Below are 230,686 nucleotides of genomic sequence, written 5' to 3'. Positions count from 1 at the left end.
AGCCTGCGCCGCCTGGTGACCGTTGTACAGCAGGAATCGTTTCTTTTCACCGCCACCATCCGCGAAAACATTCGGATGGGCCGGCCTGAAGCCACCGACGCGGAAGTCGAAACCGCTGCACAAGCCGCCAATGCCGATACCTTTATTCGGCAACTACCAGACGGCTACAACACCATGCTCAGCGAAAACGCCAGCCGCCTGTCACAAGGCCAGCGCCAACTCCTCAGCATCGCTCGCGCCTTTGTGGCCCAAGCGCCGGTTCTGGTTCTCGATGAAGCCACCGCCTCCATTGACTCCAACACCGAAACCGACGTCCAGCGCGCCATGAACCGCCTCATGCAACAGCGCACCAGCTTCGTCATCGCCCACCGCCTCTCCACCATTCGCCACGCCAGCAAAATCCTCGTCATCGACCAAGGCCGGCTTATTGAATCTGGCACGCATGAGCAGTTACTGGCCGCTGGTGGCTTTTACGCGAAACTGTACAACAGTCCGCTGGCGGATATGGATAAGTTGAAGCGGTGAGAAGTTAGTTTCATTCCACTCAAAGTGGCTTTTTGATCTTGGGAGGACTAGGGATTTCCTTAGCCTCCTTTTATTTTGCTTACTGCGTCCTAAAATATAAAAGCCTCTCAGTATCCACTCCTATGCGCCTAAATCAATCACCTGATCATACGCACCCCTTAGCTCATGATCGAGATGGTGACTCACTTCAATCAGCGTCATATCAGGATCCTTCAAGAATTCCTCAGTGACAAGTCTAGCCGTTTTGGCATCTAATGCCGACGTCCCTTCATCAATAAAGGCAATAGGTTTTGGGGCATAGAAGAATCTTGCCAAAGCCAGGCGTTGCTTCTGGCCGCCTGATAAATTCTGACCATTTTCCTGGATGATTTGATCCGGGAATTCAACAAAATCGACTTTTGCCTTTGAAAAAGCTTCTTGTAGGCGATGCTTAGACCGCGACTGGCTTTCCCACAGTGATGTATTGTTTGCCACTGAATCATTAAATAAATAAACGTTTTGATCAACGTACTGCGAAACCTTGGTTAGCTCCGCCATGCTCATCGTTCGTAAGTCCTTGTTGTCGATATAAACATGTCCCGTATAATCGGTAATCTGTCCGTCCAGAATTTTCAACAAGGTACTTTTGCCCACACCACTGCGGCCAATAATCGCATACTTGCCACCGCGAGCAAACGTGAGATTCAAATGACTGAGAATCTGTTTGCCGTCAATCGCATAGCTAAGATCAACCACTCTCAAAGCATGATGAAAGACAGGTGCTGGCGTTTTTTCGGCAGATGGCAACTTCTTTGAAACGCCGGCACTAACCTTATCAAACAAGGGATAAGTCGCCTTAATTTGCACGGTGTCATTGCTTAGGCTCGACAGTGAGTTAAAAATGCTGGCGGCAATACTGCCGGTTGAACTAATAGCCCCAAGCGGAATGGCGCCAAGAATCGCAAGTATGCTGGTCATGATATCGACCATCACCTGACAGAAAATACTCAACGCTGCGATCAAATTCGAAACACGCGCATTGGTTTTCGTATAAGTCACCTTGACTGCGGCGTACTTTTTTGCGGCAGACTTAATTAAATCATGAAGCTTGCCTAGTTTATTAGCGTTAAACAAAACATCGAAGCCATTAAGCACGTTGGTGACTTGATTTGAAAAAGCTGCGTTACCCTTCGACATCGTTTTCGTTGCTGAGGTCATAGGTCGGCTTAACCGCGAAGGCACTCTAAGCATCAACACCGACAAAAGAAGGATCGCCGGAATAAACAGCAGGTGATATGCAGCAAGTGCAATGGTTGAGAAGACAACGGTTGTCCCATCGGAAAGCAACGTGAAGAACTTCTTAATCGCATTATTCTCAATGTTGCCCACATCATTGACATATTCGGAAAGATACTCACCGGTCGTTTTGTTGTGGTACTGCGCGTATGAACTGCCAACAATTTTTCGCGAGATGGTGTCCCGGATGTCCACCATAATCCGTTGAGTCAGCTTCTCTTGAAAAACCACCTGAAAATAATTGCTGATCAGAAAGGCTCCCCAAACCGAGAAATTAATCGCCGACCACACCAACAAAGCGCGCATATCTCTAGAAAAGATCGCATTCGTTGTGAAAGTTAAAAGAACCGAAGTACCCGTGTATAAAAGAACGTTCACCACAATCCAAACAACGTTGATAACTGTGCGTCCACGTTCGTGTTTTAAACAAGTTTTCATGTTAGTTCCTCTTTTCATATGCTTCAACGCATCTGCATCTTCTATCGTTTATTGATACTTCACACGATAGCCGCTAAAATGACTGATAACCGATACGTTTAAAATATGAAACAAGGAGCGGTTCATCATCGAAAATTTTGGGGCAACATTTAAATACTTACGAGAATCGCGCGGTATCACCCTTAGCTCTTTGGCCGATGACGTTGTGTCCAAAGGCATGATCTCAAAATTCGAAAACGGGACATCCGATCTATCAACAACACGATTTTTCCATTTGCTTAAAAAGCTTTATGTCACGCCATTCGAATTCACGGTCGTCATGAATCACTTTGAGCCTTTATACGACAACAAGTTCGCGACAAATTTAACGCAATCTGCGCTAAACAATGACTTTGCGGGCCTTAAGCGCTTGGCGAATAGTGAGTATGCGCGGTGGAAAAACTCGCATTCGATCTTTGACCAACTGAACTGGATCATGGCCGAATGCATTCGTGCGGAGACCGAAAAGAAACCGTTGTCTGATAAAGTCCATCTAAGCGTGCTCACTAACTATTTATTTCAATGCGAAGACTGGGGCAACTTTGAATTGGTTCTGTACGGCAACACCATGACTCAACTGCCAATCGAAACCATCACCGTCTTTTCGCAAACCCTGTTAGATAAATGTTCAATCTACATTGGCCTCACCAACGTTTACGAGACCTGCATCAATGTGTTGCTAAATACCGTTGCGTTACTCATCCGCCATGGGAAAATCCAGCATGCTCTAAAAACGTTGGCAATTCTTGAACAAAAGAAGCTGCCAGAATCCTTTCTACTAGAACGGGTGTTGCTAAACTACTACAAGGGAATATTACTGACTCAAACGGGCCGACGAGCAGAAGGTGATCAATTGATTGATAGTTCTCTACAGGCTTTAAAAGCGGGTGACTGCGTGGAATTTGTTAACTCGTTAAAAAAAGATCTGGCGAAGCTTGGTCTGTATCATATTTGAAACGAAAACGCGTTTTTGTTTAAGCAGACTGATACCATACTATTTCTTAAACTACGCAAGCGGCACCACTTCATGAATCGACATGAGGTGGTGCCGCTTGTTTTTTGTTTGTATAAATGTTTCCGGATACCTTGCAACTACAGGGGCCCACTGATGCCTGGAAAGCTAATGAAGAACTTCTTAGCAATCTCCTGCGCCGCCTCCTCCATATCAAAAAGCGCATCGCGTTGCTCAGCCGTGATCTGATAATGATGATCTAACATTTGGTCCCTAATAAAAATGCTGACCGGATGCACTTCGGGTTCAATGTTGGCTCCTTGTACCCTTTTCTTGGCCAACCGATCAACAACCTGCTTGATTTTAACAACAACTTCTTGGGATATCTCGTCCGTTTGCGGCTCAAAAAGGTGTTGAAGCTTCAGCATCTTAGCGATGAGCGCTTGTTTTTCGTCAACTGCCATTGAGCATCACCCTTCATCTACACCTCGTAGACATTGCTTTTAACTTAAAATTTTGAAATCAGGGCAGCAATTTTGCTAGCGGTTACATCGCTGCTTTGATGGCTTTATCTTAGTGGCGGTCAACGTATTTTGCAAACAGATTATCTTGTGAATCATATTGAAAGATGCACCCGATATAAGGTCAGACGATTCATCAAATACCCCTTCTCAACTTTCACTTAAGTACCGGCTTCTTCAAATGAGTGTTACCACTATCACGATTGCTTTAATTTATAAACCACAGTTCCAAAGGGAGGCAACGTTAAAGTGCTACCAAGTTGTTTCGAAAAATTTGCATTACAGATTAAAATAGTTGCTGCTTGCTGTTGGAGCGACTCTGGAGTTTGCCACTTCTGAGTTTTTGCGGAGAAATTACCAGCAACTAATAAGGTTTCCTTTTCACCTTTACGTAAATAAACGAAAAGATTCGGATCTTCCGGATCTAAAAGCTCAAAAACTCCGCTTGTGACCAAGGGCTCCCCGTGACGCAGTTCGATCAGCCGTTGATAATAATGATAAACGCCATCGCTGTCAGCAAGATCCTTGGCTGCATTAATTTCCTGATGATCAGGATTCAATTTCAGCCATGGCTTACCGGTCGTGAAGCCACCTTGCTCACTTGCATCCCATGGCATTGGCGTCCGCGCATTATCTCGCGAATGTAAATAAATCGCCTGCATTGCCTCCTGCTCACTCTCATGATGCAGTTGTGTGAGCTCTTTAAATATATTCTTGGTTTCAAGATCGTTGTAATCACTCAACTGTTTAAAATGAACATTCTTTAAACCGAGTTCTTCGCCTTCAAAGATATAGGGCGTTCCCTGAAGCATGTGCAAAACCGTTCCTAGCATCTTGGCTGACCGAACCCGATACTGGCCCTCATCGCCAAATCGTGTAACCGGTCTGGGCTGATCATGGTTACTCCAATAAAGACTGTTCCATCCGTTAACCTGCGCCAATGTTGTTTGCCAACGTGCAAGAACTTCCTTCAAATCAGTTAATCTAAATCGATTAGTTGAAAACTTGCCATACTGACCATAATCAAGATGCATGTGATCAAAGTGAAAAACCATATCCAATTCGTGTCGATCTGCTGCGGTGTATAGTTGCGCCTGCTTGGCGGTTGTATGCGGTGTTTCGCCTACTGTCATAATATCTTTTGATGAAAGCACTCGCTTGTGCATTTCCTGTAAATACTCGTGCACTTTGGGCCCATTTGCCGCTCCGGCATAGTAGCTCCCATATGCTTTGCCTTGAATCAAAGGACCATCAAGATACGCTGGATCTTTGGAGATAAGTGAAATGACATCCATTCGGAAACCGTCTACACCCTTGTCCAGCCAAAATTGCATCAAGTCATAGACTTCTTGACGAACACGCGGATTTTCCCAGTTAAGATCTGGTTGCTGTTTGGCAAAAAGATGCAAGTAATATTCGCCCAGATCCTTTTCATATGTCCAAGCAGAACCGCCAAAGCTTGAACCCCAATTATTAGGTTCATGTCCGTCCACAGGCTTTTTCCAAATATAAAAGTCATGATGCGAATCATTTTTTGACGATTTGGCAGCCTGGAACCACGGATGTAAGTCAGAAGTGTGATTGACAACCAAATCTAAAATGATTTTCAGATGGCGTGTATGAGCTGCCTTCAAAAGTCGTTCAAAATCACCCATGGTTCCCAACTGCGGTTCAATAGCTCGATAATTTGAAATATCATAGCCATTATCAATTTGGGGCGACTGATAGATTGGATTCAGCCAAAGCACATCCACACCAAGATCTGCCAAGTAATCCAACTTAGCAGTGATGCCATTCAGGTCGCCAATGCCATCACCATTACTGTCATTAAAACTTTTTGGATAGACTTGATACACAACGCTCTTTTTCCACCAAGGCACCTTATTCATCATCGTCATCTGCCTCGACTTGGAGCGTATTGACATTCACGATCGCATTCTTTGCCTCCTGAATCAGGTCATTAATTTGGTCGTCACTCACGTACTCATTTGTCGGCGCCATTGCAATGCCAAGTGCTAATGGCAAGTTCATACCGCTAATAATATGTGTATGCGGGCGCGTTCGATATTTAAAAAATTTTTGATTAACGCTGCCAGCCATCATGTCAGTTAATACAATCACATCGCGATCAGCGGGAAAAGATGCCATCAAAGCATCGACTTGATTTTCAACCGGTTGATTGTCTAAATATGCTGCCATCGACACGATATCTTGACCGCCGCCGCTAATAAAATTAAGCGTATCTTTCAAACCTTCTGCAAGTCGATGGTGCGATGCTAACACAATTGTGCGTTCCATTTGTCTTTTCCTCCTTGTTGTCTCTTCAATCAGTCGTTTTTAATGCTTGAAAGACACCCTCTGATCAACTAAACCAGCGTATTTTTGAATTCAAGCGTGATCATTTAAAAGTATCTCTAGGAGCGCATCACTCAGGTTCTTGGGAGCAAGACTCGTCACGGTTAGGGCCGTCTTAATAGTTGGCATATTCTGAATGCTTTGCCATAACTGCTTCTTTAAGTCGAAATCCACTTTGGCTTGCTGAAGAACCGTAAAAATCTGCGCCATTTTTTCTGTCTCGTGATTTTGCGACTTCATAGCAAGACTCATCTCTTGGTTATGATGTCCATTAACTGGCTTAATCTTTTCAGCAGATCCAACAACGTCGAGTCGATACGTCCGCTTAGCCGGAATCACACCATCTGGATCAGCCACTTTAATCGCAAATATTTTGGCCTGCGGATCCCATGTAAACTTGGTTTGTGCTTCTCCCGATGACGTTTGTTCTCGTAACACATAAGCATGGCGCTCCCCCGGGAAAAGTTTGATCGTCATCGCATTTGGCAAAGTATCTGTCGATGCCATGGGATCGAGGGCCAACGGAATAATCCCACCTGAACGCACCAAAACCGGATAATGTGAAGCCTCACGATGAAACTTCACGATTGCCGGGCCATGATACATCTGGTGCGTAAAGAAATCTGTCCAGTCTCCTGCAGGCACATAACCAGTTGCACTTGCTAATCCAGTCTCTTGATCACTAGGCGATGTAATCGGCACAACAAGCATCTCGGAGCCAAAAAAGTACTCATTCTTAAACTGGTATGCCTCTTTAACTTCTGAATCGCGATAGTAAATCGGTTCGATCAAGGCTTGTCCCTGTTGATGCGTTAAAATATCGGCCGTGAATAGATAAGGAACCAATTGTGCACGTAATCGCATAAATTGAGTCATGATTTCGGCAGTAACCTCGTCATAATTCCATGGCTCTTTGCCCATAAAAGGATTGTCCGAACTATGGAGTCGCATGATTGGACTAAAAACACCAAACTGCAGCCATCTTAATGAAAGTTCCGGATCATAGTGTCCGTGCATATGTCCGCCAATATCATGGCTCCACCATGCATACCCAATATTCGTAGCTGTTGCAGTGAAATAAGGTTGAAATTTCAAAGATTGCCAACTAGCTACGGTATCCCCTGAGAACCCGATCGGATAACGATGACTTCCGGGGCCGGCATATCTGGAGAGGATTAGTGCTTGATCGCCTTTTTCCCGTTGCTGATCCTCAAAGTGCAATACATTCAGCGCCCACAATGGGTCAATTTGTTTTTGTGACCGCGCCGCTCCTTGCTGCCAATCCAGCCACCAAAAATCAACACCTTCCCGTTCAAGCGGATGATGCACTAAATCAAAGTAAGCTCGCACAAAATTCTGATTATTTAAATCAAACAGCACTGGTTGCTTTGAGGCCGGATCGATTCCAACTGCTTTGGCGACCTGCCCATATTTCGCTTCAGATGGGCGAATCCCCGCCGCCGGATGAACGTTTAGAGTCACGTGCTTGCCTTGTTCATGCAGAGTTTGCAAAAATTTGGCAGGTTCTGGAAACAGCTTTTTATTCCAAGTATAGCCAGTCCAACCGCTTCCATACTGAGCCGGTATATCGGTGACATGCCAATTCATATCCAAGACTGCAACGGAAATCGGCACACCGGCTTTTTTGAAATGCGCCATCAAATCAAGGTAACTTTTTTGGGTATACGGATAAAACCGACTCCACCAGTTGCCTAGTGCAAAACGTGGTACTAAAGGTGGAAAGCCAGTCAATCGGTAGTAATCACGTAATGCTGCGCGATACTCATGGCCATAAGCAAACCCATAGAGATCAATCTCTGAGACTGAACGTTGGCTAACTGTATCCCCAGACTGCAACATACTTTGGGAGTCATCTAAAATCGCAAAGCCACTCCGCGACATGATTCCCGGCTTAAGTGGAATGGCACCATCAGCACCGTCTAACGTCCGGGCAGTTCCAAGTAAATTCTTAGGATCGTCATCTCCGTAATGCCAGCGGGGATAATGTGTCTGGTAATTATATTTTGTGTCAATGAATAAGTTCTCGCCATTGAATTCGCCGCCTCGATAATAAAGATGGAAGGAGTCCGTTTCAATTTGAACCACAAAACCATCCTTATTATGTTCGACCCGAAACTCCGGCTGACCTAGATCACGATTCGTGACAGTCTGCGTTGTTGCATCTTCGAACTTACCTTCAGGTTGATACTCCATGCGAATCATTTTGTTAGTCAGAACCGTAAAACGAAAATGATCACCTTTGATTTGATTCTTTTGACTCAAAATATCAGCCCTTCTTTTAATTGTCGTATCTCATCTATTTGGTTGGCTGCACCCCTAAGATGCCGAAGAATGAGCCTACCAAAGCTATTGCCAAAATCAAAATAATCACGCGATTTGGCGTCCATTTTTTTGATCCAAGCAATTTATAAACCATCCATGCAACTAACGCCGGCAAAAGTGCAGGCATGATCTTATCGAGAATCCCGGTCTGCATGGCTAGCTTTACTTTACCAAACTGGAATTGAAGTGGCGTATAGACCTTTACAACCGTTGCGATCAAAGTCCCGACAACAGTAATTCCCATAACCGAAGCTGCTTCGGTAAAGGCACTGAGCTGATTAGCCATTGTTGTGACCAACTTAACACCGGAATCATAGCCAATATCAAACAATTTAATTCGGGCCCAGAACAACAGGATATCAACCAAAATCCAAATAATAGCCCCTAGTGGATTCCCTTGAAGTGCCATGTAACCGGCAATAGATCCCATAATAGTTGGCAACAGAATCCAGATGATCGTATCGCCAACACCGGCAAACGGGCCCATCAAAGAAGTCTTTAATGCTTGAACGGCGTCTTTTGACTTAATGCCGTCCCTTTCCTCCATGGCTAGTGTCGCGCCTAAAATCATCCCCGCCATGGCAGTGGTGGTATTGAAATATTTAAAATGATTATCTAATGCAGCTACATAATCATCGTCATTAGGGTAAATTTTCCGCAAGACTTTGGAAAAAGCCCAGACAACTGATGGCCCTTGTTGCGTCTCGTAGTTAAAATTATTAACGCCCATCGCCATGTAACGAAGGATCGCACTATGACGTTCTTTCTTCGTCAATTTCGGTTGTACATCACTCATCGTAGTCGTCTCCTTCATCGTCATCCGCGGCATCGGCACCGTTTACAGCAGCAACCTCTTTTTTCTTAGAAGCGTTAATCAGATTCTGATAGGTGTAAATGCCAAGCGCCAGACCAATAATGGCAACACCAAGAATCGGCACTTTCAAGTAAGCTGACATAACAAACCCAATCATGAGTACCCAAATGTATTTCTTCAGCGGCATATAGTGCATTAACATGCCAATACCTACGACCGGTAACATACTGCCGGCGATCGTCAGGCCATTGGTGAGCCACTTAGGAATGATCTTTAGCAAAGCACTGATGGCAGATGGGCCGACTGTGACAATAAGAATCATGGGAATAAAGTTCTTAAGGCCAAAGAACAACGGTCCAAGCCAGTTGATCATTCGCATTTTGCTGAACTCTTTTGCATGTGCATAAGCTTGAGCCTTGTGTGCAATAAAGTTGTTGATAATTTTAATCACAACGTCCAATTGAATCGTTAGCAGTCCTACAGGTAAGCCGACTGCCACAGCGGTGCCCAATCCGGCTCCAGTTCGGGCAGAAAGATAAATCCCGACAATTGTCGCCAACCCGTAATCGGGAACCGAAGCACCGCCTAAGCCCGCCACACCTAGACTCATGAGTTGAAATGTGCCGGCAATCGTCATTGCTGTTGGTAGGTCGCCCATGATCAGTCCAGCGAATAGTCCGACCGTGACCGGCCAATAGTTCATAATGGTAATGCCTTGGTTGTCCAACGTAGCATATGATGCCAATAAAATAATTAAGATATCTTGCAAAATATGAGGCATGATATTTCCTCCTGAGCGCGAGCCAGCGCGGGTAGAAGCCGGAGTGTAAGTGGCCTGGGGCGTGATGGCGGTCTTTGCCATTGCGACCAAGGTCCTTACATGCAGGCTTCTGCGCTGGTGAGCGCGTTATGATGAACATAAACACGTTTAGATAGAAACCAACTCGGCTAGCTAGGACGATGATGCCTGACCCAAGCTACTTTAATTTCTGATCTCAAAAACGCATTATTCTGTGGGTTCTCCGCAAATTATTTGTCCGCTTGATCAAGGACTACTGAATGGTTTTCCCTTCAAGCGCTCTATCAAATGGCACCGGGGCATCTGCCGGGACATAACGAATGTTCACTGGGACACCACGTTTCTCCAACTCCTTAAAATCAGCCACTTCTTGTTGGTTGACTGAAACGAATTTGCTGATTTGCGTTCGCCCATCTTCCGCAAAGATAATACCAATATCGACGCGTGGAATCTCAATGCCCGCATCCAGCAACTTCAGCATCGTGCTAGGCTCCTTTGCAATGACAAATACACGCTGCGCATCATACTTACCCGCTTTAAAGTTGGTCAAAGCTTTTTCAGTATTGATTATAGACATGCCTGTGCCCGCCGGCTTGCTTAATCGCATGCTGGCCTTAACGTTTTCATCTTGACTGACAACATCGTCAATGACCATATATCGTTTTGGTTGAACCTCTGCTGCCCATTGATTGACAACGATACCATGAACTAAACGCTGATCTACTCTGGCTAATACAACTGTCATAAGAAACTACCTCCACTTTTTTGGTATTGATACCAACTTTGACTAAAATTTTTAGGCTGACTGTCTAACCACAACAGAAAGCGGCAAAACAACTCGCTTATTCGAAATCGATTTACCCTCTAGCTCGTTTGCCACCATATTTGCAATTTGATCGCCAATCTCATGAACCGGCTGATGAATGGTTGTTAGTGGGCGGGCCACAACTTGACTCAGCGGTTGATCATCAAAGCCCATGACGGCAAGGTCTTCCGGCACCTTTAAGCCCATAACCTGCGCCTCGGCAATGATACCGGCTGCTACTTGATCAGAACCGGCAATCACCGCATCAGGCTGCTGCTTCATAACCATCAATCGCTGCAAAACATTTTGCCCATCTGCAATCGTGTTGATATCAGTGAATTGCCATTCAACAGAAGGCTCCAAATCAAACTCACGCAAAGCTCGCAAATAACCGCGATAACGATCACTGTTGAGATCCTCAGCCTTCGCTTCATAGCGAATAGCTTTTTGCCCTGTGCAGAAAGCTAGGTTGCGGTAACCTTGATTAAGCAAATATTTGGTGCCAGCATACATGCCACTTTCTTGGTCAGCGTGCACCATCAATGTGTCATCATCAGCAACATACTCATTGCAAACAGCAATGATGCCATATTGCCGATACTGCTTAATCAAATCCCAGTCATTTTCAATTGCGCACATGATCACGGCGTCGACTTGGTTTGTTTTCAGGAAATCCAAGGCATTCCGTTCATGACTTTTTTGACCAAAAGTTTGCACGATAACGGTTTTGTATGAACGCTCATCTGCTGTTCGTTCAATTGCCGCCACCAATTCAGAAAAAAACGGGTTTGTAATATAAGGTACCGTCACCGCAATCGTCTGCGATCCAGAGCCGCGCATTTGTCGCGCGGCCTGTAGAGGTTGATATCCTAGTTTTTTCATCGCATCTGCTACAAGCGCGGCTTTTCGTGGTGAAACATGAGGCCGATGATTAATAATCCGTGAAACTGTTGATACTGAGACACCTGCTAATTTTGCAACCTCTGAAATCGTTGCCATTTGTCACCGCCCCATTCGATCCTTATTTACACAACTAATATAGCGCTTTCAATATAAATGTCAATAATTTTTGGTATCGATTTCAAAAAAGGCAATTTAATCACCAAAGAACTAAATTTGAAATTCTGTCTCTAATTCAAAACTAGTTTGAAAACTAGCGTAAAAATAAGGCATTGAATTAAAGAATGTTCAGCCTATCTTTTTAGCGTTACGCTTAAGAAAACGAAGGAGCCTTCTCACAAATGCCCACACGCCAGATCATCGAACAATCGCGCTTCAAAAAACATCTCAAGCACCTACTCAAGGCCGGTCGATTTACGCAAACGGATTATCAACAAGTATTGGACTACTTACGTGCTGGCCAACCATTACCGGAAAAGTATGACGATCATGTTATTAAGAAACGCAAAACCGATCGTGCGTTGTTTATTAAGGGTAACTGGTTGTTAATCTATCGGCTTGAGGATGACACCATCCGTCTGCTGGACGTTGGTCGGCATGGCGAGGTTTAGAACTCTAGCTTAGCGAAAGCCTTATCGCTCGACATCATGCAATTTGGGTGTTGTCCTCCCTTTTCCACATTGTTGCCGCCCACTTTCCATGCTAAGCTGACTTCAAGAAGGGATGTGACTGCCATGTTTCGCTTGATCGCAGTCGATTTGGATGACACACTACTCGACTCGCACAAGCAGTTGTCGTCTGCCACCATCCGTGGTTTGAAGGCGGCGCAGGCTAAGGGGATTAAAATCGTTCCGTGCACCGGGCGGCCGTTGCCGGGCGTTCGAACCACGTTGGATGCTTTGGGGCTGCATGGAGACGATCAGTATGTCATTGTTCAAGGCGGCGGGGTGGTACAGAGCACCAACGGCAAAATTATTGCCCAGAAGTTTCTGAATCATCAGGATTATCAAGACTTTTCGACTTTTGCGACGCATGTTTCGGCGGCCGGGATCGACAGCAACGTGATCACTCCTGCTGGCGATGTGTATACGGCTGATCGTAATATCAGCAAATATACAGTTTTGCAGGCGTGGGAGAACCATGCAGGCATTAAAGTGCGCGAACCTCAGGAAATGCCGACTGATTTTGTGATCGCTAAGGGCTTATTGCTGGGTGAACCGGAAAACCTCGCCAAAATTCAACCGCAAGCTGAGGCTGAGTTTGGCAATCGATTTACCGTCATTCGCAGCATGCCGTTCATGTTGGAAATCATGCCCCGCGGCGTCAATAAGGGCTGGGGATTGGCACAGCTGACCCAGTATCTGGGCTTGCAACCAGCAGACGTGATCGCTTTTGGCGACGAACATAATGATTTAGACATGTTTGATTTTTCCGGTACTAGCGTTGCAGTCGCGAATGGTCAGGATGTTGTCAAAGACCAAGCTGATTACGTCACCGCCAGCAATGACGAAGATGGCGTGGTCCAGGCATTGAAGCACTTTAAAATCATTTGAGTTTACTTGGTTAACTAAATCATCGTGGAAAAGTGCTGTAGACAAGGCAGATAACTGCCCTTTGCAGCGCTTTTTTGGTACACTCGGTTTAGGAAAAGCTGAAATAAAATTGTGCGATAATTAATTGCAGTCAGCCATTGACGTCAGATTGTAACTATTCTAATATAGAGGTGGAATCGCGAGGTTGAATGCGGTTACTACATACGAGGAGGAATTTATTGTGGACAAACCAAAGATTATTGTTGTTGGAGCATCACATGGTGGTCACCAAAGCGTTTTGGAGTTACTGCATCGGTATCCGGATGCTGATATTACCATGTTTGAAGCAGGTGACTTTGTTTCCTTTATGTCATGCGGGATGGAACTTTTCCTGGAAGACCAAGTGACGGACGTTAATGACGTGCGGAACTTCCGCCCGGATGATTTGATCAAGCGGGGCGCCCATGTCCTTAACAATCATGAGGTCACGGCGATCAACGCTGATGTCAAAACGGTGACCGTCCGCGACACGAAGAATGGCACGGCACAGGACTACCCTTACGATAAATTAATTCTGAGTTCCGGCGTGCGGCCGAATTCATTGCCAGTTCCTGGTAACGACTTGAAAAATATTTTCCTGATGCGCGGTTACGACTGGGCAACCAAAATTAAAGCAAAGCTGGAAGATCCGGCAGTTAAACATATTACGATTATCGGTGCCGGTTACATCGGTATCGAAGCGGCCGAAGCCAGCCGGAAAGCGGGCAAAGAAGTCACACTACTGGATATCATTGATCGGCCATTGGGCACTTATCTCGATCCGGATATGACCGACATTATCGCCAAGGAACTTACCGATAAAGGTGTTGAGCTTAAACTCGGCGTCAAAATCGAAAGCTTTGCCGGTGACGGTGCCGTCAGCGCCGTGAAGACCGATGCGGGCGATGTTGCAACGGATCTGGTCATTCAAGCTGCTGGGGTTAAGCCGGCAACGGAATGGCTGAAAGGTACTGTTGACCTTGACGACCGCGGCTTCATTAACACGGATCCATATCTGCGCACCAACCTGCCTGATGTTTACGCTATCGGCGACGCAACGCTGGTTTACGGGGTTGCCGCTCAGCAAAAGGTGCCGATTGCACTGGCAACCGTTGCCCGGCGTGAAGCACGCTATCTTGCGGCTAACATTTTTGCAGAACATCCGGCGCGTCCATTTGGCGGCGTGGTTGGCTCCAGCGCATTGAGCGTTTTCGATTATCATTTTGCGGCTACCGGTCTGAACACGTTCACAGCCGGCCGCTCCGGGGTTAAAATTGACACTTCGTTCTATACGGATACTTTGCGCCCGGCCTATGTACCGGAAGGTAATGGTAATCCCCCGGTTTGCGTCAATCTTGTCTTTGATCCGCAAACCCATCGACTGCTCGGCGGCGCTGTTTTGTCAACGTATGACGTCACTGCGCAAGGCAATGTCTTGGCGCTCGCCGTTCAACATGGCTTGAGCCTAGAAGATCTAGCCGAAGCCGACTTCTTCTTCCAACCAGGTTTTGATCGGCAATGGAGCCTGCTGAACCTAGCTGCGCAACATGCATTAGGCGAACCACGCTTTTAATCGACTATTGTTTATTTGACAAAAGGCATTTGGGCTAATGCCTTTCATCAGCCATGCAAAAAGGACCAAGCACTTTCCAAATTGTGCTTGGCCCTTTTTCGTATGACTCAGTGTGCCGCCACAAACTTACGCAGCATATTTCGGCGCACCTTCTTTTAATTGGCCATCGAGCAGTGTGAATTTTCGATCCGCAAACTGTTCCAGCCGGACATCGTGGGTGACAACGACGATAGCTTTGTTGTGTTTGTGGGCGAGGTCGGCTAACAGCTGGCCGACGATGGCGACCCGTGGGCTATCCAAAGCCGCGGTCGGTTCATCGGCGAGCACGATCGCTGGGTCCGGGTAAAGCGCCCGAGCAATAGCAACGCGTTGGGTCTGGCCGCCTGATAATGATGCCGGATATTGGTTCACCAAGTTGGCGATTCCTAAATCTTCTAATAATGCTTCCAAGGCCTCATGACTGAGGTTGCCTTTTGGCTTGATCTTATCGACCAGCTTAAACTGTTCGCCGACTGTCAAATAGGGTACTAAATTGTAAGACTGAAGCACAAAGCCGATGTTGTCCAGACGTAAGGCATCGCGCGCCTTGCCGGACAATTGTTCAAGATTCTTCCCGGCAGTCGTGACCGCCCCTTCAGTCGGTGTTTGAATACCGCCGGCGATGGTCAAAAATGTACTTTTACCTGAACCGGACGGACCTAATACCAATGATAGGCTGCCAGAATCAGCGCTAAAGTTGACATCCTTGAGTACCTCGACGTTGCTTGTCGGAGTCTTGAAATTTTTGATAATGTGTTTTAATTCGATTGCTGACATAACATCAACCTCCAATGGCGGTAACAGGATCGACTTTTAAGATGGTGCGAATGGGAATGATCGAGCCGAGAAAACCGGTGAGCAGAATACCGATGACGATGGCGGCATTAAGTTGAGGCGAGAAGATCATCGGGACCCCCATTGGCATGAACTGCGCCGTGATGGCCGTCAACGCGCCACCTAAAGCCAGACCTAATGTGACCAAAATCAAGGCTTGGGCAATTGTCGTGATGACCAGCGTCCGGGATGGCACACCCTGCGCCCGCAGCGCTGCGTAGTTTGGCAGTTTTTGCATCGTCAAAATGTAGAGGAACACGGCGATGACAATCAGCGAAATCACAAACAGGAAGCCGATCATAAAGGTAAAGGTGCTATTTTGGGCCGAGTAGCCAGGCAGTTTCTGGATAAAAGTATTTGCTGAGTAGGTCTTCAGGTCGCTGGTGTTGACTTTGAAGTTATTCGACTTGGAAACAATGCCGCTAGCCGTGAAGGTGTTTGGCAGATTATGCAAGGTGCGCCAAGCATTCATCGTGCCGTATACAACCGGTGCAACGCTCATTTTGGCATTCTCGGTAAAGCCGACAATCGTATAACGCTTGCCTTTCGTGCTCAGCTTAACCTTGTCGCCAAGCGCATAGCCTTTATCTTTGAACTCCATATCCACCACAATCTGATGGTCGCTCTTAGCTCGATGGCCGCTGACCAACTTCATGTCCTTGCCAATGTACTGATCCCAGTCGAGCCCGATCATGGTCGAGCGAATTTCGTCATGCTTGCTGCTGGTCGCGACTACGCCGATTGTTCCGACGTAAGCCTGCGACTTGCCCAAGTTGAGATCCTTGGTTTGCTGCGACGTCAGGAGTGACTGGCTTAAATTGATGTCCGAATCTTTTGCCAACACCACCCGCGACGTGTCCCATGAGTTAATCGCCTGGGTGTTCTGTTGCGATAACCCGTTGGCCAGTGCGCTGAGAATGAACACTAGGTAGGTGACCAACAGCATCATCGCGACGATCAAGCCGTAGCGTAATTTTTCATGCCAGATTTCTTTTAATGATAGATACATTGACTCACGACTCCTTCACGTGCAGCTGTAAAAGAGCTGCTTTCAAGTTTTTCAAAATTAAATCCGCCTGCTCCGGATTGGCTAGCGCTTGCGAAATCGCGCTGTGGCACAATGTTGTGACCGCCCACTCCGTCGCATTGGCAGCAATCGGCGGTTCGCCAACCGACACCATGCCGCTATTCTTGGTAAAATGCAGCCGGATAAAATCGCGATCCTGGCTTTCATCAGCTTCCTGCAGAAAAGCAACCGTAGCGGCATAAGGATCACGCCGCATTTCCGGCCCGGCGATCCCCGTGTGTAAGCGGCCGATCACTTCTTTAAAAGCGTATTGATACGCATCCTTCAAATCGCTGAAGTACTTATAAAACGCGCCGCGAGCGATGTCGGCCTGCTTGACGATCCGCGCGACCTGCGCCTGCGCCAATGGATACTTGGAAAATTCAGTTACCAGCGCAGCTAAAATGCGTTGTTGTTTATTTTCATCTAAATGTTCAAACGTTGATAAAACCATCGTTATCCTCCTTGGTGACGCCGTGTCACTTCTTAACATCCTGTAGTCTACACGGAAGGTGACACCGTGTCAACACCTTGAGAAAAGATTTTTTCATGAATGTTTTCAGCAACCCGATTCAGTCTACAAAAACTTGCAGTTAAGGCATTCTGTTCACGCTAGTTTACGCCCAAACAAAAACAATCATTGTTTAGCTATGTACGCCAAATCAACGATTGTTCTTTTCGCCCGTAACTAATTCAACCGCAACTGATCGCCAGGATGAATCACACTGTAGATAGTTTTGCCATTCAAGGCGGCCAGGTTGTCCATATTCATGCCGTATCGATGCGCGATCGCCCACCAGCTTTCGCCTGCCTGAACGCTATGATACCGGACGGTGGGCGCTCGAACCACGCCACCGTTGAGCTCACCTGAAAGTCGGGTCGTGTAGTGGCCGAAGAAATCATAACTCATGTCGACGCCTAGCCCATGAAAATTGTTGGTGAACTGCCACGTGCCCACATTGTCGATCCCCGGCTGATCAACGCCATAACTCGCGATCCATAAATTCTTGGGAATCAACGCCACCCGATCAAAACGGCCGGTTTTCATCCAGTTGGCCATCGTATAGAGATCTGTGTGAGGATACCCCAGCGACTTGACCGTTCGAATGAACACATTCGTCAAGCCGGTCAGGTCACCGGTTAATTCCGGTGCTTCCACATCGGCTGCCATCACACTTTGCGTTGATAAACCAAGTGTCCGCGCCGCCAAGCCGAAAAACCGGCCTTCCGCAACCGCCTCGGCACTATTGCGATAATGCGCATAATGATACGCATGCACCTGCATCCCCACCTTGCGCCCCGCCGCTAATTGGGCGGCCGCCTTCGGATTCTGGTAAGTCGTGCCTTCTGTCAGCTTCACCACCACCGCCTTGACGCCAAAATCGGCCAACTTACGAAACCAACTCTCCGAATCCGGCTGCCAACTGCTGACATCTGCCATTAAAATCGCCATCTTTTCCCTCCTATCTCTCGTGCTTGCCTTCAAGCTTGACCATAAAAGTGCCCATATTCGTGATCAGCGTATCGAGTCGCCGTTCAATTCGCGTGAGTAAAATCACGGCAATGACAACACCAACTGCTTGGTCCAAAACATACGTTAATAATTCTTTATCCATTTAAAAATTCCTCCAATTCGAGTTGCCGATATTTCGCCTGTATTTGCTTGCGCACTTTTAAAACCCGTTGCCGACTGATCTGTAACTGTCTCGCAATGCCGGTATCAGCCAGCCCAGCTAGCCGCAGTTGCAAAACCTTGCGTTCGACCGGTGTCAAAGTGGCTTCAAGTTGCCGCAACTGCAGCTTCAATTCCACGGACTGCTCCAAGCTAACGGGTGCCGTTGCCACGGTGGTCGTCTGCAACACCGCCGCATTCGTTGGTGCTTCTTCCAGCTCCCGGCGATGTCGAACTTTTTGCAGCCGTTGCATCAACGTGAGGAAAACGAACCGCCACGCCAGCTTGTTAAACTTGGTAATCGCGGCCTCATCCGTCAACGGATCGCGATACCGGTTGAAATAGTTGAGATACACCAACATTCCCTCATCGCGCCAATCCTGAAAATCACTATGATGCGGGCGAATGCCCAACTTCGCTAATGCCCCGTAAACCACGGCTTGGTGCTCAAGAAACAACGAAAATCCTTTCTGTGCTACTGCCATCCTTCATCCAATCCGGCGCCTCATGTCTTTCGATATCGATAGGCGTAGTTTAACGGATGATGAAGGGGGTTGTCTGATCGCAATGAAGTGGCGTTAAGGTTGGTTTAATAAGGCTTGGCACTGATAGTTGGAGTTGGTTATTTGAAAAAGATTGTTGCGACGGCATTTTGCTGGAATGTATTGCGCAGAAAATTTTTGTTCAATTGTTTGTGGGAACAGCTACGTTGAAATTTTAGACAAGAAAAAACGCATCTAGGGAGTTGCCCCAGACACGCCTGTTCTCGTAAAACATGCAGCCAACTTGGCTTATTTTAATATGGCTACATTCCGTCTTTACCCGCAGAAAATCGGCCAGTACGCGGCGATCTGTTTTGAGCTCATCTGTACTAATATTTGCCAGATCAAAATGATGAGCCTTGTTCAATCAATCTTCCGCGGACTCAACTCACCGCTCGAAATTGCCTTCCGAAAAGCCGAGGGCGACATGCTTCGCGCCTTCATAAACGCCTTTGCGAATTGCGGATAGCTGGTAAACCCGACTTTAATCGCAATATCGCCGATCGCATCGTTGGTATTGCGCAACAACTCGATTGCCTGATTAATCCGCAGCTGCATCAAATAACTTTTCGGCGAAACGCCGAGATTGCTCATGAAAATGCGATAAAGATAAGTACGCTCGACTTTAACACGCGCTGCCACGTCATCAATTCTCAGTGTGTTGTCCGCATACTCATTCTTAAGAATCTCGACGGCTTGCAATACATACTGCTGAGTAGGAAGCACGCCCAAGCGCGTTTCCTGCTGATAATCCTCAACCAAGGCACTCACAATTTCATAGAATTTCCCTAAAGCGCCATACAAATGGTCACCACTAAAATAGTCGTAAGCCTCGCCAAATAAGCGATCCATTTGATGAACATCTTGATGCCTATAAACAAAATTGCTCTTTCCCAAACCTGCAGCTTTAAAAACGGCCTCAGCGCCTGACCCGCGAACGCCGATCCACCGATAACTCCACGGGTTGCCAATCAAGGGATAATAGTTGTTATCCGTAAAAGGCGGGATCAAAAAGCCCTGCCCGCGTGACAACTGGTGAATTTCGTTGTTAATAAAGAACAGCCCTTCGCCTTGAAGAATAAAATGCAGCAAGTAGTAATCCAGCTGTTCATACTGATAAGGCGCCCGCGGATGAACGTCCTCATACCCCACTTCAAAAACCGACAGTTCCGGACACACAAACTGATCCGTTCGCAGCCACTTGTTTTCCTTAAACATAATTCGAACCCATTTCTTTCTATAGCGCTTACATGACCATAGCTTAACACTTAGAACCAGATTTAGCGCTCTGTTCCGTTATATTTTTAAGGCAAAAAAATAACCAGTGTGAACCTTTTACGGATCGCAATGGTTATTTGTTGTTAAGGGCGGTGATTGAAAGCTGTTTGGGATGAGGTTTTTCCGGTGCCGTAAATGTTGTGGTGGAGCATGTAATAGACACTTGAAGACCAGCTAAAATTCATGGAATTGAGTCCATTTCCGTTTAACGGATTGTAATTTTCACGAATAGGGCCGGTGCCATTCAATCCCTGTGCATGATCGAAAAGTTTGTCAGTCAGCGTCAAAGCATCCTTGGTATAACCATAATTTTGCAGTCCTTCAACACCAAACATCGCCTGGTCCAGCCAAACCGGTCCACGCCAATATTTCGTCGCGGTAAATTTCTTGTTATCGCGCGAGGTAGTTGGCAAAGGCATGTAAGTATTGAACATCTTTTTGTTCATCATGACCTTTTCAACACCTTTTGCATGACTTGTTGTGGCTAAGTTAGCCCAAAGTGGAATCCAGCCTTCAGTTCCCTTGCCGCGATTGCTCAGCAACATAGACTGCTTCCCATTCACCTGGCGATCGTAATAGAATCCGGTCTTTTGATCATAAAAATCTTGGTTGATGACCTTTTTGAGGTTTGTTGCCTCAGTCGTATATTTGGTCACATCATCTTGTTTCTCCAAGACTTTTGCCATCAAGGTTAGGTAGCCTTTCTCTGCATATAAGTATGCGTTAAGATCGACCGATTCCTGATTAATGGAATATCCGACCACCTTGCCATCGCTATTCTTATTTTCCCGAATTTTAACGCCTTTGTCCGCCTTGCCAATACCCTTGGCATCAAAACGAACGGCATTATCCATTCCGGATTCCCACGCCGAAGCCAGAATAATCGCCTTAGTATCTGGCTTCTTCTTGCCTTTAACTTTCTTAAAATGTAGTGGATCAACTGTTGCGCCGTATTCAGCCAAACCATTCTTGTTGAAATCACGATTTGTGTACCACCAATTATGATAAGCAACGAGCTTCGGATACATCTCTGCAAGAAATTGCTTGTCATGGTTCTGTTGATATACCTGCCACACTGCCCATGCAGCTAATGGCGGCTTAGAATTGCGTTCGTTCCAATTAATGCCGTCACCGCCACGCTCTTTGTTCTTGTTGTAGAAAATGGCGTCAGGAATCATCCCGCTATCTTGAGGACGCACTTTATCACTGGTTTGAATCTGATAATCAAACAAAGCGCGAATCGTATTTTCCGCCAAGGTTGGATCAATTTCAGCCACGGCAGAAGCTTCTTTCCAAGAGTCCCAAGCCCATAAGCCCACAAACCACTGATCGGACATCGATGGAACAATTCCGTCATGCTTTAAGGCTCCTGCAGGACTCATCCAGTTATTGATCAACGTCTCGACGCTTTTAATGGCGACCCGATCGCGTTTCTCTTTCTTCTTCACATTCTTTTGGTCAGAAGAAACAGCTTTGTTGATGTAATTGTTCCAACGGGCTGCATTTTTTTCAAAATACTGTTTTGCATTGGTGAAGTAATCTTGATAGTTCGCTGTTTCCTTTGCTTGTTCTGCTGTATTAAAGACATAGGACTCTACCGTATATAAATCAGTTGTCCCTTTTGCAGCTAAACTGATCGAGTCTTTCATACTACTTTTGTACTGATTGCCAGTAATTGTCGTTGTGACTGGTCGACTGTATGCCACAGTCACCTTGTTTTGATCGGTCGTCATGTAATAATTGTCATTACGAACTTTCTGGAAAGCAACTTGTACGCCGTCATTCGTCGCTACCAAATGCTGTTTTAAGGAGATATCCTTTTCCCCAGCACGTAATTTATTGATGATGTCCCCCGTCCAAGCGCATTTGAGATCTAACGGTTGCTCGGTTCTATTCTTCAACGTTGTTTGGATGAGCGCCGTCCGATTTGAAGTAAAAATCAAATTTAAAGTCACTTCAAGATCCTTAAACGTGTAAATCTGATTTAACCGTCCGGGATACGATGTGAATGTTGCCTTGGCATTTTTAAAACTGTATTTTTTACCAGTCTTGCGGTTAACCAAGTTGAGCTGCGAAAGCTGATGCGACAGATTCACCGGATATTCTTCGGCAATAATCATTGGGCCAGGAAAACCTCCCAAGGTCGAGGCAACCCGCTTGATTGGCTGATAATAGCCATGCCAAGCTCCTAAGTCTGAAAAATGTGAATACTTGTTAGTCGAAACGTCTTTATTTGCGGAATAAATATGTTTAGTTGGATTCCCTCCAACATTTAGCAGATTCGGATAATCGTTGATGGTATCTGCATGTACGGCTTTTCCATGAGTTAACATGATGCCGCAGAAACATAAAATGAGACTCGCACAGCCAACAACCACGTACTTAATCAGCTTCTTCATTTTTTCCTCCAGTGGTTATTCTGATAAATCTCTTTAACCTTACCCTCGTAAAACTCGGAACCTTTTGAAATTGCGTTTATTTAAGTGACATATTCCAAAATAGCTTCAAAATACTAGCGCTGTTCCCGGCGGCGTGTTAAATCAATCTGGTCAAGTGGAATCAGTTTTGTCTTATTTTTAACTTTGTAATAAACAAACAAACCGATAAATAGTGGAAGCGACATATAGGAAATCAAGAGCCGCCGCCAAGCAAAACTAGTCAGCGAGCCAATATCCTGACCAACGATCACAATCAAGCTCATCACCAGCGCAAGCACTGGACCGACCGGGAACCATTTAGCGTGATAGGCCAACTCATCCAGTGAATGACCCTGCTTGATGAATGCCCTACGGAAACGAAGATGCGAGATCGCAATCCCCAGCCACGCCAGAAATCCAGTCAATCCTGATGCTGCCACTAATAATTGATACACACCCGGGCCCATGATGCTTGTCAAAAAAGTCATACCGCCAACCAGTGTGGTCAAAAGCAACGCAGCAATTGGTACGCCACGACGATTCGTCTTTTGAAAAATGCGCGGTGCAAACCCTGAGCCTGCCATCGCCCATAGCATGCGAGTCGAAGCATACATCCCCGAGTTGGCCGAAGACAACACCGACGTTAGAATCACAGCGTTCATAATACTGGCTGCTCCCGCCATCCCAATTCGGTTAAAAACCAATGTGAATGGGGAAATGGCCACGTCGTTGACCGAGGAACCAAGCAAATTGGGACTGGTATATGGGATGATCGCTGCGATGATGGCAATCGACAAAATGTAGAACAATAGGATACGCCAGAAAACCTGTTTGATTGCCTTGGGAATACTGGTTTCCGGAGTCTCACTTTCTCCCGCTGTAATACCAATCAGTTCCGTACCTTGAAAGGAAAAGCCTGCTACCACAAATACCGAGAGCGTTGCGGGCAAGCCTCCGACAAAGGGTGCTGCGCCGGTTGTATAATTCCCCAAACCAACCGCACCATCACTGCCCATAATACCAACAATGGTCAAAACACCAACACCCAAGAAAACAATCACGGTTACAACTTTGACCAAAGATAGCCAGTACTCGGTCTCCGCAAACGACTTTGCAGAAACAAAATTGATGACAAAAATCAGCGCAAGGAAGCCAACCGAGATGACCCACCCCGGTAAATCAGGCAACCAAAAATGCATCACTATTGCCGTTGTGGAAACGTCCACTGCTAAGGTAATCGCCCAATTGAGCCAATAATTCCATCCCAGCGCAAACCCCAAAGCCGGATCAACAAACCGACTGGCATATTCGGAAAACGATCCCGAAACCGGCGAATAAGTGGCCATCTCACCAAGACTGGTCATCAAGAAAAAGACCATCAAGCCAATCGCAATATACGCAACGATTGCTCCGCCCGGCCCAGCAGTAGCGATTGCACTCCCGCTAGCAACAAACAGACCGGTGCCAATGCTGCCGCCTAACGCAATCATAGAAAGATGGCGTGTCTTTAACACGCGTTTAACCTGTGTCGATGCGATCATCTGTGCCAATGTTCGACCCCTTTTATCTTCCTCAAAAGCAGCTCAACGCACCAACATGCCCTCGGTAATTACCGCGACCATGTCCATTTTTTTAAATTGAAAATCAACTTAATGGGATACTGGTTCAGCCTTTGCCAGCCGTTCGCGTTTTTCATAGCGATCCCAATATATCCATGCGACACCCATGAAAATGACCACACCAAGTACGTTGTATAGTAACGTGCCGATCGGGCTAGCAGTTCCTTTTGGTAAATGACCTGCCAGTTCCTCAGCAATCAGATGCGGGTCAGGCACAGTGGACATAAAGAAGACGAACAGGAAAACGCATAGCAGGAAAATCCCTGCAATCAACCCGACTGTTCGATTACCAAAGCGAAAGTCGCGCGGCATATCGTCTTTCTTCCATCGCAACATGATATAAGCAATCAACAGGAACAAGACTGGCAGTAAGGAAGTTGCGGCGGTCATGTTGATCAGGGTTTCCAAGAAGCTATCCAGATTACCAATGCCAAGCGCTGGCACGATCATCAGCAGCGTTACAACAAAGCCTTGCACGATCAGCGCATTCGTTGGATTACCTTCCTGATTGGTTTTGACCATCCATTTACCGAAGACACCTTCAGGAATTTCGGAGAAGAAGACTTTAACCGGCGCTGCTGTCCATAGGGCTAGAGATCCCAAACTCCCAATAAAGAGAATTAATCCAACGAGCCGGACCATCACATTACCAGGAATGTTAAAATGCGTGCCTAAAATCTTGAAAATATCAAAGATCCCATTGGAGAAGTTGCCGGCCAAAACCGACTTTGGAACAACGAAACCAACCGCGATAGCACCGAGAACATACATTAAGCCCACAATAAGGGTCGAAATAATCATGGTGCGTACAAAGGTCTTGTTGCCGCCTTTCGTATCCTTGATATAAACACCGATACTTTCGCCACCACCAACGGCCTGCAAAATCCACGCCATGGTCATGAAGAATGTCCAGTTAAACGTCGGGGTGATTGCCTTCATACTGAAGTCTTGAGCAGGCTTTTCGCCCATCCCCATGACGACCACAAAGGCAAGGACAACAAAGATCACGCCCATCAGTAATCGCGCAGTTCCGGCAAAATTGGTGACAGTCGAAATCCACGAGACCCCCTTAATACAAACCCACGTGGCTAACCAGAACAAAACAATTGACAGAATTGAGATAATTTTCGTCCCCATAGCCCCGCCAAAAACGTTATGGCCTAGCAACGCATATGAGCCATAAATCAGGGTGTTAGGCAACAATGAAACAAAGAAAAACAAATTGACGAAGAAATACGACCATGCTCCCAGGAAAGCGAACTTACTACCCAGTACGCTTTCCAGCCAACTATGCACCCCTGACTCTTTATCAGAGTTAGCCGAAGCAAATTCAGCAATCATCAAAATGAACGGCAAGAAGTAGAAAAGGCTGCCAAAAATATAACCGGGAATTGTTGCAAGGCCAATTTGAATGCTGTTGTTGACGATGCTCGGAAAAGCAAACACCGCCGAGAAAGTCATCAACATTAAAGCAGCCGAACCTAAACGCTGCCGTGATTTATCTTCTGACATTGGAAAACACTTCCTTTCTTTATGACGTTTTCACTAATTCGCCTTGAAGTTAAAACCAAGCTCAAAATCATCAAACTTGCAGCGATAACGCTTAAGTTGATCCTGGCCACAAGAATTCGTCCCTAAACCGTTTTGCCGGAAATCCAAATACAGGTTCAGCCTATCTGACTGTTTAAGATCAATCGTGTGCTTCGCAGCCTCCAGCGTTTCATCAGCATAGTTAGACACACTGAAGTTCAGTGGTTTTGTCATCGTCAACGTCAGATGATGTTGGCCATCTGTGAGTGCAAGTCGATCTGTATCCATATGATTGCCATTTTCCTGCGGCTTCACATAGTTCACAAACAAATCGTCAACGCTACTCGTGAAGTGACTATAATATGCTGCTTGGTGTGAGTCGCGATAGTTTTCCGTAGGACCCAGGCCATCATAGGAGACTTGTTGATAAGCTTTCGGCAAGGTCATTTTGACCCCGATTCGTGGCAGCATCTCCGGAGCCATATCGCGTTTGCCACTCGCCTTGCCTACGACATCAAGGTCAAAACTGCCATCTTGATGAATGGTATATTGTTGCTGGATCATGTAATACCAACCGCTATTGGTCGTACCCACTTGCTTGGTTAAGCTAACAACATAATTGCCATTTGTTTGGGGCTGCAAATGAACTTCGCGGGTACTCTCATGCCAAAGATTCAGGAAATATTTGTTGTAATAGTCATCCAGCAAATACATGTCGTTGTCGATTGGCGCACGCCAGAAGTTCATCTTAATCCCGTCGCGAATTAGGTCGCTTCCAGCATGACTCAGACTGAAAGTTCCCTTGATTTTATCGAACCGGTATTCGTAATCCCCGCCCGTCACCGTGATCGTGGTGTTATCTTCGGTTGCCTGTAACGCGGTCGTCTGTTGATGAGCCACTTGAAATTTTGGCCGTTGCAGATTGATGACTGATTGTGACAATACCGTGCCGGCATCAGCCCAAGCGGTTGCTTCCTTGAGTTCAGTGAGTAAATGCAGGTTATAAATGGTTTCAGCGTTAAACTTTGGCAATTGAATACCTAATTTAACCGTTTTAGCAGTTCCCGGCTGAATAGTCGGTAAATCAAGTTTGCCTTTTGCGACCGTCTGACCGTCAGCTTCCAGCTCATAAGCAAAGCTGAATTGATCCGAACTCAGAAAATCAAGCCGGTTCGTAATCGTTATGGTCTGCGTTGCTAAGTCACGCACCGCTATCTGGAAAGGTTCAAACGTCTTTTTAACTTCAGTCAATGCTGTCGATGGGTTCCCATCCGGGCGAATCAAGCCGTCAATACAGAAGTTGCCGTTGTTAGGTTGATCACCAAAATCACCACCATATCGGTAATAGGTCTGATCACCTTCCTTAGTCGCAACGCCTTGATCAAACCATTCCCAGATAAAACCACCTTGCAACTGCTTATGACCGTAGAAAAGATCTTGATATTCCTTCAGATTACCAGGCCCGTTACCCATTGAATGGGCATATTCGCATAAGATGTGCGGCTTTTGAGTTTTCTGAAGAACATCCGCCATCGTCATCTTGGTATCATGTTCAAGCCAAGTGTACATAGTCGAATAAACATCACTGACCTCAACCTCGAAATCGCCTTCGTAATGAACTAGACGCGTTGGATCTTCGGCTTTACAGTAAGCTGCCATTGCCCGGAAGTTATCCCCAAAAGCAGACTCGTTGCCAAGTGACCACATGATGATCGATGTATGATTCTTATCGCGCTGTAGCGTACGGCTCATCCGATCCACGTATGCCGTCTTCCAGCGCGGATCATCAGTAATCCAGTCATAGCGCTCGGTCAATTCAAATCCGTGGCATTCAAGATCAGTCTCATCAATGACATACATGCCTAATTCGTCACACAGGTCATAAAAGTACGGTGCTTTTGGATAATGTGACGTACGGATCGCGTTGATATTGTGACGCTTCATCAAAATAATATTCTTTTTGAAATCAGCTTCAGACATGACCCGCCCCTTAGTAGCGCTGTAATCATGCATGTTGACGCCCTTAAACTTAATTGCTTGCCCATTGACTAAAAAAGTTTTGCCATTCAACTCAATCTGGCGAAAACCAACCCGTTGTCGTACTACCTCAAGCGGCTGATCGTCCTGCAAAACCGTCATGGTTAAATCGTATAGATGCGGTGCTTCAGCGGACCACGCTTGAATGTTGTCAATAGTCGCATCCAAAGAAACATCAGCGGGTAGCGTTTGATCTACCAACGTTGCACCGTCTTTAGTTAACTCATAGTGAATTTCTGACGAGACACTACCCGTCAAAGTCGGTGTGACCACCAGTTCGCCAGTACGACACGCATTTGATAGGTAGGTGCGAATACGAACATCATAAAGTCCATTTTGTGGGCGCGAATAAAGGCTCACGTCGCGAAATAGCCCACTTAACCACCACATATCCTGGTCTTCAAGATACGTACCATCCGACCATTGAACGACTTCAACCGTGATCGTGTTGGTTCCTTGTTTCAACGCTTGCGTAACGTCAAACTCGCTTGGCAACCGGGCGCCTTTGCTATATCCAATAAACTTGCCATTGAGATATAGCTTAAAAGCAGAATCGACGCCATTAAAGCCAATGATATATTGTTCATTTGCTGCCACTTCATCTACCGTAAAGGTTCGCCGATACAGTCCCGTCGGATTTTCCCGTGGCACAAAAGGCGGGTCAATCGGAAAGTTATACCAGAGATCGGAATAATGCATTTTCCCATAACCTTGCAACTGCCAGTTACTTGGCACAGGAATCTGATCCCAGTCATGATCATCAAAGTCGCTCGCCATAAAATCTGCAGGCGCATATTCCGGCGCGTCTAAGAATTTAAACTGCCATGTGCCATTTAGTAATTGGTAATGCCGCGGTTGTTTGTACTCACCTGGAAAGAAAGTTTCGAAATGGCTTCGTGGCGCCATTCGATTAATGTCGGTTAATTCAGGTTGCTCCCATAGTTTTGCTGTTGTCATCGTGCTCCTCCTCATCAATGTGCTGCCTAGCAATAAAACCGGTCTTATACGCGTATTTTTTAAGCATGCTGGCTTTGTTTGCGCTTTCATAATACGAGCAAATCATCTGGTAAAGAGCTATGTTTGTTGCTAAAAAATGTCATTATGTTGTTTTTTCGAACTTTGAATTCACAAAAAAGTTTGGTCCAATTGTATTTTTCTATTTTCGAAAACGCATAATAGTGACATTTGATATACTTTTTGGACGATGTTAATTCGCGCAACATTAGAACATATTTTGGGTGCAATATATCAACAACATATTTAATGAAAGCGGCGATTAATTCCCATTGCCGACAGAACCTTGCTGGAATTAATCGCCGCTATTTTAATGTACTTTGTTTCAATTAAACGAATTTGCAATACAGTCGTTCCGCCTGTCAACTATCTAACAATCGAGTAAACCAGATTGCGGAAATATTTATACGCGTTTGTGTAATATCCATTTCTCACATACACGTTACGATTGAAAAAAAGTGTTAGATTCGAAAAATCTCAACCCATTCATTGCTAGGCAAACTACAAACTAAATCTCAATGAGCATAGACTGAATGTCGTAAAAGCATCGGCTTCATTTTTACTATTTTATGGGTGTTGGCACTGCCTTAATTATTTGAACATGGATATCTTTATCACTTCTCAAAAAGCGATTAAAAGTAGACTTTTGAACGAAACCTGTTTTCGCCTCTACAGCATTTGCCATCCCAGCTGCCATTGCGGCCCTAATAACATCTATATTACTTTTCCCATATGCCAAGGCTGATAAAATTCCGCCAATCATCGCATCTCCAGAGCCTTCAGGATTGACAGCCAGTTGCGATGAAATTTTAATTTTATAATACCTAGGAGTTTCTATGCCTACTTTTGCCACACCTCCATGCGCACCCATTGAAACCAGCACGTTTGGAATGTTTTTAAAAATAGGGTTCATTAGTGCGGAAAGTACGGCATTTTTTTCTTCCACAACGTCAGTAGCCAGTAACTCACTAAGTTCTTCATTATTGGGCTTAATATAGTCTGGCAAATCTTTTCCCATAAGGACTGATTTCAAAGCTGCACCGGAGGTATCCAGAACAATCTTTGCCCGAGGATTTTTTTCCCGCACAGCACGTATCACTTGAGAATAAAAATTTCCTGGAAGATTGGGAGCCAGGGAACCATTAATTGACACACCATTTAGGTTCGTTAAAGACGATATTTGTTCAAGAAGCTGATTGGCTTCTTCAGTCGAAATCTGTTGTCCAACTTCGTTGAGTTCTGTCTTCTGTCCCTTACCATCAATGATGGTATAGCAAAAGCGAGTCTTCCCAGGAACCTGGATCATCTTATTAGCAACGCCGTATTCCTGTAAATCTTGGATAATACCAGCTGAATTATCTCTGCCGACGAAGCCCATAGCAGCAACATTCTCTTTATTCCCAGTTAAGATTGAAGCTACTCTCCCAGCATTAATACCCTTACCACCTATAACTTGGTAGTGACTAACTTCTCGGTTAGTCTGACCAAGCTTAAAGAAATTAGTCTGATAAACAACATCAATTGATGGATTAGTTGTTATTGTCAATAGCATTGCTATCCGCCTTTCCTACAAGCACACCAGTTATTTCTCGGTAGTGTTTTAAATCAGATTGTGAAATCCTTGAATCAGTGATAAGACCTGTAAACTCTTCTAATTGGGCAAAGCTAAAGGAATCGCCTCGTCCGAACTTAGTGTGATCAGCAACAACGTACATTTTTTTGCTCCGTTTCATGGCCGCTTTTTGTATGTTTCCTTCATCAAAGTTGGCCGTAGTAACCTGATCGTCAAAGACCCCATTTGTACTAATAAATGCTAAGTCAAAAATAAAGTTGCTGAGCGTTTGTTCAGCAATGCTTCCTACAAATTCATTTGTTATTTTGTGATAGAAGCCACCGGTAAGAAACACATTGATATCTTTATTAACCAAGTACCGAAAAATTAAGTCTGAGTTCGTAATATACTTAACATCATCCTTTTTTGGTAGAAAGTCAGCGGCGGCATAAATTGTCGTGCCCGCTCCCAGAAAAATTGTTGCTTTGGGATGAATCAACGAACCTATTACTCTTCCAATTTCAATCTTGGACTCACGCTGAACCTGCGTCTTTTCCTTAGTTGATTTTTCATTAATTAACGAAGCTCCTCCATAAACCCGATTAATAAGCTTTTCTTGAGCCATTTCATTTAAGTCTCTTCGAATTGTCATCGAAGCCACGTTCATGCTCTTGGCTATCTCGGTGGTCGTTAGTGATTTACCTTCAGCGGAATTCAGTAATGCCAATATGGCACTTTGGCGTTGCGCCTTCATCATGATGTTAATGCATCTCCTGTCCAAGTTAATCGATGTTCACATCATAACTTGTATTCCGGAAATGTTCAAGTATGTTCGACTGGTGTAATGCCAAGATTACCTTAAGAATTTGAAGATCTGCGTCTTGTTTATGTTATAAGGCCAAATTTCTGTTCTTAAAAAATTAGTTTAAATTTGTTGACAACAAAACAGAAACCGCTTACTATACGAAGTGAAACAAAGTTGATCATTTTTTACAAGATCGAACATTTTGAAAGGAGCATACAAATTGTACGAATCAATGTTTTCAAAGGAACTGATTGATCTTAACAACCCATCAACTTCCTCACGTGAATTGTTCGACTCGGTTGCTTCAGTCGCACATGATAAGGGATATGCACGCAAGGACTACGGGAAGGGGTTAATAGACCGTGAGGCTAAATTTCCAACAGGCCTTATGTTTCCAAGTTTAAAAATTGCATTACCCCACGTAGATCCTGAATTTGTTTTGAAGCCATTTATCTATGTTGTAAAAACCAATACCCCAATTGGCTGGAAACAGATGGGCGATATGAAACCCATGTCCACAAATAATTTTCTGTTTTTGGGAATTAAGGAACCTTCTAAGCAGGTTGGTTTACTTGCCCAAATAATGTCTGCTTTTAAAGACCAAGAATTCGTCAAGGAATTCTTGAAAACCACTGATGAAACCAAGATGTACCATTTACTGTCAGAACAATTCACAAAAATAAGTGTCAACTAGGAGGAAATAATTATGAAAACCATTCTCGTATGTTGTGGCTCTGGCGTAGCGACTAGTCCACAAGTAGCAAACAAAATTAACGATTTCTTGGAAGAGCAAGGTTTAGATGGGTTAGCACATGCTGAGCCCCATCCGGTAGAAACCGCGAAATCCAGAATCGACTCCAATCCGGATATCATTGCTTATGTTGGCATTGCGCCTGCCGATGATGATCTTCGAGAAACAATCGAAGCAAATCATGTGACAGAAGTAGTTGGAGTTCCGTGGTTGACAGGTATGGGTGAGGATGAAGCCAATGAAAAAATAAAGCAAGCAGTCCTAGGATCAACTCAGCATAATTAGTTTTCGAAATTTGGAGGAAAAGTTATGAATTGGAATAATATTGTTCAAGCAATCCTATCTCCTGGTCCTCAAGTTGTCGTTTCGGCTCTGATCATGGTCTTAGGATTTGCATTTGGCATGAAAGCCTCAAAAGCCATACTTTCCGGATTATATCTTGGTGTTGGCTTTGTTGGCATGACAATGGCAATTAACGCACTGGTTGCTGCAGTTAGCCCTGCTGCTAAAGCTTTAGCTACAAATACTGGCATTAACCTGCCAACTGTTGACTTTGGTTGGACAGGTGCAGCAGCGATCACCTGGGCTTGGCCGTTAGCATTCATCTTTTTCGCGGTCGAGATTGGTGTCAACTTAGTCATGTTACTGACAAAAACAACAGATGTTATCAATGCAGATATGTGGAATATCTGGGGTGTTGCACTAACTGGCTATATGGTGTACTCAACTACTTCAAATTATGTTTGGGCGTTTATTGCTGGTGCCATTCAAGTTGTTGTCATGCTGAAGCTTGGTGACATGTGGTCCGAAGAAATCCATGACATGCTTGGATACCCAGGTGTTACTACAACCCACATTGAAGCTTTCACGGCAGTTCTCATGGCGCCAGTCAACAAGTTAATGGATTACATTCCTGTCTTTAATCGTCGCTGGGACGCGAAGGCTCTGAAGAAAAAGATTGGGATTATTTCGGAACCAGTTGTTATGGGTTTCATTATCGGTTTAATCCTTGCATTAGCAGGACGTTACTCGATAGGTAAAGCTTTGAATCTTGCAGTTACAACTGGAGCAATCATGGCAATCTTCCCAGTCATGGCCAAATTCTTCATGGATTCATTAACCCCATTTGGCACGACTATGAGTAACTTTATGAAAAAACGATTTAAAAATCGTGAATTCGTTATCGGACTTGACTGGCCTATTTTAGGTCAAAGTACGGAGCTCTGGGTCACAATGGTTATCCTAATCCCCATCAGTATTCTATATGCTGCCGTTTTACCAGGCAATACAATCCTACCATTTGCGGGCGTCATCAATTATTGTTTAGGCGTTGGTGGCTTGTTGTTAACTGGAGGAAACCTACTGCGTATGGTTGTCCTTGGGATTATTTATGAGCCATTATTCCTCTACGGAGGTACGTTCTTTGCTAATGAGTTCACCGCATTGGCAAAATCGACTCAAGCAATTAACGTTCCAAAGGGTTCAACAGTCTCATGGAGCTCGATTGAAGCACCTGATCTTCGGTTCTTAATGGCACAGGGATTCAAAGGCAATTGGTTAGCGCTATTGGGACTAGCATTGTTGATGGCCCTCTTCTGGATCGTCTACCGTTCGTTTAAAAAGAATCCTAATCCAGCAAAAAAATATACTGATAGTGCAAGTAAAGCCGCTGCCCCCATCACCGCAAAAGAATAAAGGTCTGATAACATGCTTGAGAAAAAAAGAAAAGTCATGAAAATGTTTTGGACGCTTGCAAGCTTTGTTGCATTTGGAATCTTTGTTATAGCTATTACAACAAAGATCTACTGGTTAAATGTTTTCGTCATCATCCTCGGGCTCTTAATCAAGAATAAAGGATACACAACTCTTTTTTCAGAGAACGAGAAAAGAAGAGCAGATATTAAGGCTGATTTAATCAAATCACATGTCATTAAACAAGCGAATCATACAAAAAAGGAGATTAATTTATAATGAATAATTTTAATACACCGAAGGGACGAATTGTATTTGAACATGAGCGTGAAGATTTGGCTAAAGTAGTACAGGTCGTAATGGAACGTGATGATACCAATATTGCAGGTGGCAACATCTCTTTTAAAGTGACTGACAACAATACTGGCAAAGAATACATTATCATGACGCCAACGATGATGTCTGAAGCATATCTTGGACACCTAACACCAGAACAAATTTTAGTTGTTGAACCACACACACGAAAAATCATTGCAGGTGAAGGAAATTTGACTCGTGAAATCAATATGCACGAGGCAGTTTATGATGCTAACCCTGACATCCGCTGTGTCTTTCACTCACACGCAAAAAATGCTATGTTTTGGGCGACAAGTGGTTTAAATATGCCTAACATCACCGAAGCAACTCAGAAGGTTGGCTTTATCGAAACTCTGCCGTTCGAGCCAAATTGCTCAGAACCTCTAGCAGAGCTTGTCGCACAAAACATTGCAAAAATTGGCGACAAGGCCATCCCCCACATGTATCTTCTGAACAGTCACGGTGTTCTTATCACGACTGGAGGCAAAGGAGTCGATGGCTTGACGGCATTGCACTCTGCATTAGCAATTGTAGATACCGTTGAGTGGAATGCTGATATTGCTTTCAAGCAAACCCTTATGCAAAAACTTGGTTTACTGGACGGTTATTACTCAAAGGGTACCAAAATTGGCACGCTTGAAGACATGGAAGAAGGCAAACCAATTTACAACCGGGCAAAAGCGGCTGTCAGTGGCGATTAATTAGAATAACTTCTGCTGCCGTTTAATTCTATGAAGTTAACAAACATCTAACTCAGAAATCAATAGGCGCTCAATTCCTCCACATACAGGATGTTGAGTGCCTTTTGTATACCCCATCTGATCCAGATTGCCGCTTCCTTTTAGCACGGAGCTGCATAAAAATAAAAAAGTTCAGTGCTCATCAAAAAATGACCGCCGAACTTTCTTGAACTATGAAAATAAGCTGCTACTTCCTAATTCATCCCCGAAACGGATTATAAAACCGCCCGCCATTAACATGAAACAGCACCAAGCCAACCAAAATAATCACCACAACACCCACCAGCACTAGCCAGTCAGGCGTCCGCAACGGTTGATCCATATACCACGTCCGCCGTTTACCAGTGCCGAAGCGGCGGAGTTCCATGGCTTGGCTGATTTGATCAATCCGATCGAGACTGGTGAAGATGAGCGGCATCAGGATCTGGCCCATGCCTTTTAAGCGTTGGAACAGCTTGGCTTTGCGTGACAGCTCGTAGCCGCGGGCCTGTTGGGCTAAGCTGATTTGCCGGAAGTTGGCTTGCACGTCGGGAATATAGCGCAAGGCCAGCGCGACGGAATAACTGATGCGATACGAAACGTGCAACTTGTTGAGGCTGGCCGCGAATTCGCTGGGATTGGTCGTGATCAAGAAGATCAAGGCAAGCGGCACGGTCACGATGTATTTCAACGCGAGGTTGAGTTCGTAGAATAATTGCTCTTGTGTGATCGTGAAGTAGCCGGCGTGGAGCAAAACATGCTTGCTGCCATACAGACCGACGCCATACTGCGGCGAGAAGACGAACACCAGCAACAGATTCACCACGGCAAAAATCGTAATGATCTTCACGACCAAGCTAATTTGATGCCAGCGAATTTTGGCTTGGGCAAACAAAATAATCGACGCCAGCATCACGGTACACACGAAACGCGTATCATAGCTGGCCATGACAATCACCGAGATGCCAAGAAACGCCAACATTTTGGTAGCACCGGTCAGGCGATGCAGCCAAGTATCTTGAGGGTCGTATCCAAAAAGTGAATTCATTGGCGGACCCTCCGTTCTTGATCAATGACTGCCTGGGTAAATGCCAGTGGATCGAGGTCCAGGCGTTTGGCTAAGCGGTATAGGCTTGGCTGTGCCAGTGACGCATGTTCAATGACAGCCGGATTCGTCAAAACGGTGGCCGGTGTGGCATCCATCAAGACGCCGCCATCCCCAAGGACAATCGCCCGCTGTGCATATTCCAGCATCAGATGCATGTCATGGGTAATCAACATCATCGTAATGCCTTGGGCGTTCAGCTTGGTCAAAAAGCGCATCATGTCGGTAAAATGCCGCCAATCCTGACCGGCAGTCGGCTCATCAAGAATCATCAAGGCCGGTTCAAGCACCAGAATCGCCGCAATGGTGACTCGTTTTTTCTGGCCGTAACTCAGTGCATTAATCGGCCACGAACGGAACGGGTACAGCCCGCAAACCTTGAGCGCCGTCAACACGGCATCTTTGACGCGGGCCTCATCCCAGCCACGCAACCGCGGTCCAAGGGCAACTTCATCAAAAATCAGGTGTTTACTGATCATCTGATTCGGATCCTGCAGAATATAGCCGATTTTATCTGCCCGTTCCTTCACCGACCAATCGGCCAGATCTTCGCCGTCCAACGTGATCTGTCCAGCATTAGGAGTCAAAAATCCCGCAATCAAATGACTCAGCGTTGACTTGCCAACGCCATTTCGCCCAACCAGCGCCACCATTTCACCGTGATGCAGGGTCAGGTTAAGATCGGTGAAAATCTGACGGCCTCTTGGATACGCAAACTGTAGTGCATCAACTGTTAAAAGTGGTGCTTGCGGCTTCTCTGCGACCACAGTTGGCGCGTCTTCGGTGAAAGTTGCAAGCTTCGCGCCGAGTTCCGGCGCATCGAACGTTTCGAGATCCGCTAGATGGGACGCCTGCTTCAAATCGATGCCCGCAAATTCAGCCGCTTCCAGATACAACGGTTCCCGCAAGCCGATTTTCTGCAGCAACTGTCCGCGCAACAAATTCTCCGGCGTATCATCCGCCAGAATGCGGCCATCTGCCATCACCACCAACCGATCAACCGGCCGGCGCAAAACGTCTTCCAGCCGGTGTTCAATGATAACCTCCGTGACATGATAGGCCTGATGCAACTCGTCAATCAACGCCACCGATGCTTCGCCTGTTGCTGGATCAAGACTCGCCAAAGGTTCGTCAAACAGCAACACGTCGCCTTCATCAATTAAAACGCCAGCCATCGCCACCCGCTGCTTTTGGCCACCAGAAAGCGATTGCGGCGCCTGCGCCAGTAAATCGCCAATTTTCAAACGATCGGCCCATTTTTTGACGCGGGTATGCATCTCGCTGGGAGCAACCGCGCTATTTTCCAACGCAAACGCAATGTCCTCGCCTGCCGTTAATGCGACAAACTGAGCGTCAGGATCCTGCAAAACGGTTCCGACATTCACCGACAAGGCGGCCAGGCTTTGATCCTGCACCACCACACCGTTGACTTTGACGGTACCGCTCAATTTCCCGGGAAATGCATGCGGGATCAGGCCATTAATCAAGTTGCCTAGGGTCGATTTTCCTGATCCCGAGGGCCCGACAATCAACACCTTTTCGCCGGGCTGGATGGTCAAGTTGACATCGTGCAAGGTCGGCTCAGCTTGACTGTCGTACTGAAACGTCACATGTTCAAGTTGAATTGCTGGTACCGTCATATCAGGACTCTTTCTTCAGACTGCCAGAACGTGTCCGGGTTGCAGCATAAGCCACCAACAAAATCGTGCCAATCACACCGGTCGCAATACTGTTCGAAATCGCCGAAACAATCCCCTGAACATAAACCTTATTCGCCGGCTCACTGTAAATGATGATATCCAGCGTCGGCGCAATCAGACTCCAACTAACCACATTGGTAATCACTTGCAGAACATTAAACGCAACAATCTTTTTCATGCCAAAATTGCCTGCTTCAATGTTGAATCGTTTCCAGAACAGACCGATCACCATACCAACCAATCCGGTCGTAAACACCCAAGTCCACCAAGGCTGGCCGTACTGGGTAAAGTCATTTAAGGCATGCCCCAAAAAGCCGATAAAGAAGCCTGCGACCGGTCCAAAAAGCGTGGCAATGAAGCCAAGAAAACCATAGGAAATGTCAATGTTCGTGTTCGCAATGCCTGTTGGAATAACTGCAAATCTTTTTAAAATAAATAAAATAGCCGTACCAATACCAATTGCGACAACTGTCCGAACACTCAAAGCTTTGTGATCTCGCATACCGAATCCCCCTATAAGAATGAACGTTATCTTTTCACGGATGAACCATCATGACCTGTCCATCGACGCATCAGGCCACTTTTCACATGACCCATACGACGTGTCAATTATACCGAAAGCCGCTTCACAGTGATATGCCAATCGACACCGGTGCCTATGTGATACAGCTTCGAGAATGAATCCTGGTTAATCGCCACACCCAGATTCAGCAAGGAGTTCACATACACCAGCGGCTCACCAACCCGCACAGCGGCAAATGTCCGCGTAAACGGCATCTGGTTTTGGTAACGCATCTGATCCCGATAATAAATCGACACCTGCACCAGCTCGCCCGGCTCAACCCCAAGCTTCTTAAACGTATCCAGCGGAATGTTCGTCCACAACGAGCCAAAACGAATATCCAAAATGTCAATTGTTCCGGCAATCTGGTTATCACCTTCCGTCACTTCGCCCAGCGGCAACATCACCACATCATCAGGCGAAATCGGCTGACCAAGATCCTCAAAAGAAATCTGGCCACTCGCCAACTTAGCGCCATTATAAGCGTAAACGTCCCGGCCGTGGAACGTATGACTCTCCTGACTCCCAGGCAACGCATGCGATGCTTCATCAATCACGCTCACACGCTTCAAACCCACAAACTTCGCCAGATGCGTCAACGTCCCGTTATCCGGTGTGATAATAAAATGATGATCAGCCGTCTCCGCGATAATACTCCGCCGATCACTGCCAACACCCGGATCAACCACCGACACAAAAACCGTTCCTTCAGGCCAATACTTCGTCGTCTGATACAGCCGATAAGACGCCGCAAAAATATCATACGGTGGAATCTCATGCGTCAAATCATGAATCGACAAGTCACCATCCACCCCATAAGCGACACCATACATCGCCGCAACGGCACCATCAACCAAGCCAAAATCCGTCTGTAACACTAACTTCGCCATTTTCTGTCCCCCTATGCACCGGTATGCCCGCAGATAAGTTGCGAGCATACCGACGCGCGTCTATTTGTTCAGCTTTTTCTAGATGATCCAGTCCTGTGAGTGCGTTATCGTGCCACTGTTACACACAAAGGCTGAATCTGTATTAGCTGAATGTAATCTGAGTTTATCGGAGAAACGTTCGGGTGTAAAGGTGGAATGGGGAGAAATTGAACATCCGCTTGTTGTACATAAATGCAAAACCCATTTTAACCTTCGTTTTGAATGTCGGTCGTTAACCTCCCCAGCCTTTTTGAAGCTTTGACGCGCGTTTACTTCAATCCAGACTCAGTGCATTTTCTTAAGCATAAAGAATTTTGTCTTGCGAAAGTCGTAAAAGATTTTGGAAAACGCAAATAATTTTCCCGAACTTAAATATGAGTCATCGCGGACAACAAGACTGGGACTGCCATCTGGGACATTAAAAAATCGCGCTGGCAGCCCAGATATCATCTCGCACTCAATGACAGAATCAATAAACCCCACTTTTAACCCAGGCTTTTGATTGATAAACGCAAATAGAGATCCCTTAAGCGCCCGATCAGGAATTTCTCCTACAATGGATTTTAAGTAGTAGGAATGCTCCACCAAAAAAGGTTCATCATCTAACTTTCGCTGCCGAATCACCGAAATCAGTTCGGTTGCTTTATCCAACGTCTGGTTCTCGGGAATAAAGTCTGCTTTTGCCAGCGGGACGACCTCTTGACTAATATGTGTCGTCTTGATGATTTTTCCTTGCCTCGCCATCTCTTCGGTCAATCCAACGTTATTTTGAAGAGAAATTGCGCCTTCTACGTGATGCGGACGTGCAAAGGTACCACTCCCATGGGCCTGATAAATATAGCCAAGATTAGCCAGATTCTTTAAAGCCTGTCGTAGTGTGTATCGTGTCACATGATATTGATTCATTAACTCGGGTTCAGTTGGAAGCTGGCCTTCTGCATCCTGAATCACACCTTGCTGAATATCTTTTAGAAGCTGATTCACAAGCTCCTTTGTGTCGTAGTTTTTTTCTCGCTGTGACAACTTTTTTCTCTCCCCTAATGTTCGCCAGTTAGTGTTTACTCAATCAAAGTCTTAGGTTGAATTATAACGCCATTTAACCTTGTGAACTAGCGCTTAAGCTTTTCTTGATGCCACACAAAAAGCGCCTTTGCTTACAAGGCAAAGACGCTTCGGTGAAAACGCTAACCTTCTGATCAGGCTAAGTCTTCTCCATTACTTTGAATCACTTTGCGGAACCAGTCAAAAGAATCTTTCTTGCTTCTGGCAAGCGATCCCTTTCCCTGATCATCCTTGTCAACATAAATAACACCGTAACGTTTGTCCATCTGCCCGGTACCTGCAGACACGAGATCAATGATTCCCCATGGCGTGTAGCCCATAAGGTTAACCCCATCGACTTCAACTGCTAATTTCATTTGCTCGATATGCTGACGGAGGTAATCAATGCGATAATCGTCGTGGATACTGCCATCTTTTTCAACCTTATCAAAAGCGCCCAGACCATTCTCAACAATGAATAGTGGCACGTCATAGCGATCACTGAACCAGTTAAGCGCATACCGAAGACCTACAGGATCAATCTCCCAACCCCAGTCTGAGCGCTGGAGCGTTTCATTTTTAACTTCTCGGTTGTTACCCAGCGTGATAAAATCTTTTGGTTCATCGGCTCCGGCTTTAATGACATGTGATGCATAGTAAGAGAACCCAATATAGTCGACTTTCCCAGCTAATAAAACATCACGGTCCTCCAGCGTTATGTCGAGATCAAACTTTCGCCGATCAAAGTAACGTTCTAGGAAACTTGGGTAACGTCCCTTTACCTGCACGTCAGCCAAATAGTAATTCATCTGCATGAGCCGCTCTGCTTTAAATACATCGTTTGGATTCGGCGTTGCTGGGTACACAGGCCCCATCGCCACCATACAGCCAATCTGGAAGTCCGGATTAATTTTATGACCGACTTGAACTGCCAATGCACTAGCTACCGCTTCGTAGTGAGCTGCTTGAAACATGACCTTTTCTTTATCTTCACCAGGTTGGATAACTAAACCTGAATTCGTGAACAAAGACCACTCGTTCAACATGCCAACCTGATTATTAATTTCGTTAAAGGTCATCCAATACTTGACCTTATCTTTATAACGATCGAAAACGACTTTCGCAAATCTAACAAAAAAATCAATGAGCTTACGATTGCGCCATCCACCATAAGCCTGTACTAAGTGATATGGCATTTCAAAGTGTGATAGCGTAATAACGGGTTCGATATGGTGTGCTAAAAGATCATCAAACAGATCATCATAAAACTTCAAGCCCTTCTCGTTAGGTTGATCCTCGTCCCCGTTTGGAAAAATGCGGCTCCATGCAATACTTGTCCGAAAACAATTCAAGCCTAGTTCCGAAAAAAGTTCAACGTCACCTTTATAGCGATGATAGAAATCGATGGCTTCATGATTCGGATAATTCTCACCTGGTTTAACGCCATCCGTGATGCGCCGACTAGTTTGATGATCACCCGCCGTCATAACATCGGCAATGCTAACGCCTTTACCGTCTGAATCCCATCCACCTTCGAATTGATGAGCGGCAACTGCGCCACCCCATAGAAAACCTTTAGGAAATGCTGACAAATCTTTTCCTCCTCTTCAACGTAATCGATATGACTACAAATCTTTTTAATTAAGCAGCTGCTTCTTCTGCTCCCTTAGCTTGCTCGTCTTTGTATAACTTGCCATCATAAAACTTAATGAACGGGACCCAGATTAGGAAAGCAACAAAGGCGCAAACGAACGCAAGCACAATGGCTCGCCAATCCCCTGCAGTTCCGATAAATCCAGATAACCCAAGTGGTGTCGGCCATGCAGGTTGAGCAATCATCGGCTTAACAAGATGTAAGTCAATTGCAAAGTAAGCGATCGTCATTGAAGCCATTGGCGCTAAGAAAAATGGAATCGCAGTATACGGGTTATAAACAACCGGCATCCCAAACAAAATGGGTTCATTAATATTGAAGAAAGCAGGTACAATCGATGCTTTACCCAAAGCACCCAGCTGAGCTGATTTTGCAAAAAACGCAATGAAAACAACCATACCGAGCGTTGCACCAGATCCGCCAATTGTGACAAAGCAATTATTAAACTCACCTGCAAATGGAATATTGGCACCTTTTTGATTTAACTGCATATTGGACAGAACAATTGGCGTTAAAAATGACGTTACGATTGTTGCTCCGTGGATACCAACAATCCAGAGGGCATGCATAATGAAGTACACAACCAGCAAACCGACCCACGTACTTGTCAGATTCGTCACAAAGCCAAACGGGATCGCCACAATCTTATAAATGTCGGTATTAAAGGCCATTAACACGCCATTAATGACAATTACCGTTAACGCGATAGCTGCTGTCGGAATTAATGCTGTAAATGAACGTGAAACGCCCGCCGGAACTGTGTCTGGCATCTTAACGACAATATTCTTTTTAACAAACCATGCGTATAACTTCACGGCGATAATAGACATGATGATGGCTGTAAAAATACCTGTTGTTCCAAGACGGGTGACCCCGCCTGCAATCGCATAACCATCAATAATCTTGCTATTCTTTGTAATTTCTGTGACTAATGTTGCTGTCCCACCTTTAAAAACTAATTCTGGTATACACATGAAGAAAGCCATCATGGAAAGCAAGGCACCGTTTAAAGGATTAATATCAATTTTCTCTTCTTGCGCCTGAATTCGCGTGTACTCATATCCGAAAACAAGGCAAAAGTATAGCGCTAAGATTCCCATCGTGGCACCATTTGCCAACATGTAAAGATTAGCAATTTTATCAAACGAGACTTTCCAAATCCCAGCCAAAGCCGGAAAACTTTGTGGCAACACACTAATAATCAGGAACATTGATCCGACAATTGTGAATGGAATAGAAGCCATCCCTGCAGCCATGACACCACGCACAATTCTAAATGAGGCAAGCTTTCCCATTGGCCCCATTAGATGATCATTCATAAACTTAAATAACTTGTTGTTGCTTGAATCCATATTTTTCTCCCCATTTCGGTTTACTCAAGGCTTTGAGCGAATCTGTGAATCTGCTTCAGATACCGATCTTTGTTTGTTTCAATCAAATGAACCCGCGCCAAAATATAGAAGCTTAACCCCATGCCGATTAGTAATATGGTCGTGACAAGTGATATCCCTTTTGGCCCGAAAAATGGAAATACTTTTGGCCCAAAGCCAGTCGCAACTAATACCAACGCGGCAAAATTACTGAGCAGTTGCACAAGGTAACCTATTTTGGTAACTGGCAACTTATTGTCTCGTCGCCAATATTTGCTGGCTTGTTCACCTGCTACTGCCGTAGTGATGATTAATAACGCTAATGGCCACCACTTGATAAATCCCACAGCACTAAAGCTCAAAACAAACCAGTATAAATTAGCAAAGAAAAAAGCAGCGGTCGTGTACCGGATCAATAGATAGCGATTAAAATACATACTGGTTAGGCTCAGCTCTCGGCGACCTTTGTCATACTTTGATTTAGTCGGTGACGGCATTGCGTTGACATCCTCCTCAGTTATTTGACTTTTCCAAAATCTTTCGGTAAAGATCAACGATTTCCCCTGCTAAATCCCGAAAAGTAATAGCATTCATAACGTGATCTTGACCATGAACCATTAATAATGAGACCGGTTGATGATGACCTTGAGCCTCATCTGTTAACATCCCGGTTTGGGCATTGTGCGCATCTGCCAAAAACTTATCGGCTTCTTTAAGCTTTGCCTCTGCAGTATCAAAATCCCCGGTTTTTGCAGCCTTGATCGCTTCAAAGGCAGATCCTTTCGCATTGCCTCCCGCCATGATCAGCTGCATCACTACAAGTTGCTGTTTCTCGTCCATAAGAGCCCCCTACTTTTTGTCAATCAAATCAAGTGCCGCTTTGAGAACTTTGTCACCCTTCATCAGCCCATAATCTTGCATGTTGATAACCTCAACAGGGATGCCTAAGTCTTTCTTGAAATCATTTTCCAGATAGCGGACTTGAGGTCCTAACATCAATACGTCAGGATTTTCGGAATCCAGTTTGTCATGAGCATCGGCCGTAGAAGTTGCAAAGATCTTTGCATTGACACCTTCTTTTGCTGCAGCATCCTCCATCTTTTTAACGAGCATGCTGGTGGACATACCAGCAGCACATACAAGCATGATTGTCTTTTTGGTCATAGCAATCTCCCTCACTTTATTTTTTGTAATGAAAATCTTCTTGGGAAAGTAACGCGCGCGTTGCGTTCTAAAAGTCATTCGAATGAATATTCGTTCGAATGACTTTATATTAGCAGGTAACGCCCATTTTGTAAACGGTTTCTTCCTGAGCTGTCCAAAATAATTCCCCGAATCCCAGTGTGACCGCATTTGCACCCTCAAGCCGGTTAATAAATTCTCGTACACAGCAAAAATATCCCCAAACCTAATTGCCCGGTTCGAGGATATTTTTGGAATGGTCTTTTGATTTTAACTTTCCGCATTCTTACGGTAACTAGCTACTACTACATCCAGCTCTCCAGAAGGCTCACAATTCGGTTAATGCGACATGAGTTTGCTTCGAATAACTCAGATCCTCGCCATTCGAGGCAATCACCTGCTGGTACCAGTAGAAAGATGCTTTACGCGTTCGCATGAGACTTCCATGGCCCTCATCATCCTGATCGACGTAGACAAAACCATAACGCTTAGACATTTCCGACGTACCTGAGGAAACCAGATCAATAGACGACCATGCTGTATAACCAAGGAGATCCACCCCATCTATCAGCGCTTCTCTAACTTGTTCTAAGTGTTTTTGTAAGTAGTCAATCCGATACGTATCAACTACCTGCCCCTTTTCATCTGGAACGTCCTCTGCACCGAGGCCATTTTCGACAATAAATAGCGGTACTTGGTAGCGATCGTAAAAGGTGTTTAACGTATAACGCAGGCCTTTGGGGTCAATCTGCCATCCCCACGCAGAACTTTCGAGATAAGGATTCTTCAGAGAACTTCTTAAGTTTCCTTCCGTTGTCGCCGAAGCCTCCGGAGCCGCACTTGTCACGTTCGATACATAGTAGCTAAATGCCAAATAATCAGCTGTATAGTTTTTCAACAACGCTTCATCTTCCGCTGCCCAAACAATCTTCACATTGTTATCGGCAAAGAAACGCTTCATGTAGTGCGGATAGGCACCTCGCACCATCACATCTGTGTAGAAGAAATTGTCGTGTTGTTCATCCAGCATCATTTGCAAAACATCATCCGGATTACTAGTCGCGGCATAGGTGGTAAACCGCGCGATCATGCAGCCCATCTTGGCATTAGGATTGATTTCACGTAACCGCTTCGTGATCTTAGCCGCGGCAACAAACTGATGATGAACCGCTTGATAACAATCTTGAAGGTAGTTCGCACTCTTATCTTCCACCACACCCGTTGACTTAAACGTTGAGAACCGTCCAGCGTTAATTTCATTAAAAGAAATCCAATATGGCACACGCTGACCGAAACGTGCGAACAAACTGTCAGCATACCGATAAAACATGTCGACCACGCGCCGATCTGCCCATCCATTGTAGCGATTAACCAACGCCAAGGGCATCTCGAAATGTGAAATCGTCACTAGCGGTATCATGTGATGCTTTTCAATTTCCGTTAGAACACGATCGTAAAAATCTAACGCTGCCTGATTCGGGGTTAACTCTTCGCCAGTCGGGAAAACCCGGCTCCACTTGATAGAGAAACGAAACACCTTAAACCCCATTTCTGCACAAAGCGCGATATCTTCTTTATAGCGATGGTAAAAGTCAACGCCATGTCGTTTAGGATAACGTGCAGTACCGGTATCAGCCATTGCAGTTTCAATAATTTCCGATGTTATTCGACGGTGCTTTGCCAAATCTTGACGATCTAGTTTCGGATCAAAAAAGGAAACATCCGAAACAGCAAGGCCACTATTGTCTTCTAAATACGCCCCTTCGGTTTGGCAGGCAGCGATGGCGCCACCCCATAGAAAATCTTTTGGAAATACATTTGTCTTTTGCATTTTTATCTTCCTCTCTACACAAGTGTTGCTAAATGTTCGCCAACGCCAATGTGTTCTTGCTTGCTTAACTCCATGCTTTGATAAGGTGCAATGCTGGTAAAGATGATCGGTGTAGTCAGATCAAATCCCGCAGCTTTAATGGCATCTAAGTCAAAATAAACCAGTGGATCGCCAACTTGCACCCGTTGGCCTTGCTTCACTTTCAGCTCAAAGTATTGACCGTTTAATTTCACTGTATCCAACCCAATATGGATTAGGATTTCGGGACCATCATCCGCCATTAACCCGATAGCATGACCAGTCTCAAAAGCAACTGTCACTGTACCTTCAACTGGCGACAAAATCTCACCTTTAGCCGGTACCACAGCCACGCCTTGACCTAAAGCACCTGACGAAAATGCTTTGTCGGCAATTGTTTCTAACGGGCAAAGCTTCCCTGTTACCGGACTAGAAATGGTAACTGCCTTCGATGGTTGCGTCTTTGCATTTAATGGCTCAGTATCCTTTTTGCTTGTACCCGATTTTTCCGGAACATCCTCAAAACCAATCAAATAGGTCAGCACTGTCGAGGTGATGAATGTAACGGCAATCGCAACGAGGAAGCCGATAAACCCTTCACCGTTTTTCCCATAAAAGGCAGGTATCATCAGAATACTGGAAGGACCCGCTGCATAACCGGCACTTCCTGAAAAGCCAACAATCCCGCCACCAATAGCAGCCGAGACGACGCCGATAATGAAGGGCCGTTTCAATCGCAAGGTCACCCCGTAAACAGCCGGTTCAGTGATGCCAAACAGTGCCGAGATGACCGCCGATGCTGACAAAGCTTTAAATTGTTTGTTCTTCGTTCTTAGCATGACACCTAGAGTAGCCCCTGCCTGCGAAAAAACAGAAATGGCGTTCGCCGGTTTAATCGGATCGCGTCCCAAGGTAGCAATATTATTCAACATCACCGGCACGATTCCCCAGTGCAATCCGAAGATAACCAGAATCTGCCACGACGCTCCCATCAGTGCGCCTGCTATGATGGGATTGATATTGAAAACCGCTGTCAAACCAGCTGCTAAGGCATTGCCGACATAAACACCAAAGGGACCAAATAGCATTAGTGTCAGAGGTACCACAGTCACAAGCACAATGGCTGGTGTCACGAAGTTCTTGATGCTCGTGGGTAAATACCGATTTAGATATCTTTCAAAGATGCTAGCAATGTAAATCGCCAAAATAATCGGAATCACTGTCGAGGTATATTTCACCATCACCAATGGAATGCCTAAAAAGTCAACAGACTTTCCCGGATCTGCCAAAGTGATGATCGTAGGATATACCAGTGTTCCGGCAATCGTGACCGCCACAAACGGATTGCCCTTAAACTTGCGTGCTGCCGTGATTGCCAGCAAAATTGGCAAGAAGTAGAACAAACTATCTCCGATTGCATTCAAGATGATATAAGTCGAAGTATTCGGCATCACCCACTTCAACTGGGTTGCGATTGCCAAAAGCCCTTTTAAGATCCCCGCACCTGCCATGACACCTAAAAGTGGCGTAAACAAGCCTGAGATTAGATCAACAAATCGGCCAAAAATCGTTTCATTTGCGTTATCTTGCGTATCTTCCTGGCGATCCTCATCAATCAAACCAGAAATTTTTCCAAACGCTTGATACACGTCGCTCACAGTGTTCCCAATGACCACCTGAAACTGACCGGCGCTTTCCATCACGGTCACAACCCGTTCCAAGGCCTCAATCTGTTCTTTGTTCGCTAATGCCCGATCCTTTAGCTTGAAGCGCAATCGTGTTGCGCAATGCACCAGTGACTTTACGTTATGCTCCCCGCCAACCTGTGCCAAGATTTGCTCGGCTAGTTGTTGATCATTCATTGAACATCTCCTCCTTAAAATCATTGCAGTTTGTTGCTTAGTAATACAGCTTGATATACGAGTTTCGTTTGATTAAGTGGCTGTAGGGCAAAATAAAAACCTGAGCACTGACAAAGAACGCATACAAGGTTGCTGTATACTTCTTTGTCAAAGCCCAGGTTTCGCCTGCCGAACAGTCACAATCCACTCGTCTTCAACTGAATTATTAAGATGGCTTTATGGTAACGGTTACATTTACATGTGTCAAGCTTTTTTTATCCAGCTTTTTAGTAAGCTCCCAAATGTTTTTTCCACAATAAACCGTTTCGTTATCACACAACTCACGGTGAAGCATCTTCCCGCTCACTTGCGCGCACTTGCAGTCGATTAAGGTGAATCATCAGATATAGCATTTCTTCAGTTGTCAACGTCATTCCAAACGTATTGGCAACATAATTCGCAATTTTGCAACAAACTTGATAGGCATCTGGATGCTTCTGCTTCATCAACAAGTACAGTTCCAAGTCATTGCCCTGAAGCATGGCATCCTGTATGATCCGCTGAACAAAGAACTTGAGGTGCGTCAATAAGCGATAATCGTTTAATGAATGCTCATCATAAGTACCGTGAAAAGCATACTTGATAATATTGAGCATGGCATAAACTTCCTTCATAATCTCGATTGTCGTCCCCATCTCCTCGTTCATTTCCGCATTAATGAGATGCATCGCTACAAACCCAGCCTCATCAAGTGGCAAGTGAACGTTTGTCTCCGTAGCAACTATTTCCAAAAAATGTTTGGACAACATGAATTCCTTTGCATAGAGATTTCGAATTTCGTATACTAACGAATTTGTAATTAATTGTCCTTCTTCATAACGTTTAAGTGCGTGATAAATATGATCTACCAGTGATACATGCAAGCTAGCGTTCAACTTTTGGCCCAACTGCTTTGCTGCTTGATCAATGAACTGTTCCGTGACGCGTAGTATTTCATAAGGCACTTCCGCAATCAAAGCCGAAAAGTGCGATTGCATATCATCATTCTGTAAAGAGAAAAGCTTATCGACTACGGCCGGATCTAGTTGTTCCCCAGCGCTACGTTTGAAGCCAATTCCCTTCCCCATCGCAACTTTCTCGAAACCATGGTCATCTTTAACTACAATGACATTGTTATTAAGAATTTTATTAATCTCCACTTACATTCCCCCTTGTGGTCCAACTTTGAATACTATTTTATGTCAAAGTGAAAGGGGGTTTCAATGAGCTTTGGAGGAAGCTCTTGTTTTCAAACGCTTATCAAACAAAGACATTCATTTAAATTATGCATTAAATCAGCAAAGTGGAACATAATTATGAACTATTTTATCAAAACTAAAACCGACTCAATATCCTGCGTGCGATACAGAGCCGGTTTTGCATTTTCATGCAGTTACACCACAAATATTCAATTTAGTTCTTAATGTGTTTAACAGCAATCAAATCTGATTCGCGACGTCCACCGCTACTTTTCTCTAAAAAGGGCTTCAATTGAGCATATATCTTCGGTGTTGTAAGCCCGTATTCTTCCTGAAGAAATTCCGGAGTGCCCACTTGTCCGAACCTGTCATTGCATCCAATCCTCTTGAGTGGAATAGAAATTCGATTCTCGGCCATCACTTCTGCAACGGCACTTCCCAAACCACCAATGATGTTATGATTCTCGATGGTAATAACGGCTTTCTTGTATGCCATCCGTTTCAACAGCAAGTCACGGTCTAACGGCTTGATGGTAAACATATCGATTACATCTGCTGTTAATCCTTGCTCTTCTAGAATATCTGCAACATCTAATGCCTCCGAGACTAACTGTCCGGCAGCAACAATCAGATAGTCCGAGCCATTCCGAATAAGATTCCCTTTACCTAGCTTGAAATCAGAACCTGCCTCATAAATCGATCGTACACTTTTCCGATTTCCGCGAACGTAATGAATGCCTTTCATCTGACTAAAGGCTTTAATGACCCAGCTCATTTGTACTTCATCTGCTGCGTCACAGATAACAATATTAGGAATTGTCCGAAGGGTTCCGACGTCCTCATAGCTTGTATGAGTACCCCCATTAAACCCGGCGGCGAAACCAGGATCAGAGCCAAATATATTGATCGTGTTTTTCGAGTAAGCACCAGATACAAACAACTGATCAAGAGCCCGACGCGCTACAAAGGGCGCAAAAGTGTGAATAAAAGGTGTAAAACCAGTTAAGCTTAGTCCAGCAGCGACCCCCACCATATTTGCTTCCGAGATGCCAACGTCAATGAATTTATCAGGGTGTGTTTGCTTGAATTGAAGAAAATTACTGGCTCCACCAAGATCAGCATCAAGCGCGATAATCCGATCGTCTTTCTCCATCAATCCATTGAGGGTATCAACAACCGTTTGCCTAAGCTCTTTTCCCTTCGTTCTTTGTTCAGTCAACTTAAACATTTTTCTCCCCCTCAAAAATTTGCTCCAAATTCATCAATGCTTCGTCGGTTTCCTTATTGATTTTTTCATTACCAAACTTAACAGAATGGTTATCCTCCATGTCTTCAAAAAGCTTAACTCCTGCTCCTTTTATCGTATCGAGAACAATGCAAACTGCAGAATCTTCGATGGTCTTTAAATAATCAATGGCAGCGTCAATTTGCTTAATATCACGACCATCAACGGTCACAGTCGAGAAGCCAAATGCTCGCATTTTGTCGGCAATACTGAATTGTCGAATAATATCGTCCGTCCAACCATCAAGTTGCTTCTTGTTGTTATCTATGAACACGATACAGTTGTTCAGCTTATTGCTAGCAATATACTGGAACGCTTCCCAACATTGTCCTTCGTTTAGCTCACCATCTCCGACAATCAGATAAACATATGATGATAAATGTTTCTGCTTTAGTCCGGTTGCAATTCCCGCTGCTTGTGATGTCCCTTGCCCAAGCGATCCCGTTGTTGCATCAACTCCAGGGGTCTTATTGCGGTCAGGATGTGATGGTAAAATTGTCCCACCTTGGTTTAAGGTAGCCAGGACACTATCGCTAATGAACCCTGATGCTGCTAAAGCACTATATAGCGCTGGCCCCGCATGGCCTTTTGAAAGAACCAACCAATCACGATTTGACCAATGTGGTTCTTGCGGGTTAATGTGCATCTGTTTTCCGTAAAGAACTGCTAAAGTGTCTGCGATCGACAATGATCCGCCGATATGACCTTGTCCTGCTTCTTGAATTGATTTAATGGCACCATATCTAATTTTCGCAGCAAGTCTTGTCAGTTTAGATAATTCATTCGAATTCAAACTAGTCCACCCTTTCGATAAACACTATGCTGTCTCTTCATCCTTACTTATTTTCCTTTTACCAATGGCTGTCAGTGCAAACATCACAATACCAATCATGATGACCGCGCCGATGACGGCAATCTGCCCACCCATGCGGGATGACTGTCCGAGAAGTAACCCAATGATGCCATAATCTGTGTCAGAGAAAGTGGATCCTGTAAATCCTAAGTTGCTTACCAATGGCATCAGGAAAAGTGGCATAAAACTAATCACAACTCCTTGAACAAATGACCCCAAAACAGCTCCGCGGATCCCGCCTGTTGCATTCCCATAAACAGCTGATGTTGCTCCGCAGAAGAAATGTGGGACAACCCCAGGAATGACGATTGTCGTGCCAGCCATAGCCATGATAATGAGACTGACGATGCCACCAATAAAGCTTGAAAAGAAGCCAATAAGCACTGCATTAGGTGCATAAGGGAAAACAATAGGGCAGTCAAGACCGGGCTTTGAATTGGGAACCAGTCGTTCAGAAATTCCTTTGAAGGCGGGAATGATTTCTGCCAAAATCATTCGTACCCCTGCAAGAATCACATACACCCCAGCTGCAAAAGTACCAGCTTGTTGAAGTGAGAAAACAATAAAGTTAGTCCCCGCACTTAGCTTGGTTTCGATATAGGTCGATCCTGTGAAAATAGCGACAATCAGATAAACAACCATCATTGTCAAAGCAATGCTGACAGTTGAATCGCGTAAAAATGACAAGCCTTTAGGAAAGTTAATATCTTCCGTTGATTTCTTCTTATTTCCAAACCACTTGCCAATGTATCCAGCAATCATATAGCCAAAATTTCCGGTATGGGCAAGGGCGACATCATTCGTGCCGGTAATTTTCTTCGTAAATGGTTGGATAATCGCCGGAAAAATAGCCCCACACATTCCAAGAAATATTCCGCCGACAATGATCATCAGAACGTTATTCATGCGGGTTGTTGTCAAAATAACAGCTATGATACACGCCTGATAAAAAAATGCATGCCCCGTTAAATAGATATATTTAAACCTGGTGATTCTGGCAAAAAGAATATTTGCAGCCATTCCGAAAAGCATGATTAAAGCTGTCGCCGTTCCAAAGTTCTTGATAGCAATAGCAATGATTGCTTCATTATTCGGAACTACGCCGGTGACGTGAAAGGCTTGTTGAAACATCTTACCGAAAGGCGTCAAAGATCCTGTGACAACATTTGCACCAGCAGTTAACACTAGGAAACCGACAAATGTTTTAATGCCACCCTTAAGAACCTCACTAATGTGCTTTCGCTGTAAAACCAAGCCAAGAATCGCAATTAGAGCAACTAAAATGGCTGGCGTACTAGCAATATCAATTAATATTTTTAAAATCCCATTCATTTTGGTACTCCTCCTATGCTAGTGTTTCAAATTTTAGTTTTGACTTTTAAGCACTGCCTCCACTTTGGTCTTTAATTCTTTCTTATCGATAATACTGTCTAAGACAATCACGTTTTTTAAGGTGCTGAGACTATCAGCCAAATCCTTCCCGACGAAGAAGTAATCTGCGCTGCCTTCTGTTGCGCTCCCAACATCAAAATGTGCGGTTTCAATTCCGGTGACACCGAGATCCTTCAAAACACTCTGAATATTCATTTCAACCATGAAACTTGAACCGAGTCCCGATCCGCACACAGCAGCAATTTTCATTTCAATCTCCTCCTCCACTTAATAGTGAAATGATTTCGTCTTTACTTTTAGCAGCTAACAGTCGATTCAAGCTGGGCTCATCCGACAGAAACGTTGCTAACTCAGCTAAAGCTTTTAAATGGGTCGTATCATCAATGGCAGAAAGACATATAAAGAATGTCACTGCATGTTCTTTTTGGTCCAAAAGGAGTACCGGATTCGCCACTTTCAGAATCGAGATTCCAACTTTTAGTGCGCCGTCTTCAGGCCGGGCATGAGGCATTGCAATACCCTTACCAATATGAATAAAAGCACCATACTGTTCAACCTTTTGGATCATTGCATCAATGTAACGTGATTCGATGAAGCCAAAGTTTTTTAATGGCTGTGCCGCGAATCTAATAGCTTCCTTCCAGTTCATTTTTCGATCGGTTAATTGAACCATTTCGGGTGTTACCAACTCCCCGAGCATAAAGAACCTCCTCTCTTCTTTTTTGAAAAAGTTTCAAACTGCATCAAATTTCGGTAAAACTAAAGCAGCTTTATACCAGTCATTTCTTGGAAGTCCTTTTGCATCAATTCCCAGGAAGTTTCGATGCTTTCCGATAGACCAAACAGCCCACTGCGACCAATGATATAAATATCTGGTCCTGCTTCCGCAATTTTCTTAAAGTTCTGACGATTAGAAGATCCATCCATCTCGATAAGGTACTGAAAACCATTTTCGCCACGTAGCCTTCGTAGTTCCACAATCTTCTTCAGTGCTTCGCCAATGAATTTCTGACCGGCAAATCCTGGATCAACCGTCATGATCGTTACCTTATCAACCTTGTCAATAACCGGATAAATAGCATCGACAGGCGTTTCAGGGTTTAACACAACTCCTGCTTTTAACCCAGCCTCATGTATTTGATCAATAAGTCTAAACGCAATACCGTTCAACACCTCAATATGCATGCAAATCCAATCGCATTTAATTTTGATTAATTGATCAACCCAATAGTCTGGTTCATCGACCATTAAGTGAGCTGAAAGAGGCAAATCACTGATCTTTCTGACCTCTTGAATAAACCACGGAGATAAGCTGAGGTTTTTGACGTAGTGCCCATCCATAATATCTATATGGAAGGAATCAACCTTCGAATTCAAATAAGAAATCTCTTCTTTGAATTTATCAAGATTCATCGTCATTAGAGATGGTGAGAACTGAATTTGATTCATCTTTTCAACCTCTATTCTGTTTAAACTTTTCCCAGTCCTTCGTAAACTGTGCAACACCTTGGTCGGTCAATGGGTGATACCACAGGCTCTTAAACAACTGCGGTGGAATCGTTGCAATGTGGGCGCGACTCAGGGCGGCTTGTTCAACGTGCTCACGGTTCCGAATACTTGCTGCAATAATTTCAGTTGTAAATTCATATCGGTCAAATATTTGCCGCAGCTTGCTTACCAGTTCCATTCCATTAACAGCAATATCGTCTAGCCTGCCAACAAATGGCGATACAAATGTTGCTCCTGACTTTGCTGCCATAAGACCTTGCGTCACCGAAAAAACAAGTGTCACATTTGTCTTAATGCCTTCCTGACTTAGATAATGTGTCGCCAGAAGTCCTGACTCTGTCATAGGGAGTTTAATCACCACGTTATCGGACCACTTAGCCATTTTTTCTGCTTCCTCAACCATATTTTTTGGATCTAAAGCAGTAACTTCAGCAGAAATGGGACCATTGACAATTTGACTGATCTCTCGAATAACTTCTTCAAAGTCTCGACCTTCACGAGAAATAATGGTCGGATTAGTGGTAACGCCGTCAACTAAGCCTAACTTTTCGATTTGTTTAATTGCTTTTACATCTGCCGTATCAAGAAAGAACTTCATATTTTCAATTTCCTCCCAAAGCTCACACTTTAAATCACTTTGATATCATTCAAGTCAATATCTTCTTCTTCAGCTTCATTAATCTTCTCAAGATCCTCTTCGCTAACATCCTTCTTAATAAGCGCCAAAGTGACGGCTGTCACCAGAATATTCACTAATAATCCGGCTACCCCAGCCCATGGATGTGACATTGTTGGAATCATCAAGAATCCACCAAAAGGTACCGTGGCGTCAGCTCCCATGACCATTGACACTGCACCACCTGCTGCACCACCAATAGCTGTCGCAATCACGCCGCGAACGATATCATTCATAACTAGCGGAATAACGCCTTCGACGATATTGATGACTCCCATTGGCACTGCTGACTTCAATGTTTCTACTTCTACTTTCGTGTAAATGTTTTTACCAAATAGTTTGGCAACAAAGAAAGCCAAGCCGAATCCAATCGGAGTAGCTGTATTAACAAGCTGCAAGGCCGTAATGGGACCATTCAACCCTTCTGCCTGCAAAGTAAGCACAAAAGCAAAAACAGTTTTATTAATCGGTCCACCATAATCCACACCACTTAACAATCCAATCACTGCACCAAAAACGAGTAGTGATGATGAGTTAAGGCTCTTTAAGAATCCTGTCAGCATTGCCGTAAGTGCAGCTATCGGTGCCCCGATGATGTATACCATGACTAGGCCACCGATTATGGAAGCAATGAATGGTATTAACAGTGTCGGCATTAAGCCTTTTGCCCAAGCTGGGACTTTAATGAACTTGAGAACTCCTAAAACGAGATACCCTGCAAGAAACCCGCCTAAGATACCACCGATAAAGCCCGCGCTAATGGCGTTAGCAGTTAACCCAATGATGAAACCCGGAGCAATACCCGGCTTTGCCGCAATAGCAAATGCGATACCGGTCGAAATGACAACAGGCAACATGCCTAGTCCTTTGCCACCAATCGTTGCCAAAGCATCCCAGAAGTTAAATTTTCCCTGAATAAGCGCATCCTGAGCATGACCGCCAAATGCCATGCCTATTGCGATCATAAAACCGGCCCCACACACAATCGGTATCAAGTAAGAGATGGCCGTCAATAAGTTACTCTTGATGTTGAGCGATTTAAGTGCCTTCATTTTTACCCCTCCAAATCTTCATGTTGTTATGCCTGAGCTTGAGACGCTGTAGCGATGATTTCTTTGGCTTTAGCGATTAATTTGTTAGGAGACTTAATGGCAATCTCTGTTGGAACCTGAATGACCCTTTTGCCTTTAAAACGTTCTTCCCCAGATATTTTGACGTCTATTGCTAAAATGACTAAATCCGCGTCTTGTATCTGTTTAGCCGTGAGTTCATTTTCAACGCCGATTGTTCCCTGAGTTTCAATGTGAATTTCGGCTCCAGCCTTTTTCCCTGCATTCTCTAACTTTTCCTGTGCGATATAGGTATGCGCAATGCCAACAGTGCATGCGGCAACGCCGACAATTTTCATTTTGCTTCCTCCCATTCATTTAAATGCATTCACAACATCATCTTTATCTCTGGCTCGCAATAGGTTATGAACAACCTTTTCGTTCCCCAACTTCTTGGCAAAAAGCGATAAAAGCTTCAAATGAGTCTTGGCCGCCTTCTGATCATCACCAACGGCGAAGAGAATAACCACCTTGACGCCTTTACCATCAAGTGTTTCCCATGGGATTTCGTTTCTGCTAATTCCGATAGCAACACCTATCTTCTGAACGTGTTTGCTCTTGCTATGGGGAATAGCAACATAATCACCAATGCCTGTTTGCCCTTCAGATTCACGAAGGTAAACATCATCAACAAAGGCATGCACATCATCGATATAACCGTAATTGAACAAATCCTCGGCAAGTTTATTAACAATCTCAGATTTGTTTCTTGCTTTTACATTTGGATCTACAATTCGGGGATCAATAATATCAACTACATTCATCTTCATTACCACCTACTAAGTGTCTTTTTGTTCTTGGCTTTCTTCTAAGCCTTTACGATTGAGCCGAGCCCCAAAATAGTTCAGATAAGGTGCCCGCGTCGGTTTCTCTTAACAACAGCTGAATAAATTCCTCCTTGCCTAACTTCCTCATGATGTCAATGATTTGTAATTTGGTGCGTTTACTTTCATCTGTTTTTAAAAATATAAACACCATAACCTGTACATCATGAATACTGGGGCTCCATTTTCTCAGGTTAGTTTGCGGCTTAATAATTAGAAGTTTTGTTTTAGGAATAAAATCTCCTTCTACATGCGGAAGAATGACATGATCTGCCACTTGAATACTCCCCAAGTTCTCCCTATCCAGTAAGTCGATTACTAGCCTGTGTGCTTTCAAAACATCGTCTGGGAAAATCTGATTAGCAGCAAACTGATAAGCATCAGCTCGGTCTTTTAAAGCTAAATTCGAAAATATAGAGATAAGATCATTTTTCATTTCGAATTTCCTCGATTACTTTTTGAATTCTTGCCTGATCGTCTGAATTCAGCATCGCGCTGACTAATAATGACCTTACAGGCAGCTTATTTCTTAGTGCGACGGTCGTGATGATCAGTTTTGTCTGTGGGTATTTTCTTAAATACTGCTGATACTCACGAGTGTTAACAACATCAACGATATCTAGTTCAGGAAAATGCTTCTGAATTTTTGCTCTTAAAAGCTCCGATGTGCCTATACCCGTTGTACACATGACTAACGTTTGTATCGGCAGCTGATGAACTTCACTCATACGTGCGAAGTATAGTGTGATAAAGCCATTTTCATCAGCGTTAATCTGTGGCAAATGGTACTTTTCGCTCAGCTCTACTGAAACCTCAGTTACTACATCAAAGATTGTTTGGTAAGAAAGCTTTATTTGATCGAGCAAGACATTCTTAACTCGAATGTCGTTCTTCAAGCGATTCAACATTGGCTTAACGTGACTTGCTAAATCCCGAAAATTCGCGGTACCGCTAGTCTCCAAATTTAGTCGATGACCAACCTCGTGCAAATAATAATTCGCCACATCCATGACAACTTTTGAAAAGCTTGACGGCCTGTCGGATAAATCTGGCAGCCGGGACGAGACCAAATATTGAAACAAATAATACTGTTCAACATCTGGTAGATGTCGATGGAGATAACGCCCGATGTTGTCAATAGTCTGCCTGGCAATTTTCGCAATTCTTGGTTCAGTTGCCATTGTTTCCTTCTCTTCAAGCGTCAACCCCGAGTTTTGACAACCGATCATCCCCTGCTTAACTCTTGATATGAGAATGTACAAATGTGAAAAAAGATTGACATTATACGGATAAGGGACTTTCTCTCCAAGAATTTTTTCAATTGTAGATATCTGTTCTAAGACAAGCGACATGTCGTAATGATTAAATCCAGCCTTCATTGTTCCTTTAAGGTCATCAATATCAACAAAGTTTAAAGCTTGCGTTATTTCAACAATCGCCTTACGAATATTCGGCTCGCTCCCTGTTATTTGCAGGGTTCTATTTTTTCGCGTTAAATTTAGTCCATATTTTTTTAAACGCTTCGATATGACCTTCTCATCATTTGTAATCGTTGAGTCCCCAACATAAAAGTCGCTGTATAGCCTTCGAATTTTCAACGCTTTTGGCGAGGCCAGTAGTAACGCCTCCATAACCCTCTCTTGGCGATCAGCTGGTGATATATCCTCAATGTCATCGCGAGACGGTCCTTTTTGCAAAATATACCTTTCTTGATTTAGCCTATATCCTCTCCCTTTAGCTGATTCAATGACTGTTCCATCGTTTGTGGATTCATTTACTTGCTTGATTAAGCGGTAAACTGTCTTCTTTGAAATGCCTAAACGTGCAGCCAGTTCGTCAGCAGTTAAAAAATTAGTCGTTTGTGCCAACAAAAGTTGAAGCCTATATTCACGATTACCTTTTCTGTTCATAGTCAGCCTCTCCTGTAATTTAAGAATAGCCGGTTTTATTGAAAGCGCTTACCAAACTTTTGGCCATTGCACTGGCCATTTTTTGGTGAACGGGGATCGCCTCCCTCCCATTCTTGTTATAGATTTCACAACCCAATACTAAAATATCCGTCATTCATCGATTAAAGATGAGTGGCGGATATTTTCTCGACAAAGCTTTGATATAGCAATTACCAAGGATTCCTAGTTTTTGCTTTAGCGTTTTTGCGATCAAATCTGCTAAAAGCCAGGTTTAGACTGCATTATCAAATCTCTTGCCGTTCGTATAAAACTTATAGCCATGTTTACCTCATGACGCTTTAAAAGGCCTTGTTTTATTTTAAATACGTCTCTAACCCTCAAATTCCCCCATCCCTCTAAGCAGCGCAATAACCTGCTGATAACTTTGAACCTGCCGAATGTTAGCAGTCGAATACTGTCTTAGCGTTTGATACAGGTAGCTAAAAATCGTGTTCTTCTCTGCCTGCGATGTACCCACTAGCACAATGACCATTAAATAGACTTCTTGATTCTCGACCGTCACTTTTTCTTCCGGCTTAATTGCAAATAACCGGTAATCTGAGACACTCGCTGTTACGATGTGTGGTATCGAAATATGATTTAGGACTAATTGATTGCCGGCTTCTTCACGTTCAACGATTCTGACCAAATCCTCTTCAGCCAGTAGCCCCGCGTCAGAAAAGATTTGTAGTCCCTTTTTTAGCGCTGGCAAAAATTTGTCTGTTACAGCGACATTCGTAAAGTGATTTGGCGCTAGCATAGCGGCAATATTGTCGTGATAATATTGCCCATTAACTAACTGTTCAAGCGTTGTCATGTCATCCTCAGACGCAACGGCGGAAAAGGTCAAGGCAAACTTAATTGAGGATCGCTCGATCACATCATTTCTGACATTGGCGATGGCCAAATCAAAGTGCCCTTTTGCATATGCTGATTCTGCTTCGGTCAAGCTGTGAACTGTATCAAGCACAATATTGTGTAGCTTTTGCTGGATAATGGTGGCATTAATCTGCGCTAGTGACATGCGCGGTGCCAAAAAGAGAATCTTAACTGGTTTGACCTCTCGTTGATTAATTGCTTGGACAATATAGAGAGCCAAGAAGTTTGCATCCATCCATATTTGCTTGTCAGCCTTCAACAGTTCATCAGTGACTGCTTGGGCAAAATCAAATGCAACCGGATTTTGCGCGGCAAGTCGTGTAATATCATAGTTGCTTAAAGTACTTAGTGGCCGCGGAAATGCACATTCGCGACCAAAATGCGTGAACAAGGATTCTAACGTTTTTTGCCCGATTGCTTCTAGTTGAAACTTGTCCGCCATGTCGGAAAAACTTTTCATAAGACTTGTGTGCTTAGCAATCAGACCAACCAAGAGCTTCTCACGACTTTGAACAAATTGATTCACCCCAGCTGTTACCGCTGTTTCGGAGTCATACGCTTTTGCCGAAGCCCGACAAATAAAAGCACTGATAACCTGGACTCGCCACTGACTGTCGATGACCCATGTCATATAAGGACAAGCGTTCTGGGCTAAATAAGTGTTAATCCGCTGCGTATTTTCAATTCCCGGAGCAACTTTGGCGAGTAGTTGCGGAAATTCAAAAAGACAGTCTGCGGCAAGATCGATTCGCGTTAATCGTTTCATGTTGATCGTTACACCGGTGCCTGGCCGAGTGGAGATATGCAAAAGATCCTGATAATCACTATTTAAGTCGGTGAGATAATCTGTCACCTGGGCACGAGATAAAAACATATCAGACGTCAGATCACCCATTGCAATGGTCTTTTGCATGCACAAGCGCAGCAGAATTTCGTTGGCCTCATCACGACTCGTATTTAATAGCGTGGTTAATTTACCAGGATTCAGTGTGGTCAAATGGTATTTATTCTGCGCTGTAATACTACCAATGCGATTTTTCTGAATTTCATCATTGATGGCAGCTATATCACGAACAATCGTACGTCTCGATGCTTTTAATTGCTTCGCCAGTTCGTCCCCAGAGAAATCTTGCTGGGACAAAAGGCGTAAGATTTTAACTTCTCTGAGGGGTAGCATACTATCCTTTGATTCCTTTCTTTAAGCGTGCCAGTCCATCCAATAGTTTTTCTTGAGGGCACGCGATGTTCATTCTCAAATAACGCGCATCACCGTATGTCTTCCCCGACATAATCCCCACGTGTCCAATATCAACTAACCGATGTTGTAACGCATCCGAACTCAGCCCCAGACCACTGACATTAATCCAAGCTAAATAGGTAGCATCTGGCAGTGAAAACTTCAATTCTGGCAAGTTTTCATGCAAGTAAGCAACCACTGTTGCCAGATTTTTCTTAGTGTAAGCAACCAGCTGTTCAACATAGTCTGCCGACCCGTTATAAGCAGCGATTTGTGCTAACATGCCAAAAATGCTGACTGAAGACAATGCATTCTTTTGTTTCAGTTCAATCAGAAACTGCGCGCGCAAATCTGGATCTGGCAAGAAAACGTACGACCCAATCAACCCTGGCGTATTAAATGTTTTTGAACCTGAACAACACAAAGCAACATCTTTTAAATCAATGTTTGTTATCGGTTCATAAACATGTGGCAGATAAACCATGTCGCGATGAATATCATCAGAAATCAGGAAGACATGATTAGCTTGGCAAAGCTCGTACAGTCTTCTTAGCTCGGCTTTAGAAAAAATGCGACCAGTCGGATTATGCGGATTTGTCAGTAGGAATATTTTTGTTTGATCTTCGGCTAAGACTGTTTCCAGACTGTCCCAATCAATCTGATATCCTTCATCTGCGGCTCTCAGTCGAACCGGCACCAGCATGCGATCATTCTTTTCAATCGTACCATAGAAGGCATCGTACATTGGTGTGAAGACTGCTACAGCATCACCCGGCTGTGAATTCATCCGAATCAGCGTGGCAATCGTGAAAACAACACTCGGACTATAAACAATCCAGTCAGGATCAACCTTAGTGTTGCCGTCTTTCTCAAACCAGTGCACGATGCTATTCTTGTATGCCTCATGATTCCAACGAGTATAACCATAGATAGGGTGCGCAAATCGGGCCTCTAATGCCTCCTGCACTTCAGCTGGCACTGGGAAGTCCGTATCAGAGATGGAAAAAGGTAAAATGTCATTACGGCCAAATCTATCTGCAATGTAGTCCCACTGTGTGCTAAAAGTGCCGTGTCGATCAATCACGTGATCAAAATCATATTTCGTCAAAATGCATCATCTCTTTCTAAACACGTTCACTGGCGCAGAAACTTGCGTGTAAGGACCTTGGTCGCGATGGCCTAAGCCCGGACATCACGCCCGAGGCCACTTACACTCCAGCTTCTAACCGCGCCAGTTCACGCTCTTCTAAAAAAGTGCAGAGACCTTAGCCCCTGCACCATCACACTCACCAACTATTTCTTTGCAGCCTCTGGGGACACGGTTTTGGCTGTCTGAGCATGTTGCGACGAACTTGCAGAAACAGTCGCACCACTATCGATGATCGTACTTTGTGATTGATCATCCAAAGGTAAGATGCCATTTTTACGCTCTTGGCGTTTGAGCCATGCTGACTTGAACACAATTACGAATAAAACGTTCAAGACAAGCCCAACTGCCAAAGCAATATAATAGGCCCATGCCGGACGAGACAAGCCGATCAATGGATCAAACACACCCAGTCCTGGTGCCAATCGTTCAACCCCAAGTCCCATCGAGACAGCACCAGCAATGCCCCCTGCTAAGGTATTAGCGGTAATCATCGGTACAGGTGCTGCTAATGCATACGGAATCGCTGGCTCGGTCGCCACGGTCATCCCGACTAACATGGCGGGCCAACTTGATTCACGCTCTTGCTTGGTAAATAATCCTGGCTTAAGCCATGTCGCAATTGCTGCAGCCATTGGCGGTAAGACGGTGACTACTCCGGCAATCCCGTACCAAGTGTAAACATGCGAACTAAGCAGTGAGAATCCGAAGAACCAAGCTGTCTTGTTGATTGGGCCACCCATATCAAAGGCTAACATGGCCCCAACCAAGAATCCGCCAGCAATTTTCATCTCTGGTGGGATGCTTCGTAGGAAGCTCAGCAATGCTGCCATCAGCCAAGCCATCGCTGGTCCTAACAAGTAATAGGTCACCAACCCAAAGAGCAACAGTGTGACAAACGGAATAATCAGGAACCCTAACGTTGACTGGAAGGTCTTGCCTAACTTCACCTTCCGGAACGCTTTAACAAAATAACCAACACTTAAACCAATGACAATCGCGCCAAGGAAGCCAGCCCCGCCTTGTGTGCCCAAGATAGCTGGCGTATTGGCAAGATACGTTACCAAGAAAGCCGGTGCCAAGGCAGGCTTGTCACCGATTGAATACGCAATGTAAGCACCCATGATCGGGATCATCATCGTAAAGCCCAATCCACCGACAGTGTTCAGCACCCAAGCAAGCGACGCCATCTGCCCGGCCTTTGGTGCAACATTGGCCGCACCAAATTGGACCATCAGACTACCTAAGGCCATCAACAAGCCACCGCCAATAACAAATGGCAGTGCGGCCGAGACGCCGGCCATCAAGTGACTCATAATCCCATCAGTTTGTTCACGGTCACCTAATTGAACTTTTGAAGCCGTGTATAAATGGGCTTCGTCGTGCAAATTATCAAAAATGACATTAATCTTTTTCAATGCTTCGGAAACCGGTAGCTCAATGACTTGTTTGCCATTGAAACGTGCTTTGTCTTCGGAACTCATGCCCTTGCCAAGTGCCAAAATCACGTAGTCAGCTGCGGCAATTTCTGCAGGGGTTAGCTTATTTTCAATTCCGTTAGCTCCTTGAGTTTCGACGTGTACTTCATATCCCAAAGACTTAGCTTTTTGTTCAATTGCCTCGGCCACCATGTACGTGTGTGCAATCCCAGCAGGACAGTTAGTGACACCAACAATTTTCAAGTTTGCCATGATACTCTCCTCCTCGTTACCAGATAGCTTTCACATTACGATTACTGAATCGTCTTATTAATCAGTTCGTAGACTTCGCCTTGACTACCGTTCTTCAAAACATCAACAAACTCTGGGTGAACCAGCTGACGACTGAGTTTTGCTAATAATTGCAGATGAACACCTGCTTCAGCTGTCGGGACAATCAGACTGATGAATGTGTTAGCGGGTTGGCCATCAAGTGATTGCCATTCAATCGGCTGCTGGCTTCTCCCAAAAATAATCGTTGCTTTGAGGTTGTTGTCCGATTTCGAATGAGGAATGGCCACCCCGTTGCCAAATCCGGTTGTTGACTCTTCCTCTCGAGCTAAATAATCCGAAAACAAAGCAGCAGCATCTTTAACAGCACCCATTGCATAAGCTTTTTTCGCCAAATCTTCCAGAATTTCTTTTTGAGTTGTACCTTGAAGATCCATGATCATATTATCTTTTGTGAACATTGCCATTTTGTCTGTCCCTCTTTTCTATCTTACAGTCCTAATACTAAATGATTCCGCTTACAAACTTAATCACCTTTTTGTCACACAGGTGTGACATCAAAAATTTCTTCTGTTATGAAGATGCAAAAATACTTCCACACCAAAAAAACGCCCGATTCGCTCGGACGTCATTCAAGAGTTCCTAAATCCTATACAAGTCGCTGATACAACTTTTGATACTCCTTATAGATCAGCTCATAAGCACCACGGTTACTGGCAATCGGCGTATAGGTATCGCCATACCGCACCAACGCGTTAATGGCCGAGCTGGCATCTGGATACCATCCAGCCGCCACGGATGCGACGAGAGCTGCGCCATACCCCGGGCCTTCATCAACAACTGGTACCTTAAGCGGCAAATCGAAAATGTCTGCCTGCATTTGTGCCCAAAACTTGTTTTTGGCACCGCCGCCGATCGCAATCACTTCAGTCGGCAAAACGCCGAACTGGCGATATAAATTGAGGACATCATTAAGCGAGAAAACGATGCCTTCTAAAACGGCCCGAGCAAAATCATTAAAAGTTGTTCCATTTGAAATACCAATAAAACCACCGCGAACGTGGGGGTCAAAATAAGGCGTGCGTTCTCCTGACAGATATGGCGCAAATAGGACACCATTAGCGCCAATTGGTGAGGATGTGGCATCGTGAACAATGGTTTCAAACGGCTTGTCGCCACCAAAAGTATCGCGAAACCAGCTAAGCGAATTACCAGCAGCCAATGTAACGCCCATCGAATAAAAATGTGACTTAAGGGCGTGTCTTTCCAGTTGAAGCCTTCCTTGATATTTTAAATTCAGGCTCTTTTCTGGATGCAACACCACTCCGGAAGTGCCAATGCTGGACATTAACTGGTCCTCTTTGACAACGCCAGCACCAATCGCGCCCATGGCATTATCAGCACCGCCAACGGTCACCGGCGTTCCTGCCAAAAGTCCACTAGCTTCGGCAGCGGCTTTCGTCAAACCACCGACAACTGTTCCTGAATCCATTAATTCTGGCATCCAGCTAAGCGGTATCCCGAAATGATCAAGAACAGTCTGACTCCATGTACCCTTGGCAATGTCGAGATAACCCGTCCCTGTCGCATCTGAATAGTCAGTCTCCAGTCTACCCGTCATGCTTAGCCGCAAATAATCTTTCGGCAGCAGCACTTTTTCGATTTGCTGCCAAATAGCTGATTCGTGTTTTTGCATCCACAATAGTTTGGGCAACACATACCCTTCAACGGCACGATTTCCGGTAACATCAACATAACGTTGCCCCATCTGCGCTTGAATTGCTTCAACTTCCAACGAAGAGCGCGTATCGTTCCACAAAATGGCATTCCTTAGCGGTTGCTGATCAGCGCTTAAAGCAACTAAACCATGCATCTGCCCCGAAAAGCCAATCGCTTTAACGGCTTCCCTTGAAATCTGGTTAGCAGACAAAACGCCGCGAATGGCTTTAAATGTTTGCGTGACCCACTCCTCGGGGCGTTGTTCGTTATAGCCGTTTTGGGGGTGAATCAAAGTTAGCGGTTCAGCATGCGTATAAAATTTTCCGCTTCGTTGTAACGCCATCACCTTCACTGAGCTTGTTCCTAAATCAATCCCCAGGACAACATCATTTGTCATTTTCTACCTCCTCGATCACGGATAACATTGTTCAACGATATCACATCCCCAGTGCACACACGTACTAACTGATCATTTATGCTGTTTTAAAAAAGCCTGAAGCACCAACGTCTTCAGGCATACCTTTATACCAACTTCTTGTAATCACCGAACAACAGACGATATGGTGCCTCGTCTTCATCAATATCCGGCACACGTGGTATATCTTTCAGAAAACGATTATCAATATTGTCATCGTTTGTCGATGAAACTTCCCAAACCATGACGTCGCCAGAGTTAGGCTCAACGTTCCATTTATGGTAAATCCGGGTCGTCGTCGTGAGACTTTCTCCTGGCTGAAGCGTGACCACTGTTCCAGGATCCAGCACCAATTGATGCCCATCTTTGACAATATGCACTTGGCTTTCTTTATCCAACTCTTCATCTTTCGTAGCATTCCAAACCGTGATTTGAAGATTCCCGCCACCGCGGTTAATGGTATCTTCTTCTTTTAACCGGTGGAAATGATAAGGCAACTCTTGTCCTTCTTTTAAAAGTAGCACCTTCTCACAATAGGGCTTGGGGTACTTCTTCGGTTCCTTGTAATTGCCATTCCGAAACGTAAACGCCACTAATCCATATTCCTGAAAATTTCCTGAGCCAAAGTCAGTCACGTCCCATCCAAGCATGTTATCCGTGATCTCTTGATAAGACTCATCGACATTTTGCCATTGTTCTGGCGACCAGCGCCCAAAAGGCGGTAAAAACACCTGATGTTCTTTGAGAAAAGTTTCTGAATCCTTCAAAATATGATTGATTGCAGAGCGTTTCATTTAGTCCGACACCTCCATTTTTGAAAACTCAACCTCTAAGTCAAACGTGACTGCCTCATTAGGTTCAATCGTTTTTAATGTTCCATCGCGTTTTGCCGCTTCGAGTCCATTAACATTATTGGTGGCAGGTTCTAACCCAAGTACATAGTTTTTGGTTTGAGTCAGTTTCCATTCATTCAAGACCGACAGCATTGAAGGTGAAATCGTCACCGTTGCTTGCAACTCGGTTGTTGGACTCAAAAGTCGGTATTGAAAATCTTTATCACTTTGATCCGCGAAATCATGAAAGTAAACTTTTTCTGTCGTGCCAGGCTGGGGCTGATCGAACTGGTTCCAGTCAATCGCCAACTTCCCGTCGCGATCGGTTGGGTTGACTGTATTCATTATTAATCGCGTATCAGGGCTGAAGAAAGGATACCCAAAGTTCATGTGATACAGCATCATTAACGGTGACGTCTGCACGCCTTCATTCGTCACAACATCATGAATTTTTATTTTTGTCTCCGTCTTGGGTATGACGACTTCGCGCTTCAACAATAAATTCACGCCGAACATTGATGTTTCACGCACAGCACCGGATACTTTTACGACTGATGAGGTTGTCTGATGTTCGAAATTTTCAGCTGGTGCATTACTAATCGTTCCGTGCAAGCCCAGTTGCGGTTCGTCAGAAGCACCCATATAACTCAAGCCACCGGTTGTCAAAAAGCCGACATTGAAATTCCGCATAAATCCCTGACTGCCATTTTCAACAAAATAGGTGCTATTCACTAAACCAGTCGACGACATAAACGAAATATTGATGCCATGGACCTTTAGCTCCGGAATATCCATCCCTCTGTCTGGCGTCACCAGTAAACTCAAGCCAGCCTGGTTGTACATCCGAATAGCTTTCAAACCAGTCGCCTTACCCTCAAGAAACTGGACTAACTGGGCACCAGAAGTTTGCGCTTCATTACCTATAAATGCCTCACTTGTCATGTGGCAGCTCCTTAGATTGGCTTAATCCGAAATTTTAAGATCTTTGAGATTCAAGTCCTCTTCTTCTTTTTCTTCCTGTATATCTTCAGTAGAAACCGGCTTCTTTAAAATGAGATAGACAAGTGCCGTGACAACACTGCCGATGATCAATGCAATGATAAATGCCCATGGCCGGGACATGGTCGGCACCGCGAACAGCCCACTGGCGGGAATCTTTGAGTCGGCTCCCCATAACATGGAGAACCCTCCGCCGACAGCCCCACCAATACCGGTCGCCACAATACTTCGCCATAAATCATTTAAGACAATCGGCAAACTACCTTCCGTGATTTCGACCAATCCCATCGGAAAAGCAGTTTTCAAGGTTTCGACTTCGAGTGGCGTATAGATATTTTTGTGAACCGCCTTGCCTAAGAAGTAAGCCAAGGTATAGCCCATCGGCGTCACCATCGAAGCTAGAATCAAAACGGTAATCGGCTGATTAATACCTTCAGCCTGTAGTGCCAAGACAAAGGCAAACACGGTTTTATTGATCGCGCCACCGTAATCAATCGAGGCCAAGACGCCGATGATCATCCCATAAAGGAACTTCTGACTTGTATCCAGTGTCTTCATATAACCTGTGAGCCATACCGTTCCGGCTGCAATCGGCCCACCCAGAACATAAAATATGAATAGTCCGGCGATGAGTGATGCCAAAAAGGGAATGATTAACGTTGGCATTAAGCCTGCTGCCCACTTCGGCACCTTAACATAAGCGATCACGATAAGCGCTGCCCAACCGGCTACATAGCCACCGATTAAACCACCAAGGAATCCTGCCCCGATCACTCTGGAAATGAGTCCCACCAGAAGTCCTGGCGCAATCCCCGGTTTATCGGCAATTGCAAAGGCCACGCCTGTTGAAACGACGATCGGCAACATACCAAGAATTAAACCGCCCATAGTCGAGAAGGCATCCCAAATATTGGCCATTCCTTTGACGGCTTCTAAGTTCTTACCACCCATAATGTTCCCAACCGCAAGTAAGAAACCACCAGCAACTACGACCGGAATTAAATATGAAATCGCAGTAAGCGCAGGTTGTTTAATCTGAATCTTTTTCATCAGTCCTCACCTCGTTTAACTGGGCTGCCCAGTTAGCTCATGAAGTTTGGCAATGAGCTTCTTGGGACTTTTAATCGCAACATCAGTTGGCACCTCAACAACCTTCTTGCCAGCGAAACGTTCTCTGCCTGAAATTTTGACGTCAATAGCCAGCAAGACAATATCAGCCTGGCTAATTTCTTCAGGGGTTAATGCGTCTTCTGTGCCAATGGTGCCCTGTGTTTCAACGTGTGCGGTGTCCCCGGCATCTTTGGCAGCCTGAAGAATCTTTTCCTTAGCAATATAAGTGTGCGCAATTCCCGCTGCACATGCGGAAATACCAACAATTTTCATTGTTCCAGACCTTCTTTCTCAGTGAAAGCCGCTATGACTTCTGCCGGACTGGTAGCTTTTTTAAGCTTCGCAATGACCTCTTCATGTCCCAGTCTCGCGGCAAATAACGAAAGTAACTTTAACTGATTACGAGCAGACGCCGTGTCATTGCTGACGGCGAACAAAATGACAATCGACACGCCTTTTCCGTCTAAGGTTTCCCATTCGATCGCGTGGTTGAAAATGCCAATAGCCACCCCAACTTTGGTCACATAATCACTTTTCCCATGTGGAATCGCAATTCCGTCCCCAATGCCTGTCATGCCTTCCTGTTCTCTTAGATAAATGTCTTGAACAAAAGAAGGAACATCATTGATATAATCAGCCGCTTTCAGTGTTTCTGACAGTTGGGTGATGGCATCCCGCTTTGACGGTGCCTCTAAATTAAGCTTGATCAACCTTGGATCAAGCACGTCTTCAATTTGTTCCATAAAATCAGACTCCCTTTCAGATACATCAGGCGCTGAAATGTTCAACTTGGAAGTTCTTAACGTCATAAGGAATTTCGTTAACCGGCTCATTTTGGTAATACAGCTTGGTCCGATCGACATCGCCGAATAATTTGATCTTCTGTGCGACAACTTTTTGGGTCGCAATCATTGGTGATGGGAACAGGACTTTAGGTTCCCGAATTTCGTCTGGGTCGTTTTCGTTAAGCACCGTCCGTAAGTCTTTGGCAAAGGCAATCTTAATGTCACTAGAGATATTAATCTTATTAATGCCGTACTCAATCGCTTCCGCAATCTTGTCATCCGGATTGTCTGAAGCACCGTGTAAAACGAGCGGGACATCAACGGCTGCTGCGACGGCCTTAACAATTTCCGGCTTCAGCTTCGGTTTCACATCTTTTGGATACAGACCATGGGCTGTGCCAATCGCAATCGCCAACGAATCTACGCCAGTTGCTTCAACAAATTCCTTGGCAGTTTCCGGATCGGTGTATTGCACATTGTCGGTTAAATGACCTTCAACATCATTCCCTGTGTCAGCGATGGTACCTAATTCAGCTTCCACTGATACGCCGGTTGCATGCGCTGCTTCAACAACTTTTTGGGTCAACGCAACATTGTGTTCATAATCCGTCAACGAAGCGTCAATCATCACGCTGGTGAATCCAAGGTGGATAGCGTGAATCACCTGTTCATACGAAGCCCCGTGATCAAGATGCAACGCAATCGGCAAATCTGTATGGTTAGCGGCATCAATGACCTGAGCGACAAAACTGTCTCGTAGAAAATCAAGCTCGGTTGGGTGAATCGCCATAATAAACGGTGCTTGCAATTCCTCGGCCTTCTCCAAAGTTGCCGTAAATAATTGTCCTGAACCTGCATTGAATGCCGGAATGGCAAAGTGATGTTCCTTAGCGACTTGCAATAAACGATCTCCAGATACTAACATGTTATTTTTCCTCCAATTGTTGTTTAATGACGGCAATCGTGGCTTGCGATTGCTTCGTGTCTGATATTTTTTGTAAAAAGTTCGGTAAAGCTAATGCCATAAAGAAATGCTTGATATCATCTGCTTCTTGTTCGGTAATGCCCGCCTTACCCATTAAAATGGCCAAAACATGCGTGATAGGATGGCCGTCTAAATCTTCCCAGCCCTGAATACCTTGGGGATAGTTGAAAATGCCAAGGATAGGCGATTGGCGGCCATTTAAGACGGCGTGGGGGATGACGATTCCTGACGTTAAAGAAGTGTTGCCGATACGTTCTCGTTCTAAAAAAGCCGATTGGATCTGGGCAACCTCTTGTCCAGAAACTTTTGCCAATGCAGCAGAAATCGCCCTTAGGACAGCTTGTTTATCGACAGGCCTTTTTATCTCTCCCTCCGAAATAGGTTCAAAGCGAAGTATCACTGGTTTAACCATCTCGCCGCCCCCTCAATGCTTCTTCAACCTTTTCTTTATCTTTCGCTGTAAACATAGCGCTTACTAAAACTTGCGGAATGTGTTTTTGTTCGGGAAGATTAATCGTGCTGATAAGGATATCTACGTCTGGATGTTTAGCTAACGACTTTCCTAGATTCAGATTCGAGATCACATCCAGGATTTCCAGTTCGGGCAAATCTTTACGAATTTTGGCGCTAATGAGTTCAGACGATCCAAGACCAGTCGTACAAATCACGATTGCCTTCTTTGGTTTCTTTGAACTTTCCACGTATTTGGCAATGTAAAGCGAAAGAAAACCGACTTCATCGGCAGAAATTTCAGGTAAATCAAACTTCTTGGTTAGCTTTCCCGCGGCATGAAGCACTGATTGATAGACTTTAGGATATTCGTCTTGAATTTCCTTCAGTAAGGCATTGGGAAGGCGGATATTATTCTCCAAACGATTCAACATCGGTGCGACATGTGAAACGAGTTCATCGATCATCGCCGGCGCGTCATCGGGCAATTGAACATCTTGAGAAACCAACGTTATCAGAGCGTCGGAAAACGTATAAGCTGATGTCCCCGCTTTTGTTTTGAAGTCCGTTCCGGTAAATCGCGCCGAAATTAAATACTGAAACAAGTAATAAACTTCATTCTCCGATATCGGTGCGCCAAGATAGTTCTCCAAGTTGTGTTTGACAATCTCGCTGACGCTGAAGAGATCTGGATAGTTATGCACCTTATCTTTTAATCGGGTAATATCGCGATCCTCAATCGGAAGCTTGACAAATTTACGAATTCTACTGATCAACACATAGATATGCGAGAATAAGTTCACATCGTAAGGGTATGGCAGATCCGCTTTTAAAAATTGCTCGACAACATCCACTTGTTTAAGTGCAAAGGTTGCATCATGTTCCGCCAATCCTTGTTTCACCGCTTCAAAGTTCACGGTTGTGTCTTTGCTCAAGCCAAGAATCACCTCCATCAAAGCATCGCGAATGTCTTTTTCCTCACCTCGAATGCTGAGTGTTCGGTTAACGCGCGTAACGGTCAAATCATACTTTTTCAACCAAGGTTCTAAAGAGCTGACATCGCTTTGAATGACAGATTCACTAACAAAGAAATCCGCTGCTAAGTCGGCAACTTTTAATTTGGAAGGTGTTGCTAACAATAATCGCTTCAACAGTTCCTTTTGCCTTTCTGCTGGCAGCGAGAGATCTCGCGGCGATTTGCCACTCAGTCTACTTAACAAAAAACGTTCATAGTCTAGTTTGTAACCACGACCCTTCTCAGATGTAATCACGTTATTGCCATAAGCACGATTGATGCGGCTCACAACCCGCTGAATCGTCTTGTAAGAAACCTGAAGCTTTCCGGCCAGCTCATTAGAAGTCATGAAACCTTGTTGGTCTTGAAGTAGATGAATCACTGACTGCGCAAGATCGGTGGTCATCTGGTCTCATCTCCTTCCATCATCATTATCGCAAGTTGATTAGAAAGCGCTTACAGAATTCTGTCCTTTGGAGGGGACACAAAAGTTACCTTTCTAAACCAAATCCAACATGTCAACTATACGGTGGCCAACCCTATCATTGGAAGCATTCAAACTTTCAAAATACTAAGACGATGTTTTGCCTCTGCATCCAAGCCAACTCAAAAGATCTCATCAACGATAAACAAGACTCCCGTTTTCCAAAAAACACTAAAAAAACAGCGCCACACCGCCTCTCAACGTGTAAGCGCTTGCCCTTAATTTGAAGGCATGCTATATTAAAACCGTTAGATTGTGCAAAATTTAATGGCGCAAAGTATTTCAACAACAACGAGGAGAGATGTTGAAAATGACCAATGATCGTTCAACCATTGCCGCTGGTCTTGCTGTCGTGAAGGTTTTGGAAGCATGGCAGGTGGATCATTTATACGGGATTCCGGGTGGCTCGTTTAATTCAATCATGGATGCTTTATCTGCCGAAAAGGAGAACATCCATTATATTCAGGTTCGGCATGAAGAAGTCGGGGCGATGGCCGCGGCGGCTGATGCGAAGCTGACGGGGAAAATTGGCGTCTGCTTTGGCTCAGCTGGACCGGGTGGCACGCACTTAATGAACGGGTTGTACGATGCGCGCGAAGACCATGTGCCGGTGCTGGCATTGATTGGCCAGTTCGGCACGACCGGCATGAATATGGATACTTTTCAGGAAATGAATGAAAATCCGATTTATGCTGACGTTGCCGCTTATAACGTGACCGCCGTTAGTGCCAGAACTCTGCCGCACGTGATTGATGAAGCTATCCGCCGTGCTTATGCTAACCAAGGTGTGTCGGTGGTTCAGATTCCGGTTGATCTGCCATGGCAGGAGATTCCCCAAGATAGCTGGTATGCTTCAGCCATCAATCACCAAAAGCCACTTTTGCCGGTTCCTGACCCTGACTTGGTGAAGAAGCTGACGCAACAATTAGTCGACTCCAAACGTCCAGTCATCTACTACGGCATCGGCGCATACACCGCCGGCAAGGAGCTGCAACAACTTAGCGAATTGCTGAAGATTCCACTTATGAGTACTTATCCTGCTAAAGGCATTGTTCCTGACAGTTACCCAGCATACTTAGGCTCCGCCAACCGCGTCGCCCAAAAGCCAGCGAATGAAGCCTTAGCCCAAGCAGACACGGTGCTATTTATCGGTAACAACTATCCTTTTGCTGAAGTCTCGAATGCTTTCAAGAACACCCAGCATTTCTTACAGATTGACGTGGATCCGGCTAAATTAGGCAAGCGTCACCAAGCAGAAGTTGCCATTTTAGCTGATGCCAAAGCGACCTTGCAGCAAGTGCTTGAGCAAGTCAGCGAACGCGAGGAAACGCCATGGTGGAAAGCCAATCTTGCCAACCGACAAAATTGGCGTGACTATCTAAGCAAACTGGAAAACAAACAGTTTGGTGAGCTGCAAGCCTATCAGGTTCTGAAGGCAGTTAATGATATTGCGGATGAAGATGCGATTTTCTCGATTGACGTTGGCGACATCAACTTAAATGCCAACCGGAATCTGAATTTAACGCCGAAAAATCGTCACTTCACATCAAACTTATTCGCAACGATGGGCGTCGGCATCCCCGGTGCCATCGCAGCCAAGCTGGACTTCCCGGATCGTCAAATTTTCAACCTATCCGGAGACGGCGGCGCAGCGATGACCATGCAGGATCTGGTCACGCAGGTCCAATACCACCTGCCAGCCATCAACGTGATCTTCACCAATAAACAATATGCCTTCATTAAAGACGAACAAGAAGACACCAACAAAAACGACTTCATTGGTGTCGAATTTGATGACATTGACTTCAGCCTAGTTGCCAAAGCTGTCAATATGAAAGGCTTCCGGGTCACCAAAATCGAAGACCTGGCTCCAACCTTCGCCAAGGCAAAAGAGATCGCCAAAACAGAACCAGTTTTAATTGACGCAGTGATCTCCGGTGATCGGCCGATGCCAGTTGAAAAGCTGCAACTCGACCCAGCTAAATTCTCCCAAGAAGAAATCGATGCATTCGTCAAACGTTACGAAGCGCAAGAGCTGCGGCCATTCGCTGATTTCTTGAAGGAATCGGGATTGTCTGTACGTGATGCCGATAATAGTGAAGGCGGGTTCTAGTTAGTCGGTGGTTGTTGATTAACATTAACGGTTCATTATTTTCCTCCTTTAGTGCATGAGAAAGCCGCCCTGATTTTCGAAAAGGAAAATCAGGGCGGCTTTTTTGTGGTATGGAACTTTTTCAAGTGGTAGTTGGCTAATTAGAATTGATTGCGTCAATCCACCGGACTAATTTGACTTTGTAAATCATGCTGAATTCTAACAACGTTCACTCTAAATAAATTAGCAGGAATATAGTGTTTGTTTTGCAAGAGCCTTTCGCCATTCAGGCCAAAGATGTCTTCTGTCATCAAAATTAACGGGCTTGTGTCACTAAAGGTGCGGCGAAACGATTTCTGCTGGCGATCAGACAACGTAATCGATACCGATGAGCTTGAAGCTTTTTGATAAACGGATTTCTCCAAAAAGTTAACGATACTATCTGGCTGGTTCAAGTTAATGCGAAACATGGTCACTGTTTCTGGCAACAGAATAGCCAACGTGTTCCCAATATTCTCGCCATTATTCTGATACCAGATATTAAATGTGTCATACGGCTCGTCGTGACTGTCAAACAGCTGGTCTGTGAACTCACTCGGTTGGTTTTCGTGATAGTAAGCCTCCCGCCGCTCAATTGTCGGCACAAGCCCTTTTAGTATCGGATTGCCTAGCGTTTCGATACCACTCGTCTTTTTTTCTCCGGCCTCGACAAAATGTCCTTGTCCGTGAATGCTGCGAATCAAACCGTCTTCTTTAAGCAACGACAAGGCTGTACGTAACGTCACGCGACTAACCTCAAACTCATTGGTGAGTACCTCCTCAGAAGGGAGTTTAGAACCTGGCGCTAGTTGGCCTTGTTTGATCATCTTCAAAATCTGGTTGTAAATTTGAACATACTTCGGTGAACGATGCATTGTCTTTCTCCACTTTCAGGCTGAATTATGACTTAATTCATTCTACCATGAAAGCAGCATCACCATTTTACCATCTACCAAACCGGAATAATTGAACTTAATTGTCAGGCCTAGAAAAGTATCAGGGACATAACAAGCATCATCACGACACCGAAGACCATCGGCACCGACGTTCTTTTAACGATTTGAATAGGTGATAATTTGGTTGTTCCTGCCACAATCAACACTACCGCAGCAACTGGTGAAACCGCGCGTAGCAAGTTGCCGGCAAGTTGAAGCGGAATTGACAACGCGACTGGATCAATCCCCGCAGCCTTGGATAGTGGAATGATCAGTGGAATCATCGCAAAAACCAACGCTGTGCCACTGCCACTTAATAGAACAATGACCGCGGTGAACAGAACCATAACAATTGGCAGAACGATGCCCGACCCACTCATATGCGTCATCGAATTCTGAATTAGCTCAATGATGCCCAAGGAAGTCAACCCTTGCACAAAAGTTTGGGCGGCCACCAGCAAGGCAACAATGCTCATTACATCGCCCATTCCAGTGAAAAAGGAATTAGTGCCTTTAAGCACGTTTTGAACTTTTCGTTTGGCAAGCAATTCAACGATCACTACCACAACAAAACTGATCAACGTTACCAATTGAACGTTAATATTTAACTTTGTGCCAGCCACTATGTTTGTAAAGAAAATCGCCAATAGCAAAACAATGGGTAGCAATGGTAATAAACCATAAACAAACGCAGTTAAACCGTGGTAGGAATTAACATCTTCCTTTGAGTCAACGCCGTCATCGTGGTTCTCTGCAACCTCTTTATCGTAGGTCAGTGTCTCTGGATCAACCTTATCTTCATGCTTTTGCCAGAAATAATGAACCACTGCAATCGCTAACAATGTCGGAATTGAAACCAGCGCATGGCTTTTAAAAACATAGTCTGTCACGGCCATATGCAATTGGGCCGCAACCGCAACATTATCTGAACCTAAGGGCGTTGGAACAATGGTCGCCGATGTGCCAATAATAGCTGCTGCTGACAATCGACTCATGCCTGCTGCCCGCAAAACCGGGTATAAAGTCGCCAACAAAATGATGGCCAAGTTAGACGCACTGGGAATGACGAGTGATAGCAAGTTGCCGATCAAGAAGACAATCGGTATTAGGATATAAACCGATCGAATCTTGGCAATTGGCTTGGTTAACGCCTGAATTGTGACGTGATTAGCGCCGATGTGACTCATATAGGCGCTGTATCCGCCTAAAATCAGAATGACAAAGCCAGGACCGACAAGCGTATTAGTAAACTGATCTACCACTGCCTGAAAAGGATCAAGCCACACGGTCCCAGTCGATGCAGAGACTTTGATTTTATTCCCTAGAAAGATAGCAAGATACATTAACGTAATACCAAGAACCAATAATGTCATCTTGATGTCGTTCTTCTTCAACAGCATGTAAACTAAGATGGCAACGGCTAGAATACCGATAACCGAGACAAGAATTGCATTCATTATGTCATCCCCCTCATGAAAAACATCGCCACCCTCGTGTTTTCATAAGAGAATGGCACCTACTGTCTTTCTTTTTACCTCACACGATCATTAGTTACTGTCAGTCACCTACAAACTGGCAGTTGCAGCAATCGCATCAACAAACCAACTTTCAAATTTTTCTGAATCAACGTTAGTAGAAACACTTGCATTATCAGGTCTTTCTAAGTACCCTTTTAGATCAATTAGTGAAGCCCCCGCTGTAAATTCGCCACGCGTTTCAATCTCCACGTGGGTTGTTACTTCATTGAAGTAAGACGGCTCAAGAATCATCGCTACAGCAAGCGCATCATACATGTTCAAACCAGTTTTGAAACTTCCACCGCGATATTTGGAAAACAGCGCATAAAACATGTCGCCAACCTTGCCTAACTGCTTAATCTTTTCCGATGTTTCAGGTAGAATTTTTGCTTGTCGCCCAATTTCCATCGGTGCAACTCGAATTGGCAGACCACTATTGAACACAATCTTTGCGGCTTCAGGATCAGTTCCAAAGTTAAACTCGGATAAAACGCCAAGGTTGCCACGACCAAGTGCCCCGCCCATTAAGACAAGTTCCTTGATCTTCTTTAGATCGTCGGGATATTGATGAATAAAGAGAGCAATATCCGTTAACGGCCCGATACCGATAAGCGTCACTGGTCTGGAATTAGCCATCACGGTTTCATGCATGGCAACCGCCGCAGGAAGCAACGTATCAACTGCCACAGCAGGCTCTGGGAAAGGATACCCATCCATCCCCGTCTTGCCATGAACACCACTTGCATCTTTAAGCGGCCGCAAAAGTGGTTTACTACTGCCCTGAACAACTCGCGGTGCTTGATTCAAAAAAGTAAGCAAACGCCGGGTATTAAGTGTTGTCTTCTCCACGCTTACATTCCCTGCAATGGGACAAATGAGTTGTACATCTAGCATTGGACTGCCTAACGCAATGGCAATCGCTACTGCGTCATCAATGCCAGGATCGGTGCTGATGATCGTTGGTGCAGGACTGGTTGTTGACATAGTCTTTCCTCCTCGTGAATTGAATGCGCTTTCATTTCGATTCAAATTATACAACGTTGTATCTAAAAATACAACGTTGTATTACTCGTTTTTTTGATCATGCTTCCACTTCCGAATTTTTGGTAAGCAAAAGTGGCAGTTGCGACATCTTCACGTCACAACTGCCACCTTTCAACAATTCAGCACTAAAGATCCACACTCATCCCCACATGCTGCTTATCCGCCGCCTGCAAAATCTTCTCAGCCACAACCACATCCAACACTGCCGTACCAACGGCTTTAAACAATGTCACCTGATCATGATGCTGCCGGCCCTTGATCTCGCCATTAATCAACTGCCCGAGTTCGCCGTCATAATGCGCTTTGGTGACCAGCCCTTCTTTCAGCGGCGTGATCATATCGCCAGCTTCAGCCAAAACGCCGTCCATGGTATCAAAAATGACTCTGTCCGCCCGTTGAACAAGCTCGGCCGGAATCTCGTGCATTTCTGGCGTATAGGCGCCAATGCCGTTAACGTGGGTGCCGGGTTGAACATCAGCCGCATCAAACGTTGCCTGCTTTGAAGTCGTAACTGACGTGATGATATCCGATGCCCGAATCGCCTTGGAAAGATCGTTGGCGGGCAAAATGTCTACATTGAACTGCTTACCGAAACGATCGGTCATGTCTTGGGCAAACTTTGCTGCGCGCTCGTGGTCGATATCGGAAACATAGACGCGCGTTAACTGACGAACATTGAGCATCGCTTCCAGCTGTGTTGGTGCCTGACCACCCGTCCCGATCAACGTGGCCACTTTAGCGTCAGGGTTAGCCAGTAGATCGGTCGCCGCCCCTTGAAGCGCACCGGTTCGCAGCTGCGTCAGGTAGGTTCCGTCAATGATCGCTGACACAATGCCGGTCTTGGGATCCAGGCTGACCATAGTCGCCGGGACACTCGGCAAGCCCTTGTCGATGTTATCAGGATAAACGGAGACGATTTTAACGCCGAGCGCGGGTTGCTCACCTGCAGCATAGCCCGGCATGTAGAGGCTCTGACCGTGTTCCGCCTGAACATCAATGTTGGTCCGCAACGGCACAGTCGCATCACCGTTAGAATAAGCCGCCAAAGCAACTTTATCGTCAGCGATCGCATCTTTCATCGTATAAACTGCTTGCACATCTTTTTTCGTCAAAATCCGCATCATATAACCTCCATCATCCAAAATTTAGTCAACAAGTTATGCTTCTTCTTTTTGCCGCAGCGACAATGCCATGCTGATGGCGGAATATAGCAGCACCACGATCACCAGCCATTGCAGCATGCTGGTATCCAGACTTTTCACAAAGAAAACGGCAACCAAGACACCCAAAACGCCAAAAGTCGATGTAAACAAGGTGATCTTCCTACTGTAATCTGCCAACTTGACGAACTGAATGGAACTCGTCGAAACAGAAAAAGTTGCAGCACCCATCATGATCGGAAAAGCCGCGGACGGATTGAGCCCCATCGCATACACAGTCGCCATCGTCAAGGCATACGAGCCAATGCCGATGTTATTCAGCGCGCCATACACGAACAATAAAACGGCCGTCAGTACAAGCTTCCAACCAGATAAACTGGTCGCCGTTCCGTTTGCAGGAATCCAATTAAACTTACCCGCCAAAATCATCAATGCCGCAATCAGCAAGCCAGCCGTGACAAACTTCTTAATGGTGTCAGTGGGCAACTTAACCACAAACCGTGGCCCGATATAGGCACCGATTACCGCCGCAATGATGCAAATCGCCAACGTTTTAATGTCAACCGTAATGGCAGTAATGTACGAAAGCGCCATGGCAGCCACCGGAATAACACATTGCGTATTCAAGGTGCCGGGAAGTTTTTTGATCGACACCCATTTGACCTTAGGATACAGTGCGGTGCTAATGGCGAAATCGGAAATGCCAAACGTCGAAAGCAGAAAAATCAGGAATGAGCTGAATGGCAAGGCCCAAGTCGCAGCCGGTTCCGTCATGACCTCCGAGCGATGATCCAGCAAGTCACGGACAAAGTAAAAAAGAAAACCTAAATTAATAAATACAATTAAACCCAGTAAGATCTTAGTCATGCGCGTTCTTTCCCTTCCGATCCAACATGTAAATGTCCCTGACACCTTCAAGATCCGGACCGAATGCTTTCTTGGCAGCCGTGTCCAAAGTTTCAAGCGTTCTCAGATTATAAGTGTCTTGAATGACGTGTTCTTGCGCAATGAAACCAAACGCATGGTTTCGCGTGCAAACGATGGCGTCACTTTCGCCTCTTAATAACTACTGTAAGTGAATTAATTCACTAGTCAAGGCTGTTCCCCAATAAAGTTAACCAGATCAATGTTTTGATTCAAAAATAGTGGTTCAATGCCCCTGTCTATGCCGCTACAATTATGAATGCAACAAAATAGCCCTGCCCAAAAGTTCGTCGGACGAGGCTACTATGAGATGTTAGATTTCAGATCATTCTTCAGGAACATACATTGATCCCCTTCTTTTACCTGTGTATGGATCCTCAAGTTTAGGAATCAGTGTATAACTAGGTTTGACATCATCTTCTGCTATAAGAAGCCACGTTTGCCCCTTCTTGAATCCTTTGTTTTCCGGCAATGTCAACACCAACGAATTCCCCAATTGAACAATTCGTACCTCTTCCACAGTACCCCGCCCTTTCTCGTGAAGCCAATTTAAAAATTGTTGTATCATTGAGCGACAACACCATATCATTCATAATATTTCTCTACGAAAAGCTGTCCAAAATAACAGTTCATACTTATTGACCGCATACGTAATAATCTATAGACTAAGATCACGACAAAGAAAGAGGACTAATTACCCTCACTTCTTTGTCTAGCGGATTGGAGATGACACACACCTCTCAACATTTCTAAACCGTGGAGGTGAAGTCATGCCAAATTTGGAAGACGAGAGGAGTAGCGACGCTGGAAGTGGCGTCAATTATCGTGGCAACGGCCATGCTGATCCGGAGCATGGCCAACGCCTATGCGATAATCAAAAAAGCTAACCGTAAGGGCTAGCTTTTTCACTCAACTCGTCATCTAAACCGTGCTTGAGGTCATCGGGTGGCACCCCGGTGGCCTCTTTTCAATATCTGGATTATACGTTAGAAATAGCTGATTCGTCAACTTACTAATTAGTTGAAAATCAAAAATGCGACAGCAAGCAATATCTCAACATAAGGTACATAAAGTGTTTAAAGCTTGCAACGTGTTCTTATTGACTGCATACGTAACAACCTATAGACTAAAATCACGACAAAGAAAGAGAAGTAATTACCCTCACTTCTTAGTCTAGCGGCTTGGATGGCACACACCACTCAACATTTTTTTGAATCGTGGAGGTGATGGCCATGCCAGACTCAGGAGACGAAGGGGGTTGCCACTTGGATGTGGCGTCGATTATTATCGCGCTAAGCTTACTGATTACCAGTAGCGCTAAAGCGTATGCGATAATAAAAAAAGCTAACCGTCAAAGTTAGCTTACCCCTAGTCATCTGAACCGTGTTTGAGGTCATCGGGGTGCCTCCCGGTGGCCTTTTCTCAACCTCTAAATTATACGTTAGAAGTGATAGACCCGTCAACTAGTTCGGGGAGTCACATTTGTCCTTGCAGAATGTAATCCTTGTCACTAACAGAAAAAAGCCAGCCATGAAAGGCTAGCTTCTCCCTAACTCGCGGTTGAGGTCATCGGCGGTTTATCTCGATGATCTCTTCACAACCTCCAAATTTTACGATAGACTTTGCAAGTTCGTCAACAAAACCATCTTACAATATATGCCAAAACGTTGTGAAAGCATTTTGATAGCTATAAAGCGTACACAAGAGATCTTTCAAAAAAAGCAAAACTTTTAGTCACTATCCAGTGCATGAATCAATGCAGCCACTCTTTCACCAGTGTGTTGTAAATTTGCCAATCCATCAATCATAGCTGAGTGTAAATCCATAGTGTGATCCACTATTGGAAACACTGATGAAAGTCCAGCTACTTGTGCAATCTTTAATGGTATCTTCTGTTGACCCACGAAGGCAATACACGGTTTACGATATGTCTTGGCAATTTGAGCAATTTGAATCGGTGCTTTCCCTTTCAAACTTTGCTGGTCTAGACTTCCCTCTCCGGTAATAACAATATCAACGTTGGCGATTCTTTTTTCTAATTGGACCTGTTTCGCCACGAAAGCCAAACCGCTGGTGAGTGTAGCTCCAGCAACTCTTAAAGCAAATCCTAACCCACCAGCTGCACCGTCTCCAGCAATCATTCCCTTTTCTTTGGGATCCATTAATCTTGCAAAATGCGCAATGCTTTGATCTAGTGATGCTAGTTGGTCTCGTCTAACCCCTTTTTGCATGCCAAAAATGTAGGTTGCGCCATTTGATCCTGTTAGAGGACATCTGACATCCGTACAAGCCGTTACCTCGACTCTTTGTAAAATTGTTTGCTTGCTATCGATTCTAACGATTTTGGCTAAATTTTCGGCATTTCCCTGCAGAGTAACACCTCGACGATCAAAAAACTGAAACCCCAGAGCTTCCAGACACCCCATGCCAGCGTCATTGGTACCTGAACCACCTAACCCAACAATTACATGGCGCGCTCCGTGACAGATTGCCTGCCGAATTAATTCACCAGTTCCAAATGAAGATGTCTTTAAGGGATTTAAATATTGGCCATTATGTTCGACAAATTTTAATCCAGAAGCTTCTGCCGCCTCAATAATGGCGGTCTTTGATGTATTGATCCAACCATATTGTGCCCTTATTTCATTACCACTGGGCGAATGTACATATGTTTTTTTCAGCACCCCGCTAGGATATGCTTTTAGAAGTGCTTCTGTTGTTCCTTCACCTCCATCAGCAACAACAACCCGATCACAGAGTATCTTCTGTTCTTCAAACGCTTTTGCCACTACTTTAGCTGCCTCAGAGCTTGTGAAAGAGCCTTTAAACGAATCAATTGCCACTAGTGCTTTCATTACCAACCTCTTAAAACCAAAGTCACAACTTGATTAGGGAGCAGGTTGTTCACGGATTTGATAAGTTTCTCCGCAAGATTAACTTGTTCAAGTGTACTCGGCAACTTGATAGCATGACTTGTTGGGTTAAAAATTCGCGCCAAATACCGTTCTCCATCCTCAGATTGTTTAACCACTGATAACACAGCTCCCTCAGGTAACGGTATTGATTTCTCCAGCCTAGCTGGAACAGTCACTGGTGATTCATTGAGATGCATCGCTTGATAAGGTATTTGATTGTAGCTCATGATCGGTGTTAAGTACTCCTTCGCGTCACAAGCAACTGATGCATCGTTAAAATTCACGGGATCTATTCGAATGGCAAAATTCAAACGTAAGTTTTTAAGCATTTGCGAATCGGGCGTTGCCGCATTAATCCCTGAGGGGCGTCCCGGTCGGCGAATTAAGTTTGGCTTCCCGAGCGTTCCAACGCTACGGAATAGCGTAACGGCAATAGTCTCTCCATCATTTAACACTTCATATTCTCGGGAGCTGTTAGTAAACACGGATACTGTTTGTTTATCAGTAACACTGACGTAACTCAAAAAAGGAAAAATAGGATCCGGGCGCTCGGCCCACTTCTCTTTTTTCCAAACTTCGATTGCCGTATCCTTAATAGGGCGAATGATTTTTCCAAACTGATTATCAGAAATCGCCGCTTTGGTGATTATGTTCGTTGGTACCAAAACACGAGTTCTCTGATCCTTGACATGATTACATAAATCAAAACTAAAATGAATTGTCCTACTAGTTTTGCTGAAAATCAGATGAAGAGTCACGCCTATTTTACCCATTTTTGGATTCTCAGCCAAACGGTTAGACAAATCTGCTGGAACTAAAAAGTCGTACTTAATGATGACGTCAAAAGTTTCTTGGGCCTCTTTAATGCTGATATCAGCATTTGAAACCGTCTTCGCCGAATATATCGGTTTATCGTACTTCAACGGTGAAAAATCATATTCATCTCCAGCGTCGCCTTGATTTTCTAATCCTAAAATATTCTCATAGCGCTGACCAGATGCCTTATCCGTCAACGTTAGTGTGCCATTGGAATTAAATGTAACTCGGTAATCCTGCGTTTCAATCTGGTCGCTAGCAGTTGTCTGCATTATTTTTTCTTGTCCAGTGCTTTTTTTAATAACTTTCAAGGTTTCAAAGCCAAACTCGGGCAATCGATAGCGAAATTGAATTGTGAATCGATTAAACTTCCGATAATCACCCTTGGCAACAATTTGACGATCAATTAGCCCAGGATCTATTTTGTCAACATTAATCACATCAAAGTTTACCGGATTATTTGATCTATCCACTAAGCTAAAACTAGGCTCCCTCATTGTGACCGTCGCGGTGATCAAATCATCAGAACGTCCTGGCAACACGTTAAAGAGGGTCAGCCTGTCTTCGTTACCTTTTAGTTGAACAGACTCACTGACGCGACGTTGATAAAACCCGATGAGACGATCAACACGTTCTTCGGTAATGCGATATCGAGCCATAATCTCACGTTGGACTTTGTCGGAACAACAGGCCCCAATACTATCATGTGCGTGGTTTTTCATGAGCTCCTTCCAAATTAGTTCAATTAAACCATGTTCATAACTCAACCCGATACTGCTAGCTAATGACGCCAACGGTTCCAGTTCATTGGTAATCTTATTCTCAATTCTTGCATTAGTAGCTTTTAAATCCATCCTTGTACTGTATATACTTCTATGGACTCGTTCATACTTTCCATCAATAAATTCACCTTCAATGGTATCAAACCCGTCCTGTTTATCTAAATCATCAAATAAATCTTCATAAGAAGTTAGTTCAAAATGACGATCTGGATAAAGCTTTCTGAGGGTAGAAATCACTTCGAATATATCCTTCTGAATTGGCATTTGATCGTGGCCATTCGGAATGAGTTCATTCATACCCGAGGCGCGAACATCCAAAACCGAAAACAGCCCCTCCATTCTCTGCTTTAGCATTTTTTTATCGGTAGGCAAATATTTGCCAATTGCGTAACCGAGAGGAAAGTTTTGAGCCATCACGCTTGAACCTTCGCTCGATTTCCAAATGAATTCAGATTGATTGGTTCCCTTTCTTTCCGAGCAACCACGCCAGAATAATGAACGATGGATATTAAACTGATTTAAAATCTGTGGCATTTGAGCACTTTGACCAAACGAATCAGGAACATACCCGATCATCATTGGCCTCCCGAAGGCTCTACTGTCTTTCAGTCCATAAAGCAGGTTACGAGTTATTGATTCTGCGCCGACAACCATTTCATCAGTTTGCGTATACCACGGCCCGACTTTAAGCCTTCCCTCTCGAACCAGTTGAGCTATCCGCTCTTGATTTTCTGGTTTTGCGGCAAGATAGTCATCTAGCACTGCAGTTTGACCGTCTAACACATAAGCGGGATAGTCTGAGTGTGTCTCTAAAAAATCCATAATCTCTTCCATATTGTTGATCAACAAAATCTGAGATTCCTCTGCTGTAAAATACCATTCACGATCCCAATGCATATGAGGTACTATGTGTACATTTTTTTTTACCATTTTAGCCATCCCTTCTAATTCTCTCGAACTTTTCTAAGCTTCTGTTGACGAAGAACTATCAAAAGAAACGTTGAAATAGCAGCTCCCAGCAAAGCCGCACCTAACCAAATCACAGCATTCATAACACCACTAACACCGCCATGAAGAAGAAACATTGAGAAGATACCTGCTCCAGGCACATCTAAACCAACAGCGAAAAAAGCGACAATAGCCCCAGTCACAACTGACCCAGTAATGAATGAGCCAATGACACGGATTGGATCAGACATGGCAAACGGGATTGCACCTTCAGTAATACCTGCTAGGCCTAATACCCATGTTTGATTTCCGATTTCACGCTCTTCTTTGGTGAAAAGATCTCTTCGCAATATACAAGCTGCTGATACAGAAAATGCGGATACCATTTTTACAGATGCAAAAGCACAATATGGCACAAAATTACCATTAGCCATTGAACCAAGACAAAACGCATAAGCAGCTTTGTTAACAGGCCCACCTAGATCAAAAGATACCATGGCTCCAAGAATTGCTCCCAATAGAATGGCGTTTGTTCCAGCTAGGCCATTCAACCATTTTATCAATCCCGTGTTGATGAATGCTACAGGTTGTCCTACCAAGAACAACATCAATACCGCAATAATTAAAGAACCGATAACTGGGTAAACCCAAAAAGTAATAACCCCGGAGAAAGCACCTTTGGAATGAATGTGCTTTTTCATCCATTTCATAAGGAATCCGGCCATTAACCCAGCAAGCATGCCGCCGAGAAAACCACTGTTAATCGTATTTGCCGCTAAACCACCAGCGAATCCGGGACCGAGACCGGGTTTATCCGCAATAGCATATGACATGTATGCTGACAGAACCGGCACCATAAGAATGCTGAGCATATTGCCACCAAGTGTTTTAATCATAGCTAGCCCACTATGGGTATCTGCCAGTACTGTTTGAAGGCCAAAGATCTGGGTGACCATCACTGCAATTGCGGAAATCATACCACCAGCAATGATGATCGGTATAATATATGAAATTCCCGTCATCACAGAATCTTTAATCTCAGTCCAAAGTGTCTTGTTATCTGCAGAGGGTTCATCAGAATTCAACTCAATGCGTTCACTTCGGTCACTCTCGTGCGAGGCGATCTCTGCCTTGTCTAAAACGGCATCTGCATCTTTAATAGGATCGGCAACTGGCACGTCAACAATGGGTATGCCCGAAAAACGATTCAAGTTTTTCAACGCAACATCATGCGCCAAGATCACTGCATCGGCGTCATTAATTTGACGGTTAGTTAACCGGTCCTCTATTCCTTTTGCTCCCTGTTCCTCTACATGCATCGTTACTCCACGTTTTTGAGCTGCCTTCCTTAGGGCTTCCGCCGCCATATAGGTGTGGGCAATCCCTGCAGCACAAGCAGTGATGGCAACGAATGTTTTGGCACTTCGCTTTCGGTCGGTCGACTCACTGGATGACGCATTGGACTGATTATTTGGCGCAGTTGCCAATAATTTCATGATGTCTTCTGGAGTCTTTGCATCCATCAACTCCTTACGATATTTCTCATCAGCCAAACGAGTAGCTAAACTAGACAAAATACCTAAGTGTGTTGTCCCAGCTTCACTGCTAGGAATAGCTAACAGAAAGATCAACCTCACCTGATTATCAGGATTCAAACTAACATAATCTGTCACAGGGTGCTTCGTCTTTACTACTGCGAAAGAAGCTTCATTAACAGAATCAGATTTCCCATGTGGAATCGCAATTCCATTCTCTAACCCCGTTACTGACTCTTGCTCCCTTTGGTCAACTGCCTGTCGAAATTTTTCCTTTGATGAAATCTTTCCCGCATCAAAAAGCTTATTGATCAAGTAATCGAAAACCTTGTCCTTGGTCTTCAAATCAACATTGACAGAAATTAGCGCTGTCGATGTGGCCTTTGATAAGTCCATTTTTAATTCCCTCCCTCTTCAGGAAAGAGCATATCACGTATTCTGTAAGGGCTTTCAAAGATCGATATTTAGCCACGTAAATACACATTATTGTCCTTTTTCGTGTGTATTTTTACACGGGTTCTTGCAGATATTGTTCAAATAGTGCTTCAAAGGGTATGTACAATGGCGCTTTATCTGTAATGTTATAACCGTTCCAACGACGAGGAGGATCATAACAAAATAAAGATACATCTGCCATATCAGCCAAGGGATTATGCGCCAGATTAGTTAGCGAAATCAAATTCTGCCTCTGCTTTTGGGCAGCTTTAGCCACGCGCAAAACTCCATTTGTTACTCCTGAAAGACTAACAATAAAGAGGAGAACTCCTGGTGACTTTTCAACTTCACTAATAACTTGATTTTCATATGTAAAAAAATAAGATTTTTGATCAATTGCATTCATCATATAGGCAAAACCATGGGCAACATAGGCTGTTTCGCCAACAGCGAAAAACACAGTTTTATCTGATTTTTTCAGTAATGAAATTGCTTTATTATTTTTTGCTACATTGATCAAGGAAAAACTTCTATTCAATATCTCTAATTGGTTATGACCGAATGCTGTCTGGCGGTCAACTCTTATGCCTTTGTCTACCAACGACAACTTAAGTTCAACATACCCGCTGAATCCTAGCTTCCTACACAAGCGTGAAATGGAATTCGGTGCAACAAAAACCGCTTTAGACAGCTTACCAATAGGCATATGGGCAACCTCATTACTATTCGCTTGAATATAGCGTACAATTTCTTCCTCGGTGTCATTCAGCAGGCCACGCATATTTAGTACTCGTTCACTAAACAAACTCATCTTCAATCTCTCCAAACTTATATTTTTCCAGCTACCCTTCTGTGGCTCCAGTATAGCATCTCTGATACATCATTTTTGGCAAACTACTAATCCAGTTATAGATAAAAAAGCCAACCATAACAGGAGGCTTTTTCCTAAATCACGGTTTAGGCATCTAGATGATCCCATTTATCTCTTCCCAACACAGAACTAACAAACTAGATATTGCTAACTTTTAAACAAGATTCTTCTCAGTGGTAAATGAAATTAATATGGACATCAACAAACATACCGTTCGGATAATGCAACAGAATTCATTCATAAAACAGATACCAAATATCGATTGCATCTGTTATTATCACCCTCCAACATTCATAGAAACGAACCAAACGGCAAATTTGCCGGTCCCTGAAATCGGTCATCAAAACCTCTTGGATAATTATAAGCCGACAAGTCACGGTCGCTCGGCCAGTCATATGAACCGCCAATTTGCCAGATAAAGGGATGAAACTGATATTGGAACCGGTCTTTTCTATATTGATACAGCATCTGTATTTCACGTGGATCCCCTAATGTGTTGGTCCAAACATCCCAGTGTAGCGGAATGACAATCTTTGTACCCAAAGCCTCCGCTGCCCGTAAAATATCAACAGAAGTCATCTTGTCTTGCACACCAATTGGATTCTCAGCAAAAGCCAGTAACGCAAGGTCAATGGAATATCGTCTACCTATATCAGCAAAATTAACCGAGTAATGTGAATCTCCAGCATGGTAGATGGTGCCAGCAGACGTGGTGATCAGATAGGCAACCGCCCGTTCATTGATATCTGGTATTTGCCGATCGCCAGGAATCTCCATTCCCACTGGATCAGTAATTAAAATCGTCCGGTCGTATGATGGTAAGACTTGGATCCGGATGTTCTTAATGTTGAACACATCGCCAGGATGGACAACTTTAACACGACTTTCAGGAACGCCCCATGCCAACCACTGATTAACAACTGCTTGCGGACCAATAAACGGTGGTTTGATTTGCGTATTGTTGATAATCGCGGCTGCAACATTACGATCCAAGTGGTCATGATGATAGTGTGTGACCAAGAGCGCATCCAATGCAGTTATCGCAAATGGATTAAACACTTGAGGTGTGCGTCGTAAATTAGGCTGAGCCTTTTGAGCCCCTAACATTCGCTGCCATTGATGACGCTCACCATTTTTGGAAAGATCATGCGTCTGTTTTCCTGTTCCAGCCCACAGATCAATTGCCAAGTTATTCTGATGAGCATCCTTTATCCAGATACCCATATTGCCTAACCACCAAAGACGCATGTGGTTAGATGCTACTTGAAATCGGTCAATGCTTTCATTAAGCCAGTTACCCCATTCAGGAAAAGTTTCTCTAATCCATGAATCTTCTGTTATATCGGTTAATCGCTCGTCCGTAGTTTTCATTTAAATCAACTTCTCATGACAATTTGCCCAGATTTTCCAGCTTTGGATCCAAACTCTTCTTGATTGCATCCTTGTCAACAAAGTTTGAAAGCACCAGTGTTTTTTTCTGAATGTCTTCGGGAATTTGATCAAATAGTTCGTTTGTCGTGACGTACAAATCCCCGTCTGTTCCGCTGACGCTACCTAAGTCAACAGTTTCTACTGTTGCATCATCGGATTTGTTTTCTTCATCGAGAATGCTTTCAATATTCATCTTCGCAATGACGCTAGAACCAACACCAAAGCCGCAAACTGCAATAATTTTCATGATGAAACCTCCTGATTTTTAAAAACCAAATAGCATTCGAATCGCTTTAAGCAAATACATGACCGGCGTCCATACCAAGGCATAATCAATGTTCGACCAAGTTAAGCCACTGCCATACACTGCACCGGTCAATGGATAGAACAGGATAACGGCTGCCGAAGAAATCATACCAGTCACGAAACCAGCTGCGATCGCTCCGCGCCAACCGCCTGCTTTGTTACCAAAGACACCCATCACATTGCCGTCAAAGTACATAATGATTGGCGACGGAAACACAATAATCGGTGCATGTAGCACGATTGTCAAAATTGTGACTAAAATAGCTCCAATTGTCGAACCTAAGAAACCAAGCATACCGCCCATTGGGGAATACGGAAAGAATGTTGGTGCGTCTAAGGCCGGCACCGATCCCGGCAAGAATTTATCTGAAATACCCTTGAAGGCTGGTACAATCGAACCGATGAACATCCGAACCCCTGAAAGCAAGATAACAATGCCCGCGGTAAACTGGAAGCCTTGCAAAATTAACCAGATAATCCAATTAGATCCACCAGATAACTTAGTAATGCCTGTGGGTCCAACTGCAAGACCAATACCTACGAAGATGATCGGCATTAAAAAGAACAACACGATTGTTGAATCTCTAAACATGGATGCCCACTTAGGTAACTTCAACTTATCAGCATCTTGATTCGGTTTACCAACCCACTTCCCAATAAAATGAGCAAGAATTGATCCGACTTGGTCCATGAAACCCAACGTAATTTGATCATGCGTCCAACTGCGTGCCAATTTACGCGTAATCGCAGGCGAATAAGTGTAGTACACTGCATTCAAGAATGTTCCAACAATGATGGTCCACAATGCATTGGCATGTAATACAACTGGCAAAGTGACAGCCATGAATGCCGCATGATAAAGCATCAGATGCGCGGTTAGATAAACATTTTTGAAATCCTTACCCGGCGTCATTCGAACAAGAAGCAAGTGCAGGAAGAACGCCAACAAGAAGATAATGACTGCGTTACGTGCAATAACATCAAATTTGAGCACGACGCCGAAAACCGCATCGTTCGTTGGCAATACACCTTTTACGTGTAGTGAACTGTTCAGCTCCTGCACGACTGGGGATAAGGAATTGATTAATAAACCCGCCCCTGCGCCTAAAACGGTGATTCCAATGACCGTCTTGACAACCCCATCAATCACCTGAGGTAACTTCTTGCGTTGTAACAATAACCCCAGTAATGCGATCAAACCAAGAAAAATGGTCTGATTGCTTAAAATTTCAAAAACGATGAAGTTCAGAGCTTTCATGTCGCCCACTTACCCTTTCGATATTGCTTGAACAACATCTAGTGCATCTTTTTCCGTGCTCATCTTACGCAGCGCTTTGATATTGTCCGCATTCCCCAAAAAGCCAACGAGTTTTTGTAATAATTTCAAATGATCGGTACTATTGATAGAAGCCAACACAACCACAATATCAACTGGATCGTTTTCCTTACTGCCAAAGGTGACTGGTTCTGCCAATGTTGTAATTGCGTATCCCGTCTTGATAACACTCGCGTCTGGTTCAGCATGTCCGAGTGCCAGTCCCGGAGCGATCACAATATAAGGCCCGTACTTAATAACCGCTTTAATCATGTTTTCCACGTAGTCCGTGGTAATATTGCCTTGATCTATTAACGGTTTAGCGGCTTTTCGCAGCGCAGTCTGCCAAGAATCTGCATGAATCTTAATTTGAATGTCTTCGGCACTAAGCTTAAATTCAGCCACTTTATTTACCCCCTCACGCATGATATAGTGTTACACATATAACAAATTTTACGCGTAACGATTTTTCATGGTGATTGTAACCTCTTACATCAGCAAAAATCAAGCAATAAACTTCAAGGAGATTCTGATGGACACATTTGACAATCGAATTTCACAAATATACCCAACATTAGGGGAAGCCAGCCAACATGTAGCAGACTACTTCAGACATAACTATGCTGCAGTTGCGGGTTTTTCACTGAGAGATCTCTCAAAAAAAATCGGTGTGTCAACCGCAACCATCTCACGATTTGGCCGCCAACTCGGGTTTGCTTCGTTTGATCAGCTGAAGCTTGCTCTTCTCAAAGAAATCGACGCCCAAACTGAAGGTGATGTCACCTCTGATGACAATTCGCTTGCAAGTGCACGCAAGACCATCAACGCTAACATTTCCGCTCTTGAAGGCACGATGTCTTTTCTGACGCAGGAACAGATTGATCGAAGCGTTGACCTCTTGCTAAAAGCTAACAAGGTGGCCATTTTCGGGCTTGGAAGTTCCAATGTTTTGGCGCAGGCCGCTTACCATACCTTTTTGAGATTGCCGTTGAATCTCATTGTAGACGCCGACTACCATATGCAATTAATGGATGCCAATAAACTCACTAAATCTGATGTTGCCATCGTCATATCTCACACAGGAAATGACACGGACATTTTGGCTCTAGTAGATCTACTGACTGCTCACCACATTCCAACGATTGCAATTACCAGTTACGCCACTTCCCCACTAGCCAAACGTGTGAAGAATGTCTTTTTCTCCATTTCTGAAGACACGCGTTATCGCTCGGATGCCCTGATTTCAATGACCTCTCAGTTTGCCATTTTTGACGTGTTATTCACTGAACTTGTCCGGCGTTTGGGCAAGAAGAGCGACAAAACTATTTCTTTGGTGCACCAGGCCGTGGCACGTAAACACCGTTGAGCAAGATTCCAAAGACAGAAGCTTAAAATGCCAGCCTTAGCGAACAACCTTGCCAGGTGCTGGCATTTTCCCATCAAAAAAACGCCTCTCATCAAGAGAAGCGCCCTTAATCCATTCAAATCACTCCTGCGCCTTCACATAAGCCGCCGCCTGTGTCCCTGCTTGCCGACCAAAGATCACGATGTCAGCGACGGAATTACCGCCGATTCGGTTATTGCCGTGCAGGCCGCCGGTGACTTCGCCGGCTGCGTATAACGCTGGAATCGGTTGTTGTTGCTTGGTCAGTACCTCGGTTTTGGTGTTGATTTTCACGCCGCCCATGGTGTAGTGAATACCTGGCGCGATTTTGAAGGCGTAGTACGGGCCAGTGGTGAGGCCGTGATCCATCCCGGTCGTGCGCCCAAATTCAGCATCGTTCTTAGTGGTGACGGCCTTGTTCCAGGTAGCAACAGTCTTGGATAATGTTGCGGCTGGAACCTTCATTTTCTTGGCAAGTTCCGCCAGCGTTTTGCCTTCTACATCAAGCTTATCCTTAATATAGAAGTCAATGGCACTTGACCGCTGCCGCACACCTGAGTCGATCACAACCCATGCATATTTACCTTTTTGCTTGTTAATGGCAGCGGAGACCTTGTCGCGCGTGCTCATTTCGTTATAGAAACGTTTCCCGTTTTGGTTGACCAAAATGCCACCTTCACCACGGGTTGCTTCGCCAATCAGGATATGTTTGCTTTGGTTAACGGTTGGGTGAATCTGGATCTTGTTCATATCAATCGCGTAACCACCGACTTTTTCGATCATTTTAATGCCGTCGCCGGTTGCGCCGGCTTGATTGGTTGTGACGTAATTGGCGAGATCCGGACGGTATTTCTTGATCATTTGCTTGCTTGCGCCAAAACCGCCAGTCGTGACGATCACAGCCTTAGCCGCAATTTTCTTGGTTTTATCCTGGTTGATCTTCACGGTCACGCCGCTGATTTTCCCGTTCGTTTCATTTAGCTTGGTGACGTCGGTATTAACGAACAGTGGAATCTTCTCTTTCTTGACTTCTTTGACAAGTCCATCAACCAGATAACCACCCACCGCCGAACCATCATGCGGCCGATGGGTGCGTTTGACGGACATCCCACCGGAAATCGTCAGCTTGTCTAGCTTGATGCCAATAGAATCGAGCCAATCAATGGCACTAGCAGAGTTATCGACAAAATAGCGTAGCAGCGCCTTATCGTTAGTGCCACCCCCGCCTTTCAACGTTTCTTCATAAAAGAGATCGTTGCTATCCTTAACGCCTTGGGCAGCTTCAACTTTTGTCTGGCTAGCGTTCATGCCGCTCGAAGCCTTCAGCGTGTTGCCGCCAGCTACCGGCATCTTTTCAAAAATGACCGGATTCATGCCTTGCTGCTTGGCTTCAATCGCAGCCGTCATCCCCGCACCACCGGCACCGACGATCACAATGTCATACTTTCCCTTCATCATCTTGGGATCTGTATAAGTCTGTTGCGAAGCACCGCTTGTCACCTTAGTGCTAGTCGTCTTGCTCGATTTCGAGCTTGATGAACTGGATTTTGAACTCGCCGAACTGCTACAGCCAACCAAAATAACGCTCAACAGCACCAATATCCCCGTAATCTTAACCCACTTTTTCAAAAGAAGTCCTCCTCTTTGAATGCGCTTACTAATGTACGTGAATAGGTTAACAAAGCTGTGGGCTTTTCTCAACTTTTGGAAAAGTTGGGTTAGATATTGCAGATTGTGGTCGATGCGGTAAGTCATGCAGAGGTTTAGTGCTGACTACATTGGACCTTTTTTGCAAAAAAACGGCTTCCATTGTCAGGAAGCCGCCACCGTTACTGCCGCAGTAGTTATAGCGGTAGCCAAGTATGCTTACAAATACGCTGTAAGGCGTCTACGCATTCGAACGATCTATCAATATGCGGTTGACTAAGCCGCGGTGATCTTCGAATGACATTCAGTACTCTACCCTGATTAAACAATATCGTTAGACCTAGTTTTGGTCAACTAAAGCAAACGTAATTTTTTCGAAAAAATTTTTGATTTCGTCATACTACTCCACGTTGCGATAGCCAAAGTCTGGCCATTCTTCGGGAACATACATTGATCCCTTCTTTTTACCTACATATGGATCCTTAAGCTTAGGGATCAGTGTATAGCCAGGCTCACCATTATCTAATGGTACAAGAAGCCAAATTTGTTTCTCAGCGAACCCTTTGCCTTTTGGTAGAATTAATGCTAACGAATTATCAAGCTGAACAGTACGTGCTTCGAGCACAATGTCCATCTCCTTCCTTGTCAAAACTATTTTAATATGGTTAAAGCTCTAACAGACAATATTGTACGATGCGTTCGGTAACCATACACGGTTCTAGCAATGATCATGATGGATTCGTTTCTGCTTTTGACAAAAATCACCCATCCAGTGTGTTGATAGGGTGGGTGATCTGTCGAGTGCTAGCATTTGGTAGGATCTTGATTCTGTTAGCCAAATTTGACGATAAGCTTTTTACCCAGAGCATGGGCAAGAGACTGAAGCTTCTCAAATGAGACGTTATCTCCCCGCTCAATTTTTGCAATAGTCGCTTGTGTCGTGTCGGCTCTCTCAGCTAACTCGGCTTGAGTCAAACCAGCAGCCTCTCTTGCATGATAAAGTGCGACCGCAGTGGCAAGCTTTTCTCCCTCCGCTTCGTATGCCTTGTTGAACTCTGGGTTTTTACGTTTTTCCTTAATCATGTCATCAATTTTCATGAGCGTACCATTCCTTCCTCAGCTCTTCAGCATGTTTCTTTTCTGCTGCAGGAGTCTGGTTTGTCTTCTTAGTGAAGCCATGCGTAATAATGTAGCGATTATCTGTGACGTGAAAATAAAGGGCCCGTTGAATGTTGGATGCTACGTTGCTTCTAATTTCATACAAGTTTGAGCTAATTTTCTTAACCCATTTTAAACGCTGTGCGACAAGCATTCCGTTTTTTTCGGTTTCTTCAATCACTCGCAGAAGTTTTGCAGCATCTTTCTCTGGAAGTGCGTAAAGCCATTCCTTGAATTCATCGTGTCCATTGGGTCGTTTATAAGATTCGAATTTTGGATTATTCATCGTATTTAAATTATAGCGTATATTTCGTTTTCGTCAATCCATACGAATATTTATTTTGGGGAAATATGTACATTGAATACATACCACTAAGGCACTCCGCAATATTTGACGCTTAATCTATAAACCTTGTTTCACTACCCCAACTCGCTTATGATAACGACATACGAACCCAATCGCAGCGGTCGTGAAACGCAGCCATCACAACAGAAAGGCAAAACCAATGTCGCAGACAGAACTCAACAGCATCCAGGACACCATCAGCACGTTTGTCAATTCACCTATCCCAGACGCAACGTTGTACTTTACTGACATCGAAACGATCACGGCAACCTTGTAAACGTTTGGTACAACGATGTATATGCAAACGGGTCATTCTATTGCTGGCTGGACCGACCCAAAACAACTTTTGGCAGTCATCGCTGACCAGTTAAAACCGTATCAAAAAGATCGGGTTCAACGACAAGTCATGCCGTTAAACCCGATCTTCTCGCGTTTCTGTTGACTAACATTTCCCAAGGCATCAAGCTAACTTGATCATCTTAAGCCATCGTCACAACGCGCTACACCTCATCATCCAAACGCGTCAATCGCTCTTCCAACTTGGCAATTTCGCGTTCAACCTTTTTCAACCGCGCCATCACCTCTTCCAAAGTGAGGCCCTCCGAACTATACCCTTTGTAACGTGCACTGATATAGTCCTCTTCTTCCAGACGGCGAGCCTCTTCTTGCAAATCGCCCAATCGCCTGATCAGTGTGTCAAAATCCGGTTTAGCCATCCGCTCACCTCGTTACGCCAACGCATCCGGTGCTGACAACTGTGGCGCCTTGCCTTCTCTAGCCAAGACCCAGCTATCGTTGTTCCACATCTCCGTCGCGCGCCGATTGCGAAAATAATCCCACAACGACTCGCGTTCGACTTCGATCACTTGGTTGTCTGGTCCGATGGTAACCCAGTTGTAGGATCCGTTCCGGTGGGCAAACTTGATCCAATAGACCGGTGCCGAGACATGCACGCCATTGTCTTCATAATGCCGTTCTTGCCGCTCGGTGCGCATGTAACTCAAGCCGGCCGCGTAGTCGGGATCGAGTTGATTGAACAATGTGATGGCCTGCTCCAAGGCCTTATCGGCGGCTGGTAAATGCCCACCGTTTTTGAAGGCACTTGAGTTGAAGCTGATCAAGTGGCCTTTTTGGTCAGTGACCACTGTCAGATGTTTGTTGTTAGGTGTGATGTCCTCGGTGTTTTGGTACCGTTCCACCGTGACGTGCGCCTTATTGCGTTTGCGGACATCGGTTTCAACCACGTAAAAATCTTTGGGAATAGGCAGTAAGTTCATGAATTCGTTTCTCAAAGTTCCGACCCCTTTTCCGTTTTGTTCAGCACATCAAGCATCTGTTTAAAGGCGACCTTCTCGGCAGCATTCAATCCCGTTGTCAGCGTTGCTTCATAGTCAGTCACAATACGTCTGACCATGGGCACTAGCCGGCGACCTCTTGGCGTCAGGCTGATGACCCATGCCCGCTTGTCCTCATCGGAGCGGCGTTTGACCACGAACCCCAACGCGATCAGTTGCGCCAGTCTGCGCGTGACGTTGCTGGGATTGAGGTGAATCATTTTGAAAAGGGTCTCCTGGCTCATTTCATCTACGGTTCCCAGTTTCAAAATAAAATAGTAGTTACTGGCATTGAGCGTGGTGGGAGCCAGCGCTGCATCCAGATCATGCTGGATGGTCCGGGATAAAATATTGACCCTTGCGATTAATTCATCCGGTTCTTTTTGCATCTTTAACCTTCTTTCCCAAAATCATGGCTGCAATTAAAAATAGCCCAGCCGCAAGCAAGAAACTGACGCATTGTGCTGTGAGTAACGCCGGTGCTCCCGCATTAGCCGCAGTGACGTTGGGACGGATCAGACCGAGCGTTTGGTAAAAGACCAAGCCGGCAACTGCACTGCCAATACTCATCCCCAGCTGACGGGCTAACGAGGTGGCAGCACCGACCTGTCCCCGCATGCTTGCATCGACGCTTTGGATCAACACAACGCTATTCGGATTCGTGAACAAGGCCGTCCCTAATGCAAAGACAACGGACACGATGACAAACGGCCAGAGCACTTTTTGGTTGGGAACCAGTGCAAAGGCGGCGTTCGTGATAACGAGCAGCAGCAAGCCGACCACCATGAGCCGCCGTCGATCGCAGCGATCAGTGAGGAAGCCAGCAAGTGGATTGGCCACCAATGCGGTCAACGGCGTCAGCATCAGCAGATACCCTGACACGGCAACCGGCACGCGCAGGATCAGTTGCAGGTAAATCGGCGCAAGCAAGGTGAAAAAATACGCCGCAACATAATTCAAAAACGAAGCCGCCAGATTCCGTGAAAAGCGCTGGTTCCTGAACAGCCGCGTATCCAGCATCGCTTCCGACGCTTGCCGCTCATGCCGCCAAAACAGGTAGGTGCCACCGCCGATCAGCACTAGTAACCCAACTGTCAGTAGTGGAACACGATTTATTTGAAGCAGCAATAACAACCCACCAATGACAATGAGTTGCAGAAATCCACGGTGATCAGCCTTCCTTTTCCCTGAAGCTGCCGTCACTCTCGGGAAAACGGCCCATTCAATTAACAAACACAGCAAACCGATGGGTAAGTTCACCCAGAAAATGTAGCCCCAGGGCAACCTACTTAAGATTAAGCCGCCAAGACCCGGCCCGGCCAGTGCCCCTGCCGAAATAAAAATCGACTCGATCCCTAACGCACGCCCCAAAAGCGCAGGCGGGAAAACGTCGGCAACAATCGCATAACTCGTCGCCATCGTCATACTGGCTCCGACCGCCTGCACAACCCGAGCTGCCAAAACCAGCTGAAAGTGACTACCAAATCCGGCTAGACCGGAACCAATCAGAAAGAGATACGTGCCCCAAATGAACAGGCGCGATCGTCCATATTGATCAGCCAGTTGCCCGAAGAACAGCAGACAAACACTGATCGTTGTGAGATAAACCGTCAACAATAAGTTCACTTGGCTCGGACTTACCGCCAAATCTTTGGCAATGGTCGGCACGGCAACGACAACAATCGTCCCGTCAATGATGACCATAAAGAAGAACAAACCAAGGGTGATGAGAATCAGCCAGCGTTTAATCACGGCCTCACCTCCTGTTGTTATTATAGAGACATTTATTTGCTTGCGCAAGCAAATTTAAAAATATAACCATATTTTTTTGAACCCCCACTATAAAAACTCTGGCTCTTAACGCAAGAAAGCCCAACGAGATCGTTGTCTCATTGGGCTTTCTTAAACTTATTTTTCCAGTCCAGCCGCAATCTTTTCCAAATTCCATTTCATCATCCCATAGTAACTGTCACCGGTCTTACCTGGGGACGCAATGGAGTCAGTGAACAGCGTGGCGTAAATCGGAATCCCGGTATCCTTCGAGACGGTTTGCATCGGTTTCGGATTGACACTACTTTCAACGAACAGCGACGGCGTTTTCGTCTCCTTTAATTTGCGAACCAACGTCGAAATCTGTTCCGGCGTGCCTTCTTCTTCAGTGTTAATTTCCCAGATATAAGCGGATGGAATCTGATAGGCCTTGCTGAAATATTTGAAACAGCCTTCACTGGTGACGATCAACTTCTTCTCAGCCGGAATTTTGTCAAACTTGTTTTTAGCCGATTGGTGCAGCTTGTTCAGCTTGGCTTCATAGGTGGCCGCATTCCGCTTATAAAAAGCCGCGTTTTTCGGATCGACTTTTTCAAGTTTCTTCGCAATGTTACGGGTATAAATCATCCCGTTGGCAAGACTCAGCCAAGCGTGCGGATCCTGTTTCGAAGACTCGCCTTTACCTTGCAAGTGAATCACATCCACGCCATCACTCACCGCCACTGCCTTAGCCTTTGCTTTGCTGCCTTCGTTGTTCATCATTTTGGTAAACCACGCGCCGGGAGCATTTTCGAGATTGATCCCATTGTAAAAAATCGCATCCGCCTTCCCGGTCGCCGACACATCCGCAGGCAACGGATCATACTCATGGGGATCCTGGCCCACCGGAACGATCACGTGAATCTTGGCTTTATCCTTGGCCACGTTTTTAGCAATGTCGCCAATAATCGTATCCGTGGCAACGATCGAAATTTTTGACCCTGCCGGAGCCGCTTTGTCCGAACTTTTACTTTTGGAGCCGCAAGCCGTCAGCCCGATAAGTGCCGTCACAACGATCGCTGCTTGTACGAGGACTCTTTTACGGTTCTTATTTTTCATGATCTTCCTCCAATAGGTAGTTTGATTAAGTTCTGCTTTTTGGAAAATGGAAAACATACGATGAAAACAAATGTACCGAGAAGCACGATGCAGGAACCGACTGCGATGTTAAACGAGTAACCAATCACCAACCCGACAAAAGAAATCAGGCCGCCCAGCGCACCGGAAGCGATGACCATGGTGCGTAACCGATTGGCAAAAAGATAAATCGTTGCTGCCGGGGTGATCAATAAAGCCACAATCAAAATCGTGCCGACACTTTGCATCGATACAACGGCAACCAGCGTCAGCATCACCATCAACAGATAATGGTAGGCATTGGTATGAATTCCCATCGCCTGCGCCATCACCGGATCAAAGGATGTCAATCGAAGTCGGCGAAAGAATAGCACAACCAAAGTGATGACGACGATCGCAATCCCGATTGTCAAATACATGTCTTTGTCTTGAACGGCCAAAACGTTCCCAAACAAAATATGAAACAGATTGGTGGTTGTGTGAACCAGTGCGATCAGAATGACCCCTAGTGCTAAAAATGAGCTGAAAATAATGCCAATCGCGGTGTCGCTTTTGATCAAGCTGTGTTGGCGAATCAAGGTAATTAATATCGCAGCCGCAATGCCAAAAGTTGCGGCGCCTACTACTGTCGGCACACCGACCAAGAAAGAAACCGCGACGCCAGGAAGAACTGCATGTGAAATGGCATCGCCCATCAAGGACATCCCGCGTAAGATCACAAAGCTTCCGATCACTCCGGCAACAATGCCAACCGTGATGGACGTCAGCAGGGCATTCTGCAAAAAGTGAAACTCAGCTAGATCGTGCCAAAAAGTAAGTGTCATCACTGCCCTCCCCGATTGACATGCATCGGTAATCCATACGCCTGCTCAAGATTCGTGTCCGTAAAGGTTGTCGCAACCGGACCTGCCCCGATCATGTGGACATTCATCATCACGACACTGTCAAAGTATGAGCGAACGGTTTTTAAATCATGATGCACCATTAAAATGGTCTTTCCTTCCGCCCGTAACTTTCGCAGAACAATCATGATGGCCGACTCGCTGCGGTTATCAATGCCGGCAAACGGTTCATCCAAAATAATCAGGTCGGCTTCCTGAACCAGACACCTGGCAATCAAAACGCGCTGCAATTGACCACCCGATAACCGCCCGATTTGACGTTTGGCAAAATCCGTCATGCCCACCATTTCCAGTGCCTGCGCGATCGCTTTACCTTCGTTTTTTCCAGTGTAGCCGAACATATTGGCATGCGCCTGCAGACCCAGTGCCACACATTCGCGCACAGTGATGGGAAACGTCAGATCAATGTTACTTTTTTGCTGGACGTACGCGATCTTCCGGGCATGTTTCGCTAACGACTGTCCGTCCATCGCCGCATTGCCTTGATGCGGAATAAGATCCATCATCGCTTTGATTAATGTGGACTTACCCGCACCGTTTGGCCCAATAATGCCAACGATTTCACCTTCCTTCACCTCAAAACTAACATCTTCGACAACATTGAGATTCCGCTGATAGCTGACGGTGATGTGGTTGACTTTTAATATGGCGATCCCTCCTTATTCGTAATGGTTACGTACTAAAGTTAGGCTAACCTAAGTTTATAAATTCGTCAATACTTTATTTTGAAGATAGTTTTATAAAAATTGAGCAACTGGTGAAGCTGGAGATTCAAGCTGGGTAGATGAAAACATTCAACTCATTGAAAATTTTTCGAAAGGACTTACATGCCGATCATCATTAATTGTGAGAATTTCTATTGCCGTCAATGCCCGTCAATAGACAAGTCTTAGAGATAACATTCGTTTTCTCTAAGGCATTTTTTAGTTTTCCAAAGTTTCCTCTGCTCAGTTCGAAGCGTAGAATGACCTTGTTGGGATTTTAGGACATGCACAATGCGTTCACCGACGCAAGAGTCGGCGAACGCTCAGAATGGAGAATTAGAAATGAAAAAAACGACCCTCACCGTGATTGGCGGTGTCATTGCCGCCGTGGTCATTATCGGCGGCGGCTTTGGCTTTTATCACTGGTATCAAGCCAAGTCCGAAGCTGATGCGGTTCAGGCCACGGCCCAAGCGTATACGCAAGCATTTGCCAAGCGCCAATATACCAAGGCCGTCAAGCAAGTGGATACCAAGCACCTTTCCGGACCGGGCTGGGATTATACGCCTAAAACATTGGTTGCCCGCAATCAGGCCGTTTTCGATCGGGTTGGTGCCAGCAACATTATAATCAGCAAGGTGACCACCAAAAAGCAGAACAATAAGCTCTACGAAATGACATTTGATGCCACCATGAATACCAAAGTTGGCAAATTGAATACCCAGCATTATGACGCATACATCGCTAAAACCGGCAACAAATGGCTGATCCGCTGGGCGCCAAGACTGCTCTTTCCTTCAATGGATGGCAAGGACACGGTGCAACTTGATGTCACCGCAGCCACGCGTGGCCAGATTCTCGACCGCAACGACCAACCGCTCGCTAAGAATGGCGATGTGACGCAGGCTGGACTTGTTCCGGGTAAGTTGGGCAGTGGCGACGAACGCACGACCAATCTCGAGAAAATTGCCGCGGCGTGGAACGTGAAAGTTACCAGCCTCGAAACGTTACTCAAGCAATCCTGGGTCACCAATGACACGTTTGTCCCAGTTAAAATCGTCACCGACTCACCGACATTAACCGGTGCCGCCTACCAGACAATCGGTTCCCGCACTTATCCATTGGGCGAAGCCGCCGCGCAGTTGATCGGCTACGTCGGCACGGCAACTGCGGAAGATATCCGCAAAGATCCGACCTTGACTGCCAACAGCAAAATCGGCAAAACCGGTTTGGAACAACTTTACGACAAACAACTGCGCGGAACCGATGGCGGCACCATTTCGATTCAAAACGGCAGCAACGTTCACCCACTTTTAAGCAAAAAGGCGGTGAACGGCAAGAATCTGAAGTTGACGATTGATGCTGACCAGCAGAAAACGGCTTATAACCAACTCGCCGGCAAATCCGGCAGTGTGGTGACCATGAACCCGAAAAATGGCGAACTGCTGACGCTGGCCAGTGCGCCTAGTTACGACCCGAACGCATTCGTCAACGGGATCAGTCAGACGGATTACGATAAGTACGCCAACAATCAATCCTTACCATTCCTCAGCCGCTTCTCTCAGCGTTACGCTCCCGGTTCAACGTTCAAGATGCTGACAGCGGCCATTGCCTTACAAAACAAGACGATTACGCCAGACACAACCAAATCGATTTCCGGCCTCAAGTGGCAGAAGGACGCCTCTTGGGGTGACTACAAGGTGACGCGGACCGTCGATGCTTCGCCGGAGAATATGACCCAAGCCTTGGTCAACTCCGACAACATCTGGTTCGCCCAAGTCGCTTTGAAAATGGGCGCTTCAGCTTACCTCAAAGGACTCGAACCACTTTTCAAGACCCAGGCCGACTTACCACTGACGATGAAAAAAGCCCAGATCTCCAACTCCGGCAAGCTCGCTTCCGAGACACTTTTAGCCGATACGGCTTACGGTCAAGGACAACTACTCCTATCACCGATCGAACAGGCAGCCATGTACAGTGCGATCGCAAACGGCGGCACCATGCAGCAACCGACCCTCATCCAAGACACCAAAGGCAAACGTACCAGCGTCTTGCAGGCCAACGCGGCTAATACCGTAAAAACAGCATTAACCCATGTCGTTTCCGATCCAACCGGCACGGCGCATGATCTTGCCATCGACGGCCACACCATCGCCGCCAAGACCGGCACCGCCGAACTCAAGCAAAAGCAAGACACCGATGGCAAAGAAAATGGCTTCCTAGTTGCTATGGATGCTGACAAGAACAGCTATCTGACCGTCGCGCTGATTGAAGGTACCGGCAGCGGCGAAGTTGTGACTGCCATGAAACCATATGTTGCCAGTCTGTATTAATTTAATGGAAGTTCCATCCATTTAAAAATCGCGCTGATTTCTCAAAGCTATGAGAGATCAACGCGATTTTTTCATTTGATAATTTACCACGAATAAATTATTTAAGTTTATCTAACGCCGCCTTAACATCATCCCCGAGCGGAATCGACGGGAACGCCCCCAACTTCTGAACCGTAAACGAACTGGCCATGCTGGCATAGGTGGCGGCTTCGACAATATTTTTGAGATCGATCTGCAGGACGCTGGCCAAAGCGCCGATAAACGTGTCACCTGCCGCCGTGGTGTCAACAGCCTTCACCTTAAAGGCTGGCACAATGGTTGCTTGCCCATCAAGCGAAATGAACGACCCTTTCGAGCCCAATGTGATGATCACGCCGCGAATACCCAGTTCATGATAATACGCCGCCGAGGCCCGCATGCTGGCTTCGTCTGTCACCGGGATGCCTGTGATCAATTCACTTTCGGTTTCATTCGGTGTGATGAGATCCACATTTTTCAACAACGTTAGCGGTAAGTCTTTTTGCGCCGGCGCCGGATTTAAAATGGTCACCTTCCCGGCTGCTTTAGCGATCTTAAAGGCTTCCGTCGTTGCGTCTACCGGGGTCTCCAACTCGGCCACCACAAAATCGGCGGTTTGAATAAAGGTTGCCGCTTTTTGCACATCGTTTGGGGTCAGATCGAAATTAGCCCCATGCTGAATGATAATGGAATTTTGTCCGGACGCTTGCAGCAAAATATAAGCTTGTCCGGTTTGCTCGCCGCTAGTTGTGGTTACGTATTGCGTATCGATTTTATTTTTAACTAATTCACCACGCATAAAGGCCGCATTGGCATCGTCACCGACCCGACCGATGAAGCTGGTTTTGGCACCAGATCGCGCCGCCGCAACGGCTTGGTTAGCCCCTTTGCCGCCAGCCGCTTGCGAAAAGGCGTCCATTTCCATGGTTTCGCCAGGCTTTGGCAGCCGCTGAATGTGCAAAATAGCATCGACATTGATACTACCGATAACAACAACATGATTAGGCATCATATTTCCTCCAATATCCAATAAGTAAAAAGGACCGTGCACCGGCCCTTTTTTCGACTGCTAGCTCACGATTAGCTTCAAGCGTAACATGACGCTTACTTATTCGCATCTTCTGTCGTGACAAGTGAGAGTGGTGATTCAATGTTCTTCTTCACTGTCTTGCCATTGAAGTGGTCATAAGCGGCTTGTAACGCCAACCGACCCATTTCTTCCGGCTTCTGGGCAACAGTTGCCGCCATGTCACCGACTTTAACTGCCTTAATGCCATCCGCTTCGCCATCAAACCCGACAATGGTAATCTTCTTGCCAGCGGCCTTGACTGCTTGCACAGCGCCTAATGCCATTTCATCATTCTGCGAGAAAATACCGACGATATCGCCATTACCTTGCAAAATATTTTCTGTTACGGTCAGACCTTTAGCACGATCAAAACCGGCTGTTTGCTTGGAAACAATATCCAGCTGGCCTTTTGCTGCAGCGTCAAACCCTTTACCACGTTCACGGGTTGCTGAAGCTCCTGGAATCCCTTGTAATTCAGCAATCTTAGCGTTTTTACCTAGCTTATCGATCAAATACTTCGCCGCCATCTGCCCGCCTTTGACAGAGTTAGAAGCGACCAGTGTCAAAACTTTCCCGCCATCACTGGACCGGTCAACGGTGATCACCGGAATACCAGCATCATTGGCATCTTTAACGGCTGGGGTAATCGCACTTGAATCGACCGGGTTAATAATCAGGACATCAACTTTCTTTTGGATCATATCCTCAACGTTGTTATTCTGCTTAGCCGTATCGTTTTGAGCATCCGAAATCTGCACATTGGTTTTGTTCTTTTTGGCCAGATCCTGAATGCCGTTCTGGACAGAAACAAAGAATGGATTGGACAATGTTGAGAGTGACACACCGACTTTCAAATCTTTTGGTGCTTTTTTGGTTACTTTACTGCCACTATCAGAACTTGAGCCAAGACCGGTGTTGCCGCATGCCGTTAATGTGAAAATAGCTGCGGCAGCCACAACTGCTACCATCAAAAAGCGCTTGAACGAGTGTTTCATTTTCTTGTATCCTCCTAAATTTTGTTTTTCCCCAAGGACCTTGCATCCACATTTGTTACCCATTGTTAGAAGAACGCCGATCCAGCAGCACCGCAATCAGAATCACAATCCCTTTGACAATCTGCTGATAAAAACTAGAGATACCCAGCAGGTTCATCCCATTATTCAACGTACCGATGATCAACGCACCAATCAGCGTGCCAAAAATCCGACCTTTCCCTCCGGCTAGCGAGGTGCCGCCAAGCACGACGGCCGCAATAGCATCCATTTCATAAGTCGTGCCAGCATCAGGTTGCGCCGAACTCAGCCGCGATGTGAGAATAATCCCGGCAATCGCGGCCATTAACCCGGAAATCGTGTAGATAAGCATGGTGACTACTTTTGTCCGCACACCGGCAATCCGTGCAGCTGTTTCGTTACCGCCCAGTGCATAGGTTTTCCGACCAAAAGCGGTTTTGTGCAACAGTACGAACAAAATGCCATAGACCACGATCATGATAATGATCGGGAACGGAATACCGAACAAGTACCCGCGACCCATGAACTGAAACAGAAAGCTATTGTTCATTTTGGCGCCAGTGATCGGGTTCCCATTCGTAAAGACATACGTGGCGCCGCGGAAAATCGTCATGGTCGCCAAGGTGGCGATAAACGGTGCGGCTTTACCGTATGCGATAAGAATGCCATTAAATAAGCCGAAAATTGCACCTAGGATCAATCCGACTGCCAGTGCTAACGGTGCAGCAAAGCCACTGGTCAACATGGATGCCGTAACGGCGCCTGACAACGCCAGAATCGAGCCAACCGACAAGTCAATGCCGCCAGTCAGAATCACGAAGGTCATCCCAAAGGCAATGACAGCATTAATCGACACCTGCCGCAATAAATTCAACAGGTTTGCCGGTGACACAAAAGTCGGACTCATGATGGTAACAAGAATCACCAGCACGACCAATGCCAGCAGCGGCCCTAAGCGACTAAAAATCTTTTTAACGTCTAATTTGCCAGCAGCTTTGGTTTTAGATTGCGCCTGCATGTTCTTCCACTCCTCCTGTTGCCAGAGTCATAATCGACTCCTGCGTTGCCGTTTTACCATCCAAAATACCGGTGATACGTCCTTCATAGACCACTGCAATTCGATCGCTCATTCCTAAAATTTCCGGTAAGTCGCTGGAGATCATGACGATGGCGACATGCCGATCCGTCAGCTCATTCATCAAGTCATAGATTTCGCGTTTAGCCCCGACATCCACGCCGCGGGTCGGTTCGTCGAGGATCAGGACTTTGGATCCGGAACCGATCCATTTTGCCAAAACCACTTTTTGCTGATTCCCGCCACTCAAACTGCCAGCAGTGACTTCAGGACCCATTGCTTTGACTGTAAGCCTTTTCATTAACATCCGAACAAAATCATCGGTGGCCTTTTCATCCACCAAGCCGTGTTTAACGAAGCCGTCAATTGAAGGCAACACGATATTGTCGTGTAGTGAATCATCCAGAATGAGTCCTTCATCCTTGCGATTTTCCGTCAAGAAGCCAAGGTTATGGCGAATGGCATCTTGCGGATCGCGAATTTTGACCGGTTGCCCATCCAACAGAATCTCCCCGGATTGATACTTATCGATCCCGAAAATGGCACGCATAATCTCGGTTCGCCCTGCGCCCATCAAACCAGAGAACCCCAATATTTCGCCTTGCCGTACACTGAAACTCACATCGTTGAACACACCTTTTTCGGTCAGGTGCTTGACTTCCATTGCCACCGGACCAAAGTTGGGCGTACGATCCGGATAAAAGTCGTCAATCTCGCGGCCCACCATGTCTTTTACCAGCTGCTTCATGGTCACTTCCTTGGTCGCGTATTCAGTAATAGACAGCCCGTCCCGCATGACCGTCACCTTATCGGCAATCTCAAAAATTTCTTCCATGCGGTGGGAAATGTAAATGAATCCCACCCCGTCAGCTTTGAGTCGCCGCACGACACTGAAAAGTTGGTCTATTTCTGCCTCGGTCAGCGCGGCAGTCGGTTCGTCCATGATGATAATCTTGGCGTCGGTCATAAGTGATTTGGCTATTTCCACCATTTGCTGGCGACCAACGCTTAAGTTGCCAATTGGCTGATCGACATCAAATTTGGCACCAAGTTGACTTAGATAATGAACCGCCTGATCGTGCATCGCTTTGCTATCCATCAAGCCAAACTTATTACGCAGCTCTTTGTTTAAAAACATGTTGTCGACCACTGACATCTCAAGAAAATTGTTCATTTCCTGATGAATAAAGCTGATGCCATGCTGCTCGGCTTCCATCGGTCCAGAGTAAGTTGTGGGCTGACTATCCACGAGAATCTCGCCGCTGTTCGCCGGATAAAGTCCCGTCAAAATATTCATTAACGTCGACTTGCCGGCGCCATTTTCGCCCATCAATGCATGGACCTCCCCGGACTCGACAGTAAAATTCACCCCTTTCAAAACCTGATTGGCACCAAAGCTCTTGGTGATCTTCTTCATTTCGATCTTCATTGTGCTTTCCCCCAAGTGCTGAATGTGTGGCGATGATATCGCTTCAAAACGCGTTCACAGTCGCAGGAATCTACGTGCTCCTGCTCACGCTCTCTAAAATGTGACGCCGCTCTCTAGCAAAATATTCGAATAAGGCGTCATTTCCCCTGTGCGAACAAAAGCCTTGGTCTTGCTGAGATCTTTTTTCATCTGCTCATGTGGCATGAAAACAATCGGAACCTGAATACGCGCTTGAATTTGCGCCAGTTGGGTTGGATTTTGTTCTTTGATTTCCTCGGCCAGATACACTTTTTGAATTTGCAATTCGGCGAGGACATTCTCTAAAACAGCAATGAAACTTGGTAGATTTTTACTAACGGCGAGGTCGATTTTCCAGACATCCTCTGGCACTGGCATCCCAGCGTCGCCAATGCCGAGCAAGTCAAAATGCCCCATGTCCGCGATAACCTGTGACAGTTCTGTGTTAATGACAGGTCCTTTTTTCAAGATAAACGCCTCCTAAAAGTTTATGAACTCAAACTGGTGCGGTTACACTGGCCGCGTCGATCCACGCTTAATCAGCTTCACCGGCAGTTCAACGGCATTGCGCGTATTATGTTCACCACTCATCTGCGCCACCAGCAGCTCAACGGCTTGCTGGCCCAGTTGGTCAATCGGTTGCGCCAACGTGGTTAAGCCTGGGGTCATGAACCGGGCTTGCGTGACATCATCGAAGCCGACAACCGCGTAATCTTCCGGAATCCGTTTGTGCTGCTCGTACAAACCGCGGTATACGCCGCTGGCAACATCATCATTAATCGCGATAATCGCCGTGGCGTCGGTTTTGACAATTTGCGCGACTGCCTGCCGTCCACCTTCCGGATCGAAGCTGCTACGAAAAACCAACGCTTGATCAAAAGTAACGCCATGGGTCGCAAAGGCTTGCTGATACCCGGCAAGGCGATCCTGCAAGTTGATGGTTAGCCGTTCCGGCAACACCAGTGCAATTCGCCGATGCCCCAGCTGCAGCAAATGATCCGCAACCAAAAAACCTGCATGGCGCTCGTCAATCCGAATGCTATCGCCAGTCATCAACGTGGTCGCCTGATCCGTAAACACCATTGGCAGACTAAGTTGATGCCCCACTTTTTGAACAATTTCCTGCGAAGCCTCTGGTGCGGCCAAAATCAATCCCCGCTGCGTCCCGCCAAGAAACTGACGAATAAAATAATCAACATTTTCATGGAACCCGTTGATGGAAAAGATCTGCGGAAACAAGCCACGGGGGATCGCCGCCTTTTCGACACTGACCACAAAGCTGGCGAAGAAGGGGTTCATCATGTCCGGGATTACCACGCCGATTGAGTTGCCGCGCTTGCCGACTAAACCACGAGCAAATAAATCCGGTTCATAGCCCAGTGCCTCCTTAGCGGCCAGTACCCGTTTTCGTGACGCTTCGCTGAACCGTGCACCTTTGCCATTCAAAATTTGCGAAACAGTTGTCACCGAAAGCCCAGTTTCTTTGGCGACATCAGTAATTGAGACCTTTTTCTTCATAACATCCACGACCCTGCCTGCATCTTTAGGTAAAACGTTTTACTTAACTTTGCGAGTCAAGCTTAACGCGATTCTGGAAGCGCTGTCAATTAAAAGAATCCGATTTTTATGAAACAAAATAGGAGAATGTGAGCATGGTTAACTTTATTGACGTGTTCTTCTGCTACACCTGAAAGTTAAAAGTGTACCCATATCGTTAGCGGTGCAAAATAGCTAGTTTAATCATCTTAATTAACCCAGTGTCTCGTTAGCAAATTCGAACTGTTGCACAACAGCCAACGTCCAAAGTTCGTGATTTTTTAAGTCATGTGTGTGAAACTTTTTTCCCATACCAAAAATTTTGACGACATAAAAAATGAACCATCACCCTTAACTTCCTAGATGATGGTTCATCGTTGATACTAAAAATTACCTAGTCTCACTCATGCGCACTTTATCGCTTAACTTCGCCCAGTGATTGGTCGGTCCGTGGCCATGACCAACGAAAATACCTTGGCTGATGGCACCTTGAAGGAAGGCTTTAGCCGTTACGATGGCACTTTTTAATGGCTGACCCTTGGCTAATTCCGCGGCAATGCATGCCGAGAACGTGTCGCCGGTGCCGTGGGTATTGGCCGTGGCGATTCGTGGCGCGCTGAGCCAAAAACTGCTGCCATCCTCAAGCAAAATATAGTCGGCCGCCTGCTCATCTTCGCTGCGATGGCCACCTTTGATGATGACATTTTTGACGCCGAGCTGCTGAATGGTCTGCGCCGCTGTGATCGTGTCGGCATTCGTTTTTATCGGCCGTCCCACGATGATCTCAGCTTCCGGCAAGTTAGGCGTCACCACATCGGCTAGTGGTAGTAGCTTACTTTTGATCGTTGCAACGGCCTCTGGTTCAAGCAGCGTCGCCCCACCCTTGGCAACCATGACGGGATCGACGATTAGCGGTCCGAAGTCGACTTGCTGCAGATTGTGGACGACCGCTTCAACATGTTCACTGTCAGCAAGCATCCCGGTTTTGGCGGCTTTAATAGCAAAATCCGCATCTAGTGACTGAAACTGCGCATCAATAAAGTAGGTGGGAATCGGCAAGCTAGCCTGAACGCCGTACGTGTTCTGCGCCGTGAGTGCCACCACAATGTTCATTCCAAAAACATGGCGGGCCTGAAACGTCTTCAGATCGGCCTGCATGCCGGCACCGCCGCCGGAATCCGATCCGGCAATGGTCACGACTTGAGGGGTGCGATTGACGCTACCCATGTCACAACACCTCTTTCAATTTCTGGTTGATTGCGCGAACTTTCTGGGCCGTGTCGGGCGCCTGCATGATTTCACTGACAATCGCCACGCCGGCAATGCCTGTATTTTTGAAGGTGTCGAGGTTACTTTCTTTAATGCCGCCAATTGCCACTACCGGAATCGGCACGGATGCCGCGATGGTCTTGAGCGTTTCGATGCTAAGTACCGGCGAGTCCGGCTTGGTTGGCGTTGGGAAAATCGCCCCGACACCGAGATAATCCGCGCCGTCCGCAGCAGCAGCCGTTGCCGTGGCCAGCGTCTTGGTCGAAACCCCCAGAATTTTATCCGGTCCAATCAACTTGCGCGTCACCGCTACCGGCAATTCGTCATCGCCAATGTGCACACCTGCTGCATCAACCGCCAAGGCAATGTCCACGCGATCATCAATCATCAGCGGAATGTGATGGTGGTCAGTGATCGCCTTAACTTTCTCGGCCAACGCATAATAATCGCGGGTTTTCAGCTGCTTCTCACGCAACTGCACCATGGTGACGCCATTTTCACACGCCGCGGTAATCTTGGCTAAAAACGCTGCCTGCGACTCGTCATAGCGATGTGTCACTAAATAAAGTTTGAGGTCTTCTGGTTTCATAGAGCTTCTCCTTTCACCATTTGCACCCAATCTGCTTGATCAGCCAACAACGACAATTGATCCAACGTCTTTTCCCTGAACGAAGCGATGCCGCCTGCCGTATTTTGGGCCGCGGCCACCTCAGCGCAGCAGTTGAAATAGCTCACGGTTAAAACGACCGCTTCATCGTTTGACAGGCCGATGCCCAGCAACGCCGCAGTCAAGGCACCGACAATATCGCCGGTACCGGTAAACCGATCCAGTTGCGGCACCCCATTTTCCAAGCGCCATTGACCTTTCTCACTGACAACTAAATCCGTCTCCCCCGTTGCCAAAAATGTCGTGTTCGGGAATCGCTCGGTCAGTTCCTGCAAGGCCTTCGTTAATTCGGCAAGCGCCGTCACACTCTGATCCAGCTGACTACCATCAACGCCGCGGCCGGTACTTTTCAACCCAGCAAAACGGCGCACTTCGGAAATATTGCCTTTGACCACATTCGGGTGATTTTGCAGTAACTGCTGGCCGATGTCGTAGCGCAATTGTGTCGCTGCCACCCCGACAAGATCCACCACAGCCGGCTTATGCGTTTCTGCGGCATAACGTCCCGCCGCCAACAGACTATCTTTGCGTTCAGGCGAAATGTGGCCCAAATTCAGCAATAGCGCGTCAATTTGGGTAAAAAGTTCCGGAAACTCTTCCGGGAGATCAGCCATCACCGGCTTGGCATCGATATACAACAGCGCATTGGCCATCGATTCGATCGTCACGGGATTGGTGATGCAGTCTACCAGTGGCGACGACTTCAAGGGAAAAGTAGTTTTAAATGCATCTGCGAATACTTCGGTAATTGATTGTGTCATGGGTTTTGCTCCTCCTATTTTGGTTGACGATAATGCGCTCGCTGGCGCCGGCTCACGCTCAAAAGATTTTTTGCAACCGGTTCATAAAGCCGTTGCGGTCTAGTTCATATAAGACAATTAACGCAATGAGCGAGCCAGAAATGGATCCGCCGAAGAACCGTGGCGTGTATACAAACCAGTAAAGGGACTGACTGCTGCCGGTGAACCAAACCATCACCGGATACGACAACAGTGAACCGATCAACCCGGTGCCCAAAATCTCGCCAGCAGCGGCCCACCAATTTTTCCGGCCAAAGCGATAACCAACGCCGGCTAAAAATGCCCCGAAAACCGCCCCGGTTAAGGCCAGTGGCGGAATGCCTAGCAGCGTCATCCGTAAAATGGCGCAGGCAAAGGCCATCACCGTGGCGTATAGCGGTCCCATCACAACGGCCGCGACCACGTTGACCACGCTCGACATCGGTGCCATCCCTTCAATCCGAAACAACGGCGACAACACAACATCCAGTGCAATCATCATGGCTAACATAGCCAGCCGTTTAACGCGGTTTTGCCCCATCGGCGATCCTCCCCTTCGGCCATGCTTCCAAGCGATAGGCCATCTCCCAAAAACTGTATTCCATTTGTGAACTAATCTTAAAAGCGGCGATCATCTGTTGCTGTTCGGCTGGCGTACTATGCTCGTAAAGCCGATCAACCAGTGCGACTGCTGCCTTCTGGTCGTCAGCATTTTCATCGCCGCTATAGGTTTCGATCCAGCGCTGGTAAATCGGCACCGGTGACTGGCGCTGGGCCAAATATTGCCCGACTTCCTGATAAAGCCATGGACACGGCAGCATCCCCGCAATCGCAACATGCGTCGTGCCTTCGACTAACTGGCGGTACATGTGCGAAACGTAATGGTACGCTGTCGGGGCAATCGCCGTCGCCGCTACTTCGTCATCAGTAATCGCCAAGGTTTCAAAAAAATCCTGCCGCACTGCCAATTCACCTGCTGCCAAGCCAGCCGCAGATTGCTCAGCATAGGCTTTTAATTCAGGTTCTTGAGCCTGCTCCGCAATTAATTCGTACAAATGGCTAAAGTGTTTCAAATAATACGCATCCTGAATCAGGTAAAATCGGAAAATCGTCGGATCAAGCGTCCCATCCTGTAACTCAGTCAGAAACGGATGCGACAGACTCCCTTCCCAATAAGGCACGACCTGTTGCCGTGCAAGTTCTGAAAATTTCATTTTTCATCCTCTCATTAATCAATGTTTTCGTCAGCATCGCGGGATTTTCGCTTCATGATCATGACAAAAGCTATCGAACCAAGATATTCAACAACAGAAACAGTGCCGCTGCCGCCACCAAGCCGCGGCGTGAGCTAATGATCGCGCGGCGCACGTTTCGTTTGGCGCCTTCGGTATAACCATGGGCGTACATGGCTTTGACGTACTGGTCTTGCCACGACATGGCGACAAAAATCACTTTGACGTAAATCATGGGTGACCACGGATGCAGCTTTTGCCCGCGCAATAGACTGGCTTCGCGAATCGCCGCGACCTCATGCATGATTTGCGGCAAGGCGTGGATGACAACCAGCAGACCGTAGACAAAATTAGGCGATAGCTTGTGTTGTTCCAGCCACAGGAGCAATGCCTCGAGATCAACGCCGATCAGAAACACCAAGCCCAGCGCGGTGAAAGCATAAGTTCGCACAAACAGTAACAACGCGTAGGACGTATCCGTACCGTGTAAGGTGATTGCCCAGTAAGTGCTCGCCGCGGGTATCAGCGGAAGCAACGCTAAAACAACTAGGCTTTTAAATGCACGTCGCCACAGCAGAAAGCCAGTAGCTAAGCCTATCAACGCCAAGTCAAGTTTCACCGAATGACTGAACGATATTTCAAGCGTCAAAAGCAGTATCAGCAAACTCAGATTCAGCGCATTCGTCTTTTTTGGCAACATCGTTTCACTCCCCAAGCACCGCCAAGTGTTGATCGGCCAGTTGAACATGCTGTTGACTCACACCCGCCAACGGAGCAAGCCGATGCGTCACAATCAAGAAGGCTTCCTCAGCTGCTTTTTCCTTAATCCACGCGGTGAAAAAGGCACACGCGCGCTCATCCAACCCGCTGAACGGCTCGTCTAGCAGTAAAAAGGCCCGGTCCAAGCTCAACATGGCAATCAATTGAATCATTTTCTTTTGCCCGTCGCTCAAGTGATACAGGCTGCCGGTTTGCTTATCCGTCAATCCCAGATAGTCGAGGGCCGCTTGTTGGCGTTCGCGAACTTCCGCCGTGAACGGAGCGCCGAACTTTAATTCATCCGCCGGCGTCAGCGTTACAAATTGCTTCGTGGCATCTTGCACCGCCAGCGTCATCGTCTGGAACAATCGCTGTCTGCGCCGCAAGCGCCGTTCACCGAGAAACATGCGCCCTCGGTAAGGATGCAGTTGCACCATGGCGCGCAACAACGTCGATTTCCCGCTGCCATTAGCGCCAGTCAGGGTCGTGATGCCGGTATTAAAATGCCAGTCAGCCGCGCGGATCAATACCCGGCGATTCTGGGCACAAACTACCTGATCAAGGTGAAGCAAGGGTGTCGTGCCTGCATCGGTTTGCGTTAAATGAAAATGAGTCGGGATTGTGGTGAGTGTCGTCAGCGGCAAGCGGGTCAGCTGTCCCTTTTCCAACGACACAAGCTCATCGGCAACGCCGGCGTAATCGCTCAAGTCGTGATCGGCAATGATAATGGTTTTCCCCGCATCGCGTAATTTACCCAACTTGGTAATGAGTTGCTGCCGACTAGCCGGATCGATGCTGGCAAACGGCTCATCTAGCAACAAAACCGGCGCATCCATGGCTAGCAAAACCGTTAACGCCGCGCGCTGCTTTTCACCACCGGAAAGTGTCTGTAAGTCCCGATCCAAAAAGTCATCGGTTTCACCTAGCGCCACCGCCTGCCGGATTTGTTTCGCCATCACATCAGCCGGCAAGTCGAGATTTTCCAGAGCAAAGTTGAGTTCACCGCGTAAGGTTCGCATGGTAAATTGCTGATCAGGATTCTGAAACAGCATTCCCACTCGGCTTGCTTTCGTTTGCATAGACGCGTTGCGATTATCCTGCCCATCCACCAAGATCGTGCCTTCATAAGTCAGTGGTGCAAATCCGGCAATCAAGTTGAGCAAGGTCGACTTACCACTGCCACTGTCGCCGGTCAGAACGGTCATTGCGCCCGTCGTAAATTCGAAATCGAGACCGTCAAACAATGGGCCATCCCGCTGAAATCGCAATTTTCGTAGTTCAATTCCCATCATTTACGACCTGCCAGCCAGTCGCTTGGCACCAGCGGCCTGTTCATAAAGTTTCATCACCAGTTGAACCAAAACAACGCCGAAGAAAATAACCGACAGCAACCGCACCGTCACCAATGCCAGAATCATGCCAAGACTGTAAGCGCCATAACCCAGCTTGAAGTACTCATAGGTAAAACTAAAAACCGTCGTACCAACCGCGGCCAAAAGCAGACTCACTGTGTCATAGCGCCGATAACGGGTCACGATGAAACCTGCCTCACTACCCAAGCCTTGAACAAAACCGGACAGCAACACAGCGGGGCCAAAGTAGGAACCATAAAGCATCTCCGCCAGCGCCGCCAAACATTCACCTAAAATCGAGCTGCCTTTCTTTTTCAGCAACATGGCGGTCATCGGTGCTGCCATTACCCACATGCCAAACAAAATCTCATTAGCAAACGGCGCATAACCAATTGGCGTCAATGCCGCTGCTAACAACGCGTAAATCGCATCGGCACCCATAAAGACGCCGCCAAACAGAAAGGCCAAAAATGCCAACAAGACAACATCGCGCAACGACCATTTGTCCATAAAAATAACCCCCATTTCTTCAAATAAAGACAAACGGGGGCCAAGCACGATCAATCCATCATTTCGAAGCTTACTTGTGTCTCATGTTGGCTCACCTGCCAAGTTAAAAAGCGCGGTGGCTCACCATAACGCGCTCCCTGGCGCAGAAGCCTGCGTGTAAGGACCTCAGACCGCAATGGCTCAGACCGGCGTCCGCGCTCTATAACGCGTTCGCAGTCGCAGAAATCTACGTGTAAGGACCTTGAAGCCCAAATGGCCAAAGCCCAGCCATTTGGACTTCAAGGCCACTTACACTCCGATTTCTAAGCGCTCCTGTTCGCGCTCAACCAAAAAGGACCCGTCACCAAATCATCGGCGGGGTCCATGAAATCACAAATAATCATCAAAAAACGATTGATCTTAACGACATTTCCCTGCGACAGTACTAACTGCATCAGGTTCCATGGGTATCATCTCAGCTTTTACAGCACCCCAAATGTTTCTATTCGATTGTAACGGCAGTATATCACTTTTTATTTGGAAGCGCTACAGGAAAGAACTGATGAATAGCGCCAACTTCTTGGTCAAGCCTGCTTGGTAACAAAAAATACCGAACCCAGTGATGGTGCACTTTACGCCGTGATGCCTTGATGCAGGCTCACTGGCAGCAAATAATTCGGGTCTAGGTCAGCCTTGTGATCGTTGATCCTTGTCAGTAACAGGTCGACTAGCAGTTTTGAGATGTCGTCCAACGGTTGAACAATCGTTGTCAGCGCTGGGTAATAATTTTGAATGAAGCGAGTGCCGTCATAGCCGATCAGTTTTAGGTCATCCGGAACGCGGATGCCCATAGCCAAGGCCAGCTGATGGATCTGCATGGCGGTCAGATCATCGGTGCAGAAAATTCCGTCATACTGCCCACCGGCCAATAAGTGCTGAATCTCCGTGCGGCGAATGGCCGCGGCAGTCTCAAACGGGATCGCCACGGTCGCGGGTTCGATTCCATGGGCAGCAAAGTAATCGTGAAAACCTTGTGACCGAGCATTTGTCGGTGAATTCGGCAATTCCTTACCGGTGATGATTAGCGGGGCTTGCACGCCATTGGCTGACAAGACCGATGCGGCCAAGCGCCCACCCTGGGCATTGTCGGAACTGACGATCGGAATGGTCGGAGCCAGATTGCGATCAAAGCTGACGATCGGTAGCCGGTACGCTTTATATTCCGGAATATTTTCATTGTGCGCTCCGGCAATGATACCGTCGACCTGATTGGCTGCCAGCAGGCGCAGGTACTCGCGCTCCTTTTCCGGATCATTGGCGCTGTTGCATAAGATTGCCTTATACCCGCGCTCGAACAGCAGATTCTCGAGTCGGGAGACCAGCTCACCGAAGAATGGGTGACTGACGTCGTAGAAGATCAATCCAATGAGATGCGGTGACTTGCCCTGTAGCGAGCGAGCCAAAGTATTCGGCCGATAATTCAGTTGATTCATGGCGGCATGAACCGCCTTTTTCGTTTTATCACTGATGGCACCGTAATTATTGATCACGCGGGAAACCGTGGTCGGCGACACTCCAGCCAATTTGGCGACATCTTCAAGTTTAACGGTCATAGTTTGGTATTACCCCTTTTTAGATTCCACGCTTGACACATACTGACGGCATCGGCGTTGGTGATCGCAGCTTGGGCTGAGGCGATAACGCATCGCTGTGTTCCATCTGGTCGGTGCATTTTTCTGCCATCCTTGTGCGGTGTCATTGCGCCCTAATCTGTTTGTCACGATTAGCTTTATCATAACTGAAAGCGGTTGATTGTCAATCGAAAAACATTTTTAAAACGCTAATCCTAATGAAGTCTCTCAACAATAAAGAATTAAATTGTCAAACGCTTGACAATTTGTCGAAAGCGCTTTATATTTTAACCGTCGCAAAACTGATATTGTTTTTTTACCCATTAACCGCTTCCCTGAGGAGGACCTTTTATGAAACATGCTGACGTTGCCAAACGGATCTTGCAAGATATTGGCAAAGATAACATCCAGGCCGCTGCCCATTGTGCGACCCGGCTGCGCCTTGTTCTTAAAGACAGCAAGGCGATCAACCAGAAGGCGCTGGACGATGATCCCGATGTGAAAGGCACGTTCGAAACTGGCGGCCAGTTTCAGATCATCATCGGTCCCGGCGATGTCGATAAGGTTTATGACGCCTTGATTGGCATTACCGGCCTAAAGGAAGCCACCACAGACGACATCAAGAAGATCGCAGCCACCGCCGGCAAACCGAATCCCTTCACCAGTTTCCTGAAGATGCTATCGGACATCTTTATTCCGATCGTGCCGGCGTTGGTCGCCGGCGGGTTGCTGATGGCGTTGTACAACGTTTTGAGCTCACCGGGTTTGTTCATGAGCCGGTCAGTCGTACAGGCGGTGCCGAATCTGAAGGGACTGGCTGACATGGTTAACACTATGGCCAGCGCCCCATTCACCTTCCTGCCAATCCTACTGGGCTTCTCAGCAACCAAGCGCTTTGGCGGCAACCAGTACCTTGGCGCCACCATTGGGATGATCATGGTTCTGCCGACCTTGGTTAACGGTTACCAAGTGGCCGCCGTCACTGCCGCTGGGAAAATGACCTATTGGAACATCTTCGGGTTACATGTGGCTCAAGCTGGCTATCAAGGTCAGGTTCTGCCCGTTCTCGGGGTCGCATTTTTGCTGGCGACGATCGAGAAGTTCCTGCACAAACACCTCAAGGGTGCGGTCGACTTCACCTTTACACCGCTGCTGTCGATCATCGTCACCGGTTTTCTGACCTTTGTGGTCGTCGGTCCCGTACTGCGAGCCGTTTCTGATTTTCTGACGAATGGTCTGGTTGGCTTGTATAATGCGACTGGTTGGTTTGGCATGGCAATATTCGGGGTCTTCTACTCTGCAATTGTCGTCACCGGGCTGCATCAGACCTTCCCAGCGATTGAGACCACGCTCATTGCTGCCAAGGCAACGACTGGCGGTTCCTTCATTTTCCCAGTCGCATCAATGGCTAATATTGCTCAAGGTGGCGCGGCGGCGGCTGTGTTCTTCGCTTCAAAGGACAGCAAGCAGCGTGCTCTGGCTTCGAGCTCCAGCATCTCCGCCTTACTCGGAATCACCGAACCGGCGATATTCGGGGTCAACTTGAAACTGCGCTTCCCATTCTATTGTGCCGCGATCGCTTCTGGTATTGCCAGCGCCATTCTCGGCCTCTTCCACGTTCTTGCCTGGGCGATGGGCAGCGCCGGCGTTCTTGGCTTCATCTCGATCGCGCCGAAATCCATTGTGGCCTTTCTGCTGGCCGCAGTCATTAGTTTGGTGACCTCCTTCGTCATGACTTTCATCGTTGCCAAACGCGTTTTGAAAAATGAACCCGAAGAAACACCCGTGGATCCGACCACCGGTGAAGAAACACAAGCAGATACCGTCATTGCCGCCCCAGTCGCCGGCACCACCGAACCAATCACGCAGGTTAACGACAAGGTCTTTTCAGCTGAGATCATGGGCAAAGGAATCGCCATCAAACCCGCTAGCGATGAGGTTCATTCACCAGTCACCGGCACGGTAACCGTCGCCTATCCAACTCACCACGCTTATGGCATTAAGGCTGATGACGGTGCTGAGGTGCTCATCCACCTTGGCATCGATACCGTCGACCTCAAAGGCCAGTATTTCACCAGCAAGGTCAGCCAAGGCGACCATGTGAACACTGGTGACCTGCTGGGAACCTTCGATTACCAAGCCATTGCCAATGCCGGCTATGACCCCACCGTCATGATCGTTATCACCAACACGAATGCCTATGCCAGTGTCGAACCAGTCACGACGCCAACGGTCAAGCCCGGCGACCACCTCGTCGCGCTGACCGCACGCAGCAGTGACAACGCCGTGGCAACTGACCTGTAACGCCGACCGCCCAGTCACTTCATTTTTCACCCATTCTTTGAAGTTTAACCATTCACCGTTCAAGAACGCCTCAAAGACTCGGCACCAAAAAAACCATCTCTGTACCATCGTTGAAAGGAGTTCACTCTCATGCTCGGAGCAATCGAAGCTGGCGGCACAAAGTTTGTGTGTGCCATCTCAGAAAACGGTATCGACATCATCGACCAGGAAACTTTTCCGACGACAACGCCGGACGAGACCATCGCCCAAGTGATCGGTTATTTCAAGGCGCACCCCGCGGACCGGATCGGTCTTGCTTCATTTGGCCCAATTGACGTCAATCGTAAGTCGGATCAATACGGTTACATTACCAAGACCCCTAAAGCCGGATGGCAATTTTTTGACATTCTCGGTACCTTACAGAAACATTTTCCTGACACCAAGTTTGCTTTCACCACCGATGTCAATGCCGCAGCATACGGCGAACTCAAGGCCGGCGCCGGCAAAGGCTTGGATGACCTCGTCTACTGGACTGTTGGCACTGGCGTCGGTGCGGGCATTGTGCAGAACGGTCAGCTACTGCAGGGCTACAGTCATCCTGAGGCGGGACACATCATACTGCGCCGCCACCCAGACGACACATTTGCTGGTAATTGCCCATTTCACGGCGACTGTCTGGAAGGTATGACCAGCGGACCGGCGCTCCAGAAACATTGGGGCAAACCCGCCAAGGATCTGCCGGCCGATCATCCTGCCTGGGATTTAGAGGCTTACTACCTCGCCCAGGCATGTGTCGACCTGACCCTGACCGTTGCCCCAGAGAAGATTGTCTTCGGTGGCGGCGTCATGCACCAGCAACAGCTTTTCCCTAAAATCCGTAACCAGTTTAACCGGTTGTTGAACGATTATGTGACCGTCCCGCCGCTTGACAGCTACATCGTACCGATCGATCTGGCGGATAATGCCGGTGCAATCGGCGCCTTCCTGCTTGCTCAAAGCGCTTAAACTCACACCAAAGGAATCGAATCGCCTTAACGGTGCAACGACTAAAGTTTGCTCAGATACAGTGATCGCCTATACGCCGGTCCTATTAGCTAATTACCAAAGTCTTTGATGTCCGCAGATTGCCAAACGGACAAACTGATTTTAGGCGGCTCAAATATTACTTTTAAAACGTTGCCATAGTGGATTCGAAATTCGCATGATATAATAAAAACGTACAAAGAGCCTGGTGCGGGAACACCAAGCTCTCTGGAATGCTATTTAACAGCAGCTCATTTAAAGCTAAAAATAGCCGTCAACTCGCTAGCTGTGCAGGGCGGCTATTTTGTGTTATTCCTGTCAATTAGCACAATGACTAACGCTAATAAAGCAAGAAAGAAACTACTTCTTTATCTTGGTCTTCATTGTTGCACCTCATTTGACAATTCAAGTTCATTTCAAAACGTTAGTGTAGCAGATTCGAAATCTGCATGATATAATAAAAACGTGCAAAGGGCCTGGTGTGCTAGCACCAAGCCCTTTGGAATGCTATTTAACAGCAGCTCGTTTAAGACTACAAAATAGCCGTCAACTCGCTACCTGGGCGAGACGGCTATTTTGTGTTATTCCTGTCAATTAGCACAATGACTACCGCCAGTAGGGCAAGAATGAAACTGCCGAACTGAAGCATCAAGTCAAGTGCGTCTTTGACTGGCACAAGGCTACTCCTTTCTTCAGGATTGTGAGGTACTACAGTTCTAAAACCATAGCGATCACCCTCTTTCAGATGGTGTAGCTGCCGTCGCGTAGCATTCTGAATTTATTGTAACATGTGCTTAGTTGACGTTGTTAATGCTTTTTAAAATACTAATTGTTATTATTTGATTCTTCTCGAATATTTTTAAAAGCTTAAAGCGCTGCTGTAGCACATTTGGAATCTGCATGATATAATGAAAACGTATAAAGGGCTCGGTGCGTAAACACCAAGCCCCTTGGAATGCCATTTAACGGCAGCTCATATTAGACTAGCAAAAAATAGTCGGCAATTCGCTTGCCAGGCGTGACGGCTATTTTTTGCGGTCCCGTTCGGTTAGCACGATGACTAATGCCAGTAGGGCAAGAATGAAACTGCCAAACTGGAGCATCAGCTCAAGTGCATCCTTTACGGACAAAAATGCTACTCCTTTCTTTAGGATTGTGACGTACTAAGGTTCTAAAACCAAAGTCATTACCTTCTTTCGAAGAATGTAGCTGCTGGTCTCATAGCATGCCAAACAGCCCATCATGCCGCACCGTTTCTACGTGCACAGCATGATGGGCTGTTTATTTTCACTTAATGATCACTTCAGATAAGCCGTCTTGAAGTCATACGGTGTCCCGTTAGGATTGAATGACAATCCCTTTACGTTTGACCGCAACAACTGCAGGTTATCAGCTTGATAAAGCGGCAAAGTGCCTTGATCCTTCATCAAGATCTTTTCAGCGTCTTGCAACATGGTCCAGCGCTTTTGCGGATCGTTGCCGTACTTGGTTTCGGTTTCGCTTAGCAACTGATCCAACTTGGCATCTTTGTAGCCGGATGAATTGTAACTGGAGTCGCTGATCCAGACGTCCAGGAAGTTGTAGGCGTCAGCGAAAATCGACTGCCACCCCGTCACCACCATGTCATAGTTGCCGGCGTTCATGGCTTGCAGCCGTTGTGCCTTCGGAATGCTCTTGATCGTCACTTTGACATGCGGCAGATTTTCAAACGCACCTTGCAGGTATTCGGCAACTTGCTTGGAAACATCCGTATCATCGGCCAGCAGCGTTAAGTTCAGCTGACTCTGGCCCGATTCTTTCATGCCTTCTTCAAACAACTTCTTGGCCTTGGTTTTGTCATACGCCACCGCACTTTTCACCTGCGTTGTCTTGGCAAAATCTGCGCTGGTTTTTTGATTGGTGTGCAGCCCGACTGGAATGAAGCCCAGCGCCGGCTTGGAGCCATCTTTCAAAACATTCTTGGTCAGCGCAGTGCGGTTAATCATCATGGAAAAGGCTTGACGCACTTTGAGATTCTTAAATGCCGGAACTTGCTTTTGATTCAGATCGACCCGGGTCATATTGGAAGACAATCGCTTAATCGCATCTTTGTCATTAAGATGGGCGGCGGCCTGCTCGCCGGTCAACACGATTGAATCCAACTTCTTGGTTTGATAAAGGTTCATCCCGGTTTGGACATCCTTGATGACCGTTTCGTTAACCTTAGCCAGTTTAACGTGCTTCTTATCCCAGTACTGCGGATTTTTGGCAAGTGTCCAGCTATCACCGGTACCATTCCACTTCGTCAACTTGAACGGACCACTGTAAACCTGTGTGGTTGCCGAAGTGCCATACTTTTTTCCATATTTTTCAACCACTTTTTGATTCTGCGGATAATACAGCGGGAACGCCAACAGCTTCTTGAAGTAAGCGGTCGGATTTTCCAACGTGATGGTCAAATGGTGGCTATCGGTGGCTTTGATGCCAAGATCGGATGCCGGCTTAGTGCCTTTGGTGATGGCCGTGGCATTTTTCACTGGCGCAAAGTAGAATGCGTCGGTGGCTTTGGTCTTAGGATCCACGGTGCGTTGCCAACTATACACGAAGTCCTGCGCCCTAATTGGATCGCCATTGCTCCATTTGGCATTGCGCAAGGTGACGTGGTAAGTCATGCCATCTTTACTGGTCGTGACCTTTTTAGCCAGTGCCAACTGTGGCTTTTGCCCTTTGTCGGTTAACCGGTAAATTCCTTCCTGCGTGTTGTTCAGGACCTGAAAAGAAACGGTATCCGTTGATTGTGAAGGATCATTCGTCACAATTGCAGATGTTTCTGACCAATTGAGCGTTTGATTGGTACTTGATTGCCCACTTTGACCACTGCTGCTTGATGAGCAACCGGCGGCCAAAAGGACGAGTGCGGCAGATGGCAACGCCAAAAGCCATTTTTTTGACCTAAACATATGTATCCCTCCAAGTAATTCTCAAATTGCGCTATTGACAAAATACTAAGCCAGATTCAAACTGATTGCAATGCAATGTTAATATTTTTCTCATCGAAAAGGCAGGGATTCTCATTGACGATTGACCTTGATTTAGCGCAAATACAGGCAGACTTTATCCGTTATGCAAAAATTAACACCCGCTCTTATCCGGGACGCGACACGACCCCCTCGACGCCGGGCCAAACAGAATTGGCCAAGTTACTGGTCCAGCAGTTGCAAGACTTAGGGCTACAGGATGTCGGCTTAAATGCAAAAAACGGTTTCGTAACGGCCACATTGCCGGCTAACACCGACAAGCCGGTCAAAAGTTTTGGCATCATCGCTCATTTGGACACGGCGGATTACAATGCCGAAAACGTGCAGCCTCAAGTCCATCCGCACTACGATGGCAGCCCGATTGAATTTGCTAATGGGTTGCGGTTGACCGTTGAGCAGTTTCCAGCGTTGAAACAGTATTTTGGTCAAACGCTTATTACCAGCGATGGCACAACTTTGTTAGGCGTTGATGACAAAGCTGGCATCGCCGGTGCGGTTGCGACGGCGCGGTATTTGCTGGCTCATCCGGAAATTAAACATGGCCTCATCAAGTTTGGTTTTGGACCGGACGAGGAGATCGGTGTCGGTGCTGATAAATTTGACGCCAAGGGTTTTGCGACTGATTTTGCCTACACACTGGATAACGGCGATCCGGGGCAAATTGAATATGAAACCTTCAACGCTGCGCAAGCCACGGTGACAATTGAAGGCACCTCAGTTCATCCGGGGGAAGCCAAGGGACTGATGGTGAATGCCAACACGCTTGGGCGCCAGCTCGACGCTGCCTTGCCCGCTTTTGACCGTCCGGAATTCAGTGCCGGTCATGAAGGCTACTTCTTGCTCTTGAAGTTTCATGGCGAAATCAGCGAAGCCCAACTAACTTACATTATTCGCGACTTCGATCACCAACAATTCGAGGCCCGCAAAGCCTACTTTAAAAAAGTTATTGACGAACTCAATGCGCAATTTGACCACCCACGTTTGAAAGTGTCCATGTACGACCAGTACTACAACATGGCCGACATCATCAACAAGGATCCTTACCCGCTCCGCTTAGCTGAAGCTGGGATCAAGGCGGCCGGACTCACACCTAAAACCGTTCCGTTCCGCGGTGGGACAGACGGTTCAAAAATTACTTATCAAGGTATCCCGACACCTAACCTGTTCAATGGTGGCATCAATTTCCACGGTCCTTATGAGGTTGTTTCCACAGAAGCCATGGGTAAAATTGCCAAAACGTTGATTCATATGGCACAGTTAAACGCTGATGGGACGGTGGCTTAAAGAGCCATGCAGCATGACCCTCGCGATGATTTTGCGGCTGGCGACGCTGGTTTCTGTCCTAAAATCACATGTTTTAATCGAAACGAAGACGACCAACTTTTCTCGGATTGCAAGTATATGCAGTTCTGTGAGAAGCTGGTCGTCTTTACTTTGGAAATAACGTTTTTGATTCAATCTAATCTAATTTTCAATAAAGTCCACTAATCTAGCACAGTTTCATCAGATTAAGCTTGATTTAACATGCTCACCAATGTATTGGCAATCTTCTGAGGGGACAGATTTGCGTAAGGGTCCATCAGTTAAGAACCTCCATCAACTTAAAAATATCACTCCTGGGATATAGTTGTTCCTTGAGTTCCTTGAGTTTACGATACGACTCAACACTGTTGCCATATTCATACATATAATTGTTAATGGCTTCTTTGCGCATATATGGCGCTACATCTGCGCGCTCCCAAAATTCAAGAATTGTTCTTTCTACCGAGTAAACTGGTACGATTCCCATGTTTGGAGTTTCGACAGTTGTAATCCCTGGAAAATACCGGTCAGAGACATAATAAATTGGCACAACCCCATGTTCCGCTAAACGAGGATTCCGGTATCCATGCGGAAAAGCCATGATAAATCGGTCAGGGAGCTGATCGGTTAGGCCATGCAAAAATAAGGCCGTATCCAACGCGAAGATGCCTTTAGTATATCGTTGAGACAGAACCGCAAAGTCATCCCACGTATAACCATCTTCGACGTAAACGCCACGCTCTTCACGCGAGATACGACCGATATTGACAGCATTTTTAAGCATCGATGAGGAAATGCCATAACGGCGTGCCGTACCACTGACAAAGGTGTGATACTTTTTCAACAGCGCGTCAAGCCCTTTAATGTCGTTCATGTTCGTCCGCCTTTTTTGTCCTTATATACGTCAAAATTATTATATGACGTATATAAGGACAAATCAACTAAAAAGCACTGAGTGTCTATAACTGAGCAAACCTTTCGCTCACTTTCTAAGCGACTGCCACAACCCCGCCATTTTTGCCATGCCAATTTGCAAAAGTGGGGCTTTTGGCAGTCGCTCATTTCCTGCATAATAGCATTATCGTTGAAAGCGCTTACGGATTGGGGGAACTTACTTGCGTGAACACATGATTATTCAGGCACTACAAGCAAACGGTGCGATGTCCGCAGCGGCTTTGGCCGAGACGATTGGGGTTTCGCGGCGAACATTGCAAAATGATTTACGGTTATTGAATCGTGATGCGACCGGTTTTCAGATTTGCTTTCAACGTGGTCGCGGTTATCAACTCCAGGTGACAGATTCGCAACTTCTGGCGAATTATTTAGCCGCCATGAAGCAGCAAGCGCAACCGCAGATGCCCGCCAAAAGGATCCCGGAGCTGTTGCGTCTTTTACTGACAACGACGCAATATCTCACGGTCGCCACGCTGGCAGAAACCCAGGAAATCAGTCCTAAGCAGTTGCAACGTGATTTACGGGAGCTGGATAAGTTACTTGTCGGCACGCCGCTGACCTTAGAACGCAAAGCACATTATGGGGTGCGGTTGTGCTGCCACTGGCAAAGTCGGATTCTGGCCTTGCAACAATATGGGTTGCCGCCTCGCCACTCGGCACTCACGCAACAAGTGCAACCACTAGGACTGGATCCGCCGGTAGCCGCCCAGTTTGCCAGTGAAATCGGCTGGTCGTTGGCTGTCACCGGCCCGCAACCACAACCTGCGCCTGACGATGCACCATTTGCAGACGTGGTGACCGACATCCGTTTGGGGACAGAAGCCTGGGAATTTTTAATCGTCAGTTTTGCGGCAAAACGCAAACAACTGACGACCCAGCTGGATCATGATCGACTGAAAGCTAAACTTCAGGCTTACTTCACGGCATTAGACGAGCGCCATGAGACAAACTTCGCCACGCATCCGGAATTCCTGTCACTCATGTACTTCCACGTCTTGGCCTTGATTGGCCGGCTGCAGGAGCACCAAAGTCTGGCGGGCCTGAATCTGGAACCATTGGCGCGGGATTACCCGATCGCGTTTAACTGGGCAGTCCAATTCGCGCAATGGTTAAGTCAGGAATATCAAATTGATGTGCCCAAAACCGAAATCGGCTACCTCACAACCCACCTGTTGGTACCGCTAGAGCAGGCGCATGAAAAATGGAGCCGCGGCGGCTACCGAATTGCGGTCGTGTGCGGTACCGGCGGCGGGATTGCGACGCTTTTGTGCTTACGCTTACGGCGGATTTTCCCCGAAGCCATGATTCAGACATTCGGACTTAACGAGTTAACTGCGATTCACGAGCTATCACCGGACTTGTTGTTTACGGTAACTGCCTTAAACGAATCGTTTGACTGTCCGGTGATCCGGATTGACGAAGTCGCTTCGGATCTGGACTTTGCGCATTTGCGTCACGAATTATCGGTCGCCTCTCGCCACAATGCGACAGCGTCACTAGCTGACTTGCTGGTCCCATCGCTATTTTTCCAACAGTCAACGCCAACTGACTATCGCAGCTTACTGACCACCGTCACCGCAACGATGGCCGAGTATTGCGAACAGGCGAACTATGCGGCTTCGGTACTTCAGCGGGAGGATTTTCTGCCGACCATCTATGACAATGGCATCGCGATTCCGCATCCTTTGTCATTCAATGCCAAGAAAAATGCAGTGGCCGTTATTCTTTTGCCAAATAGCGCTACGAACACGGCCCGGCCGGTGCATCTTGTCTGGCTAATCGCCTTGAAGCAGGATCAACTCCCATTGCATCGTACGTTAACCATGCAACTGGCGGCCTTAATGCAAAAGCCGGACGTCATTAACAAACTAGTTCACCAAACCGAATTTTCCTCATTTCACCAAATCTTGCGCACAGCGCTGGAAGGAGCGGAATCAACATGGATTTACAACTAATGGCTGCGTTAAGCAATGCCGACGCTATCGCTGCCAACGAAGGCGAAGTGCGCAACGTTTTACGCCATTATTTAGCACCGCATGGCTTTGCTACCCAGACGGATGGCCTTGGCAGCTTGATTTTTACCAAAAGAGCTGCCAAGCCGCAGTTTTCAATCATGATTTATGGCCACATGGATGAGGTCGGCTATATGGTCCGGACAATCACACCTGAAGGCCTCTTACGCTTGATGGTTGTCGGCGGGGTTAAACCCGCCGCCAGCCACTGGCAAAGCGTTCGGGTCACGACGGCTTCCGGAGAAAAGCTGCCGGGAATGGTCATTCGCGATGAATCGCTGCCCGCCTTTGATCAAGTGTTGTGCGATGTCGGCGCCAATTCGGCTGATGAAGTATCCGCGTTGGGCATTAACATCGGCGACATGGTCACCTTTGCGACTGAATTCAGCGAATATGCTACGAAAGGTGTTTTTGGCGGTAAGGCATTGGACGATCGTCTCGGTTGTTATGTCGGTGCGCGGCTTTTGACAGAGCTTGCCGATGAAGAGCTGCCGTTCACGCTGCATTTTGCCGCGACCAGCAGTGAAGAAGTCGGCATTCGCGGTGCCAAAACCGCCACCCAACTGATTCAACCGGATCTGGCTTTCATTGTGGATGTCGCGACTTTTCAGCATCCCCGCGAGCGCAGCGAAGTGAATCAGCGTCAAGTCGGTAAGGGGCCGATCCTCACGCACTTTGACCGCACCTTAGCGCCGAATCGGCAACTGCAACAATTCGTCAAGGAGACCGCAGCTGCGGCTTCCCTGCCACTGCAACTGGACATGTTTAATGGCGGTGGTACCGATGGCGGTGAGGCGCATAAAGTCGGCGCTGGCATTCCGACAGTCGTGACTATTTTGCCATGCCGCTATGGCCACTGTGCCCAATCGCTCGCCCAAGCAGCCGATGTTGATCACATGGTGGCCTTGTATGCTGCCATGTGCCGGCAAATGTCATTGCAACTGGTCGAAGCTGCCCACACTTTTTAGCACCATTGATGGCGGCTTCCAGTCGTCCTAATCCCTGATGAAAAAATCCTGCCAGCCGCCTTACCACTGCTGGCATTTTAAAGGAGCGTTTTATGGCAACCACCCAAGAACTTGAAATCATGCAACTCATTGCGAACGCCGGCGAAAGTAAAACCAAAGCATTCGAAGCGTTGGCAGCGGTGAAAACACGCGACTTTGACCGCGCGCGCAATTTGCTGGCGGAGTCTAAAGAAATTGATGTCGCCGCTCACAACGCCCAAACCGCCATGATCAGTCGAGAATTTGACCCCGATCAGACACCCGAACCCGTCAATTTACTCATGGTCCACGCCCAAGACCACTACATGACCAGTCAGTTGGCCCGGGACTTGATTGAGACATTAATAGAAATCTTCGAGAGCAGAACGTAAACCAGCTCAATAAACATATTTCAAAACAACAAAATTGTTATGCCAATTCCCAACACTCAAAAATAGGAGGAACTTCCAAATGCGAATTCTTTTATGCTGTGCCGGTGGCTTTTCCACCAATATGTTGATGCAAAATATGGCCAAGGTTGTGAAAGACAGCCGCAAGCTGAATGAAGCTGATTTTCACTTCAACGCCATCCCCGTTGATGGCCTGGAGGACGAAATCGATAACTATGACCTCGTTTTGGTTGGACCGCAAATCGGTCACAAAACCGGCTACATTAGCGAAATCTGCGAACCGCGGCACATCCCGTATGCTGTGATCGACAAGGATGTTTACGGTCAGATGGATGGTGCGACTGTGATGAAACTGGCGCTGGTAACGCATGCCAAATACCAGAAGAAGCACGCTGGTTAAGACTTACGATAACGCGCCCCTGGCGAAGGAGAGGAGTAAAACCCGCGATGTTTAACAAGTTTGAAGCGTTTATGAATCGTTTTTTCATGCCGATTGCGCACAAGGTGGATAATCAACGCCACCTAAGTGCAATTAAGGCCGGGATGGTGGCGATGACGCCTTTTACCATTCTCGGCAGTATTTTCACCATCATTCCGGCATTGCCAAATATGCTCGGACCTAAGAATGCTGTTTCGCAGTTCATTACTAGCAACGCCGCACTGTTTGATTTACCGGTCAAGCTGTCCATTGGCATGATCGGGCTATATGCCTGTTTGTCCATTGCCTACAACCTCGGTAATCATTACAAGCTCTATATTCCTGGATGCGTCACCTTGTCTGGCTTTGCCTTTTTGATGATGGTCGCTACCTTCAACAAAGCCGGCCAATTAGATGTCGCCAACCTTGGCGCTCGCGGACTGTTCACCGGGATGTTGGTCGCTTTGCTGACGGTGGAACTGTATCACTGGTGCAAAACGCACCATCTGACAATCAAAATGCCTGAAGGAGTGCCGGATTTCGTATCTCGTTCATTTGAGCTGATTCCGGTCACGCTCATTACCGGTGGCGCGTTCATTGCCGGTCGGTTTGCATTCTTAAACATCGCTGGCGAGTTGCCGCCAAGCATTTTGACCCGCTTCTTGGCGCCACTGGTCGGCAGTATGGATAATCCGTGGGCCGTCTTAGCCCTGAACTTTGCGATCTGTACCGTCTTTTTCTTCGGTATCCACTCATCGGTTTTCTCGCCAATCACCAGTCCGATTATGGTGACCTTCATCGCCGAAAATATTGCCGCGATGAACGCCGGCGAAGCCATTCCCCATTTTTACACAGCCGGCGCGGTTTCCAGCTTCTTCGGTTTTACCGGCTGCGGCATCTCGATCGGCTGCGTGGTTGCCTGCATGTTGTCCAAGAGTAAACGGTATCGGAAAATCGGTAAAATTTCCCTATTCCCGGCTTTGTTCGGAATCAACGAACCCATTCTTTTCGGCGCGCCGATCATTCTGAACCCGATTATGTTCATTCCGCACGTTTTCGGTGGCGCCATCATTGGGACGTTGCCGATGTTCTTCATGCATTGGGGCTGGATTGCCAAACCGATCTTCAACCCACCGTATGTCGGCGTTTTCCTGGAAGGTTTCTTAACCAACGGCGACTACCGCACGATTTTAGCCAACGCCTTGCAACTGGTTTTGGCGGTTGCACTCTACTGGCCATTCTTTAAGGTGATGGAACGCGTTGAACTACGCGATGAAGCCAAAAAAGCCGCCCAAAAGTCAATCTTTTCAAAAGAAGACGAAGATACCTTGGCTGGATTGGATCTCGACTTTTAATCAGCCGAGTTTGCGGAAAATAGATGTTGCTAAGGGTGCCGCTTGATTGATGTGCACCCTTTTTCCAAAGGCATGTATGGAATGAGAGGAAAAGAATGAACCACTTAACCAAGTTACAAGAAGCTTTGGAAGCCGAAGCATTAGACGCTTTGCTGCTGCATGATCGGCCGAGCAAACGCTATGTCGGTGCATTACCGGGCAGTGGCGTGTATGTGATCGTCACACCAACGCAGGCACTGCAGCTTCACGACGGCCGTTACCGTACTGAAGCCGCCGATACCCAAGGATTTACGAATGTCGAAGTCCCTCAAGGCAGTTATTTGCCCCAGTTGATTGACTGTTTAAAAACGCAAGGTAGCCAGCGCATCGGTCTGGTCAGCAGCGGCTTTTCAATCGCGGAGTATCAAGCATTAGCGTCCCAGAAATTGGCCACCACCCTTGCCGATGATCTCGTGGCGCGGCAACGGGCGGTCAAAGATGAAGCGGAAATCGCTGCGGTAACGGCTGCTTGTTCGGTCACGGACACCATTTTCGCGCAACTTCTCCCGCATATTCGGCCGGGGGTCAGTGAACAAATCCTCAGTGCTTGGCTACATTTTTACACGTTGGAAGCAGGGGCGTCTGCGATGGCGTTTGACCCGATCGTCGCCAGCGGCCCGCGGGGAGCGTTTCCGCATGGTCGTCCGACTGCTCGGCGTCTACAGGAAAACGAACTGGTCACGGTTGACTTCGGAGTGGTTTTCGATGACTACCAATCAGATATGACGCGGACACTTGCCATCGGCTCGCCTGCTCCTGAACTGGCTGCGGTGCACGAAGCCGTTCTCACCGCTCAGCAAACCGCGATTGCCGCCATCAAGCCGGGGATGCAGGGACGCGAAGTTGACGCAATCGCGCGCGGCGTTTTGACCGCTGCCGGTTATGGCGACTGCTTCACCCATGGCCTCGGCCACGGGCTGGGTCTTGGCGGCGATCAGCCGATTCTCAACCCGCGCAGCCAGACGATCCTGCAGCCTGGCATGATCGTGACGGTCGAACCAGGCGCCTATCTGCCTGGCATTGGCGGCGTACGAATCGAAGACGATGTGATGATCACCGCAACCGGTGCCCGCGTTTTGAACCAAACACCGCGCCATTTAACTCAACTGGAGGTGGTGGAAAATGAGCCAGCTTGACACCCTTTTCGACCGCAAAGCCGGCAACGCGCGCAAGTGGGCCGATCAAGTGCTCGCTGAAAAGTTCGGCCTAACGCCTGATGCGATTCCCATGGATCTGGCTGATTTAGACTTTCCGGTCGCTCCGCCGATTCATCAGGCTATGATGGTGCGGGCAGCAGTGCCAGATTATAGCTATACCTATGTTCCTGAAGCTTTTTACGCGGCCGTCATCGCTTGGAATGCCCGTCGATTCGGGCTGAAGCTTGAAAAAGACTGGATCAAGCTGAGCTATGGCACCGTTCCGACACTGCACTATCTTGTCCAAGCCTTTACGACCCCCGGTGAGGCAGTTTTAATCAACACCCCTGCCTACGATCCTTTCGCCGAAGCCGTTCAAAACAACCACCGCCAGCTCGTGACCAGTCCGTTGGTGATTAAGGAAGGCCGCTACTTTTTTGACTTCGCCGATATTGCGGCCAAAATGCAACGCCCTGACGTCAAGCTGTTCATTCTCTGCAGCCCCCAAAATCCCTCCGGACGCGTCTGGACAGCAGCGGAATTGGCAAAAGTCGCTGAGCTGTGCCGGCAATATCACGTCTTACTAGTCAGCGATGAAATTCACCGCGATATTGTTTATCCCGGCGTCAACTTTACCAGCATTTGGCAGGCAGATCCGGCTATTCAGTCGCAAAGCATTCTCTGCTTATCACCCAATAAAGCCTTTAATTTAGGCGGCCTGAAGACATCCTACGTGGTCATCCCCGATGCGGCGATCCGTGATCGGCTCAGTCAACAATTCAGCGCCAACTCGATCACCTCACCCAACAGTTTTGCCGTTCCGGCGCTCATCGCCGCGTACACAGACTGCGATAATTGGTTAGATGAGATGGTCGCATATGTCGCCGCCAACTTTGACTATTTAAAAACGCGCCTCGCCGCGATTTCCGAGATGAAGGTGATGCCAGCCGAATCTGGTTTTCTAGCTTGGATCGACACGCATCGACTTTTCCCTGACGAGACCAGCATGAAACAGTTCTTCACCGCAGCTGACTTATCCTGCGTTGTCGGCAGCTATTTTGTCGCTGATGGCGAAGGCTTTGTCCGCCTCAACATCGGCATGCCGCGCCCATTGCTCAAGGAGGCACTGGATCGCATCATCGCTACCTATGCTGAATGGCCAGCAATGGAAGAAGGCTCCTGTAAAATTGTCCGAAACCCAGAATAATGACAAAAAATGGATCCTAGCAGACTAAATTACGTCTCGCTAGGATCCATTTTTTACACTTTTGATTAATGATGCTGAGCACTCGCCATCATTCAGAAAACAAAGCTAACTATGCTTCATAATCCATCGCTGGCGCCTTAGCTTCATTAGGAAAATGGCGCTTGTACCATTGAAGCATGTTACGCTCATTGGTGTTCTTAGCCATCCAGATCGGCTTGCCGATGCGTTTTGCCTCATCTTTGGCCGCAAACATCTGGCCATGGTCGACAAAATCAGTCGGCACAATAACCACATCGGCTTTTTGCACTTTTTTCTTTAACATGGCGTTGGAATCCGAGCGCGGTGATAAAATCAGCTTGCCGCCGCGTTCTTCCACGTTGCGCTTAACTTTACGCGGCATGCCAGAGTTTTCGATGCAGACTAACAACAGCTGCTTGTTGGCAAATACCTGTTGTAGTGCGCGTTGCTTCCGTTTGGCCGGTTTATTGACCGTAGCTTTGTATTGCGTTTGGCGACTCGCAGCCGTCTCATGATTGGACTCCGTATCGGTTGCTTTGGCAAACCTTTGCTTCATGCGCGTCGCAACTGCGGCTGAATTCGTGTAACGCCAAATGATTTTGCCATCAATTTCCTGACCGCGGCGATAGGCATAGTCGATGTAGTCGCCCGGCTTCAGCTTAAATAGCATCACATCATAATCGCCCAAAAGCAATTGTTGTGTGGTTTCATGCTCCGGTGACTTAAATTCAATGTACCAGCGCTTCACATCTTGGCGGAAGACGGCAGGTAGAAACTTCAGCCGCACAATATCGGTCGGCAACGGATCGCGCTTCAGTGTCGTCATTTTATAATTCACTGAATCACCATCTTTATATTCATCTGCTCGCACCCAGTCGCCGTTTTCCGGTGGGTTCGACATTTTATGTAGCTTACTTTCAGAGACTTTAATGGACCCGACATGGCCACCATTCAAATCCAAATGGAACCGGCCAATATACGACTTGTGATTATTCAGCCAGTGTTCTGACAACAACGGCACTTCAGGCTCGCTGCTGACTTTAGGCTGTTGCAGCACCTGCTCGTGTTTTTCTACTTGCGTGGTGACGCTCGGCTTTGGAGCGGGTGATTCAATGGTTGCTTCTTCAGAAGTTGTTGCCAGTTCTTGCTTAGTAGGTGTCTCAGACGGCGTTGCAACGAAATCGATTGCAGCGACATCATTGAGGATTTTGAGCAAATCTTGAATGTCTTGAGTTGTTTTCTGAATATTCTCGGTCGTTAATTCAGCTGTTTTAGCTGTCACCTGGCGCTTGAGCAATTCAATGATCTTTAGTTTGTCATCCATTCAGATACCTGCTTTCATTTTAAAAGTGACTTTCTCCATTGTACTGTTATTGAAAAGATTACAAAAGCATTCTACCTTAAATTTTTCAAAAAAATGTGATGCCTTCAATAAGGTCAACTCAATCGTGTCATTTCGTCCATCATACTCGCAAAAACAACACCCGCATACCGCCAATTCTGCATCGCGGCATGCGGGTGCTGCTCGTGGTCACTTTTTATCGTCTTTTCGGGGATGAATATTCAACTCGCGGGCAAGATCATATTCGAATAGCTCATAGCTGCCCATAGCATCGTGAACTTCATTTTTGATAAACGAGACATGAAAAAAGCCCGCATCCAATCGGACACAGGCTCTCCTCAGTCATTCAAAACTGACTAGTGCTTCACGATATCGTTGATATAAACCACGCCAGCTTTACCGTCACCTAGCAGATCAGGCTTCATGTCCAGCATCTGGGCATTCAAGTAGCTGATGACCATTGGCAGGTTCATGCCGGCATAAAGGTCGAAGTTGCCGCCTTCTGCCAACACCCGGGCAGCGACATTGTTGGGGGTGCCGCCTTTGAGATCGGCTAGCACGGTAACATCATCGGCGCCTTCGATTGCGGCCTTGAACTTGGCTTGAAAATCTTCAGGTCCTTCGTTCGGCAGCAATGCAACTGTCGCGATATCATTTTGTGGTCCCATGATCATTTCGGCACTCTTTTTGAGTTCCTCACATAACTGACCATGACTGATTAAAACTAATTTGCTCATCTCGTAAAACTCCTTTAACATGCGCCGGTCCAACCGACCGCGGTTCATGATGATTTAAAATCGCATGACTGTTTAATGATACCTGCAATCAGATATGGCTGGAGCAGCTCATGCTTACAACTAAAACTTTAGCGTACTTGATTAGCCTTTTGCAATGACACCCAAGGCGGATAGTGCAATGGATACGAACAATACGATGAAGATTGCCCGGGTTGAGGTCATGTGCTTACGACCAAGCAGCCAGTAGATGGCACCCACGATCAAGGCTGGTAACAGCTTAGGAATAATCATATCCGAATACTTCTGGAAATCCAATGGCACATTACCAATCTTTGGTGCAAAGGCGAACTTAACGTTAATCATGGTTGCAACCAACGCGCCAACCATGAAGACCCCCATGATCGTTGCGGCGTTGGTCAAAGCCGCCAGACGATGCGACATGGTGGTAACTAAGGAAACCCCTTCGTTATACGCAATCCGCAACTGTTTCCACCGGAAGACCATAATGGCAACTTGGGCTGCGATCCAGATGAACACCCCAACTGGGTTACCTTCTTGCGCCATGTTAGCCGCAATGGCCCCGAAAATGGCAGGAATCAAAGCAGCAAAGATTGAATCCCCAATGGAAGCGAAGGAACCCATTAACCCGGTTTTCATACCAACGACAGTTTCTTCGCCGGCGATACCTTCTTTTTCTTCGACTGACAAGTCAATCCCGGTGATGATGGTGTTGAAGAAGTTAGACGTGTTGAAGAACTGCGTGTGCGTCTTCATCATTTTCTTCAGTTCAGGTGTGCCATCACCATAAATCTTCCGCAGTTGTGGCAGGATCGTGTACAAGTAACCTGATGCCTGCATTCGTTCGTAGTTCCAACCCAACTGGAAGCCGAACAAGCTACGCCGATTAATTTGCCGGAAATCTTTATCCGTTAATTTGTAAGTGGGTTTATTAGAGTTCATCATCGGTGATTTCCCCCTCTTCATTGGTATTCTTCTTCGGTGCAGAACCGCTTTCACCGCTACCGCCGCCAGTGCTATCGTGCAGTGCTGTTGACTGCTGGTAAGCAATCGCAGCAAAGGCAAAGGCAATGAACGCCATCGCTAACATGGACAGGCCATTGAAGTTTGCCGTGAATTTCTTGGTAACTTCAGTCATCGCCGTACCCAGCATCTGGACACTGCCAAACAGCGTTGTGAAAAGCATCGTGAAGGTAAACCCAAGGAACAGATAAGCAAAGTGCTTCTTAACTGGCAGGTAGTGAAGCAGGATCGCAAACCCGACAGCTGGTAGAACCGCGCCGGCAGTCGTGAGCCCGTCGCCTAACCATTTCCAACTTGTGTTCAAGACATGTGCCACGTTGGTAACAAAGCCGCCACCAAAGGAAAGCGCCAAACCAACCGGAATCATCCGTGACAGTGCCCATGGAAGTGCACCGGCAAGGAAGTAACGTTCGATACCCTTGTAGTTATATTCGTCAACCATCTTATCAATCCGATGTGCAAAGAAGGTGTTGGCAAAACGAGCTAAGATATCGGTCTGAATCATGATACTTGCAACCGGAACTGCAATCGCAGCAACCGCTGCAGCCGGCTTCATCCCTGAACTAACGGAGAAAGCCGTTGCCAGGATCGTCCCGGAGTTGGCATCGATTTTAGATGCACCACCAAATGTGCCGACCCCTAAAACCATCAACTGAACGGACGCACCGATCATCAAACCGGCTTTCATGTCGCCCATGACTAAACCTGATACTAACCCGGCAAAAACCGGTGAACTCATGGCTGAATAAATTTGCAGTTCATCAAGGATTTGATAACCTGCATATAATGTTAAAAGTGCTATTTGCCACCATGCAATCATTGTTGACTCCCCCTATCCTTTTTTGAGCAGCGTCATGAAATCTGCTGCGGGATCCCCCGGAACCATTTGTGCAATCAAGTGAACACCAGCGGCATCCAGCTTCTTGAAGGTCTCAACGTCATCATCAACCACATTGATTGACTTGGTAATGGACCGAGTCTGATCCGTCTGAGACATATTGCCGACGTTCAATTCTTTAATCGGCACGCCAGCTTCGACTAAGGCCAAAAATGTTTCCGGCCGCTTTGCGACAATGAAAACCCGCTGAGAATCATATTTGTGATTCAAAATGTGGTTAGCTGCTGTCTTAACATCCAGAACTGACAACCGAACTGTTTCCGGGGTTGCCATCCGCAACCCACTTTTATCGATGTCACTCTTGGATGCTGCCTCATCGACAACGATAATTCGGGTCGCACCTAGTTTGGTGGTCCAAAGGTTGGCAACCTGGCCATGGACCAAGCGACCATCAATACGTGCTGCAATAATAGCCATTTTTTTACTCCTCCTCTTCATCCGGTTCTTCAAATATCGGGTGGTCAGCCATTTTCAAGCTTTCGGCGTAGCGGCCTTCGGTTTCAAACACGATGACCTCATTTTGCCCGGCATGCAGGAGTCCCGCTGGCACATACAGTGACAACGTGGGTCCCTTCTCCCAGAACCTGCCGACATTGACACCATTAACCAGCATCACTCCTTTACCGAATCCGCGACAATCCAGATAAGTATCGTGCGGCTCTGTCAGATCAAACGTGTATTTGTAAAACGCCGGCGTTTCAGGCTGCCAGTCTTTTGAAAAGTCCAGTTTTGGCGCCTGATTCAAGTCCAGCGGGTACTGCTGATAACCCTTGATGAAATGCAGGTCAACCATGACACCGGTGCGAATGCCTTTGAGCTGGGTAATGGCCTCGATTTTGGCACCGTAGTTAACCCGGCTCATGTTTTCGACCAGCAAATCAAGCTGGTGATGGCCCTCAACCTGTGGCAACAAAATGTCATCGCCAATGGCTTCCTGATATTGGGTCGCCAACCAGTGCTGATCCAAATAAGCTTGAACCCGATCGCGGGCATCAATCACCCGCAATTTGGCCGGCGTCCCTTTATCGGTGCCACTAATCAACGGCTGCGCGCGATACAAGGTATAGCCGGTATACTGACCCAAGAACTCTTGGGTTTGCGGATAGGCGGCTGCGACCGGCTTAGCAAGCTGATCAAGCACCGCAAACAACGAAACCTTGGCCATCAGCGGATGCTCAGCCGGTGCCATAGTCTGCTTGACCAGTGGCTCGGCTTGCTGAACGTCCGGTAAGACCTCATGAAGCATTTTTTGAATGGCAAAATACTTCGGCGTGGGATTGCCTTGTTCATTGAGTGGCGCGTCATAATCGTAGGAGGTCACCTGAGGCAAATCGTGATCCTTACGTGCAGACGTGCCATTCATGAACCCGAAATTGGTACCACCATGAAACATGTAGAGATTGACACTGCCGCGCTCAATAACCGCTCGTAAATTCTCGGCCGTTTCGTCAGGATCGCGGCGAATGATCGGTTCGCCCCAGCGGTTGAACCAGCCATCCCAAAATTCCATACACATGAGCGGCCAATCCTGACCATGCGCCTGATGAAACGCAGCCAATCGATCAAAGTTCTTGTCGGCTGCCGAGCCAAAGTTGCCGGTTGCCAGAATACCATCGTTGATCATACTGCCGGCATTTAACGTTGCTGGCCACGGTCCATCTGAGGTGAACAGCGGCACATCGACACCATGTTTCTTCATCAATTCGGCAAGCACCGCCAGGTAATCGTGGTCTTCACCGTATGAACCATACTCATTTTCCACCTGCATCATCAGGACGTTGCCGCCATGGGTGACTTGATGATTAACCAGATGCGGCATTAACGCTGCATAATAACGATCAATCGCTTGCAGATAATTTGGATCATCGGTGCGCAACCGCATGGACTTGGTCAACAGCCATGCCGGGAACCCACCAAATTCCCATTCGGCACAAATATACGGTGACGGACGCACAATCGCGTACAGGCCAAGATCTTCAGCCACATCCAGGAAATGTTCAATATCGAGGATGCCGCTGAAATCAAACTCGCCTTCGCGATACTCATGCAAGTTCCACGGCACATACGTTTCAACCGTGTTAAAGCCCAGTGCTTTCAGGTTATACAAACTGTGATACCAATCGTCTGGATGAACCCGAAAATAATGAATTGCGCCAGATAAGATCTTGAACGGCTTGCCATCCAACATAAAATCATGCTCGATCGAAAAAGTCGTCATGAAGGCCTGGCCCCCTTTCACTCATAACAGCTGTCCTGCTAACACTCTTCAGTTTCACACATTAATCCCGATTTTCACAGGTTTTGTGTCACATAAGCTCTCATGCTTCGGCCTGATAAGCCAGTTTACCGTCTAAATACGTTGCCTGTAACGTTAAATCGGTATCCATCACCAGATAATCAGCAGCTCGGCCTGGTAAAATGCTGCCGCACTGACCGTCAATGTTGCATGAAGCAGCCGGCGTTTGGGTCGCCATCCGAATGATCGCTTCCGGTGTCGCCGCATTCCATGTCAGCAAATTTGTCAATGCATCTTTTAATTCCAACACGGAACCGGCTAAACTATCGCCATCTTTCAACCGCGCCATGCCGTCTTTGACATAAACCGGGAATTCGCCTAAGACATAATCGCCATCCGGCATCATGCCAGCCCGCATACAATCGGTGATCAGTGCGATGTGTTCCGCACCTTTTAGGCGGATTAACGTAGTGGCTACTTCCGGTCGCACATGGTGGCCGTCACAGATCAACTCGTCGTCAACGCCTTGCAGGTACATCGCGGCACCGACCATGCCGGGTTCCCGATGATTCAGCGGGCTCATGCCATTGAATGTGTGGGTGAAGACCGTCGCACCAGCATCAACGCATGCCTTTGCCTGTTCAAACGTGGCATCGCTGTGGCCAAGCGCGACCACAGTGCCATCAGCAGTCGCGTACCGCGTAAAGGCAGCGGCACCGTCACGTTCCGGTGCAATGGCAATCTTTTTCAAGAGGCCATTGGCAGACGTTTGCCAAGCATCGTATTCTTTTTCGCTTGGGTTCTTAAAATACTTAGGATTCTGCGCACCCTTGTGTTTGGTGGTGAAGTACGGGCCTTCAAAATAGATGCCTTGGATCTTGGCGCCGGTTTCTTCTCCAGCATGTGCGGCGATGGTTTTGCAGACGTCGTTCAGTTGATCGAACGAACCGGTTAAAGTCGTCGGCAGCCAGCTGGTGACGCCGGCTTTCACCAAGTTCTGGCTCATTGTCTCAATGCCGTCCCAGTCATTGTCCATCACATCATGACCCAAAAGGCCGTGAATGTGCGTATCGACCAGCCCCGGCGCGATCAGCTTACCGGGTTGTTCCACGATGTCGCCATCCGGCTTGGCATTTTCCGGCAGATACTCGCCGAATTCTCCGTCATCGGTAATTTCCAGATAGCCGCCAATTTCAGTCGCATGTTTAAGGAAAAACTTTGCGGCGTGAATGTAATAACTCATGAACATTTGCCTCCCAGTTTAAGCAGTGCCAACCGACACGATTTTCTTGCTGGCTTGCACCATGACAACGCCAACCTTATTCCTGACCTGAATAGTCGTGGAGGATAACCCCTTTGACCACCCGATTAACGGTTCCGGTCGGTGATGGGGTGTCAGGTAAGTTGCCAACCTTAATGGAAGCCAAAAGTGCCAAGGTCTGGGCAAACATCACGTCCGGCAAAGCCTGGTAACCTTCAGGAAGATCTTTTAGGCCATTTTCAAAATAGAAGCCGTCGCCTGAGAAGTTCTGGTCTTGCTTGGTGCCAACTGCCATCACTGAAGGAGCAATATTGTCGCCTTTGACTTCTTCAAGCACATCAATGTCATATTGCCGGGTATAGGCATTGTTGCTGACGAAATCGAACAGCAAGGTCTTGTCGTTCACAAAGCTCTTAGGACCGTGACGGAAGCCCATTGACGTGTCAAACATCGTGGCGTATTGACCAGCCGTCAGTTCCAAAACCTTCAGGCGCGTTTCCCGAGTTAATCCACCGAGACTGCCGGAGCCCAGATAAACGATGCGTTCGAAATCGCGATTGATGACGTTTTGAACTTCAGCTTCGCGATCAACGACTTCCTGGCCCATCGTAGCAATCGCCTTGACCCACTGTTGTTTGTCCGCATCACTAGCGGTATCGAATACCAGTAATGCGCTCAATGTCATGCAGGAGAAGCTGCCGGTCATCGCAAAGCCTTTGTCGTTAGAGCCAGCCGGTTGCAACAGCAGCAGCGTCTTGTCTTCGCTGGCGGATTTCTTAGCCAACTGACCTTCAGGCGCACAGGTAATGCTGATTTGATAGAGGTTATGCACCACTTGTTCCGCTAATTCGACTGTCTTCAGGCTTTCAGGCGAGTTGCCGCTACGAGCAAAGGAAACCAGAATCGTTGGTGTGTCAGCTTCTAGAAAATCGTAAGGTGCTGACACGATGTCGGTCGAACCGATTGATTCAAACACAAACTTGCTGCGATCGCCATGTGCCCGCAAGTACGGGGTTACCGTGTCGCCGACATACTGGGAGCTCCCGGCACCGGTGAAAATAACCCGAACCTGCTTGCCATTAGCGGCATCCGTTACTTGTTTCAAAAAAGCAGTAATCTTTTCTTTGTCACGGGTGTAATTATCAAACGCTTCTTGCCACAGCTCCGGCTGCTGTTTGATCTCAGCGGTCGTAATCTGTGCCCCTAATTTGGTTAATTCTTCAGTTGTCTTTTCAAACAAATTATCCATCCTCCTAGTGATTAACATGATGAACGTGATAAACAAATTGATCAGCCCGCGCCACGCTCAAGGTATACTCAACGATCTCGCCAGTGTCTGCAAAAGTCGTCCGCCGAATGTTCAAGCACGCCGATGCCGGCGCAACCCGGAGCAACTTGGCGTCTTCCGGTGAAACCAAGCCGGCAAAGAACGCTTCGTCAACCGAGGCAATATGGATGCCGTAGTGCTCTTCCAGCCAGTCATACAACGGTGACCTTTCCAAGGCGTCTTTTTCAAGATCCGGCACGGTTAACGCCGGTAAGTAACTGCGTTCGATCATCATCGGTAGTTTGTCCGCAATCCGGAGCCGATCCAATACATAAACCGGCGTCCCGGGATCGATGCGCATCCGCTTGGCAATATTTGCCGGTACCGCGATTTTTTCTAGCCGCTGAATCTTGGTCACGGGTTGACGATTCATGGCTAGCATCTGTTTGGTAAAACTGTATGAGCCACTGACATCCGTTCGTTCGTCAAACCGTTCCGCCACAAACGTCCCTTTACCGGTACTGCGATAAATGAAGCCGCGCAGGAACAATTCGTTCAACGCTGACCGAACGGTGTTTCGGCTGACATGGTACAGTTCGCTAAGATCCCGCTCGGACGGCAACTTGTCATTGGGCTGAAGTTTTTCTTTGATAAATGTCTCCAGCTGATCTACCAGCTGTTTAGTCAACGGAACCTTTTCCATATCCTCACCTCCACGTGGTACCAACCACTTAGTAGTGTATGCGCTTGCACTTCTGATTGTCAACGGAAACGATCTAATTCTAATCTGGCGAATCTGCCTTTTTGATTTGTCGTGGTCCATACCAGTCACACGTTCTTGTCACGAAAAGATACCACAGACGCAAATATTCAGATTTTCACTGGCTTAACCAACTGTTTGATATAAAAAAATCAATACGAAAGCGTTCTCATTTTTGGCTAATTTTTTGGGTGTTAAAGTTTTAAAGTCATCAAAAAAACAGCTCCAGAGATTTTCCAGAACTGCTTGCGTTTGACCGAGTTTATTTGGCAGGTCAGTACCGTCAACGCTAGCCATTATGCATCCGCACCCGGTGTCGATGTGACAATGGCCAGTTTGCCAGTGAACTGCCATGCCTTGATTTGGTTAGGAATCAGGAAGCTGTCACCGGTTTTGATCGGATAATCCTGGCCATCTGCCGTGAAGGTGCCTTCGCCTTCGAGAACAGTGACATTGGTATAAGGTGCTTGCTGAGTAAACGGCATTGTACCGTCAATATCCAAGCGATAAACGGCAAAATGTGGTGACAATGGTGGTTTGACAAAAGTCGTGATTTGGCCGCCTGGTACTTGCTGTTTGGTAATGTCCAGTTTCGGATCGTGGAACGGCACGGTGGTCACGTCAAGGCTTTGCTTGATGTGCAGCTCACGTTTATGGCCTTGATCATCGGTCCGGTCGTAATCATACAGCCGATATGTCGTATCCGAACTCTGCTGAGTTTCCAAAGCGACAATCCCCTTGTTAAGTGCATGGATTGTCCCGCTTGGCACATAAACAAAGTCACCGGTTTTCACCGGATATTTGCGCAACAGATGCTCCCAGTCGCCGGCCTCGATCATGTCCTTCAGTTGTTCGCGCGTCTTGGCATGATGACCGTAAATCAAGTAAGATCCCGGATCAGCTTGCAAAATATACCAGCATTCGGTTTTACCCAGCTCGCCCTTGGCCTCATGGGCAGCGGCGTATGCGTCGTCTGGGTGCACCTGCACACTCAGGCTCGCTTCGGCATCCAGAATTTTCACCAACAGTGGAAATTCCTGGCTATGCTGCGGTCCGAAATAAGCCGGGTCTTCATGCCAGGCTTCACGCAAGGTTTTGCCTTTGAGCGGTCCATTTTCGATCGTCGCCGGTCCATGCGGATGCCCTGAGATAATCCAAGCTTCACCGATTTTGCCGTCCGGAATATCAAAACCGTATTCTGTTTTAAGTTTACGCCCACCCCAAATTTTGGGATTGAAGTATGGTTTCAAAAATAATGGTTCTGTCAAAAGATCCACTTCCTTTTAGTCGCGTTGACCAGCAGTTGGCTGTGTCATGACTGCTTTTTCCTGCTATCGACTCCCATTATACACGATTGCTCTAGGCCAATCACCCGATATCGGATGCTCCCCTTCATCAAAATACCGCATTATGAATTTTTAAAGTTAACCAAACTCGTTAATTGATTCAACGTTTCATCACAATTAACCACTATGATGATCCTTGGTGTTGGAAAACACTGACAGCCCGCTACGCAAGAGATGCGCAGCGGGCTGATTTGCGTTATTCAGCAGATGCCATGCTCTTTTGATGGGCAACGGCGCGCTGCTTGAGGAACACGATAATGGCGGTCGAGACGATGACCCCGATTAAAATTGACAGGAAGAATAAGCCTAAGTTGTTCGTCGCACCCAGTACGCCGACAATCGGTCCGCCATGCGGCACGGCATCGGTAATGTGGAAGACCATCCCCACAGCACTAGCCACCCCGGAACCGATAATAATGCCCGGGAAGACTTGCTTAGGATGCGCGGTTGCTAACGGAATCGCGCCTTCAGTAATGCCGATCAGACCCATCAAAATGGCCGATACACCAGCCGTCTTTTCTTCGTCACTGGTTAATTCCGACTTGAACAACGTCGCAATCCCGGATGACAACGGCGGTACAGCAATGGCACAGGCAACGGCACCCATAATCTCAGGCGTGCCCGCAGTAATGGACGCGACCCCGAAAAGGAAGGCAACCTTGTTGATCGGACCGCCCATATCAATCGAAACCATCGCACCTAAAACAAGCCCTAAGACAACGCTCGTGGACGGACTCTTGGACAAGAACGTCAACAGGTTTTGCAGTGCCGTCATCAACCAGGAAATCGGACTACCCAGCAGATAGACAAAGGCCGCACTGATAATTGCAGTGCCGAGCAGCGGGATGACGAAAATCGGCATCACGGCCCGCAGACTCTTGGGAATCGGCCAGGAGTTCATCCACTTGGTTAAATAACCAGCAGCATAACCAACCAGAATAGCGCCTAGAAAACCGGTTCCTGCTTTGGTGCCTAAGATGGCTGGGGTGTTAGAGACCATCGCGCCAACCATCGCTGGTGCTAAGGCTGCGCGTCCAGCAATCGCGTACGCAATAAAGCCTGCCAGAATCGGAATCATCAAGCTAAAGCCAATGTTGCCGATTTGATTCATCGTTGACCAAATTGTATTCGGGGCAACCACCATCCCTTTAGCGGTCGCATGGCCACCCAATGCGATGGACAAGGCAATGAATAACCCGCCAATTACGACAAACGGAATCATGTGGGAAACCCCGTTTAATAACTGTTTAATTACGGGACTCTGCTCATGGGCCGTGTCCTCGGATTCAGCATCGGCTTCATTTTCAGCAGTGTGCTGTTTTTCACCAGTATAAACATCGGCATGCTTACCTTCATCAACCATCTTTTGCGGATCCTTAATCGCCTCCGCCGTCGTTGAAAAGACAACGCGCTTGCCGACAAACCGTTCCATGCCATCAATGGCTACATCAATGGCCAAAACAACAAAATCAGCAGCTTTAATCTCATCAGCGGTTAAGTTATCTTCAGTGCCTGACGCACCTTGCGTTTCAACTTTAACTTTATAGCCGTCAGCCTGCCCGGTTTTTTGCAGCTTTTCGGCTGCCATATAGGTGTGGGCAATGCCAACCGGACATTTGGTAACACCAACAAAACTTGCCATCAAAAATTCCCCCTTTTACAAAACTTGATCCAGTACTTTGGTCATTTGTGAACCATCGTGCTGCGCGTCCTTCAAGGCTTTGATAAAATCATCATCCATTAACTTACGCGCCAGTTTCGACAACATTTTCAAATGCAGCTTATCCGCACCGTTTTGATCTGGCATTACCAGGACAATGGCGATCGAGACAGGCTGACCGTCCAAAGAATCCCACGCAACAGGCTGTTTAAACGTCACAACGCCAACGAATGGTTCGGTTAATCCGTTGACCTTGGCGTGTGGGATAGCTACGCCGTTCCCAAATCCTGTGCTGCTTTCGTCTTCGCGCGCGATGAGGTTATCGCGCAACTCATCAGCTGAAATTGGGCGGTTCGTGCTTAAAATCGTTGCAATGGTCCCAAGTGCTGCATGTTTATCGGCAGGGACGGCAACATCTGTGTGAACATCGGTGGTGACATTGACTTCATTCAACTTCATTCTCTCCTTTATGAACATATTCAGATAAGATTCTTAATGCGCTGGCTGGGGTCGGACTTTGTGCCAGCTTTTCGCAAAATAGGCGATCATCAATCATTCGATTCATGACTTGGTAAATGCGGCGCTGATCGTCGGGTGCAGCCGCATTGAGTGCGAGGAAAAAGACCACTTTGACCTTCTGCCCGGACCACTCGATGCCTTCGGGTGCCAGTCCAAGGGCAATTGCCGGCCGTTGAACCATTTCCGGCGAAATATGGGGAATCGCGACAAGGCGCATCGCCGTTGTCGCGAGCTTTTCGCGATCTTCGGCCAGTTTCAGCGGCAACGTTTCGTCTTCAAACACACCGTTTTTTGTCAATTGCCGAATCATTACCTGCATGGCCGCATGTTGATCAGTCTGCGGCAGGTTCGGTAACACTAGCTTTGGATCTAACAGGCTGAGGAAAGCATCGCCATCTGTTCCAAAGCGCAGGCGATCGGCTTGCTGCGCGACTTTTTCGATGTCATGTTGCAACAGTAACGGATTCACGATCACCACCGGTTGGCGCATCCCTTGGATCGGCACCGTGCTGATAATCAGCGTCTCGGGAATCGTTTGCCGCATCAGGTCTGCCAAGCCGATTGTCCGGGTGATGACTAACTTTTCGCGGAAGCGTTCTTCCAGGCGTTGGGCGAGCAGACGGCTGGTCCCGACACCGCTGGAACAAACCACCACCGTGGAAATGCGGTCTGCGGCATGTTGCCGTTCGAAGAAGGATTCAAAATGTAGCGCTAGAAAGCCAGACTCGTCATCGTTGAGAGTGACATGATAGCGTTTAGCAACGGCCATACTTAGCTGAGCAGCCGCATCAAACGCCATTGGAAAGTTGCGTTTGATCTCTTCCGTATAGGGATTGGGAATCGTCATCCCCCGGGAAATCCGGGCCAGTGCGCCGCTGAGATGAACGCTTAAATCTTCCAGTAACCGCGTGTCCGGCGATATCCCGGTTAGCCACCCGGCAATCTGCTGTCTAAGTACCGGTGCTGCCTGCTCCTCAATGCTTGCGGCCGGGGCATCACTGACCTGCCGATCCAGAATCGCCGCGATGTGAGCATTGATTTGTTGCGCGTCGGCATTGTCCAGCGTCCGGTGCACATGCTTCGTCACAAGGGTTAATAATTGCTTGGTTTCCGGCAGCAGTGGCGCTGGGTGAACCGGTGCCGGTGCGGCTTTTTTGGGGCGCTCGCAAGCGATAATGAGATGAATGGCCAACGATTGCAGTACATAATCTGAAAAGATCAAGTCTGACTGTTTCAGAAATTCAGCCAAGCTCTGCATAACCGCCTTGGTGGTCGCTGGATTGACTAAATGATTCAGATACGCCGGCAACTGGATCTGCTGGACTACCTCACCGTCTTTTTGCTTAGCGACAGACAGGCTTTCACCCCAGTAACCGCGAAGCAATTTTGCCAACATATGGCGCCGCCGTGATTCGGAGGCGGTCACCTGAATACCGGTTCGACTGGTTTGCACGGTTACGTGATTTTCTCGGAAGACTCGCTTGACGGACTTAAAGTCGTTGTCGATGGTTCGGCGACTAACAAATAGGTCGTCAGCAAGCTTGCTGAGGGTATATGGCCGATTGGTCAACAGCAACTTGATCATTAGATAATGCTCACGCGCTGTTTGCGAGGTGAACCCTTCCTGACCATGAATGCTGCGCAACAAATGGGCTTTTTGGTCGGCCGGCCCGTCTAAAGAGACGCCGACATTGCGCTTTCGCACCAATTTGACGGCATAGGGCGATAAGTCCGCGTCCAGCCGATTTAAGTAATTGCCAACTGTGCGCTCGGAAAGCCCGGTCGCTTCGGCAATTTGATCGTAATGAACCGTGCCGTGCTTCAGTAAAAAGTCCAGAATCAACAGCTTTTTATCTTTCAAATTGCCGTTCCCCCTTTCCAATTAAAAAGTCTAGACCACCTGTAAACTGTTGCAAACGCTTGCTTTTGCATTTATGAAAGCGCAATTTTTGCACTGTTATTGCGTCGTGATTCCAAAAACTGTCATTCATGTTGATTCCTTTCGTTGCTGGACGTGTCGTAGCAGCATTTAATCAATTCTTTTGCAACTGGAAATTTAGGCAATAAGTTCCATGCCGTGCCAAACTACGCAATCTCCGGCGGGTCCAAGGGCTGGCGACCGCGAATCTAGAGTGGTGGGCACGACTTTGAGCCTCTGCAAAACCGGCAGAGTCTCAAAGATCGGCCTTGTACTACGCCGGGAAGATCACCCGGCTAGTACAATCTCACCACTGAGCCCGCCTCGCCGACGATTGCTCCGCTTTGGCACTAGAATTTCAATAATCCTAACGAATGTGTGTGAGAAAACAAAAAGCAAACTTACTAGAAAAACGAAGTAAGTTTGCTTTTATATTCCGACCGTAAATATGGGCCACAGTCATGTCCATTCAGTTTAAAAATAACTAATCTGTCATACGACGGCGCCAGTATAACAGGCCCATGCTTGCGAGCAACGAAGCGCCTGCGAGCATTAGTGCTGGTGTTGTTGCTTCTGCCGTACCTGGTAGCGGCGGTTGCTTGTTTGTCTCTTTTGCTGGCGCGGCCGCTGTCGGTTTTGGTGCGGGTTCCGGTGTTGACGGCGTTGGCGCTTTTGGTGGTGTCGGTTTAAGTGCCAGTCCTTTGATCGCCGTCTGAATCGCATTCGCCATTGCGTCGACCTTACTTTGCTGGGTGATGTCCAAACCGCGTTTCACGGCCGCAATCGCAGCATCAACTGCAGCAAAGTCTTGGTAATGCTGCCGGTCTAACTTTTTGGCCGTTGCAATCGCGGCATCGACTTGACTATAATCAGCGCCCCGCAGCTGCAGACCTTTAACGGCAGCGGTAATCGCTTGGGCATAGCCATCAACAGTTGTCTGTTCGTTGGCCTTTTTACCGCGAATCACCGCATTAAGCGCTGCTTCTAATTTGGCTAACGAGGCATCCGTGTACTGGCTCAATTGCCGCGGCACGGTGGCAATCGCGGCGTCAACTTTGCTGTAATCCGCCGGCCGTGGCATGTAGGCAGTATACGTGGTGGAAAATTGATCCATCAGTTTCAGGAGTGCAGGCATATCCAGCTTTGCGCTCGGGTTATCGGCCCAAACTGCCTGAACACTGCCGATAATCGGAACCGTGCTGCTAGCGCCCGGCACATCCGTAAATTTTTTGCTCTTTAAGCTGGCAACCGCAGTCTCATAACTATACAGATTGCCGGTCATACGCCCTAACACCCAGTACCAGCCATCGTTGGTATTCATGATCTTTAAGCCTTTATTCGCCAGGAATTCCGGCTTGGCAACGTCATAGCCAAACCACCCTGCCGTCCAATAAGACACAATGAGATTCTGGTCAAACGTGCCAAAATCCGTGCGATCGTTGTAATAAATGCCATCGTTAAACACCATAGGCTTCAACCCGGCATTTTCCGCCATCTGGGCCAAGTCATTCACATACGCCACAAATTTGCGATAAGTGCCGGTTTGTTGCAACTTGGCCCAGCCGCCGGTATCGACATCGTTGGCATATTCGTCGCTGCCAAAATTAAAAATCGTGGCGTGGTCTTTAAAATAGCTAACGTACTTTTGCAACAAAGCCTTGGTGAACGCAATGGCTGTGTCGTTATTCAAATCAACTGTTCGTTTGGAGCCATTAAACGCCGGATTTTTGATCCCAAGCTTCGTCATCGCGGTCAAAATCGCATCCATATGGCCGGGACTATTGATCACCGGAATAATGTTAATGTCGCGCGCTGCGGCATACTTTAAAACCGCGTCCATGTCGGTTTGCGTCAAAGCATTGCCGTTTGGATCGTTGTAGTAAGTCTGATTCCCGGCAAGTACGGCTTGCTTAACCGCATCGCTGGCATATGTTTTCCCGTCAACGGTCAGACTCATATCATCCAGCATGAAGCGTAACGCATCATTACCCAATAGAATCTGCACATCGGTGTATCCATCCGTGTGCGCCCGATCAATGATCGTTTCCAACTGATCAACCGAAAAGTATTTCCGCCCGGCATCAATTGAAAAGACACTTTGCAACCGATTATCGGCAGCCGCGACCTGCTTTGGCGGCTGCTTCAAACCCACGGCAATACCCAGTAGTACCGCAAGTGCCAAGAGCCAAAGGTGTATCCCCTGCTTTTTCAAAAATTCGACCTCCCCTATGGTTGGTGTCTAAAACGAAATTGGCCTATTCCGCCAACATCACAAGAATAATATGCAATCGTTTTCATTTCAAATCATTCGGCGGTTTTCACATATCATTCTCACGTTTTCCTCAGATGAATTGTTACCACATCGTTGTTTACGTTTTTGAAAATTGAGACGCCCATTTCTGCGCGTATGAAAATAGCCAGCGATCCGACTAAGTCTCGCTAGCTATTCGGAACATCATTTTCTCGTTTACTTTTTAGCGGTTTTTCGTGTCGTTGTCTTTTTGGCAGTGGTGGTTTTCGCCGTTGCTTTACTTGCAGTTGCCGTTTTCTTGGTGGTTTTTCGCGTCGTGGTGCGTTTCTTCGTGGCAGTCCGTCTGGTTGTTTTTTTGGCCGCTGGCTTTTGTTTATTGGCCGGAACTTCCTTGGCGATTTCCTTAGGCTTAGCCATCTCGGTTTGAATGTGATCCAGTTTTTCCTGAACGGAGGCAATCATCTGGTCATTGATCGTTGCGAAGTCCTGCAGATAATCAGCGGCCGTTGCAGTTTCGTCAATCCGTAAGCCAGAAACGTTGACAAACGGCGAAGTCACGATTAAATAAACGCGGACCGGGACGATTTCATCTGGTTCAAGGAAGTTTGTAATTTTGTTGACGTTGGCAAACGGCAAGTTAATCACGCCGGTTTCAACTGTGATTGTGGTCGGCTCAGGAAAGTCGATGACCAAATCAGCCTGAATCAACTGGTTCTTTTCAATGGCGCTGCGAACATCTGCGAACACCTTCGCCATCGCGGCATCAACACCGTCTTTCTTAAAAGCGGCTGCGGTGAGATGTACTTCTGTATGCTCGAAAGTGCCTGCTAAAACTGCCTCCTGAAACTTGTGTACATTGATTTCCATAATGGTCTCCTTTAATACTTAACAATCCTCCGACCATCATAGCCCACCGAGGTTGGGTGACGCAAACGCCATAAAGGAATTGTGTCTGCGTTGAATACGCCACAGTTACGGTATTTCGCCAATTGAACCAGCAAAAAAAATCGGCAAAATGAGTTTCATATTCCCTTGTCGTTAAGTAATTTTATAAAGTTTTGGGGTTATAAGCATTGGTATATAAATAAAGTTCTTAGCTAATAATTAGATAGTCCTTTTTGTAATCATAACATTATTTGATTATTAGTTTCGGTTAACGGTACAATGACATTATTTCCAAATATCATGTCACCCATTTACTAAGCATGGAGGTTTTAAGATGCTATGAAATCGCATAAAAAGGCATATTTGATTTACTCAATCAGTTGGGCGATCATGTTTGTCAGCGCTCTGATTTGGTTCACCTCGAAAGACGGACTGACGATAGATACTTTAATCAACTCATTAGGAATCGCAACACTCGGCATCATATTTCTTATGTATGGCTGGTTCGTGCTTACGTATGAGCGTAAATAAAATTTGAATCTGTAAGCAAATGACCGAACTTACCAAAAAAATCTGGCAGTTCGGTCATTTTTGAAAACGAAAGGTATCACTAACTCATTGAGACACCATTACTGATTTTCTTTCAAAATCTTCTCAGTCTGCTTCTGCAGCTGATCAAATGCGGTTTCGCCGCTGACGTTTTTCGTCAAGGTACTGTCAACTGTGCTCATAAGGTCGTTCCGGTAATCCGTGTAGCCGGCAAAGACTGTTGAGGCAAAGCTTTGCGGCACGGCAGAAATCGCTGCTTTGTATTGCTCGTGTTTCTTCAGGTAATTCTTAAAGGTCGTACTGTTGGATGCGCTCTTGGTTACTGGTACATAACCGGAATCCATCGCCCACTGTGAAGCATTTTCCGACTTCAACAGGAATTTCTGGAATGCCCATGCGCCGGCTTGTTGCGCCTTAGATGCGCCTTTGAACAAGACATTGTAGTTTCCGTTTAATGGATTGCTGCGCTTGCCTTCATATTCAGGAATCACCGCGGTTCCCCATTCGAGATTCTTTGGTGCCTGTTGCAATAAGACCGGCACAGTGGCTGATGAGCCAATCCCAAAGACGGCTTTACCATTTGCAAACGGGACGCTGAAGTACTGATCTTCACCCGCAGTCTTCAATGCGCCGCTCTTGCGCAGATCAAGAATCTGGTTAACGGCAGCCAAAGTCTTAGGTGCATTCAGGTTGGCTTTTAGCTTTGGGGTAATCAGTTGACTACCTGCACCGTAAGCCATCCCTTCTAACGGAACATCGTAACTTTGATCCAGCTCGACGGCGTTAATATCAGTACCCTTTAACTTGTCCTGATCAGCCGCAAAATCAGCCCATGTCTTTGGCATGCTGATATTATATTGTGACATCAAGCGCTTGTTATAAAAAAGCACCGAAGTCGAAACCGAGAATGGCAGACCGTAGTATTTACCTTTATACTTCCCGGCGGCCAAAAAGCTTGGGTAAATATCCTTAAGTTGGCTACTGCTCAACTTATCCGAGCCGTTCAACATTTCGGAGTCAAACGGTAACAACAGTTGGTTCTTCACATAGTCACCAATATTGGTATAAGGTGACTGGGCCATCGTCGGCAGGGTCTTGGATTTGCCTGCAGCCATGATCTTTTGCTGTAGCGCGTTGTAAGATCCCTGTGACGTTGCGACCACTTTGTACTTCTTTTGACTTTGATTGAACTTCGTAATGAGCTTGTTCAATGCCTTGTCATACGAACCTGTCATCCGGTGCCAGTATGTAATTTTTACTGGTGCACTGGATGACGACGATTTTGCTGCTGAGCTCTGCTTACCGCAAGCGGTCAACAAGACCAAAATCGCACCCAAAAAACCTAACAAACGCCAGAAACTAGTCTTCTTCATCTTATGTCCCTCATTTGATGTCGCGGCTTACCGATCGACAGTGTTTGCAAGCCGCCGTATTTGTCATATGTCTTGACACCCCTTATTATGCCTCTATTTAAAATAAAAACCAAGGAACACCCGGAATTCCTTAAAAATCATGGGTGAGCCATTTTCCCAAACAGAATGTATGTTCTATACTGAAGGCTAGTTATATTTTCAACTACATTAAAGGGGGACCCGGTGATGGCGCATAATCGTATTGGCATTCGGGAATTTGTTGAATTAACCGTTCGTACCGGCGATCTCAACCCGATTACCAGCAATTCAAATAATACCGCCATCATCGGCAGCCAAATTCATCGCAAGTTGCAGGCGGCTCACCATGAGGCTGATTATGAAAAAGAAGTCTATTTAAAAACCACGGTTACTGTTGAAGATGAAGATTACCAACTTGAAGGCCGCGCCGATGGGGTCTGGACCGATGGCGATAAGACACTGACCGTCGAAGAAATCAAAACCAGCGCCCGGCCATGGGAAGATTGCACCCAAAATACCAAGGATCGCTACTGGGCCCAAGCACGCATTTATGGTCACTTACTTTGTCAACAACGTCACCTTGATCACGCGACCATTACCTTAGTGTATGTGCAAACCAGCACTGACACCGTCACTCGCTTCACTGAAACCAAAACGGCTGCCGAACTGGCTGATGATTTCACGGATTTACTGACAGAATTCACCGATTGGCTCAAGCTACGCAGCGACATCATCAAGCGCCGCAATGAGTCGATTGATGCGCTTGATTTTCCTTTTCCCGAGTATCGTGCCGGTCAGCATGAATTCGCCGCCGCCGTTTACAAAGCCATTTACAGCAGCGCGCGCCTTTTCGTCCAAGCACCCACCGGTACCGGCAAAACGATTTCGACGCTTTTCCCGACCGTCAAAGCTATGGGCAGCGGCTTGATTCAACGAGCGTTCTATTTAACTGCCAAACAAAGTACCCGGCGTGTGGCTGAGCAGGCGATGGCGTTGATGGCAGGCTCGGGGCTTAAGGCGAAAAGCATCACGCTGACGGCCAAAGACACGATCACTTTTGCCGATGAGCCGGACGATCCCAGTCAAAATCCTTACATGCTGGGCTATTACGACCGCTTAAAACCGGCACTGCATGACCTGCTGGCACACGAGGACCAAATTACCCGGTCTGTCATCGAAGCCTACGCGCGAAAACACACGGTCGATCCATTTGAATTTTCGTTAGACTCCAGCCTGTTTTGTGATGTCATTATTTGCGATTACAATTATTTGTTTGATCCATTGGTCTTTTTACAGCGGTTCTTCAGCGATGACGATGACAGTCAGTTTTTCTTAGTAGATGAAGCCCATAATCTCGTGAGTCGGGCACGGGACATGTATACTGCCAGCATCACCGATCAGGACTTTACCAATCTCAAGCAGGCGCTCGTTCCCTATAAAGGTGCGGCACTCACCAAGCTGCGGCGCGCCATCACCCGGATCGTGAATACCCTGTCAGCCATCGCCGATCAGCGGTTAATGAAACAATCACCCGTCTTTGAAGAAGCCCCGCTTGATGACCTTACCAATGTCCTCGCCAAGTTCACGGAAACGGTCCACGATTGGTTAGCCGAACCGCCAACGCCCGCCTTGCAGCCCGCCGTTGATCTCGTGTTACCGGTTTTCTTCCTGGCGAATCAATATTTACGCATTGGCGATTTTTACGATGAGACCTACAAAACCGAGATTGCTAAGGATCATGGCGTTGTCACAGTCAAGGAATTGTGCCTGGATCCATCACATTTTGTCGATGAATCATTGAAAAAAGGCCGCGGTGCCGTGTTGTTTTCCGCCACCTTATCGCCGATGCCTTATTTTCAAAAGTTACTCGGCGGCGTTGACAACAGTCTGACCTACGCCTTACCGTCGCCGTTTGACCCGCAGAATCAGGCCGTCATCGTTGACACCAGCGTCAACACCACGTATCGCCGGCGCGAGCAAGACCTGCCGCAGCTGATTGCGAGTCTCACAACCTTAGTTAGCGCAAAAAAAGGCCATTATCTTTTCTTCTTCCCGTCGTATGCTTATTTAAAAACCGCCTATGCCGCATTTACCGCTGCCAACCCCACGCTTAAAACCTGCGTGCAGGAAAATGCCATGACCGAGACGGAGCGCCAGGATTTTCTGGACCATTTCAAAGCGGGCCAGGAGCCAGTGATCGGCTTTGCCGTTCTCGGCGGTATTTTTGCGGAAGGCATTGATCTGCGCGGTACCCAACTAATCGGCGTTGCCATTGTTTCGGTTGGCTTACCGGGACTCAATGCGGAAACCGATCAGTTGCGGGATTATTTTGATCAAAATGCAGGCCAGGGATTTGCCTACGCGTATCAACTGCCTGGCTTTAACAATGTTTTGCAGGCGGGAGGTCGGGTGATTCGCGGCGCTAAGGATGTCGGGGTTATTTTGCTCATCGATGAACGATTTGTGACCCCTCGCTATGCGCGCCTGTTTCCGGACCACTGGACACATGCCCAGGTTAGCCGTAATCCGGCGCAACTCGCTCAATTACTCACTCACTTTTGGGAGGCACATCATGAAGACCCAGCTCACGCGTGATCTAGAAAAGACGTTGTATGCCTATTGGGAGGAACAAGGAGCCACTGCCGTTGAAGAAGTCACGATGCCCGATGATTTCGGCATTGTGGATACTTTGGTGCGGCAAAAGCAGGAAAATGAAACGATTTGGCGCTGTTTTGAGCTAAAAGTCACGAAGGCGGACTTCCACAGTCAGGCCCGCTTGAGTTTTATTGGTCATTATAATTATTTCGTGTTACCACAGCGGCTTTATCAAGCAGTCGCCGCTGAGATTCCAGCTGGCATTGGCGTCTTCGTGTATCATCCATTCTCCAAGGCTGCCATTGCTGCCAGCGCCGTTCCGGTGAGCACACCCGGCACGCTGACAATCGCGAAACCGGCGCGACGCCAGAGCTTACAGGTTCCGGAAGCGCAGTTAACCGATCACTTCATCGCCAGCTTGAATCGTGAAGTTGTCAAAGCCAAGCAAGTCGCCAAAGGAATCGGACAATTTTCCACCGCGGAACTGTTTACCGAACTGCGGAAACGCACCGCGGACTATGACATTTATCATCCCGCTAAAAATCTTTATGACCAGTTTGTCGATGACCTCAACAACACGACCATCACCGCGCTTCAGGAAGAAATCGACGCCCTCAATGCGGAAGTGGCAACGTTGAAAATGGATCGCTTATCATGAACTACTTCCCTATCATTCGCGGAAAATTATACGATTTGGCCGCAATCACCGCTTTGGCAAACAGCCAGCGACTGCCCGCGACCGTTATTCCGGTGCTTGAACCTGTCAAAGACATCCCCGGCTTGACCAAGACCACGCAGGCACTAACGAAAACTGCCCACGCGGCCTACGTGATTCAGAATCCGCAAGTCGGCAGTTACCGACTGTTGGCAACACCGCGCCACCTGCCGATGCTTAGTCCATCAGTGCAAGTCGCGCGGATTTTTGATGCCCAGCCAGCACCATTGATCATTGCCACCACCGCTGCCCAAGCCAAACTGCTGGCACGCCGCCAACTCGCCTTAGTACCGGATGAAGCACGGGTTCGGCGGTTAGCTCTGCGGCGTGCCGTGTATCTCAATGACCATTTCACCGTCTATTCGCATACGTCGGCGTACGGCTTGCTGCAAGATGAGTTTTATCAGTACCCGCCAAAGATGTTGCCCGGCGTTGGCTTTGCCGACTATCCGCTCGCTACCTCAGACTACTTTGAGCACGGCTTCCCTCAACGCGCCTTGGCGATCCACTTAGTCTACCCCGCAACTGATGGCTCCCTACGACTGCACCATTTTGTCTCCGTCAATAATGAAAATTTCACCAACCCACAAGCCAAATTTTTCGAAATACTCACGCAACTCGCCGCCTGGCTGCCCTATCATCCCCAAGCACAAACAGCTGGAGTAGCGGCACTCATGAAGGCCGCTGCCGATCACCATTTCCCCGGCCTAGGCGTCGTCCGAAAGTTTCAACTGATGCACCATTTAGAGATGATCGGCCGCTGGCTGCAAGATTAACAGCAAATATTGAAAACGCTTCTTAACTATTTTTTCACAAAAAAGGTCCCGAACAATCTAGCCGTACACAATTAATTGTGTTACACTTTCTTTGTGAAATCATTATCAAAAATACAAAGGAGCGATCTACTTATGAAAATTATTGTTATCGGTGCCACCCATGCTGGTACGTTTGCGACCCAACAGATTCTAACCGACCACCCAGATGCAGACGTCACCGTTTACGAGCGCAACAACAACCTGTCGTTTCTCTCCTGTGGCATCGCCTTGTGGGTCGGTGATCATGTCAGCGATCCTAACAAAATGTTCTATTCCAGCCCTGAGGCACTTGCCAAGCTTGGCGCCAATATGCAAATGGAACATGACGTCCTCAGCGTTGACCCCGACGCCAAAACCGTTGAAGTCAAGGACTTAAACACTGGCGAGGTCACCACTGATACTTACGACAAACTGGTTTACACCACCGGTTCTACTCCAATCGTTCCAAATATCCCGGGCATTCATGATACGGACGTTCACCTGTGCAAGAACTGGCAAGATGCCAAAACCCTAAAAGATCTGGCGCCAACCATTAAGAGTGCAATTGTCATCGGCGCCGGCTATATCGGTGCCGAACTCGCCGAACAATATGCCGTCACCGATAAGCAGGTCACATTAATCGACGGTCTGCCGCGGGTGTTGGCAAAGAACTTTGACGCTACCATCACTGATCGCGTTGAAAAACTTTACACCGATCATGGCGTTCACTTAGCACTCGGCGAAATGGTCACCAGCTTCACGAAAAATGATCAAGGTGAGACTGTCGTCACAACCGACAAGGGTACCTATACTGCCGACATTGCGATTTTGTGCACCGGCTTCCGGCCAAACACCGACTTGCTTAAGGATCATCTCGATACCATGCAAAATGGCGCCATCATCACCGATGCCTACATGCAAACCAGCGATCCAGCTATTTTTGCCGCCGGTGACACTGCGGCCGTACATTATAATCCAACTGGCAAGCACGACTATATTCCCTTGGCAACCAATGCTGTTCGCCAAGGCATTCTGGTCGGCAAAAACATTGTGGCACCGACCGAGAAGTACCTCGGCACACAGGCAAGTTCGGCGGTTGAACTTTTCGATCACGCCATTGCCGCATCTGGGCTCACAACCGAAGGCGCCAAGGCTCGCGGGCTTGAACTTGATAGTGTCACCATTGAGCAAGACTATCGCCCGGACTTCATGCTCACCACCACACCGGTCCTGTGCAGCCTGACCTGGGATCCGCAAACGCACGAAGTCAAAGGCGGCGCATTCTTCTCCAAACACGACATTAGCCAAAGCGCCAATGTCATCTCCTTGGCCATCCAAACTCACATGACCATCGAAACCCTCGCTATGGTCGATATGCTGTTCCAGCCAAACTTCGATCAGCCGATCAACTGGGTCAACGCTGTGGCAATGGCAGCGGTTGAAAAAGCTAACGCGGCGGATAAAGAACCGGTGGCTTAAATCATCTCAACCTGTTTACCTGTAGCGCGTTCCTAATGAACCAAAATTGTATTATATTCAAAAAAGCAGACAGTCATCAGCCGATACTTGCTGATGACCTGTCTGCTTTTTGTGATCCCATTAATCCTTTAGTGTCTGCCCTAGCTCCTTGAACCACAGCGCACTTTTTTTGATTTCCCGTGCCTGTGTTTCAAAATTCACGTAAAACAAACCATAGCGTTTATTGTAACCATTGGCCCAGGAAAACTGATCCTGCAATGACCAGACAAAGTAACCTTGTACGTCAACGCCTTCACTGCGCGCCTTCAGCAGTGCCTCAACGTGCTGGTCAATAAAGTCGATGCGCTTTTCATCGTCAATAAGCTGACCAATGCCTTCATACTTGTCTTTATAGCCAAGACCGTTTTCGGTGATATAAATCGTTTTGCTATTCGGGTATTCCCTCGCGACGCGTTTGAGCATATCGTACATGCCCGCGGGATAAATGTTCCAATCCCAGTCAGTCGTTGGCACGCCTGGCTTCTTAACATGTTGGCCGACACCCTGGAACTTGAAGGAACTGGTTCCCTTTTCGCCTGTGCCATTGAACGAATTGGTACTTTCACCTTCATAGGCAGCGACAAAAGATGGCTGGTAATAATTCATACCAAAATAATCATTTTGCGTGGAAGCCTTTTTCAGAATGTCCATATCGCCCGGTTCGATCTTCAGCTTGGCATCATTGGCTTCCAACAGTTCATTAATCAGCGCCATCGTTTTCGGTGTATATTCACCCTTAAACGTGCCATCCAGCAAGAAGCGGTTCATGAAAGCATCTTCAAGTGCTGCCGCATGCTCATTTGCCGGCGTGTCCGGATACGGATAGACCGGCTGCAACACATGAATCAATCCAATGCGCCCTTGATAACCTTTCTCTTTGAACAGATTGACCGCCCGTGCATGCGCCAACAACTCGTTATGCTGTGCCTGGATCCCACTTGTCACATCAAAATGATGATTCGGCGGGAAATTACCCTGAATATATTGGGAAAAGGCCAACGAAATCAGCTCATTGATCGTGAACCAATTTTTGACTTCGGAAAACTCTTTGAAACAGAAGTCAGCATAGTCGACAAAATAATCAATGTTCTTGCGATTCAACCAGTCCCCATCATCAAATAAGGTCTTTGGTGAATCGAAGTGATGCAAGGAAACATATGGGGTAATGCCGTTGTCCAAGCAACACTTAAACAAGCGATGATAGTACGCTACGCCGGCAGGATTGGGTTCGCCATATCCTTTGGGAAAAATCCGTGTCCACGCAATCGATACCCGAATCGCATTTAAACCATATAGTTTGGCAAGCTCAATGTCTTCCGGATATAGATGGTAAAAGTCGCTGGCAGGATCAGGGGAAAAGCGGCCTTGTGCTTTGAGATAGTCATCCCACATCGTTTTGCCTTTGCCATCTACTTTTGTGGCACCTTCTACCTGATACGCAGCGGTTGCACCGCCCCAGACAAAGCCTTTGGGTAATGATTGGACGCGTTTTAATAAGCTCGTCACGATGATGCTCCTTCCTTTGGTCTTACTAATGGATGTCGTTTGTTGGCAGCGCGATGCCCAGCTGTTTTTCAATCGCAGCCAGCCGTTCATACTCGTCGATCGTGAAGCTAATCGTGTCCAACAACATCATGGTGGTCATCAAGGTATCCTGCCCATGCACCATGATAAAGGTGACATCCATATTATCGCCGCCTGCTTCTTTGCTAAGCAGCTTGGTTTGTTCATTATGGGCTTCGTTAATGCTTTGGCGCGCCTCTTCAACCAATGACCGCGCATGTTTAAAGTTCCCTTTGCGCGCTTCATTCAGCGCTTCAATCAAATCAGTTTTCGCATCGCCAGCGTATGCAACGATTGCAAAACCGGTCATTGAAATTTCTTCTTTAGTTGCCATCAAAATTTCCTCCTTGGTTATGAATCTTGAGGTGCAGGTGTTTGCGGTTCTTGAATGAGCCGCTGAATATGGATGATGAAATAGACATGTTCATTTTCGTTAAGCTTAATCTGCAAAGCCTTCTCAAGCTCCGTGCAAATCTCCATGGCAATGGCAAATGATTTCGGATAAAGCCGCTTAAAGTCTTGCCCGATTTTTGGATCAAGATCAGCTTCATCTTGTTCATCAGTGTTTAATCGCTCGACCAGATACTGGAGATGGATCATCAATCGATCAAAATAGTTTTGATTCGTCAAGCTCCGTTTCAGACCATATTTAGCAAAAACCTGCGTCACGATTGTATTAACGCGCGCCGTGAGCGTCACGGTCGGATCCAAGTCACCGTCCACACCTTTAGCATTAATAAAATGCAACGCGATATTTTTCACTTCGGCATCGGGAAAATGGACGCCCAGATCATGGTTAAGGCGTTTGACTGCCTCTGTCGCAATCTGATAAGCCAACGGATAACGATCGCGAATATCCGGAGCCGGGCTCGCTTGGTATTTGCCAGCGGTCAGACGTTTATACATTTGGAAAACGTGATCGGTCAGCGTGACATAAATATAATTCAAAACTGGGTAATGATACGTCTTCTTCGCCATGCCAATCACACCGAACGTGGCGACAACGATGTCAATTGGCACATCCTTGAGCAATGATGTAAAGTGGTTCTTCACTTGTGCATCATTGAGATACAGTATCTCTGAACTCTTTTTGGGATCGATCTGATCGCCTTTGCGTTTACTAAAACCAATACCTCTGCCTTGAAGAATTGCCTCCTTACCGTTGCCAACGTCTACAAGTACAGCATTGTTGTTATACACTTGCTTGACCCTTAGCAACATTGGTACACCGCCTTATCTTTCTTTTTATCAGTATTTAGTTTGATTCGACACAACGTTATTCTGTCGCAGGAACCTCTTTCGTATCGCTTTCTTTGTAGTGATTGACAACAAAGTCCAATGCCTTCTCAGGATCGCGGGTCAAAGCAATATATTGCTGGCCTTTGGTTGCCACAAGCTTGATGCCTAATCGATCTGTATCATGCTTCAAATCGCTATAGTAAGTCCGGACTTGCGGTGCCAAAACCACCATATCATAGTTCGGTAAAATATCATGATGTGATCCGTAGGCGCCAGCACTGGCAACGATTGGTTCATGATACGTTTTGGCGCCATCAGTCAGCGCGTTGGCTAGCTGCTCACTTGTACCACCGCCAGCGCACAAAACCAAAACTTTCAATTCGTGATCAAGCTTGTGGGGACCTTTCGCAGTTTGCCCATCATCAGTCGAGGCGTTTTCGGCTTTGGCTGCTTTGACATCCGCTGGTTCCGGAAATTCCTGAGCAGTTGCAGCATCGGCTTCAGCAGCAACTGCTCCTGTCCCAGCAGCTGTTGCAGTTGCGACGGCGCCAGCATCAGCGGCATCAACTGCAGCTTCTTGTTGAAGAAGTTCCGCATCATATGCTCTGATGAACGGCATGTAGATAAGCGCGTCCACGACTAGCAAAATCGCCATGAGCACTAGCGAGGTCCACTGGAAGCCGGTATCAATCAGTGCACCAATCGGCCCCGGCAATGCCCAAGACATGAAGTACATGAACCCATGCATGATGTGCAGGTCAATAAATGCTTTACCGATCACAACGTTGACAACCGGTGCCAACACAAATGGCACCAGGAAGTATGGATTCAAAATAATCGGGGCCCCAAACAGCAGCGGTTCGTTAACCGCAAACATAACTGGGATGAAGGAAGCTTTGCCAATAGCTTTTAGCTGTTTTGACTTCATAAAGAACATGAACAAAAATGGCACGATAAATGTTGCACCGGTACCACCGAGTTCGCCGACAAAGTTACCGAAGTTTTCGGTCAAGGCATGGTATGGAAAATGACCAGCTTTGAAAAGTGCTAAGTTTGCCGTGGTATTCCCAAACAATGCAGATTCAAGCGCTGGTTTAACAACCGATGGCCCATGAACACCAAGGAACCAGAACATGGGAATCAGGAACCAAATTAGCATCATGCCGGGATAAGTTTCTGCTCCTTTAAAGACAGGTGCTAAAACGGTGGCCAGAATGGCGCTGAACGGTACTTTGAAAGCTGCTCGGGCTGCGACATCAATCAGTGAGAAGACAATCGTTGCTGCACCGAATGGGATAATATCGCGGAAATTTTGGGAAATGGCACCCGGAACTTCTTTTGGCATCTTGATGGTTAAATCGCGTTCAACACAGAACTTGTAAACCCATACGGTCACAAACGCCGCAACAAACGCTGACAAAATGCCTTGAGTGCCAAAGAATGTCGGCAAGAAGTTGCCTTTACCAGTTGTTCCGATCGCCAGTAACATGAACCCGACCATTGCGGCCATCATCGTTGATGTATTGTTGATGAACCGTCCACCTTTGATGCGCTGGTTCATGGAGCCGGTCAACGCCTTCGCCGTCGTTCCGGCAACGTAAAATCCAACAAAGCCCATGGTGTAGTTGTAAATCTTATTAAACCATGCGTTCAAATCAGTGGGGATCTTGATCCCAATTAATGGCGGGATATTCGACAAAAGAATAAAAATACTGGAAAACAGAATGATCGGCATTGCTGCCAGGAAGCCATCTTTAATGGCCATCAAGTAAATGTTTCGCGAGATCTTTTCAAATAAAGCCTGATGCTTCTCAAGTCGTTTCACAATGACTTGCATGAGTTAGCCTTCTTTCTAGGTGAAAAATTGATATGCCTTCGCCGGTCGCGATCCGGCTCATGGCTATAAACTGCTAAACAAAAATGGCAAAAGAAAAACCACGGTCGGTCGAAGATATCCAGCTATCTTCGACTGCCGTGGTTACGCCTAATTGAATAGTAACGATCCACATGTGTTCATGTATTCAACAAATTGACTATAACATGTAACCGTTTTAATGTAAACGCTTAATAAACAACTTTTTACATTTTTTGATTTTTTTAAGCTGTAAACGCCTATGTGTAGGGACTTGTAGTCTGTTCAAATAAACAAAAAAGAACAAATTTAATTCGCGATTGGCGCCATAAGCAACGTTAGCAAGTTGACATCCCAGAGGGTGCTTAGCATCTTGTTGATTGGTCTTCGTAAGCATTAATGACGTTTCGTTAAGAACCAAGCACCTGCGCCGGCAAGTACGGTCAAACCACTAAGCACTGCCAATACCGTGACTGTTTCACCAGTTGCAGGCAATTTTCCGGTCGAAGCGTCTGATGCCTTAGACGAAGACTCAGACAGACTGCTCTCAGAGCCAGAGGCTACCGTTGTGTCCGATGATACGCTTGCCTCATTTGATGCACTCGACGAGCTGCTTGATGACGAAGAAGTCCCGGAACTTGTGTTTTCTGAAGAGGATGATCCTGATCCGGAATCGTTGGTTTTGCCATAAACTTGAACTTCGACTAAACCAGCAGCCCAACTTGCGGCCTTTTTGTTGTGATCATTGATGACATTCTTAACGTTAACCCGGACATAACGACCGGTTCCCTTTAATTGATCGCTCTTGAACCCAACCGTTGTATTATCGGATTCGTCGGCCACAGTTGTCCAATGTTCATTGTCCAGACTGGTTTCAACCGTGTACTGATAATAACATTCCGAGCCGTTATAGCTACGGAAACTCAAATCGATTCGCGAAAGATCTGCCTTTTTCGTTAAATCAACCGTATACGTAAAAGGTGCAGTTGCATTCGTTTTAGCGACGGTTTCGCTGTTTGTCACATCAGTCCCCTGCGGCAACGGCTTAAAATAATCCGAATTATCACCGGTCGTCGTGCTGGATGTATATGAACCGTCATTTGCCGCACTGAGCGCATAGGAGCCGGTCGTCGCAAAAGCAGTATCAGTTGTTGCCGGTTTTCCTTGAGAAAGCAGTTGATCGGCATTTGGATCACTCACGCTGCCAGTGGCCGCATCAAAAGACCATTGCGACGTATAATTGAGATTCATTGATGGCTTATCTGTATTTTGGCCACTGATTGAAATTGGCAACCAAATGTATTGCGAATCGCCGAGTGCATTGGGATTCCACCGATCGCCCATATAGATATAACTCGTTGTCGCACTGCCGGTGATGGTCATAATATTCGTTGGCTGCGAATAGAAGGTCGTATTATTGCCCAGCAGCCCGCTTGGCAAGACGCCACCATCAGTACCTTTAGTTGTCGACCAACCATTTGGATCCGCTAAATTCTTGGTATACGCATATCTCGTCTGATTCGGATACCATCCTGATTGTGCCGATGTAATCATGAAGTAGTACTGACCGGATTTGACTAATGCAGGTGCTTCACGCCGGCCGCCTGTAAACAACTCATAGGAAGGCATTGCGCTCTGATCGACATCCGTGTACGTATCGTTTAATTCATAAAATCTCATGGTCAAGCCATTCTCAGCAGAAACAAGATAGGCCTTATCACCATCTTGGAAGACTGTTAAATCACGCGAACCGTACCCCCAGACAGATGTATCGTCCACATTGTCGATTTTGGTGCCATCTTCAAAATGAATGTCGCCGTTACCTAGGTCCCGCCAGTTACGATGACTCGCATCTGCACCAGGGCGCCAGTGACCAAGGAACTGATACTGACCATCAACAGTATCACTGGTTGCTACCATGATTTGACTAGAGCTATAACCAGATGCATCTTCCCAATGCGCCCACAGAACATATTTACCCGATTTCGCATTGTAAAGTAATTTCGGCCGCTCAATTTTACAATCCTTCAAGCCTTCAACAGCGTCAGATTTAAGAATCTGGCCGCGGTTTTGCCAATGAATCAAATCTTTAGATGAATAAAGCCGCACGCCATTAAAATTCGCGCTATTCGTCGATTTGTCCTCGCCGACCCAATAGTAAATCGGTGAGCCATCCGTATCGGTTTGTTGTAAAAAACCGCCGCCATGTGCTTGAATCGTATTGCCATCAGTATCCGTCCAAGAAGTCCCAACGTTAATTGTTGCTTGATCCGTCCCTGTTTTGCTGTCAGTGGCAACAACTTTATGGCTATCTCGACTCAAAAAATAGACCAATGGCAGTGCCAACATCAAACTCATAAGTATGAACCCGGTAAAATAAACCTTTCCCTTATGTCTGTGTTGCAAGTTAGTTCCCTCCAATCATGATTAGGCTGGATTAGACTGTTTCCAATCGGAGCGCCACTCCAACGTGTGCACAGGCACTCAACTTTCCATAACGCGTTCGCTGGCGCAGAAGTTTGCAGGTAAAGGCATCGGTCGCAATGACCAAAGCCCGGCCATCACGTCCAAAGGCCACTTACACTCCGACTTCTAACCGCGCTGGCTCACGCTCACAAAAAAAGCCGCATCAAGCGCAACGTAAACAACGTTGTCCTTGACGCGGTTATGCCTAATTGAATAGTTACAATCCGCTCCAGCACTTAAAAACGAGCTTATCATAATATTTATAGAATGTAAACGGATTCACGGTGGAGAGCTGTGCATTAAAAAAGAACGCCTCTTTTAAAAGCGCTCTTTCCAGTCAAACAATGATTCAATTTAAGTTTACAGATTCGGACGAACCGCAAAGTCAGGTGTGAAGTACTGTACTGCAGTGTACTTAACATTTTCACCTGGTTGCGGTGCCTGGATCATTGTGCCGCCACCAATATATAGTGCAACGTGATACGTATTTCCACGTGTTCCCCAGAAGAGTAAGTCTCCTGGCTGAAGCGAACTCAATGAAACCTCTGGACCGGATTTTTCTTGAGGAACGGTATAACCACCAATGTTAACACCTGCACCATGCAGAAATGCATAGTACATCAAGCCGGAGCAATCGAAACCTGCAGGTGTTTTACCACCCCAAACATACGGAACACCAATTTGCTGTTCAGCAACGGCGATAACTGCTTGGACCTTAGCTTGACGAGAGGTATCGGTAGACGTTTGAGTCTGAGTTGTCGATACAGTCGCTGTATTGTTGTTGCTATTATTATTTGATTGCGTATTTACTTGTGATAACTGAGGCCGTGTAGTAGCTGACGTATCTGCTTCAGTTGTGGTAGTGCTTGCCGCTGACTCAGGCGCAGCAGAACTTGAGGCTGGTGCCTGTGATGCTGCTGGAGCCTGACTTTCAGCAGCTGAGCTTGAAGCAGGCGCTTGTGATACCGGAGCTTGGCTTGCTTCTGACGATGCTGCACTAGAAGCCGGTGCCTGTGATGCTGGCGCTTGGCTTGGTTGTGCTGCTGAGCTTGAAGCAGGTGCCTGTGACGCAGCAGATTGTGCAGGTTGGGCAGCTGCGCTTGAAGCAGTCGACTGTGGTGCTGTGGATTGCGGTGCCGCTGCTACAGGTGTCGTGCTGACAAAGCGTGCAGGTACATAGCCACCGTTAGAAAGCTGGTACCATGTTTCACCATTTGCTTGCTGTTGGGCCACAGCTGTGACGGACTGCTGGCCTTCAAGGTACTGACCCGTTGCACGACCGTATGCAGGCGTTGCCCAAACGGTCACAGCCGAACCAACATTCTTAACATAGAGCTGGATGTTAGCACTTTGGGTGGCTGCTGGAGTCGCTGCAGGTGCCGCCTGGCTAGCAGGCGCTTGACTCGCCGGTGCTTGACTTGCTGGCGCTTGGCTAGCAGGAGTCTGACTGGCAGTTGATGCTGGTGCTTCAACCTGGGCAGTCTTCCCGTCAACGTTCAAATAGAGCTCAGGGATCCACTGGTTGTCGCCAACTTTGTACCAGGTTGCACCATTGTGGTCAACTGTCTTACCTAATAGCTGCACCGTGTCGCCAAACGTTACATAGCGTTTTACGTGGTTCCATGATGGACTATTCCATACGGTGGTTGCACCGGTCTTGTAGTTGACCGTTCCCGTTGTAGATGCAGAAACAGTATTAGCACCGGTTGCTAAAGCCGCCAGACCGGCAGCACCAACAAAGCCTGCCGTTACTGACCATACTTTTTTAGATTTTACCATGTATGTACTCCTCCATTCTTCGACTGAATAATTGCATGAGACTGAGTTTTACAATTCAATTGTCATTTACCTTTTCTTAAGAAACCATATACAGAATAACACGTTTCCCACTTGTTCGCATATTAAATTGCTGTTACAGCTGAAAATCAATCGAAACAACATTGCTGGTATGCATAAAATTTATATGTTATTTAACGTACAGGAACCTTTTTAGCCACGCCGAGTGCTAATCCGATCATGTCATTGAAGCTGGTCTGTCGCTCTTGAGCGGTGGTTTCTTCGCCTGTAATCAAGTGATTCGAGACGGTCAAGATTGATAACGCCTGTGCATGGAACTTAGCTGCAAGCAAATATAGCGCCGGCGTCTCCATTTCTGTTGCCAAGACTTCGTAGTCAATCAGCTTTTGGCGATCCATCTCGTCGTTGTAGAAACGGTCTTCGCCTAGTACATTACCAACATGGTAGCGGATCGAACTGTCATCTGCCAAATTTGCTGCTTCGCGTAATAGCTGAAAGTCTGCCAAAGGCGCAAAGTACATGCCAGCGCCAAAGGTATTCAAAATGATGCTGCTATCTGTCGATGAACCTTGCGCCAACACCACATCGCGAACCTTGACGTCCTTGCCCATTCCGCCGGCCGTACCCACGCGAATCAGCGTTTTGACGCCATAATCCTGAATCAACTCGTTGACATAAATCGAAATCGACGGAATGCCCATCCCTGTTGCCTGAACCGACACACGCCGGCCTTCAAACGTTCCGGTGAAGCCAAACGCATTGCGAACGGTGTTGTAGCGCGTCGCATTTTCCAAAAAGTTCTCGGCAATGTATTGGGCGCGCAATGGATCGCCTGGCAACAACACCACATCCGCGATGGCGCCTTTTGGAGCTGCAATATGTGTACTCATTGTTGATCCCCTTTCGCTGGGTTGTGTTATTTTAACAAGTTCAGAAATGATTGGCCGACCTGATTGCCGCTGACGCCGAAATTGTCGAGAATCGTGGCGCCTAAATCAGCAAACGGCGATCGGACACCCAAATCACCATTGCCAACGAATTGCTTACTGTAAGCCAACAATGGTACATATTCGCGCGTATGATCCGTCCCGCGGAAAGTCGGGTCGTTCCCGTGGTCCGCCGTGATCATGAGTAAATCGTCGCGCCGCAAAGCCGTCAGTAAATCACCCAGCTGGTGGTCAAACGTCATTAACGCCTCGCCATCACCTTGGGCATTGCGGCGGTGACCATACATGGCATCAAAGTCGACCAGATTCGTAAAAATAAAGCCTTTACGGTCAGATTTCGCCGCCTCAATCGTTTTGTCCATGCCGTCTGTGTTGCTGACGGTGTGCACGCCATCGTCTAAGCCCTGTCCCGAGAAAATATCATTGATTTTCCCGATACCATAAGTCGGCACGCCAGCTCCTTGTAAACGATCAAGATCGGTCGGCTTGTCCGGCTGCAACGTGTAATCGTGACGGTCACTGGTCCGGGTGAAGGTTGTCGGATCGGTGCCAACATATGGGCGAGCGATGACCCGGCCGATCCGATATGGCGCATCAATCGTAATGCTGCGGACATAGCGGCAAATCCGATACAACTCTTCAAGCGGAATCACATCGGTCTGAGCGGCAATCTGTAACACTGAATCACCGGAAGTATAAACAATGAGATCGCCGGTTTTCAATTGCTGCTCACCATAATCCTTAATGGCTTCGGTGCCGGAATACGGCTTATTGAGAATGACTTTGCGCCCGGAAAAGTCTTCGATTTGCTTAATCAGGTCAGCCGGGAAGCCCTTAGGAAAATAGCCAAGCGGTTCAGTGACCGGCAGACCCATCATCTCCCAATGGCCATCCATACTATCTTTACCAGCAGAAATCTCCGCCATCTTGCCAAAATAGCCGCTGGGACTTCCCAATGGTCCAACCCCAGCAATTGGCGTTTTCCGATCGATATTGCCCAGCCCGATCGCCTGCAAGTTCGGCAGCGCTAGTTTCCCGCCAAAATAATCGCCAATGTGACCAAGCGTATCGGCGCCTGTATCATGAAACTTGGCTGCATCCGGCGCTTCGCCAATGCCAATCGAGTCTAGAACGATGGTAATAATTCGCTCAAATGCCATACTATGCCTCCCCCGCTTCCTTCAAAATCTGAACACCGGCGCTTGCCCCTAGCCGATCAGCGCCGGCTTCAATCAACGCCTTGGCTTCGGCATAGGAGTGAATACCGCCAGCGGCTTTAACGCCCAGCTTATCACCGACTGTTTGCCGCATAAGCGCAACATCATGAACCGTTGCCCCGCCAGCAGCAAAGCCGGTTGATGTCTTGACAAAATCAGCGCCGGCAGCAGCCGCCAACTTGCAAGCCGTCACCTTTTCCTCATCAGTCAACAAAACCGCTTCAATGATGACTTTCAACAAACCGCTTTTTGCATGGGTCATATCCGCAACGGCTTGAATGTCGGCACGAACATGGTCATCATGGCCTGCTTTTAGCTCGCCGATGTTCAAGACCATGTCGACTTCCTTGGCGCCTTCATCAAGCGCCTGACCGGCTTCAAAAACCTTGGTCTGCGTTGTGTTGGCGCCAAGCGGGAATCCAATCACGGTACAAACGTTGACGTCCGTATCGTGTAAGCTGGCCGCAGCCCGCGCAACCCAATAAGGATTGATGCAAACCGAGGCAAAATCATACTGCTTTGCCTGATCCAAAACGACATCAATCTCGTCCTGCGTTGCATCCGGTTTCAATAAGGTGTGATCAATATATTTTGCCAATGGTTTTTCGTTCTTATTCATTTTTACGCCTCCAAGAATTAAGAGCGTGAGCTGGCGCGCTTAGAAACCGGAGTGTAAGTGGTCAGGTGTGATGGCCCGATGCCCGATCTTGGCCATTGCGACTAAGGCACTTACACGCAGACTCCTGCGCCAGCGAACGCATTTCCGTTTACTGTCTTGACTTAAGAATACCATGGTACGGAAGCCCTTGCATGCTGGAAAATAAGTTCTCATTCCTACTTTTTCAGCAAATCGTTAAACTCGTCAAGATTCCGTCTTAAAGCTACTCGCTCACATTAATATTTGTTAGAATAACCTTAATAGAACTTCATCAAATAAAAATTAAGGGAGATGGCAGTAATGAGCAATCTCATGCAAAGATTGCTTCCCATGCTCGTGGCAAACAGTGTTCGATTGCGGCATAACCGGATTTATCGTGCACTTCAGCAAACTTTTGCTGTCATTTTCCCGTTTGTCATGGTCGGCGCGTGGGCCCAGATGCTGGAACTAAGCGTCTTTTCACGCAATGGTTTTTTTGCGGTCATCTACAATCTTGACAATGTCATCCCTCACTACAACCAAATTCGCACGCTTTTGTTGATCATTGAAACCGTGACCGTTGATCTGATGTCCGTCATGGCTGCCTTCTTCGTTGCAAAATACATTGCCCGTTCTTATAAAAAGGATGATTCACTGGCGGCACTCACCAGTGTCGGTGCTTTTTTAATTTTGAATTTTAATGCACAGCGCAATGCTCAATCGCCGTTCCAGATGAACAACTTCGGCTATCGCGGCTTATTCATCGCCATTGTTTTCGGCTTGCTGATCGGCTGGTTATTTCGCTTCACCCACGCCGATTTTGAGGAACCCTCACAACATTACACCATCGCCGGCCTAATCAGTCGCGGTTTGCGGGGCACTTGGTTGACTGTACTGATCCTTATTAGTTGTGTTGCGATCACTTACGGTCTTACTTTTGTGTCAACAGAAGGTTTTATCGGTCTTTTCTATGTCGTTTTCCAGGTGCCGGCCACGAACATACCGCATGTATCGCTTCGCCTTGCGTTGGTCACAACGATCAATGCGCTTATGTGGTGGGGCGGAATTGAAGGTCCCATTAATCCGTTAATGGTGCAGTCAGGAAGTACGACTGGCACGGCGAACTTAAACTATGCGCTGGAGCACGCTAATTTGTTCAACGTGCCGAACCCGATCACCATGAATACCATCTACCATCCGTTTGCCAGCTTTGGCGGCGTCGGCATGACATTAGCGCTGATTATTGCGACACTTTGGGTAGGAAGATCCAAACCATTACGGCGGATTGCCGGGCTATCGCTTCTGCCGGGTTTGGTCAATGTTAGTTCCCCTGTGATGATCGGGTGGCCGGTGACGCTGAATCCGATTTTGTTAGTACCGTTTCTGATCACCCCTTTGGTCAACATGGTAATTGCCTGGGCCGCCATCCGTCTGCGTCTCATGCCGCCTTCGGTTTACACAGTCCCGACGACTACGCCGGGACCGCTGGCAGCGTTTCTTGGCACGAACGGCAATCTGGTTGCCTTAGTGGTGGCCGTGATCTGCTTAATCGTCTCGGTGTTGATTTACGCGCCGTTTGTCCGGTTGGCCGAAACTGTCAGTCTTGAATCAGCGAAAGTCGGTGATCATCATGATTAAACACTGGCGCAGATGGCTGCTTATTCTTTTCAGCATTCTTGCCATCGGGGCAGTCGTGTTTCCAGCAACCAAATGGATGGCCCAAAACGTCAAATCGGCGCGGGTCGTTCATAATTCGCGGATGCAGCCCATCATCTTAATCCCAGGGAGCTCGGCGACTGAAGACCGCTTCAACACCTTAATCACCCAGCTCAACAACCAGACGAATGGTCACAGTCTCCTGAAGATCACGGTGAAAACAGATGGCACACTGACTTACAGCGGCAAAATCGCTGCGCGTGACACCGAGCCTTACATCGTCGTTGCATTTGAAAATAACAAGGACGGCTACAACAACATCAAAAAGCAGGCAGCGTGGTTTAATATTGCCTTCAAGCAGCTGGCCAAAACCTATAACTTCAATCGTTTCCGCGGCATTGGCCACAGTAACGGCGGCCTCATTTTCACCCTTTTTCTCGAAAAATATTACAACGAGTCCGACGTGCAGATGACCCGCCTCATGACGATCGGGACGCCATATAATCTCGAAGAAAGTAACCCTAACAACCGCACCCAGATGTTGAACGACTTCATTACCAGTCGGGACAAGCTGCCAAGCACCTTAACTGTTTACTCGATTGCCGGAACCGAAAACCTCGATGGTGACGGCACCGTGCCGATCGAAAGTGTCGAAGCAGGTAAGTATATTTTCCAAAATCAGGTCGCCCATTACACCCAGATCACTGTTTCGGGTGACGAGGCCGGCCACAGTGACTTGCCGCAAAACCGACAAATCGTTAATTTGATCAGTCAATACATGGTCGCAACACCAAATCAACAAGGGGTTCGTCCGGGTCAAGGCGGTAGCGGCCGTGGTGTCGGTCCAGCGCCACGTGACGGCAGTCAGAATCCTTGATGAACAAGCCGCGATAATTGAAGCATAAAAAAAGCAGGTCAATCGCATTCATGCGGTGGCCTGTTTTTTGCTAGTTACCCGATCCGATTCACAAAAGATCTAAACTAGCTGGCAAGACTCAGGCTTCACGCATGGCGCTTAAACCGCTGCGTCAGCTTTCGTTCGCTTTGTTCAAGCAAACTTTCCGGATCAATACCAAACTTGTCGCTTAGAATCAGAACCTGATCGAGAACATCAGCCAATTCTTCTTTCAAATTGGCATCCAAGGCATGCTGACTTTTAACCGGCTCACCCGGATGATCGCGGCCAATTTCCAGCGCCCGAATCGCCCGCGACAATTCACCGGTTTCCTCAGTCAGAAAATTAAGCCGAATGAAGGGACTATAAGCGTACCAATTGTGCTTCTGGTAAAAGTGAACTAGCCACTGCTGGTGTTCGGTTAATGTCAATTTTCATCCTCCTAATATCGTTCACACAGATATCCTGACGACTTCATTTAAAAATTACATTCGTTTTCCATACTACGCCAGCCTGGTTGCTGAAGCCATGCTTTTTGGCAAAAAAATAAGTGACTCGTGGCCACCTATCCAAAACAATTAAACTTTTAATTTTCTGCCCCTACTCAAGTCGCCGGCTGTGCGCCTAGGTAAGTTGCCTGAACCGCTGGATCCGCCAGCAATTCCGCTCCTGTACCGGTCAACTTCACTGTCCCACTGGCCAAAACATACCCGCGATTTGCAATTGCCAGCGCCTGCTTGGCATTTTGTTCGATTAACAAAACCGTGGTGCCTTGTTCGTTGATTTTGGTAATGATGTCGAAGATCTCCTGAATGAAAATCGGGGATAAGCCCATCGATGGCTCGTCTAACAAAAGAAGCTTCGGCCGTGCCATGAGTGCGCGTCCCATTGCCAGCATCTGCTGCTCGCCACCGGACAGCGTTGCAGCGTCTTGATTGAGTCGTTCCTTTAGAACCGGAAAACGATCGTAAACCACCGCCAACTGATCACTCGCAGCCTGCTTGTCTTTGAGACCAAACGCGCCCATCTGCAGGTTTTCACTGACTGTCAGCCCAGCAAAGATATGCCGGCCTTCTGGCACTTGCGAGATCCCCATTTTTACGATTTTAGCGGCCGCCATGCCCACGATGTTTTTATCTTCATATAGGATGGTACCGGAGCGCGGCCGCAACAAGCCTGAGATAGTTTTCAAGATGGTACTTTTACCCGCACCGTTTGCTCCGATCAGCGCCACAATTTCGCCGGTGTGAACGCGGAAGCTGACGTCTTTTACCGCTTGGATCCCGCCATAATTAACCACCAGATCTTTGACCTCAAGCATGCACGTCACCTCCCAAGTAAGCTCGAATAACTTGCGGATCGCGTTGAATCACTTGAGGTGTTCCCTCGGCAATCATTGCGCCGTGGTCCAACACATAAATATATTCGGCCAGATTCATCACCAACGACATATCATGTTCAATCAACACCACGGTAATGCCAAAATGTTCCCGCACCCGGGCGATCAGCCGACTCAAATCAGCCGTTTCTTCCGGATTCATCCCCGCTGCTGGCTCGTCCAAAAATAATAACTGTGGCTTCGTAGCGACAGCGCGAACAATTTCAACGCGCCGCTGGGTCCCATAAGGCAAACTCGCCGTGGGTTCATCTGCGACATCAGCTAGGTCAAAAAAGTCCAGTAACTCATCAGCCGCGGCGCCGACGTCATGTTCCCGTTGATAAAATTGAGGCAAGCGTAAAACCGTTCCGAGAAAATCTTCGTGGTACAGATGGGTTCTGGCCACCAGCACATTTTCCTTCACTGACATGGCGCCGAACAACCGAATGTTCTGAAAAGTTCGCGCAACGCCCAACTTGGCAACTTGGTACGCTTTCTTTTTGGTAATGTCGACATCGCCGTTAGCAGTCGTTAAGGTTATTGTTCCGGTCGTTGGCCCGGATTCGCCGGTCAACATGTTGAACAAGGTGGTTTTGCCAGCCCCATTTGGCCCGATTAACGCGATTAACGCACCTTGCTCAATGGTCAAACTCACATCGGCGACTGCCTTCAGCCCACCAAACACTTTGCTGACATGATCGATTACAAGTTGGTTCGTCATGAGGATGCTGCCTCCTTTCGCGCGCGCCGTTTACGCCCAAAAGAAAGTTCGTAATGTCCTAGTAGTCCGGATGGCTTGAAGACCATCAGCAAAATCAAGGCGAGTGCATAAATCACCATACGTAGCGTGCCAAAGTTCTGTAACGCCGTGTCGATGATCCCCAAGACAATCGCCGCCACAAAGGTTCCGGTCATACTGCCGACGCCGCCCAACACCACAATGATGAGCAGTGAGATCGAATTCATAATACCAAAATCTCCTGGCGCAATGGTCTGCAGATAGCTGGCATGCAACGATCCGCCAATTGCGGCAGTCGCGGCGCCTAACACAAACGCAGCCAGTTTCCATTTGGTCGGGTTAATCCCGATCGATTCGGCCGCAATGTCATCATCGCGAATTGCCATCACCGCGCGTCCAGCCCGACTATGAATAAAGTTGACGATGACCACCGTTGTCACGCACATCAAGACATAAACCGTTGGCCATGATGCCAGCGGGGGAATGTTAAACATACCGGCAGGGCCGTTGGTGATTTTCAGATTATTAATCACCACGCGAATAATTTCCGCCGCCCCCATGGTCGCAATGGCCAGATAATCGCCGCGCAGTCGCAAGGTCGGAATGCCGACAATCAGCGCCGCCACGATCGCAATCACCATCCCCAACGCCATCGCCAGATAAAAGCCAAGCGGTGTCGCCATATTCTGCGTCACAATCGCCGTTGTGTAGGCACCGATGGCCATGAAGCCAGCATGCCCCAGTGAAAATTGACCCGAAAACCCGATAATCAGGTTTAACCCGACTGCCAAAATAATATTAATGCCAACTGTCACCAAGGCATTTTCGATAAAGGTGTTGATCACGCCGGTTAATTCCCCGACATTGATCAGAACAAAGCCGCTGACCATGATCGCCAACCAGATTAATTTGCTGCGTAAGTTTTTTAGCATGCGCTCACACCTTCTCCCGTTGACGTTTGCCGAACAAGCCCGCCGGCAAAACAACCAGCACCAAAATCAGAACCAGATAAACCGCCGCATCCTTGTAAGCCGACAATCCAATGGCCTGCACACCGGTTTCCAGCAGACCGATCAGGAAGCCGCCGACTGCCGCACCCGGCACCGAGCCGATACCGCCGACAACCGCCGCGACAAACGCCTTGATCCCGGGCACCATCCCCATCAAAGGATCGATCGAGTTGTAATAAAGTCCGATCATAACGCCCGCTGCCCCTGCCAAGGCCGAGCCCAAAGCAAAGGTGAACGAGATAACGTGATCCGGATTAATCCCGACCAGTTGCGCCGCCTGCGGATCCACCGCGACCGCGCGCATCGCCTTCCCCATCGTCGTTTGCTTAATGATGAATTGTAACAGCACCATCAGCAGCAACGATGTGGACAAAATCAGCAGTTGCACATTAGAAATTCCCACGCCGAACACATAATAAGTTTTGGTGGTGATTACTTGCGGAAAATTCCGGGCATTAGCGCCAAAAAGGAACGACATGCCATTTTCAAGGAAAAACGATACGCCGATCGCGGTAATCAAAGCAGCGATCCGTGGTGAATTACGCAATGGCCGATACGCCAGATACTCGATTAAAACTCCTGAAAGACTGGCCATCACCATCGCCGATAATAAAGCCCCAACAAACCCTAAGTGTAAAAAATTAATCGCGTAATAACCCCAAAACGCGCCGAGCATATAAATATCGCCATGAGCGAAGTTGATCAACTTGATGATCCCATAGACCATGGTGTAGCCCAGCGCAAGCAAGGCATAAATACTGCCGAGTGAAAGTCCATTGATCATTTGTTGCATCATGGTCTGCAAAGTTGGTGCCCCCTTCCCAGAATTGTGGAAAACGCCTATTTAACGGTATAGGCCTTCGTAATCTTGCCTTGCGTCAGTTCTTCAACTGCAATTGGCTTTTCTGGATTATGCTTGCTATCAATGCTGGTTGTTCCGGTCACGCCGGGCATATTTTTGATTTTCGCCAACCCTTTAGCGATGCTTGCCGAATCCGCTGACTTCTGGTCTTCGATGGCCTGCTTGATCATGTAAACCGAATCATAGGCCAGCGCAGAAAATGTCGGCGCGCTTGCGTTGTACTGTTTTTGATAGTTATTCATGAATGTCTTAACTAGCGAACTACGATTGGCAGCCAACGTTGAAAATGGCGTGGTGTAATAAACATCGGTCGCATTTTCGTTGCCGGCAATCTGCGCCAGTTTAGGATCGGCCATGCCATCTGCCCCAATGATCGGTACCTTGATCCCGGACTGACGCGCTTGTTTAATCAACAGGCCCAGTTCAGAATAGTAACCCGGCGCATAAATCGCATCGATTTTTTTGTTTTTAATATTCGTCAACATGGCATTGAAGTCTTTATCGCCTGATTGATAATATTCCGTGGTTACGACCTTGCCGGTAAACTCCTTCTTAAACGCCTTGGCCAAGCCGGTACCATAATCTGTTGAGTTGTCGGCAATAATTGCCACATTTTTCGCTTTCAACGTGTCATCGGCAAAAACCGCGGCTTTTTGTCCCTGGAAAGTGTCTGTAAAACAGGCGCGGAAAACGTAAGGCTGCACCTGACCGTTTTTCTGCAAGGTGAAATTAGGATCCGTTGCGCTTGGCCCCACCATCGGCACTGCCGCTTTGGTGATATTTGGAATCGAAGCCGTCCCGTTATTAGTCGTCGCCGGCCCAACGATAGCAACGACCTTCTCGTTATTTGCCAACTGCGCCGCAACCGACGCCGCCCCGCTGGTTGACGACTTGTTGTCGCGATAAACTGCCGTCAGCTTTTTCTTGCTGTTACCAACTTTCACGCCGCCAGCAGCATTAATCTGCTTAACTGCCAGCTCGACCCCTTGCTTTTCCTGCTCGCCATAACCAGCCACGGCACCGGACAATTCCATATTCACGCCGATCTTAATGGTATTGCCCGCGGTGTTGCCTTTATTCGCCGCACTCTTAGTCGCACAACCGGTCAGCACCAACATGGACGCAGCGACAACTCCCGCGCCAATCAAGGCTTTCACAACGCTCTTTTTCATTTTGGTTCCCCCTTTTAACATCCCTAGTAATTTTCATTAATCTTTAACAAAAAGGCACCCATTCCGACGAATGGGTGCCAAGTATCAGCCCCATTGTCAATACGAAAACGGGGCTCGATACGCTGATCATTAACGATCAAACTGTCGGGTCCCTGGCATCAACAACAAGACTAAGCATATGCTTTGACGAATATTGCTCTTTTTAAATGACATACACATAGATGACATTGACTCGCCTTCTCCCGTTAAAATTAATGATTGGTTAGAATACTAATTGGATTCACGTAAAAAGTCAACTTAAATTTTTAATTTTTTGCGTGTTTTAACCAAAGCGGCTGATGTGTCGCGATCTGAGCGTTTTCCAGACGCTGTCTTAATGTGAAATGTCACTAAAATTAAGGACATCATTCTCATAATTTTGTTAATGAGCGAATGATTTCGGAACTCTTTTTGATTTTTAAAAAACAGAGTGAAAACAGCCAAAACGGCGTGAAACGAAAAAAAAGCAGCCAAGCATTAAGCTTGACTGCCAATTTTTACAGTACCCAATTTAACTTGGATAGGATCTCGCTGGCTCCACAACCTTGAGATCGCTGACCCCACAATCCGGCGGGTGGCTTTTAACCAGTCAGCTGCAACTTTCAGCACAAGAACCGTGCTTACTCGACTCATCGCATAGAAACAGTATATCACTTTTTCGGCTTCAAGACTGCCTGTTTATACAACAATTCTGACAATAGTTGCGCCAACATGAAACCGACTGCAATCGCCCCGGCAATCATGATCACGCGACTGACATATTGCAAAGCACTATCCAGCTGCCCCATCACCACGGCGCGAACCGCCTGATAGGCAACGGCTCCTGGCACCAATGGAACAAATCCCGGAATGTTGAAGATAATGACAGGCATTTTTTTATAACGCGCAAAAAAGATGCCGCATACCCCAATGACAAAGGCACCGGTCAAGTTAGCCATCATCCGGCCAATACCTGCCTCCATCAATAGCCAGTATGCCAGCCATCCCATCATGCCAGCCCAACCAGCAAGATTCAGTGCCTTGCGCGGAACATTGATAATCACCGCAAACGCAACGGTTGCTAAATAACTAAAAGATAGCTGGATCAATAACGCAACAAACCACGGCAAAAGCACTGCCTCCTTCACTAAAAGAACCGGAAAATAATGGCAATCCCAACACCAATGGCACAGGCGCTTAAGATTGCTTCCATGCCCCGCGCCATGCCGGACAACAGATGCCCGGCCAACATATCCCGGATCGAATTGGTAATCGCCACACCCGGCACGAGCGGCATAATCGCACCGATGATAATGTCATCCAGATCATGACCTAACCCTAATTTAACACCGATCCATGCCGTTAATCCGACAACCAAAGCGCCGAGTAATTCACTGATAAAGCGAATATTCGTTAAGGCATTCACCTTGATATTCACCCAAAAACCAAGTGCGCCAACCAACGCCGCCAAAGGCATATCAAACCAGTTGTATTTTTGCGCAAATAAAACCATTAAGGTCAAACTGACAACTGCAGCACCGATAACCTGCCACCAAATTGGGAAAAACGGCGTATTCTGATCTAATTTAAGCAGTGCCGCATATAAAGTATCCAGATCAATTTCCTTAGCAGCAAACGATCGGGAAAGCTGATTCACCCGGGAGACTTTTTCCATATCAATCGAGCGTTTGCTAATCGGCCGTTCCTGAATATACGGTTGATTTTCGATGCTGGCAAAAATCCCAGTTGGCGTCGTAAACACCAAAGTTTGCGGTTGACCAGCGTTAAAAGCGATTCGGCGCATCGTGTCTTCCACCCGATACATTTCCGAACCGCCTTCGATCATAATTCGCCCGGCTAAAAGGCAGGTAGCTAAGACACGATTTGGAGTTTGGGTTTTTTCTTGTTCAATTGAATGTGTCATCGCGCTGCCTCTAACTTCTTTTCAAAGTAACGCTTCAATTTTTCTTTGGCATAAACGCCGCTCACTTTTTCTTTTGGTTGTCCCTGCTGATAGACTACTATTGTCGGCACTGTCATGATTCCCAATGTTTGCGGCACCGAAGCATCCGCCTCCACGTTATAGCGCACTACTTTTAGCCCTGACAGTTCTTTTTCAAGCGCACTTAAAATCGGATCAAGCACCTTACAAGGCCCACACCACGGCGCCCAAAAGTCGACAACCACCGTTCCGGTAGCGGTCAACTCCTTTAGTGTCTCTTTCGTCGCATTCACTGGCATTTTATGGTCCCCTTTTCCGCTTGCTTCTGCAATGTAGCACGCATGGTACTGTTGTTTCAAGATTATTTTTTGATTTTCCGTTTGTGGAGAGTTATGAATTTTGTTCTGTTTAAGGCAGGTTTGAAATTCCTACTTCTGCTTTCTTAACGCGCTCACTGGCGCAGAAGTCTGCGTGTAAGTGGCTTTAAACAAATATCAATTGGGAGTTTGTTCTATTATTGGCAAACGTGAAATCTGACTTTCGCTTTCTATAACGCGCTCCCCGGCACAGGAGTCTGCGTGTAAGGACCTCGGTCGCAATGGCAAAGAGTCTCAATGGAAGACCTGTTCTATGGTTGGCAAGTGTGAGTTCAGATTTCCGCGTTCTATAACGCGCTCGCCAGCCCAGAAACCTGCACATAAGGACCCTGAGTCCATTGACCAAAACCCGGCCAACGAACTTCAGGCCCACTTATGCTCCGGTTTCTAACCGGGCTGGCTCACGCTCATCAAAAAAAGACCCAGTCAATATGACCGGATCTTATCTTAGCGTGGCAGCTTCCTACCCTCGCAGGCAGTTTCCCACCAACTACTCTCGGCGTGAAGAAGCTTAACTTCTGTGTTCGGCATGGGAACAGGTGTATCCTTCTTGCTATCGCCACCACACTTATGAGAACTTTGCGCTCTCAAAACTGGCTATCATTGTTGGTTGTTTGCTTTGCTGAGAATCGGCGTATTTCATCGAAACGCGTTCGCAGTCGCAGAAACCTCCACATAAGGACCCTGAGTCCATTGGCCAAAACCCGGCCAACGAACTCAGGCCCGCTTATGCTCCGGTTTCTAAGCGCTCCTGCTCACGCTCTACTTGGTTAAGTCCTCGACCGATTAGTACTGGTCCGCTCCATGCATCGCTGCACTTCCACTTCCAGCCTATCTACCTGATCATCTCTCAGGGGTCTTACTTCCATATAGGAATGGGAAATCTCATCTCGAGGGGGGCTTCACACTTAGATGCTTTCAGCGTTTATCCCTTCCGTTCATAGCTACCCAGCGATGCGCCTGGCGGCACAACTGGTACACCAGCGGAACGTCCATCCCGGTCCTCTCGTACTAAGGACAGCTCCTCTCAAATTTCCTGCGCCCGCGACGGATAGGGACCGAACTGTCTCACGACGTTCTGAACCCAGCTCGCGTACCGCTTTAATGGGCGAACAGCCCAACCCTTGGGACCGACTACAGCCCCAGGATGCGATGAGCCGACATCGAGGTGCCAAACCTCCCCGTCGATGTGGACTCTTGGGGGAGATAAGCCTGTTATCCCCAGGGTAGCTTTTATCCGTTGAGCGATGGCCCTTCCATACGGAACCACCGGATCACTAAGCCCGACTTTCGTCCCTGCTCGACTTGTCAGTCTCGCAGTCAAGCTCCCTTCTACCTTTACACTCTGCGAATGATTTCCAACCATTCTGAGGGAACCTTTGGGCGCCTCCGTTACATTTTAGGAGGCGACCGCCCCAGTCAAACTGCCTACCTGACACTGTCTCCCGCCACGATTAGTGGCGCGGGTTAGAGTGTTCATACAGCTAGGGTAGTATCCCACCAACGCCTCCATCGAAACTAGCGTTCCGATCTCTACGGCTCCTACCTATCCTGTACAAGCGGTACCAACACTCAATATCAAGCTACAGTAAAGCTCCATGGGGTCTTTCCGTCCTGTCGCGGGTAACCCGCATCTTCACGGGTACTATAATTTCACCGAGTCTCTCGTTGAGACAGTGCCCAAATCATTACGCCTTTCGTGCGGGTCGGAACTTACCCGACAAGGAATTTCGCTACCTTAGGACCGTTATAGTTACGGCCGCCGTTTACTGGGGCTTCAATTCTGGGCTTCGCTTGCGCTAACTCATCCTCTTAACCTTCCAGCACCGGGCAGGCGTCAGCCCCTATACATCATCTTTCGATTTAGCAGAGACCTGTGTTTTTGATAAACAGTTGTTTGGGCCTATTCACTGCGGCTGACCTTGCGGTCAGCACCCCTTCTTCCGAAGTTACGGGGTCATTTTGCCGAGTTCCTTAACGAGAGTTCGCTCGCTCACCTGAGGATACTCTCCTCGACTACCTGTGTCGGTTTGCGGTACGGGTAGTTTATTTCTCACTAGAAGCTTTTCTTGGCAGTGTGACATCAGGAACTTCGCTACTTTAATTTCGCTCCCCATCACCGCTTGTCCTTATGGTCGCAAGCATTTCACTCGCCACCAGACTTGCGGCTTGGACGCACTTTTCCAGCCGTGCGCTTTCCTTAGCCTCCTGCGTCCCTCCATCGCTTAAACAAAATAAACTAGTGCAGGAATCTCAACCTGCTTGTCATCGACTACGCCTTGCGGCCTCGCCTTAGATCCCGACTAACCCTGGGAGGACGAGCCTTCCCCAGGAAACCTTAGTCATACGGTGGATCAGATTCTCACTGATCTTTCGCTACTCATGCCGGCATTCTCACTTCTAAGCGCTCCAGCCGTCCTCACGATCGACCTTCAACGCCCTTAGAACGCTCTCCTACCGCGCACCCTGACGGGTGCACCCACAGTTTCGGTATTATGCTTAGCCCCGGTATATTTTCGGCGCAGTGCCACTCGACTAGTGAGCTATTACGCACTCTTTAAATGGTGGCTGCTTCTGAGCCAACATCCTAGTTGTCTGTGCAACGCCACATCCTTTTCCACTTAGCATAAATTTAGGGACCTTAACTGGTGATCTGGGCTGTTCCCCTTTCGACAATGGACCTTATCGCTCACTGTCTGACTCCCGGAGTAAGATCGATGGTATTCGGAGTTTATCTGAATTCAGTAACCCTTGATGGGCCCCTAGTTCAAACAGTGCTCTACCTCCATGATCCATCCTCCGAGGCTAACCCTAAAGCTATTTCGGAGAGAACCAGCTATCTCCAAGTTCGTTTGGAATTTCACCGCTACCCACAACTCATCCCAGCATTTTTCAACATACATGGGTTCGGTCCTCCAGTGTGTTTCACCACACCTTCAACCTGGTCATGGGTAGGTCACTTGGTTTCGGGTCTACATCTGCCTACTCATTCGCCCTGTTCAGACTCGCTTTCGCTCCGGCTCCGACTTTTCATCTTAACCTCGCAGGCAAACGTAACTCGCCGGTTCATTCTACAAAAGGCACGCCATTACCCCTTAACGGGCTTTGACTAATTGTAGGCACACGGTTTCAGGAACTGTTTCACTCCCCTTCCGGGGTGCTTTTCACCTTTCCCTCACGGTACTGGTTCGCTATCGGTCACTAGGGAGTATTTAGCCTTGGGAGATGGTCCTCCCGGATTCCGACGGAATTTCACGTGTTCCGCCGTACTCAGGATCCTGGACGGAGGGTTCGCCGTTTCGCTTACAGGGCTTTCACCTTCTATGGCGCAGCTTTCCAGCTGACTTCGACTACGTCGAACTTTGGTAACTCCAATGTCCAGTCCTACAACCCCGAGAAGCAAGCTTCTCGGTTTGGGCTCTTCCCACTTCGCTCGCCGCTACTATGGGAATCGAGTTTTCTTTCTCTTCCTGCGGGTACTGAGATGTTTCAGTTCCCCGCGTCTGCCGCCAACAAGCTATGAATTCACTTGCAGGCAATACACTGATGTGTACTGGGTTCCCCCATTCGGAAATCTCCGGATCAAAGCTTACTTATAGCTCCCCGAAGCATATCGGTATTAGTTCCGTCCTTCATCGGCTCCTAGTGCCAAGGCATCCACCGTGCGCCCTTTGTAACTTAACCTGTACTGACTTGCGTCAGCGGTTATGCGATGCGAATTTCTAAATTAGAAACTCATACAAATACGCTGTGTTCTCGGCAATTTAAAACATTTACAACAATGATATCCAGTTTTCAAAGAACAAAGTCGCACCTGCTAGGGTGCTTGAGGGTCGTCCCCTCAAAACTAAACAAAGTTTCGTGTGTGCAGGTTTCCGTCAGACTTAAAGTCTGTTTCCTTAGAAAGGAGGTGATCCAGCCGCAGGTTCTCCTACGGCTACCTTGTTACGACTTCACCCTAATCATTTGTCCCACCTTAGACGGCTCGCTCCCTAAAAGGGTTACGCCACCGGCTTCGGGTGTTACAAACTCTCATGGTGTGACGGGCGGTGTGTACAAGGCCCGGGAACGTATTCACCGCGGCGTGCTGATCCGCGATTACTAGCGATTCCGACTTCGTGTAGGCGAGTTGCAGCCTACAGTCCGAACTGAGAATGGCTTTAAGAGATTAGCTTGACCTCGCGGTCTCGCAACTCGTTGTACCATCCATTGTAGCACGTGTGTAGCCCAGGTCATAAGGGGCATGATGATTTGACGTCATCCCCACCTTCCTCCGGTTTGTCACCGGCAGTCTTACTAGAGTGCCCAACTGAATGCTGGCAACTAGTCATAAGGGTTGCGCTCGTTGCGGGACTTAACCCAACATCTCACGACACGAGCTGACGACAACCATGCACCACCTGTCATTTTGCCCCCGAAGGGGAAACCTGATCTCTCAGGTGATCAAAAGATGTCAAGACCTGGTAAGGTTCTTCGCGTTGCTTCGAATTAAACCACATGCTCCACCGCTTGTGCGGGCCCCCGTCAATTCCTTTGAGTTTCAACCTTGCGGTCGTACTCCCCAGGCGGAATGCTTAATGCGTTAGCTGCGGCACTGAAGGGCGGAAACCCTCCAACACCTAGCATTCATCGTTTACGGCATGGACTACCAGGGTATCTAATCCTGTTCGCTACCCATGCTTTCGAGCCTCAGCGTCAGTTACAGACCAGACAGCCGCCTTCGCCACTGGTGTTCTTCCATATATCTACGCATTTCACCGCTACACATGGAGTTCCACTGTCCTCTTCTGCACTCAAGTTTCCCAGTTTCCGATGCGCTTCCTCGGTTAAGCCGAGGGCTTTCACATCAGACTTAAAAAACCGCCTGCGCTCGCTTTACGCCCAATAAATCCGGATAACGCTTGCCACCTACGTATTACCGCGGCTGCTGGCACGTAGTTAGCCGTGGCTTTCTGGTTGGATACCGTCACGCCGACAACAGTTACTCTGCCGACCATTCTTCTCCAACAACAGAGTTTTACGACCCGAAAGCCTTCTTCACTCACGCGGCGTTGCTCCATCAGACTTGCGTCCATTGTGGAAGATTCCCTACTGCTGCCTCCCGTAGGAGTTTGGGCCGTGTCTCAGTCCCAATGTGGCCGATCAACCTCTCAGTTCGGCTACGTATCATCGCCTTGGTGAGCCGTTACCTCACCAACTAGCTAATACGCCGCGGGTCCATCCAAAAGCGATAGCTTGCGCCATCTTTCAGCCAAGAACCATGCGGTTCTTGGATTTATGCGGTATTAGCATCTGTTTCCAAATGTTATCCCCCACTTAAGGGCAGGTTACCCACGTGTTACTCACCCGTCCGCCACTCGTTTTAAGTCGAATCACAGTGCAAGCACCGTTCATCGACCAAAACTCGTTCGACTTGCATGTATTAGGCACGCCGCCAGCGTTCATCCTGAGCCAGGATCAAACTCTCATATAAATATGAGCTGTTCGAATAGCTCGATTTGTTGTTCTAGCGAATTGACTTCGCAAATGTTACTTTTTGCCTCGATACCGGAGTATCAAGGACCCTGCACATTTAAACGAAACTTTGTTCAGTTTTCAAAGGACGACTTTGTTGCCAAGCGACAACTCAATTAGAATATCAAATTGGCAACCCTTTGTCAACATCTTTTTTTAAATCGCTGTGCGGTTTAAACTGTTTTGATGACTGACAACTCGTAATATACTACGCAGGTTCTCCGTTTAAGTCAACTACTTTTTCAAAAAAATTTTCAGAGGGGAAATATCTTTTCATGAAAGAAGATCGCGCCTTTTGGAATCAATTCGCCGAGGACTACGCCGCGGCCGAGAAAGCGTCACGTTTGCCAATTGCTCGAGATGTCACCGCATGGCTGCTCGCTGAAGGGCTGCTGCCGACTAAATCACTCGTTGACCTTGCTGCCGGGACCGGCCGTTACGCCGCTCGCTTCGCCGCGCATGTCCAACAACTGACGTTAATCGACTGGTCTTCTGCCATGCTGGCTTATGCAAGGCAACAGCTAACAGCCAATTCGACTACATCGGTCAACTTCATAACCGCCGATTGGCATCAGCTCGAAGCGAGGCCTACTGCCGATCTTATTTTTGTTAGCCAGTTACCCACGCTGGAAGCCAATGAACTGTCATTATTAACCGACTGGGCTAATCAAAGCGTTGTGTTGAACTTTCAAAGCGAACAGTCTGACGCTTTGATGGATCGCGCGCTAACTTATTTAGGCCAACCCGTGCCGGTCACTTATCAGGCAGACCCTAGTCGCGTTGCCAGCTATGAGCGGTGGTTACGTGACCACTACATTCCGTTCAAATCACATACGCTGACTTATCATCTTGTGGAACAGACAACGATTAGCGATCTTTTGCCTGAGCTAACCGTGCCTCTGGGTGTAAAGGCGGCCAGCCAACTTGCCAAGGCGCTGACTGGAAACGAAAATGCCCACATGCCAGTCACTGATCATCTCACTTATACCTATACGCAACTGGTTTGGCATTCGGATCATTAGCAATTCAACATGCCACTGCGCGTTCCAATACGAACTAAACACCCAAAAAGAGGCGCCACCAACAACCATTTTGTCGGTAGCGCCTCTTTTTTCGCGAAAATTAGTCTAGTTTATTTGCTTCAGACGGAAATTGAATCACGCCTTAACTTGTAACTGTTCCACGTTAACAACCGTATCCACCCAGGATCGATCATAAAAGCCTGCCTCATGTGAGACGAGTAAGACGGCGCCGGGATATTGTTGTAGTCCGGTGCGCAATGCGTTCTTGGTGTCATCGTCCAAATGGTTGGTTGGCTCATCCATAATCAGAATATTGGTGGTCTGCAACATGAGTTCTGCCAATTTGACTTTGGCTTGTTCGCCCCCGGACAGCATGGTTAACGGATTATTGGCCTCTTCACTTGTCAAAGCAGTTCGCGACAGCACTTGGCGTACAACTTTCTGGGTTAACGCCGGGAAACGTTGCTGCAAATACTGAACCGGACTTTGCTTAGGCTGATCCCAATGTAGTTCCTGCTCGTAATACCCAAAGACCACGTTGTCGGCGATCTCAACACTGCCACTAATGGCCGGAATTAACCCGAGGATCGTTTTTAATAACGTCGATTTACCGACCCCATTAAACCCTTCAAACGCAATGATCTGATCTTTTGCGACCGAAAAGTTGATTGGCTGCAACAATGGTTGATCATAGCCAACAACCAGGTTATTCACATCGACCAAAATCTGCCGATTCACTGGCAGATAAGGAAACGCCAAGTGGGCTTTAGAACGAGTTCCCGGTGGTGTCAATTTGTCCATGCGGGCCAGCTGCTTTTCCCGGCTTTTAGCCATTGTGGCGCGCGTTCCGGCCTTAAACTTGCGGATAAAAGCTTCGGTTTTCTTGATGGTTTCCTGCTGCTTGGCGAACGCCTTCAGGTACGTTTCGTGGTCAGCTTCCTTTTGGCGCATGGCCTGTTTCAAAGTGCCGGTGTATTTCGTGATCTGGCCGAACTCAATATCCAAAACCGCGTTGGTCACATTTTCGAGGAAATCAAAATCGTGAGAAATAACAATAAAGGCTCCTTCGAAGTTCTGGAGCCAGTCGGTCAACCATTCAATGTGCGACACATCCAGGTAATTGGTCGGTTCATCGAGTAGGAGCATATCCGGTTTTTCAAGCAGTAATTTTGCCAAAATCAGTTTTGAACGCTGACCACCCGAAAGCGCGTCAACCGGATGATCCATCCCCATGGCCGTGATGCCTAAACCTTCCGCCACAGTTTGAATCGTGGTTTCGAGTTCATAAAAATCGCCGGCTTCCAATTCCTGCTGAAGCTCGCCAGCTTTTGCCAACAGCGCATCGTCCGGGTTTGTCGCATAATCTGCGTAAATTTGATTCATTTTGGCCTCTTTGCGATAAAGTCCCTCAAAGGCTGTACGCAAAAATTCGATCACGGTCTGGCCAGGCACCAAGTTAGCGTACTGGTCTAAGTACCCAACCTGCAGGTGTTTTTGCCAGACGATTTTCCCGGCATCCGGCGTCAAGGCTCCCGTTAAAATCTTGATTAACGTACTTTTGCCAACCCCATTTTGGCCAATCACGCCAAGATGGTCCTCAATATTCACCTGAAAACTGGCATCTTGATATAACACTTTATCTAAAAACCGTTGTGACAACCCGGTTACGGTTAAAACACTCATGAGAACTCCTTAATCTATAAACCGTCATTGATCCAACTAAAATACCGGCAGCACCTTTTGCTCATTGCTGGGCATCTTGCCAAATGGATCAACTTTTTCCTGAAATCCAAGCATCACGGTCACGCTCAATCGTGCTTACCGCGACGTGCTTGGCTGCCTTGCTAGCCGTACACCAAAGCTTTTATCAAACAATTGGCAGGCTGGCTTTCTGAAAATAGCTACTGCTTGCTAGGCTATCACAGCCACTGTTGTTTTACAACGAGGCAAATCTTTTGCAATTTCTTCTTTTCTAGGGAAATAATAACTTCATGTCTATGATTAATCGGTGCTGCCCATGACGCATCTCGCTGGCAAACATAGCGTCCGCTGATGCTGTGCCTGCGACATGCATAATGGGCGCTTTCTTATATAAGGAGGAGACAAATAATGGGCATCATGGAATCACGTTTGATTCACGCCACGGTTGGCTTTGCCATCGGTGATGCTTTGGGACTGCCGGTCAAGGGCCAAACGCAGGCTGAGTTAGCCGCTTCGCCGGTGACTGGGATGAAGGGCTATGGCACGTTCAATCAGCCGGCCGGCACTTACTCAGATGAAACAGGCCTTACCCTGGCCGGTCTGGATGCGTTGCAGCATGGGTTCGACCAAAACGCACTGGTCAATGCCTACCAAGCTTGGTTCAAAAACGGCGAGTACGCACCCTATGGGAAAAGGAATCCTGATATTTGGTCAAGTGTCGAAACGACCTTGACCACGGGAAAAGCCACAGCGGCGCCTAACGAACCAGGAGCCTTGATTCGCACGTTGCCATTTGCCTTTTTTGCTTACCAGACATTTGAAACCAACCTGTTCCAAAAAGCGGAAGGCAGCCGGCTCTTTCAAAATTTTGTCACGCTCACCAATCTGGATCCTGAAAATATGGTCGCTTCTGCCATTTATACCCAAATTGCGATTGAACTGCTTGCCGATGCCCCTGACTTACCCACGGCAATCACCACCGGCATCAGCAAAACCGCCGCATACTTTGCGGATCAGCCAACTTATCAACCTGCTTTTGCTGCATTCCAAACCAAACTCGAAGCGCAGGCATCAGATGGCACTGCCACCGATCCTCTAAGTTTATTGGCTCGGGTCTTACACGCACTCCAAACCTGGCCGGATTATCATGATGCGGTTTTAAATGCGCTTATGCTCGGCGGCGCGACCGATACCGCAGCCGCGTTGACCGGCGGCTTAGCAGGCTTGGCCTATGGTTACACGAGTTTGCCGCATCGCTGGTGCTTGATGCTGGCTGAATACGCCCAGATTGTTGACCTATGTCGGCAAGCAGAAAAAAGCGGCTTTTTCCCGAAGTATGATTGAAAGACGAACTTTCTAGTCGTGGATAGAACGCTTGTGGTAGACTAAGGTTAATCTGTACCGGAAGGTGTCATTTTGAAAAACAACAATCAATCCGCCTTAAGAACGATCCTTGAGTTTCTGCTTCTTTTCGTCGTCATTTTCTTCGCGTCCCAGCTGCTGATGCGCTACGTCCTAAGCAAAGATGTGGTGCAGGGGACATCGATGCAACCGACATTGGAGAATAATGAACGGTTATATTCAGTTCGGATCAAGAAACCTAAACGCAACGATATTGTCGTGATCAATGCGCCTGATCGGCCAAAGTCGCTTTACATCAAGCGGGTTATCGGGATGCCAGGCGATACGGTGAGTTCCAAAAATGACAAACTGTATGTTAATGGCAAGGCAATTGCCGAACCCTATTTGAATCATAAGTTTTCACGTGATGAAATTAATAAATGGGCCAGTCAACAGGGACTGGATCCGTCCAGTATTAAGTTCACCAACGATTTCAATATCAAGACGCTTTCGTCAACCAAATCAGCCAAAGTCCCCGCTGGAAAATATTTCGTGATGGGCGACAATCGTTTGGTTTCCCACGACAGTCGTGATTTTGGCTTTGTCGATAAGTCCAAGATTCAATCAGTCGTTGTTTGGCGGTATTGGCCGTTAAATCGGATGAAGATTTTCTGATGAGCCACAACTTGATAACACGAAAAAACACCGCTGCATTGCGGTGTTTTTATTTTGGCATACTTCCAAGTGATTTGTGCCGGTCACTGCGTTTTAATACCGTGCTGGTCAATCAGCCGGCGCAACTTGCTTTGAACTGTCAGCATCGTCATTCTATCTGACTGCTTGAACGCATCGACATAACTAGACGCATCGGTGGTGATGGTTGCGACTTGCCGGCCATCGAGATCGCTAATCATAATCGCATTCCCGTTTAGCTTGGCCGTGAAGTAGCTGCCTTCAAATCCTTCGTCTAGCAGCCACTGTGCCCAGTTTTGAATATTTTCGGCAATCGCCTGATCAAGCGGCATTTTGTCTTTTAAACTGGCCTGCCGCTTTTTGACTTCTGCCAAGGTCATATATGCTTCGGTTTCCATAATAACAGCGCCAACCTTCTTCTTTTAGCACCACACAATTCCTGACTCCGTCTTCAATCGCTGTCAGTATACCCTGCCTGTGCTAAAAGTGCACGTCAGAACCATTGCGATGCAAGGCCGCCATTTTGTATGCACGGCGGTTTTCGTAGTAATTCGCGTGAACCAGCTGCAGATAAGGATTGATGGCCCAGTCGAAGAGATGGAACGTGGCATTTTCCAACAAATACCAGCCAATCATCGAAAGATACAAGCCCAGTAAATCTGACTTAAAACCTTTCATGAGGCGCCACGATCCGATTAAGGCCGTGATGGACGAAAATCGTTGATCGGCTTCGTGCCCATCTTTAAAGACCCAAAACGCCTGTCGCCATCCTAGCGCCAACATGATTCCGGGAAAGATCAGGAAAGAAAACCCGATGAGTGTCAGAAAATACATAAAGATCCACAATGAAATGGATCCCCAAAACCATTTACCGTTAAATAGACCTAACACAGCTTGAAGCGGCCGTACACGTTCATGGTTGCGGACGAGGTCCAGCACCGCAAAGTTAACGCCTTGGACCAACATCGTCACAACAAGGCTTTGAATGGTATTCACCATGCCGCTGTCATTACTGCTTTGGGCGTAGTAGGCCTGAAAACCGGTCGGATCGGTGAGTACTTTTTCGGCACCGAAGCCTTGCACCACCGCCTGAATCATCAAATAAACGGTGATCATCGCCGCGGCCTGTAATAAGCTCGGTAACAAGTACGCCAGCATGAGATCCCGACGATTCGTTCCCGTTTTCAGTTGTTTCTTGGCTGCCTGTTTCAATTGCGGGAAAGTCATTAAATTTTCTGCCAAAGTCCGTGATCCTCCTGATCAATGATCGATTTTAACGATTTCTTTCTTAGTTGCTTTGGCGCGGCGGCGTGCGTGGCGCAAAACCCGATGAATGCGCCATAAAGCATACAGTTGCTGCGGAATCGCACCAAAAATACCCAAGGACTGGGTGGCCGAATCGCGCCGGACCACATGGTGATAAGTCGGATGACCCGTATACAGGAAGTGGTGCGTTGCCATCACGTAAGTTGCTGTAAATAGTTCGTCTTCCATAATGGACATTTGCTCGTCGAAGCGCAACTGCAATCGTTCAATAACGTCACGGCGAAAAACTTTGTTCCATAGATAACCACGAATATAACCCACTGGATGCAGCATCTGCCGAATCAGGCCTTCGCGCGTCAGTTGTTTTGCCTTGCGTAACCCCGATCGTACCGGTTTTGGGTCAGGATCATCCCGGAAAAACGGCATCGCAATGAGATCCCATCCTTGATTCATCATTTTAACGGCATGGGCAATGAAGTCCGGCTCATACCAGTCATCGCCATCCATGAATGCGATCAACTCACCCCGGGCCTGCGCCAATCCGCTGTTACGCGCTGCAGAAACACCTTGGTTAACCGATTTTAAAATGGCATGAATTCGGTTGTCCAGCTGGGCAAAATGGCTCACGATCTGTGGGGACCGATCGTCGGAAGCATCATCAATCACAATGATCTGTAAATGGGAATAAGTTTGGGCCAAGAGGCTTTGCAAGCCATGCGCCACATATGCCTCAAGGTTATAAACCGGTACAATAATCGTCACAAGCGGCGTTGTCATGACGCCACCTCCTCGTGAATCCGTTGCTGATAGGCTATTTGCTTAAGTTGAATACGTATCAAATCCTTTTTTGCTAAGTACTGCTCAGCTGCCAACGATAAAATTTGTTTGTGGAGCAAACCAGCGTTTTTGCGGCGCTGATAATTTCTTGTCCGTAATCAGCGTGCTAATCTGTCCAAGTTCCAATCCGCGGTAAGGCGCTTCAATCTGGAACTTTTCGGTTTCAGACACTACGACCACCTGACGCGCCGATAACGCTGCTGCTTGTTTAACCTGTGCATCTTCCATATAGGAAAAATACACGCCGTCTTCGGCAATGGCTGTTGCGCCGATAAACGCGGCATCAAAAGCAATCCGGCGCAAAGTTTCTAACATGGTCGGCTCAAAGAAGAATCGCGCGTGGTGATCAAGCTTGCCGCCAAAAAGATGCAGGTTGACTTGTTCTTCTACTGAAAGGGCAATGGCATTGTCGAGGCTGTGCGTATAGACGGTCACCGGATGACGAATGGACTGTGACAATTTCAACAGCGTGGTCGAGTCATCAATGAAATAAACGCCGCCCGGTTTGATCAGCGATAATGCTGCCTTAGCCATTTTCGTCTTCTGGGTCGAAAACCGTTTCAAACGAGCCGAGTAGCTGGGAATACTGTGGCCGAAGTTTAACGATACCAAGCCACCGCGGGTTCGGCGGGCAATTCCTTGAGCATCCAAGGCCACAATGTCCCGGCGCGCTGTGTCGCGAGAAACGCCAACTGCTTTCATAATGTCGTCAATACTCAGTTCATTGCGGACTGCCAGCAGTCTTTTGATCTCCTCAAAACGCTTTTCCCGATACATTGCCACCGAACAAACCTCCCTGCCTGTCTCGCCTTATTATACCTGATTCTTGAAAACCGCGTTTATGGAAGAACATTTATTGTCCAATTTTCGATTTCCACAAGTGAATAACCCGCAATTTGGTCTTGACCACCCTCGATAAACGGTCACGATTTTGACTTTTTAGCCGTGAATTTAGCATATCATTTCCCGATCGCTAAAAGTTTAGGCTCCCATAAATTTTGGAAAAATTCACAAATTGTGGTAGAAAGTGGCCGCAAATCATAGAATCTTCAAGGGTTGAACCCACTTTTTCGAAAAATGTTCAGTGATTGTTACGAAAAAATTTAACATTCCGTTTGTTACGTCAGCGTAACAATATTACCAATTTAGCTATTTTTGTAATGATGCTGGTATTTTATTGACACACCACACCTATATACTTCGTTTGTGTTCTCGGGGGAACAAAACGACGGCTATTCAAAATATAGGAGTGAATTTTTATCTTTACTAAGCAAATTAAATTATCGATCATTACGTTACTCAGCGTGGCACCTTTGTTAGGAATGGCAAGCAATCATTCGCAAAAGGTTGAAGCGATTGCCGATCATGCCACATCTGATAGTGACAACAGTAAAGTCAGTGCCAAGTCAATTGTGTTAAGCAATGAGGCTAAGGTTGAACAGGCGAATGCATATTCACTGGTCAATCCTAAGAATGAAAATACCATCACAGTCGGCACAAATGATATTGCCGAAGCAGCACATCAAATTGCTGATCAAAAAGCGGCTGCTGCCAAGGCTGCCGAAGAACAAGCCGCTGCCGAAAAAGCAGCAGCTGAAAAAGCGGCTGCAGATCAGGCAGCTGCCGAAAAAGCAGCGCAAGAGCAACAAGCTCAGGCACAGGCAGCGCAAAATGCTGCTAACGCTGCGGCGGCAAGTGCAGCACCAACGAGCACTGCACAAACAACCCAGACAACAACCAACAAGGGAACCTTCAAGTTGAGCTTCTACGATCCTGCTGTCCTCGGCTCAAACATGGGATACGATGGCGTTGCTGCCAATCTTTCGGTCTTCCCTAAAGGCACACGTCTGAAGATCACCTTGTCTGATGGTACAGTTTGGTATCGGACCGTTAATGACACCGGTAGTTTTGCGGCAGGCAACCCTAACCAACTGGACGTTGCGATGCCTAACTCCCAGATTCCTTCAGCAGGTGTGATGTCAGCAACCGTTGAAGTTGTTGGCTAATTCATCAGTTCGGTAAACCTCCTCACAAGCCTGAGGAGGTTTTTTCTATGCCTTTCAAAAAGGCACTCCCATACATTTCTCACGATTTTAAATTTAAAATTCTTGACATTCACCGATTTCTTTGTAAAATAAGTTTCAATTCAACAAATGTTCAAAAACGATGAGTAGAAGAGTACCTAGGTTGTCAGTGTCAGCGAGTCTCAGTTGGTGGAAAGAGACCTCTGATTGCCTGGTGGAAAGTAGTCTACGAGTTGCCATTGCGACTTCGGGAGTAGTGGCTGGGATTGCGCCCATTACAGCAATCGCGTATCGCCGGGAATCCGGCCGTACGCGGCGAGGCCGCTGACGGTGACGTTGGCGGTAAAGTAAGGTGGTACAGCGTGATCCGCGCCCTTAACAGTTCTGACTGTTAAGGGCGTTTTTTTGATGTGAGCGTGAGCCGGCGTGTTTAGAAGCCGGAGTGTAAGCGGCCTTGGGCGCAATGGCCCGGGCTTAGGCCATTGTGACCAAGGTCCTTACACGCAGGTTTCTGCGACTGCAAACGCGTTAATGTGAGTGCGAGCCAGCTTCTGCTCCGGGGAGCGCGTTATGGGCAATGCGCCACATGCCCGCCTCAATAAGCTTCTTGCAGTCAATGTCGCGATTGCAATCGTTTATAAAATGGAGGGATTTTCTATGTCAACACAACCCAAACTTACCAAACGCCAGTACCTTACCCTTGGCTCCCTGTTGTTCGGGATGTTCTTTGGAGCCGGAAATCTGATTTTCCCGATTCACATGGGCCAGCTAGCCGGAAGTGCCTGGCTACCTGCCGCCATTGGCTTTTTGTTATCAGCGGTGTTACTGCCACTGCTGTCTATCATGGCTATCAGTCTCACCCGTGCGAGTAGTATGTACGATCTAGCCCGCCCGGCAGGCCATGGATTCGCCTTGTTCTTCCTGCTTGCAACCCACGCCAGTCTCGGTTTGCTCATTGCTTCGCCACGGACGGCCACGGTTACTTACGCGATTGGAATTTCGCCTTTTTTGGGAAAAGGCCAGCAACAAATCGGCTTACTGATCTTTTCGTTCATTTTCTTCCTGACAACCTTTCTTCTTGCCCGGAATGAAAGCAAAATTACCACCTATATTGGCAAACTGCTAAATCCACTTTTCTTGATTTTATTAGCCTTCATTTTCTTCTGGGCACTTTTGATCAAAGGTGACATTCGGACCATTAGCTTTACCAGTAACGCCAACTTAATCAGTGGCAATCTTGTTAATGGCTTCTTGCAGGGTTACAACACAATGGACGCATTAGCAGGCTTAGGCTTTGGGGTGACGATTATTACCGCCCTTAAGCTCATGGGATTGCATCGGGCTTCCAGTCGCGCCAAAGCAGTTGCGAAAGTTGGCTCCTTAGCGATGGGACTTGAGGCGATCATCTATCTGCTGCTCATCATGTTAGGTGCCATCAGCCTAGGTTTTGCTAAATTAACCGCAAATGGCGGGACCGCCTTTAATCAGATCATGACCCATTATACGGGACTCATCGGAACCGCCTTGCTTGGTGCCATGACGTTACTGGCCTGCCTGACAACCGCGATCGGTTTGGTCACTTCCTTCTCCCAGGATCTTGGTCATCGCTTCCCGAAACTGGGTTACCATTTCTTCTTACCGATCACGACAATCGGGGCGTTTTTCATCGCTAATTTCGGACTGGATCAGATTATCGCCTACTCCACGCCAATCTTGATGCTGCTTTATCCGTTAGCCATTGCCTTGATCATGTTAGGGCTGCTTCATCCGTGGATCGGCAAGAATACCCGCATCTATAAGACCACCATCGCCTTTACCATGATTCCGGCCTTACTCGATGCCATTCACGCGCTGCCTGCCGGTTTGGCGCAATTGCCTTTCTTTGCCGCCATTCAACATTTTGCTTCAACCTTCATCCCCTTGTTTGGCATTGGCATGGACTTTGTACCATTCCTCCTCATCGGGTTTATCTGCGGCTTCATTGCTGCCAAGTTTAGCGGGGCAAAATTGGCACCTGACCTGCCTGATCCAGACTAACCTTGCTGTATATGAACCAAAGGAGTGTAAAAGGGACGATGCTTGCCGCGCTGGCTTGCCCGCCTCGATGCAGAAACAAAAAGGCGAAAGAATTCTCGCCATCGCAAACTGCGATTTGAGAATTCTTTCGTCTTTTTTCGGTTATGCCTAGGTTTGAGACACTAAATATCTCAGAACATCACGGCCCAGTAGTGGCACCGTCAAGCGAAACCGTATAAACCGGATTGTTGGCGGTCCAGTCAAAACCGGCCGCATTGTTAATTTCATTTTGCCGGGTATTGAAGTTACTTAGCTTTTCGCTTTGTAAACCTAGTTGTTCACGCAGTTCGTCTGACGTTTTCTGAAGCGTATCGGTCTTCATAACCTGATAGGCAGCATTATCAATGTAAACACCGATACCGCGAAGTTGCTTACGTTCGATAGTGCCCGCTGAAGCCCGGTAATTTTGGGCAATCGCCATCATGTCATCAAACGTCAGATTCGTCCGCATGCTGGAAGATAAGGAATCCATGACCTTCTGATAATTGGTCAACGACTTAACTGACAACAGATGCTTGACAATTTGATTGATGACTTCCTGTTGCCGCTTCTGCCGGCCATAGTCACCTTCCGGATCTTCGTCACGCATCCGCGCGTAAGCAAGTGCCAGTTCGCCATTGAGATGGGCTTTGCCTTTCTTGAACGTCTGACCACCGGTGTTGGCGTCTGTCCAGGTAAATGGTACGTTGACGTCCACACCGCCGACAGCATCGACAATCTTTTGCAGGCCTTCCATATTAACCGTCACGTAATAATTAATTGGAACATTCAACAACTTTTCAACGGTTTTGATAGCTGCGCTTGATTTGCCATAAGAGTACGCTGCATTGATCTTTTCATAGGTTGAAGAGTCGTTGCCAGTCCCCACCATTTCTGCCAGGGTATCACGCGGAATGCTGACCATCGTTGTTTTCTTTTCTTTAGGATTAATGGTCACTAACATGAGGGTATCGGATCGACCGGTATCTTTACGGCCAAAAGCGCCAGTATCGGTTCCCATCAAGAGAATACTGATGGGCTTTTTGCCATCAAGGTCAGAGTCAACGGCCTTGGTGCTGACGGGATCGTAAGTTTTCGCCACGGCTTTCTTCGCTTGAGAGTAGAATCTGGCTGCATAGCCGCCTACAAGGAATAACGCCACGAGCGCGATGACGACCACAGCCCGAAGAATCGGATGACGTCGTTTGGGCTTATCATGTGTCGTTCGCAGATTTGAATCTTGTTGCTTAGACATTACTTCTTCACTCCAGTTTTAGTTTCTACGGTAGTGTAGCAGATAATTATGAAGAAAGAAGGGATTTAGCTCAAAAATCAGCGTGATATGGTAACATTAAAGAAATATTAGAAATTGGAGCTGATCAGATGCAACATTTACCGGTACGTGAAGATGTCCCAACCAAGCTGACATGGGATCTAACCACCATTTATCCAAATGATGCGGCGTGGACAGCCGACTTTGAAGCTGTCCGCGAACAGGCCAAAGAGGCGGCCGCGCTCAAGGGAACGTTAGGCAATTCAGCCGCTGCGCTCATCAACGGCATCAAGGCGGTTTTAGCGGTCTTTCGACGGTTTGAGAAAGTCTATGTTTATTCAAGTCTGAAAAGCGACCAGGATACTGGCAACGCCACTTATCAGGCGATGAATGCTAAGGCCGAAAGTCTCGGCGCCGAGCTGGCCAGTCAGTTAGCCTTTTTGGATCCGGAGATTCTGGCAATTCCCGCGGACAAACTGACAGCATGGCGGGACACTGAAAGTCTCAAACCGTTTGGGCATTTTATTGACGCGATCACCGTCAATCGCCAACATGTGCTGACAACCGCAGCCGAGGCTCTGATTGCCAGTGCCGGTGACGCGCTGAACGCCAGTCATGCCACTTTCAACGTCCTAGACAACTCCGACCTGCAATTCGGTTTTGTCGAAAATGAAGACGGTGAAACAGTGCAGCTCAGTAACGGCTTGTACGGCCAGTTGATCCGCTCAACCCAGCGAAAATTGCGCAAAGAAGCCTTTGAAACCTTACTGCGTGCTTATGAAAGCATGAAGAACACGTTTGCCCAAACCCTGAGCGGCCAGGTCAAGGCGCACAATTTCAATGCCAAAGCCCATCATTACGTTAATGCCCGTGCGGCGGCAATGGCAAGCAACCACATTCCGGAAAGTGTTTATACGACCCTTATCGACCAGGTCAACACCCATTTGCCCCTTCTGCATCGCTATGTCGCATTGCGGAAAAAAGTCCTGGGCGTCGATCAATTGCACATGTATGACATCTACACCCCGTTGACCGGCAAGCCGCCATTGACCTTCACGCTTGACCAAGCAAAAACTGAAGCATTGAAAGCTTTGGCGCCGCTTGGTGATGATTATCTCAGCCATGTCCGGGAAATCTTTGACAACCGCTACATTGATGTCGTCGAAAATAAAGGCAAACGTTCCGGCGCTTATTCAGGTGGGTCTTACGATACGAATCCGTTTATTTTGCTGAACTGGCATGACGCGGTGGACGAACTTTATACTTTGATTCACGAAACCGGCCACAGCGTTCACAGCTGGTACACGCGTCACAACCAGCCTTATGTGTATGGCGATTACCCGATTTTTGTTGCCGAAATTGCGTCAACGACCAACGAAAATCTGCTCACCGATTACTTCCTGACCCACACGGATGACCCCAAGGTACGCGCCTACATCCTGAATTACTATCTCGATGGCTTTAAAGGTACCGTCTTCCGCCAAACGCAATTTGCCGAATTTGAACACTGGATTCATCAGCAGGACCAACAAGGCGAGCCACTCACGGCAACCAGTATGTCAACATACTACGCCGATCTCAATGCCCGGTATTATGGACCGGATGTTACCCGCGATCCCGAAATTGCCTTCGAATGGGCACGAATCCCGCATTTCTATTACAATTATTATGTCTATCAGTATGCAACCGGTTTTGCCGCAGCATCAACGCTAGCTGCCGGCATTAGCAGTGGCGAACCCAACGCCGCGTCCCGCTACTTGGACTATTTAAAGTCAGGTAGCTCGCAATACGCCATCGATACCATGAAAACCGCTGGTGTCGACATGACCAAACCGGACTATCTGGAAGCGGCATTTTCAATGTTTGAAAAACGGTTAACGGAATTGGAAGAACTTTTACAGAAAGGATGAGTCCTTTGAAACTTGGATTTATTGGCACCGGTGTGATGGGCACCGGGATCATCAAGAATTTTCTTAAAGCCGGTCAGGAAGTCATCGTTTACAATCGCACCAAAGCCCATGCACAAGCGGTCTTGGATGCCGGCGCGGTCTGGGCAGAGTCGCCCCATGCCGTTGCCGCACAATGCCATGTTGTCATGTCGATGGTCGGCTTCCCACAAGATGTCGAAGCAGTCTATTTTGGCTGTGATGGCATTCTGGCCGGTACCCAGGCCGGTGACCTAGTGATTGACATGACTACCAGCACCCCGACACTGGCCAAGCAAATTGCCGAAAAAGCCAAAGAAAAAGGCGTCATTGCCATTGATGCGCCTGTTTCCGGTGGGGACATTGGCGCTAAAAAAGGCACCCTCACCATCATGATCGGCGGCCAAAAAGACTTGCTGTCGAAACTTAAAGAGCTGTTTGCCCCGATCGCCTCATCCGTCAATTATTTTGGCCCGGCTGGTTCCGGGCAGCATGCCAAAATGGCCAATCAAATTATGATTGCCGGCACGATGACTGGATTGAGCGAAATGCTCGTCTATGGGAAAGCTGCCGGACTGGATCTGAATGAAATCCTGAAAGTCGTCGGCAGTGGCGCCGCGGCGAACTGGAGTCTCAGTAATTACGGTCCGCGCATGCTGCAAGCCGATTACACGCCTGGCTTTTTCGCCAAGCATTTTCTCAAAGACCTGCGCATTGCGTTAGACGAAGCCAAGAAAATGCACTTGCAGTTGCCGGCAACCGAATTGGCCGAAGATCTGTATGCCAAAATGGTGGCAGCGGGCAAAGGTGATTTAGGAACGCAAGGATTAGTCACGATGAACGAACGGTGGGATGAAGCATGACCAAAATCGCCATTTTATCAGATATTCACGGCAATATGACTGCCTTTTCAGCGGTCATCAAAGACGCCCAAGCACATCATGCAGATGAATATTGGTTTCTTGGCGACTTATTTCTTCCAGGTCCGGCAGCAGCCAATCTCTGGCAGGGCCTGCACGCCTTGCCGCTGACCCATCTTGTCAAAGGAAACTGGGATGACGATTTATTCTGGGTTTTAGATGGTCCGGTCGACTTGGCGCAACCCACCGATGTCTACTTCAGTCGCTTAGTGGCGTATCTGTGGCCGCAGCTGACGGCCGACATGTTGACGACCATCCGTCATTGGCCGTTGCATGACGTTTTTGAACAAGATGGCCTCGTGATCAGCCTGGCCCACAATCTGCCAGACTCTAATCACGGTCATCGCTTATATCCCGACCAACCACAGGCAAACTTTGACCAGATTGCTCCGAGTCAAGATATCGACATTGCGATTTATGGGCACACCCATCAGCAATTGCTGCGCTATACCAGCAGCGGTCAGGTTATTCTCAATCCCGGTTCGATTGGCCAAGCCTATTCGCCGCGCGCGAAGTTGCAAACCACCAGCTATGCAGATTACGCATTATTGGAACTCAGCAACGGCGCCATCACCAATCTGAACTTACGACAGGTTTCCTATGACGTCTCGGCCGAATTGGCGGTGGCCAAGGAAGCCCAACTGCCTTATCTAGAGGTTTACACCAAGCTGCGGCACACTGGCGCGACAAGCACCCACGACGCCGCCTACCTTGCCCAGTTTGATCAATCCCACCACTATCAAGCAGAAGTCGCTGACTTTTTGCGTCAGCAGCGCGAGCGGCACTAGTGGGATTTAGACTAACACGAAAAAATGGCTTTAGAGAGGCATGCATCTGCTCTCTAAAGCCATTTTTTAATACGATTCAATCAATTTGTCTGGTGATGATACCAGAGCGCCAGGAAATAAAAGATAAACTCAATGGCGGCGATGAAGAAGGTTACTGGCCAGTTCGTCAGAAACCCCAGGTAAAGGCCACTCCAGACGCCGATTAACGCCGTGATGACGGAAATCACAATCATCTGCGGCAGGGTTCTTCCCAGGTACTTGGCAACATTAGGTGGCAACGTGAGCAAAATGAACACTAGCAAACTACCGACAATCTGCGCGCCGATCGAAACCGACACCGCGAGAATGAGTAGAAAGTAAATGGAAATGTATTTACTTTTCAACCCTTGCGCAGCCGAACCCACCGGATCAAATGAATCAAAGGCTAAACGGCGATACCCAAAATATAGCGTAAACAGAACGCCAGCCGCTAGTGCCACCAGCTGCCAAACGTCACTGCGCGAAATGCCGATAATGCTGCCGAACAGAATCGTCGTCGCATAGCTAGCATTGGCACTCGAAAGCGATAAAAACAAAATGCCCAAGCCGATGAACAAGCTCGAAACCGCGCTAATCGACGCTTCCCGGCGTGAGGCCTGAACCGACATGCGGCCAACGCTGATACTGCTAATGGCCGTAAACATCAACATCCCGTCAAGCGGTCTAATGCCGGCAAACACTGCAAATGCGGCACCGGCAAAGCCCACCTCAGACAAGGTGTGCGCCAGGAAGGACATGTTACGGGCAACCACAAAGACGCCGACAATACCGGTCGTGATAGCAATAAACGTGCTAGCCATAAAAGCATTTTGCATGAAGGCATAAGCAAATAAATTCATGCGATCACCCCGCGATTCTCGGCATCATTACGCAATTCTTCCGGCATTGAAGCCAGATCCATCTCGGCAGTTGGCTTCATTTCGTAACGATCGCCAGTCAACAGCAAATATTGTTTGGTATATTGCTTCGCCAAGCTCAAGTCATGCGTCACGAACAACACCGTTAGCTTCTGGGTCTGGTTCAGCTCCTGAACCAGATCCATTAACTCATGCTTGGTATTCACATCCAAGCTCGCCGTCGATTCATCGAGAATCAAAAAGTTAGGATCATCCAACAGCGCCTGGGCTAAATAAGCCTTCTGCTTTTCACCGCCGCTCGCCATCCCCAGCCGCGTGTCAGCAATATGCGTCAAGTGGGTCGCTTTGATAACCCGATTCAGCGCCGCTTTTTCCTTAGGCGTATGCCAAAAGAAAAGATGGTCCAGCTGCCGCAACTGAATAAAGCTGCGGATTGACAGCGGGAATTCTTCGTCGACATTGCGAAATTGTGGTACATAGCCCAGTCGAACCGGTGGCTGCTTGCGAAACTGAATCGTGCCGGCTTGCGGCTTTAACTGTGCCATCAACAGGCGAATCAGGGTGGTCTTCCCCACCCCATTCGGTCCAACCAAGCTAGTTATCGAGCCGACATCCAAATGAAAACTCAGGTCGCGATAAAGCTGTTGATCGCGAAATCCAAAACTAAGATGCTTCACAGACAAAATTGGTTCGCTCATAGCTGCCTCCCAATCGTAGACGGTAACGATTACGATCTACTATTTTACCTAAGTTTTCATGAAAAGGCCAGTTTTATTTGGTTTTATCTGCTTTGAACGGATTTGCGGCACTAAAGTCAATTCGAATCGTCTTCGGCTTATCCTTCACCACAAGAATATAGCCATGCCCCAAAAAAGGCTTGTCCCCCTTATAGGTCAACGGAAATTCCTGCGCAGGCGCCAGGTTACCTTGAATAATCATGGCATACATTTCGTCATCGGTATAATCATCCGAAAAGGCAATCGCCACCGGCGCCGTCACCAGTTGCTTCGCCTTTTGCATCACGGCAATGACATCAAAAAGCTGATTCGTTACTTCTTCGGGAAAAACCTTGGCAACATCTTCGGCAACGCGGCGTTTTTTGGTTGGTTCGTACATAAGTTAAAGATCTCCATTTCTGTATTTGTGAATGGCGTAAGTTTATCATATTGAGCGGCTGACTGCGACGGTCGGCTTCAGCTTGTAAACGCAAAAAAGCCGACCTATCGTCGACTTTTTATCTTTTCGCCTTTAAACAAACAAACTCAACAAAAGCACGCCACCCAGTCCGACAACCGAGATAATTGTTTCCAACAAGGTCCATGTCAGCAGGGTTTGCTTAATGGTGAGGTCAAAATATTCACGGAACATCCAGAATCCGGCGTCGTTGACGTGGCTGGCTGCCAATGATCCTGCGCCAATTGCCAGCACCATCAAAGCCGGTTGGATGCCGGCGCTTTGCATCAAGGGCAGCACCAGTCCAGAGGCGGTCATGGCAGCAACGGTTGCCGAACCGAGGGCGATTCGTAAAACCACGGCAATTAACCAACCTAGAATCAGTGGCGAAATGGACGATGAGACGAATAGGTTTTTCACGGAGTCGCCAACGCCGCCATCAATTAAGACTTGCTTAAACGCACCGCCCCCACCGATAACCAACAGCAGCATCGCAATGGACTTCACTGCCTCTTCCAGCGTAGCCATGATATCCTTGGCTGGTAGCTTGCGGGCATAACCCATGGCCCACATCGCGAACAGAAGTGAGATTAGCATGGCAATACTCGGCGATCCGATAAAGGCGATCAGATTGTCCATGCCTGTCGGTGTTTTTGGCGTTTTGCCACCATGCAGAACCAGTTCATAGACCGTTGCAATGGCCATCAGAATAACCGGAAACAGCGATGTCAAAACCGAGATACCGAAGCCAGGAGTTTCATCAAGCTTGAAGGTTTTTTGCGGCCCCAACGCTTTCAAATTGCCACGCCGTTCAAAAGCATCCGGAACCAGCCGATGGGCAAGTTTGGAAAATAGCGGGCCGGCAATGTAGACCGTTGGGACTGCAATGATGACCCCATATGCCAGCACCAGTCCAGCTGAAGCACCCAGCGCTGTCGAAATGGCTGTCGGTGCCGGATGTGGCGGTAAGAAGCCGTGCGTAACCGACAAGGCGGCTGCCATCGGAATGCCAAGTGTCAAAATCGGGACACCGGCTTCGGCAGCAATGGCAAAGACGATCGGAACCAGCAAAACGATCCCGACTTCAAAAAACAAAGCAATGCCGATGATGAAAGAAGCCAAAACCACCGCTAATTGTAAGCCCCGGCGTCCGAACGCGTTAATCAGCGTGTGGGCGATACGATAAGCACCACCGGCGTCGGCAACCAGCCGTCCCAGCATCGCACCAAAACCAAAGACCAGCGCAAGTTCACCTAATTGCGAGCCAATACCGGTTTGAATACTCGTGGCGATCTTAGCCGGCGCCATCCCCAGCCCCAGCGCCACAACAACAGCTGTTATTATCAGAGAAACATAAGTGTTGAACTTAAACTTAATAATCAACACCAACAGTAATAGAATGCCTAGAACCAAGACAAGTAAATCCATGTTCAGTCCTCCTTGACATGAATCGGCGCGGTTAGAAGTCGCCGAACGCGTTAATTTGAGCATATGCCCGCGCTTCTAGAAACCGCTTACAAAACTATCGATAAAAAGTGGCAGTCGCTTTTGTGATCGTTTGCGTCTGTCGCCTAATTTTTATATACCTGATTAATCCTGTTCTTTGCTACGTGCCCTCGGATCCGGATGCGCGCGTTGATAATCGGCAATCGCCTGATACTCGCTGCCTAGCTTGCGCGTTAGCCGAATCCAGATTGGCAACAATTCCCGATAAGCTTGGAAATTAGCTTCATTCGGTTCATGCGTGTTGGTGACGCCAATCATATCCTTGACGACACTGAGATCATCAATCAACCCTAACGATTTCATCCCGATCACCACGGCTCCCAATGCCGAGCTTTCAAAACTTTCAGGAATGTTGACTTCCTGTTCAAACACATCGGCCAGCATTTGCCGCCATAATGCGCTGCGGGCAAATCCACCTGTGGCCTGAATGGCGCCGGGTTTGCCAGTAATGCCTTCGATCATCAACATCACCATATACAGGTTATAAACGATCCCCTCAAGTGCCGCGCGAACCATGTGTGCTCGTGTATGCTGGCGGGTTAAGCCGAAGAAACTGCCGCGCGCATTCGCGTCCCAAATCGGGGCCCGTTCCCCGCCAAGATACGGATGGAATAATAGCCCATCGGCACCGGCAGGAATTTTGCTGGCAATGTCGGTCAAAACTTCATATGAATCAACCTGTAGTTGCTCGGCGGTGATTTTTTCCGGCGCAAACAATTGATCGCGCACCCAGCGGAACACGATGCCGCCATTATTCACCGGACCGCCGACGACCCACTTATTAGGTGCCAAGTAGTAAGTGAATAACCGCCCTTGCGGATCAACAACCGGCTTATCCGTCACCACGCGAACGGCGCCTGAAGTGCCAATCGTGACCGCCAAAACGCCAGGATCAATCGCGCCAACGCCAAGGTTACTTAGCGTGCCATCACTAGCCCCGAGAATGAACGGTGTTTTGTCGTCAATGCCGGTCACGGCGGCGTAATTAGCATTCAACCCGGTCAGCTGATAACTCGTATCCACCAACTCCGGCAGTTGATCGCGCCGGACATTGGCGACATCTAACGCACGATCATCCCAATCCATCGTGTGAATATTGAACAAGCCCGTCGCGTTTGCCAGTGAATAGTCTTGAACATACCGCCCGAAAAAGCGGAACAAGATATAATCTTTAATCCCGATAAAATGACGCGTGCGGGCGACAAGCTCGGGATGCTCGGCACTGAGCCACAGTAATTTCACCAGCGGCGACATCGGGTGCGTTGGAACCCCGGTCGCCTTAAACAGCGTCATCCCCAGGTCACTTTGCTTCAGCTTCGTCGCGTAAGCCGCCGCCCGATTGTCTGCCCAGGTAATAACCCGTGTGATCGGTTTGTCATGCTCATCCATCAAAATCAGACTATGCATGGCGGCTGAAAACGAAACGCCGCCTAATTCACCGGGCTGAACATTCCCGCGATGCATGACTTCGGTTAATCCGCCAACCGTCGCCGCAAAAATTTCTTCCGGATCCTCTTCAGCCATATCCGGCGTATCTTGATATAACGGGTAAGGGTTATTCGCCGTCGCAATCGCTTGACCTTTTAGATCAAACAAAACGACCTTGGTACTCGTTGTACCTAAATCAACCCCGATCATATATTTGATAGACATCACGTTCTTCTCCTTTGCTTCACTTGCCGCCTTGTTTTCCGGTCGTGGGATCAACTGCATGTCCCCCGAACTGATTGCGTAAAGCAGCCACTACTTTACCGGTCATGGTGTCGGCCGCTTCTGATCGGTAACGCATCATCAAAGCACTGGCAATCACCGGCGTTGCCACGTGTAAACGCAGCGCTTCTTCGACTGTCCATGCGCCTTCACCGGAACTATGCATGATCCCCTGAATCTTTTCGAGATCGGCATCGTTGCTGAAGGCATTACCAGCCAGTTCCATCAACCAACTGCGAATCACGGAGCCGTTGTTCCACATTTTGGCCACTGCTTCATTGTCGTAATCATAGGGACTATGCGCCAAAACATCGAAGCCTTCACCGATTGCCTGCATCATGCCGTATTCAATACCGTTGTGAACCATTTTCAGATAATGCCCTGAGCCGGCTGGGCCAGTATACAGATAGCCACCAGGCGCGGCAATGGCTTTAAACAGCGGTTCAATTTTGGCAAATTGCGTTTGGTCGCCGCCGATCATGAAGTTGCCATTGGCCCGCGCGCCTGCCATGCCACCGGACGTCCCGACATCAAAAAAGTGAATGCCCTCTTCTGCCAACAACTGACTTCGCTTGATGGAATCCTGATAATAAGAATTGCCACCATCAATCACGATGTCACCAGGCCGCAGTAACTTGGCCAGCTGATTAATCGTTGCATCGGTTGGTTTTCCTGCCGGTACCATACTCCAAATAATCCGCGGTGATGCCAGACTCATCACCAGTGCATCGAGACTGGCAACAGCTCTCGCTTGATATTGCCCCACTTCCGTCCGCGCCTGATCATTCAAGTCAAACGCAACAACCTCAATATCATGATCGCGCATATTCGCGACCAGATTCATACCCATCTTGCCTAAACCTACCATACCTACTTGCATATGCTATCCCCTCCTGAGCGTGAGCCAGCGCGCTTAGAAGCCGGAGTGTAAGCGGCCTTGGGCGTGATGGCCCGGGTTTGGCCATTGCGACCAAGGTCCTTACACGTAGGCTTCTGCGCTGGCGAACGCGTTAATGTGAACGCCAAGACCACTTTTCCGGGGATCAAAAGCGCTCCTCCGTGATCATGGTGCCATTGTATGTAAAAAAATTACAAAAATCAAGCAAAGTATCCGTAATTAATTTTCAATTCATACATTTAATGCTATACTCATCTTGAGGAAATGGAGGAGGGGCATATGCACGATTTTCTGGTACAACTACAAATTTATAAACCAAACTTGAGTCGGCAAGAAAAGAAATTAGCGGATTTTCTTCAAACGCATCCGGATCGCGCTAGTCAGGCAAATATTGCGGAACTGAGCGCAATAACGGGCGTCAGTACGGCCACAATTTCACGATTTGCCAAGGCGTTGGGTTATCCTAACTTCCAGGCGCTACGGATGGCACTAGTTCAATCATCACCGGAACCGGATCAAACGCTATTTGCGGAACTGAGCCCGGACGATTCGGTCGAGACCTTGGCGCAAAAAATCTTCACCTCCAATATCGATGCGCTCCGGACCACTTTGGCCAACTTAGACACTACCGCTTTGGCCAAAGCGATTGAATGGATTACCCACGCGGATCATCTCGGCCTTTTTGGATTAGGTGCCAGCAATCTCGTTGCGTTAGATGGCTATCACAAGTTTCTGCGGACGGCCATCCCTGTTGCCTATGCCGCGGATTATCATATGCAACTCATGGCAGCGACGCATCTGGGCGCCAATGACGCCATGATTTTGACGTCACATTCCGGTGAAGATAAAGACGCCATTGCGTTAGCTGACTTGGCCAAGCAACAACAGGTGCCACTTATCGTGATCACCGGTTCGCCGGCTTCCCGCCTGGCAAAAATGGCCGATGCCGCGTTTGTCGCGGTTGCCGAAGAATCGCGCTACCGAACCGAAGCGCTCCATGCGTTAATCGCGGAGCTTAGCCTCATGGATACGCTGTTTATGATCAGTGCTATTCAAACCAACAGTCAGACGGCCCCACTCTTTCGTCGGGTGCGCGCCACCATTGATGCGACCCGCCGATAATCAATCATCAACAGCTTATGTCACTTTAAGTATACAAAAACGACATCTGAGAATTCATTTATCAGGTGTCGTTTTGGATCGGAAATATTTTTAATTGCGTGGCATTGACCGTCGTTAGTCGCATCTGTCAAAGCTGCAAACCATTCTTAATCGATTGCAGCGTGATTTTATTTGACCAGTCAACCTTGTCAGGCCAGGCAAACACGTTATTGGTGATGATACCGTTAAAATGTCGTTCCCGCAGCACAGCGTAAAGTGTGGCAAAATCGACTTCACCTTCGCCCGGATTTAAGTGCTGGTGGATCGTCACCGGTGCGCCCGGCGGATTGATGATGTAACGCAAGCCTTGGTTGCCTTTGTGATTAAACGTATCTGCAATCAGAACATGGGTAATAAGATCACCGGACTCGGCAAACTGTTGGCGAATATCGCCGTGCCCATCGTCCATATAAAAGGCGTGGGAGCTACACCAAACCTGATGTACCCAGTCCACATCCAGCGAACGGATTAAGCGACTGGCAGCCAGGTTCGATTCAATAAAGTCATTGGGATGCGGTTGAATTTCCAATGTGATGCCGTTCTTTTCAAACTCCGGCGCCAGCTCTTCCATGGACTTGTACCATTGCCCCTGTGAAACCAGTGGTTGGAACTTATCACCTGAAAATTCGGTATTCAACACTTTGACGCCCAATGCCGCCGTGATTTCGATTGTGCGTTTCAGGTTGCGGACAGCAAATTCACGCTCCTGTTCATCGGGTGACGACCATTGTTGCACCGGAAGCACTGAGGAAATTTTAACGCCGGCATCCTGGGCATACCGTTTTACCTGCTTGATCAGTGCCGTGTCCGCTACCGGATGTTCATAGAACCAAATGAAATCTCTACGTGGCGACAGTTCAACATATTCATAGCCGAGACGAGCCACCTCATCAAACATCTGCTTCAACGTCATGGTGTCGCGAAACATGGAAGGATCGTAAGCTAATTTCATGGTCTTCACACCTCCAAGTTTGAAACCGCTGTTGGTTGATTTAGCCGATTGATACTGGCAGTGATTTGATCCGCCAGCTGCTTGTTGCTTTCGGCCGCTAATCGTGTCGAGAAGGCTTCAAGGGAATAGTTGCCTTTATAACCCATTGATTCAAAAAGTTGCACCTGTTCAACGTTTTGCATGATGTCGCGGTCTGTGATGAACATGCGGTCCTCATCCAAAACTTCGCGCAACTCGTGAATCGGTTCGATGCCGGACAAATGGATGAGTCCGATTCGCTTCACGTCAACATTTGCCTTAAACTGCGCTGCCGTTATATGCGCCAAGAAGAAGTGGAAGGTATCAATGGTTAATTTGAATTCCGTGCGACCAGACAATTCAATCGCCTGTTGCGCCGTCCACGGATACCGCAACGTGCTAGCCATAAAACCCAGCGGCTCAACTAAACCGGTCAGGTGATAAGTCGCTAAGATCTCGCCAAACACTTGCAGATTGTGGGCCGCATCCTCAAGTCGTTGTTGCGGCGTTCGGGTATCTTGCGGATTAACTTCCGGCACGAAAATAATGGCTGGGCTGCCAATTTGAACCGCTAACTCGGCCAATCCGGTCAAAAGTTGACGATTCGCGACTAACTTTGCTGGCTGATTAAATTGTTGGAGCGCATTAATGGTCAGAATTTTCATGCCATATTTGGCTTTTAACGCATTAAAATCCGCGACCGGCATTTGATCAATGACGGTTTCGGGACGATCGGACGCCGCCATATCGTTGCGCAACTCCACCTGATGAATACCAACTTCTGTCGCCAACTGGAAAAAACTTTCGAGTGAACGTTTCTGCGCCACTTTTCGATTGAGCGCCATTTTTTCTATTTGAATCGTCATATTTAACGCCTCTACTTTCTTACGCACACTGTTTTGATACTGCTAGTTGTCAGCTTTTCTAACACATCTTGCGGCTGCACAGAAAATGCCTTGACCGTTGCAGACTTCCAGAAACGGCCAAGGCATTTTCAATCTATCTTATGATTCACCTACAAACTGCCATCCAGAAATTGCGCTTTCCCTTGGCCGAAACTCCATCCTTGGTCATCGTTGAACGAAACATTGATCATGAGATCGTTTTTATCGACCAGCCCTGCTGCCGATAACCGCTCTGCCAGTGTTGCATAGAACTGCTTTAATTGGTGAACGGTACGCACGCGGCTGACTAATGAAATGACCACAACCTTATCCGTGCGCGGTATCCCTAACCCAGTATCTTCAACAACCATTTCATAAGGCTCATGTTGGTGGACAATTTGATAACGATCACGTGCCGGTACATCAAAAGCCGCTACCATGACCTCATGCGTGATTTGCAAAATCTGTTGAATCGTTTCGGGTGATCGGCCCTTTAACATGTCAAACCGAACCAGTGGCATATCATCCCTGCTTTCATAATTCGTACTATTCAGTTAATCAACTTCATGATTTACTGAACACAATATCAGTAACGCTTTCACTCCATCGCAGTCAGCCGGGCACTTTTCCCCAAAATATGAAAGTCGTTCATTTTACTTTCAACCAGGCGCGCCATCGCTTGCTTGCCTGCTGTGAGAATTGGCTGCGGATCGTGACCGGAGCGTTTTTGTTGGAGCGCTTTGGCAACTGCTTCTGTCCACACGGTGTTCACTTCCGTATTGATGTTGATTTTGGCTGTTCCGGTTCGAATTGCTTGCTGAATCTGGTCGTCAGGAATTCCTGATGCACCGTGCAAAACCAGCGGTAGTTTGGTTGCGTCGGCAATCTCGGCCATCCGCTCAAAGTTAAGCTTGGGCCGCCCAACATAATCGCCATGAACCGAACCCAATGCTGCAGCCAACGAATCAATACCAGTGGCCGCCATTTTGGCCGCATCCGACACGCTGGCATACTGAATACCGCTGATCAGGCCATTCTCATTCCCACCGACGCTGCCAACTTCTGCTTCAACCGACACATGACGTTGATGCGCATAGGCGACGACCTTTTTGGTTAAGGCGACATTTTCATCAATGGGCAACTTTGAGCCATCAAACATGACCGATGTATAGCCAGCATCAATCGCCTGATAAACGTGCTCGACGGATAACCCGTGATCCAGATGAAGCACAACCGGCACGGTAATTTCCAACGCTTGGATCATGAAACTCACGTAGCGAGACATGAAGTCGAATCCCCCAAGAAAATCCATAATCCGATCGGAAGTTGCCACAATAATCGGCGTTTTGGTTTCTTCAGCAACGCTAAGATACGTCTCCAGCCAGTCGGGACCATTAATATTAAAATGACCAATTGCAGCGTGGTGAGCCAGTGCGGCTTGCATCAATGTTGTTGCTGGTATCAACGCCATAAGGACCATACCCCTTCTAAATCTAATCCTTTAAACCGCTTGTGGGATTGCCATGATGGTATCCAAGTACTGTTTTGCTTTCAATGCATATTCAAGCGGATTTGCCTTGGCGGGATCCTGTTCGGCTTCAACCACAATCCACCCGCTATAGTTGCTCTTTTGAATGGCTTGCCAAATTGGCTTGAAATCAATCATGCCATCGCCAGGTACCGTAAACATCCCGTTTTTGACCCCAGCCAAGAAACTCATGTGTTCTGCCCGTTCTTGCTTAGCTTGCTCCGGGCGAACGTCTTTGAAGTGAATATGCTTAATCCGATCTTTGTAGCGATTGAAAATGTCTAGCGGATCTTCACCGGATAGGACCAGATGCCCGGTGTCGAACAAAAGTGAAACCTTGTCTGGATCCGTCATCGCCATCAATTTATCGATTTCAGCCGTTGTTTGAACACCAGTCCCCATGTGATGGTGATACACAATTTGCATTCCTACCTCATGTGCCCGATCGCCCAACCGTTCCAATCCGGTCGCCAACCGCTGCCACTCTTCATCGGTAAAATATGGTTTGTCATCAAAAACGGCTTTGTCCAGCATTCCTTGAACGCTATGTCCTTGTTCCGCAACGACGATCACTTTGGCGCCCATCGCGTGAAGAAAGTCCCGATGTTTAATGAAAGCCGCTTCGGTTTCCTCATACGGCTTGGTCGTCAAAAAGGCACTGAACCATGCGCTGGCAATCTTCAGATGGCGTAATTCCAGATAATGCTTTAGCACTGCCGGATCCTTTGGGTATTTATTGCCTACTTCGGTTCCTTGGTACCCTGCCAACGCCATCTCATCAATTGCTTGTTCAAATGTCACTTCTTTGCCCAGTTCCGGCATATCATCATTTGTCCAACCAATTGGCGCAATTCCTAGCTCAATCGTCAATTTAAGCACCCACCTTTTTATCTACGTCATCGACTTTGACAATATCGTTCTTTTCAAATGCCTGTTGTAATGCCAGCGCTGCTTTCGTACCTTGTAAGCCATCTTCTGCCGTGATCCCGACTGAAGTGTCTTTCAAAATGCTGTCAACAAACGCTTTTTCTTCACTCAGAAATGCTTGGGCAAACCGCTCAGGGAAGTTCTGGGAGGTTGGCCGGATGATGCCTTCTTCGTTCATCACCGTCACCAGATTCTTCTCTGGAACCTGGGCGACCCGCAACATGCCTTTGGTTCCGATGACTTCGGTTTCGACATGATAGCCATGTGCCGCATTGCGCCCGGCTACCAGGATCGCCATGGTCTTATCTTCAAGTTGCATCAGCGCAGCGCCAGTCTCCAGCTCGCCAGCCTGATCCAGAACCGGATAGGCGCGATTCAACCCGATCGCCCAAACCTTGTCAATCTCTTTACCGGTGAACCAGCGAATCACATCAATATCATGAATCGACATGTCTAAGAACAAGCCACCGCTATTAGCCGAGGTCGCAAACTTAACGAAGCTTTCCATTCCGGACGCCGGATCAATGCTGTAACTGCGGATGAGCGTAATGTCGCCAATTTTGCCTTCATCAACTAGCTGCTTTGCATAAACGTACGAATCATCGAAGCGCCGCATGAAGCCAAGCTGGAATTTCAAATCAGGATGCTGGTTGATCACGGCCTGCGTGTGTTTGATCGCCGCAAGATCCAAGCCGATCGGTTTTTCACTGAAAACGTGTTTGCCGGCATTCATAGCGCTTTCAATTTGCGGCAAATGAAACCCTGAAGGCGACACAATAAACACCGCATCAATATCTGCGTTTTGAACCATATCGTCGAAATCTTCATAGGTTTCTTCAACCCCAAGTTCTTCGCGCGCCCATGCCAACTCCTCTGGAACAACACTTGTGGCTGCCTGCAGCTTAGCGTGCTGAATGCTGGTTGCCAGATTAGTCGCATGGATTTTCCCCAGTCGGCCTAAACCCACAATGCCGATTTTTACTGTCCGTTGAGCCATCATCAATATCCTCCTCAAGTCATTTATTTGGTTCACTTAAGCTTTTACTGCCTGTTTCTTTTGATAAAATGCCGGTGTTGTGGCTACGTTAATGAGAACCGGTTCCTGATCCTTTTGCGAGCGGATGCCGGCTTCTGCGGTCACAGCGGCAATATAGCCGTCCCACGCACTAGGGCCAATTGGCGACTGATTCTTGGCCACTTGATTAATAAATTCCTGTACTTCGGTGTTATACGCCTGCAAGAATCGCTTGACCCAACTTGTTTCCATTGCAGTTTGTTGCGTTGCCTGGGTTCGCACAATTGGCGCAAATCCATAATCCGGCAGTTTCAACTCGCCTGTTTCCCCAACCACTTCAAGTTTGACCTCATAGCCATATTGCGCCGTCACATGAACCAGCACTTGAATAACCACGCCTTTTTTAGTCGTCAACGTTGCCAGTTGCGGGTCCCGTAGCCCTTCATTGTTCACTTTGCTTGACTGCCGCGGATAGGTGATCTGAATTGATGCATAATCATCATCAAGCAACCAGTGCATCTCATCGATTTCATGAATCAAAGTATCGGTAATCGCCATTTCATTGGAATAGTTCGCCGCCACGTCCGGATTGATGTGACTGGCCCGAACAACCAGCGGCGCTCCAATGATGCCTGAATCCAACTGGGTCTTCAACGCATGAATGCCTTCGTCGTAGCGCCGCATGAACCCGACTTGAATGACCTTTCGCGGTTTACCCATTTCTTTGTCGACAATGCGCTTGGCCCCTTCCAAGGTTGTCGCCAACGGCTTTTCCGTGAAAATAAATTTATCCGTATCCAAGGCTTTAAGAACCGTCGCCTCGTGTGCCCCACCAAAACTGACAACAAAGACCGCATCAATATCCGGATCTTGTAACAGACTCGTGTCGTCAGGATAAACTTTTGCATCCAGTTTAAAATCGCGCACCGCAGCTTTAGCCGCTTCTTGATTAATGTCGGTAACTGCCACCACTTTTGCGCCGGTTAAGACATTCGTCAGCCGATCAATATGCGCTCGACCCATTGCGCCTGTTCCGATAACACCAACTTTGACAACCATGTTGATCGCTCCTTTTGCTGTTTTCTCCTAGTATTTAAACGCCTGATCAATACCTTCTTGAATGGCCCGATATGCTTTTTGGACTTTCGGATTGTCGGAAACTTCAGACACCCCGACGCGCCACCAGCTTTGACCGTAGCCTTGCGTCATTGTTTTCGGCAGTACCTTGATGTCAATTAACGTTGAAACGGTTTGCTTTTTAGCGTCTTCCAAAGCGGCGATCAGGCTTTCCCGATCATTAGCGTGGTAGGTTTTCGCGCCGTATCCTTCAGCGATTTTGGCAAAATCAATGGTCAAAATATCGTGATCGGCTGTTCGGAATTCAGTCAGGTAACTATTGCTGCCTTGCGCCATTTGTAAATTATTGATCGACGCAAATCCGGAATTATCAAAGACCAAAATATTGATTTTCTTGTGATACTGTAGGGCTGTGACGAGTTCCGAATGCAACATGATAAAGCTGCCATCCCCAACCAAGGCATAACTTTCTTTATCCGGCTCCGCCAACTTGACGCCCAAGGCTGCTGGAACCTCATACCCCATCATGGAATACCCATATTCCATGTGATAAGTGTTTGGTTCGACCGGATCCCAGATACGTTGAACATCCCCCGGCAGTGAACCGGCTGCTGCGACCATGATGCTGTCTGGAGCAATCGTGTCGTTGACTGCAATGACTGCCTCGGTTTGCGTAAAGTGGGTTTTCAGTTTTGCCGCGTACTCTGCCAAGGTTTCGGGGCTAAACTGGTTTTTAACTTCAGGCGTAAAGTCCGGCGCATCATAATTCGTGTGTGCCAAGCGGTTCCGTTCTTTTTGCCAAGCCGCCTTGGTGTCAGCTAAGTCGGTAAATCCGCTTTCGTATCCAGACAGCGCGTTTGTCAGTTGCGTTATGGTATCGCGCACATCGGCAACCACCGGGAACCCATCAAACTTATAGGACTGCATGCGATTCAGATTAATATTGATAATGTGGGTTTTCTCCGGATCAATGGCGGTCTTGGATGCCGTCGTAAAGTCCGTATACCGCGTACCCGCCCCAATAATCAGATCGGCTTTGGCAATCACATCGTTGGCAGCGGCGGTCCCCAGAACGCCGGTGCCACCCATGTTGTTCGCAAAAGCGGATGAAACGGTGGACTTCCCTGTCGGCGTTTCAACAATCGGAATTTTCAATTTATTCGAAAACGCCTCGATTGCCGGGCCAGCCTCGCTAAACTTCGCGCCACCGCCAACAATCAAAACCGGATAGTGGCTCGCCTTGATCATCTGCGTCGCTTCTGCCAATTCCGTCGCGCTTGGTTGAATCCTTTTCACGACATGAACGCGCTTCTTGAAAAAACTGAGCGGATAATCAAAAGCCTCGCCTTCGGTATCCTGAGGCAGTGCAACCGTCACCGGCCCTGCTGTCGCCGGATTCGTCAAGACTTCAAATGCCTTAAGCAGCGCACTCATCAATTGCTCCGGCCGCTCAACCCGATCCCAGTACTTGGATACCGGCTTCAACGTATCATTAGTGGTCGTCGTTGCGCTGCCATCCACTTCAATCTGTTGTAAAACCGGATCCGGCTGGCGGGTCGCAAACGTGTCGGCTGGCAAAAAGAGAATCGGAATGTTGTTAACGTAAGCATTACCGGCTGCGGTGACAAAGTTTGCCGAGCCCGGGCCTGCCGAAGCCGTCACTGCAAAAATCTTATGGCGATACAACTGACGGCTATACGCAATCGCCGTGCTGGCCATACCTTGTTCGTTGTGTCCTTGATAGACCTTCAAATGACCAGGATCTTCCTGTAAGGCTTCTCCTAGCCCCAGCACATTGCCGTGTCCGAAAATGGCGAAAATGCCTTCGACAAAAGGTGTCACTTCTCCATCCACGTCAATATATTGTTGATTTAAAAAACGAACCAACGCCTGTGCGGTCGTCAGCCGGACAGTGTCAGGTGCGGACCGTTGCGACGCTTTTGTTTGCGGCTCCAACTCCATTGCGCTCATCTTAATGCACCCCCTGCGTCTCAGCCTTTTGAATAAACTCGGTCAGCTGCGCCAAGTTCGGCATCGCTTCCGAAGAACTTAACTGGCTAATGACGATCGATGCCGCAGCACTCCCATACTTCAAGGCCGTTTCAATCCCCAGATGATGGCTGTAAGCATACAGGAACCCGGCCGCAAACGAATCACCGGCGCCAAAGCTCTTTAGCACCTTCGTTTTGAAAACGCCAAAATGATACTTGTCGCCCGCTTTGGTGTAGGCATTTGACCCCTGAACGCCACTCTTGATGATGATCAGATTGGCGTCGTATTGGAATAAGGTTGCGATTGTTTGCTCATCAGTATTGCCCTGATGATTTTCCAAAACATCAAATTCATCGCGGGTGCCGATGATGACGTCAGCTTTTTGAGCAACAAGTTGGTAATACAGGCTGGTTTCTTCGGCATTTTGCCAAGTGTACGGCCGGTAATCCAGTTCGAAGATGACCTCGACGCCAAGTTCCTTCGCCAGCAAAAGTGCTTTTAGAATCGCCTCGCGTGACGGGCTCTGCGCTAATCCGGTTCCTGAGATGACGAGCATCTGTGCTTGGGCCAAGTAGTCTTTTGAAACCTCATCGGCCGCTAAATATAAGTCAGCGGCTTCATTGCGGTACATCAAAATGTCGCTTTCTTCAGGACTAATAATTTCGGTAAAAGTCAGTCCGATTTTATGGCCGGCATCATCCTTAACCATTTGCGAGGTATCAATGCCAACTTCGGCCATGTACTGGGTCACATAATGTCCCAGTTGATCATCTGACACCTTGCCAATGAAGCCGACTTTTTGGCCTAGTTTGGCGGAACCGATCGCAATATTGGCTGGCGAGCCGCCAACAAACTTCGCGAAGGTCTTGGTTTCTTCTAATGGTCGATTATATTCAACCGCATTTAAATCAACGGCTGCTCGGCCAATGGCAATCAAATCAAATTTTTTAGACATCAAAAATGCTTCCTCCCTTGCGCATCAACCTTTTCTACTTTCGATCAATAATCCACGCATGCTCTGGGGCATTGTGAAAATGCCAAACCCGGGTCGGTCCTGCCATAATGTTGAGGTAGTAGCTGTCATACCCGTCTGGAACGCCAACGGGATGATAGCCTTTCGGAACAATCACAACGTCTTGGTTTTGAACGGTCATGGTTTCATCGAGCGAGTGATCGTCTGTATAGACACGCTGAAAAACAAATCCCTGCTTTGGTTGCATTTCGTGATAATAGATTTCTTCCAGTAACGATTCCGTCGGCAGGTTGTCATGGTCATGGCGATGCGGCGGATAACTTGACCAGTTTCCCGAATCCGTATAAACCTCCACCAGCAACAATTTGTCCGCAAATGGCAGGTCGTCTGGCAAAATGTTTTGCACCAGTCGTTTATTCTGATATTTACCGCGATGCTCGATTTGATGAATATCGCCTTTAAGCAAACGAACCGGGAAGGACGTTGTGGTTGGCGAAAAGGCGATCAAAATCTTGGCTGCCGTTTGTGCGGTGACACTGAACGGCAACCCGGTGCCGACATAAACACTGTCAGTCGGGATCTTATCAAAAACCGACTGCCGCTGACCAATACCTTCAAATCGCTGTTGGTCAGCACTTACGGTTACTTTTCCGGTCAAAACAACAATGCCAGCCTCAAACGCTCCCAAGGTTTCATCATACGAAGCGTTCGCATCAAGCGCCAAAACCTTGACTGCCGTATATTTCATTGGCGAATTACTTGCATTGACATCCTGAATCAAATGCACGCCTGGCCGAATTTCCTGATTTTGCTTTTGATACAGTAAGCTCATCGTGACCCTCCTCTTTTCAAAGCTGCAGAACTTTACTTGAACCGGCTTTGATCATATCGTGCCGTCACAACTTTCTTGTGCGTATAGAAGTCCACGCTGTCTTTGCCATTGGCATGCAGTGTGCCGAAGAACGAATGCTTCCACCCAGAAAACGGGAAGACCGCGATCGGTGCCGGAACGCCGAGGTTAATGCCTAACATGCCGGCGTCGATGTTTTCCCTGAAGTAACGAATGGATGCGGCTGAGTCCGTAAAGAGGCAAGCCCCATTGGCTAACTCGGAACTATTGGCAATGGCAACGGCTTCTGGCAAGTCCTTTGCTCGCATCACCGAAAGCACCGGCGCGAACATTTCATCGTGCCAAATGGTCATATCGGTTTTGACGTCTTCAAAAATGGTCGGCCCAACGAAGTAACCATCGCGTTCCTTGGCTTCTTCCGAACCATCCAAAACCAGTTTGGCGCCTTCTTTGACCCCAGTCTTGATATAGTTCAGGGTCCGTTCCTGATTTTCTTTGCGGATAACCGGTCCCAAGAAGACTCCTTTGTCCAGTCCGTTGCCAATCTTGATATCCTTAGCTGCCTGCGTAAATTTCGCCATGAATTTGTCGGCAATGCTTTCTTGCAATACCAAAACAGAAGTTGCCATGCAGCGTTCACCGGCTGATCCGAATGACGAACTAATAATGCCTTTCACAGCTGCATCAAGGTCTGCATCCGCCAAAACGATGGTGTGATTCTTTGCTCCGGTCAAGGCCTGAACCCGCTTCAAGTGTTCACTGCCGCGTTTGTACACATATTCGCCGACCCGCTCGGAACCCACAAAACTAATCGCTTTAACATCCGGATGATCCAAAAGACCATTCACAACATCCACTGACCCATTAACGATATTCAGCACCCCATCAGGCAAACCTGCTTCCTGGAACAGTTCCACCAGTCGCTGGCTTGTCAGCGGCGTTTTCTCGGATGGCTTCAGCACAAACGTATTGCCGGTTGCCACTGCCATCGGAAACATCCAACATGGCACCATCATCGGAAAGTTAAAGGGGGTAATGCCACCAACAACGCCAACCGGATAACGGTAATTGGTCGCCTCAACATCGGTAGCCACCGTTGTTAGCGAATCCCCCATCATCAAGGTTGGAACGCCAGCTGCAAATTCGACATTTTCAATACCACGGCCGACCTCGGCAACTGCTTCACTGAGGCTCTTGCCGTTTTCTTCAGTCACGATCCGCCCTAATTCTTCCTGGTGTTCGACTAATAACTGCTGGTATTTGAATAGAATTTTGGCCCGCTTAGGAATCGATACCCGCTGCCAGGTCTTAAACGCGGCGCTTGCTGCGGCAACCGCATCGGCAACATCTTCGCTACTTGAATGCGGTACCCGAGCTAAAACTTCACCGGTTGCGGGATTGTAAACATCTTCGAAGGTTTCGGTTTTGGCGTCTACCCACTTACCATTGATAAAATTCTTGAGTGTCTTCACTGCTTGTTGCGTTGTCATTGAAACTGACTCCTTTCGTGCTTCTTTTTCAAAGATGATATGAAGCGCTTACATTTTCAAATAAATTGACTTTGGAAACTTAATTTTTGTTGATCTTGCTCTTTTCTGGGAACTTGTCGTCAAACTTGTTGTCCAATTCGATTTCTTCGAGCGAACGACCGGCTGTTTCTGGTGCAAACCGCCATGCGAAAATCAATGAAATGATGTTGGCTCCCACGAAGACAAGGAAGGTATTCGACATACCGATGCCTGCCAACATAACCGGGAAGAAATAACCGACGAAGAAGTTGCTGATCCAGAGGAAGAAGGTGGCAAATCCCATCCCCAAACCACGGATCCGCGCCGGATAAATTTCCGATAGCAGCAACCATGTCAGCGGTCCTAATGCGCCTTGGAAGAACGCCAGATAGATAATCGTCAACAAGATCGTGAAATAAGGCAACATTGGACTGCCTGCCAGAAAGTGGCTGGTCAGTGTAATACCGACAAGTGAAAACAAGGTACCGGAAATCCCGGTTAATAACATTTGACGCCGTTTGAATTTACTCATCAAATGCATCGTCACAATGGTTGCGACCACCGATGTAACACCGTTCAGAATATTGGCAATCAAGGCCGCGTTTTGACCAAAGCCGGTGGTCTGCAGAATTGTCGTTCCGTAGTACATCATGACGTTAATCCCGACAATCTGTTGCATGATGCCTAAGCCAATACCGATCAAAACCAGCCGTCTGATCCAGCCAATCTTCAAGTCGGCAATCGAAGCGCTCTTAACTTCCTGCGCGGATTTTAAGGAAATCTGGATCTTTTCCATTTCATCGCGTGCCTGATCCTCTGTCCGAATTTCTCGCAAAACGGTTAAAGCCTGATCCAGTTTGCCATTGGCCGCCAACCACCGCGGTGATTCAGGAACAAAATTCATCCCGATCCAAAGAATAATCGCCGGAATCGTGGCCAGGACTAACATCCACCGCCAGATGCCGGGAATATGACCCAGTGTGGTTCCTAAAATGGCATTAAACACAAAGGCCAGCAGTTGTCCGGAAACAATCATGAATTCATTCTGGGTCACAATCCGCCCACGAAGATTTGACGGTGCAACCTCGGCGAGGAAGGTCGGAACAATGACCGAAGCGCCCCCAACAGCCAGACCCAAAACGAATCGAACTGACGCCAATATTGGTGCCGTTGGTGACAATGCCGATGCAATTGTCGAGACAACAAACAACATCGCAAGTGCGGTAATCACCTTGTGCCGACCTTTACGATCGGAAATCCGGCCGGTCAAAACCGCACCGAAAGCCGCTCCCAACGTTAATGAACTTGCTACCAAGCCTTCCATCGAAGGTGACATATTTAATTCTCCGGCCTTGGTCATGAACGGTAACGCACCGTTGATCACCCCGGTGTCATACCCGAAGAGCATGCCGCCAAATGTCGCAATCACGGAGATAATCCGTAACCGGCGCCGTGCCGACTTAGGCAACTTCTCTGACTTGATCCCGCCAGACGTCTGCGGAGCAAGCGCAGCCTCGCCTTTGTCGTTAACAATTCCTGCTTTGCGCATTTCCCATAGCCTCCAAACTTTTCTGAAGTTTTTTAGTACAAAGTTAAGCGCTTACTTTATGATCACATTGCCATCATATAAGCAGACTAGATCAAAGTCAACTAAAAAGTATTCAACATTTGCTCATAAAATGACCAGCTATTCACAAAACCAGCCAAAAAGATGAATCTTCCTATACCATGATGGTATGATAAAGGCAAACAACTAGCGGCTTTGCCAAAGAAAGCCAATGTTATGTTCGCCGCTTTGCGCATAGATCAAAGCAGATTTTATGTTTGAATGTTGCTATTTTTTCTTGAGAAAATCGGTACATTTTTTCGGGAGCCGGAGCTGACCAATTGCTCATCCGGAAATTAATCATGATTCGGCTGGTAAGTTGATCAAAAGTTGTTCAAAAGTTTGTCATTAAATGCTATAATCAAAATGCTTATAGAAATGAAGAAGGTGACATCCATGCTTAGAAAAGAACGAATTGATGCCATGCAAGCCTATATCAGCGACGTCAAGACGGCTTCCATGAAAGAACTCGAAGATAAGTTTGACATCGCTCCCAGCACGCTTCGTCGCGATCTGGCCAGCCTCATCGCTGCCGGCACCGTTAAAAAAGTGTATGGTGGCGTGACGGATAACACCACGACTCCCAGCACGAAAGGCAACGCCCTCACCGTTTACAGTGAGCGTCAATTAGCGGCACCGACCGAAAAACACCAGATCGGACGCGCTGCGGCCCAACTCATCGAACCTGAAGACTTGATTTTTATTGACTCCGGAACCACGACTGCCGAGATGGGCGGTTTTTTACCGACAGATTTTCCGTTCACTTTAGTCACTAACAATCTGCAGATTATCAATCAAGCCGCACCGCTTGCGAACATCAAACTCGTCATCATTGGCATGAATTTTGATCGGCGTACCCAGTCGTTTACCGGTATTGATGATATGAACATCTTTAGCCGCTTTAATATTGGCAAGGCGTTCATGGCCGCAACCGGGATTTCGCTGACACGCGGCTTATCCAATTCGGAGTACAACGAATATCTCATCAAAGCCGAGATCTTTAAAAAGGCGCACCGCAAGATCCTGCTCATCGATCAGTCCAAGTTTGGCCGCGTCTCGCTTCTCACTTATGGTGCTTTGCAAGACATCGATGCGATTGTCACCTATGGCAATGTTGACGCAAAATATCGCGATTTTTTGACTGAAAACAATGTTCAGCTCATCAATGCCAAAACGCAGCAGGCCGTCTCACCTTCATAAATTTCGTCACGGCACACAAAAACCCCCGCGGTCTCCCGCGGGGGTTTTGTTCAGTCATACAATGATGACTGCATCGTCATTTTGCTCCTAGAAATCAGTAGTATCCGGATCCGTTGCCAGACCCGCTTCGCCATGTAATGCATCAATCAGCGTCATGTCGTGATGGCTCAGCTCAAAGTCGAACAGCTGGGCGTTTTCTTTAATACGGTCGTCGTGCACCGATTTTGGCAGCGGTAGGAAGCCATGTTGCAGTGACCAGCGAAGCACCACTTGCGCCACGCTCTTGTTGTAACGTTCCGCAATCTTCTTAAGGGATTCGACTTTGAAGATTTTGCCTGTGCCCAGTGGACTATATGCTTCGCTCAAAATATCATGCGCCTTGTTATAGTCCACGACTTCCGGCTGCAAATCACTTGGATTCAGGAAGATCTGATTGACCATTGGCTTGACGTTAGCGGTCTTGAGTAACGCGTCCAAATGCTTGGCGCGGAAGTTCGACACACCAATCGCCCGTAACTTACCTGCTTGATAGGCTTCTTCCATGGCTTTCCACGAGCCGGCATTAGCCTCTTCCCAATTGTTCCGGAATTGAATCGGATTTGGCCAGTGAATCAAATAAAGATCGACGTAATCAACACCAAGCTTTTGCAATGAGCGATCGATGGCGGCTTTGGTTGCTTCATAGCCATGATCGGCATTCCACAGTTTGGTGGTCAAAAAGATCCGATCGCGCGGAACACCGGATGCCTTGATGCCTGCACCGACACTATCTTCGTTACCATAGGCAGCAGCTGTGTCGATATGCCGGTAGCCGGCAGCCAATGCGGTTTCCACACTGTGCTTGGCAACTTCTCCATCAGGTGTCTGCCAAGTGCCAAAGCCAACAATCGGAATCTCAACGCCATTGTTTAAAGTATACGTGTCTGTCAATTTGGTTAAATGTGCCAAATTCTGCATCTCCTTTACTTGAGAACTGATTTAAGCTTACCACAAGTAAGCAGCGTTTTGTATGGCCGTCTACCACTCAAAAATGAATGATAACGCGTTCGCAGTCGCAGAAATCTCCTGTTCACGCTCGGCTCACACCATTAGTTGATTCAAAAGCGCCTTACCGTCCGCTTCGCTCTTGCGGAAGGCTTTGCCTAATGCCAGCGTTTTGTCGACAATAATGCTCTGGGCATCGATAACGTGATACGGATGATCGCCCGCTTTTTCCTGCGCAAATGACAGCTCCGTGCAGCCGAGCACGATGACGTTGACATGAAAATCATCATGCATCCGCTTTAAGATGCGGTGATACAATTCAGCGTTAACTTCGCCTTTTTCCTTAACGTACTTGTAAATCAGTTCCGTGACCATGTCCTGAAGTGCCTGATCCCCTAGAACAACTTCGCGTCCCGTGTTTTCGATTTCCTGACTATAGATGCCATCTTTAATGGTACCTTGCGTGGCAATGAGTCCGATGCGTTTTTCACCGGGAAAACGTTCGCACATGTCGCGGATCGCCAGTCGCGGCATGTGTAACAGCGGAATCGGGGTTGCGGCCGCCAGCTGATCGTAAAAATAATGAGCCGTATTGCAAACAATCACAATAAACTCGGGATTCAGCAAGCTTTGTGCTTGGATATCCTCAAGTAAATCAGGATAAAAGCTTGGTTTGCTGTGATCCAAAATGTAATCGGTCCGATCCGGTACGGTGGCGTCATTAACCAGAATGTAATTGAGATATTCCTGATCACTGTGGGCATGCGTTCGTTGATTGAGCAGCCGCACGTAACTTTCTGTTGCGGGTGTGCCCATGCCTCCGATTACCGTGAAAAATTGACGCATTAATATCAGCCTTCCTGTAACGACTTGCCAACTTCTTTTACAACTGCCATGTCGGTTGGCCACGGCGTATTGACGCCGCGAATCTTCTGATAAGGATCCGCGCCTTTACCGGCTACGACCACCACATCTTGCGGGCCACTGGCTTTAATCGCTTCGGTGATGGCTTCTTTCCGATCAAGCACCTTATGAACTTTGACCTTACTGTGGTCGATTTTGCTGTCGATTTCGTTGACAATATTGGCAGGATCTTCGTAACCGGGATCGTCTGTTGTCAGATAAGCTTCCGTAGCCAGTTCAGTAAGCACTTTGGCAAACCCCGGCCGCCGGGAAACGCCTTTATCACCAGGCGACCCGACCACAACCAGCATCCGCGGATCTTTGTATGAACGCTTCAAAAATGATAAAAGTGCCTTCATGCTGGCATAGTTATGGGCATAATCAACATAAACCGTGCCATGACCAGCAATCTGAACATGTTCCATGCGGCCAGGAATTTTAACCTTAGCAATCCCCGGAACTGCCGCCGATGCATCAACCCCTGCCAATCCGGCGCCGATGATCGCTGCGGTCGCGTTACTTTCATTAAAATCGCCGATTAACGCAAGCGAATAATGGCCGCCGATATTGAGTGCGGCCGCTTTTTCCGTTACCGGCACTAATGTAAAGCGACTTTCGGCAACGTCCGCTTCCTGACTGTCAAACCGAAAGTCGATGTCAATATCGTCGCGCTTAGGCTTGAAGCCGGCACTGGCAAATAAATAAATACTTTCCGGATAAGTCGTCGTTGTCGCGGCGGCATAAACCTGGTCAAAATGCTCGGTTTCGGCATTAATCACGACTTTACGGGCGTTAACCAGCAATTGCAGCTTGTTGTGCAGATAGTTGGCAAATGTCGGATGCTCGTTCGGTCCGATATGATCCGGCGTGATGTTCAAGAAGAACCCGACATCATAAGTCAGCCCGAAAACGCGATTGCGCAGATAAGCTTGACTTGACACCTCCATCACCAGATGGGTCATGCCGTTTTCAACTGCTTCCCGCATATCACGGAATAAATCCAGGCTTTCCGGCGTAGTCAGGTTTGATTTGAAGCGTTGATTCGGTTCCGGGCCGACAACCGTGTCAATCGTTGAGAATAAGGCGATATGCCGCGGACGCGCTTCGTTCAAAATGGCTTCAGTGAAGTACGATGCCGTGGTTTTGCCTTTGGTACCCGTATAGGCAATCACAAACAGGTCATCTTGCGGATAGTCGAAAAAGGCAGCGCTGAGAATCGCCATGGCTTTGGTAATATTCCGGACAATTAAGGCATTGAGCCCATTACCTTCCACATACGGTTTTTCCGCGACATAGGTTTTGGCGCCATTGTCTTTGGCCATCGACAAATAAATCGGCCGAAACTTATCACCCTTGCAGAAAAACAGCGTCGGGCCAGACACTTTCCGTGAATCATAAGCAATGCCGGTCATGTCCACATCTTCGGTGGTTTGGATGGCCGCGCTTTTGAGTAAATGGTGTTCCTTCAACAATAAAATACAAGCTCTAAGTGATAGTGCCATTGGGCTGCTCCTTTTTATATGCCGTTATTTCAAGCTTCATTATAGCATAAGCATTGACGTGGCTTTGAGGTTGATTGTTCATGTAATCAACTGACAGACTACTTCAAATGGGGGGACGCGTTACGCGTTCGCTTTTCCTGTCTGAATCGCAAGAATCGTCACCTGATAAGTGCCGCTTGGGGCAGTGACAGTGACCGTATCACCTGCATGATGGCGCCGAATCGCGGCTCCCAATGGCGAGTTGACAGCAAGCTTGTCAGCACCCATGCCAGCTTCTGCCGGACCAACCAACTCATAGGTGGCCTGATCATCGTCATCATCAAACTTAAGTTTCACCATATTGCCAATATCAGCTATGTCGCTTGCAGCCGGCGCCGTGACTTTAGCATAACGAATCAACTTATCAAGATAACGCAGTCGCCCTTCCAACTGCCGCAGTTCACGTTTGGCCGCACTGTATTCGGCATTTTCCGACCGATCGCCTAACGCTGCGGCTTCGGCAAGATTCTTGATCTTCGCCGGACGAATCGCTTTCAGATCCTCAACCTCTTGCTTCAGATTCGCCAATCCGGCCGGGGTAATTTCGTGATAAGTTACCATGATGACCGCCTCCCTAACAAAAAGGTGAACGTGTTGATCTCCGTTTCGGAGTCCAAAACATTCACCGCTTAACATCATTGTTATCGCTTAAAAAATATTGCCGAAGAAATCACCAATTCCGCGGAAGATCAAGACAAAGAAGTTAGCCTTTGGATCTGCCTTGGTGGTCTTAAGCGTGATGCCTTCACGTTTCGCACCGCCGACAAACCCGAGCGAATCACCCTTTGCTGTCACTTCCAGATGGCCGATCGTGGCCCCTTTCTTGACTGGTGCTTCAATCGTGTTCTTCTTAACCCCTTTTGCAGGTGTATAAGTATACTTTAGATCCTGTTTACTGGTATCGGACGGAACAACTGCCACCGCCTTGGATACTGGCGCAATCGGCGTTGTCCGGGATTTGCCGCGGTTAACCGTGACACTGCGATAACCTTTGATGCCTTGTCCAGCATCAGCCAACTTCACGGTCTTCCAGTTTTCCAGAACATGATTCATCAGTTTCTTGGTTTGGTCAAAACGCCGAGTCTTAGCATCCCCATTAGCGTGCAAGACCACCGTGATAATCCGCATGCCATTTTTCTCGACTGTACCTGTGAAGCAGTCACCGGCAGCGTCAGATGTGCCGGTTTTCAATCCGTCAACCGGCAGATTTTTGTCGTATGAAACCAGGCCCTTCAACATCCAGTCCCAGTTTTCCATATTAATCGCGTCATCGGTTCCTTTACGGAAAGTCTGTTTGGCGATGCTGGTAGTTTTCAGGACTTCCGGATGATCTTTAAGTAAGTGTTGCGCGACTTGGGCCATATCTTTGGCGGACATTTCGTTTTCCGCCTGATCGCCGGTGCCGGGTACTTTAGCGTCTTTTAATTGGCTGTTGTTGAGGCCAGTTACGTTGACGATTTTGGCATCTGTAATGCCCCAGCTCTTAAGCTTGGCAGTCATTTGATTGACGAACTTTTCCTGACTGCCGGCTACCGTTTTGGCGAGCAACATCATGGCAGCATTCGCCGAATAAATCAGCGAGGCATCGTACAACTCACGTACCGAGTAGGAACCATCCCGCCGCAATGGCACATTGCTAAGGTCGCGATCCTG

204 protein-coding genes, 3 rRNA genes, 1 pseudogene and 1 riboswitch (2 of these 209 only partly in view) are annotated in these 230,686 nt (G+C 47.4%); of the genes and pseudogenes, 38 read left to right on the top strand and 170 right to left on the bottom strand.

From position 1 onward, the window contains the following. On the top strand, positions 1-525 hold the end of the coding sequence (locus tag LACSTY_RS02110) for an ABC transporter ATP-binding protein (protein WP_087911537.1). It extends 1,287 nt beyond the left edge of the window; the window shows 525 of its 1,812 coding nt (coding positions 1,288-1,812); its start codon lies off the left edge, out of view; it ends in the stop codon at positions 523-525. Between the two features lie 120 nt (positions 526-645). Here the strand turns inward: LACSTY_RS02110 and LACSTY_RS02105 are convergent, their stop codons facing one another. After that, positions 646-2,238 carry an ATP-binding cassette domain-containing protein gene (locus LACSTY_RS02105; protein ID WP_087911536.1) on the bottom strand — a complete coding sequence of 531 codons (1,593 nt, stop codon included), beginning with the start codon at positions 2,236-2,238 and terminating at the stop codon, positions 646-648. A gap of 127 nt (positions 2,239-2,365) precedes the next feature. Here LACSTY_RS02105 and LACSTY_RS02100 point away from each other — a divergent pair, with 127 nt between their 5' ends. Next, on the top strand, positions 2,366-3,232 hold the full coding sequence (locus LACSTY_RS02100; RefSeq protein WP_151466757.1) for a helix-turn-helix domain-containing protein: 867 nt from the start codon (positions 2,366-2,368) through the stop codon (positions 3,230-3,232). A 137-nt stretch (positions 3,233-3,369) separates the two neighbouring features. On the opposite strand, the gene LACSTY_RS02095 is transcribed toward LACSTY_RS02100, so the two are convergent. From LACSTY_RS02095 to LACSTY_RS02060, 8 genes are all read right to left on the bottom strand, one after another. Further along, complete coding sequence (locus LACSTY_RS02095) at positions 3,370-3,693, bottom strand: hypothetical protein (protein WP_087911535.1); 324 nt, start codon at positions 3,691-3,693, stop codon at positions 3,370-3,372. Positions 3,694-3,947: 254 nt separating this feature from the next. Beyond that, positions 3,948-5,639, bottom strand: a complete 1,692-nt coding sequence (locus LACSTY_RS02090) for a glycoside hydrolase family 13 protein (protein WP_087913219.1) — start codon at positions 5,637-5,639, stop codon at positions 3,948-3,950. Then, on the bottom strand, positions 5,632-6,048 hold the full coding sequence (locus tag LACSTY_RS02085) for a PTS sugar transporter subunit IIA (RefSeq protein ID WP_025013722.1): 417 nt from the start codon (positions 6,046-6,048) through the stop codon (positions 5,632-5,634). Before LACSTY_RS02085 ends, LACSTY_RS02090 begins: the two co-directional genes overlap by 8 nt. A 90-nt stretch (positions 6,049-6,138) precedes the next feature. Continuing rightward, positions 6,139-8,388 (bottom strand): glycoside hydrolase family 31 protein, encoded by a 2,250-nt coding sequence (locus tag LACSTY_RS02080; protein WP_306390945.1) that lies wholly within the window; start codon positions 8,386-8,388, stop codon positions 6,139-6,141. A 34-nt stretch (positions 8,389-8,422) separates the two neighbouring features. Then, positions 8,423-9,244 (bottom strand): PTS system mannose/fructose/sorbose family transporter subunit IID, encoded by an 822-nt coding sequence (locus LACSTY_RS02075; protein ID WP_162494851.1) that lies wholly within the window; start codon positions 9,242-9,244, stop codon positions 8,423-8,425. Then, positions 9,237-10,043 (bottom strand): PTS mannose/fructose/sorbose/N-acetylgalactosamine transporter subunit IIC, encoded by an 807-nt coding sequence (locus tag LACSTY_RS02070; RefSeq protein WP_087913218.1) that lies wholly within the window; start codon positions 10,041-10,043, stop codon positions 9,237-9,239. The genes LACSTY_RS02075 and LACSTY_RS02070 overlap by 8 nt, the downstream gene beginning before the upstream one ends. 271 nt (positions 10,044-10,314) lie before the next feature. After that, entirely contained in the window at positions 10,315-10,806 is a 492-nt protein-coding gene (locus tag LACSTY_RS02065; protein WP_049170759.1) for a PTS sugar transporter subunit IIB, read from the bottom strand. A 51-nt stretch (positions 10,807-10,857) separates the two neighbouring features. Next, positions 10,858-11,865 (bottom strand): LacI family DNA-binding transcriptional regulator, encoded by a 1,008-nt coding sequence (locus tag LACSTY_RS02060; protein ID WP_087911532.1) that lies wholly within the window; start codon positions 11,863-11,865, stop codon positions 10,858-10,860. Between the two features lie 242 nt (positions 11,866-12,107). Here LACSTY_RS02060 and LACSTY_RS02055 point away from each other — a divergent pair, with 242 nt between their 5' ends. The 3 genes from LACSTY_RS02055 (at position 12,108) to LACSTY_RS02045 (ending at position 14,910) form a co-directional block, all read left to right on the top strand. Then, on the top strand, positions 12,108-12,377 hold the full coding sequence (locus LACSTY_RS02055) for a type II toxin-antitoxin system RelE/ParE family toxin (protein WP_087911531.1): 270 nt from the start codon (positions 12,108-12,110) through the stop codon (positions 12,375-12,377). Positions 12,378-12,500: 123 nt separating this feature from the next. Continuing rightward, the gene (locus LACSTY_RS02050; protein WP_087911530.1) at positions 12,501-13,319 is read left to right on the top strand and encodes a Cof-type HAD-IIB family hydrolase; all 819 of its coding nucleotides are present in this window, start codon (positions 12,501-12,503) and stop codon (positions 13,317-13,319) included. A gap of 220 nt (positions 13,320-13,539) precedes the next feature. Continuing rightward, the gene (locus LACSTY_RS02045; protein ID WP_087911529.1) at positions 13,540-14,910 is read left to right on the top strand and encodes an FAD-dependent oxidoreductase; all 1,371 of its coding nucleotides are present in this window, start codon (positions 13,540-13,542) and stop codon (positions 14,908-14,910) included. Positions 14,911-15,036: 126 nt separating this feature from the next. On the opposite strand, the gene LACSTY_RS02040 is transcribed toward LACSTY_RS02045, so the two are convergent. The 13 genes from LACSTY_RS02040 to LACSTY_RS01980 form a co-directional block, all read right to left on the bottom strand. Continuing rightward, on the bottom strand, positions 15,037-15,726 hold the full coding sequence (locus LACSTY_RS02040; protein ID WP_087911528.1) for an ABC transporter ATP-binding protein: 690 nt from the start codon (positions 15,724-15,726) through the stop codon (positions 15,037-15,039). Positions 15,727-15,730: 4 nt separating this feature from the next. After that, positions 15,731-16,792 carry an ABC transporter permease gene (locus tag LACSTY_RS02035; RefSeq protein ID WP_087911527.1) on the bottom strand — a complete coding sequence of 354 codons (1,062 nt, stop codon included), beginning with the start codon at positions 16,790-16,792 and terminating at the stop codon, positions 15,731-15,733. Positions 16,793-16,796: 4 nt separating this feature from the next. Beyond that, the gene (locus tag LACSTY_RS02030; protein WP_087911526.1) at positions 16,797-17,303 is read right to left on the bottom strand and encodes a TetR/AcrR family transcriptional regulator; all 507 of its coding nucleotides are present in this window, start codon (positions 17,301-17,303) and stop codon (positions 16,797-16,799) included. A 234-nt stretch (positions 17,304-17,537) separates the two neighbouring features. Then, entirely contained in the window at positions 17,538-18,302 is a 765-nt protein-coding gene (locus LACSTY_RS02025; RefSeq protein ID WP_087911525.1) for a GH25 family lysozyme, read from the bottom strand. Between the two features lie 10 nt (positions 18,303-18,312). Further along, positions 18,313-18,465, bottom strand: coding sequence for a YvrJ family protein (locus LACSTY_RS02020; protein ID WP_010492908.1), 153 nt, complete (start codon positions 18,463-18,465; stop codon positions 18,313-18,315). Continuing rightward, positions 18,458-19,006 carry a sigma-70 RNA polymerase sigma factor region 4 domain-containing protein gene (locus LACSTY_RS02015; RefSeq protein ID WP_087911524.1) on the bottom strand — a complete coding sequence of 183 codons (549 nt, stop codon included), beginning with the start codon at positions 19,004-19,006 and terminating at the stop codon, positions 18,458-18,460. The genes LACSTY_RS02020 and LACSTY_RS02015 overlap by 8 nt, the downstream gene beginning before the upstream one ends. 420 nt (positions 19,007-19,426) lie before the next feature. Then, positions 19,427-20,281: an AraC family transcriptional regulator gene (locus LACSTY_RS02010; protein ID WP_087911522.1), complete on the bottom strand. Its 855-nt coding sequence runs from the start codon at positions 20,279-20,281 to the stop codon at positions 19,427-19,429. Between the two features lie 143 nt (positions 20,282-20,424). After that, a complete protein-coding gene (locus LACSTY_RS02005; protein ID WP_087911521.1) occupies positions 20,425-22,740 on the bottom strand; it encodes an MGH1-like glycoside hydrolase domain-containing protein in 2,316 nt (771 codons plus the stop codon). 113 nt (positions 22,741-22,853) lie between these two features. Next, positions 22,854-24,308, bottom strand: coding sequence for an amino acid permease (locus tag LACSTY_RS02000; RefSeq protein WP_087911520.1), 1,455 nt, complete (start codon positions 24,306-24,308; stop codon positions 22,854-22,856). 99 nt (positions 24,309-24,407) lie between these two features. Next, positions 24,408-25,889, bottom strand: coding sequence for an amino acid permease (locus tag LACSTY_RS01995; RefSeq protein ID WP_049170725.1), 1,482 nt, complete (start codon positions 25,887-25,889; stop codon positions 24,408-24,410). Between the two features lie 33 nt (positions 25,890-25,922). After that, a complete protein-coding gene (gene ebgA / locus LACSTY_RS01990; protein WP_087911519.1) occupies positions 25,923-28,901 on the bottom strand; it encodes a beta-galactosidase subunit alpha in 2,979 nt (992 codons plus the stop codon). A gap of 619 nt (positions 28,902-29,520) precedes the next feature. After that, positions 29,521-30,510, bottom strand: a complete 990-nt coding sequence (locus LACSTY_RS01985; RefSeq protein WP_087911518.1) for a 1-phosphofructokinase — start codon at positions 30,508-30,510, stop codon at positions 29,521-29,523. Continuing rightward, positions 30,488-31,267, bottom strand: coding sequence for a DeoR/GlpR family DNA-binding transcription regulator (locus LACSTY_RS01980; protein ID WP_049170717.1), 780 nt, complete (start codon positions 31,265-31,267; stop codon positions 30,488-30,490). Before LACSTY_RS01980 ends, LACSTY_RS01985 begins: the two co-directional genes overlap by 23 nt. Before the next feature lie 268 nt (positions 31,268-31,535). On the opposite strand from LACSTY_RS01980, the gene LACSTY_RS01975 reads away from it, so the two are divergent. From LACSTY_RS01975 to LACSTY_RS01960, 4 genes are all read left to right on the top strand, one after another. After that, positions 31,536-32,009: a PTS sugar transporter subunit IIA gene (locus LACSTY_RS01975; protein ID WP_087911517.1), complete on the top strand. Its 474-nt coding sequence runs from the start codon at positions 31,536-31,538 to the stop codon at positions 32,007-32,009. A gap of 12 nt (positions 32,010-32,021) precedes the next feature. Further along, positions 32,022-32,351, top strand: coding sequence for a PTS sugar transporter subunit IIB (locus tag LACSTY_RS01970; protein WP_049170713.1), 330 nt, complete (start codon positions 32,022-32,024; stop codon positions 32,349-32,351). A 24-nt stretch (positions 32,352-32,375) separates the two neighbouring features. After that, a complete protein-coding gene (locus LACSTY_RS01965; RefSeq protein WP_087911516.1) occupies positions 32,376-33,761 on the top strand; it encodes a PTS galactitol transporter subunit IIC in 1,386 nt (461 codons plus the stop codon). Positions 33,762-34,036: 275 nt separating this feature from the next. After that, positions 34,037-34,816, top strand: a complete 780-nt coding sequence (locus LACSTY_RS01960) for a class II aldolase/adducin family protein (protein WP_049170705.1) — start codon at positions 34,037-34,039, stop codon at positions 34,814-34,816. Positions 34,817-35,054: 238 nt separating this feature from the next. Here the strand turns inward: LACSTY_RS01960 and LACSTY_RS01955 are convergent, their stop codons facing one another. The 38 genes from LACSTY_RS01955 to LACSTY_RS01770 form a co-directional block, all read right to left on the bottom strand. Beyond that, a complete protein-coding gene (locus LACSTY_RS01955) occupies positions 35,055-35,882 on the bottom strand; it encodes an energy-coupling factor transporter transmembrane component T family protein (protein WP_087911514.1) in 828 nt (275 codons plus the stop codon). Then, the gene (locus LACSTY_RS01950) at positions 35,879-37,579 is read right to left on the bottom strand and encodes an ABC transporter ATP-binding protein (protein ID WP_087911513.1); all 1,701 of its coding nucleotides are present in this window, start codon (positions 37,577-37,579) and stop codon (positions 35,879-35,881) included. The genes LACSTY_RS01955 and LACSTY_RS01950 overlap by 4 nt, the downstream gene beginning before the upstream one ends. A gap of 1 nt (position 37,580) precedes the next feature. Then, positions 37,581-38,141: an ECF-type riboflavin transporter substrate-binding protein gene (locus tag LACSTY_RS01945; RefSeq protein WP_087911512.1), complete on the bottom strand. Its 561-nt coding sequence runs from the start codon at positions 38,139-38,141 to the stop codon at positions 37,581-37,583. Positions 38,142-38,248: 107 nt separating this feature from the next. Next, positions 38,249-39,091 carry an SAM hydrolase/SAM-dependent halogenase family protein gene (locus tag LACSTY_RS01940; RefSeq protein ID WP_087911511.1) on the bottom strand — a complete coding sequence of 281 codons (843 nt, stop codon included), beginning with the start codon at positions 39,089-39,091 and terminating at the stop codon, positions 38,249-38,251. Between the two features lie 324 nt (positions 39,092-39,415). Then, complete coding sequence (locus LACSTY_RS01935) at positions 39,416-40,153, bottom strand: GntR family transcriptional regulator (protein WP_087911510.1); 738 nt, start codon at positions 40,151-40,153, stop codon at positions 39,416-39,418. Between the two features lie 173 nt (positions 40,154-40,326). Next, positions 40,327-41,763 (bottom strand): 6-phospho-beta-glucosidase, encoded by a 1,437-nt coding sequence (locus LACSTY_RS01930; RefSeq protein WP_087911509.1) that lies wholly within the window; start codon positions 41,761-41,763, stop codon positions 40,327-40,329. A gap of 49 nt (positions 41,764-41,812) precedes the next feature. Next, positions 41,813-43,177: a PTS cellobiose transporter subunit IIC gene (celB, locus tag LACSTY_RS01925; protein ID WP_087911508.1), complete on the bottom strand. Its 1,365-nt coding sequence runs from the start codon at positions 43,175-43,177 to the stop codon at positions 41,813-41,815. Between the two features lie 20 nt (positions 43,178-43,197). Beyond that, positions 43,198-43,692: a PTS cellobiose transporter subunit IIC gene (locus tag LACSTY_RS01920; protein WP_087911507.1), complete on the bottom strand. Its 495-nt coding sequence runs from the start codon at positions 43,690-43,692 to the stop codon at positions 43,198-43,200. 16 nt (positions 43,693-43,708) lie between these two features. Beyond that, positions 43,709-44,035, bottom strand: coding sequence for a PTS lactose/cellobiose transporter subunit IIA (locus LACSTY_RS01915; RefSeq protein ID WP_087911506.1), 327 nt, complete (start codon positions 44,033-44,035; stop codon positions 43,709-43,711). 9 nt (positions 44,036-44,044) lie between these two features. Beyond that, complete coding sequence (locus LACSTY_RS01910; protein ID WP_087913217.1) at positions 44,045-44,359, bottom strand: PTS sugar transporter subunit IIB; 315 nt, start codon at positions 44,357-44,359, stop codon at positions 44,045-44,047. Between the two features lie 346 nt (positions 44,360-44,705). Then, positions 44,706-46,208 (bottom strand): glycoside hydrolase family 1 protein, encoded by a 1,503-nt coding sequence (locus tag LACSTY_RS01905; RefSeq protein WP_087911505.1) that lies wholly within the window; start codon positions 46,206-46,208, stop codon positions 44,706-44,708. A gap of 14 nt (positions 46,209-46,222) precedes the next feature. After that, entirely contained in the window at positions 46,223-48,088 is a 1,866-nt protein-coding gene (locus LACSTY_RS01900; protein WP_087911504.1) for a beta-glucoside-specific PTS transporter subunit IIABC, read from the bottom strand. 320 nt (positions 48,089-48,408) lie between these two features. Next, positions 48,409-49,266 carry a BglG family transcription antiterminator LicT gene (gene licT / locus LACSTY_RS01895; RefSeq protein ID WP_087911503.1) on the bottom strand — a complete coding sequence of 286 codons (858 nt, stop codon included), beginning with the start codon at positions 49,264-49,266 and terminating at the stop codon, positions 48,409-48,411. Between the two features lie 253 nt (positions 49,267-49,519). Beyond that, a complete protein-coding gene (locus tag LACSTY_RS01890; protein WP_087911502.1) occupies positions 49,520-50,533 on the bottom strand; it encodes a transketolase family protein in 1,014 nt (337 codons plus the stop codon). Then, positions 50,526-51,383 (bottom strand): transketolase, encoded by an 858-nt coding sequence (locus LACSTY_RS01885; protein ID WP_087911501.1) that lies wholly within the window; start codon positions 51,381-51,383, stop codon positions 50,526-50,528. The genes LACSTY_RS01890 and LACSTY_RS01885 overlap by 8 nt, the downstream gene beginning before the upstream one ends. 24 nt (positions 51,384-51,407) lie before the next feature. Beyond that, on the bottom strand, positions 51,408-52,775 hold the full coding sequence (ulaA, locus tag LACSTY_RS01880) for a PTS ascorbate transporter subunit IIC (RefSeq protein WP_087911500.1): 1,368 nt from the start codon (positions 52,773-52,775) through the stop codon (positions 51,408-51,410). Between the two features lie 33 nt (positions 52,776-52,808). After that, positions 52,809-53,084, bottom strand: coding sequence for a PTS sugar transporter subunit IIB (locus tag LACSTY_RS01875; RefSeq protein ID WP_087911499.1), 276 nt, complete (start codon positions 53,082-53,084; stop codon positions 52,809-52,811). A gap of 1 nt (position 53,085) precedes the next feature. Continuing rightward, the gene (locus LACSTY_RS01870) at positions 53,086-53,535 is read right to left on the bottom strand and encodes a PTS sugar transporter subunit IIA (protein ID WP_087911498.1); all 450 of its coding nucleotides are present in this window, start codon (positions 53,533-53,535) and stop codon (positions 53,086-53,088) included. 59 nt (positions 53,536-53,594) lie between these two features. After that, positions 53,595-54,284, bottom strand: a complete 690-nt coding sequence (gene alsE / locus LACSTY_RS01865; RefSeq protein WP_087911497.1) for a D-allulose 6-phosphate 3-epimerase — start codon at positions 54,282-54,284, stop codon at positions 53,595-53,597. Positions 54,285-54,288: 4 nt separating this feature from the next. Then, positions 54,289-54,942, bottom strand: a complete 654-nt coding sequence (gene fsa, locus LACSTY_RS01860; protein WP_087911496.1) for a fructose-6-phosphate aldolase — start codon at positions 54,940-54,942, stop codon at positions 54,289-54,291. Positions 54,943-54,971: 29 nt separating this feature from the next. Then, positions 54,972-56,072, bottom strand: a complete 1,101-nt coding sequence (locus LACSTY_RS01855; protein WP_087911495.1) for a PTS fructose transporter subunit IIC — start codon at positions 56,070-56,072, stop codon at positions 54,972-54,974. 26 nt (positions 56,073-56,098) lie between these two features. Then, positions 56,099-56,428, bottom strand: coding sequence for a PTS fructose transporter subunit IIB (locus LACSTY_RS01850; RefSeq protein WP_087911494.1), 330 nt, complete (start codon positions 56,426-56,428; stop codon positions 56,099-56,101). A 15-nt stretch (positions 56,429-56,443) separates the two neighbouring features. Continuing rightward, positions 56,444-56,893, bottom strand: coding sequence for a PTS sugar transporter subunit IIA (locus LACSTY_RS01845; RefSeq protein ID WP_087911493.1), 450 nt, complete (start codon positions 56,891-56,893; stop codon positions 56,444-56,446). A gap of 52 nt (positions 56,894-56,945) precedes the next feature. Then, complete coding sequence (locus LACSTY_RS01840) at positions 56,946-57,389, bottom strand: PTS sugar transporter subunit IIA (RefSeq protein WP_087911492.1); 444 nt, start codon at positions 57,387-57,389, stop codon at positions 56,946-56,948. Next, the gene (locus LACSTY_RS01835) at positions 57,379-58,863 is read right to left on the bottom strand and encodes a BglG family transcription antiterminator (RefSeq protein ID WP_087911491.1); all 1,485 of its coding nucleotides are present in this window, start codon (positions 58,861-58,863) and stop codon (positions 57,379-57,381) included. The genes LACSTY_RS01840 and LACSTY_RS01835 overlap by 11 nt, the downstream gene beginning before the upstream one ends. Positions 58,864-59,233: 370 nt before the next feature. Beyond that, positions 59,234-60,958: a putative frv operon regulatory protein gene (locus LACSTY_RS01830; RefSeq protein ID WP_087911490.1), complete on the bottom strand. Its 1,725-nt coding sequence runs from the start codon at positions 60,956-60,958 to the stop codon at positions 59,234-59,236. 1 nt (position 60,959) lies between these two features. Next, on the bottom strand, positions 60,960-62,126 hold the full coding sequence (locus LACSTY_RS01825; RefSeq protein WP_087911489.1) for a MalY/PatB family protein: 1,167 nt from the start codon (positions 62,124-62,126) through the stop codon (positions 60,960-60,962). A 185-nt stretch (positions 62,127-62,311) separates the two neighbouring features. Beyond that, on the bottom strand, positions 62,312-63,856 hold the full coding sequence (locus LACSTY_RS01820; protein WP_087911488.1) for a PTS fructose-like transporter subunit IIBC: 1,545 nt from the start codon (positions 63,854-63,856) through the stop codon (positions 62,312-62,314). A 41-nt stretch (positions 63,857-63,897) separates the two neighbouring features. Continuing rightward, positions 63,898-64,341 (bottom strand): PTS fructose transporter subunit IIA, encoded by a 444-nt coding sequence (locus LACSTY_RS01815; RefSeq protein WP_087911487.1) that lies wholly within the window; start codon positions 64,339-64,341, stop codon positions 63,898-63,900. A gap of 182 nt (positions 64,342-64,523) precedes the next feature. Further along, positions 64,524-65,990 carry a xylulokinase gene (gene xylB / locus LACSTY_RS01810; protein WP_087911486.1) on the bottom strand — a complete coding sequence of 489 codons (1,467 nt, stop codon included), beginning with the start codon at positions 65,988-65,990 and terminating at the stop codon, positions 64,524-64,526. A gap of 125 nt (positions 65,991-66,115) precedes the next feature. Further along, positions 66,116-66,802, bottom strand: coding sequence for a D-lyxose/D-mannose family sugar isomerase (locus tag LACSTY_RS01805; protein ID WP_087911485.1), 687 nt, complete (start codon positions 66,800-66,802; stop codon positions 66,116-66,118). Further along, positions 66,803-67,783, bottom strand: coding sequence for an aldose 1-epimerase family protein (locus tag LACSTY_RS01800; RefSeq protein ID WP_087911484.1), 981 nt, complete (start codon positions 67,781-67,783; stop codon positions 66,803-66,805). 21 nt (positions 67,784-67,804) lie between these two features. After that, positions 67,805-68,890: a PTS fructose transporter subunit IIC gene (locus tag LACSTY_RS01795; protein ID WP_087911483.1), complete on the bottom strand. Its 1,086-nt coding sequence runs from the start codon at positions 68,888-68,890 to the stop codon at positions 67,805-67,807. Between the two features lie 15 nt (positions 68,891-68,905). Beyond that, on the bottom strand, positions 68,906-69,223 hold the full coding sequence (locus tag LACSTY_RS01790) for a PTS fructose transporter subunit IIB (RefSeq protein ID WP_049170622.1): 318 nt from the start codon (positions 69,221-69,223) through the stop codon (positions 68,906-68,908). Further along, the gene (locus LACSTY_RS01785) at positions 69,220-69,693 is read right to left on the bottom strand and encodes a PTS sugar transporter subunit IIA (RefSeq protein WP_087911482.1); all 474 of its coding nucleotides are present in this window, start codon (positions 69,691-69,693) and stop codon (positions 69,220-69,222) included. Before LACSTY_RS01785 ends, LACSTY_RS01790 begins: the two co-directional genes overlap by 4 nt. A gap of 25 nt (positions 69,694-69,718) precedes the next feature. Continuing rightward, positions 69,719-70,660: a ketose-bisphosphate aldolase gene (locus tag LACSTY_RS01780; protein WP_049170618.1), complete on the bottom strand. Its 942-nt coding sequence runs from the start codon at positions 70,658-70,660 to the stop codon at positions 69,719-69,721. Between the two features lies 1 nt (position 70,661). Then, positions 70,662-71,132 (bottom strand): PTS sugar transporter subunit IIA, encoded by a 471-nt coding sequence (locus LACSTY_RS01775; RefSeq protein ID WP_087911481.1) that lies wholly within the window; start codon positions 71,130-71,132, stop codon positions 70,662-70,664. Further along, on the bottom strand, positions 71,125-72,591 hold the full coding sequence (locus tag LACSTY_RS01770; protein WP_049170613.1) for a BglG family transcription antiterminator: 1,467 nt from the start codon (positions 72,589-72,591) through the stop codon (positions 71,125-71,127). The genes LACSTY_RS01775 and LACSTY_RS01770 overlap by 8 nt, the downstream gene beginning before the upstream one ends. Positions 72,592-72,970: 379 nt before the next feature. On the opposite strand from LACSTY_RS01770, the gene spxB reads away from it, so the two are divergent. Further along, the gene (gene spxB, locus LACSTY_RS01765) at positions 72,971-74,782 is read left to right on the top strand and encodes a pyruvate oxidase (RefSeq protein WP_087911480.1); all 1,812 of its coding nucleotides are present in this window, start codon (positions 72,971-72,973) and stop codon (positions 74,780-74,782) included. A 155-nt stretch (positions 74,783-74,937) separates the two neighbouring features. Here the strand turns inward: spxB and LACSTY_RS01760 are convergent, their stop codons facing one another. The 14 genes and pseudogenes from LACSTY_RS01760 to LACSTY_RS01695 all read right to left on the bottom strand — a co-directional run bounded on the left by LACSTY_RS01760 (position 74,938) and on the right by LACSTY_RS01695 (position 92,139). After that, positions 74,938-75,675 carry a GntR family transcriptional regulator gene (locus LACSTY_RS01760; protein ID WP_087911479.1) on the bottom strand — a complete coding sequence of 246 codons (738 nt, stop codon included), beginning with the start codon at positions 75,673-75,675 and terminating at the stop codon, positions 74,938-74,940. A 110-nt stretch (positions 75,676-75,785) separates the two neighbouring features. Next, positions 75,786-77,192, bottom strand: coding sequence for a C4-dicarboxylate transporter DcuC (gene dcuC / locus LACSTY_RS01755; protein WP_087911478.1), 1,407 nt, complete (start codon positions 77,190-77,192; stop codon positions 75,786-75,788). A 108-nt stretch (positions 77,193-77,300) separates the two neighbouring features. Continuing rightward, positions 77,301-78,236 carry a nucleoside hydrolase gene (locus LACSTY_RS01750; RefSeq protein ID WP_087911477.1) on the bottom strand — a complete coding sequence of 312 codons (936 nt, stop codon included), beginning with the start codon at positions 78,234-78,236 and terminating at the stop codon, positions 77,301-77,303. Between the two features lie 185 nt (positions 78,237-78,421). Further along, positions 78,422-79,417 carry an ornithine cyclodeaminase family protein gene (locus tag LACSTY_RS01745; RefSeq protein WP_087911476.1) on the bottom strand — a complete coding sequence of 332 codons (996 nt, stop codon included), beginning with the start codon at positions 79,415-79,417 and terminating at the stop codon, positions 78,422-78,424. A 36-nt stretch (positions 79,418-79,453) separates the two neighbouring features. Further along, complete coding sequence (locus LACSTY_RS01740; protein WP_087911475.1) at positions 79,454-80,323, bottom strand: sulfite exporter TauE/SafE family protein; 870 nt, start codon at positions 80,321-80,323, stop codon at positions 79,454-79,456. After that, a pseudogene (locus LACSTY_RS01735) lies at positions 80,316-80,495 on the bottom strand (TrmB family transcriptional regulator); the annotation flags it as partial. The pseudogene LACSTY_RS01735 and the gene LACSTY_RS01740, both read right to left, overlap by 8 nt. Before the next feature lie 1,615 nt (positions 80,496-82,110). After that, positions 82,111-83,235 carry a glycerate kinase family protein gene (locus LACSTY_RS01730; RefSeq protein ID WP_087911473.1) on the bottom strand — a complete coding sequence of 375 codons (1,125 nt, stop codon included), beginning with the start codon at positions 83,233-83,235 and terminating at the stop codon, positions 82,111-82,113. Next, the gene (locus LACSTY_RS01725; protein WP_087911472.1) at positions 83,235-85,823 is read right to left on the bottom strand and encodes a glycoside hydrolase family 38 N-terminal domain-containing protein; all 2,589 of its coding nucleotides are present in this window, start codon (positions 85,821-85,823) and stop codon (positions 83,235-83,237) included. The genes LACSTY_RS01730 and LACSTY_RS01725 overlap by 1 nt, the downstream gene beginning before the upstream one ends. 14 nt (positions 85,824-85,837) lie before the next feature. Next, complete coding sequence (gene mngA, locus LACSTY_RS01720; protein ID WP_087911471.1) at positions 85,838-87,772, bottom strand: PTS 2-O-a-mannosyl-D-glycerate transporter subunit IIABC; 1,935 nt, start codon at positions 87,770-87,772, stop codon at positions 85,838-85,840. A 112-nt stretch (positions 87,773-87,884) separates the two neighbouring features. Beyond that, entirely contained in the window at positions 87,885-88,622 is a 738-nt protein-coding gene (locus LACSTY_RS01715; RefSeq protein WP_087911470.1) for a MurR/RpiR family transcriptional regulator, read from the bottom strand. A gap of 351 nt (positions 88,623-88,973) precedes the next feature. After that, complete coding sequence (ulaG, locus tag LACSTY_RS01710) at positions 88,974-90,053, bottom strand: L-ascorbate 6-phosphate lactonase (RefSeq protein ID WP_087911469.1); 1,080 nt, start codon at positions 90,051-90,053, stop codon at positions 88,974-88,976. A 13-nt stretch (positions 90,054-90,066) separates the two neighbouring features. Then, complete coding sequence (locus LACSTY_RS01705) at positions 90,067-90,360, bottom strand: PTS sugar transporter subunit IIB (RefSeq protein ID WP_087911468.1); 294 nt, start codon at positions 90,358-90,360, stop codon at positions 90,067-90,069. An 18-nt stretch (positions 90,361-90,378) separates the two neighbouring features. After that, positions 90,379-91,677, bottom strand: coding sequence for a PTS ascorbate transporter subunit IIC (locus LACSTY_RS01700; protein ID WP_191981861.1), 1,299 nt, complete (start codon positions 91,675-91,677; stop codon positions 90,379-90,381). 9 nt (positions 91,678-91,686) lie between these two features. Then, a complete protein-coding gene (locus tag LACSTY_RS01695) occupies positions 91,687-92,139 on the bottom strand; it encodes a PTS sugar transporter subunit IIA (protein ID WP_087911466.1) in 453 nt (150 codons plus the stop codon). 67 nt (positions 92,140-92,206) lie between these two features. Between LACSTY_RS01695 and LACSTY_RS01690 the strand changes: the two genes are divergently transcribed. Then, complete coding sequence (locus tag LACSTY_RS01690) at positions 92,207-93,100, top strand: MurR/RpiR family transcriptional regulator (protein WP_225425936.1); 894 nt, start codon at positions 92,207-92,209, stop codon at positions 93,098-93,100. Positions 93,101-93,220: 120 nt separating this feature from the next. Here LACSTY_RS01690 and LACSTY_RS01685 read toward each other — a convergent pair whose 3' ends face one another. The 11 genes from LACSTY_RS01685 to LACSTY_RS01635 form a co-directional block, all read right to left on the bottom strand. Beyond that, the gene (locus tag LACSTY_RS01685; RefSeq protein ID WP_087911464.1) at positions 93,221-94,747 is read right to left on the bottom strand and encodes a flavocytochrome c; all 1,527 of its coding nucleotides are present in this window, start codon (positions 94,745-94,747) and stop codon (positions 93,221-93,223) included. Positions 94,748-95,165: 418 nt separating this feature from the next. Continuing rightward, positions 95,166-95,390, bottom strand: coding sequence for a transcription elongation factor GreAB (locus tag LACSTY_RS01680; RefSeq protein ID WP_087913216.1), 225 nt, complete (start codon positions 95,388-95,390; stop codon positions 95,166-95,168). 206 nt (positions 95,391-95,596) lie between these two features. After that, positions 95,597-95,863, bottom strand: coding sequence for a helix-turn-helix domain-containing protein (locus tag LACSTY_RS01675; RefSeq protein WP_049170578.1), 267 nt, complete (start codon positions 95,861-95,863; stop codon positions 95,597-95,599). After that, positions 95,853-96,209 (bottom strand): type II toxin-antitoxin system RelE/ParE family toxin, encoded by a 357-nt coding sequence (locus tag LACSTY_RS01670; protein ID WP_049170576.1) that lies wholly within the window; start codon positions 96,207-96,209, stop codon positions 95,853-95,855. Before LACSTY_RS01670 ends, LACSTY_RS01675 begins: the two co-directional genes overlap by 11 nt. A 560-nt stretch (positions 96,210-96,769) precedes the next feature. Beyond that, entirely contained in the window at positions 96,770-96,985 is a 216-nt protein-coding gene (locus tag LACSTY_RS01665; RefSeq protein ID WP_010492819.1) for a hypothetical protein, read from the bottom strand. A 12-nt stretch (positions 96,986-96,997) separates the two neighbouring features. Beyond that, the gene (locus LACSTY_RS01660) at positions 96,998-97,546 is read right to left on the bottom strand and encodes a hypothetical protein (protein WP_410055331.1); all 549 of its coding nucleotides are present in this window, start codon (positions 97,544-97,546) and stop codon (positions 96,998-97,000) included. Between the two features lie 11 nt (positions 97,547-97,557). Further along, positions 97,558-97,992 (bottom strand): MarR family winged helix-turn-helix transcriptional regulator, encoded by a 435-nt coding sequence (locus LACSTY_RS01655; protein ID WP_087911462.1) that lies wholly within the window; start codon positions 97,990-97,992, stop codon positions 97,558-97,560. Then, a complete protein-coding gene (locus LACSTY_RS01650) occupies positions 97,973-99,355 on the bottom strand; it encodes an MFS transporter (protein WP_087911461.1) in 1,383 nt (460 codons plus the stop codon). The genes LACSTY_RS01655 and LACSTY_RS01650 overlap by 20 nt, the downstream gene beginning before the upstream one ends. 156 nt (positions 99,356-99,511) lie before the next feature. After that, positions 99,512-100,471 (bottom strand): metal ABC transporter substrate-binding protein, encoded by a 960-nt coding sequence (locus LACSTY_RS01645; RefSeq protein ID WP_087911460.1) that lies wholly within the window; start codon positions 100,469-100,471, stop codon positions 99,512-99,514. Beyond that, positions 100,468-101,313 (bottom strand): metal ABC transporter permease, encoded by an 846-nt coding sequence (locus tag LACSTY_RS01640; RefSeq protein WP_087911459.1) that lies wholly within the window; start codon positions 101,311-101,313, stop codon positions 100,468-100,470. Before LACSTY_RS01640 ends, LACSTY_RS01645 begins: the two co-directional genes overlap by 4 nt. After that, positions 101,313-102,038: a metal ABC transporter ATP-binding protein gene (locus tag LACSTY_RS01635; RefSeq protein ID WP_162494876.1), complete on the bottom strand. Its 726-nt coding sequence runs from the start codon at positions 102,036-102,038 to the stop codon at positions 101,313-101,315. The genes LACSTY_RS01640 and LACSTY_RS01635 overlap by 1 nt, the downstream gene beginning before the upstream one ends. Before the next feature lie 399 nt (positions 102,039-102,437). Here LACSTY_RS01635 and pbp4 point away from each other — a divergent pair, with 399 nt between their 5' ends. After that, a complete protein-coding gene (pbp4, locus tag LACSTY_RS01630; protein WP_087911457.1) occupies positions 102,438-104,426 on the top strand; it encodes a penicillin-binding protein PBP4(5) in 1,989 nt (662 codons plus the stop codon). Between the two features lie 97 nt (positions 104,427-104,523). On the opposite strand, the gene rbsK is transcribed toward pbp4, so the two are convergent. The 15 genes from rbsK to LACSTY_RS01555 all read right to left on the bottom strand — a co-directional run bounded on the left by rbsK (position 104,524) and on the right by LACSTY_RS01555 (position 118,744). Continuing rightward, the gene (rbsK, locus tag LACSTY_RS01625; protein WP_087911456.1) at positions 104,524-105,453 is read right to left on the bottom strand and encodes a ribokinase; all 930 of its coding nucleotides are present in this window, start codon (positions 105,451-105,453) and stop codon (positions 104,524-104,526) included. 95 nt (positions 105,454-105,548) lie between these two features. Beyond that, a complete protein-coding gene (locus LACSTY_RS01620) occupies positions 105,549-106,508 on the bottom strand; it encodes a D-ribose ABC transporter substrate-binding protein (protein WP_087911455.1) in 960 nt (319 codons plus the stop codon). A 55-nt stretch (positions 106,509-106,563) separates the two neighbouring features. Beyond that, complete coding sequence (locus tag LACSTY_RS01615) at positions 106,564-107,544, bottom strand: ABC transporter permease subunit (protein WP_087911454.1); 981 nt, start codon at positions 107,542-107,544, stop codon at positions 106,564-106,566. Next, positions 107,528-109,030, bottom strand: coding sequence for a sugar ABC transporter ATP-binding protein (locus LACSTY_RS01610; protein ID WP_087911453.1), 1,503 nt, complete (start codon positions 109,028-109,030; stop codon positions 107,528-107,530). The genes LACSTY_RS01615 and LACSTY_RS01610 overlap by 17 nt, the downstream gene beginning before the upstream one ends. A 93-nt stretch (positions 109,031-109,123) precedes the next feature. Next, positions 109,124-109,516, bottom strand: coding sequence for a D-ribose pyranase (gene rbsD / locus LACSTY_RS01605; RefSeq protein WP_087911452.1), 393 nt, complete (start codon positions 109,514-109,516; stop codon positions 109,124-109,126). Between the two features lie 42 nt (positions 109,517-109,558). Further along, complete coding sequence (gene rbsR / locus LACSTY_RS01600; RefSeq protein ID WP_087913215.1) at positions 109,559-110,566, bottom strand: ribose utilization transcriptional repressor RbsR; 1,008 nt, start codon at positions 110,564-110,566, stop codon at positions 109,559-109,561. Positions 110,567-110,974: 408 nt separating this feature from the next. Beyond that, positions 110,975-111,811, bottom strand: coding sequence for a bifunctional hydroxymethylpyrimidine kinase/phosphomethylpyrimidine kinase (gene thiD / locus LACSTY_RS01595; RefSeq protein ID WP_087911451.1), 837 nt, complete (start codon positions 111,809-111,811; stop codon positions 110,975-110,977). Position 111,812: 1 nt separating this feature from the next. Beyond that, positions 111,813-112,442, bottom strand: coding sequence for a thiamine phosphate synthase (gene thiE / locus LACSTY_RS01590; protein ID WP_087911450.1), 630 nt, complete (start codon positions 112,440-112,442; stop codon positions 111,813-111,815). Further along, the gene (gene thiM, locus LACSTY_RS01585) at positions 112,439-113,281 is read right to left on the bottom strand and encodes a hydroxyethylthiazole kinase (protein WP_087911449.1); all 843 of its coding nucleotides are present in this window, start codon (positions 113,279-113,281) and stop codon (positions 112,439-112,441) included. Before thiM ends, thiE begins: the two co-directional genes overlap by 4 nt. Before the next feature lie 58 nt (positions 113,282-113,339). Further along, positions 113,340-113,840 carry an energy coupling factor transporter S component ThiW gene (gene thiW, locus LACSTY_RS01580; protein WP_087911448.1) on the bottom strand — a complete coding sequence of 167 codons (501 nt, stop codon included), beginning with the start codon at positions 113,838-113,840 and terminating at the stop codon, positions 113,340-113,342. After that, positions 113,821-114,513 (bottom strand): thiaminase II, encoded by a 693-nt coding sequence (tenA, locus tag LACSTY_RS01575; protein WP_087911447.1) that lies wholly within the window; start codon positions 114,511-114,513, stop codon positions 113,821-113,823. Before tenA ends, thiW begins: the two co-directional genes overlap by 20 nt. A gap of 70 nt (positions 114,514-114,583) precedes the next feature. Then, on the bottom strand, positions 114,584-115,231 hold the full coding sequence (locus tag LACSTY_RS01570) for an energy-coupling factor transporter transmembrane component T (RefSeq protein ID WP_087911446.1): 648 nt from the start codon (positions 115,229-115,231) through the stop codon (positions 114,584-114,586). 4 nt (positions 115,232-115,235) lie between these two features. Then, positions 115,236-116,579: an ABC transporter ATP-binding protein gene (locus LACSTY_RS01565; RefSeq protein ID WP_087913214.1), complete on the bottom strand. Its 1,344-nt coding sequence runs from the start codon at positions 116,577-116,579 to the stop codon at positions 115,236-115,238. A 3-nt stretch (positions 116,580-116,582) separates the two neighbouring features. Beyond that, positions 116,583-117,152, bottom strand: a complete 570-nt coding sequence (locus LACSTY_RS01560) for an ECF transporter S component (protein WP_010492788.1) — start codon at positions 117,150-117,152, stop codon at positions 116,583-116,585. 393 nt (positions 117,153-117,545) lie between these two features. Then, positions 117,546-117,636, bottom strand: a riboswitch (TPP riboswitch). Positions 117,637-117,763: 127 nt separating this feature from the next. Continuing rightward, positions 117,764-118,744: a LacI family DNA-binding transcriptional regulator gene (locus LACSTY_RS01555; RefSeq protein ID WP_087911445.1), complete on the bottom strand. Its 981-nt coding sequence runs from the start codon at positions 118,742-118,744 to the stop codon at positions 117,764-117,766. Between the two features lie 369 nt (positions 118,745-119,113). On the opposite strand from LACSTY_RS01555, the gene LACSTY_RS01550 reads away from it, so the two are divergent. Continuing rightward, positions 119,114-121,066 (top strand): sucrose-specific PTS transporter subunit IIBC, encoded by a 1,953-nt coding sequence (locus LACSTY_RS01550; RefSeq protein ID WP_087911444.1) that lies wholly within the window; start codon positions 119,114-119,116, stop codon positions 121,064-121,066. Positions 121,067-121,195: 129 nt separating this feature from the next. Next, positions 121,196-122,050 (top strand): ROK family protein, encoded by an 855-nt coding sequence (locus tag LACSTY_RS01545; protein ID WP_087911443.1) that lies wholly within the window; start codon positions 121,196-121,198, stop codon positions 122,048-122,050. A gap of 589 nt (positions 122,051-122,639) precedes the next feature. Here the strand turns inward: LACSTY_RS01545 and LACSTY_RS14685 are convergent. From LACSTY_RS14685 to LACSTY_RS01535, 3 genes are all read right to left on the bottom strand, one after another. Further along, complete coding sequence (locus LACSTY_RS14685) at positions 122,640-122,744, bottom strand: putative holin-like toxin (RefSeq protein WP_225362710.1); 105 nt, start codon at positions 122,742-122,744, stop codon at positions 122,640-122,642. A 349-nt stretch (positions 122,745-123,093) separates the two neighbouring features. Further along, positions 123,094-123,198, bottom strand: a complete 105-nt coding sequence (locus LACSTY_RS01540) for a putative holin-like toxin (protein ID WP_049170534.1) — start codon at positions 123,196-123,198, stop codon at positions 123,094-123,096. Positions 123,199-123,366: 168 nt separating this feature from the next. Beyond that, positions 123,367-125,007, bottom strand: a complete 1,641-nt coding sequence (locus tag LACSTY_RS01535) for a peptide ABC transporter substrate-binding protein (RefSeq protein ID WP_087911440.1) — start codon at positions 125,005-125,007, stop codon at positions 123,367-123,369. 114 nt (positions 125,008-125,121) lie between these two features. Here LACSTY_RS01535 and pepT point away from each other — a divergent pair, with 114 nt between their 5' ends. Next, on the top strand, positions 125,122-126,369 hold the full coding sequence (gene pepT, locus LACSTY_RS01530) for a peptidase T (RefSeq protein WP_087911439.1): 1,248 nt from the start codon (positions 125,122-125,124) through the stop codon (positions 126,367-126,369). A gap of 295 nt (positions 126,370-126,664) precedes the next feature. Here pepT and LACSTY_RS01525 read toward each other — a convergent pair whose 3' ends face one another. Beyond that, entirely contained in the window at positions 126,665-127,261 is a 597-nt protein-coding gene (locus LACSTY_RS01525; protein ID WP_087911437.1) for a type IV toxin-antitoxin system AbiEi family antitoxin domain-containing protein, read from the bottom strand. A 241-nt stretch (positions 127,262-127,502) separates the two neighbouring features. On the opposite strand from LACSTY_RS01525, the gene LACSTY_RS01520 reads away from it, so the two are divergent. From LACSTY_RS01520 to LACSTY_RS01490, 7 genes are all read left to right on the top strand, one after another. Further along, positions 127,503-129,296 (top strand): BglG family transcription antiterminator, encoded by a 1,794-nt coding sequence (locus tag LACSTY_RS01520; protein WP_087911436.1) that lies wholly within the window; start codon positions 127,503-127,505, stop codon positions 129,294-129,296. Continuing rightward, positions 129,281-130,321, top strand: coding sequence for a M20/M25/M40 family metallo-hydrolase (locus LACSTY_RS01515; protein WP_087911435.1), 1,041 nt, complete (start codon positions 129,281-129,283; stop codon positions 130,319-130,321). Before LACSTY_RS01520 ends, LACSTY_RS01515 begins: the two co-directional genes overlap by 16 nt. Positions 130,322-130,413: 92 nt before the next feature. Further along, complete coding sequence (locus LACSTY_RS01510; RefSeq protein WP_087911434.1) at positions 130,414-130,731, top strand: PTS lactose/cellobiose transporter subunit IIA; 318 nt, start codon at positions 130,414-130,416, stop codon at positions 130,729-130,731. A gap of 79 nt (positions 130,732-130,810) precedes the next feature. Then, positions 130,811-131,149: a PTS sugar transporter subunit IIB gene (locus LACSTY_RS01505; RefSeq protein WP_087911433.1), complete on the top strand. Its 339-nt coding sequence runs from the start codon at positions 130,811-130,813 to the stop codon at positions 131,147-131,149. Between the two features lie 47 nt (positions 131,150-131,196). Next, the gene (locus tag LACSTY_RS01500; protein WP_047107718.1) at positions 131,197-132,522 is read left to right on the top strand and encodes a PTS sugar transporter subunit IIC; all 1,326 of its coding nucleotides are present in this window, start codon (positions 131,197-131,199) and stop codon (positions 132,520-132,522) included. A gap of 95 nt (positions 132,523-132,617) precedes the next feature. Then, a complete protein-coding gene (locus LACSTY_RS01495) occupies positions 132,618-133,697 on the top strand; it encodes a M24 family metallopeptidase (RefSeq protein ID WP_087911432.1) in 1,080 nt (359 codons plus the stop codon). Further along, a complete protein-coding gene (locus LACSTY_RS01490) occupies positions 133,684-134,904 on the top strand; it encodes a MalY/PatB family protein (protein ID WP_087911431.1) in 1,221 nt (406 codons plus the stop codon). Before LACSTY_RS01495 ends, LACSTY_RS01490 begins: the two co-directional genes overlap by 14 nt. Positions 134,905-135,013: 109 nt before the next feature. Here the strand turns inward: LACSTY_RS01490 and LACSTY_RS01485 are convergent, their stop codons facing one another. The 16 genes from LACSTY_RS01485 to LACSTY_RS01410 all read right to left on the bottom strand — a co-directional run bounded on the left by LACSTY_RS01485 (position 135,014) and on the right by LACSTY_RS01410 (position 154,965). Next, positions 135,014-136,246 carry a DUF2325 domain-containing protein gene (locus LACSTY_RS01485; protein WP_087911430.1) on the bottom strand — a complete coding sequence of 411 codons (1,233 nt, stop codon included), beginning with the start codon at positions 136,244-136,246 and terminating at the stop codon, positions 135,014-135,016. Positions 136,247-136,620: 374 nt separating this feature from the next. Further along, positions 136,621-137,001, bottom strand: a complete 381-nt coding sequence (locus LACSTY_RS01480) for a PTS sugar transporter subunit IIA (protein WP_087911429.1) — start codon at positions 136,999-137,001, stop codon at positions 136,621-136,623. Between the two features lie 141 nt (positions 137,002-137,142). Continuing rightward, positions 137,143-137,964 (bottom strand): PTS system mannose/fructose/sorbose family transporter subunit IID, encoded by an 822-nt coding sequence (locus LACSTY_RS01475; RefSeq protein ID WP_010492745.1) that lies wholly within the window; start codon positions 137,962-137,964, stop codon positions 137,143-137,145. Then, the gene (locus LACSTY_RS01470; protein WP_047107722.1) at positions 137,951-138,862 is read right to left on the bottom strand and encodes a PTS mannose/fructose/sorbose/N-acetylgalactosamine transporter subunit IIC; all 912 of its coding nucleotides are present in this window, start codon (positions 138,860-138,862) and stop codon (positions 137,951-137,953) included. The genes LACSTY_RS01475 and LACSTY_RS01470 overlap by 14 nt, the downstream gene beginning before the upstream one ends. A gap of 12 nt (positions 138,863-138,874) precedes the next feature. Beyond that, positions 138,875-139,357: a PTS sugar transporter subunit IIB gene (locus LACSTY_RS01465; RefSeq protein ID WP_010492740.1), complete on the bottom strand. Its 483-nt coding sequence runs from the start codon at positions 139,355-139,357 to the stop codon at positions 138,875-138,877. Between the two features lie 4 nt (positions 139,358-139,361). Further along, a complete protein-coding gene (locus LACSTY_RS01460; protein ID WP_087911428.1) occupies positions 139,362-141,158 on the bottom strand; it encodes a glycoside hydrolase family 35 protein in 1,797 nt (598 codons plus the stop codon). Positions 141,159-141,258: 100 nt separating this feature from the next. Continuing rightward, complete coding sequence (gene nagA / locus LACSTY_RS01455) at positions 141,259-142,419, bottom strand: N-acetylglucosamine-6-phosphate deacetylase (protein ID WP_087911427.1); 1,161 nt, start codon at positions 142,417-142,419, stop codon at positions 141,259-141,261. Positions 142,420-142,495: 76 nt separating this feature from the next. Beyond that, entirely contained in the window at positions 142,496-143,677 is a 1,182-nt protein-coding gene (locus tag LACSTY_RS01450) for an SIS domain-containing protein (protein ID WP_087913213.1), read from the bottom strand. Positions 143,678-143,690: 13 nt separating this feature from the next. Next, on the bottom strand, positions 143,691-144,407 hold the full coding sequence (locus tag LACSTY_RS01445) for a GntR family transcriptional regulator (RefSeq protein ID WP_025013257.1): 717 nt from the start codon (positions 144,405-144,407) through the stop codon (positions 143,691-143,693). A 353-nt stretch (positions 144,408-144,760) separates the two neighbouring features. Continuing rightward, entirely contained in the window at positions 144,761-145,732 is a 972-nt protein-coding gene (gene manA / locus LACSTY_RS01440; protein ID WP_162494849.1) for a mannose-6-phosphate isomerase, class I, read from the bottom strand. Between the two features lie 274 nt (positions 145,733-146,006). Beyond that, positions 146,007-147,452 carry a PTS fructose transporter subunit IIC gene (locus LACSTY_RS01435; protein WP_087911425.1) on the bottom strand — a complete coding sequence of 482 codons (1,446 nt, stop codon included), beginning with the start codon at positions 147,450-147,452 and terminating at the stop codon, positions 146,007-146,009. A 15-nt stretch (positions 147,453-147,467) separates the two neighbouring features. Then, complete coding sequence (locus LACSTY_RS01430; RefSeq protein ID WP_087911424.1) at positions 147,468-147,923, bottom strand: PTS sugar transporter subunit IIA; 456 nt, start codon at positions 147,921-147,923, stop codon at positions 147,468-147,470. Then, complete coding sequence (locus LACSTY_RS01425; RefSeq protein WP_087911423.1) at positions 147,916-149,850, bottom strand: BglG family transcription antiterminator; 1,935 nt, start codon at positions 149,848-149,850, stop codon at positions 147,916-147,918. Before LACSTY_RS01425 ends, LACSTY_RS01430 begins: the two co-directional genes overlap by 8 nt. A gap of 541 nt (positions 149,851-150,391) precedes the next feature. Then, complete coding sequence (locus LACSTY_RS01420; protein WP_087911422.1) at positions 150,392-152,119, bottom strand: family 20 glycosylhydrolase; 1,728 nt, start codon at positions 152,117-152,119, stop codon at positions 150,392-150,394. A gap of 255 nt (positions 152,120-152,374) precedes the next feature. Further along, the gene (locus LACSTY_RS01415) at positions 152,375-153,025 is read right to left on the bottom strand and encodes a hypothetical protein (protein WP_087911421.1); all 651 of its coding nucleotides are present in this window, start codon (positions 153,023-153,025) and stop codon (positions 152,375-152,377) included. Positions 153,026-153,672: 647 nt separating this feature from the next. Continuing rightward, complete coding sequence (locus tag LACSTY_RS01410; RefSeq protein ID WP_087911419.1) at positions 153,673-154,965, bottom strand: ABC transporter substrate-binding protein; 1,293 nt, start codon at positions 154,963-154,965, stop codon at positions 153,673-153,675. A gap of 225 nt (positions 154,966-155,190) precedes the next feature. On the opposite strand from LACSTY_RS01410, the gene LACSTY_RS01405 reads away from it, so the two are divergent. From LACSTY_RS01405 to LACSTY_RS01390, 4 genes are all read left to right on the top strand, one after another. After that, positions 155,191-157,578 (top strand): ATP-dependent DNA helicase, encoded by a 2,388-nt coding sequence (locus LACSTY_RS01405; protein WP_087911418.1) that lies wholly within the window; start codon positions 155,191-155,193, stop codon positions 157,576-157,578. Beyond that, positions 157,556-158,236 carry a hypothetical protein gene (locus LACSTY_RS01400; RefSeq protein ID WP_087911417.1) on the top strand — a complete coding sequence of 227 codons (681 nt, stop codon included), beginning with the start codon at positions 157,556-157,558 and terminating at the stop codon, positions 158,234-158,236. Before LACSTY_RS01405 ends, LACSTY_RS01400 begins: the two co-directional genes overlap by 23 nt. Beyond that, positions 158,233-159,069: a sce7725 family protein gene (locus LACSTY_RS01395; RefSeq protein WP_087911416.1), complete on the top strand. Its 837-nt coding sequence runs from the start codon at positions 158,233-158,235 to the stop codon at positions 159,067-159,069. The genes LACSTY_RS01400 and LACSTY_RS01395 overlap by 4 nt, the downstream gene beginning before the upstream one ends. Positions 159,070-159,201: 132 nt before the next feature. Beyond that, on the top strand, positions 159,202-160,566 hold the full coding sequence (locus LACSTY_RS01390; RefSeq protein WP_087911415.1) for an FAD-dependent oxidoreductase: 1,365 nt from the start codon (positions 159,202-159,204) through the stop codon (positions 160,564-160,566). A 120-nt stretch (positions 160,567-160,686) separates the two neighbouring features. Here LACSTY_RS01390 and lacG read toward each other — a convergent pair whose 3' ends face one another. From lacG to deoC, 9 genes are all read right to left on the bottom strand, one after another. Further along, a complete protein-coding gene (gene lacG, locus LACSTY_RS01385; protein ID WP_087911414.1) occupies positions 160,687-162,111 on the bottom strand; it encodes a 6-phospho-beta-galactosidase in 1,425 nt (474 codons plus the stop codon). Between the two features lie 25 nt (positions 162,112-162,136). After that, positions 162,137-162,502: a PTS lactose/cellobiose transporter subunit IIA gene (locus tag LACSTY_RS01380; protein WP_025013247.1), complete on the bottom strand. Its 366-nt coding sequence runs from the start codon at positions 162,500-162,502 to the stop codon at positions 162,137-162,139. Positions 162,503-162,519: 17 nt separating this feature from the next. After that, positions 162,520-163,389 (bottom strand): PRD domain-containing protein, encoded by an 870-nt coding sequence (locus LACSTY_RS01375; protein WP_087911413.1) that lies wholly within the window; start codon positions 163,387-163,389, stop codon positions 162,520-162,522. 55 nt (positions 163,390-163,444) lie between these two features. Next, positions 163,445-165,244: a PTS lactose transporter subunit IIBC gene (locus LACSTY_RS01370; protein ID WP_087911412.1), complete on the bottom strand. Its 1,800-nt coding sequence runs from the start codon at positions 165,242-165,244 to the stop codon at positions 163,445-163,447. A 411-nt stretch (positions 165,245-165,655) separates the two neighbouring features. Continuing rightward, the gene (locus LACSTY_RS01365) at positions 165,656-167,665 is read right to left on the bottom strand and encodes a galactose-binding domain-containing protein (RefSeq protein WP_087911411.1); all 2,010 of its coding nucleotides are present in this window, start codon (positions 167,663-167,665) and stop codon (positions 165,656-165,658) included. 420 nt (positions 167,666-168,085) lie between these two features. After that, positions 168,086-169,504: a cell wall hydrolase P75 gene (msp1, locus tag LACSTY_RS01360; RefSeq protein ID WP_087911410.1), complete on the bottom strand. Its 1,419-nt coding sequence runs from the start codon at positions 169,502-169,504 to the stop codon at positions 168,086-168,088. 191 nt (positions 169,505-169,695) lie between these two features. Continuing rightward, on the bottom strand, positions 169,696-170,412 hold the full coding sequence (gene deoD / locus LACSTY_RS01355) for a purine-nucleoside phosphorylase (protein WP_087911409.1): 717 nt from the start codon (positions 170,410-170,412) through the stop codon (positions 169,696-169,698). Positions 170,413-170,438: 26 nt separating this feature from the next. Next, on the bottom strand, positions 170,439-171,629 hold the full coding sequence (locus LACSTY_RS01350; RefSeq protein WP_087911408.1) for a phosphopentomutase: 1,191 nt from the start codon (positions 171,627-171,629) through the stop codon (positions 170,439-170,441). Between the two features lies 1 nt (position 171,630). After that, on the bottom strand, positions 171,631-172,305 hold the full coding sequence (deoC, locus tag LACSTY_RS01345) for a deoxyribose-phosphate aldolase (protein ID WP_087911407.1): 675 nt from the start codon (positions 172,303-172,305) through the stop codon (positions 171,631-171,633). A gap of 339 nt (positions 172,306-172,644) precedes the next feature. On the opposite strand from deoC, the gene LACSTY_RS01340 reads away from it, so the two are divergent. Then, complete coding sequence (locus tag LACSTY_RS01340) at positions 172,645-173,961, top strand: PTS sugar transporter subunit IIC (protein ID WP_049172063.1); 1,317 nt, start codon at positions 172,645-172,647, stop codon at positions 173,959-173,961. Beyond that, the gene (locus LACSTY_RS01335; protein WP_049172065.1) at positions 173,954-174,856 is read left to right on the top strand and encodes an alpha/beta hydrolase; all 903 of its coding nucleotides are present in this window, start codon (positions 173,954-173,956) and stop codon (positions 174,854-174,856) included. The genes LACSTY_RS01340 and LACSTY_RS01335 overlap by 8 nt, the downstream gene beginning before the upstream one ends. 125 nt (positions 174,857-174,981) lie before the next feature. On the opposite strand, the gene LACSTY_RS01330 is transcribed toward LACSTY_RS01335, so the two are convergent. The 12 genes from LACSTY_RS01330 to LACSTY_RS01275 all read right to left on the bottom strand — a co-directional run bounded on the left by LACSTY_RS01330 (position 174,982) and on the right by LACSTY_RS01275 (position 187,845). Further along, the gene (locus tag LACSTY_RS01330; RefSeq protein WP_047107746.1) at positions 174,982-175,305 is read right to left on the bottom strand and encodes a MazG nucleotide pyrophosphohydrolase domain-containing protein; all 324 of its coding nucleotides are present in this window, start codon (positions 175,303-175,305) and stop codon (positions 174,982-174,984) included. A 173-nt stretch (positions 175,306-175,478) separates the two neighbouring features. After that, the gene (locus tag LACSTY_RS01325; protein ID WP_087911406.1) at positions 175,479-176,195 is read right to left on the bottom strand and encodes an ABC transporter ATP-binding protein; all 717 of its coding nucleotides are present in this window, start codon (positions 176,193-176,195) and stop codon (positions 175,479-175,481) included. After that, on the bottom strand, positions 176,188-176,973 hold the full coding sequence (locus tag LACSTY_RS01320; protein ID WP_087911405.1) for an ABC transporter ATP-binding protein: 786 nt from the start codon (positions 176,971-176,973) through the stop codon (positions 176,188-176,190). Before LACSTY_RS01320 ends, LACSTY_RS01325 begins: the two co-directional genes overlap by 8 nt. Next, the gene (locus tag LACSTY_RS01315) at positions 176,970-177,923 is read right to left on the bottom strand and encodes a branched-chain amino acid ABC transporter permease (RefSeq protein WP_087911404.1); all 954 of its coding nucleotides are present in this window, start codon (positions 177,921-177,923) and stop codon (positions 176,970-176,972) included. The genes LACSTY_RS01320 and LACSTY_RS01315 overlap by 4 nt, the downstream gene beginning before the upstream one ends. Before the next feature lie 4 nt (positions 177,924-177,927). Beyond that, complete coding sequence (locus LACSTY_RS01310; RefSeq protein ID WP_049172071.1) at positions 177,928-178,806, bottom strand: branched-chain amino acid ABC transporter permease; 879 nt, start codon at positions 178,804-178,806, stop codon at positions 177,928-177,930. Between the two features lie 35 nt (positions 178,807-178,841). Next, a complete protein-coding gene (locus LACSTY_RS01305) occupies positions 178,842-180,035 on the bottom strand; it encodes an ABC transporter substrate-binding protein (protein ID WP_087911403.1) in 1,194 nt (397 codons plus the stop codon). 689 nt (positions 180,036-180,724) lie between these two features. After that, positions 180,725-181,183, bottom strand: a complete 459-nt coding sequence (locus LACSTY_RS01300; protein WP_010492690.1) for a threonine/serine exporter family protein — start codon at positions 181,181-181,183, stop codon at positions 180,725-180,727. A 17-nt stretch (positions 181,184-181,200) separates the two neighbouring features. Continuing rightward, positions 181,201-181,977 (bottom strand): threonine/serine exporter family protein, encoded by a 777-nt coding sequence (locus tag LACSTY_RS01295; RefSeq protein WP_087911401.1) that lies wholly within the window; start codon positions 181,975-181,977, stop codon positions 181,201-181,203. Next, the gene (locus LACSTY_RS01290) at positions 181,974-182,294 is read right to left on the bottom strand and encodes a thioredoxin family protein (RefSeq protein ID WP_070650393.1); all 321 of its coding nucleotides are present in this window, start codon (positions 182,292-182,294) and stop codon (positions 181,974-181,976) included. Before LACSTY_RS01290 ends, LACSTY_RS01295 begins: the two co-directional genes overlap by 4 nt. Positions 182,295-182,822: 528 nt before the next feature. Continuing rightward, positions 182,823-182,939, bottom strand: a 5S ribosomal RNA gene (rrf, locus tag LACSTY_RS01285). Positions 182,940-183,138: 199 nt separating this feature from the next. Next, positions 183,139-186,056: ribosomal RNA gene (locus LACSTY_RS01280) — 23S ribosomal RNA — on the bottom strand. Positions 186,057-186,275: 219 nt separating this feature from the next. Further along, positions 186,276-187,845: ribosomal RNA gene (locus tag LACSTY_RS01275) — 16S ribosomal RNA — on the bottom strand. Together the 16S, 23S and 5S rRNA genes form the textbook arrangement of a ribosomal RNA operon. A gap of 316 nt (positions 187,846-188,161) precedes the next feature. On the opposite strand from LACSTY_RS01275, the gene LACSTY_RS01270 reads away from it, so the two are divergent. After that, the gene (locus LACSTY_RS01270; protein WP_087911399.1) at positions 188,162-188,908 is read left to right on the top strand and encodes a class I SAM-dependent methyltransferase; all 747 of its coding nucleotides are present in this window, start codon (positions 188,162-188,164) and stop codon (positions 188,906-188,908) included. 135 nt (positions 188,909-189,043) lie between these two features. On the opposite strand, the gene LACSTY_RS01265 is transcribed toward LACSTY_RS01270, so the two are convergent. Next, positions 189,044-190,591 carry an ABC-F family ATP-binding cassette domain-containing protein gene (locus LACSTY_RS01265; RefSeq protein WP_087911398.1) on the bottom strand — a complete coding sequence of 516 codons (1,548 nt, stop codon included), beginning with the start codon at positions 190,589-190,591 and terminating at the stop codon, positions 189,044-189,046. A gap of 426 nt (positions 190,592-191,017) precedes the next feature. Here LACSTY_RS01265 and LACSTY_RS01260 point away from each other — a divergent pair, with 426 nt between their 5' ends. Both LACSTY_RS01260 and lepB read left to right on the top strand, forming a co-directional pair. Beyond that, complete coding sequence (locus tag LACSTY_RS01260; RefSeq protein ID WP_087911397.1) at positions 191,018-191,953, top strand: ADP-ribosylglycohydrolase family protein; 936 nt, start codon at positions 191,018-191,020, stop codon at positions 191,951-191,953. 72 nt (positions 191,954-192,025) lie between these two features. Beyond that, entirely contained in the window at positions 192,026-192,625 is a 600-nt protein-coding gene (gene lepB / locus LACSTY_RS01255; protein ID WP_010489740.1) for a signal peptidase I, read from the top strand. Between the two features lie 83 nt (positions 192,626-192,708). On the opposite strand, the gene LACSTY_RS01250 is transcribed toward lepB, so the two are convergent. The 4 genes from LACSTY_RS01250 to LACSTY_RS01235 form a co-directional block, all read right to left on the bottom strand. Further along, on the bottom strand, positions 192,709-193,041 hold the full coding sequence (locus LACSTY_RS01250; protein WP_049170449.1) for a hypothetical protein: 333 nt from the start codon (positions 193,039-193,041) through the stop codon (positions 192,709-192,711). An 82-nt stretch (positions 193,042-193,123) separates the two neighbouring features. Next, positions 193,124-193,885, bottom strand: a complete 762-nt coding sequence (locus tag LACSTY_RS01245; protein ID WP_087911396.1) for a DUF975 family protein — start codon at positions 193,883-193,885, stop codon at positions 193,124-193,126. An 18-nt stretch (positions 193,886-193,903) separates the two neighbouring features. Beyond that, positions 193,904-194,686: a glycosyltransferase family 2 protein gene (locus LACSTY_RS01240; protein ID WP_087911395.1), complete on the bottom strand. Its 783-nt coding sequence runs from the start codon at positions 194,684-194,686 to the stop codon at positions 193,904-193,906. 84 nt (positions 194,687-194,770) lie between these two features. Further along, the gene (locus tag LACSTY_RS01235) at positions 194,771-195,529 is read right to left on the bottom strand and encodes a DeoR/GlpR family DNA-binding transcription regulator (protein ID WP_010489757.1); all 759 of its coding nucleotides are present in this window, start codon (positions 195,527-195,529) and stop codon (positions 194,771-194,773) included. Between the two features lie 539 nt (positions 195,530-196,068). Between LACSTY_RS01235 and LACSTY_RS01230 the strand changes: the two genes are divergently transcribed. After that, a complete protein-coding gene (locus LACSTY_RS01230; protein WP_047106501.1) occupies positions 196,069-196,752 on the top strand; it encodes a hydrolase in 684 nt (227 codons plus the stop codon). 675 nt (positions 196,753-197,427) lie between these two features. Next, complete coding sequence (gene brnQ / locus LACSTY_RS01225) at positions 197,428-198,807, top strand: branched-chain amino acid transport system II carrier protein (protein ID WP_087913212.1); 1,380 nt, start codon at positions 197,428-197,430, stop codon at positions 198,805-198,807. Between the two features lie 178 nt (positions 198,808-198,985). On the opposite strand, the gene LACSTY_RS01220 is transcribed toward brnQ, so the two are convergent. Next, positions 198,986-200,080, bottom strand: a complete 1,095-nt coding sequence (locus LACSTY_RS01220; RefSeq protein ID WP_087911394.1) for an LCP family glycopolymer transferase — start codon at positions 200,078-200,080, stop codon at positions 198,986-198,988. 128 nt (positions 200,081-200,208) lie between these two features. Between LACSTY_RS01220 and pepF the strand changes: the two genes are divergently transcribed. From pepF to LACSTY_RS01205, 3 genes are read left to right on the top strand one after another with little or no spacing between them, the layout of a single operon-like run. Next, on the top strand, positions 200,209-202,008 hold the full coding sequence (gene pepF / locus LACSTY_RS01215) for an oligoendopeptidase F (protein ID WP_087911393.1): 1,800 nt from the start codon (positions 200,209-200,211) through the stop codon (positions 202,006-202,008). After that, positions 202,005-202,886 carry an NAD(P)-dependent oxidoreductase gene (locus tag LACSTY_RS01210; protein ID WP_087911392.1) on the top strand — a complete coding sequence of 294 codons (882 nt, stop codon included), beginning with the start codon at positions 202,005-202,007 and terminating at the stop codon, positions 202,884-202,886. The genes pepF and LACSTY_RS01210 overlap by 4 nt, the downstream gene beginning before the upstream one ends. Continuing rightward, a complete protein-coding gene (locus LACSTY_RS01205; RefSeq protein ID WP_087911391.1) occupies positions 202,883-203,731 on the top strand; it encodes a metallophosphoesterase family protein in 849 nt (282 codons plus the stop codon). The genes LACSTY_RS01210 and LACSTY_RS01205 overlap by 4 nt, the downstream gene beginning before the upstream one ends. An 80-nt stretch (positions 203,732-203,811) precedes the next feature. Here the strand turns inward: LACSTY_RS01205 and LACSTY_RS01200 are convergent, their stop codons facing one another. From LACSTY_RS01200 to gnd, 6 genes are all read right to left on the bottom strand, one after another. After that, the gene (locus LACSTY_RS01200) at positions 203,812-204,609 is read right to left on the bottom strand and encodes a metal ABC transporter permease (protein ID WP_010489770.1); all 798 of its coding nucleotides are present in this window, start codon (positions 204,607-204,609) and stop codon (positions 203,812-203,814) included. Next, positions 204,606-205,325 (bottom strand): metal ABC transporter ATP-binding protein, encoded by a 720-nt coding sequence (locus LACSTY_RS01195; protein WP_039639686.1) that lies wholly within the window; start codon positions 205,323-205,325, stop codon positions 204,606-204,608. The genes LACSTY_RS01200 and LACSTY_RS01195 overlap by 4 nt, the downstream gene beginning before the upstream one ends. A 73-nt stretch (positions 205,326-205,398) precedes the next feature. Beyond that, positions 205,399-205,743 carry a hypothetical protein gene (locus LACSTY_RS01190; protein WP_025013473.1) on the bottom strand — a complete coding sequence of 115 codons (345 nt, stop codon included), beginning with the start codon at positions 205,741-205,743 and terminating at the stop codon, positions 205,399-205,401. 132 nt (positions 205,744-205,875) lie between these two features. Beyond that, positions 205,876-207,228, bottom strand: coding sequence for a gluconate:H+ symporter (locus LACSTY_RS01185; RefSeq protein WP_087911390.1), 1,353 nt, complete (start codon positions 207,226-207,228; stop codon positions 205,876-205,878). A gap of 162 nt (positions 207,229-207,390) precedes the next feature. Beyond that, a complete protein-coding gene (gene gntK / locus LACSTY_RS01180) occupies positions 207,391-208,959 on the bottom strand; it encodes a gluconokinase (RefSeq protein ID WP_087911389.1) in 1,569 nt (522 codons plus the stop codon). 19 nt (positions 208,960-208,978) lie between these two features. Beyond that, a complete protein-coding gene (gene gnd, locus LACSTY_RS01175; protein ID WP_087911388.1) occupies positions 208,979-209,896 on the bottom strand; it encodes a phosphogluconate dehydrogenase (NAD(+)-dependent, decarboxylating) in 918 nt (305 codons plus the stop codon). Positions 209,897-210,193: 297 nt separating this feature from the next. On the opposite strand from gnd, the gene LACSTY_RS01170 reads away from it, so the two are divergent. Next, entirely contained in the window at positions 210,194-211,036 is an 843-nt protein-coding gene (locus LACSTY_RS01170; RefSeq protein WP_087911387.1) for a MurR/RpiR family transcriptional regulator, read from the top strand. A 127-nt stretch (positions 211,037-211,163) separates the two neighbouring features. On the opposite strand, the gene LACSTY_RS01165 is transcribed toward LACSTY_RS01170, so the two are convergent. The 12 genes from LACSTY_RS01165 to LACSTY_RS01110 form a co-directional block, all read right to left on the bottom strand. Then, positions 211,164-212,027 (bottom strand): sugar phosphate isomerase/epimerase family protein, encoded by an 864-nt coding sequence (locus tag LACSTY_RS01165; protein WP_087911386.1) that lies wholly within the window; start codon positions 212,025-212,027, stop codon positions 211,164-211,166. Positions 212,028-212,032: 5 nt separating this feature from the next. Next, positions 212,033-212,911 carry a TIM barrel protein gene (locus LACSTY_RS01160; RefSeq protein WP_087911385.1) on the bottom strand — a complete coding sequence of 293 codons (879 nt, stop codon included), beginning with the start codon at positions 212,909-212,911 and terminating at the stop codon, positions 212,033-212,035. Positions 212,912-213,060: 149 nt separating this feature from the next. Beyond that, positions 213,061-213,450 carry a tautomerase family protein gene (locus LACSTY_RS01155; RefSeq protein WP_087911384.1) on the bottom strand — a complete coding sequence of 130 codons (390 nt, stop codon included), beginning with the start codon at positions 213,448-213,450 and terminating at the stop codon, positions 213,061-213,063. Positions 213,451-213,527: 77 nt separating this feature from the next. Next, positions 213,528-214,400 (bottom strand): class II fructose-bisphosphate aldolase, encoded by an 873-nt coding sequence (locus LACSTY_RS01150; protein WP_087911383.1) that lies wholly within the window; start codon positions 214,398-214,400, stop codon positions 213,528-213,530. A 30-nt stretch (positions 214,401-214,430) separates the two neighbouring features. Then, complete coding sequence (iolE, locus tag LACSTY_RS01145) at positions 214,431-215,327, bottom strand: myo-inosose-2 dehydratase (RefSeq protein WP_087911382.1); 897 nt, start codon at positions 215,325-215,327, stop codon at positions 214,431-214,433. Position 215,328: 1 nt separating this feature from the next. Continuing rightward, positions 215,329-216,381 (bottom strand): inositol 2-dehydrogenase, encoded by a 1,053-nt coding sequence (gene iolG, locus LACSTY_RS01140; RefSeq protein WP_087913210.1) that lies wholly within the window; start codon positions 216,379-216,381, stop codon positions 215,329-215,331. Between the two features lie 36 nt (positions 216,382-216,417). Then, the gene (locus tag LACSTY_RS01135; RefSeq protein WP_087911381.1) at positions 216,418-217,458 is read right to left on the bottom strand and encodes a Gfo/Idh/MocA family protein; all 1,041 of its coding nucleotides are present in this window, start codon (positions 217,456-217,458) and stop codon (positions 216,418-216,420) included. 27 nt (positions 217,459-217,485) lie between these two features. Further along, on the bottom strand, positions 217,486-219,447 hold the full coding sequence (gene iolD, locus LACSTY_RS01130) for a 3D-(3,5/4)-trihydroxycyclohexane-1,2-dione acylhydrolase (decyclizing) (protein ID WP_087911380.1): 1,962 nt from the start codon (positions 219,445-219,447) through the stop codon (positions 217,486-217,488). A gap of 1 nt (position 219,448) precedes the next feature. Continuing rightward, positions 219,449-220,423 (bottom strand): 5-dehydro-2-deoxygluconokinase, encoded by a 975-nt coding sequence (gene iolC / locus LACSTY_RS01125; RefSeq protein ID WP_087911379.1) that lies wholly within the window; start codon positions 220,421-220,423, stop codon positions 219,449-219,451. Positions 220,424-220,457: 34 nt separating this feature from the next. Continuing rightward, positions 220,458-221,273 (bottom strand): 5-deoxy-glucuronate isomerase, encoded by an 816-nt coding sequence (gene iolB / locus LACSTY_RS01120; protein ID WP_087911378.1) that lies wholly within the window; start codon positions 221,271-221,273, stop codon positions 220,458-220,460. Positions 221,274-221,305: 32 nt separating this feature from the next. Then, entirely contained in the window at positions 221,306-222,781 is a 1,476-nt protein-coding gene (locus LACSTY_RS01115; protein WP_087911377.1) for a CoA-acylating methylmalonate-semialdehyde dehydrogenase, read from the bottom strand. 79 nt (positions 222,782-222,860) lie between these two features. Continuing rightward, the gene (locus LACSTY_RS01110; protein WP_087911376.1) at positions 222,861-224,348 is read right to left on the bottom strand and encodes a sugar porter family MFS transporter; all 1,488 of its coding nucleotides are present in this window, start codon (positions 224,346-224,348) and stop codon (positions 222,861-222,863) included. A gap of 453 nt (positions 224,349-224,801) precedes the next feature. Between LACSTY_RS01110 and LACSTY_RS01105 the strand changes: the two genes are divergently transcribed. Next, on the top strand, positions 224,802-225,605 hold the full coding sequence (locus LACSTY_RS01105; RefSeq protein ID WP_025013242.1) for a DeoR/GlpR family DNA-binding transcription regulator: 804 nt from the start codon (positions 224,802-224,804) through the stop codon (positions 225,603-225,605). 87 nt (positions 225,606-225,692) lie between these two features. On the opposite strand, the gene LACSTY_RS01100 is transcribed toward LACSTY_RS01105, so the two are convergent. The 5 genes from LACSTY_RS01100 to LACSTY_RS01080 form a co-directional block, all read right to left on the bottom strand. Beyond that, positions 225,693-226,553: an aldo/keto reductase gene (locus LACSTY_RS01100; RefSeq protein ID WP_039639701.1), complete on the bottom strand. Its 861-nt coding sequence runs from the start codon at positions 226,551-226,553 to the stop codon at positions 225,693-225,695. Between the two features lie 132 nt (positions 226,554-226,685). Next, a complete protein-coding gene (locus LACSTY_RS01095) occupies positions 226,686-227,435 on the bottom strand; it encodes an aspartate/glutamate racemase family protein (RefSeq protein ID WP_087911375.1) in 750 nt (249 codons plus the stop codon). Positions 227,436-227,440: 5 nt separating this feature from the next. Continuing rightward, on the bottom strand, positions 227,441-228,994 hold the full coding sequence (locus LACSTY_RS01090) for a UDP-N-acetylmuramoyl-L-alanyl-D-glutamate--2,6-diaminopimelate ligase (RefSeq protein WP_039639704.1): 1,554 nt from the start codon (positions 228,992-228,994) through the stop codon (positions 227,441-227,443). Positions 228,995-229,114: 120 nt separating this feature from the next. Beyond that, entirely contained in the window at positions 229,115-229,594 is a 480-nt protein-coding gene (gene greA / locus LACSTY_RS01085) for a transcription elongation factor GreA (protein WP_087911374.1), read from the bottom strand. A gap of 87 nt (positions 229,595-229,681) precedes the next feature. After that, positions 229,682-230,686 carry the 3' portion of a D-alanyl-D-alanine carboxypeptidase family protein gene (locus LACSTY_RS01080; RefSeq protein ID WP_087911373.1) on the bottom strand. Its footprint extends 306 nt past the window's final position, so 1,005 of the gene's 1,311 nt are visible here — the last part of the coding sequence; its start codon lies off the right edge, out of view — the gene reads right to left on this strand; it ends in the stop codon at positions 229,682-229,684.

The sequence above is a fragment of the Lacticaseibacillus styriensis genome (assembly GCF_030770295.1).
GTDB classification, from domain to species: Bacteria; Bacillota; Bacilli; order Lactobacillales; family Lactobacillaceae; genus Lacticaseibacillus; species Lacticaseibacillus casei.
Note: the sequence above shows the minus strand (reverse complement) of the source record. Positions and strands in the feature narration are given on the sequence as shown.

Excerpts from the sequence above, each read along its gene's own strand:
- LACSTY_RS01960 (WP_049170705.1), top strand. The coding sequence starts at position 34,037 with ATGAATAATTTTAATACACCGAAGGGACGAATTGTATTTGAACATGAG.
- tenA (WP_087911447.1), bottom strand. The coding sequence starts at position 114,513 with ATGAAATTTTCAGAACTTGCACGGCAACAGGTCGTGCCTTATTGGGAA.
- LACSTY_RS01840 (WP_087911492.1), bottom strand. The coding sequence starts at position 57,389 with ATGAAAAATGATCTTATCTCTATATTTTCGAATTTAGCTTTAAAAGAC.
- LACSTY_RS01165 (WP_087911386.1), bottom strand. The coding sequence starts at position 212,027 with ATGAAATTAGCTTACGATCCTTCCATGTTTCGCGACACCATGACGTTG.
- LACSTY_RS01745 (WP_087911476.1), bottom strand. The coding sequence starts at position 79,417 with ATGCGGATTTTGACGAAAAAAGATGTGCAAGCAGTTTATACGATGAAA.
- LACSTY_RS02035 (WP_087911527.1), bottom strand. The coding sequence starts at position 16,792 with ATGTATCTATCATTAAAAGAAATCTGGCATGAAAAATTACGCTACGGC.
- LACSTY_RS01515 (WP_087911435.1), top strand. The coding sequence starts at position 129,281 with ATGGATTTACAACTAATGGCTGCGTTAAGCAATGCCGACGCTATCGCT.
- ulaG (WP_087911469.1), bottom strand. The coding sequence starts at position 90,053 with ATGAAAACTACGGACGAGCGATTAACCGATATAACAGAAGATTCATGG.
- LACSTY_RS01535 (WP_087911440.1), bottom strand. The coding sequence starts at position 125,007 with ATGTTTAGGTCAAAAAAATGGCTTTTGGCGTTGCCATCTGCCGCACTC.
- LACSTY_RS01915 (WP_087911506.1), bottom strand. The coding sequence starts at position 44,035 with ATGGACGAGAAACAGCAACTTGTAGTGATGCAGCTGATCATGGCGGGA.
- LACSTY_RS02015 (WP_087911524.1), bottom strand. The coding sequence starts at position 19,006 with ATGGCAGTAGCACAGAAAGGATTTTCGTTGTTTCTTGAGCACCAAGCC.
- LACSTY_RS02065 (WP_049170759.1), bottom strand. The coding sequence starts at position 10,806 with ATGACAGTTGTATTAGCCAGAGTAGATCAGCGTTTAGTTCATGGTATC.
- LACSTY_RS01615 (WP_087911454.1), bottom strand. The coding sequence starts at position 107,544 with ATGCAGGCGCAATCTAAAACCAAAGCTGCTGGCAAATTAGACGTTAAA.
- LACSTY_RS01375 (WP_087911413.1), bottom strand. The coding sequence starts at position 163,389 with ATGTTGCTAAGGGTCAAGCAAGTGTATAACAACAATGCTGTACTTGTA.
- gnd (WP_087911388.1), bottom strand. The coding sequence starts at position 209,896 with ATGCAAGTAGGTATGGTAGGTTTAGGCAAGATGGGTATGAATCTGGTC.
- thiD (WP_087911451.1), bottom strand. The coding sequence starts at position 111,811 with ATGGGTAGCGTCAATCGCACCCCTCAAGTCGTGACCATTGCCGGATCG.
- LACSTY_RS01525 (WP_087911437.1), bottom strand. The coding sequence starts at position 127,261 with ATGAACGACATTAAAGGGCTTGACGCGCTGTTGAAAAAGTATCACACC.
- LACSTY_RS02020 (WP_010492908.1), bottom strand. The coding sequence starts at position 18,465 with ATGGATAAAGAATTATTAACGTATGTTTTGGACCAAGCAGTTGGTGTT.
- LACSTY_RS01315 (WP_087911404.1), bottom strand. The coding sequence starts at position 177,923 with ATGCTAAAAAACTTACGCAGCAAATTAATCTGGTTGGCGATCATGGTC.
- LACSTY_RS01510 (WP_087911434.1), top strand. The coding sequence starts at position 130,414 with ATGGCAACCACCCAAGAACTTGAAATCATGCAACTCATTGCGAACGCC.
- LACSTY_RS01200 (WP_010489770.1), bottom strand. The coding sequence starts at position 204,609 with ATGAATTTATTTGCTTATGCCTTCATGCAAAATGCTTTTATGGCTAGC.
- LACSTY_RS01105 (WP_025013242.1), top strand. The coding sequence starts at position 224,802 with ATGCTTAGAAAAGAACGAATTGATGCCATGCAAGCCTATATCAGCGAC.
- xylB (WP_087911486.1), bottom strand. The coding sequence starts at position 65,990 with ATGACAAATGATGTTGTCCTGGGGATTGATTTAGGAACAAGCTCAGTG.
- spxB (WP_087911480.1), top strand. The coding sequence starts at position 72,971 with ATGTTGAAAATGACCAATGATCGTTCAACCATTGCCGCTGGTCTTGCT.
- LACSTY_RS01670 (WP_049170576.1), bottom strand. The coding sequence starts at position 96,209 with ATGAATAATCCAAAATTCGAATCTTATAAACGACCCAATGGACACGAT.
- LACSTY_RS01390 (WP_087911415.1), top strand. The coding sequence starts at position 159,202 with ATGAAAATTATTGTTATCGGTGCCACCCATGCTGGTACGTTTGCGACC.
- LACSTY_RS01740 (WP_087911475.1), bottom strand. The coding sequence starts at position 80,323 with ATGACTAAGATCTTACTGGGTTTAATTGTATTTATTAATTTAGGTTTT.
- LACSTY_RS01835 (WP_087911491.1), bottom strand. The coding sequence starts at position 58,863 with ATGAACAGAAAAGGTAATCGTGAATATAGGCTTCAACTTTTGTTGGCA.
- LACSTY_RS02090 (WP_087913219.1), bottom strand. The coding sequence starts at position 5,639 with ATGAATAAGGTGCCTTGGTGGAAAAAGAGCGTTGTGTATCAAGTCTAT.
- LACSTY_RS01260 (WP_087911397.1), top strand. The coding sequence starts at position 191,018 with ATGGGCATCATGGAATCACGTTTGATTCACGCCACGGTTGGCTTTGCC.
- LACSTY_RS01240 (WP_087911395.1), bottom strand. The coding sequence starts at position 194,686 with ATGACAACGCCGCTTGTGACGATTATTGTACCGGTTTATAACCTTGAG.
- LACSTY_RS01660 (WP_410055331.1), bottom strand. The coding sequence starts at position 97,546 with ATGAACTTACTGCCTATTCCCAAAGATTTTTACGTGGTTGAAACCGAT.
- alsE (WP_087911497.1), bottom strand. The coding sequence starts at position 54,284 with ATGAATCAAATTCAGTTCTCACCATCTCTAATGACGATGAATCTTGAT.
- LACSTY_RS02085 (WP_025013722.1), bottom strand. The coding sequence starts at position 6,048 with ATGGAACGCACAATTGTGTTAGCATCGCACCATCGACTTGCAGAAGGT.
- LACSTY_RS01815 (WP_087911487.1), bottom strand. The coding sequence starts at position 64,341 with ATGGCAATGTTCACAAAAGATAATATGATCATGGATCTTCAAGGTACA.
- LACSTY_RS01490 (WP_087911431.1), top strand. The coding sequence starts at position 133,684 with ATGAGCCAGCTTGACACCCTTTTCGACCGCAAAGCCGGCAACGCGCGC.
- LACSTY_RS01195 (WP_039639686.1), bottom strand. The coding sequence starts at position 205,325 with ATGAGCGAACCAATTTTGTCTGTGAAGCATCTTAGTTTTGGATTTCGC.
- LACSTY_RS01850 (WP_087911494.1), bottom strand. The coding sequence starts at position 56,428 with ATGAAAATTGTCGGCGTTGCCGCATGCACTGTTGGCATTGCGCATACC.
- LACSTY_RS01675 (WP_049170578.1), bottom strand. The coding sequence starts at position 95,863 with ATGAAAATTGATGACATGATTAAGGAAAAACGTAAAAACCCAGAGTTC.
- LACSTY_RS01410 (WP_087911419.1), bottom strand. The coding sequence starts at position 154,965 with ATGAAGAAGACTAGTTTCTGGCGTTTGTTAGGTTTTTTGGGTGCGATT.
- LACSTY_RS01475 (WP_010492745.1), bottom strand. The coding sequence starts at position 137,964 with ATGATGAACTCTAATAAACCCACTTACAAATTAACGGATAAAGATTTC.
- LACSTY_RS01760 (WP_087911479.1), bottom strand. The coding sequence starts at position 75,675 with ATGCATCGTTCACCGAAGTATGTTCAAATTTACAACCAGATTTTGAAG.
- LACSTY_RS01435 (WP_087911425.1), bottom strand. The coding sequence starts at position 147,452 with ATGGCAAGTTTTGTTGGTGTTACCAAATGTCCGGTTGGCATTGCCCAC.
- LACSTY_RS01795 (WP_087911483.1), bottom strand. The coding sequence starts at position 68,890 with ATGAAAAAGATTCAGATTAAACAACCTGCGCTTACTGCGATTTCATAT.
- LACSTY_RS01400 (WP_087911417.1), top strand. The coding sequence starts at position 157,556 with ATGAAGACCCAGCTCACGCGTGATCTAGAAAAGACGTTGTATGCCTAT.
- LACSTY_RS01350 (WP_087911408.1), bottom strand. The coding sequence starts at position 171,629 with ATGGCATTTGAGCGAATTATTACCATCGTTCTAGACTCGATTGGCATT.
- iolD (WP_087911380.1), bottom strand. The coding sequence starts at position 219,447 with ATGAGCGCAATGGAGTTGGAGCCGCAAACAAAAGCGTCGCAACGGTCC.
- LACSTY_RS01690 (WP_225425936.1), top strand. The coding sequence starts at position 92,207 with ATGGTGATTGTAACCTCTTACATCAGCAAAAATCAAGCAATAAACTTC.
- ebgA (WP_087911519.1), bottom strand. The coding sequence starts at position 28,901 with ATGACAACAGCAAAACTATGGGAGCAACCTGAATTAACCGACATTAAT.
- rbsK (WP_087911456.1), bottom strand. The coding sequence starts at position 105,453 with ATGCCTAATCATGTTGTTGTTATCGGTAGTATCAATGTCGATGCTATT.
- LACSTY_RS01110 (WP_087911376.1), bottom strand. The coding sequence starts at position 224,348 with ATGCGCAAAGCAGGAATTGTTAACGACAAAGGCGAGGCTGCGCTTGCT.
- LACSTY_RS01305 (WP_087911403.1), bottom strand. The coding sequence starts at position 180,035 with ATGAAAAAGAGCGTTGTGAAAGCCTTGATTGGCGCGGGAGTTGTCGCT.
- LACSTY_RS02075 (WP_162494851.1), bottom strand. The coding sequence starts at position 9,244 with ATGAGTGATGTACAACCGAAATTGACGAAGAAAGAACGTCATAGTGCG.
- LACSTY_RS01620 (WP_087911455.1), bottom strand. The coding sequence starts at position 106,508 with ATGAAACACTCGTTCAAGCGCTTTTTGATGGTAGCAGTTGTGGCTGCC.
- LACSTY_RS01645 (WP_087911460.1), bottom strand. The coding sequence starts at position 100,471 with ATGAAAAATAAGAACCGTAAAAGAGTCCTCGTACAAGCAGCGATCGTT.
- LACSTY_RS01190 (WP_025013473.1), bottom strand. The coding sequence starts at position 205,743 with ATGTACGAACCAACCAAAAAACGCCGCGTTGCCGAAGATGTTGCCAAG.
- iolC (WP_087911379.1), bottom strand. The coding sequence starts at position 220,423 with ATGTCTAAAAAATTTGATTTGATTGCCATTGGCCGAGCAGCCGTTGAT.
- LACSTY_RS01210 (WP_087911392.1), top strand. The coding sequence starts at position 202,005 with ATGAGTCCTTTGAAACTTGGATTTATTGGCACCGGTGTGATGGGCACC.
- deoC (WP_087911407.1), bottom strand. The coding sequence starts at position 172,305 with ATGAATAAGAACGAAAAACCATTGGCAAAATATATTGATCACACCTTA.
- LACSTY_RS02070 (WP_087913218.1), bottom strand. The coding sequence starts at position 10,043 with ATGCCTCATATTTTGCAAGATATCTTAATTATTTTATTGGCATCATAT.
- LACSTY_RS01340 (WP_049172063.1), top strand. The coding sequence starts at position 172,645 with ATGAGCAATCTCATGCAAAGATTGCTTCCCATGCTCGTGGCAAACAGT.
- LACSTY_RS01610 (WP_087911453.1), bottom strand. The coding sequence starts at position 109,030 with ATGAAGATCGAAATGAAGAAGATCACCAAGAGCTTTGGTGCCAATCAG.
- gntK (WP_087911389.1), bottom strand. The coding sequence starts at position 208,959 with ATGTCTATCAAATATATGATCGGGGTTGATTTAGGTACAACGAGTACC.
- LACSTY_RS01560 (WP_010492788.1), bottom strand. The coding sequence starts at position 117,152 with ATGGACAAATGGTCGTTGCGCGATGTTGTCTTGTTGGCATTTTTGGCC.
- brnQ (WP_087913212.1), top strand. The coding sequence starts at position 197,428 with ATGTCAACACAACCCAAACTTACCAAACGCCAGTACCTTACCCTTGGC.
- LACSTY_RS01370 (WP_087911412.1), bottom strand. The coding sequence starts at position 165,244 with ATGCAAGTCATTGTGAAACGACTTGAGAAGCATCAGGCTTTATTTGAA.
- LACSTY_RS01325 (WP_087911406.1), bottom strand. The coding sequence starts at position 176,195 with ATGCTTGAGGTCAAAGATCTGGTGGTTAATTATGGCGGGATCCAAGCG.
- thiE (WP_087911450.1), bottom strand. The coding sequence starts at position 112,442 with ATGAAACCAGAAGACCTCAAACTTTATTTAGTGACACATCGCTATGAC.
- ulaA (WP_087911500.1), bottom strand. The coding sequence starts at position 52,775 with ATGAATGGGATTTTAAAAATATTAATTGATATTGCTAGTACGCCAGCC.
- pepF (WP_087911393.1), top strand. The coding sequence starts at position 200,209 with ATGCAACATTTACCGGTACGTGAAGATGTCCCAACCAAGCTGACATGG.
- LACSTY_RS01170 (WP_087911387.1), top strand. The coding sequence starts at position 210,194 with ATGCACGATTTTCTGGTACAACTACAAATTTATAAACCAAACTTGAGT.
- LACSTY_RS01335 (WP_049172065.1), top strand. The coding sequence starts at position 173,954 with ATGATTAAACACTGGCGCAGATGGCTGCTTATTCTTTTCAGCATTCTT.
- LACSTY_RS01265 (WP_087911398.1), bottom strand. The coding sequence starts at position 190,591 with ATGAGTGTTTTAACCGTAACCGGGTTGTCACAACGGTTTTTAGATAAA.
- LACSTY_RS01770 (WP_049170613.1), bottom strand. The coding sequence starts at position 72,591 with ATGACCACCGATCTTGCGCAGTCAGTGATTCATCTACTTCAAGACCAA.
- LACSTY_RS01135 (WP_087911381.1), bottom strand. The coding sequence starts at position 217,458 with ATGGTTGTCAAAGTTGGTGTTATCGGAACAGGCGCAATGGGTCGAGCG.
- LACSTY_RS01750 (WP_087911477.1), bottom strand. The coding sequence starts at position 78,236 with ATGTCAACAACCAGTCCTGCACCAACGATCATCAGCACCGATCCTGGC.
- LACSTY_RS01775 (WP_087911481.1), bottom strand. The coding sequence starts at position 71,132 with ATGGTTAAACCAGTGATACTTCGCTTTGAACCTATTTCGGAGGGAGAG.
- LACSTY_RS02055 (WP_087911531.1), top strand. The coding sequence starts at position 12,108 with ATGCCCACACGCCAGATCATCGAACAATCGCGCTTCAAAAAACATCTC.
- LACSTY_RS01405 (WP_087911418.1), top strand. The coding sequence starts at position 155,191 with ATGGCGCATAATCGTATTGGCATTCGGGAATTTGTTGAATTAACCGTT.
- LACSTY_RS01805 (WP_087911485.1), bottom strand. The coding sequence starts at position 66,802 with ATGAAACGCTCTGCAATCAATCATATTTTGAAGGATTCAGAAACTTTT.
- dcuC (WP_087911478.1), bottom strand. The coding sequence starts at position 77,192 with ATGAATGCAATTCTTGTCTCGGTTATCGGTATTCTAGCCGTTGCCATC.
- LACSTY_RS01160 (WP_087911385.1), bottom strand. The coding sequence starts at position 212,911 with ATGACGATTCAAATAGAAAAAATGGCGCTCAATCGAAAAGTGGCGCAG.
- LACSTY_RS01800 (WP_087911484.1), bottom strand. The coding sequence starts at position 67,783 with ATGACAAGTGAGGCATTTATAGGTAATGAAGCGCAAACTTCTGGTGCC.
- LACSTY_RS01185 (WP_087911390.1), bottom strand. The coding sequence starts at position 207,228 with ATGGATTTACTTGTCTTGGTTCTAGGCATTCTATTACTGTTGGTGTTG.
- LACSTY_RS01725 (WP_087911472.1), bottom strand. The coding sequence starts at position 85,823 with ATGGTAAAAAAAAATGTACACATAGTACCTCATATGCATTGGGATCGT.
- LACSTY_RS01550 (WP_087911444.1), top strand. The coding sequence starts at position 119,114 with ATGAAACATGCTGACGTTGCCAAACGGATCTTGCAAGATATTGGCAAA.
- mngA (WP_087911471.1), bottom strand. The coding sequence starts at position 87,772 with ATGGACTTATCAAAGGCCACATCGACAGCGCTAATTTCTGTCAATGTT.
- LACSTY_RS01445 (WP_025013257.1), bottom strand. The coding sequence starts at position 144,407 with ATGGAAAAGGTTCCGTTGACTAAACAGCTGGTAGATCAGCTGGAGACA.
- LACSTY_RS01090 (WP_039639704.1), bottom strand. The coding sequence starts at position 228,994 with ATGGCACTATCACTTAGAGCTTGTATTTTATTGTTGAAGGAACACCAT.
- LACSTY_RS01705 (WP_087911468.1), bottom strand. The coding sequence starts at position 90,360 with ATGAAAATTATTGCAGTTTGCGGCTTTGGTGTTGGTTCTAGCGTCATT.
- LACSTY_RS01665 (WP_010492819.1), bottom strand. The coding sequence starts at position 96,985 with ATGGCTAAACCGGATTTTGACACACTGATCAGGCGATTGGGCGATTTG.
- LACSTY_RS01820 (WP_087911488.1), bottom strand. The coding sequence starts at position 63,856 with ATGGCAAACTTGAAAATTGTTGGTGTCACTAACTGTCCTGCTGGGATT.
- LACSTY_RS02010 (WP_087911522.1), bottom strand. The coding sequence starts at position 20,281 with ATGTTTAAGGAAAACAAGTGGCTGCGAACGGATCAGTTTGTGTGTCCG.
- LACSTY_RS01155 (WP_087911384.1), bottom strand. The coding sequence starts at position 213,450 with ATGCCACTGGTTCGGTTTGACATGTTAAAGGGCCGATCACCCGAAACG.
- LACSTY_RS01465 (WP_010492740.1), bottom strand. The coding sequence starts at position 139,357 with ATGGCTATTATTGCAGCACGTATTGATGGTCGCTTGGTCCATGGCCAG.
- thiM (WP_087911449.1), bottom strand. The coding sequence starts at position 113,281 with ATGACACAATCAATTACCGAAGTATTCGCAGATGCATTTAAAACTACT.
- LACSTY_RS01870 (WP_087911498.1), bottom strand. The coding sequence starts at position 53,535 with ATGCTCGGGGAGTTGGTAACACCCGAAATGGTTCAATTAACCGATCGA.
- LACSTY_RS01655 (WP_087911462.1), bottom strand. The coding sequence starts at position 97,992 with ATGCAAAAAGAACCGGATGAATTAATCGCAAGGGTCAATATTTTATCC.
- nagA (WP_087911427.1), bottom strand. The coding sequence starts at position 142,419 with ATGAGTTATTACATTCACGCCGCAAAGTTTTTCCTTAAACATGCGACT.
- LACSTY_RS01320 (WP_087911405.1), bottom strand. The coding sequence starts at position 176,973 with ATGACGAACCAACTTGTAATCGATCATGTCAGCAAAGTGTTTGGTGGG.
- LACSTY_RS01415 (WP_087911421.1), bottom strand. The coding sequence starts at position 153,025 with ATGGAAATCAATGTACACAAGTTTCAGGAGGCAGTTTTAGCAGGCACT.
- LACSTY_RS01955 (WP_087911514.1), bottom strand. The coding sequence starts at position 35,882 with ATGAATTCACTTTTTGGATACGACCCTCAAGATACTTGGCTGCATCGC.
- LACSTY_RS01905 (WP_087911505.1), bottom strand. The coding sequence starts at position 46,208 with ATGCAAAAGACAAATGTATTTCCAAAAGATTTTCTATGGGGTGGCGCC.
- LACSTY_RS01995 (WP_049170725.1), bottom strand. The coding sequence starts at position 25,889 with ATGTCAGAAGATAAATCACGGCAGCGTTTAGGTTCGGCTGCTTTAATG.
- LACSTY_RS02105 (WP_087911536.1), bottom strand. The coding sequence starts at position 2,238 with ATGAAAACTTGTTTAAAACACGAACGTGGACGCACAGTTATCAACGTT.
- LACSTY_RS01830 (WP_087911490.1), bottom strand. The coding sequence starts at position 60,958 with ATGCTACCCCTCAGAGAAGTTAAAATCTTACGCCTTTTGTCCCAGCAA.
- LACSTY_RS01780 (WP_049170618.1), bottom strand. The coding sequence starts at position 70,660 with ATGTTAGTATCTGGAGATCGTTTATTGCAAGTCGCTAAGGAACATCAC.
- LACSTY_RS01570 (WP_087911446.1), bottom strand. The coding sequence starts at position 115,231 with ATGTTGCCAAAAAAGACGAATGCGCTGAATCTGAGTTTGCTGATACTG.
- LACSTY_RS01730 (WP_087911473.1), bottom strand. The coding sequence starts at position 83,235 with ATGAAAGCACTAGTGGCAATTGATTCGTTTAAAGGCTCTTTCACAAGC.
- celB (WP_087911508.1), bottom strand. The coding sequence starts at position 43,177 with ATGGATTCAAGCAACAACAAGTTATTTAAGTTTATGAATGATCATCTA.
- LACSTY_RS01555 (WP_087911445.1), bottom strand. The coding sequence starts at position 118,744 with ATGACCGTTAAACTTGAAGATGTCGCCAAATTGGCTGGAGTGTCGCCG.
- LACSTY_RS01700 (WP_191981861.1), bottom strand. The coding sequence starts at position 91,677 with ATGAAAGCTCTGAACTTCATCGTTTTTGAAATTTTAAGCAATCAGACC.
- LACSTY_RS01845 (WP_087911493.1), bottom strand. The coding sequence starts at position 56,893 with ATGAATGTAGTTGATATTATTGATCCCCGAATTGTAGATCCAAATGTA.
- LACSTY_RS01545 (WP_087911443.1), top strand. The coding sequence starts at position 121,196 with ATGCTCGGAGCAATCGAAGCTGGCGGCACAAAGTTTGTGTGTGCCATC.
- LACSTY_RS01855 (WP_087911495.1), bottom strand. The coding sequence starts at position 56,072 with ATGAAGGCACTTAAATCGCTCAACATCAAGAGTAACTTATTGACGGCC.
- LACSTY_RS02050 (WP_087911530.1), top strand. The coding sequence starts at position 12,501 with ATGTTTCGCTTGATCGCAGTCGATTTGGATGACACACTACTCGACTCG.
- LACSTY_RS01270 (WP_087911399.1), top strand. The coding sequence starts at position 188,162 with ATGAAAGAAGATCGCGCCTTTTGGAATCAATTCGCCGAGGACTACGCC.
- LACSTY_RS01900 (WP_087911504.1), bottom strand. The coding sequence starts at position 48,088 with ATGAATGATCAACAACTAGCCGAGCAAATCTTGGCACAGGTTGGCGGG.
- LACSTY_RS01395 (WP_087911416.1), top strand. The coding sequence starts at position 158,233 with ATGAACTACTTCCCTATCATTCGCGGAAAATTATACGATTTGGCCGCA.
- LACSTY_RS01940 (WP_087911511.1), bottom strand. The coding sequence starts at position 39,091 with ATGGCGAAGTTAGTGTTACAGACGGATTTTGGCTTGGTTGATGGTGCC.
- LACSTY_RS02005 (WP_087911521.1), bottom strand. The coding sequence starts at position 22,740 with ATGAAGAAGCTGATTAAGTACGTGGTTGTTGGCTGTGCGAGTCTCATT.
- iolG (WP_087913210.1), bottom strand. The coding sequence starts at position 216,381 with ATGGCTCAACGGACAGTAAAAATCGGCATTGTGGGTTTAGGCCGACTG.
- LACSTY_RS01970 (WP_049170713.1), top strand. The coding sequence starts at position 32,022 with ATGAAAACCATTCTCGTATGTTGTGGCTCTGGCGTAGCGACTAGTCCA.
- LACSTY_RS01480 (WP_087911429.1), bottom strand. The coding sequence starts at position 137,001 with ATGAGCAAATTAGTTTTAATCAGTCATGGTCAGTTATGTGAGGAACTC.
- LACSTY_RS01460 (WP_087911428.1), bottom strand. The coding sequence starts at position 141,158 with ATGACGACTTTTTCGATCGAGCATGATTTTATGTTGGATGGCAAGCCG.
- LACSTY_RS01220 (WP_087911394.1), bottom strand. The coding sequence starts at position 200,080 with ATGTCTAAGCAACAAGATTCAAATCTGCGAACGACACATGATAAGCCC.
- LACSTY_RS01115 (WP_087911377.1), bottom strand. The coding sequence starts at position 222,781 with ATGACAACGCAACAAGCAGTGAAGACACTCAAGAATTTTATCAATGGT.
- LACSTY_RS01095 (WP_087911375.1), bottom strand. The coding sequence starts at position 227,435 with ATGCGTCAATTTTTCACGGTAATCGGAGGCATGGGCACACCCGCAACA.
- LACSTY_RS01640 (WP_087911459.1), bottom strand. The coding sequence starts at position 101,313 with ATGACACTTACTTTTTGGCACGATCTAGCTGAGTTTCACTTTTTGCAG.
- LACSTY_RS01230 (WP_047106501.1), top strand. The coding sequence starts at position 196,069 with ATGGCAAGCAATCATTCGCAAAAGGTTGAAGCGATTGCCGATCATGCC.
- LACSTY_RS01295 (WP_087911401.1), bottom strand. The coding sequence starts at position 181,977 with ATGACACATTCAATTGAACAAGAAAAAACCCAAACTCCAAATCGTGTC.
- LACSTY_RS02025 (WP_087911525.1), bottom strand. The coding sequence starts at position 18,302 with ATGGCGATTTTAATGGCAGATGTCAGCAGTTGGCAGCCGGATTCGGAG.
- LACSTY_RS01565 (WP_087913214.1), bottom strand. The coding sequence starts at position 116,579 with ATGGGAATTGAACTACGAAAATTGCGATTTCAGCGGGATGGCCCATTG.
- LACSTY_RS01250 (WP_049170449.1), bottom strand. The coding sequence starts at position 193,041 with ATGGAAACCGAAGCATATATGACCTTGGCAGAAGTCAAAAAGCGGCAG.
- LACSTY_RS01715 (WP_087911470.1), bottom strand. The coding sequence starts at position 88,622 with ATGAGTTTGTTTAGTGAACGAGTACTAAATATGCGTGGCCTGCTGAAT.
- LACSTY_RS02040 (WP_087911528.1), bottom strand. The coding sequence starts at position 15,726 with ATGTCAGCAATCGAATTAAAACACATTATCAAAAATTTCAAGACTCCG.
- deoD (WP_087911409.1), bottom strand. The coding sequence starts at position 170,412 with ATGAGTACACATATTGCAGCTCCAAAAGGCGCCATCGCGGATGTGGTG.
- LACSTY_RS01785 (WP_087911482.1), bottom strand. The coding sequence starts at position 69,693 with ATGGAACAAATTGAAGACGTGCTTGATCCAAGGTTGATCAAGCTTAAT.
- LACSTY_RS01985 (WP_087911518.1), bottom strand. The coding sequence starts at position 30,510 with ATGCTATTGACAATAACAACTAATCCATCAATTGATGTTGTTTATCAG.
- LACSTY_RS01875 (WP_087911499.1), bottom strand. The coding sequence starts at position 53,084 with ATGAAAATTGCTGCTGTGTGCGGATCGGGACTCGGTTCAAGTTTCATG.
- LACSTY_RS01500 (WP_047107718.1), top strand. The coding sequence starts at position 131,197 with ATGTTTAACAAGTTTGAAGCGTTTATGAATCGTTTTTTCATGCCGATT.
- LACSTY_RS02060 (WP_087911532.1), bottom strand. The coding sequence starts at position 11,865 with ATGGCAACGATTTCAGAGGTTGCAAAATTAGCAGGTGTCTCAGTATCA.
- fsa (WP_087911496.1), bottom strand. The coding sequence starts at position 54,942 with ATGAAGTTCTTTCTTGATACGGCAGATGTAAAAGCAATTAAACAAATC.
- iolB (WP_087911378.1), bottom strand. The coding sequence starts at position 221,273 with ATGAGCTTACTGTATCAAAAGCAAAATCAGGAAATTCGGCCAGGCGTG.
- msp1 (WP_087911410.1), bottom strand. The coding sequence starts at position 169,504 with ATGGTAAAATCTAAAAAAGTATGGTCAGTAACGGCAGGCTTTGTTGGT.
- greA (WP_087911374.1), bottom strand. The coding sequence starts at position 229,594 with ATGGTAACTTATCACGAAATTACCCCGGCCGGATTGGCGAATCTGAAG.
- LACSTY_RS02095 (WP_087911535.1), bottom strand. The coding sequence starts at position 3,693 with ATGGCAGTTGACGAAAAACAAGCGCTCATCGCTAAGATGCTGAAGCTT.
- LACSTY_RS01980 (WP_049170717.1), bottom strand. The coding sequence starts at position 31,267 with ATGATGAAGGCGCAACGCCAAAGTGCCATATTGGCATTACTGAATTCC.
- LACSTY_RS01965 (WP_087911516.1), top strand. The coding sequence starts at position 32,376 with ATGAATTGGAATAATATTGTTCAAGCAATCCTATCTCCTGGTCCTCAA.
- LACSTY_RS01485 (WP_087911430.1), bottom strand. The coding sequence starts at position 136,246 with ATGGATGACAAACTAAAGATCATTGAATTGCTCAAGCGCCAGGTGACA.
- LACSTY_RS01945 (WP_087911512.1), bottom strand. The coding sequence starts at position 38,141 with ATGCGAGATCACAAAGCTTTGAGTGTTCGGACAGTTGTCGCAATTGGT.
- pbp4 (WP_087911457.1), top strand. The coding sequence starts at position 102,438 with ATGAAAAAAACGACCCTCACCGTGATTGGCGGTGTCATTGCCGCCGTG.
- rbsR (WP_087913215.1), bottom strand. The coding sequence starts at position 110,566 with ATGAAGAAAAAGGTCTCAATTACTGATGTCGCCAAAGAAACTGGGCTT.
- LACSTY_RS01950 (WP_087911513.1), bottom strand. The coding sequence starts at position 37,579 with ATGACGGTACCAGCAATTCAACTTGAACATGTGACGTTTCAGTACGAC.
- thiW (WP_087911448.1), bottom strand. The coding sequence starts at position 113,840 with ATGGGGCAAAACCGCGTTAAACGGCTGGCTATGTTAGCCATGATGATT.
- LACSTY_RS01150 (WP_087911383.1), bottom strand. The coding sequence starts at position 214,400 with ATGGCGTTGATACCAGCAACAACATTGATGCAAGCCGCACTGGCTCAC.
- LACSTY_RS01290 (WP_070650393.1), bottom strand. The coding sequence starts at position 182,294 with ATGCCAGTGAATGCGACGAAAGAGACACTAAAGGAGTTGACCGCTACC.
- LACSTY_RS01920 (WP_087911507.1), bottom strand. The coding sequence starts at position 43,692 with ATGCCGTCACCGACTAAATCAAAGTATGACAAAGGTCGCCGAGAGCTG.
- LACSTY_RS01380 (WP_025013247.1), bottom strand. The coding sequence starts at position 162,502 with ATGGCAACTAAAGAAGAAATTTCAATGACCGGTTTTGCAATCGTTGCA.
- LACSTY_RS01910 (WP_087913217.1), bottom strand. The coding sequence starts at position 44,359 with ATGACCAAAAAGACAATCATGCTTGTATGTGCTGCTGGTATGTCCACC.
- LACSTY_RS01790 (WP_049170622.1), bottom strand. The coding sequence starts at position 69,223 with ATGAAAATTGTTGGTATTTCCGCATGTGCAGCGGGAATTGCGCACACT.
- LACSTY_RS01470 (WP_047107722.1), bottom strand. The coding sequence starts at position 138,862 with ATGATTGCATGGTGGCAAATAGCACTTTTAACATTATATGCAGGTTAT.
- LACSTY_RS02030 (WP_087911526.1), bottom strand. The coding sequence starts at position 17,303 with ATGGTTTTATCAACGTTTGAACATTTAGATGAAAATAAACAACAACGC.
- LACSTY_RS01505 (WP_087911433.1), top strand. The coding sequence starts at position 130,811 with ATGCGAATTCTTTTATGCTGTGCCGGTGGCTTTTCCACCAATATGTTG.
- LACSTY_RS01495 (WP_087911432.1), top strand. The coding sequence starts at position 132,618 with ATGAACCACTTAACCAAGTTACAAGAAGCTTTGGAAGCCGAAGCATTA.
- LACSTY_RS01890 (WP_087911502.1), bottom strand. The coding sequence starts at position 50,533 with ATGTTTAAGTTGACTGAACAAAGAACGAAGGGAAAAGAGCTTAGGCAA.
- LACSTY_RS01205 (WP_087911391.1), top strand. The coding sequence starts at position 202,883 with ATGACCAAAATCGCCATTTTATCAGATATTCACGGCAATATGACTGCC.